This is a genomic window from Salegentibacter maritimus (genome assembly GCF_016236975.1).
GTDB classification, from domain to species: Bacteria; Bacteroidota; Bacteroidia; order Flavobacteriales; family Flavobacteriaceae; genus Salegentibacter; species Salegentibacter maritimus.
Genome location: NZ_JAEHNY010000006.1, coordinates 86,598 through 265,613, shown reverse-complemented (window position 1 = coordinate 265,613; position 179,016 = coordinate 86,598). Strand labels below are relative to the sequence as shown.

Below are 179,016 nucleotides of genomic sequence, written 5' to 3'. Positions count from 1 at the left end.
TGTAGCCTTCCCTAAAAATAAGACAGTTTAAAATTCGAAATTGTTAATTTTAAAAACGATAAACTGTCCGATGAAAAAAAGTAGATTTACAGAAAGTCAGATCATCAAGATCTTGAAAGAAAACGAACAAGGCCGAGCTGTTGGTGATATCGCTCGAGAACTGGGTATTGATAAAAGCACTATCTATTATTGGCGTAAGAAATATGGTGGAATGGAAACTAGTGAGCTAAAACGGCTTAAGGAGTTGGAAGAAGAAAATCGCAAGCTCAAGCAGATGTATGCCGATGCCAGTCTAGATAACCAAATGCTGAAAGATATACTGTCAAAAAAGTTCTAAGGCCTTCCGACAAGAAGCATAGAGCGGTTTATTTGATCAAGGAGTACCAGGTCTCCATAAAACGAGCCTGTAATGTAGTAGGTTTAACCCGTTCGATGTGGTATTATCAGACTAAGCGAGACGATTATGAGGTAATCGATAAACTTTCTGAATTGGCCACTGAGTTGCCCACCAGAGGTTTTGATGAATACTATAAACGAATACGTCGCGAAGGCCATAAGTGGAACCGGAAACGGGTATTACGAGTATACCGGCAGATGAAGCTTAAGCTAAGGCGCAAACATAAAAAGCGCATTACAGGTAGGGTAAAACATCCTTTAGAGACCCCTGAACAATTGAATCAGGTTTGGAGTATGGATTTTATGTCAGATGTCCTTTCTGATGGCAGAAAGGTACGTGTCTTAAATATAATTGATGATTGCAACCGAGAAGTACTGGCTGTAGATCCAGGGTTGAACTATCCTGCTAGAAAGCTAGTGGAGACTTTAGAACAATTAGAAGAAGAAATTGGATTACCACAAACTATCCGTTGTGATAATGGCCCTGAGTTTATCTCTAAAACATTCAGTCAATGGTGCAATAGAAAACGTGTGGAAATACGGTATACCCAGCCAGGTAAGCCAATGCAAAACGGGTATATAGAACGTTTAAATAGATTTTATAGAGAAGATATATTAGATGCTTACTGGTTTAATGATTTACATCAATTGCGTTCTTTAAGCAATAAATGGATGGAAGATTACAATAATAACCATCCGCATCAATCCCTGGGCAATAAATCACCAAGGGAATACAAACCTCGATTCGGGGAAGAATTCTTCCCCGAATCGAATGATATTAATGAAAATTTATTGAATTTAGCCCTGTCTTAAATTGGGGAAGGCTACAAGGTCAGGATAGAAGAAATACTTCGAATCTAATTATAAAGGGAAGAAATAATAAACAAGATTTCAAAAATATGATTTATGCAATGGAAGGAATTTTAACTTCCACAGAGAATGCATACAACATTGAAGATCTAAAAAATCAAAAAAAATCAATTGAGCTAAAAATAAAATCAGAAAAAAAGAAAATTTCAATAATTAAAGAGAATCCAGAATTAGCGTCGTTTATAAGTTCTTCAGCAAATAATTTAGATTTTAAAAATACATCTCAAAGACTAAGTCAGTTACATAAAAATATTGCTGATCTAAAAAAACAAAGGAACCGAGAGGAAAACAGAAAACTAAAATTAATCAATTTAGTAGCAGAACTTAGATCCTTAAATAGAAATTTAAAGGAAGGAAATGTTATATGTTCTGACTGTGGTAGTGAAAAAATAATCTTTGCCAATAAAGAATTTGAATTTGAAGTTAGTAATGATTATGTAAGGAAGAATATTTTAAAATCTATTGAAGAAAACATTTTAATAAAAGAGGAATCTGTTACAGAGTATAATGATGAAATATTAAAGGAACAGGAGCAGATTAAAAGCTTACTTCAGAACTCTTCCACTGATGCAAAAAATTACATTTTATTCCAAGATTCTATTATCGATTCTAAAGATATCGATAAAATTGTTGTAGGACTGCAACAAGAATTTGCGGAAATTCAAAAAATGATTGATAAAAATGAAAGTAAAATAGTTTCGGATAAGGACGCCCAAAGAAATATATTATATTCCATTTTAAAGGAAATGAGAAGGTACTACGATAGAATTGATCCAGATGGGACTTTAGTTTTCGAGGACCTTTTTACAAAAAATAAAGAGACTTATTCTGGAAGTGAAGAACAAGAATACTATTTCTGTAAGATACTAGCATTAAACAATATTCTTCGACATAATTATCCTATAATAATTGATTCTTTTAGAGAGGGAGAGTTGTCTTCAAATAAAGAAACTCTCATGATTCAAGAATTCATTAAACTCAACAAACAAGTAATTCTTACTTCAACTCTTAAAAATGAAGAATATATTTCAGAAAAATATTTTAACCAAAAAGAAATTAATGTTTTGGATTATTCAAAAGTTGAAGACAGTAAAATTTTACAACCAGATTTTGCCGTAGAGTTCAATGAAATAGTAGAAAAATTCAATATTCAGCCTTAACTACCTCTAACAAAGAGGGTTAATCGCTAATAGTCGGCACCGTTAGAAAGAAAACAATCAACTTGACCAACAAACCAATACTAAGCCCACAAAAACAGCGTCCTTACTTTCGTGACTTGCGACGGAACCGTTGGGCACAATTAAAACAAAACGTAAATGAATACTTCAATTTTAGAATCTAAATTGAAAAGACACAAAATTTCTTATTCTAAGGAAAATGAAAAAATTATTATCGGAAAAGCCAAAACTGATTACGGCACTTTAATCGGATTAGCTATTCTTCCAATAATTGCTGCTCTTGGAATTTGTTCGTTTATAATTTTAAACAATGGAGAGTTTAAAGGTAAAATAATTGCTGGAATAATATTCTTATTTGGAGTTGGATTTTTTAACCTTTCACGTATAAGGACTAAAAAGGAATCAAATGACAATCTGAAAACACTTGACAACAAGGTGATTAAAGTGAAAAACGATTTTGGAGAATATATTTTCGATTCAAAAAACATAAAAGATTTTGAGTACTCGGCTGAACAAATAGATGATGAAACTTACGAAGGAAACCTTTATCTAATTGACAATGAAGAAAGAAAACATCAAATACTCGGATTTGACGATGAGAATGAAAAATATGTTTTAAACGATTTAAAATGGTTTTCGGAATATTTGATTAATCACGTGGAATTAAAAATAACTGTTGCTAACAATTTATAACCGCAATTACGGCGCATTCGACTACGACCGAATCCACTCGGAATTGCTAACGCTAGTTCTTAACCGAAAATTATTAACTTTAAAACCGTAAATGACGGTTATACGGGACTGTTGTATTCAATTTATGAAAGAAAGTTTTCAAATAGAAAAACCTACTTCCGATATAGATATAGTCACTGCTATAATAAAATATATTGTACTTGGAATAACATTATTTTTGGCTAGCTGGATTGCAATTCCTTTGCTCATTTCACAGAATCGACCTTACCGATTAAACAAGACATTTGAAATTTTATTTAGTAATCCGCTAATGTCAAGTATTCTTATTTCAGTTTTAGTTATCGGGTTTTTAATTTATCGGTCCTGGAAAAAATATAGGGTTGGAGAAGTTTACAAAATTTATTTTGATGATATGAAACAAAAACTCATTGTAAATACAGTAAATACTGCAAACAATAAAGAAAAGGTAAATGTTTACAGCTATAGCGACATTACTTACAAACTAAATCAAGTTACCGATCCCCTTTTTGGTTATCAAAGAATTTTACAAATAAGCGAGGAGAATAAGAATGTCCATTCAATAAATATAGACAGAACAGCCTGGTGCAGAAATGAGCATTTGGAGGAATTAATCGAGAAAATTAAAATTGGGCACAATACCGCTTAATCGCAAATATCGGGTGTTGCAGAAAAAGTATAACTCTAGAAATGAGAAAAAAATGGTTAATCCTACAAGTAAGCGTACCTACCCCGTGACTTGTCTTAATCGAAATCCTCAGCGAAAAAATTAGTAAATAACCTTTATGAAAACGAATTTAAAAGTATTGACCAATGATGAGTTGCAAAAAGAATACAGGGATAAATCAATTATTTTCTCCATTTTTTTAGGTTTAATAATCGTAATGGTCATTTCCTCTATAATCACCCTTTTTATGAGTAGTATTATGGCTACTACATTTCTTCCGTTCGCATTTTTACCATTATCACTTATTTTTTGGAAGCAATTTAATGATGTAAAAAAAGAAATGAAATCCAGGAATATTAGGAAAAATAGCTGAATCCTGTTTTAACTGTGGAAAGACAGTAAAAGAAAGTATAGCGGAAGTTGAGGTGTGAAAAAAATAAATTCTGAGTAGAAAAAATAGAATGCCGATCCTTAAAAAAGAGGTTGTGGTACGATATGTAAGAAACTTTAATAAATAAATAAAAAATGAAATTAGCCAAAGTATGTGTTTATCTACTAAGCCTTGTTTTAATAAATAGCTGTTCCCTAAGCAAAGCTGCTAAACATCTTAAAGAAGGAGAAACACAACAGGAAAACTATAAAGTTACGTTGCCTTTCGAGATTAAAAATGGGTTTATAATTATACCTGTAGAAATAGAAAATAAGAACTATAACTTTCTTTTAGACACAGGTTCTCCTACGCTGGTATCGAAAGAACTTGCTGCAAGTTTAAATTTAAAAGCTATTGATTCTGCAAAAGCAGGGGATGTTTATAATAATAAACTACAAAATAAATATACAAGACTGGAAAACGTTAAAATTGGAAATATAGATTTTACCGGAACAATAGCTTTAATAAATGATTTTAACTCAGTATCAGTATGGTCTTCTTTAGATATTCATGGGTTTATAGGAGCTAATTTAATGCAACATGCTATTTGGGATATCGATTTTAGAAAAAAACAAATTACTATAACTGATAACGAATCAACATTAGATATACCTAAAGATGTAATTGAAAACAAATTGTTTATTGGTGTGGCAGGAATACCTGCTATTGCTTGTAAAATAAATGGAGAAAAAGTCTGGAATTTCACTGTTGATTTAGGCTATAATGGAGGTATTGTCGTACCCTTTTCTGAATTTAAAAAGCAAACAGAAAATGGTAAGATTCTAGATTTTAAAAAATCTAATACTAAAGGGGTTACAGGAATTTATGGTGCACCAAATACAACCCGGGAATCTTTTATCGGAATTATTGATGAAATTGAATTTGGGAATTCAACACTAGAAAATGTAAAAGTGTATTCAGAGCAATATTTAGAAAAGAGGTTTGGTTCAGATTTTTTTGAAAATTACCGCATTATTCTAAATTGGAATAGTAAAAAGATAAAGTTGATAGAAAATAAATCAACCAACAATTCTTTAGTAAAAAGCCTGCGCAAAATATCGGTTAATCGCCAGTGATCTGTATTGCCGAAAAAACTAGCCTTAAGCGCCCCCATAATTTCTAAGCCTTCTTTTGATAATAATTCACGTTAAATACTTAATCTTTTAATTTTTGATATTTTATAAGGTGAATTCCTACATTAATTTAAGATTATTTATATATTAGCAAAAAATTAACATAGATAGGTTTTTTTGATATATCTATCTATTAAAACTGCCATCCCTACAGGCTGTTTTTATTTACTGGAGTCGCGCATTTCTTATTTTTTAGGAGCAATTTCTTGCAGTTGCCCGGTGGTTATTCTTCCAGGGGAATTGTTATTAATAGAATAAATAAATAGACTCTAGCCATTAATTGAAAACCATTTAAACAATCAAGAACTTTAAAATTTAGAAATGAAGATTATTAAAATTACTCTCCTGTTGGTAATGGCATTAAGTCTTACAAACTGTGCGTCTGGCTATAAAATGATTGAACCTAAAGCCATTAATTATATTTCTGCCAACGAAAATGACGGAGTAATACTGGAATACAAATATGATTTACTCGATAAGAAGTACGAGAAGAAAGAGTTGAAAAAAGGCGTAAAATTAGTAGCGGTAAAAGTAACCAACAACTCCGGGAAGGATTTGGTGTTTGGGCGTGATGCAAAACTAGCCTACGAAAACGGAACAGAGATTTATGTGATGGAGAATGAAAAGGCTTTTAAAACACTAAAACAAAGTCCGGCATCCTATCTATGGTACTTACTCTTAACCCCCGTAAACTTTTATACAAGCAAGACAAATTCTAATGGGGTACAGGAGCAAACCAGTTCTACGCCTATAGGTTTGATCTTGGGACCGGGTTTAGCGGGCGGAAATATGATTGCAGCAAGTTCGGCCAATAAGAAATTTAAAGAAGAGCTACTGGAATATAACGTGAACGGAACGCTTATAGAAGACGGTGCAACCAGGTATGGCCTAATCGGAATTAAAACGGAGGCTTTTGACGCATTGAAATTAAAGATTCAATAAAACTTTCAAAATGAAAAAACAGGCTTTATTTCTATTGTTTACAATTTTGAGCCTCAACTGTTTCTCACAAATCACTTTTGAAAAAGGCTATTATATAGATGAAACGAATCAAAGGCTTAATTGCCTAATTAGGAATGTTGATTGGAGAAATAACCCTAATAAATTTGAATATAAACTTTCAGAAGAAGCTGAAATAAAAACTGCATCCCTCAATTCAGTAAAGGAATTTGCAATTGAGGGTGTATCTAAATATGTAAAGAGTGAGGTAGAAATTGACAGGTCCAGTAAGAATATTAATAAATTAAGTACAGAGAAAAACCCTGTTTTTCAGAAAGAAACCCTTTTTTTAAAGGTTTTGGTTGAGGGAAGATCTACGCTTTATGAATATGTAGAGAATAATCTAAAAAGGTATTTTTACAAGAAATAAAATTCTAATATTGAACAACTTATCTATAAAAAATATAAAACTTCCAGTGCTAAAATTGGGGAAAACAACAGGTTTAGACAACAGCTTTGGCTAGATTTAAAATGTCCAGATTTCAACTCAAATGAACTTGAGGCTTTAGATTACAAAAAAAATGAGTTAGTCAGTTTTTTTATAGATTATAACCGGTGTCATAATCAGGAATTCGCCAACTACTCAAAAAAGACTAAAAAGGATTTTTTTAATCTTACAATCAGACCTCGTTTAAATAATTCTTCATTACAAATTCAAAATTCTAAATCGGAAGCCAGAAGTGTAAATTTTGAAAACAAATTTGGCCCGGGTATAGGAGTGGAAGCCGAGTTTATACTTCCGTTTAATAAAAATAAGTGGGCCATTATTTTAGAACCTACCTATCGGGCTTTTAAGGCAGAGAGAGTGAAACCTGTAAATAATCTTACCGGGGGTGAATTGGTTGCAAACGTTGATTATAGTTCTATAGAACTCCCTATTGGATTACGATATTATCTTTTTTTAAATAACCATTCTAAATTTTTTGTCGATGCTACCTATGTTATTGATTTTGATTCAAACTCTTTTATCGAATATACTAGAAATGATGGCTCAATGGTGAAAACCTTTGATATTAATTCGGGCTCCAACCTGGCGTTTGGCTTAGGTTATAAGCTAAATAATAAATATAGTGTAGAGGCCAGGTACCAAACGACCAGGCAGCTTTTAGGTAACTATGATTTAAACTGGAGTGCAGAATTTAATACATCTATATCTATAATACTTGGGTATTCGTTATTCTAAAAACACCTATAGATATATTCTAAGCTTACTGCGAAGGCAGTATTAAGGAAGGTTTATGGAAAGAGGTTATTGGTAATTGAGATGTAATACTATGGGATTTTCCGTAAGATAGTTTACTCCAACTCCTTTAAAATCAATACCGGTACCTTAGGGTTAAAGTCTATGTCTTCTTTAAATTTTTGAGAGAAAAGTTTGCTAAAAAAGCCCTGCCTGCGTTTATAAAGGGCTAAAAAGTTGCTTTCCCTACTTTCAATAAACAAATGAATACCGGTGGTAACACTGGTTTGTGTGAGTTTGTGAAAACTAAAGTCTACTTTGGTAAAATAAGACTTTAGGCTCTCTTTGTTTTCTTCCTGTTCTTTGGTAAGTGGTTTTCCCAGGCTGTCAATATACAAGACCCTAATGCTTGCATTTAAGCTAATGGCCATCTCAATAAGTGCGGAAAGCTCTTTATTTTTAAATGAAAATTTATAATTGGTAGGAAAAACTATTTCCCGGTTTGTTTCGGGCAAACTTTGCATTTGCTCGGGTAGTACCAGGAAAGGGCAATCTTCTACTTTTTGAATTACTTCTGAAATCTCACTTTCAAAAGCAGTATTTATCGAGACATTTTCGCCCCGGGAAACCATTAAAATTAAATCTATTTTATGGGCATCTACCACTTCCTGAATGGCCTCAGCAAGCTCTTTATTGCGGGAGATGGTCTCAAATTGATGCTTTTGATTTTCCTTTCTGAAATTTATTCCCTGCATAATTTTCTGCAGGCCTTTTTCAGATTCAGCTTTTGCCGCCTCCAAATCGGCAGTCTGGTTTCTACCAAGTGAGATCCTGGAAGAAACCTTATAGGTATTCAGAATATAAAAAGTACAGGGAATATCTTTATAAAGATTTAAAGCGTATACCAGCGTATTCCAGGCGTGTTTGGTGAAGTTGGAAGGAATAAGAATTTTTTTCTCCATAAATAATGATGAATTTGATAAGCGATCCCTGTAAATATACTAAAACTAATTTCCCGAAATTTTGATTTTTTTCTGAAAGCAGTTTTAAAGAAAATGAGGTGGTTGAAAAGTTCAGTTTCGTCAAGCTATCCTGAAAATAGACGTCATCCTGAATTTATTTCAGAGCCTGCTCCGAAATTTATTCGGAGATCTAAGTTGTGAATAACTGGTTCATCTTAGAAGCTGAAACAAGTTCAGCTTGACGTGTGATTTCAAATCACCTCACTTGTACAATATTTATACAATGAATGAGCTGAGAAAGCAATTACTCCCGGCTCATCTCGGTAAAATACTTGTAGAACCATGGAATGGTTTCTATACCTTTTAAATAATTCCAAACCCCAAAATGTTCGTTGGGGGAGTGGATGGCATCAGTATCAAATCCGAAGCCCATTAAAATAATCTTGCTTTTTAGTTCTTTTTCAAATAGCGAAACTATTGGAATACTGCCACCGCTACGCTGCGGAATTGGGGTTTTTCCAAAAGAAGCTTCATAAGCTTTACTGGCTGCTTTATAACCAATATTATCTATAGGCGTGACATATCCCTGGCCACCGTGATGAGGTTTTACCTCAACAGTAACCGAATTGGGGGCAATACTTTCAAAATGTTTTTTAAAGAGTTGGGTGATCTCTTTCCAATCCTGGTTGGGAACCAAACGCATAGAGATCTTTGCAAAAGCTTTTGACGGCAGCACGGTTTTGGCACCTTCGCCAATATAACCTCCCCATATTCCGTTTACATCTAAAGTGGGCCTAATAGAAGCTCTTTCTAGCGTAGAATAACCCGCTTCGCCGTGAACATCTTTAATAGCAATTTTTTGCTTGTAGGCTTCTTCATCATAAGGGGCTTCTGCCATTTTTTCGCGTTCCTCTGTGCTTAGCTCCTCAACCTTATCATAAAACCCGGGAATGGTAATATGGTTGTTTTCATCGGTTAAAGAAGCAATCATTTGGCTAAGGATATTAATAGGGTTTGCCACCGCACCACCATATAAACCAGAATGTAAATCCCTGTTAGGCCCGGTAACTTCCACTTCCACATAAGAGAGTCCGCGAAGTCCCGTGGTAATAGACGGGGTGTCTTTAGCGATCATTCCCGTATCTGAAATAAGAATTACGTCGTTGGCAAGTTTCTCTTTGTTGTTTTCTATAAACCAGCCTAAATGTTCGCTACCCACTTCTTCTTCCCCTTCAATCATAAACTTCACGTTACAGGGAAGCTCATTGTTTTTTGTCATAAACTCCAGTGCTTTTACGTGCATAAACATCTGGCCTTTATCGTCACAGGCACCTCGTGCATAAATGGCACCTTCGGGATGGATTTCGGTTTGTTTAATTACAGGTTCAAAAGGAGGGGAGTTCCAAAGGTCTAAAGGATCTGGCGGTTGCACATCGTAATGACCGTAAACCAAAACTGTAGGCAGGTTTTTGTCTATTATTTTTTCTGCATAAACAACAGGATGACCCGGAGTTTCACAAATTTCGGCCGAATCGCACCCGGCTTCCAATAAATTTTTTTTCACCGCTTCTGCGGTTTTTAGCATAGACTCTTTATAATTAGAATCGGCACTTATTGATGGAATTTTCAGTAAATCAATGAGTTCGCTAAGGAATCTATCCTTATTTTCCTCAATATATTTTTTAATATCTGTCATACTTAAAATTTTAACTGAGATAAAGGTAAAAAAAATATTTCCAGACTATTTGTGAATTGAAACATTTGTGTATATTTGCATCCGCTTAGTTAAAGCAACACATATTGAAATGCGGGCGTGGTGGAATTGGTAGACACGCTAGACTTAGGATCTAGTGCCGCGAGGTGTGAGAGTTCGAGTCTCTCCGCCCGCACAAAAAGCTTCTCAGAAATGAGGAGCTTTTTTTATGGAATAAACTGAATAAAAAAATAGGCGGGGGGGCTAGAAGTTTATCTCCGCCCGCACACTTCGGCAAGCTCAGTGCAGGCCTAAAATAAAAGCTCTTCAGCAATGAGGGGCTTTTTTTATGGGATAAATTGAATAGAAAAATGGGCGGAGAGGCGAGAAGTTTATAGAACAAGCCCAATAAATAGAGCTTTCAGGTACTACCTAAAGTTATAAATTATCCACGGTAAATAATACGTCTTAGGAAGTTGAAGTTTTTTTTAAAACTCGTCTAATTCTGATTACGCTAGAACTTTTTATTTAAGTGTTAGTAAAACAAAATAACAGAATAGGTGAAAACATTCCAGGAATAGAAGAAGAATGTATAGAGTTATTCCGGAATAAATTTTTAAGACAATAAATTATCTGTCTTAAAATTTAGGGTATTCTTGTAAACTAATTCATTTAGTGTTGGATTACATTAATTATTTTGAAATAATAATATTAATACCGTAATTGAAACATTGTTTTAAGTGTTAAGCTTATTTCCGAGATTATTGTGGCTTGATATTTAAAAGCTGCCATTGTTTTAAACCAACTAATATAAATGAAAGCATTCCATAATAGGTTAGAAAGTGTTTACAAAAAACATTATCGAGAATTTTGCTTGTTATCTATTAGTTATGTGTCTTCTCCCAGTCTTGCAAAAGATATTGTTCAAGATGTATTTGTTGAAATTTTAATGAACGATGAAAAAAGTGCCAACATATCTAATCTTAAAGGCTATATTTGGAAGTCTGTCAAGTATGCAAGCCTTAGAAAGATAAAAGATGCTAAGAAGCTAGTCCCTATTAATGGGAATACCCTGGTTCAAGAAATTTTTGGTGAGGAAGTTAGGCAGGATGTAGATTTAGGACCCAAACTTCGTTCCGGTATCGATAAATTACCAGAGCAGTGTAAAAATGTATTTGAGCTATGTGCCTTAGATGGACAGAAATACCAAAATGCTGCTGATTCTTTAGGTATTTCGGTAAACACTGTTAAAACACAGATGAAAAAAGCTTATAAAATACTAAGGGTTCATTTGAGTGATAGGTCTAATAAAATATCACTTTTAGGCATTATTTATCATTATTTACAATAATTTTCTTCTTTTACATCACCCTATTTTACTTTTTTGACACTTATACTTAAAGAGGTTATTCTAAATGACCACTTAAGTTATAAAAATTGTCATGGATATTGCTCGGATAATAGCGAAAAAATTGAAAGGGAAACTCTCAGATGAAGAAGAGAGATTTTTCACATCCTGGATACAAGAATCAGAGGAAAAGCAAGATTTATTCAACCGGTTAAAGGATTCAGAAAATGCAGAAAATATTTCTGTCATCGCTAAGCTTGATGATAATGAAGAGTGGCAGAAAGTTTTGGAAAAGTATAGGAATAAGAAGATAAAGGAGAATAAAACCTTTAATATTAGTAGCTTGTTGAAATATGCCGCAGTATTTATAGGTCTTATTGGTTTGGGGTATGGATATTGGAATTATAATTTTAATAACCAGTCTAGCTTTGAATCTGGAGATTCAATTACTTTAACATTAGGAAACGGTAAAACGCTTCAAATATCTCCCGAAGCTCAACAAACGATAACTGATGTTCAGGGGAAGATTTTAAGTGAACAAAAAGGAGAGCTAATTGATTATTCCAGAACTACAGAAGTCAGGAAATTAGTTTATAATACCTTGACAGTTCCCAACGGTATACGATTTAGTGTTGTTCTGTCTGATAGTACGGTTGTTCATTTAAACGCCGGGTCTTCACTAAAATATCCAATAAAATTTATAGAGAATCAGAATCGACAGGTTTTTTTGAAAGGAGAGGCATATTTTGATGTGACCAAGAACAAAGCAAAACCTTTTGTGGTAACCAGTGGCAATTTGGATGTAAGAGTACTGGGTACAAAATTTAATGTTTCGTCCTATCCAGAAGATGAACACATCAAAACTGTTTTGGTAGAGGGAGCTGTAAGCCTTTATAATGCCAAGAATAAGTATGATCCAAAAAGAGCCTTAAAGCTAAAACCTGGATATAAGGCCGATTGGGATCGACTTTATGGTGGAACTAAAGCTGTTGAGCAAGTTGATACTGATATCTATACAGGTTGGACAGAGGGTAAATTGATAATTAAAGAAATGCCTTTTAAGAATATAATTCAAAAATTACAGCGCCATTATAAAGTAAATATAGAAAACAAATATGAAGATCTAAACAACGAAGTCTTTACCGCAACTTTCGATATTGAGACTATAGAAGAAACATTGAAAATATTCGCTATAGAAACACCTTTTCAATACGAAATAAAAGGAGACGATATAATTATTTATAAACCTGAAAACTAAAATATTATTACGCCAATGAGAAAAAGAATATAGTATTTATTAAAACATAAAAACTGTTGGTTTAAAAAAAAATCGGAAAATGTTGGAGCATTTTCCGATCTATAGTAATCGACTGTTAAGTAGTCAACTAAAAAACACCATAAATATATGAAAAAAAGTGATCAAAAAGGTTTTTTCAATCCCAATCGCTTAAAATTCAATTTGAAAATGAAACTAACAACTTTTCTTTTACTAGTTTCGATTTTTTCTGTCCAGGCCAATATATATTCCCAAAAAGATAAGGTTTCCTTAAACCTTGAAAATGTGGAAATAAAAAAGGTACTAGAATCAATAGAATCTCTTACCGATCTAAAGTTCTTCTACAATCACAAAAAGATTGATGTAGAAAAAATGGTCTCGGTAGAGGTTGTAAACAAACCAGTATCTGAAGTATTGGATAAGATCTTTGATGGAACCTTTATTTACTATACAATTGAAAAGAAGCAGATTATATTAAAGTTGGGCAATATCAAAAAACCACCTTTGGTAAATAATAAGAACCAGGCCTTAATAAATAACAGGGATAACGTTCAACAATCTATTTCCGGTACCGTTTCTAACACCGATGGGCCACTGCTAGGAGTAAACGTATTCTTAAAAGGCTCAATAAATGGTACGCAAACTGATTTTGATGGAAATTATGTTTTGGACAATATAACGAAGGGTGATACTATTGTCTTTAGTTTTATTGGTTATAGAACCAAAGAGATCAAGGTAGGAGATGATTCTACTTTAGATGTGGTACTAGATAAGGAATTAAGTAACTTAGACGAAGTTGTAGTTACTGCTTTAGGGATTAAAAGAGAAAGTAGAGCTCTTGGTTATGCGGTTTCTAATGTTACTGGAGATGACTTAAATTCTGGTAGACAAACAAATGCAGTACAAGCTTTAGCCGGTAAAGTTGCTGGAGTTGATATTTCGGGTACAACTGCCGGGCCTTCGGGAAGTACCAGAGTGGTTATTCGCGGTAATTCTGAACTTTCAGGCAATAACAATCCACTTTATGTTATAGATGGTGTTCCTATGGACAATTCTCAATTAGGAGAAGCCGGTAAATGGGGAGGATACGATTACGGAGATGGCTTATCGTCTATATTACCAGAAGATATTGAGTCTATTTCTGTTTTGAAAGGCGCTTCGGCGGCAGCTTTATATGGTTCGAGGGCTACGCATGGTGTGATTTTAATTACAACCAAATCCGGTCAGAAAAAACCTGGTATTGGTGTGGAGTATTCTTCTAATGTAAGCGTTGTAGAAATTTTATCTCATTTTGATGATTATCAAAGAGAATATGGCCAGGGTAGAAGTGGTATTCTGCCAATGGATGTTTCAACAGGGCAGGGAACAACACAATCTTCGTGGGGAGCCAAATTAGATCCTTCTATCGATAGTTATATATATAATGGAGAACTTAAACCTTATGAGAATGTCCCTAATAATATCTTGTCATTTTTTAGAAGGGGATTAAGTGTTAACAACTCCGTTTCTTTATCAAGTTCTAATGGTTTTAGAGCATCTATTTCAGATATGAGCTATAAAGATATTGTTCCTAATTCTGATATGAGACGTAATACTTTTATGATTAAAGGCGGGGCAACTCTTGGAGAAAAACTAAAAGTTGAGGGGAAAGTAAACTATACCCGTGAGAGCGTAAATAACAGACCTGCTTTGTCAGATAATCCCAATAATATTGGAAATGCTATCATTGGTTTGGCACCAAACTTTAACCAAAAATGGTTAGGAGAAAATTATAAAGATGAGTTTGGTAGGTATATAGATTGGAATGGGGGTAATATTTATAGAATTAACCCCTATTGGGCAATTAATGAAATGAGTAACGAGTCTCTTAAAAATAGGGTGATGGGTTACTTAATGTTAAATTATAAAATTGCTCCATACTTAACTGCTCAAATAAGAGGAGGTACAGATTTTTACAATTTTAAAGCAGAAGAATACAGTCCATATGATACTCCTACAGCTTCTACAGGAAGTTTTAAATTATCACAGATAAATGTGAATGAAAGTAACTTTGAAGGCTTGTTTAGATTTAATAAGCAATTTAACAAATTACACGTTTCTGCTTTTGTTGGAGGCAATATTCGCTTATATCAAAGAGAGGCATACATTAATCAAGGATTTGATGAGGTACAATCAGGAATTCAGTCTATTTTAAATTATCGTGAAATGACCTTAAATCCAACTAACTATAGAAAACAGGTGAATTCTGTTTATGGTTCTGTCAATTTAGGGTATAACAAATACGCTTATATTGATTTTTCTTTGAGGAATGATATATCATCTACATTATCAGCTGACAATAGATCTTATTTCTACCCTTCTGTCTCAGGTAGTTTTGTCTTTTCAACTTTTTTCAATTTAGATAAAGAAATCTTATCATTTGGTAAAGTAAGGGCTTCTTGGGCACAGGTTGGTGGTGATACAAGTCCTTATAGATTGAATTTAACTTACGGGTTATATCCTTATACTTTTCAAGGGAATGCTTTAGGAAATATTAGTACGGGGGTTATTCCAAATAAAAATTTAAAACCTACCGAAACAACTTCTTATGAATTTGGTACCGATTTACGTTTTTTTAATGGTAGGCTTAATTTAGATGCCGGTTATTATAGAAAATCAACCACCAACCAAATTTTAAATTTATCTACAAGCTCTACTACCGGATACAAAAGTGCTACTATTAACTCAGGAGAAATTGTAAATCAAGGAATTGAAATTGCTTTATCTGCAACTCCTTTTAAGACCAAAAATTTTGAATGGAATGCATCATTAAATTATGCTAAAAATATTAATGAAGTAGTGAAACTTCATCCCAATGTTAAAAATTATGAATTAGCTGCAGCAAGATGGGCAGGTGCCTTTATTTATGCGAGTGAAGGTGAAGCCTATGGGAATATTGTTGGTAAAGGATTTAGACGCGATGGTAATGGAAATATTATTTTTAAAAATGGATTGCCTACTTATGAATCTGATTTAAAAACATTAGGAAATGGGGTGCCTGATTTTACATTAGGTCTCCTTCAATCTTTTAGGTATAAAAGATTTAGTTTAAAGGTGCTGTTTGATATGAAATGGAAGTTGGATATCTATTCAATGAGTGCTTTTCAAGCTCATGCAAATGGAACTTCAACAAACACTCTTGAAGGACGGGCAGAATGGTATAATTCTGAAGAACAAAGAAGAGCAGCGAATGTAGATGAAGCTAATTGGACCCCAACAGGAGGATATGTTGGTGAAGGAGTTAAAAATATAGGTACCGATGATGCTCCGCAATATGTTCCGAATGATGTATATGTAAATCCACAAGATTATTGGACAAATGTAGGTGCTAACACTCCAGAACCTTTTATTTACGATGGTTCTTATATAAAACTAAGAGAGGTAAACCTGTCTTATTCATTACCAAAAAAGACCCTGTTGAGAATGCCTCTGCAGTCAATCACTTTTTCTATATATGGAAGCAATTTAGCTTTCTTGTTTAAAAAAGTTAAAAACTTCGATCCTGAATCCAATTATAATACATCAAATGGTCAAGGATTAGAATATGGGTCATTACCATCAAGAAGGAACTTAGGGTTTAGTATTAATGCAAAATTTTAAAATATGAAATTATATATTAAAAAAATAAAAGTTTATTCAATAGTACTCTTATCACTGTTTTTAGGTATTAGCTGTACTGATTTTGATGAATTAAATACAGACCCTAACAGTGCTTCTGAAATGGATCCTAATTTAATGTTGACGACTGTACAGTATTTACCAGGTTCTAATTGGCAGGAACAATATCGTTATTGGATCTATCCTGGAGGGTTTATGAATCACTGGACTGGGAAATATGCTGTAACTGAATATGGCGGTTTTGGACAACAACACTCTAATTATCAAGAAAGACTTTGGATTACCTATTATCCCAATGTAATAAACAAAGTAGTGGCTCTTATAGAAAGTACAAAAGACGATGAGTCTTATGTAAATGTAAATTCCATGGCAAGAATTTTAAAGGTTCAAAACTTTTTAAAACTTACAGATTATTATGGAGATATACCCTACTTTGATGCAGGTAGAGGTTTCTACGATGATAAATTAACTCCCAAATATGATAAACAAGAGGATATCTACAATGATTTTTTTAAAGAATTAAAGGAAGCTGAGAATGCTTTAGATGAGTCAAGGCCTTCGGCTAAATATGATCTTATTTATAATGGAGATATTGCTAAATGGAAAAAATATGCAAATTCTTTACGATTAAGAATAGCAATGCGTTTAATAAAGATAAATCCTACAAAAGCACAACAAGAAGCAGAAGATGCAATTGCGGCGGGGGTATTTACTTCTAATGAAGATATTTCTTATGTAAAATATGAGAATGTTAGAAGTCCTGTTTCTGGTACCGGAAAAGGTAACGGAGTAGCTACATATTTAAGAGGCTCTAATGATGCAGTTGGTAGTGATACCTATATTTCTACTGAATTGGTAGAGGTTTTAGAAGAGATGGATGATCCTAGATTATTGAATCAATATTATTGTATGTCTGCTTTAAATGATGTTGATCGGACAGATATTACAGATTTGGTTTTGCAAGAAAGAGGTTCTTACGCAGCTATGACCTGTCAAGCCCAACGTTTTAGATGGGATCCTAATACGAAATATAATTCACCTTGGTCTGTAACTATAGAAAATAATGGCTCTCCATTAACTATTAATCAATATACCTACATGATGAGGCCATCGAAATACTTAATGGAGTATGATGCTCCCTATATCTATATTAGTTATGCTGAAGTTGAGTTCTTAATGGCTGAGGCTGCCGCAAGAGGATGGAATGTGAATGGTACTGCTGCAGAACATTATAAAAACGGGCTTGAAGCATCGGTTAGGCAATGGACCTTATTTGGAGCACCCGTAGATGAAAATGAAGTTACTGCATTTAGTGCTGCCAATCCATTGACCATAGGAGACGAATTAAATGAAATTAATACACAATTATGGGTACTTCATTTTATCGATCCATTAGAAGCCTGGGCAAACTTTAGAAGATCTGGTTTGCCTGAAATTGAATTTTACAACTATCAACCTTCTGTAAACCAATCAAATGGGGTGGCTCCTCGTAGGATGATATATCCTGTAGAGGAACAAACTAAAAATACGGATAATTATAATGAAGCGGTTTCAAGGATTGGAGAAGACAACTGGACTAAAAGAGTTTGGTGGGATAAGCAGTAATTTAAAAATCAATTAAAATAGAATCTATGAAAACATATATAAATAAACACATACTACTATTGTTATCTTTCATTGTCTTTATGGTATCCTGTACTCCCGATGAAGATTCCAAATCTGTATTTGCTGATGATGAATTGCCTAAAATATTTTTTGTAAACTGGTCCGCATCTCAAAGTATAAATGCCAATGGTACCTTGATACACTCTCCTGTTGTATCTCCAAATGATGGTGCTATTTATGAATGGACTTTAGAATCAGAAACCATTTCAGAGGAAAAAGACCTAAACTATATCGTAACAGAAACACCAGGAGTGTATACCCTAACTTTTACAGTTACTAGAAACGGGATTAGTACTTATAGAACTACAGAATTAACAGTGAATTAGCTTTAGGGGGTGTCTCTTATATGAGATTGGTATTCATATCCAACTTATACACTCGAAATATTAAAAGTGTTTTCAAGAAGATTTCGTCTGCTTGATTCTTTCTACGTTTCAAAGAATCTTATAAATAGATGGTTTTATAAATCTTGATTTCACTTAAATTAAGAAATACCAGAATGTTTCTTAAGCCCCATGATTATTAAGCCTTAAATGAACTAAATGCTTCTTAATGACTACAGGTTTATAACCAAAACCATTGTTTAACCAACCTGTTGAGGGTAAAAAGAAGAAGTTGTTAAAGGGAGCGGTTTCAAGATCAAAGAGGGAATCTTTTTTACAAAGTTTCTTGTAAAGAAATAAGGAGCAAAGTAAACAAAATTTCCATTCTACTTAGTAAAAGAATTTCTTGAGCTAAACGCTGAATATTTTAGAAAATTGGCAAAAGAAGTTTGCTATAAAAGTTATAGCGTTTCAAGGGGTAGTCATGGGATGTATTAAACAAATAATTTTAAAATTTCAACTATTATATTATGAAAAAAAATATCTTCTATATAGCAATTTTATGTCTTATACCAACTTTGTTGTCTTCTTGTAAAAAAGAGCAGGAAGAAATTATTAGTTCTTCAACAAACGAATATCATGATTTATCTTCAGAATCGGAAGGTATTATTTTTGGTGACGAACCGGTTTGTAACTTTAGTAACTTAAAACAAATAACAGGAACAGGTTTAAATGTTACAAGTGGTACGGTTACTGAAGGAAATAATAATTTACTATCTACCTCTACCCCTGTTACAAGAGCAGAAATAGATAATGATAGGGTGCAATCTTTTTATTCGAAAATTAATTTTAGATATAATGGACCCTCTGATGCAGATATTCCTTTAACTGATGGAACTATGAGACGGCAAATAGGATTGAAACTAAGGTCAAAGAATACCTGTAATGTTTTGTATGTAATGTGGTGGTTAGAACCGTATGAAAATATAGCCGTTTCTATAAAATCAAATCCTGGTATGGTGTACCACAGTCAGTGTGTAGATGGTGGGTATACTTCTCTTTATGCAGACACTTCAGCGAATTCTTTTCCTCCTGTTTCTTCTATGAGTGATGGTGAGTTTCACGAATTAGGAGCACAATTAATTCCAATAGCTGATAGTGATCCAAATGGCTCTATAGGAGATGATTTTCAATTAGTTGTATGTGTAGATGGTTATGAGGTTTGGAGAAAAGCAATTTATAACCTTCCTCAGGATATTTCAGGAGCTTCTGGGATTAGAACTGATAATGGTAATTTTGATTTTACTTATTATTCTGACAGTAATAAAACAGACGATGCCTGGATGGTTTCCTATTCTGGTAATACACCATGGACTCAAATAAGGGTGTCTAATTCACCACTAAATGATTTGGCTTATGGAGATTTTAACGGAGATGGAAGTACAGATATTTATAGAACTTCTACCGACGGAAAAGCCTATGTTTCTTTAAGCGGAACTTCTGATTGGGCTGAATGGAACAGTACGGGTTATGATATCTCTACGCTTAAATTTGCAGATTTTAATGGAGATAATACCACAGATGTTATAAGAGCCTCTGGAGGAAAATGGTATGTGTCTCTTGGAGGATCTGGTACATGGACAGAATGGACAACTTCTGGCTTAAGCATTAATGATTTTAAGCTTGGAGATTTTAATGGAGATGGAACTACAGATATTTTTACAGCTTCTGGAGGAAAATGGTATGTTTCACTTGGCGGAAATACCAGTTGGGTAGAGTGGGCGTCATCGCCAATAAGTTTATCATCTATAAAATTTGGTGACTTTAATGGTGATGGTATTACAGATGCTTTTAGGACTTCTGGTGGAAAATGGTATGTTTCATTAGCAACAAGTGGAACCTGGACTGAATGGGCTACTTCAAATCACGAAATTGCTGATATGAAATTCGCAGATATCAACGGCGACGATAAAACAGATATTCTTATTGAGTCTGCGGGCAATTATGAGGTATCTTATCAAGGGACAACTGCCTGGGATACCTTAGCTGAATCTAATAATGCAGCAATTAATTCTATTTTTACTGCCGATTTTAATGGAGATGGGAAAATGGATTTATTTAAAGCTACTCAACAATAGTTATATTTAGGATTCTGGAACTATCCCACAAAGCGTATAAGATTAAAATAAAAGGATTAGACTTTTTTAAGTCTGATCCTTTTTTTATAGATCTTTAAAAAAGCATTTAAATAGTTTTGCACTACCATTGCATCTTATTTTGTTTAATTTTGCTTCAGAATGAAATTATTTGTTAGCATATCTTTATCCTTAATTTTCCTGTTTCAGTCACTGGGCCCCGGAATGGATTGGTGTTGCGAACTTCCTAAAGTAGATAATTTCATAAAACATTACACAGAGCTTAAGCAGGAAAGCCAAATTTCTTTTTTCGAATTTATAGCAGATCATTATGGCAAAGATAAAACCTACCATAATGATGGTTACGATGGGGAACTTCCTTTTCAGCAAAATCATTCCTGCTGCCATGTACATGTACTTGTTTATACTACCTCTGAAGTTTCTTATCAGATATTTTTGGAGATAGAAAATAATACTTCCCCCGATTTTTATCGTTTTAATAAGGATTCCGGTATCTCTCTATCGGTTTTTCAGCCTCCCAGGCTCGGTTAAATACGGGCATCATCATTATTAGCTTACAATTTATCTAATCCCGCAATTTCGGGGTATATGCTCGTATCTATAGGTTAACCGAGAATCAAAAACTTGCTCCGGGCGCTACCGCGGGCAGGGTTAATACTAATATTTACATTATTTTTTATGCTAGATAAAATCATTGATTTTTCAATCAATAATAAATTTATAGTGGGGCTATTTACCGTAGTCCTTGTAGGATTGGGAATTTGGAGTATGCGCGAAGTACCCTTAGATGCCCAACCCGATATTACCAACAACCAGGTGCAGGTTATTACCCAGGCACCCAATTTAAGTACTGCCGATATAGAGCAATTTGTGACCTACCCTGTAGAGGTAGCTATGAGTAATTTACCGGGAGTTCAGGAGATACGTTCGGTTTCTCGTTTTGGACTATCGGTAGTAACCATTGTTTTTAATGACGCCCAGGGAACCTATCTTCCCCGGCAATTGGTTTCTGAAAAACTTTCCCAGGTTAAGGAGGAAATCCCACAGGGCTTTGGAGAGCCTTCTATGGGGCCCATTTCTACCGGTTTAGGTGAAATTTACCAGTACACTTTAGAGGTAGAAGACGAGTTTAAGGACGAATATGATCTTACAGAGCTTAGAACCATCCAGGATTGGATTGTAAAACGCCAAATGGCCATGGTGCCGGGAGTGGTAGAGATAAATGGTGTTGGAGGTAATATTAAACAATTTGAAATTGCGGTAATTCCCGATGAATTACGGGCAATGGGAATTAGTATAAGCGAGGTGTTTACAGCCCTTCAGGAAAACAATCAGAATACCGGAGGGGCTTATATTGAAAAAGATCATCAGGCTAATTTTATTAGGGGAGAAGGACTGGCCAGGAATAAGAAAGATTTGGAAAATATTGTGGTGAAAACCAGTAATAATGTTCCAATTACTATTAAAGATATTGCCAAAGTACAGGTGGGAAGTGCGGTTAGATACGGCGCCCTTACCAAAAATGGTGAAGGGGAAGCCGTAGGCGGTATGGTAATGATGTTAAAAGGAGCAAATTCTAATGAGGTTATAGATAATGTAAAAGAACGCGTAGCCGAAATTCAAAAGTCTTTACCGCCAGGGATTTCTATAAAACCTTTCTTAGATCGAAGCAAATTAATTGGAGAAACAACAGGAACAATAGCCGAAAACCTGATGTTGGGCGGGCTAATTGTTATTTTTGTTTTAGTGATCCTCCTCGGAAACTGGAGGGGCGGCCTTATTGTAGCTTCTACAATTCCACTTTCGCTGTTGTTTGCTTTTATTTTAATGGATGCTTTTGGGGTTTGGGCTAACCTTATGAGCCTTGGGGCTATAGATTTTGGTATCATCGTAGATGGTGCAGTTATTATTGTAGAAAGTACGGTTTTCTTAATTCATGAGAGAATAAAAAAGAAGCAACAATTCCATGCAAAGAGTATGGACGAAATTGCAGCTTCTTCAGCTAAAAAAATGATGAATTCAGCCTTTTTTGGACAATTTATCATCTTAATTGTATTTCTTCCAATCCTGGCCCTGGAGGGTGTTGAAGGGAAAATGTTTAAGCCCATGGCCCTTACCTTTATCTTTGCAATGCTGGGGGCTATGATATTATGCCTTACCTATGTTCCTATGGTGTCGGCATTGTTCTTAAAACCTACTAAGAAAATAAAAAAATCTAAGGGTGATAAACTTGTAATCTGGCTACAAAGTATGTACGAGCCTTTATTGGCCGGGGCATTAAAGAAATCGAAGCTGGTAATTGGTGTGGCAATCCTGTTGTTTGGTTTGGCCGTTTTACTGTTTACCCGAATGGGCGGTGAGTTTGTACCCCAGTTAGATGAAGGAGATATTGCTTTTCATATTATTTTAAAACCCGGCAGCTCTTTAACTGAAGGAATTGCTACTTCTACTAAACTTGAAAAATTATTGTTAGAAGAATACCCCGAAATTGAACAGGTGGTATCTAAGTTCGGTGTTTCCGATGTTCCTACAGATCCTATGCCTATGGATATAGGGGATAGTTTTATTATCCTAAAACCAAAAAGTGAATGGGTTAGTGCATCTTCCAAAGACGAGTTGATCTCTAAAATAAAAGAAACTATAAGTGTTGTCCCCGGGGTCTCTTTCGAATTTAGTCAACCGGTTGAAATGCGCTTTAATGAGCTGCTAACCGGGGTGCGTGAGGATGTAGCCGTAAAATTATATGGCGAAAACCTGGATGTTCTTGCCGATAAAGCACAGGAAATGGGTAGTATTATTGCTACAGTAGATGGTGTGGGCGATATGAAAGTAGAAGCCATCTCCGGTTTACCCCAAATTACTGTAGCTTATAACCGGGAAAAACTCGCACAGTACGGACTTACTATTTCACAGTTAAATGGCTTAGTGGAAACTGCTTTTGCCGGAGGTAAAGCAGGGGTGATTTTTGAAGGGGAAAAAAGGTTTGATCTTGTGGTGCGTTTAGACGATTCAGAGCGTGAAAATATTGAAAGCCTTAAAAACCTGTATGTAAGTTTGCCTTTAGGCTCACAAATCCCGCTAAAAGAAGTGGCAGAAATCAGTTACCAGTCAGGGCCTATGCAAATTAGTAGGGATAACACCAACAGGCGTACCTATGTAGGAATTAATATTCGTAATAGGGATGTAAAATCGGTAGTGGCCGATATTCAGGAAAAACTGGAATCAGATTTTGAGCTTCCACCCGGGTACTATATTAGGTATGGAGGTGCTTTTGAAAACCTGGAGCGTGCTACCGGGAGGTTGCAAATTGTGGTTCCTATTGCGCTATTGCTCATTTTTATCCTTATTTATTTTGCATTAAAATCTTTTAAACAAACTATTATGATTTATATGGCCATACCCATGGCAGCCATAGGCGGGGTTTACGCGTTATGGTTAAGGGATATGCCTTTTAGTATTTCGGCCGGTGTTGGTTTTATTGTGCTTTTTGGAGTTGCCGTTTTAAATGGCCTGGTACTAATAAGCAGCCTGAACGAACTTAAAGAAGAAGGCGTAACTAATTTAAATAAGCGAATACGCCTGGGAACAAAACGCAGAATACGTCCTATTTTATTAACTGCCCTTACCGATGTTCTTGGATTTTTGCCCATGGCGGTATCAGCATCGGCAGGTGCCGAAGTACAAAGACCTTTGGCAACTGTGGTAATTGGTGGCATGATCTCGGCTACTTTATTAACGCTTTTGGTGCTTCCTATTTTATATAAATGGGTAGAACAGGCAGAAGGGCCATCTATAGGTGAAAAAGCTGTTCCTGCTTTTGCTCTTATTATAGGTATGTTCTTTCTTGTTCCATTCAGTTCAAATGCACAGGAAGCGCCTTTAGATAAGCAATTATCGCAAGCTGAGGCCGTAAAATTAGCACTAGAAAATTATCCCGGTTTAAAAAGTAAAGCTTTAGAAATCGATAGGGAGGAAGCTTTAAAGAAATCGGCCTGGGGCCTGGGGGAAACCCAGGTTTTTACCGGGGGCGAGGAAATTGACGACGGCCGTGGCGTCTATACCAGGATTGGGGTACAACAGCAAAATATCGATCTTTTTGGCATAGCCCCTAAACTTAAACTTCAAAAGAGCAAAATAAGCCTTGCTAAAAATGCTTTTAACTTAACTACATTGCAAGTTGAAAGAGAGGTGAAAAAGGCCTGGGCCGAAGCCTATATTGCACGGCACAGGTATAAGTCGTTTAAAGAGCTGGATTCTGTATATACTCAATTTAAGCGAGCAATAGACCTTCGGTTTAAAGTAGAAGCGATTTCAAAATTAGAGGCTATCACCGCAGGAAATAAGGTAAATCAAATTCATAATCGCTTTAATCAATCTCAAAACGATTATAGTATAGCGCTTCAAAAGCTAAATATTTGGTTAGGGGAAGCCCATTTTTATTCAGTAAGTTTAAATTTTGATGAGCCTTCAGAGATACAGTTACTGGCTGCCAAAGATTCTGTTAGCGATCACCCTGGTTTGAGCCTTGCAAAAAGTAGGCTTGAAGTAGCCCGGCAGGAACATAAGCGGTTACAGGCTAATTTCCTTCCAAAGTTTAATGTTCAATATGGGGCACAGGAGATTAATGGGAAAGATGGTTTTTACAGTTATCAGGCCGGGATTTCAATACCTGTGCTTTCAGGAAAAGCTTATGGAGATGCCAGTGCCGCTAAAATTACCTCCCAGATCGCTAGAGAGAATGCGCAACTGGAGGAGCAAAAATTAAAAGCAGAATTTCAGCAAGCCAAAGAAAATTATAAGAAGTGGAAAGCTTCGTGGGAGTTTTATAAAGAAGAAGCTTTAGAGGTTTCAAAAGAGCAACAAAAAGCTGCTTTACTGGCCTTTAAAGAGGGAGCCTTAGAATATGTAGGTTTTCTTCAAATTCTTGATGAGGTTATTGAAACCGAGTTAAAAGCTTTGGAAGCATTACAACAATATTTAGAGGCAATTGCCGAATTAGAGTTTTACTTGATAATCGAGAATTAATGCCGGGAGGTTTGCCTCGAAATAAAAATATTTTCAGTTAATGCCTCGTAGGCTTGCCACGAGGTGATTTTACCTAAACAATTAGAAGAATGATACACTTAAGTAGATATACAAAATATAGTTTCCTGATTTTAATAATATTCAGCTTTTTCTCCTGTAATGAGAATACAAGCAAAGCCGAAGAAACTGAAACCTCTAAAGAAAATAAAGAGACGATACATGTTAAAGAGGCAATGCTTACAAAAAATCAGTTTGAAAGCCTGGGGATAAAAATAGATACCTTAAGCAAAAGGAATATAAGTGGTTTTGTATCGGCCAATGGGCAATTGGAAGTCCCGCCGCAAAGCGAGGCGACGGTAACCACGGTAATGGGGGCAAATGTGGTTAAAATATTGGTGATAGAAGGAGACCAGGTTAGCAAAGGAGAAGTAATTGCATATGTAAGTCATCCCGATATTATTGAGATACAAACCAAATACCTGGATGCGTTTACCGAAAAGAGGTTACAGGAAAAAGAATTTGCGCGCCAGGAGCTTTTATATAACGAGGGTGTAGGTTCGGGAGAAACTTTTCAAAGAGCAGAGGCTGCCTTAGAGAGTTCCAGAAGCCGTGTAAAAGGTTTGCGTTCCAAATTGCGACTTTTACACCTTAACCCCAAAACTATAGAAGAGGGAAATATCATTCAGCAAATTCCGGTGAGAAGCCCTATTGAGGGAGCTATAGAGCAGGTGAATGTTAAAACCGGTCAGTATGTGGCTTCTCAAACTTCTATGTTCGAAATTGTAAATACAGATCATGTTCACGCCGATTTAATGGTGTTTGAAAAGGATGTGGCAAAAGTTGAAGTTGGGCAGAATGTAACATTTTCTGTGGCGTCTAAGCCGGGAGAAGAGATTGAAGCCTATATTATTTCTATAAGTAAAACTTTTGAACAGGATCCAAAGGCTGTACATGTACATGCTGAAATAAAGGATAAACCACAAGGTTTAATCCCGGGGATGTACGTAAAAGGCAGGATACATATAGAAAATAGACAAAGTTTGGCCCTTCCCGAAGAAGCTATTTTTAGAGATGGGGAAAGCTACTATGCTTTTACCGCCCAGGAAGAAGGAGAAGACTGGAGTATGCGGCCTGTAGAAATTATTAAGGGTGAAGTAGTTAATGGTTGGGTATCTGTAAAAATAATGGAAGACCTTCCAAAAGCAACCCGTTTTGTTCAAAATAATGCGTATTATTTAGATGCTCAAATGAATAAGGATGAAGGCGGGCATTCTCACTAAAATGATGTTATGGAAGAGATTCAGATAAAATTAAGCGAAAGAAGTATTAGGCCCACTGCGGTAAGGATTCTGGTTTATGATTACCTGGCAAAGAAAAACATTGCCAGCAGCCTTAGCGATATTGAAGACTTTATGGGGCAATCTGACCGAACAACCTTATACCGCACCTTAAAAACTTTTGAAGAGAAAGGAGTGGTTCACCAAATTGATGATGGTACGGGCGTTCAAAAATATGCGCTTTGTGAAGAAGATTGTATGTGTGATCCGCAAGACCTCCATCTTCATTTTCACTGCGTAAAATGTAATGAAACACAGTGTTTAACCGATAGGAAAATACCGCATATTAATTTGCCTAAAGGTTTTGTGGTAAAAGATGCCAATTTAGTGGTAAAGGGTATTTGCGATCAATGTGAGGGCTAACTCCTTATAGGTCTAGTGTGCAGGCCTTAAGTAAGCAAGCTTGTAAATAGGGCTGTTTGAAAAGTATATTTTCAAGCAGCCCTATTTTATTATAGGAATAAATGCACTTCTGTGGCACTACATCTTGCTCGTAATTTGAAGTTCTAAATTAAATAAACAAATATTCAGAATTATGAAAAGGAACAATATAAAATACCGGGAAGAGCATTTAAAAGGAAAAAAGCACATTAAGAAAAACAAGAAAGAAATTTTTAGGACATATTTTCCTGCCGCTATTAGTTTTTTTCTTCTTGTAACAGGACTTCTTTTAGACCTTTTTGAGGTTTCTTTTTTTGAAGGTTTTATAAGGTTAAGTTGGTACATCCTGGCCTATATCCCGGTAGGCTTTCCGGTGCTTAAAAATGGGATTAAAAATATTTGGGCAGGAGATTTTTTTACCGAATTTTTTCTAATGTCTATAGCTACTATTGGAGCTTTTGCTATTAAAGAATATCCAGAAGGCGTAGCGGTAATGTTATTTTATACCGTAGGTGAGTTGTTTCAGGAAAAGGCCGTAAAGCGGGCTAAAAGCAGTATAAAATCTTTATTAGATGTTCGTCCCAATATCGCTTCGGTTTGGAGAGATAATAGGTTTGAAAGCCTGCATCCGGAGAAAGTGAAGATTGGCGAGAAAATACAGGTAAAGCCCGGCGAAAAGATTCCGCTAGACGGAAAACTTCTTTCTGATAAAGCCCGGCTAAATACCGCTGCATTAACCGGTGAAAGTAAACCAAGACTTATAAGAAAGAATGAGCAGGTATTAAGCGGGGCGATCAATTTGGAGGGGCTTATTGAAATAGAGACCACAAAAGTTTTTAAAAATAGTGCGGTAGCCAGGATCATTGATCTAGTGCAAAATGCCAGTGCCAGAAAGTCTAAAACCGAATTGTTTATTCGGAAATTTGCCCGCATCTATACCCCTATTGTTGTGTTTGCCGCCTTAGCACTTACTTTCTTACCCTATTTTTTTATAGAAGATTACATTTTTAATGACTGGTTGTACCGTGCACTGGTTTTCCTGGTAATTTCCTGCCCTTGTGCATTGGTTGTTTCTATTCCTTTAGGCTATTTTGGCGGATTGGGCGCAGCATCGGCAAATGGAATTCTATTTAAAGGAGCTTCGTTTTTAGATAAAATAACTAAAATAAATACCCTGGTGGTAGACAAAACGGGAACGCTTACCAAAGGGATTTTTAAAATTCAAAAGGTAGAAACAGTAGGAATAGACCAATCAAAATTTTTTGATTATTTGCTGGCATTAGAAAGTAAGTCTACCCATCCTATTGCCAAAGCAATTCTTGCCGAAATAGAGGCAACAACACATTATGAAGTAAAAGATCTTAAAGAGATTTCTGGAAAAGGCCTGGTAGGAGTGATTAACGGGAAGCAGGTACTGGCCGGCAACCCTAAACTTATGGAACAGTACCATATTAGTTTTCCAAAAGAATTGGAGGCAATTGCAGCATCTGTTGTAGGGCTGGCCATAGACAATAAATATGTTGGTTATATCACCCTGGCAGATGAATTAAAAGAGGATACCAAAGCCAGTCTTGAGGCATTGAAAAACTATGGAATAAAAGAAATAATTATGCTTTCGGGAGATACCCGGGCAATTGTTCGGGAAGTTGCTGCCAAACTGGATATAGACAATGCTAAAGGGGAAATGTTACCGCAGGATAAGCTACGTGAACTTACAGAACTTAAAAAAGACGCCAAAAGAACAATTGCTTTTGTGGGAGATGGCATTAATGATTCCCCGGTATTGGCAGGCAGCGATGTGGGGATTGCTATGGGGGCACTTGGTAGCGATGTAGCCATAGATACAGCCGACGTGGTTATACAAACCGATCAATTATCTAAAATTTTACAGGGAATACAAATTGGAAAAAGTACTAGATATATTGTATGGCAAAATATTGGGATGGCATTTGGTGTAAAAGCTTTGGTTCTATTACTTGGAGCCATGGGAAGCGCCGGGATGTGGGAAGCCGTTTTTGCTGATGTAGGAGTGGCATTATTGGCCATATTAAATGCCGTTAGGTTACAAAAGAAGAAATTTTAATAGCCATAAAACCGGGTTATAGAGTTGGTACACTTTTTACTTCCATAATGATATAGCCCGGTTATTCTACCGCTTCCTAAAAAACTACTCTGACTATACTTTATTAACTTTTTATAGAAATATGTTTAATACTCTATATCCTGATGTTGGTCAGGTTTTTTTGCACGCCCATATTTTTACTTTGTAAATCCTAAAAACATTTTAGATATGGAAAAAGTTAAAAATAGATGGCTTATTGCAGCCTCAGCAGTAGGGATCCATATTTCGATTGGTTCGGTTTATGCCTGGAGCGTTTATACAAAACCACTTATTGAAAAATTTGGATGGGAACTGGCAGATACCCAGTTTACCTTTAGTTTGGCAATTTTTTTTCTGGGAATATCGGCGGCCTTTTTGGGCCATTATCTTGAAAAAAAAGGTCCCAGGAAATCGGGGCTTCTTGCCGCCATTTTCTTCGGAGTTGGAATTATAGGCTCGGGAGTTGCAATTCATTTAGAATCCCTTTATCTTTTATACATATTCTATGGTGTTTTTGGGGGCGTAGGACTGGGTTTAGGGTATATAACCCCTGTTTCTACCCTGGTAAAATGGTTTCCCGATAAACGTGGGCTTGCAACCGGCCTGGCTATTATGGGTTTCGGATTTGCGGCGCTAATTAGTAGCCCTGTAATTGTTTATCTTATTGCGGCAGTGGGTATTGCAAATGCCTTTTTTATAATGGGCAGTATCTACTTTATATTAATATTGATTTCTTCTCTATATCTTGCCCCACCTCCTAAAGATTGGCTGCCTGAAGGCTTTAAAGAAATTACAAAAACCGGAAAGAAAGTGCTGAAATCCGATCTTTCGCAGCTTACTGCCAATGAAGCGGTAAAGACAAAAAGGTTCTGGTATTTATGGTTGATGCTTTTTATAAATATTTCCTGTGGGATTGCAATTATCTCGGTAGCTTCGCCTATGGCCCAGGAATATGCCGGGATGGGCGTGGTAGCTGCTGCTACTATGGTAGGATTTATGGGCTTATTTAATGGTGCGGGTAGGATAGGCTGGGCAACTTTGTCTGATTTTATAGGAAGGCCCCTCATGTTTGCCTTGTTTTTTAGTATTCAGATTATCGCGTTCTTTTTATTGCCTTCTGCCGGCAATGCTTTGATATTTCAAGTGCTTATTTTCTTAATTTTATCTTGTTACGGAGGTGGTTTTTCTACTGTTCCCGCTTATATAGGCGATATGTTTGGAACTAAAGAACTCGGGGCCATACATGGGTATATTTTAACCGCCTGGGCTGCAGCAGGTATGGCAGGACCCTTGTTTGCTGCCTGGGGCAGGTCTATTTCAAATAGTTATAATGGTACCTTATATTTCTTTGCTACCCTTTTGGTAATCGCCTTGTTTCTATCGGTGCTAACCATATTGGAGATTCGAAAATTGAAAAAAAGAAAAGTAGCTATTCATGCCAAAAAACAAACTAAAGCAATCTTAAGCTAAAATCTGAGTAGGCTTTCTATATATATAAAGAACCGCCTAAAAACTTTTGAATCGTTATTTGGTTTAATGATATCTAAGTTTTTAGGCGGTTTTTTAATAGCCCCCGGTTTCTTTCAGAACTTACCAAAAATAGCTTGCCTTTTAAGCTGTTTAAAACTTATTAACAAAATCGTTGTAGTTGCCTTCTTTTCAAATGCTTATGTCTAAATATGATTTCAATCAGTAATTATGGTCTCAAAGAGCAGTTATTTTATATGCATATTAATAAAAGGACCCGCTAAGGTTAAAAAAACACCCAAATTTCTTTCATTCAAAATGCTGTATTATGAAAAGTCAAACTGCAGAAACAAAAGATCTTATTGAAAAAAAACTTTTAAATCTTCCCTTAATAGATGTAAAAGCTTTTGTTGAAAAAAATGTAAGCCCATATTATGGAGACGATTCCTTTTTGGAAGGTCCCACACAAAGAACCACTACGCTTTGGCAGATTTGCTTAGACGCTATGCTGGAAGAAAGAAAAAAGGATGGTTGCCTGGCCATTGATACTGAAACTATTTCAAGTATTACAAGTCATAAACCCGGATATATTAATAAAGATTTAGAACTTATTGTTGGCTTACAAACCGATGAGTTATTAAAGAGGGCTATGAAGCCTTTTGGAGGAATACGCGTGGTGGAAGGAGCTGTTGCAGAACGAGGTTTGGAAGTTGCTGAGGAGGTTAAAAACGTGTTTAAACATACCAGCGACCATAATAATGGTGTTTTTTCGGCCTATGACGATGAAATAAAACAGTACAGATCTCTTGGGATACTTACCGGCCTTCCCGACAACTATGCCAGGGGAAGAATTATTGGAGATTACCGTCGCCTGGCTTTATATGGTGCCGATGAACTTATTAGAGCCAAGAAAAACGATTTAAAAGCGGTAAATGGCGTGTTGAATGAACATAAAATACGTTTGCGCGAAGAGATTACTTCGCAGATAAAAGCCTTAAAAGACATGATCGTTCTTGGTAATTCTTACGGTTTGGAGTTAAATAGGCCTGCAACCTCTGCAAAAGAAGCTATTCAGTGGCTGTATATGGCCTATTTAGCGGCGGTGAAAGAACAGGATGGTGCTGCTATGTCGCTAGGTAATGTGTCTAATTTTATAGACATCTATATTGAAAAAGATTTAGCAAAAGGCCTCATCACCGAGTCTGAAGCACAGGAATTGGTAGACCAGTTTGTGATGAAACTACGTATGGTTCGCCACTTAAGACCCGGCGCATACGACGAAATTTTTGGTGGCGATCCCACCTGGGTTACCGAGGCTATTGGAGGCCAATTTAACGATGGAAGGACCAAAGTAACCAAAACATCCTTTAGATTTTTGCAAACCCTTTATAACCTGGGCGCATCGCCAGAACCTAACCTTACCGTGCTTTGGTCTAAAGATTTACCGGAAGGATTTAAAAAGTTCTGCGGAAAAGTTTCTATAGATACTTCTTCTATACAATATGAAAATGACGATCTAATGCGGGAAACACGTGGCTCTGACGATTATGGGATCGCTTGCTGCGTTTCTTACCAGGAATTAGGGAAAAGAATTCAGTTTTTTGGTGCCAGAACAAACCTACCAAAAACCTTATTGATGGCATTAAATGAAGGTCGCGAAGAAATTTCAGGAAAGAAAGTGCTTCAGGACATCTCGGTACTAGAAGGGGAGTATTTAGAATACGAAGCTGTGATGGAGAACTTTAAAAAATCAATGAGCCAAATTGCAGAAGTTTACTCCAGGGCCATGAATATAATTCATTATATGCACGATAGGCATTATTATGAAAAAGCTCAAATGGTTTTAATAGATTCAGACCCCGGTATTGATATGGCCTATGGGGCCGCAGGAATATCAATTATAGCCGATTCCCTTTCTGCCATTAAATACGCAAAAGTAAAACCTGTAAGAAATGAAGATGGTTTAACGGTAGACTTTATTGTAGAGGGCGATTATCCTAAATTTGGAAATGATAATGATAAGGTAGATGAAATTGCCGCATATATAACAAAGTTTTTCTCGGAAGAATTGGCAAAGCACGCCTGCTATAAAAATGCCCGGCCTACCCTTTCTTTACTTACCATTACCTCTAATGTAATGTATGGTAAAAAAACAGGAACAACCCCAGATGGCAGAAAAGAAGGAGAAGCTTTTGCTCCGGGAGCTAACCCAATGCATGGGAGAGATACCGATGGTGCGGTAGCAGCACTTAGCTCTGTAGCAAAATTAGATTATAGAGATGCCCTGGACGGAATTTCCAATACCTTTTCTATTATTCCAAAATCTTTGGGAAGTAGCAGGGAAGATCAAATAGAAAACCTTAGTAGGCTGTTAGACGGGTATTTTGAACTGGGGGCGCATCATTTGAACGTAAATGTGCTGGATAGGGAAACTTTAATGGATGCTTATAAAAATCCGGAGAACTATCCTCAATTGACTATAAGGGTTTCTGGTTATGCCGTAAACTTTACAAGGCTTTCCAAAGCCCATCAACTGGAAGTGATTACCAGAACCTTCCACGAAAGTTTATAAAATTGGTTTTTTTAGTTTTTGTGTTAGTTGGTGAGAGATCCTGTTAGTTAAACCTGGCAGGTTCTCTCATCTTTTAATTTAAATTTTTGCTCATACATAGCTCCCGGTCTAGGGAGCTTGATTCTAAAAGCATATGAAAAACACAAGTATAACAGGTTCAGGTAATTTAATTGCCAATTTACAGAAGGCGGAAGCTTTACGGGTACATTCTATTGAAACTTTTGGAACACATGACGGGCCGGGCATTAGATTGGTAATATTTGTTCAGGGATGCCAGTTTCATTGCCTGTATTGTGCCAATCCCGATACCATTAGTATAGACGGTGGTACTTTAATGAGTCTGGATCAAATTGTAGCCAAAGCCAAAAAACAAAAACCATTTTTCGGAAAGAATGGAGGCGTCACTATTTCTGGAGGCGAACCACTCTTGCAGCGTGCTATGCTAAAAGAGTTATTCAACAAACTTCATAAAGAGGGCATTCACACTACTTTAGATACCAATGGAAAAGTAATAGATAAGCAAACTAAAGACTTACTGGAAACCACAGATCTTGTGATGTTAGATATTAAACATATAAATAACGATTGGCATCATAAAATTACCAGACTGTCTAATGTAAATACCCTGAAATTCGCCGAATATAGGGAGTCTACCGGTAAACCTATGTGGTTACGCTATGTGCTGGTACCTGGTTATTCAGATCAGGAAGAGTACTTACATCAGCTGGGAGATCATTTTAAAAATTATAAAAGCATTGAAAAGATAGAAATTCTCCCTTATCATAAATTGGGAGTACATAAATGGGAAGCCCTTGGGTGGAAATATGAATTGGAGTACGTAGAAAGTCCTGAAATTACTTCCTTAAAAAAGGCTTCAGATATTCTTCAGCAATATTTTAGGAGAGTGGAGGTGGGGTAGTTGATAAAGCGTAAAATAATGCTTGCTCTGGCTTCGGAATTCGACAAGTGAAACAAGAGGATGTTCTTATGATTTTATTATATCACTGAAATTAGAGTACAGTTATTTGCTTTAGCTTCGCTAATTCTCGTAGTGATCTTCTGGACTTTTGGTTGTTGTTTTCTACGCTTTTATATTGCTGTAAAATAATGTTATTTTTGGCTTCAGAATGCAGAATTGTATTTTTAGTCTTCGACAGTTGAAACGAGAGGATGCTCTTGTGATTTTAAGTGCTTCACTCATAGAAGAGTACAGTTATTTGCTTTAGCTTCGCTGATTCTCGTGGTGATCTTCTGGACTTCGGGTTGTTGTTTTCTACGATCTTAGGTTGGTGTAAAATAATGTGGGTTTTGGCCTCAGAATTCAGAATTGTATTTTTAGTTTTGGTCATCGAGAAGTGAAACGAGAGGATGCTTATGCATTTAGGTATTTGAACCAAGAAGAGTACAGTTATTTGCTTTAGCTTCGCTGATTCTCGTGGTGATCTTCTGGACTTCGGGTTGTTGTTTTCTACGATCTTAGGTTGGTATAAAATAATGTTGTTTTTGGCTTAAGAATTCAGAATTGTATTTTTAGTTTTGGTCATCGACAAGTGAAAGGAGAGGATGCTTATGCATTTAGGTACTTGAACCAAAAAGAGTACAGTTATTTGCTTTAGCTTCGCTGATTCTCGTGGTGATCTTCTGGACTTCGGGTTTTTGTTTTCTACGATCTTAGGTTGGTGTAAAATAATGTGGGTTTTGGCCTCAGAATTCAGAATTGTATTTTTATCTAGGATTCACAGGCTTGTTTGTTTACAAAGGAACTTATGCTCTGTTGTGAATTGCTTTCAGAATTGTATTTTTATCTAGGATTCACAGGAAGGTGACCTTTTTGAAGGTTTTAAAAATAGTTGTGAATTGCTTTCAGAATTGTATTTTTATCTAGGATTCACAGGTAAATAATTACCAGGGCTTTGATTATGTTGTTGTGAATTGCTTTCAGAATTGTATTTTTATCTAGGATTCACAGGTGCTTATAGCTTCAAACTTGCTGCCCAGTCGTTGTGAATTGCTTTCAGAATTGTATTTTTATCTAGGATTCACAGGATTGGCAGGATCTATCCTCTACGATTGACAGTTGTGAATTGCTTTCAGAATTGTATTTTTATCTAGGATTCACAGGTTTTATTGGTGGATCTGTTTATGAGAATAGTTGTGAATTGCTTTCAGAATTGTATTTTTATCTAGGATTCACAGGGAAATTTACCGGCTACTAAATAATTAACAGTTGTGAATTGCTTTCAGAATTGTATTTTTATCTAGGATTCACAGGGGAAAATCAATGCACAATTAATATTTACCGGTTGTGAATTGCTTTCAGAATTGTATTTTTATCTAGGATTCACAGGTTTCTTTGGTGCTTTTTTTAGCTCTTCGTAGTTGTGAATTGCTTTCAGAATTGTATTTTTATCTAGGATTCACAGGAGAGATTTTATCAGGATGAAGCTTTTGAAGTTGTGAATTGCTTTCAGAATTGTATTTTTATCTAGGATTCACAGGTATGCCTTTACAAAGAAGAACAATGCACAGTTGTGAATTGCTTTCAGAATTGTATTTTTATCTAGGATTCACAGGAATGAAAGCATAACTACTGATTTGTATTCAGTTGTGAATTGCTTTCAGAATTGTATTTTTATCTAGGATTCACAGGAACGCAGACGACAACTATTTAAACGAGGTGTTGTGAATTGCTTTCAGAATTGTATTTTTATCTAGGATTCACAGGTTCAATTACAGAATGGTATTCCCCATCGACGTTGTGAATTGCTTTCAGAATTGTATTTTTATCTAGGATTCACAGGACGAATCTCACACTTCGCTTTTAGAATATCGTTGTGAATTGCTTTCAGAATTGTATTTTTATCTAGGATTCACAGGATTACGCAAGGCGAACTTTGTAAAATGGTTGTTGTGAATTGCTTTCAGAATTGTATTTTTATCTAGGATTCACAGGGCCAAAAAAGTTTCCATAGCATCTTTTAAGTTGTGAATTGCTTTCAGAATTGTATTTTTATCTAGGATTCACAGGTAATATTGTTGCTTCCCCAGAATTGTATGTGTTGTGAATTGCTTTCAGAATTGTATTTTTATCTAGGATTCACAGGACCGAGCCAATTAAGGAAGAAAAGCAACCGGTTGTGAATTGCTTTCAGAATTGTATTTTTATCTAGGATTCACAGGATTGCTTCTAATCCTTTGTTTACAAATCCCGTTGTGAATTGCTTTCAGAATTGTATTTTTATCTAGGATTCACAGGATATCAAACTCATTAGTATATCCGCTTTCGTTGTGAATTGCTTTCAGAATTGTATTTTTATCTAGGATTCACAGGTAAAATAACCGATGCCCTGAAGTTTATTAAGTTGTGAATTGCTTTCAGAATTGTATTTTTATCTAGGATTCACAGGACCTTTGGCGTATTTTGGAACTGGAGTAGAGTTGTGAATTGCTTTCAGAATTGTATTTTTATCTAGGATTCACAGGTACCTACAGGATTAACCGAAGCTGACGTAGTTGTGAATTGCTTTCAGAATTGTATTTTTATCTAGGATTCACAGGTTCTGCACTACAAACCAATACAGCCTTTTAGTTGTGAATTGCTTTCAGAATTGTATTTTTATCTAGGATTCACAGGAAAGAAGAAAGACCTGAAAAGGGTTATTTCGTTGTGAATTGCTTTCAGAATTGTATTTTTATCTAGGATTCACAGGTATTGGCCGCAAAATCCTGGATAGTGCCCGGTTGTGAATTGCTTTCAGAATTGTATTTTTATCTAGGATTCACAGGAGTATATGGTAATGACCTTTGCACCGATTTGTTGTGAATTGCTTTCAGAATTGTATTTTTATCTAGGATTCACAGGTTTTTCTCCAGGAGCACTTTATAAGGTTTCGTTGTGAATTGCTTTCAGAATTGTATTTTTATCTAGGATTCACAGGATACCCGCTGTAAAAAGCTGGTTTCCTGTTTTTTAGATGGTTTTGTAGGATTTAAAATTTTCTAAGTTTTAAGACATTTAAAATCAGTCGAAAAGGAGTTTTTAGATCCTAAAATAGCTCAAGTTGTTGGGTAGGGGCTTCGGGAGCGGTTTCTTTTCTACCGTGAAAAAGTTCTATCATTCCAAATTGCTTGTCGGTTATTTGCATAATACACACCTTACCTTTTTTTGGGAGATTTCTTTTAGTGCGTTTGGTATGCACATCGGCATTTTCACGGCTTGCACAAAACCTGGTATAAATGGAAAACTGAAACATGCCAAACCCATCATCAAGCAGGTTTTTTCTAAAACGAGCTGCTGCTTTTCTTTCTACTTTGGTTTCAGTTGGCAAATCAAAGAACACTAATACCCACATACTTCGATATTGATTTAAACGTGAAAATTTTTGATCCATATATTTAATATTGAAATCTGATGTGAAAAGCCTCTTGCTATTGATAAACCGGGTAAAGAATCTTCCGACTTAGATGGGCAAAACATTCATATAGAGAATTGGTGGTTCTACTAAGGGCTATCATTAGCGGGCTCCATTTACCGTCAATAAAAACATCTAAAGCCGGTATTTTTAGCAGTTGCGATTTCAGGTTTGTGCTTAACTCCTCTATATTTTCTTCTGCAAGAACTATATCATATACCAAATCATCTACATAAATGCGATAGGGTTCCATAATATCATCGGCTAGCGCAAAGGCATTGTATTTATTATGATGAAAGATTCCCACTCCCGGCAATAGACCTGAACTTATAAGTGCCCTGGCGGTAACAGCCCTTAAAATTGCATAACCGTAATTAAGCAAATTGTTTGGCGGATCTCCGTGTCTATACCTGGTAAAACCTTCTAGCTCAAAAAGGTTTTGCCAATAAAAAGCGGCTGCGATAGCTTCGTGATTTTCGGTATCGCCACTTTTCACTTCTCTAGCCCAACGCACTAGTTTTTTATGGTTTTTACCTCTCCTAAAAAGATGCTGTGCCTGATTGCTAATTTTAGCGCTTATGGTTTGCTGCCACAAATTTTTCTTTAATGGTAAACTTGCACTGAGTTGAGCTGAAAAACGTTCGGTTTGTTCGGTGTGGCCTACCAGGGGTTGTAAAATAGAGCAGGGAAGGTGTTGTTTATCACAATTCACCACGGCCGCTTTATTTTGAATAAGCTTTGTGATAAGTCCGTTGGTCAAGGTAATTTGAGGATTTTCCAGGACTAACATCCCAATATCCTCAATAGGAACTGTTTTATCTTTTTTTTCCCCTTCCGGGAAGGAAACTACTAACTGCTCGTTTTTGGTACTCAAGTAAGCAGGATTGGCAAAAAAGAGGCTGCGTTTTATCATAGTTGTTGGGTTTTTTCAATCTTGTAAAGGGTCTGAAATTTTCACGACTTAATTAATGCCCGTAATTTCTGGTGGTATCTTATGGCAATATTTAAAATTATTGAGGTCATTAAAGTAGCTTATGGCTTCTTCTCTTTGCAGTTTTGTTTCCCTATTGGAAATAATTGTTCGATATGAAGAATATTTCCAATCTTTTGGAGATGTTGCCAAACCGGCTTTTACAGGATTGTAGTGGATATAATGCATAACTTTTCTAAAATAACCTTCATTAGTTATGAGCTTTCGTTTAAAATTTTTCATAAACAGGCTCCCTTTTCTACTTTGTTGTTTGTTGAAAGCTTGTGTATAGGAACTAAAGAAGTTTGAAAATTGTTTGCTTAGGAGGAGGCTTAACTTTTCCAAAGTTTCAAACTTTGGAAAAGTTGATGATAACTCTTCTTCTGTTTTTATCCTTAACAAAAAATGAAAATGATTAGGCATCAAACAATAGCAAAACGTATCTGCTATGGGATTTATATATGTATCATACTTTTTGAGGAAGTACCTATAGTTTTCGTTTGATACAAATAATTGCTCACTCCCATTTGCTCTATTATAAATATGATAGGAGCTTTCGGGATTTAATATTGCTTTTTTGTCTTGCATATTTTCATCTTTATGGAGGTTAGTTGAGACCTCTGAGCCCTGGCAGGTTTTTAAAACCTGCCAGGGCTGGGGTGGTTTTTACCGAGGGAAAGGCTGCGTTAAATCATTTTGCCAATTTATTTTACCAAGCATTGAAACAGAAAAGTCTTTGCCTTCACATAAAAGATTACAATTATCTATCCCCATTTTTAGTAGGGGAGTATTACCTTCAATATCTATTTCGGATGATTGCTTTTTATATTTACTTACCTCTTTTTTTAGACATTTGACCGCATTTTCTCCCATATATGGCACTAGGCGAGCAAAACGATTATCCTTAATTCCTACAAATCTAAATCTGTCATCATTGTATTTTTTCTTTCTTTCCTTAACATCACTAATTGTTTCATCTTCTCTAATCTCTGTAAGTCCATATTTTTTATCATAATGAGCCACAACCTCATCTTTCTTTAACTTAACTTCTTTATCAATATCATCATCTTTGGTGGATATTAAATGATATTTCAAATAAATTCCGTTCTCATAAAATTGGGTGATTTTATACAATCTTTTTTGTTGAAAGTCCAGTTCTTTTCGTTTTTTATATTCATTATCATTTTTCAATACAAGAACTTTTTGCCCTACTTTCAAGCGTTGTTTGTCCCATTCTTTATATTGTGGGTATTCTTCATTTACATAAGCATCAAAATTGAACTTGCCGTATTTTTTAAATGCCTTGGCTACTTCAAAAGATGCTATGGGAATCATGTTTCGTTCTACTTTACCACCTATACTTTTTTGTAGTAGAATGGCATAAGGAATTGAATCAGATGCTGCATAATATTTATTTTTATGTTGATGTTTTGAACGGTAATTTACTCGTTCTTTCACCTCTCTTCCTGCTTTTGCTTTTACTCTCACATGCCTTATTATATTACCCTGAGAGTCAACAGCATCCAAACCTTGATCTTTTACAATTTCACGTATTACAGGGTCAATAATGTCTTTCACTTTCGAAACAACATCTCTTAAAGGTTTACGAACTGTATAAATAAACTCATCTTCTCCCTTTTTGTATTCCCATTCACCATTACCATTTTTTCTTTTGGGTTTACCGTCTGGATACCTTTCTACATCCTTAATTTTCCCAAGAAAGGTATCTTTGTATAATGAGCTTCTTACTGTATCTCCTTTTGCATATTTAATAATTCGGTCTCCTTTTTTATCACGAATATATCTACCTTGCTTGTCTTTTACGTATTGTATTTTTCCTCTTTTCCTTACTTTTTTAAAAGTTTTATTAAGGATTTTATCTTTTTCATAATTGACAATCAGGGTATTTCTTTCTATTTTACGAATCAGTTCTTGCGGGTTAAAATCTGATGATGGTTTTACTATTGCCCTTAATCTTGCAAGTGCACTTTTATCTTTGTTTTCCAATGCTTCATAGTATTCTTTCAAAACTCTCTCCCTATGGCTACTATTAACTGGAATAAGCGTAAGGACTGCCGCATCTATGGCGTGATGTGTGTGTTTGTTACGGCTTTTTATTTCATCTTCTTCTTGAAAGCCAAACAATTTTCTGAAATCTGCTGTAACTGTACCTTTTTGAACAACCACTTTTTTGAAATACAGTTTTAAAAACTCCCGAGCGTACTTGCTTACCATTTGTGTATCTACCAACTGCCGTCTTGCCCAACTGTCCTTTATTTCTTCTGCTTCAAAACGTTCTACTTTGTCTTTCCAATAATCTAAGTGCATTTTGAAGTAGTGCTTTTCCTGTATTCGTTTATTCTTTTTATTTTCATCTTCATTGCCTTTTGGTTTTTTTCTGCTTTCATATAAACTTTTCCATTTGTCTTTTTCTTGTTTCCACATTTCCAAGCGTGGTTCAATAGCTGTCCCCCAAGTACCTACGTCATTATAGTAATTATTACATTCTTTGGGCATCTTTTGCTTTTGTAAATCACGATTATATCTAGCATAACCAACCGTCATATTTGCCCTTGTATTATCAGGCAGAATACTACGCGGAATGGTATGCATAATGTCTATTTCATTGGAGAAAAGCTGTGATATTGAAATCATTTTTCCAGTGTACATACACTGTCCGTTTTGTTCCATCCATAATTCGTAGCGTTTTTCGGCATCTTTTTCTTTTAAAATTGTTGTGTTCTTATTTGTTTCTTGGTCCTTTTCATCTTTTTCTAATATTTGTTCTGACCATAATTCAAAAACAGGAATGCTTTCTTCTACATTAAAATTCATTTTTTCATTGTTCTTAAATTCCTTAAGGAACAATCGGTATTTCTCTCTATTGTCTCTGCGTAAGTTTTGATAACGTTCTATTGCAGCTCGTTTGTTATTGTCATTCAATTCACGAGCAAGTTCAACTACAATTTCCGTATCTTCATCAATTTTCCCCGCTTTAATGAGTTCGTTTATCAATTTGCGTAGTACGCTCATTGACTTATTGAACATTGGGTTTTTAATACTATCAATGAATGGAACCGGCAGAATTTTAATACCTGTTTTTTTGTCCGTTGGCAAATACTTTTCTCCTGTTTCCCAGTTTGTTTTTAAATTTTGATTGTATCTATTCTCCCGGATTGAATGATGATATAATTCGCCTTTCAACTCAATTTTATACTCTTTTAAAACCTCTTTAAAAATTTCGGTTAGAGTTAGAGATTTTCGATAAGACCTTTTGGTATCGTAAAAATAATCTTGATATTCATGTCCTACATCTTGAATTATTTCTTCTTTGTGTTCTTTCTCCTTCCACGATTTTTCCCCAAAATAACCCTCACAGGTCTTTTTGATTTCCTCAACATCATTTGGTTTTAAAATATATTCAAAATCTTTATAGGCAAATTTTTCAGAGTTTGTTAGGCCTTTATGTTTATCTATCAAATTATTTGTAATATTTATTATAGCTCTCTTATCATTGTACAATTGGTTAGCTTTTTTAAGTGCTTTGGTAATCACGTCCCTTTTTTCTTGCCAACTGCCGTTTATTAATTCAGGGATTTTTGCTAACACAACTGCCTCATTATATAAATAACCCTCTTTTAGAAATGGGATTATTTTGCATAACGCTTTTAAACTTAAATCTCCGTAACCTTGTAAAAATTTACCTTTTAATTCAATCAATGGTGATATAGGAACATCTTTTTTCTTTCTTTTCCTTGTGATATTTGGAATGTTTAGTTTTTTAATTGCAAAATCTTCGAGGTATGGTTCATCAAAGTCAAAAATGATATGCCATAAATCATGAATGGAGTATCTATCAATAATTTTGGGCGCATTACCAATGTGGTATTGTTCTATTTCGCCAAGTGCTTTTCTGGCTTTTTCTCCAAATATGTCAATTAAACCTTTGCAAACAGGCATTCCCGAAATGGAAGTGTCATATTCCCCTGTTTTTTTGTTTATCGGGTAATTATATTTCTTGGATTTTTTAAACTTTTTGTCAAGGAACTTTCTAATATCTTCAAATTTAAAATTTGAATCTTTTTTTAAGAATTTTTCGTGAAACAGCGCTTGTTTCATTTCAAAAGTTAAAGGTTGTTTATTATCATTCTCATCATAATATTTGATAGTGTTGATAAATTGCCAAGCTCTGGATATTTCAAAAACAGGATGGGAAACAGGACATCTTGGCTTTGTCGGTTCTAAAGTACATTTTCCAATATTTCCTCTTTGAGTTTTTAGTGGTTGCTGCCAAATAATAGCTTTCCACAGGCTTTTTACAAAATCATCTTTGTAATCTTCTTTGCCTTCTTTTTCAATGTTATAACCTTGAGCTTTACATATTTTCTCTAGTTCGTGTTGATATTCTTCACGAAGTGGGTATTGATTTCTTGCTCTTTTCCCCTTTTCAAGAAATTCTTCATTTAAAGCCTTAGCAACAGTGCCATGTCTATCTAAAGCATCTTTAAAACCATCTTCATTTCTTCTTTTTATTTGATTTTCTGTTTCCTTATCGGTTTCTCCAATATCCTTATAACCTCTACGCTGAACAATATGGTACAAAGCACGTCCAAACTCATATTTACTTAACTTATCTGTGAGACCTTTTACTCTTAGTTGATATGGATTTTTATATTTTGATCCATCATTATAGGTGAAATCACAAGCCAACCATTTTAGGAATTTTTCACTTTCTGGAAATTTTTTAATTCGCCTTTTTTTGTATTTACTCCATTCCTGTAACTCTATTTGATTTAACGGAACAAAATCACCTGCAATCAACACTTTTAGCAACTCCCATTTTCTGTACTTTCTTGATTTTATTAAATTTCTTTTTGAACGAGCTTCTCTTCGTTCCCTGGTAGGTGAAACATAACCTCCTGATTGGCCTTTAGACATTCCTGTGTTAAAAGTTACAACTCCAAAATCTATAATTTTCTCATCTTCTTTTAATGTCCATCCCGCAGATGAACTACCTAAATCTAATCCAAGTTTTGTCATATTCTATATTTTTATATATATTCGTTTTTCTGAAAGACAATTCACAACAAGGCTATAAGCCGCAGGAATTAACTCTAGGCAACTGCTTTTGGTAGTTGCCATTTTTTTAGATTATTCCAGTAAACATTAAAATAACTATAAGCCGAAGAAAAATCTTAAATCCTGCGTACTCCGTGGGATTTTTCTTTTTTATTGTAAATTAATTTTTAGTGTTGGTTTTACTCTTAGGAAAGTAGGGTGACCTAAATGTGTATAACATAATTACTAAAAATAAGTTTAAAAACCTATAAAAAATAGGGGAAAACCCTTAGTTGGTATGTGGAAATCAGGTTTTTGTAACCCGAAAAGATTTATTGCTTTTAAAGCTCCTCTAATATTGAATTATAAGGCTAACGTAGCTACAGGAAGCTTTTTTATAGTATTTTGGGGGGCTTGTAGGAGAAAGAAATTTGGTATACCTGGTTTTAATAAAGGCGTAAAAACACTAAGCCCGCCTGGTGGCGAGCAATTATTTTTGACTCTATAATCCAGATTTAATCCTCTGAGACTTGCCTCGTAAGCAAATCATATTTTCAAATATTCATGCTTTGTGAGCTTGTTCCAAAGTTATTTACTACTGTATTTTTCTTTATGAGGAACTTTACAATTTGCTGTAGAACAATTTCCTCCTGCACAGGCTAGTCCAAAAAGACCCATAACCGCCGGCCAGGCTCCAAGGGCTATACCAATCCATTGGCCTTCAAAAGCACTTTATATCATTACCAAAATGCCAATAAATAAGTAGGCAGCTCGAATCCAGGTCCAGCCGCTCGTGATTCTTGTTTTCATAAGCTTAAGAAATTTTTTCTTGAAGCCGAGCCCAACTGCCGCCGTTGTATACCCGGGTAAAGCCGCGAGACTTTAAGAGATTTTTCGCAGAAGCACTGCGCATTCCCGATGCGCAACAGGTTATAATGGGTTTATCTTTGTCTTTTAAACTAGTAAGGCTTGTACCTAAATTTTGTAAAGGCATGTTTTTAGATCCTTTAATATGCCCACCTACAAATTCTGCTTTGGTTCTTACATCTATTATTAGTCCGCCTTCTTCTAAAAGTTCATTATAATTGGGTGCAGGTTTAATGCCTAATAGTCGTTTAAGTTTTGCAATCATATTTATACTTCTTGCTGAGTTAGGTAATTTACTTCCAGCCAAGAGCCGCCATTAATACAATCTATGCCCTGCCTGCTCAAATAATTCGCTGCCTGTCCGCTTCGGTTTCCCGAGGCACAGCATAAAATTAAGGGTGCTTGCATTTGTTTTAGTTCATCTACTCGGTGTGGAATTTCATGAAGCGGAATATTAACCGAGCCGGAAACACTTCCGCCCATAAATTCCTGGTGCGTACGAACATCTACAATACTACCGCCGGTACTTTTGCTTAATTCTTCTTTTGTGCTCATCATCATTATTTTTAAATAAATAATTTCTTGATTTTCAGTTGCAAAACTAAGCTTAAAGCCCGTGTATTACAGTTACTTTTGTTACATAATCTTCTAAGAAACAAAGCTTTTAAGATTGCCCGGGCCAAAAGCTTTAATTTGTCTAGCCTAAGCGCTTAGCACTTTTGTCCCGGCTTTAACTCGTCTGAAATTCCCAGCCTTTCCAGGATTTTATCCATTAAGCACCAATGGGTTAGGGAAGATTGCAAAAGGTTGGCGCCAACAAAAGCGGTAAACCACAGCCATTTTATATTTACATAAACAGCTAAAACAAGGCTTATTAATACAAAGCTTCCTGCAATGCCACGTACAATTCTATTTTTCATTTTTGGATAATTTAAAGTTTAGATATATTTTTCAATGTTAACCACAGCCAAGCGAATAGGATTATTGGTCTCCATTTTTTCGTTAAATTCTGAAACCAGATTAAAGAGCAGGTCAATTTTTTCTTTTTCTGTAAACGAAAAGAACATAAGCGACTCATTACCGCCTTTCTCTCCAGGAAACCAGCTTAGGGTGGCGATTAGCTTGTTAGATTTTTTATAACCATCTATTTCAGAACGGCTAAAGGCTTCAATTTTTGCCGTTTTAAATAGTTTGAGAATCTCCTCCTGAAATTCTGCTACACTTGTTAGAATTAATAATTTCATAATCTTAATATTTATAGAGTAGGCTATAAGTAGGAAGCTTTTGCTTTTTAGCTTATAGCCTAGTTAGTTTCACTCGCTAATTGATATTGAATCTTTCAGGGCTTGCCACAAAGTAATTTATTGGTGATTTTTCTTTTCAATCATATAATATACAAGTGGCACCACTAATAGAGTAAGGATGGTTGAAACAATAGTGCCGCCCATTAAGGAGATTGCCAGTCCCTGGAAAATTGGATCAAATAGAATAACAAAAGCACCTATTACTACTGTTCCCGCGGTTAAAAGAATAGGGGTGGTTCGTACAGCACCTGCTTCTATTACGGCCTGTTTTAATGGGATTCCTTCTTCCAATCTCAGGTTTACAAAATCTATAAGCAATACCGAGTTTCGTACCATAATTCCTGCCAGGGCAATCATTCCTATAAACGAGGTAGCGGTAAAGAAAGCCCCCATAATCCAGTGACCCAGTACAATTCCAATTAGCGATAATGGGATAGCTACCATCATTACAATGGGTGCCCTGTAATTCTGGAACCAACCAACAATTAGAATATAAATTATAAAGATTACGCCCATAAAGGCAATACCCAGGTCTCGGAAGACCTCCAGGGTAATTTGCCATTCCCCATCCCATTTTATTGTATAGTCGTCTTCCAGTTGTGGTTGTTCTATGTAAAGTTCCTGAAGCTCGTAACCAGGAGGGAGGTCTATTTGCTTTAATTTTTCTTCCATTCCTAAAATGGCATAAACCGGGCTTTCTAACTCTCCCGCCATATCGGCCAGAACATAAATCACTCTTTTTTGGTTCTTTCTAAAAATGCTGTTCTCTTTTACTCTTTTATCTATCTGTACAAGATCGGCTACACTTACCATTTCACCGGTTTGAGAAGTGATCTTTATTTGAGATATTTCTAAAGGAGTTGATTTTTCCTGTTCGGCCAGGGAAAGAACAATTCCCACTCTTTGGGTGGCATCTTCATCATAAAGGTTGGTTATGGCTTTGTCTCCTAGAGCAGCATTCATGGTATAAACAATTTGCTGTGGGGCAATCCCGTAGCGCATTGCTTTTTCCTTGTCGATCTCGAAATGAAATTCTGTTTGATCTGCTTCTACCATCCAATCTACATCTACTACATCTGCTGTGTTATTCAGGATACCCTGGATTTCGTTGGCAATTTGTATTTGCTTTTCATAATCGGGGCCGTAAACTTCAGCAACAATAGTAGACATTACCGGAGGTCCCGGTGGCACTTCCACAATCTTTACATTGGCCTTGAATTTTTTGGCGATCTTTTGTATCCCGGGCCTTAGTAATTTTGCGATATCGTGGCTTTGAGCACTTCTTTCGGTTTTATCTTTGAGGTTTACCTGGATATCTGCCGTATTACTAGCCCCTCTTAAATCGTAATGTCTTACCAGCCCATTGAAGGTGATTGGGGCCGACGTACCTACATAACTTTGGTAATTTACCACTTCTGGTCTTTGTGCCAGGTACTGCCCAATTTCCCGGGTAACATTAGCGGTACGTTCTAGGGTTGTGCCTTCGGGCATATCTATTATTACCTGAAATTCGTTCTTATTGTCAAAAGGCAACATTTTTACAGCTACCGATTTTGTAAAAAACAGGGCTACAGATCCTAGGAGTAACAAAATTGTGGTACCTAGAAAAACCCACCGTAGGCTTTTGTTGTTAATAAGTGGTCTTTCCAACTTATTATAAATTTTATAAATACGCGTGTCTTCTATGCTTTTGGAAGTCTTTTCTTCAGCTTCTGTTTTGCTACGATTTTTCTCCCTAAGGAAAATAAGTCCGAGATAAGGAGTAATAGTTAGTGCTACAAACAGCGATAAGATCATGGCAATAGAAGCACCAATGGGCATAGGGCTCATATATGGTCCCATTAATCCGCTTACAAAGGCCATGGGCAATACCGAAGCAATTACTGTAAAGGTGGCTAAAATGGTGGGGTTACCCACTTCATTAATAGCATATAAAGCAGCCTGCTTAAAGGGTAGCCTTTTCATTTTAAAATGCCGGTGCATATTTTCAGCAATGATAATAGAATCATCTACCACAATCCCTGTTACAAATACTAAAGCGAAAAGGGTAATTCGGTTAAGGGTGTAGTCTAACAGATAATAGCTAAGTAAGGTTAAGGCAAAGGTTACGGGTACCGATAGGAAGACCACCAGTCCTCCGCGCCAGCCCATAGCCAGCATCACAACCAGGGTAACCGCAATAATAGCCCCAATTAAGTGCAATAGTAGTTCACCCACTTTATGAGAAGCTGTTTCCCCGTAATTCCGGGTAACTTCTACGTGCACATCATTTGGAATTAGATTGCTTTTTAGTTTGTCTATTTGAGCGATGATCACATCGGCTATTTGCATAGCATCAGCTCCTTTAATTTTAGCAACCGAAATAGTCACTGCAGGATATTCAGAAGAGAAATCACTTCCTGCTTCAGCGCCCTGTCCATAACCAAAAGAAACATATTCTTTTGGCAACTCGGGTCCCTCAATTACTTCTGCTATCTGATACAAATAAACAGGCTGTTGCTGCTGAATTCCGATAATAAGATTTTCTACATCTTCTGCAGATTCAAGAAAACTCCCGGTGCTTACCAAAAATTCGGTATCATTCCGGTCAAAACTGCCTGAGGAAAGTTGCTGGTTATTCGCCTGTATTTTTTCAGAAACACCAAGGAAGTCCACACCGCTTGCAGCCATCTTTTCTTTATCCAAAACCACGCGCACCTGCTTGCTACGGCCACCAATGGCATTGGTTACCGAAACATCGGGTACTTTTTCTATCTCGTGGGTGAGTTCATTGGCTATCTGCCTAAGCTGGTAATCGTCATAATTTTCACTCCATAGCGTAAGTCCCAACACCGGCACATCGTCTATAGATCTCGTCTTCACTAAAGGCATTGTAGTGCCCTTTGGCATCTGGTCCATATGCTTCATAAGTTCATTATAAAGCTTTACATAGGAGCGTTCAATATCTTCTCCCACCAGAAACTGAACGCTTAACATGCCCTGTTCTTTCATGGACGTAGCATAAATGTGCTCTACACCCGGAATATTGGAAAGCATTTTTTCCAGGGGTTTTATTACCCGTGATTCAAGTTCTGTGGGGCTTGCACCGGGATAACCAACAAAAATATCGGCCATTGGTACATCTATTTGTGGCTCTTCTTCCCGGGGAATCAGGAACGAACTGTATACTCCAATGACCATAAAAACGATCATAAGAAGCACCGTAAGTTTTGAATCCATAAAGCCTTTGGCAATTTTGCCTGCTAATCCTTCTTTCATTTTGTAGTAATTTTTTTACCCGATAATCGAGATTTAAATGCTTAAAGCTTAACTGTGTGACTTATTGCTGAATACTAAGGTTTGCGCCATTATATAGTTTTCCTTCGGCTGAAGTGATATAAGATTCCCCGGCACTAAGGCCTGATAATACTTCCACTTTATCACCAACTTTTCTGCCCAGTCTTACCCATCTTAGAATAGCAGTGTTCTGCTCGCTTGGCGTATAAATGCCTTGCAAATCACCACGGTTAATTATTGCGGTTTTGGGTACTAATATCATTTCTCTTTCATTACCTGCAGTGGTTGGAAATTGAACACTGGCGTACATTCCTGAATAGATCTCGGCATCGTTTTGATCTAAAGCTATTTTCACGGTATACTGCCCTCCTGAATTACTGGCTGAAGTGCTTATTTCTGAAACCACTCCCTCAAGGGTTTCTCCCGATGATTTAATAATTACATCTACTTTTTTTCCTTGCTCTACTGAAGCTATTTCAGATTCCGGTACACTTGCCCGCACTTCAAAATTGCCGGGTACCTGCAGTCTAAGCAATGGCATTCCCGGATTTGCCATATTGCCAACTTCCACATTTTTATCGGTAACCACACCGCTAAAGGGAGCTGTGATATTTGAATAGGCAAATTGAGCATTAATCTCATTCTTTTGTTGCCTGGCTGCTTCAAGTCTGGCTTTGGCCATTTCATACCTGGCGTTAATGTCATCCATTTCCTTTTGGGTAGCACTGTTCTCAGAAAATAAGGCCTGGTAACGTTCATAATCCTTTTGTGCATTGTTAAATGCCGCCTGGGCCTCTGTAATGCCCGCATTTACCTGGGCACGTTTCGCCTGTAAGTCAGCATTATTTATCGCAATCAGCAATTGGCCTTTTTTTACTTTATCTCCAACTTTAGCATTTATCTGGGTAACATAACCCATATTTCTAGTGCTTAAGGTGGCATTTTCAACGGCTTCAACTTTTCCGCTAAATGTGATAAAAGATTGATCTGATTCTGTAGGAGTATTTACGGTTACTGCTACAGGCATTGTATTTTCGATAGTATTTTTTTCAGGAGAATCTCCGCAACTAAAAAAGAGGCTTGTTGCACCCAGGAGACCTATTATATATAATTTAGTATTCATAAGTTGATAGTTTAGTTTATTAGAAATTCCAATTGTGCCTGGGCATAATTGTATTCGTAAATTGTTTGTGCGTATTCCAGTTGTTTTTGCGAGTATTGAGCTTCTGCTGCTAGTAAGTCACTTGTTTTTTCGAGTCCCTGCTCAAATCTATTAGCGCGTATTCGCAAAGATTCTTCGGCTTGTTCCAGGGCTAAACGGGTAAGTTCAAGCTTATTTTCAGCATCTTTTACCGCGCGGCTGGCCCTGTTTCTTTCCATTTGGCTTCTTGAAACATAAGATTCATATTCAAGCCTGGCTTTCTCGTAAGTTGCCTGGCTTTTTTGAACTTTTCCGAAGCGTTTATAACCTTCAAAGAGATCCCATTTTAATTGTATGCCGGCAATATATCCACTGGCATCGCCAGCAAAGAGCTCATCATCATAAAGTTCATAACTACCAAAACCATTCAGGTTAGGCAGGAAAGACATTTTATCTGCCTGTAGCATTTCTTCACGGGCTTCTGTTGCCAGTTTCATAGCACGAATATCTGCACGTTCTGAAAAAACCGATTCAGCATTTTCCTTTACGGGAAGCGAAACTTCCAGGGAATCTGTAGGTTTAAAAATGGTGCTAACGGGTTCGTTTAGTAGATATGCAAGATAATCTGATGCGTTGATGACGTTACTTTTGGCGTATTGTAACCGATTATTAACTTCAGAAACCCTTATTTCTACAGCTAATAAATCAGATTTTTGCAGGTAACCCTGCTCATAATTATCATCTGCCAGTTTTTTGTTGGCGAGCGCTGCTTTTTGAGCACTTTCCAGAACAGCTACAGCCTTTTGGGCCAGTTGCAACTCCATATAAGCTTTTTCAACCTCAAGAACCATACGATCTATGGTGCGGTCTGTCTTTAAAGCCGTTGCAGCCATCTTGCTTTTCGAAGCTTTACGTTGAAAGATCCCATCTACATTAATAAGCGGTTGTTCTACTTCAATCTTAGTGGCGAAATTGTTGATCCTATCCGGATTGTTCAATAGCGCTGGGTTAAAATCGCTTTGCGTAACTATTCCCTGGTTAAGTTTAGATCCAAATACCATTAAAGGATTTGTAGTGGTTATTCCCGAATGTGATACTGCTACATTGGGTAAAAAGATGGAATTGGTTTGTCTAAAATCCCCCCGGGATTCCAGGAATTCCTGTTGAGATATTTTGATCTCCCTGTTATTTTGCTTCAACAGTTCTATGGCTTCACTTTTGGAAATTGGCCGTACTTCCTGAGCTTGTAACCACAATCCCGGAAGTAAACTTACCAGCATAATTATATATTTGATTTGCATCATTTCGCTTTTATTTTTCGGATTAAAAGTTTTTGAAGAACCAGAATTTTTCATCCCACCATTTCGAGAAATGGCTCCACTGGCCGGGATCTTTTATTTTTACCTCTTTATTTTCTTCACCTAAAAATTTTCCGCCGCTTTCACTGGCTTTTCCTTCTCCTGCTTCGATAAAGTATTTTCCCTGAGGTTCAAAAATTTTATCGGGTTCCCGATGGTCCATTTTTCTACTAATATTATGAGCTACCACTTCTCCCTGTTGCCGGGCAAAAACTCCTATTTTTGGCAGTACGGTGCCGGTTTCAGTTTTTAGGTGAGTGATATCTCCAATAGCGTATACATCCTTAAATTTGGTTTCCAATGTTTGATTATCTGCTTCGACCCAACCAGAATTCCCAGCTAAATCGGTTTTTCTAATAACCTCGGGCAATTGATGTTTTGGAGTATAGGCCAGCAGATTATAGGAGTAACTTTTACCGTTATCGAATTCCAATTTATTAGCAGAAACCTTAGTAAGCTGATGATTTGGATAATACCTGATCCCTTTCTTTTCTAATAAATTTTTTAATTCTTCAGAAGCTTCAGCGCTTGCAAATTCCATGGGGCCGACTTCAGGCGTAAAAAGAGATACAGTAGTATTATTAGCAACGTTACTTTTTCTTACAAAATCTTCTATAAGCATAGCTGCTTCATAAGGTGCCGCCGGACTTTTAAAGGGAAGGGAAGAAACCACGATGGCAATTTCGCCGCCGTCAAAATTTTTAAGTGCTGAATGGAAATTTTCAGCGCCTTTTAGCGTAAAAAAGTTATGGCCAAATTCATCAAGCTTATAAATATCTGTTTGGTCAACCCCCAGGGAAATTACCATATGGTCTCCCTTATATTGCTTTCCTTTTACGGTAATGCTTATGTTTTTAGGGTCTATATGGCTAATATCCCCTTGAATAACTTCAAGGCCCGAGGCTTTAAGTTTGTTTATATTTTTTGTAACCTCTTCCTGTGTGCGGTTGCCAACCATAACCCAGGGTAGGGAAGGTGAGAAAAGACTGGTTTCACCTTTTTCAAAAACCTGGATTTTTACAAGGTTAATATCTTCTTCGTTACCACTGTGCTTACTCAATTCCCTGGCGGTTATAATTCCACCTGTTCCGCCTCCTAAAACTAAAACAGTTTTCATAATTTTTTTGTTTGGTTATTGTCTTGTTTAATTTATTACCTGAATGCTTGCCGTTCAGCAAACTTGATGTTTGGGTTTATTAGATAAATTCTATAAAATCAGGCGTGTTTTATCTTTTAATTACAAGACAAAATTAGAGGGTGAAGAAGCGGTGGGCAGTTACTTTTGTTACATAAGGTTCTGTAATATAGCGGTCTATACTATAAATATTTTGTAGTGCTATGATACTCATCAGGTTTTTTCTGAAAAGTTGGATATTCGGTAGCCAGCAACGAAAACAATAAAATGAGTTCCCTAAAGCCTTACAATAAGGGAGTTTTTTAAATTGAATTAAGTACAATCTTTTGAAGGATGCTATGGGAAGTAATAAAAATAGGCAACCCGGTTGTGGTGTTAGTTTAAAACCCTTAGATACAAATATTATGGGATGAGATACAGTAAGGCTTGTTGCTGTATATTCTAGGCTAATAGCCTGGCTTATCTACATATTTTTAAATACCTTAAATAAATAGCAGAAGTAAATTACCTCTTGGCAAGCCTGGGAACATCAAATCCCGTTTTTGGGATAAGTATTGAATTCATTAGGCTTTTTGGTAACTTTAAAAATTTTGAATTTTAGGGTAGGGCATTGCTGCCAAGTGCTTGTAGGTATTCGGCCTGGGTTTTTAAAAACTTTATTTGAATATCTAATTGCTTCAGCCTGGATTCTATAAATTTATTTTCGCGAGTGTTTATAAGAAAGATTGAGCTTTCGCCAAAATTAAACTTTCGTACTTCGGCATCTAATAAGGTTTGCGTATCAGCTACCATTTGCTTGCTCATGTCTATTTGCTGTAAAAAAGCCTGAAGCTGCTGCTGCAAAGCATTAACTTTAGCCTCTAGCTGATTATTTTTAAGATTAAGTTCCAGCCTGGCATCCTGTAACTCGTATTCCGCAATTTTAAGATCTCCACGTTCTTTTCTTAAAAATAAAGGCATAGAAATTTTTAAACCGGCCTTATAGGCATCGGCATTAAATGTTTCAAAATTTTCGGGTTCTTCCGATAGAAAATTATACTCAACATCTACCTTCGGTAATAACTTATTAAAGCGATAGCGTTTTTCTATTTGTAGCGCTTTTATTTTTTGACGATAAAAGGCCAATTGTGGGTGGGTTTCAAAATTTAATTCAGGAATTTCCGCAAGTAGGTCTCCTAAAATGACATCTGTATTTACCGGTGCCACACCATTTTGTAAAAGTAGGGGTTGATCCTGGCTCCATAAATAGGTAGAGAGTTTTAGCCTCGCTTTTCTTAGCTCTACTGCCGCCTGGTTCATCTGCAGTTTGCGCTCTTGTATGTTAAGCCTCGCTTCAACAGTATCTATTCCTGCAATATCGCCGGTTTCTGCACCTCGTTTAACCCCACGGTAGCGTTGGTTTGCATTGCTTAGGAAATCTTCAAAAATTGCTAGTTTTTCGTGGGCTTGTAGCCATTCAAAATAACTAAAAGATGCCTTTAGAAGAATATCATTTACTAAGAGTTGTTGTTCAGCTTTGCTTTGTGCGTTATATGCCTGGGCTTTGCGTAAACCTGCCATTCGGGAGTTTATCCATAAGCCTTCGCCAAGGGATAAAATTACTCCTGCTTGAAAAAGTCCGGCCTCCGGGACTTTGTTTTGCGGATTTATATAAGTACCCTGGTTTTGCTCAAAATTGCCCTTTAATTTTAGGCCATACCACATAGGTACTTGCAATTGAGCATCTAAAAGTTTATAGTATTCGGTGCCTTTGTATTGTTTTTCTTTATAATCTACCACAAAACGCGGATCGAAACCACCTCTGGAAGTTTGAACCCTGGCATCGCCAATTTCGCTTACAAGATTTGCCTGTTTCACCACAGGATGCTCACTAATTACCTTTTCTAAAAACTCGGTATAGCTTAAGTGCTCTGTTTGTGCCCATGCCTGGGAGCAAACAAAAAACAACATTAATAAATAGTGTGCTAAACGCATTTTTTATTCTATTTTTTAGTTTTGCTCTTTACCGGTTTCTCTTGTGGGCTATCATTTGGCGCATAATAATTTGGGGGGAAACCATTTAAGTTTCGCCATATTTCGTACCAAATAGGTACGTTTTCTAACAGAGCAATAGTTTGGGCTCCACTTCCAATACCTATTTGTTTTGGCCACGGATTATCATTTGGATTGGGGGCTAGTAATACGCGGTATTTACCGTTGGGAGAAATATAGTTTTCTACTGCTACTACTTTTGCACTGTAAGTACCATAGGAGAGATTTGGCCAACCACTAAATATAATTGCAGGCCAGCCGTCAAATTGAACCTGAACTTCTTCACCCACGTGAATTAAAGGTAAATCTAAAGGTCTTACAAAAGTTTCTACTGCCATTTGGTAATTTGAAGGCATAATACCTACTAATTGTTCGCCCTGGGAAAAAGTTTCGCCTAAACCTGCGCGCAAAGCTTTATTAACATAACCATCTTGTGGAGCAAGGATATAATATAATTTACTGCGCTGCTCGTAATTGGAAAGTTGAATTTCAAGTTTGTCTACTTCGGCCCTGGTGCTAAACTGATTGCCTTTGGAGGTGAAAATTTCCTGCCGGGTTTTCGAAATTTTATCGGCGTATTCGGCCTTAATCCTATTGATCTCAATTTCGGCATTTATCACTTCATTTCTACTGGATAATAGCTGATTTTGCTGGGCAATTAATTTAGCTTGCGCTTCTTGAAGTTTTAAACGTTTGGCTTCTAATTCGGTTAACGATTTTAAGCCCTCTTGCTGAAGGGTTTGTGTGCGCTCAAATTGCGTTTGGGCAATTTCTACCTGTGTCTCTGCCGCTTCAAGTTTTATACTGTCGCTAACTACCTTTAAACGGGATTGCTCCATTTTATTAATAGCCTGATTACGTTTTAATTCCCTTTCGTTTTGCTGGGCGGCCAATTGCTTTCCTAACGCAGCAATCTTTTCATCGTAAGTTGAAGCCGATTGGGTTTTAGCAGCAATCTGGCCGGAAGTTCTGCTTATAAGATTAGGGTCAAAATAGTCACTACTAACTTCCGAAATTTGTAGAATGGTATCTCCTTTATTTACAAAGTCCCCCTCGTTTATATACCATTTTTCAATACGCCCGGGAATGGGAGATTGTATGGTTTGCGGTCTGTGCTCTGGGCTTAAGGTAGTAACATTTCCGGTAGCTCTAATATTTTGTGTCCAGGGTAAAAAGAGAATAATAACAAATATAACAAAAAGACCAATAAGTACTTTATTGAATATAGTGTAATGTTTTCTAAAAAATACAAATTTCCCCGATTTGGAATCAGTGATGTCTATTCGTTCATTTAATTTTTCTTCAGAAATATTCAGCATAACTACAGGGATTTAACGATTCTACCTTCCCGCAATTCTATGCGTGTATCGGAAACCTCTGTCCAAATCTCATCGTTACTGGCTACTATAAGGCTCCATTTATTTGTAGGCTCAGTTAAAAACTTAAATATTCTTTTCTGTTCCCGGGGTTCAAATTTTTCCAAAGGTTCTTTTAAGATTAGAATTGAAGGCTTCCTAACAATGGCACGGGCCAAAATGATTCTTTTGGCTATTAAGGTAGAAAGATACCTGCCTTCCGGATGGATTTGGGAAAAGATTCCATCGGGTTGGTCTTTTACAAAATCTTTTAGTCCCGAATGTTCCAGTGCCCAGTCTATATCCTGATCTGAGATAGAGGTATCTCCAAAGGTTATATTTTCCCAAAGGCTGCCTTCAAAGGGAATTTCATCGGGTAGAACGGTACCCAAATGTTGCCTGTATTCATTTAAAACCAGTGTGTGCCTTGCAGTGTCATTAATGTAAATTTTTCCGTTGGTAGGGGTGAAAATACCTGAAATAAGCTTTAAAAGACTGGTACGCCCATTACCAGCGGGCCCAGTAATTAATAAAGTTTTTTGCGGTTCCAGGGTGAAATTAATTCCTTTAAGAACCGAATATCCATCAGGTTCAAAGGCTACGTCTTTTAATTCTAACTTAATTCCATTGGAGATGTCTACAGAGTTTTGATTTTCAAAAGCTTCCAGTGGTTTGTCTACTACCTGCCCAATCTTTTCAAGTGAAGTTAGGGTATCATAAATATCTTCTAAGCCCCTAATTAATTTTTCTACCGAAGAAATTATCAATAAAATAATGATTTCGGCGGCTACAAATTGTCCAATATTCATTTGTTGATTTAGCACCAAAAGTCCTCCAATAGCCAATAATCCGCCTGCCACAAGGATTTTGAAGACAATTAGTTTAACATACTGCATTTTTAACACCCCAAAATGGTCTTCCCTTTCTTTCAGGTACTCTGCAGTTAATCGGTCGTTTTTTTCTATTGCCAATTTGCTCCTTCCTGAAATTTTAAAGCTTTTTAGGTTTCTGGCTATTTCCTGTATCCAATAGGCAACCTGGTACTTGTTTTTAGATTCGTCCAGGCTTGTTTTTAAACCTTTTGCTGCCGTAAATTTAAAAACAAGGTAAAGTAGTAAAACAAGCAATAATCCATATAAGATAAAGAACGGGTGGTATAGGGAAAGCAAAGCTACACCCAGTATAATTTGAACTGTTGCTGCGGGGAGGTCTAATAAAATTTTACTTACACCTTTTTGTACAGTAATGGTTTCAAAAAAGCGATTTGCTAATTCGGGAGGATAAATATTTTGCAATGCTTCACTTTTAATTTTCGGAAAACGATAAGCAAATTCAAAGCTAGACCTTGTAAAAATCTTTTGCTGAATATTTTCTGCCAATCTAAGCTGTAGAAGTTCAAAAACACCTACCATTCCTACGGCAAGGGTAACGAGGATAACCAAAATAACCCAGCTGGTGCTTACCCTACCTCCCTGGATAAGGTTTACAATAGCTTGTATTCCTAAAGGAACGGCCAGGTTTATTAAACCGGCGAGAAGAGCATAAAATAGTATATGTTTTACATCGCGTTTATCTAATTTAAGGAGGTTCCAAAGTCGTTTTACGCTTGTGCCTGGTTTGGTTTTATTCATTAAGTAATACTATAGAGATCTATAAATTATATGTATTTTAATTGCAAAAATATATTACAAAAAAAAGTTTATTGTAACCCAGGTTAAATTTTAACGATTATTTTAAGACTTGTTTGCAGATGAAAAAAAAGGAGCTCGGGTTAGCCGGGTTAAAAATCACTTTAGTTTTTAATGCTTAAATTAATAACAGTAACTTCTTTTCTACCAGCTCTTAAAATGTTAAGCTTTCCTTGGTTTTGATTAGTCTGCTGTATTTTTAATTCAAATGTTGAGCGGGGCGCTAATACAAATGGTAATTTCTTTGGATTTAAAATTTTAAAACTATCACTTATTTTAATTTCTGTAATCACTATAGCCTGGTTACCTCCCTTATTAGAAATTTGTAAGCTGTTAGTTTTTTCTTTTGAAAAATCAAGTTCTAGATCAGAGGCTTTTAGATTTCCAGCCAATATGGCTTGCGTACTAAAATTAAGTTTGTTATCTGACGAAAATATTTCGAAGCTGTTCAACTCAGGGCCGCCACCCCGACTTCCACTGCCGGCACCAATTATAATTTGTTGGTTAAGACTTATGGCCTGGGTTCCGTGCCTTCCCTCGTTTAAATGAGGCAAACTGCTCCAGCTTGCTTTAGATAGATTAAAAACTTCAGCTTCAGTATGCGCAGTTTCCTGTGTGTCGCTTTCTCCTCCTATAATTACAGGCTTATTATCTATCACTCCAATGGAAGTGCCTGCCCTTGGGGTAGGAATAGGTGTAGTAGAGGTCCACTTTTTTGTTGAAAAATCATAAATATCAGTGGGCTTTACGGTTCCTGCAAAGCCGTTACCGGCTACACTTCCCGATTTTCTTCCGCCGGCAACAAACAGCATGTTATCAATAATTGCAGCTTGAAAATGATCTCTTTCGTTGGGCGAATCTGGAAGCCTGTTCCACTGGTTTTTATATAAATCGTATTCATCAAACCAGTTTACCCAACCAGAGGTATGCCCGTTTGTAATACCATTTATCAGATAGATTTTTTTATCTTTTACAGCTACTCCCGCCGAGCCACGTCTACGCTCTTTGGGTATTTCGGGGCCTTTTATCCAAAGATCTTCCAGGGGATCATAAATATAAATATTGGGAATTGGCTTTTCGTTAGGCCAACTTCCGGTAAATGCCCCTAAAATATAAACAAGTCCGTCTACGTCTACAGCTTGCATATGGTGCATCTCTATAGGTGGTTGTGCAGCTTTTTTCCAGGTTTGGTTTTCGCTATTATAAACATCTATTGCCTTATTGCCGCGACCACCAATTAGAATAAAATGTTTCCCTGTTTGTACAAAAGCATTCTCATGGCGTTTATGGGCATTGGCATTGGTAGGAAGTTTTTTCCAGGATTGGGAATATAGACTAATAACCGAAAAGCAAAAAAGGCTAAGCAGCAGGTTTTTTTTCATCTTAAAGGGTTTATACTAGATATGAGGTGAACTGATCTAAAATTAGAATTGTATTTCTCAAATTATTCGATAATCAATACTTAATGCCCTGGGGTTTGCCTTAAAATCAAAAAATATTCCTATTTAATGTCTCGTTATCTTGCCCTGAATAATTTCCTTTAGAGCTTAAATTTAACCATCAATATATAATTAAAACTTATTGGATTTTAGGCCGATATATTTAGGCCTTTTTACATGCTTACTTTTAATAAAGTCCAAAAGCTTATACCGAAACTACGGATTTAGATTTTAAATGAGTTTAGAATTAAGTTTATTTTAATCTAATGAATTTCTTGTTACCCAGGATTTCCAGCCAATTATCGCCATTTCCACTTTGCTGGCCTTTCTAAGGTCTAATTGCTTTTTGGTATAACTGGGCAATATCTTTTTATTGAGTTTAGAAAGAACTTTAAAAAATTTCTTTTTCATAATTGGTTGGTTTACTCGATAATCGAGATTCATTGCCTAAAGACCAGACTCAAAAAATATTTTAATCCTGAATTTAGCAGCTTTTAAAGAAGGCTTTACTTCAAATATATTGAAAATCGGTTAAAAGAAAAAGGCAGGGAATTAACCTGCCTTTTTACTGGCATCGCCAAAGGGTGAAATACCACGAGGCTTGCCTCGAAATTAAAAATTTGTTTCCATTGAATGCCTCGTAGGCTTGCCCCGAGGTAGTTTACTCATTTTTCATATTAAAATTAGAGCTATTCTGTAGGTGTTTTGTCTTTCTTTTTAGTGATTTCAATTGCACCATTTTTAGCCTTTTTGCCATATTTTGCAATGGCTGCCTTTCCTTTTAAGACTTTTACGTTCTCAATATCTTTTGGTTGTAATTCATCTTCCATAAAACGCTTGTCTTTTGTTTTGCCATCAATAATTACTAAAGGAGAAAGTTTTTCGTTTTTATTTATCTGAAAATTGTTTGTAGAATTACTTTTTTTCTCGAATCGCTGAAATCCCAGAGAATGTTTCTTCTTAGTTCCAGGAGCTTTCTCTTTAGATTTGTTTAAAACCTTTGTTGTGATAATTACCACGCCATCTTTGGCTTCTTCGCCATAAAGCGAAATTGCACTTTCATCTTTTAGTACTTTCATACTCAGTATAAACTTTGGATCAATAAGGTCTATGATTCCTTTTTTGGTTTTCTCGCCGTTTAAAATATAAATTGGGTCGCCCTGGATTTCTTTACCGGTTTTCACTTCAACGGGGACTTCTTTATCAGTTTTTGCTTCAATTTTTACGTTGAATGTGAGCATAAAAGCAAGGATTAATGGAAATACAAGTCCTACTTTCCATACAGTTGGTTGTTGTGGTGATTTTTTGTTTAACATAAGAATTCGTTTTTTGATAAATGATTGATAAAAATGATTAGTAATGGCTGGTTGTAAATGAGTATTGGAAATATGTAAAAGTGCCAGTTGATATGATTTCTTTTCTCCCGATACTGCTACCGTTTCTTTGTCGGCTATATATTCTAAATTTTGCAGCATGCTTTTCTTGTATAACCAGCTAAAAGGGTTAAACCAAAGTAAAGCAGTAATAAGGTTGGCGACTATGGTGTCTAAAGAATGCAGTTGGGACGCATGAATTTTTTCGTGTAGCAAGATTATTTCAAGATCTTTTTTTGAATGTGATGCCGGATTGTATACAATGTATTTGAAAAATGAAAACGGACTTATCGTGGCTTCGGTTTCAATAAATTTAAAACCTTTGCTTTTATAATGATTACTATTTGAAATTACCTTAAAAACGCCGTATAGCTGTACAATTATTTTTGCACATAAACAGGCAGCTACCAATAGGTAAATGCTGCCAAGCACTTCCCAGATACCAAACCAGGCTGTTAGTTCTTTTGAAACTTTTTGAGTACTTAAAATGTTTTCGTTAACAGGGAAATTATTAGCTCCCGCAATTACTTTTCTGGTAAAATAAATAGAAGGTAAAATTGCCGATGCCAAAATTCCGACTATTAAAAACCTTCGATGGGTTGTAAAGCTTGTGTCTCTTTTAAGTAAAGCTATATATACCAGGTAAAAAATACTTAAAATTCCGGCACTTTTTAAGATATAGGTTATTAATGCTTCCATACCTATTGCTTTTTTTCTTTTTCTATAATTTCAAGTATTTCCCGAAGTTCTTTTGCACTAATTTTTTCTTCCTGGGCAAAAAATGATACCATACTTTTATAGGAGTTATCAAAAAAGCGCTTAGAGGTTAAACTCATAATATGTTTTCTATATTCTTCTTTTGAAATTACAGGGTAGTATTGGTGGGTATTGCCATAGGCCTTATGTGATACAAAACCTTTGTCTTCTAAATGTCTTACAATGGTTGAGACAGTGTTATAGTGTAATTTTTGATCTTTAATTTTGGGTAATATTTCTTTTACAAAAGCTTTCTCTAATTGCCAGAGAATACGCATTACCTCTTCTTCTTTGTTGGTTAGTTTTATCATGCTATTAATTTTACTTATTTCAAATATAACGAAAAAAATAGTTAGTCTACTAAAATAATAGTTTATTTTTTGATTTATGATGCTTTTAAGTGTAGCTAACAGGATTATTTTATCTTCGCAAAAAAAAATAGATGAGTATTATTTTTATTCTTGTTGGGCTTGTTTTGTTGGTAGTAGGTGGGGAATTTCTGGTTAGGGCTTCGGTGGCATTATCTTTTAAATTAAATGTTTCCAGAATGGTTATTGGGTTAACGGTGGTTTCCTTTGCAACCTCGGCTCCCGAACTTTTGGTGAGCCTGCAGGCTGCACTTTCGGGCTTTTCAGATATATCTCTTGGAAATGTAATAGGATCGAATATTGCTAATCTAGGTTTAGTACTGGGTATTACGGCCATAATATCCTCTATTGCGGTAGATAGGGAGTTTTTTAGGTTTAACTGGCCTGCAATGATGCTGTTTTCAATTGTGCTTTATTACTTTTTAAGTAGCGGAGAGAATATATCTCGTTTAGAAGGTTTAATTTTATTTTTGGGACTCGTGGTCTTTTTATTTTTACTTATAAAAAGATCTCGTAGAAAAACTGAAATAGCGGTAGAAGGTATAGATGATTCCTTAAAGCAAACTTCTAACTTTAAAATGATAATATGGTTATTAATTGGAGGTGTTGCGCTTTGGGGCGGGTCTGAGCTTTTGGTAGATGGTGCCGTAGACCTTGCAACGATGCTTGGTGTGAGTGAAAGGGTAATTTCGGTTACTATGATTGCGATTGGAACAAGTGTTCCCGAGCTTGCTGCTTCTGTAATTGCTGCCTTAAAAAAGGAAAAAGCACTTTCTTTAGGAAACCTTATAGGTTCAAATATTTTTAATATTGCATCAGTTTTGGGTATTACGGCCATGATTCAACCAATCTATATTCAATCAGATCAAATACTTACCAGCGATATTTTTTGGATGATAGGAGTTGCTTTTGTAGTTGCTCCCCTGGCTTTTCTTCCAAAAAAGTTCCTTTTTAGCCGCTACAAGGGAATAATTTTATTTGTAAGCTATGTAATTTTTACGGGTATTGCATTTTTGGGTTAAATTTAGGGGGGTGTATTAATAAAATCATAAAAATTTCAATCAATAGGTGGTTGTTTGGTGGGGTGTAGTGAAAAATATCTACATTTGTTTGCTGAAATTTAAAATTACCAAACAACACAGTCATGTCAACTTTAAGATTTGAAGCTTTAAAAGAAATTTTTAACCGAAAGCCGGTTAAGATAGAAGAACCGGCCCGAAGGTCGGAACTTTTTGGAACAAATGTGTTCAACGAAACCTCTATGAGGCAATACCTTACCAAGGAAGCTTACGAAAATGTAATGGAAGCTATTAAAACCGGTAAGAAGATTGACCGAAGAATTTCTGATCATATTTCTACCGGAATGAAAGAATGGGCAATTTCTAAGGGGGCAACCCACTACACCCACTGGTTTCAACCTTTAACCGGAACAACCGCCGAAAAACACGATGCTTTTTTTGAAACACAGGGCGATACAGGTGCGATAGAGAAGTTTGGTGGCGGTGCTTTAGTGCAACAAGAACCAGATGCCTCAAGTTTCCCCAGTGGAGGTATAAGAAATACCTTTGAAGCTCGTGGCTATACAGCCTGGGATCCTACTTCTCCCGCTTTTATTTGGGGAACAACACTTTGTATTCCTACAATTTTTGTGTCCTATACCGGTGAAGCCCTGGATTATAAGACACCGCTTTTAAGGGCATTACAATCTGTAGATCACGCAGCAACGGCTGTAGCAAAATATTTTGATAAGAATGTTACCAAGGTTACCGCTACTTTAGGTTGGGAACAAGAGTACTTTCTTATAGACTCGGCTTTGGCCGCTACACGTCCAGACCTTAGCCTGGCAGGACGTACCTTGCTTGGGCATTCGCCGGCAAAGGGGCAGCAGTTAGACGATCATTACTTTGGTTCTATTCCTTCCAGGGTGTTAGCCTATATGCGCGATCTGGAAATTGAGTGTATGAAACTTGGTATTCCGGTGAAAACGCGACATAACGAGGTAGCTCCAAATCAGTTTGAGCTAGCCCCAATATTTGAAGAAGGAAACCTTGCTGTAGACCATAACTCCTTGCTTATGGATATTATGAGTAAAATTGCCGAAAAACATAGCTTTAAGGTGGTTTTACATGAGAAGCCATTTGCAGGAATAAATGGTAGTGGTAAACACAATAACTGGTCTTTGGCTACAGATACCGGTACTAATTTATTGGCTCCGGGTTCAACTCCTATGAAGAACCTTCAATTCCTTACTTTCTTTATCAACATTCTTAAAGCGGTACATGATAATGAAGAGCTTTTAAGAGCGGGAATTGCCAGTGCATCTAACGATCATAGATTGGGGGCGCAAGAAGCACCACCGGCAATTATTTCAGCGTTTATCGGGTCGCAATTAACCGAAGTCCTTGATGAATTGGAAAAGGTGACCGATGGTAAATTGTCTCCAAAAGAGAAAACAGAATTAAAACTAAATGTTGTAGGTAAAATTCCTGAAATTTTACTTGATAATACCGATCGTAACCGTACTTCTTCTTTTGCTTTTACCGGTAATAAATTTGAGTTTAGGGCAGTAGGTTCTACCGCTAACTGCGGAAACCCAATGACTATCTTAAATACCATCCTGGCAAAGCAGCTCAACGAATTTAAGAAAGAAGTTGATGCCTTGATAAAAGGCAAGAAAATGAAGAAAGATGATGCTATTTTTAATGTTCTTAGAGAATATATCAAGCAATCTAAGAATATTAGATTTGAAGGAGACGGCTATGGTGAGGAATGGCAAAAAGAGGCAAAAAGACGTGGTTTAAGCAATAACAAAACAACCCCTCAGGCGTTGAAGGCTCTTATCTCTGAGAAAACCATATCCCTTTTTAGCGATTTAAAGGTGATGAATAAAATTGAATTGGAAGCCCGCCATGAAATTCAGCTTGAAGATTATGCAATGCGTATTCAAATTGAAGGTAGAATTTTGGGCGATATAGCCCGAAACCACGTAATTCCTACCGCGGTGCGTTACCAGAATATTCTAATTGAAAACGTAGAAGGTTTAAAGCATATTTACAACGAAGACTTTAAAAAACATTCTAACGAACAATTAGACCTTATTGAACAAATTTCTGCACATATTGCTAAAATTAACAGCGGTGTGAAAGCGATGATAGAAGCCAGAAAAGTGGCCAATAAAATTGATGATGCAGAAAAACGTGCGTTCGCCTATTGCGATGAGGTAAAACCTTATTTTGATGAAATAAGATATCACTGCGATAAGCTGGAACTGCTTGTAGACGACGAGCTTTGGCCACTAACCAAATATAGAGAGTTGCTTTTTACTCGATAATCTAGAGTTAATATTTTGTTAGCTTACTGCAGGTAATTTACCGGGTAAGTTGTTAAAATTAAATTGAAAACCACGTGTTAATGCACGTGGTTTTTTTGTAGAAATAGAAACTTGATTTGCCTAAAACCAGTATTTAAATGCTTCTAAATATTGCTGCGAATTAAAAAAAAACATAAATATTGGCTCTAGGCTTTGCCGGGAGGTAGTTCAATAAACTTTTCCCTTTAATAATCATAGTAATTTATTTGTTAGCGTTTTTTTTACTTTAGATTACTTCAGTGGCTAATCTAATCTGTTTATCTTTGAGGCCTCAATACAAGAATTATGAGTCAGGAAGTAAGTAAAAGATACGCGCAACGCGGAGTTTCAGCAGGTAAAGAAGATGTACACAATGCAATTAAAAATGTAGATAAAGGTTTGTACCCGAAGGCATTTTGTAAAATTGTGCCCGATTATCTTACCGGCAGCAATGAGCATTGTTTAATTATGCACGCCGATGGTGCCGGAACAAAATCTTCTCTGGCATATATGTATTGGAAAGAAACCGGAGACCTTTCGGTTTGGAAAGGAATAGCGCAAGACGCCCTGATAATGAATATTGATGATTTGCTTTGCGTGGGTGCCACAGATAATATTATGCTTTCTTCTACTATTGGTAGGAATAAAAATAAAATTCCGGGAGAGGTGATTTCAGCAATAATTAATGGTACCGAAGAATTGATTGCCGAATTAAAAGAATTTGGTGTAGACATTCATTCTACCGGTGGTGAAACTGCCGATGTAGGTGATCTGGTACGTACTATTATTGTAGATTCTACGGTTACTGCCAGAATGGAGAGAGCTGGGGTTATTGATAACGCCAATATTAAACCGGGAAATGTAATTGTTGGCCTTGCTTCTTTTGGGCAGGCTTCTTACGAAAAAGAATATAACGGAGGGATGGGAAGTAACGGACTTACCTCTGCGCGGCACGATGTTTTTTCTAAGGTTTTAGCCGAAAAGTATCCTGAAAGTTTTGATAACGATATTCCTGAAAATTTAATCTATTCAGGAACCAAAAACTTAACAGATTTAGTTGAAGATGCACCTGTAGATGCCGGGAAACTAGTGCTTTCCCCAACCAGAACCTATGCGCCTATCATAAAAAAAATACTTACTAAATTTAGTAACAAGGAAATTCATGGAATGGTACATTGCAGTGGGGGGGCACAAACAAAAATTCTTCACTTTATAGATAATTTGCATATCGTTAAAGATAATATGTTTGAAGTGCCGCCACTTTTCAAACTTATTCAACAGGAAAGTAAAACCGATTGGAAAGAAATGTACCAGGTGTTTAATATGGGGCACCGTATGGAGCTTTATGTAGATCCTAAGATAGCCGATGAGATTATTGCAATATCAAAATCTTTTAACGTAGGGGCACAGGTTATTGGAAGGGTAGAGGCTTCGGAAGAGAAAAAACTTACTATAAAGAGTGAGCTGGGGGAGTTTCACTATTAAAGTTTTTATAGTTTATTTTAAAACCCTAAATAAAAAGATTAACTTAATAGAGGTTGATTTAAATAGAGACTCCATTTTATTTTAACCGAAACATTAGTTTATAAAAAAGTTTGGGATGCAAACAAACTTTTGTAACGACTGTAATTTTTTTAAGCATCTTTTTAATTACTTTAAAACGTATCCACTTGTCGAATACACAGAACCTTTATAGCCCTAAATTTATAATTGCTTCTACACTATTCTGGGTGATTATTAATCTAGTTAGTATTTGTTTTTTAGCTGAAGAAGATAGTAGGTGGTTTAGAGTGGCAAATTCACTTTATTTTTTAATTTGGAGTTGCTCTTTAGGAGTTTTAAAACCAAAAATAAACTATGTTTTAATAGCTTATTTAATTTGCGATATAGCCCTGGTTTATTATGAAATTGCTGTTTTTAATTTTATAACATTTCTAGCCAGGTCACTTATTTTTTTCTTATTGATCTTTATTGTTTTTCCTAAGATTCGATCGGTGAAATTTAATTTTTTCGAATTGATCCTGGGCATTGTCGTAATAGCTATTAATATTTACTTGTCATTTGAGTTGTTGGGTATGGTGCCTGAAGCTTATTTATACAATTCGTTTTCCCCGGCTTATTTAATGCTTACGGCCTTAACAATATTATTAATAGGCCTTGCATTTACCTATAATAATAGGTTTAGTAGTAGAAGAAGCTTTTACTTTTTGCTAGGAACACTTTTTTTAGCCCTGTCTGACGTTAATTTTTTTATCGCTTTTTACCTGGAAGTACCTTCATTTTATTATCCCGATAGGTTTTTTCATATTCTAGCCTTGGGACTAATTCTTCTTTTCGGGATAACACCTTTAGAAGGTTCTGCATATAATAATATAGAACAGCAGGATTTAAAGCTTTGACTTGTATTTTATTGCAAAGTTTTGGGGTTTAAGTAACGATAATCTTCTAAATCGCTTTTTTTCTTAATTAATTTAGAACAGCCGTTTTTTAATAGATAGAGCTCATCACTTGCATCTAGTATATGCTTATACATATGGTCTGTGATAACTATCGCTTTTTCTTTCTTTAGTTTTTGGAGCAATTCCTTAATTTTTTCAATATACGATGGCGAAAGATGTGAAAAAGGTTCGTCTAAAAGAATGAGTTTAGCCCGGCTATTTATGCAAATATAAATTTCTATAAGTCGGCGTTGCCCGCTAGAAAATTCTTTTATCCGATGTTTTTCTGTGTTTTTAAATTCGGGGAAAATATGTGTAAATTTCTTAAGGCTTACTTTAAAAAAATGAAAACCGGTTTTTAGCTTCATCTCAGGTGGAATAAAACTTTGTTGTGCTAAATACTTCGCTAATCCAGATTTAAATAGTGGTTTTAAATAGGGGTTATTATCTATTCTTACTAGTTTATGCGTGGAATTCAGGCTACCAAAGAAAAGCTTTAGTAAACTGCTTTTTCCGGAACCGTTTGCACCAAGAACCCCGGTTATTTTTCCCGTTTCAGCTTTTAGGTAAACTCCGTGTAAGATTTGCCTATTGCCAAAGTAGAGTTCAATATTATCAATTTCAAACTTCATGTTAATTTCAAATAAATTTCCGCAGAAATAAGTAGCAAAATAACATCGATTAGAAAACCAAAAGAAAATAGTTGAAAGCTGCTTAAGGAAAGGTTTTGGTAAAATAGGAAGAAATGATTGAGAGAGCTTTTATAAATATAATAGAGGGCTACACTTAAAAAAAGTTTAATAAGCAAGATAAATATTACAGGGTTTTCGAAGAGCAGAAAAAGAAAATTCAGGGAAACAGAGATTAAAATAAATTGCCGATAGAAATAGAAAACCGCCCTGATTTTGGTCATTATTTAGTGTCTTTTAGACTTTCAAATTACAATTCTTTTTTCAATCTAATAAATCGATCAAATTATCGTAAATTTGTTCTCCTAAAATCAGAGTGATTATATGATCGAGAAGCTTAATATAGTAAAGCAGCGTTTTGATGAGGTGAATGATTTGATTATTCAACCCGATGTGATAGCAGATCAAAAACGATATATAGAATTAAACAAAGAATATAAGGACCTTAGGGCCTTAATGGATGAGCGTGAAAAATATATAGAGCTCACCAATAATATAGAGGAAGCCAAAGAGATTATTACCGACGGTAGTGATGCCGAGATGACCGAAATGGCCAAGATGCAATTGGAAGAGGCCGAAAAGGAACTTCCGCAGTTGGAAGAAAAGATTAGGATGATGCTGGTGCCTAAAGATCCGGAAGATGCCAAAAACGTGGTGATAGAGATTAGGGCTGGTACCGGTGGGGACGAAGCCAGTATTTTTGCTGGAGATCTTTACCGAATGTATACTAAATATGTTGAGAGTAAAGGCTGGAAGCATACTATTGTAGACTACAGCGAAGGTACCAGTGGTGGTTTTAAAGAGATGATTTTTGAAGTCTCGGGCGAAGATGTTTATGGAACTATGAAGTTTGAGGCCGGTGTGCACCGTGTACAGCGTGTTCCGCAAACCGAAACCCAGGGGCGTGTACATACTTCGGCGGCTACGGTAATGGTGCTTCCGGAGGCTGAAGAGTTTGATGTAGAGATAGACCCAAAAGAAGTAAGAATAGATTATTTCTGTTCTTCCGGTCCCGGTGGGCAATCTGTAAACACCACTTATTCTGCGGTGCGTTTAACCCACGAACCAACCGGTTTGGTAGCACAATGCCAGGATCAAAAATCGCAACATAAAAACAAAGAAAAAGCCTTTAGGGTATTGCGTTCTCGTTTATACGAAATGGAACTTGCCAAAAAGCAGGAAGCCGATGCCGCTAAAAGAAATTCTATGGTTTCCAGCGGGGACCGTAGTGCTAAAATTAGAACCTATAATTATTCCCAGGGAAGGGTTACAGATCACCGTATAAACCTTACGCTTTATGATCTTTCAAATATCATAAATGGGGATATTCAAAAAATAATTGATGAATTGCGATTGGTAGAAAATACCGAAAAACTAAAGGAAAACTCAGATATTTTTTAACAATTACGGAGGTGCCTACTATCGTCAAGATGATCTTGTTTTCAGGCTTTATATTTAATTTTTCTTCGAGATTCTAACTGGTTTGGGATATTAATTAGATGCTGAAATGAATTTGGAATGACGATTTTAATAAATTTTCAATAACCTCGATTTTTATTTCAAGAAACCTTTCCGCGAAAGCGGAATTTTCTTTTATATTTTAAATTATACTAACTACAAATCATTACCTATGTCTCCACAAGAATTAACTGAACAAATCTTTAAGAAAAAATCATTTTTATGTGTGGGGCTGGATGTAGATATAGATAGGATTCCTACCTACCTGTTATCGGAAGACGATCCTATTTTTGAATTTAATAAGGCTATTATAGATGCTACCCATAAATTTTGTGTGGCCTACAAACCTAATATTGCTTTTTATGAAGCGAATGGGGTTGAAGGTTGGCAGGCGTTGGAAAAAACAATAAACTACCTCCATCACCAATATCCCGAAATCTACACAATTGCCGATGCCAAGCGTGGCGATATTGGAAATACCTCAAGAATGTATGCTAAAACTTTTCTTCAGGATCTTGGTTTCGATTCGGTAACTGTGGCACCTTATATGGGGAAAGACTCGGTAGAGCCTTTTCTGGAGTTTAAAAACAGGCAGGCCATTTTATTGGCGTTAACCTCTAACGAAGGGGCGTTCGATTTCCAGACACAACAGGTTAACGGGGAAGAACTGTATAAAAAAGTACTTAAAACTTCAAAAACCTGGAAGAATTCAGAAAATTTAATGTACGTAGTGGGAGCTACCAAAGCCGAATTCTTAAAGGAAATAAGGCAAATTATTCCCGAAAACTTTCTTTTGGTACCCGGGGTAGGTGCTCAGGGAGGCAAACTTGAAGATGTTTGTAAATACGGAATGACAAAAAATGTAGGTCTCCTGGTAAATTCTTCCCGAAAAATTATCTATGCTTCCGAATCTTCAAATTTTGCTGAAATCGCCGGAGCCAAAGCCGAAGTGTTACAGCAACAAATGGCCGAAGAGTTAAGTCAGCTTTAAGTTTTAATGAAGCTCATAGATCAGTTACATAGAAGGCTTAGTCTTCCGCACGCGCCTCAGCGAATTATTTCTTTAGTCCCCAGCCAAACCGAACTTTTGGTAGACCTTGGTTTAGAAGAAAATTTGGTAGGAATTACCAAATTTTGTGTGCATCCTGTACATCTTCGAAAAACCAAAACCATTGTTGGGGGTACAAAAGAAGTAAAACTGGAAAGGATAAAAGCTTTAAAACCCGATATCATTTTGTGTAATAAAGAAGAGAACACAAAGAAAATGGTAGAAGAGCTTCAGGAAATAGCTCCTGTACATGTTTCAGATATTATTAAGATTGAAGATTCTTTCGAGTTAATGCAGCAGTATGCCAGGATTTTTGATAAAGAAGCCCCGGTGAAAGCCATAATTGGTTCCATTAAGGAAAAAATGGGGAAACTTCAGGAACAACTAAAGCATAAACCCGCTAAACGGATTGCTTATTTTATTTGGAAAGAACCTTTAATGGTGGTGGGGAAAGATACTTTTGTAGATGAACTTTTGAAATTGAATAAACTGGAAAATATTTTTCAAACTTCAAGATACCCCGAAACTTCTTTACAGGAAATAAAAGCTAAAAAACCCGATTTATTGTTGCTTTCGTCTGAGCCCTTTCCATTTGCAGAGAAGCATAAACCTTACTTTTCAGAATTAAATATTGAAATAAAATTGGTAGATGGTGAATATTTTAGTTGGTACGGTTCCCGGCTGGTAAAAGCGATGGATTATTTTAAAGCACTTAATTTTTAGCGGTCTATTTTATCGTACCGCATTCTTTTAAGCTCTTTTAAAATTTTTTTGCTCTTGCATTTAATCTGTCGCTCTCTTCTTTATCGGTAAGAGTCACCTTATAAGATTTGTGCATAAGGCTCTTATACTTATCACAAAGGCATTCTTCCTTAGATTTTGTCTCAAAGATTTTAAACATAATACTGCTTTTGTCTTTGTTGCAAAGTTAAGCTGCACAACGACAAAGCATTGCTAAGTATGCGTTAATCTTCCTCTAAAATATTTATACTTAGCTTTTTAAATGTTAAAATATTATATAATTCCCTTCACTGTGAGATTGGTTGTTTTTTTAGGGCACCATGTTGAGGTTTAATATTGACTATCCTGTAATGCAAAAACACGTTGTAAAAGCTGGGTACTCCTTGCAGCTACTTTTTCCCTTATTTCCTTTTCTTCTACCGCAATCATTGTATAAACACCATCAAGGGCTCTGTTGGTAACATAATCTGCAAGGTCTGGATTAACCTTATTAGTTAGGGGTAAGTTGTTATATCGAGTAATAATATTGTTCCAAACCCTGGTGGCTCCAACTTTTTCGAGTGAATTGGTTACTACCGGATTAAATTTATTGTAAAGTGGTTTTTCGGTTTTATTGGTAAGATACAAGGTGGCTGCGTTATTTTGCCCCAATAAAATATTCCTGGCATCATTAAAGCTTATTTCCTTTACAGCATTCACAAAAATTGGGGTCGCTTCTTTAACGGCTTCTTCGGCAGCTCTGTTTAGTACTTTTAGGCCTTCATCGGCCAAAGCATCTAAACCTACATCACGAAGTGTTTTATCTACTTTTTGTAATTCTGGAGGTAAAGTTATTCTAACTAATTCATTGTTATAAAAGCCATTTTCTTTGGTAAGTTTGCTCACCTGCTTCTCTATACCCATATCCAGCGCCTGGCGTAACCCGGAAGCTATTTCTGTATTACTAACACCAACCTGCGGATATTGACTGGCGATTTGCTGAAGCTCGGCACAGGATGAAAACAATAAAACACAAAAGATAAGAGTTAGTTTCTTCATAAGGATTTTTTTCTTGATAATCGAGACTTTATGCACTGGGCTTGCCTCTAATTCCATTTTTTTATTGTGATGCCCGGTAGATTTTTTCCGGGCTAATTTGCAAATGTATCATTTTTTAGATCAAAGACTGTCCGGGAAAGTATCGTCTAAATAAAAACTATAGTCTTATTATTGTAAACAAGGGTTTTTCTTTCAATATGATATTTTATACCCCTGGCCAGGACAATTTTTTCCAGGTCCCTACCTTTTAAAATAAGATCTTTAATTGAGTGACTATGCGAAATTCGTGCAATGTCTTGCTCAATTATAGGACCTGCATCCAATTCTTCGGTTACATAATGGCTGGTAGCTCCAATTATTTTCACCCCTCTTTTATAGGCCAGGTGATAGGGTTTGGCTCCGGCAAATGCAGGTAGAAAAGAATGATGAATGTTGATTATTTTATTCTGAAAGGCCGCTATTAAAGATTTGGGTACTATTTGCATATACCGGGCCAAAACAATAAAATCTATGTTTTCCTTTTGAAGTAATTCAAGCTGGGTTTTAGCGGCCTCCTCCCTTGTATTTGCGGTTGCCGGAATATGATAATACGGAATCCCAAAATTTTTGGCTACCTGCTCAAGATCTTTGTGATTGCTAATAATTAAAGGAATACTTACTTCGAGTTCGCCCGATTTATACCGGCTTAAAATGTCGTAAAGGCAATGGTCGTATTTAGAAACAAAAACTGCCATTCTAGGTTTAGTATGGTCTGAGTATATTTCCCATGACATTTTGTATTTTTCTGCTACAGTTTCCCTAAACTCATTTTTAATATTCCTAATATTGGTTTGCTTGGTAAATTCACATTCTAAACGCATAAAGAAAACCGTATTCTCCCGGTCTACATATTGGTCTATATAAAAAATATTTCCCTGTCTTTTATAAAAGAAGGAAGTAACATGGGCGATAATTCCAGAAGTGTCGGGGCAGTGAATTAAAAGGGTGATTTTAGACATGATTAGGCTTTAAGGTCTTAAAATTACACATTTCCGAATGTTTCAGAATAGTAGTATTCAGAATTATATTAATATCATAGCAGCCGCTTTAGAATTACAATTTTCGTAAATTGCAGCTCAAAATTTCAGAGATAATTAGCAATGGAACAACAAAAGCCATATACACCTAAAAATAAAATAAGAATTGTAACCGCGGCTTCGCTCTTTGATGGGCACGATGCGGCTATAAATATCATGCGTCGTATTATTCAATCTACCGGGGTTGAGGTGATTCATCTTGGTCATGACCGTAGTGTAGATGAAGTGGTTAACTGCGCTATACAGGAAGATGCACAGGCTATTGCCATGACCTCGTACCAGGGTGGCCATACCGAATATTTTAAATATATGTACGATTTGCTTCAGGAGAAAAATGCCGGTCATATCGCTATTTTTGGTGGTGGCGGAGGCGTAATCCTTCCTGAAGAAATTAAGGAGTTGATGGACTATGGAATTACCCGTATTTACTCCCCAGATGATGGCCGTGAAATGGGGTTGCAGGGAATGATTAATGATATGGTGAAGCGCGTAGATTCTGAAACGCCCAATTTAGTTGAAGAAATCTCTGTTGCTTCAGATTTAAAAAATAAAAATGTAAATACAATTGCCAGACTTATTTCTTTGGCCGAAAACAGGCACGATACCTTTATAGAACATTTTCAGCCTATAAGAGATAATAATAAAAACAGCGAAATTCCTGTGCTTGGAATTACCGGAACCGGTGGCTCAGGAAAATCCAGTTTAGTAGACGAACTGGTACGTAGGTTTTTAAGCGATTTTCCGGAGAAAAATATTGGGATTATTTCGGTAGACCCTTCTAAACGTAAAACCGGTGGGGCTTTGCTGGGCGATAGAATACGAATGAATGCTATAAACAATAAACATGTTTATATGCGTTCTTTGGCTACCCGCCAATCTAACCTGGCACTTTCAAAATATGTGGCAGAGGCCGTTGAAGTACTGAAGGCAGCCGAATTTGATTTGATAATCCTGGAAACCTCAGGAATTGGGCAAAGTGATACCGAAATTATGGATCATTCTAATGTGGCTTTATACGTGATGACCCCTGAGTTTGGTGCCGCTACCCAGCTGGAGAAGATTGATATGCTTGATTTTGCCGATTTGGTAGCTATTAATAAGTTTGATAAACGCGGCGCACAGGATGCCTTGCGGGATGTAAAAAAACAATACCAGCGAAATCATCAATTATGGCATGAAGATGCTGAGAAATTACCGGTTTTTGGAACCATAGCTTCCCAATTTAACGACCCGGGTATGAATACCCTGTATCGCCAAATTATGGATAAGCTTGCCGAAAAAACAAAAGCCGATCTTAATTCTACTTTTGAGATTTCAGCTGAAATGAGTGAGAAAATCTTCGTGATTCCGCCCAAAAGAACCCGTTACCTTTCAGAAATTGCTGAAAATAACAGGAGTTACGACGAAAAAGCAGCAAGCCAGGCAGATGTAGCGCAAAAACTATACGGAGTTTTTAAAACAATCGAGTCGGTTTCCGGTTTGGAAATGACAGGTAATCAATCTAAATACTTAGAAAAGCACGGTCTTGATCAGGAAGAGATTATGGTGTTTTCTCAGGACTCTCAAAAGGATTTTCTAAAATTGCTTTTTGCAGAGTTTGATCGTGTGAAAATGGATTTAGATCCTTATAACTGGGAAGTGATTCAGAGCTGGCAGGAAAAAGTAAATAAATATGTAGAGCCCATTTATTCATTTAAGGTTCGCGACAAAGAGATAAAAATAGATACGCATACCGAGTCGCTTTCGCATACTCAAATTCCAAAAGTTGCCCTTCCAAAATATAAAGCCTGGGGTGATATTTTAAAATGGTGCCTTCAGGAAAATGTTCCGGGAGAATTTCCTTATACCGCCGGTCTTTACCCTTTTAAAAGACAGGGAGAAGACCCTACCCGTATGTTTGCCGGTGAAGGTGGCCCCGAAAGAACCAATAGGCGGTTTCATTACGTGAGTATGGGCTTGCCTGCAAAAAGGCTTTCAACCGCTTTCGATTCGGTTACGCTTTATGGAAATGACCCGGATAAACGTCCAGATATTTATGGGAAAATTGGTAATTCAGGGGTTTCTATTTGTTGTTTGGATGATGCTAAAAAACTCTATTCAGGCTTCGATTTGGCCGATGCGATGACTTCGGTAAGTATGACCATAAACGGGCCGGCACCTATGTTGCTTGGTTTCTTTATGAATGCAGCCATAGATCAGCAATGCGAGAAGTATATTAAGGAGCATGGATTGGAAAATAAGGTTGAAGAAAAATATAAAGAGCTTTATGACGATCGCAACCTGGATCGTCCTGCTTATCGCGGTGAGTTGCCCGAAGGTAACAATGGACTTGGTTTAATGCTATTGGGAATTACCGGAGACCAGGTACTACCGGCAGAGGTCTACCGGGAGATAAAGGAGAAAACTATGAATGTGGTTCGCGGTACCGTACAGGCCGATATTTTAAAAGAAGACCAGGCACAGAATACCTGTATTTTCTCCACAGAATTTGCTTTAAGGCTAATGGGAGATGTACAGGAGTATTTTATAAAAGAAAAAGTAAGAAACTTCTACTCGGTTTCAATTTCAGGATACCATATTGCTGAAGCCGGTGCCAATCCAATTACCCAGTTGGCGTTTACTTTGGCCAATGGGTTTACCTATGTTGAATATTACCTAAGCCGGGGAATGGATATCAATAAATTTGGTCCAAACCTTTCGTTCTTCTTTTCTAACGGAATTGACCCCGAATATGCGGTAATAGGAAGGGTGGCACGTAAAATTTGGTCTAAAGCACTTAAGCATAAATATGGGGCAAACCCCAGAGCACAAATGCTAAAATATCATATTCAAACTTCTGGCAGGTCATTACACGCCCAGGAGATAGATTTTAACGATATTAGAACAACCCTCCAGGCGCTTTATGCTATTTACGATAACTGTAATTCGCTTCACACCAATGCTTACGATGAAGCTATTACAACACCTACAGAAGCTTCGGTGAGAAGGGCAATGGCGATTCAGTTGATTATTAATAAGGAATTAGGGCTTGCCAAGAATGAAAATCCAATTCAGGGCTCTTTTATTATCGAAGAGTTAACCGATCTTGTGGAAGAAGCCGTTTTAACCGAGTTTGACCGAATTACCGAAAGGGGAGGTGTGCTTGGTGCCATGGAGACTATGTACCAACGCGGTAAAATTCAGGAGGAAAGTTTGCATTATGAAACTTTAAAACATAATGGGGATTACCCAATTATTGGTGTAAATACTTTTTTAAGTTCTACCGGTTCTCCCACTGTAACTCCGGGAGAAGTAATTAGGGCAACAGAAGAAGAAAAGCAGCATCAACTTAAAACTTTGAATACCCTGCATAAAGCCAAGGAAGATTCAGCCGAAGAGGCTTTAGAGAAGATTAAAGAGGCAGCTATTAAAAACAAGAATATTTTTAAAGAATTAATGGAAGCTACCAAAGTTTGCTCCCTGGGCCAAATAACCCAGGCAATGTTCGAGGTTGGTGGGCAGTATAGAAGAAATATGTAAGCAGAGAGCCACTTTTCCAAAGCTATAGCTTTGGAAAAGTGTGCGAATCGCTTATCTCGAAGAGCGCAGCGAAATCGGGATCTCTTTCACCGGGAATTTTGTTTCGGAAAAGTGTGCGAATCGCTTATTTTCACCTAATTTTTTTCGGATTTTCCCATCAAACGGATTATTGAAATGGGATGTCATCATCTGGATCTATATCGTCATAATTAATTCCCGGCGGGTTAAACAATCCCCATCTATCAATAATATAGTTCCATTGGTCAAATGTTTTTACCCATTCGGCAAAAAGCACCCGAAATTCCTCAATAGTTGCTCGCAAAAGATGTAAGTATTCGGTTTCTTTAAATTCATCTGCAAAAAAATGATTGCAAGACACATAAATATCTTTCGCGCTTTTTCTAATTATAGCAGCATTTTCCATGCGTATGTCGTAAATATCGGCTCCTTCGGCCCCTGCAATTTTGGCCGGCAGCTTTAAAGCATCTGCCATCATAAAATCGCCGGTGCTTTTTAGCATTTCATTTTCTTCAGGGATCAGGTCTACAATTCGGGAAACCATGCTACAGATTTCTTCTGCTTTTTGAAATAATGGTAGTTTTCTATAATTATCTAATTCCATAGTACTTAAAACTTTTATCCTTTTTATTGGGTAGAGCTAAAATTTCAGATTAGTTTTGCAAATTATTAATTTTAACCTGTAACTGCGTAAGTTTCAAAAACATATTGCTATGGAAAATATCTGGTTATATGCCATAGGCGCGTTTACCGCATTTTTTGCAATTAATAATCCGGTAGGGAATATTCCTATTTTTTTAAGCCTAACAAAGCAGGCCGATGGTAAAAGAAAGCGGTTTATCTCAAAGAAGGCGACTTTTACGGCTTTTGTGATTGTAACAGGTTTTGTATTGTTGGGGAAGTATATTTTTCAACTTTTTGGATTAACTATTCCTGCCTTTAAAATTACGGGTGGGATTTTGGTTTTCTTTGTAGGTTTTGAAATGATAAGGGCACAACAGTCGAGTATTGATAACCAGACAGAAGTAGATTTTAACGAAGGTATTTCTATTTCTCCACTGGCAATTCCAATTCTGGCCGGGCCAGGAACTATTGTAACTGCAGTAAACTATACTACAACTGCCAGTTATATGGATATGGGAATTGTGGTGGCCATGTTTGCTTTAATTATGTTTTTAAATCACCTCGCTTTTATTTCCAGTGAGTATTTAGTACGATTTATAGGTCAGAATAAAATTGTTGTGATCGAAAAAATAATGGGCTTAATTATAGCTATTATAGGAACTAATATGCTTATAGAAGGTATTAAAATTGCTTTTTATGAATAACAATCTTAGAAAAACTAAATTTTTCTAAGTTGTTGAATCCAATCAATTACCATTTTATCAAATAGGTGAATTTCTTTCTTCAATAAAATTAAAAACTCACTTTCCCTTACACCAGAAAATTCAAGGTTTTTGCAAAGTAATTTTAAGCTTTTACTTAGCTTTTTAATATTTCTAACACGTTCTAACCTGGAGTTGTGGTTTTTTGCTGTAGCTATAGAGGCAACCACTGGAGCTAGTTGAAGGGATTCGTTTATAAGGTCTCCGGCATACCTGTTTTTAGGACAGCTAGAAATACTCATTTCCAATACGTGCTTATCTTGCGTAAAATGTACGGCCATTGCCCTGGAAAGTTTAAAGATTTCCAGTGCTTTATGATATACCGGTGTTTGGTTTGTATTGTTGGAAAAAACCTGTGCCATGAATCATTAATTTCAGCATAAAATTAGCGAGAAATTAAATAGCCTGACTTAATGTTTTAAACTTAAAATTATGTTTTACCTTTGATTAAATGGTATTACTTAAATAAAAATTTAATATGCAAATTGATGAGCTTAATTGGGCTATTCTAACTCGTCTACAGGAAAACGCCCGATATTCTTTTGCGGAAATTGGGAGGGAAATAGGCTTAAGTTCGCCGGCAGTGGCAGAAAGGGTAAAGAAAATGGAAGATGCGGGGATCATAAAAGGCTATAAAACTGAAATATCTTACAATAAAACAGGGCATCAGTTAAAAGCCGTGATCACCCTTCGTGCTTTTATGGGGAGGTTAAAACCTTTTTTGGAGAAGGTAAAGGAGTTTCCGGAAGTGATTAATTGTTATCGTATTACCGGGAACGAAAATATTATAATGGAAGTTATTTTAAGAGACCAGTCTCATTTAGAAGAATTAATAGATAAACTAATTACTTATGGTGAGACCAAAACACATATCGTTCTTTCTCAAGTGGTAGCCTTTGCTCCTATAAATAAGAATAATACCAAATTCTCTTAAAAAATTAGGGATGATTTGGCCTTAGTTATTAAGGCTATAGAAGAATATTTTGTTCTGTTTTTTCTACTTCAGATAAGTTAACTGAATTTTTGAGTCTATTTTAACTAAATTTTGAAGCTTGTATTGTCTTTAGTTAAATAATAGCAAATTGTAATTTTATTAATATTACAACGACTATACTCTGGCTATTTTTGTTTAAAAGAAATTGCATTATGAGAAAGTATAGTACATTATTTCTAATTATGGCAGCCTTAACCGGCGCAATAGGATTTTCGGGTTTAAACTTTGAAGGGATTGAAGTAGTAAGAGTATTATTTCTGGTCTTTGCAGACTTACTGGTAGTGTCTCTAGTTGCACGCCTCTTTTTTAAAAACGACAACTTAAGACTACAACGCGTTAAGAAATAAAAGATATCCTATATAACATTTATAAGCCCTCATCTAATGATGAGGGTTTTTTTATGCACGATCTTTGATATCTATGCTTATATTTATACTAATTACTCCATATTATGATAAAAAAGATTCCTTTTCTAATTTTGCTTTTAATCTTTATTCATCAATTGGGAAATAGTCAGGAGCTTAAAATTCCTTTTGGTACTATTGTAGATTCAATTCCGGTTAGCGATACCTTAGAAGACGATTTTGCAATTTATCTTCCTCGAAATTTTGATGAAAAGAAAGAATGGCCTGTAATTTTTGTTTTCGATCCTCAGGGTAGGGGGCGGGCAACTGCCCAATTTTTTAGAACCATAGCCGAAAAGCAATCTTATATAATTGCAGCGTCTAATATAAACCTTAAACAAGATTCTTTAAAAAATAACATTACTAAAATAGCACCACTTATTAACCGGGTAGATGGCATGTTTGCTATAGATAGGGAGCAGGTTTTTATAGCAGGTCTGGCTGAAGGTGGGCAATTAGCAAGTGCACTGCCTTTTATTTATAATAATATAGCAGGAGTATTAGCGGTAGAAAATTCCTGGTTGAATACTGATTATTTGAATACCGGAAAAGAGTTCTTTTTTAGCGCGGTGGCCTGTGATGATAAGTATACTAAGAATGTTTTGACTGAAATAAAAGATTATTTGGATAAAGAGAATTTTCCTACAGAAATTAATTTTTATTCGTGTAACGGTAAAACCGAATGGCCTAACATGGATGTGATAGAAAACGCTGTTGCAGGCTTTACATTGCAAGCTATAAAAAATGGGAAAAGGCTTGCAGATTTAGATTTAATTACAGCCCTCTATAATGCCGAAGTTGAGTATGCCCAGGTTTTAAGGCGTACTCGCAATTATTATCAATCCTTTGAAAAATTAAAGCAAATTGAAGACAAGTATGACGGTTTTGGCCTTGAAGTAGATTTGGGTGACCAAATAAAGAATATTAGGCGCAATAAAGCCTTTAAGCAACAAAGACGTGATTATCGTAACGCTATCAATACAGAAAATGAGAAGCAGGAGGAGTATGTTTATTATTTAGATGCCGATGTGGCGATTTCCAATTTTGAAAATATAGGTTGGTGGGTGGCCCAGGTTGAAGAATTAAAGCAACAATCAGAGAAATTAACCGGTCCCAAACAAAAAATGGCTAGTAGGCTTCTTGGCTTTTTAGATAATTATAGTGAAACCTATTATAATGCATATATAAACTCTCAGGCAAAAGCAAAATCCAAAATCTTTGTGAGTGTGCTTCGCACTATTTTCGCTAAAGACGATCCTGCAGCTTATCTTACTATTATTAAAATTGCGGGACATGATGGAGATCACGAAACGGCTTTACTTTACCTTGAGGATTTACTTAAAACCGGTTATAAGGATATGGATGCCCTATATAATATTGAAGGTATTTTAGATCTAAAACTAAGTAAAGCATATAATGATAAAATTAGGGAGTACCTGGGTGAAGCAAAGTATTACAAGGCAGGTAGTTAACATGAAATCATTAAGCTTTTACTTCTTAATGCCGTCCCATACTTCAATTGACAACCAAAGATTACAGTCCGGTTTCAGTGGGATATGAAGATGAAATTTAGGTATCCTGAGCGTCTTCTTTTTTAAAATTGATTCAACTTTTAATGTGATAGTTCATTTTTTAAGAACTGCGTCTGAAGTTTCTTTTAAACTGAAAATAAGGTACTAAGAACACTGATTTAAGTGAAATATGAAGAATTATACTTTAGCACTAATGGAAGGGAGTTTAATTTGAATGTTTTTTATTAGGATTTAATTTCAGATTCGGAATCTTATGATTAGCTGTTTCTGCCGTTTACAAATCTTACCAATACAGAAACCACCTACTCCGGCGGACGACACCTTGATTTAAGGATACCGGAGGGTGATTTCATTTATTTGAATTCTAATAAAGCCTTTAGACTTTATTGTTCCTATAGTGCCTACTCAAAACTATTGGGAAATAGCTATAAAGGCAGGTGTGTAAAAGTTTAAATAAGTGCCTCGATAATCTAAATCGGTTACTTATTTACTCTATAATAAAGGCTTAATACCATCAGGCTTGCCTTGAAATCATCAAACAATATTTTCGCTTATCCTGCCGTTGTGCGTTTTGCTATTTAGTGGCACCGCCTAAGGGTATAATACCCCTAGGCTTGCCTCGAAATTAAAAATTTGTTTTTCACGAATGCCTCGTGTGCTTGCGCCGAGGTAATTTATTTATCTGTTCTGCGCTGTTCCAAATTCAGCATAGGCATTCATGCCGTGTTCATGAGTGTCAAGACCTTCGGTTTCTTCTTTTTCTTCCATTCTTAGTCCCATTGTAGATTTAATAACCGAGAGAATTATATAAGCAGAAATACAGGAAAAAGCACCAATAATGCCCACACCTGTTAGCTGGGTAAGAAACTGATCTAAGCCGGCCAGGGTTCCGAAGATTCCTACGGCAAGCGTACCCCAAATTCCGCAGGCAAGGTGAACGGCTACCGCCCCAACGGGATCGTCCAGTTTAAGTTTATCGATTAAGGAAACTCCAAATACAATAACTCCTCCGGCTATCAAGCCAATAAGTACAGCTTCTAACGGAGACATAAGATCTGCACCGGCGGTAATAGCAACCAACCCACCTAAAATTCCGTTTAAGAACATAGTAAGGTCGTAGTTTTTATAAGCTATGGTAGAAACTAAAAAAGCAGCAAGCCCACCAGATGCAGCAGCAAGACAAGTGGTTACAAGGGTAATAGAGGTCAGGGAAGGATCGGCTGAAAGGACAGAGCCACCATTAAACCCAAACCAACCTAACCATAGAATGAATACACCTGCCGTAGCCAAAGGAATATTATGTCCGGGAATGGCGTGAGATCGGCCATCTTTTCCAAACTTACCTAAACGAGCACCCAATAGGTAAATAGCTATTAAGGCCCCCCATCCACCTACAGAATGTACCAGACTGGAACCGGCGAAATCGTAAAAACCAATTTCGTCTAAAAATCCGCCACCCCATTTCCAGGAACCTATAATAGGATAAATAATGGCAATATAGATTATAGAGAAAAGCATAAAACTTCCCAGCTTAATTCTTTCAGCCACTGCCCCGGAAACTATAGTGGCTGCGGTTGCGGCAAACATACCCTGAAAAAGGAAGTCTGTCCAGTAGGTATACCCATTGTTATAGGCGAGGTCTAAAGCACCATCTGTTATCGGGGCGTTTAACCCAAATAGGTCAAAGAAATGATCGGGAATAATACCGGCTAAAAATGAGCCTGGATACATTAGGTTAAATCCAAGTATAGCATAAGTTAATAAGCCCGCGCAAATAATAAAAACATTTTTAAATAGGATGTTAATAGCATTTTTTTGCCTGGTTAGTCCTACCTCAAGAAGAGAAAAGCCTAAATGCATAAAAAATACCAGGACGGTGCATACCATCATCCAAACATTATTAGTAGTAAGTAATTCCATAAGGATAAATTTTTTAATGAGTTGATATTTAGGAAAGCGAATCGGTTCCTTTTTCTTTAGTTCTTATACGGTAGGCTTCTTCTACCGGGCTTACAAAAATCTTCCCATCTCCCACAGAGCCGGTGTATGCAACTTTTAAGATGGTTTCTACCGTTCTTTCTAAATTATGATTTGATACTACTAAAGAGATTTTGCGTCGTTGAATATCACTGGTGCTGTAAGATACGCCGCGATAAACGTGACCTTGCTTTTCGTTACCTACCCCGGTAACATCCCAATATGTAAAAAAATTTACTTCGGTTTCGTGGAGTGCTTTCTTAACTTCATCAAATTTAGACTTTCTAATTATTGCCTCTATTTTCTTCATACAAATCTACTTTTAGTTTGTATAAAAGTATAAAAATATCGGTTTTAGTCTAAAAAAATAGGGGGGTATTGGTTAATTTATACTAAATATTTAAAAACAATCCCTATAAAATTAGGGGTTGTTTTTTAAAAAGTGATAAAATTATGTAGTTTGTAAAATTTTTGATGTCTGTTAAGAGAGTTTCCAGATAAAAAGACCTAGAAAAACAGCTAAAATTCCAATAATTATACTTCCAAAGGCATAAAAAAAGAAATTTAGATAATCTCCCGACCGCAAGAGCGCCTGATTTTCAAGGACAAAGGTAGAGAAGGTAGTGAAGCCCCCGCAAAAACCCACGGCAAGAAATAGAACGGTATTCGAATTAAGGAAATTATGTTTTGCGGCATAGCCCAGCACTAAACCAAGTAATAAACTACCAAGGATATTTGCGGTAAAAGTACCATAGGGTATAAAAAAACGCTCAGAATTTAAACTTTTACTGATTAGATATCGAAATGTACTACCCAGGCCACCACCTACAAAAATCAATAATAGCTGTTTAAACATAGAGGTTTATTTTATTGGAATATAAAGATGGGTAATCCATTTAGCCGGATTTGCAACCTCTTCGGGCGAAGTTAAGTAAACCTCAAAATTATTGGCATCTTCGGCTACTTCAAGTTCATTGGCCTGTATATAATTATAGGCAGTGTTCCAGGCTTCTTTAAGATTCTTATAATCCCCTTTTAAGGTGGTTTTTAGAACCTTTTGATTAGGCATTAGCCCTGTTAGAATTTCACTATTGGCCGGAGTGATAACTTCACTGGGGGTAAATATTCCCGCCGAAAAAATGGCTGTTCCTGCAGTTTCGTTCCATTGATTATAAAGTATAAAAGGATTGCCGCTTTTCTCAATTTCATTTTTATCCATATAGCCAGAAACTTCACTAAACATAGATGTCATCTTTTTGTCTATTTGACTAATTTTACTTGCCGTAGTGGTATACATATAATAACCACCACCGTGCTGAATAACGCCATCTACATTAATGGTATAAGTGTCCATTTTATTTAAGATTACGTTTTCTATATTGTTAAGTCCCTCCTGAAATTTTGGGCGCATCATTTCGGTTATACTTTGTTCCTGAAAAACAAAGGCCAGTTTTTCCATAAAACTTTGTTGCCCTTTTATTCCCCAAATAATTTCAGTTCCATTTTTAATTTCATTGAACTCCCAGTATACCTGGCTTGTAGATTCTCCGAAAGGTGTTTTTAAAACAAGTTCCTGTTCAATTTCAGCATAGGGCTTAGCAGAAATAGTTTTTATCTCACCATCGCCGGCAGCTTCACTTTTCCAGGAATAACTGGCGCTGTCACCACTGGTTTTTGCTCCATATTCAATAATCATATCATCGTTTTCAGTAGACCATGGTTCCCAATTTTCCCAGTTTTTAAGTTCATTTACTTCCTGGAAAACCATTTCTACCGGAGCGGTAATTACTTTAGTTTCTTCAATTTGATAATTTCCATCTTTTGTGGCTATATAAATGGATCCTGCAATAATTACTATCAATAGGAGAAAGAAAAGGTATTTTAAAATTTTCATAGGAGTTGGTTTGGTAACGAAGATACTTATTTTAACAATATTTTGTAAATAAGGTGTTTAGGGATTCAAAAATGTTTTGAGTATAAACAGTAAACCTATAAAAGCAAGAAAAGCTACAAGTACCCACATACTTCCTTTATATTGCTTTTTGTGTAATAAAGTATCTTTTTTGTAACTAAGTGTAATAACAATTACAAAAACAACTATAAATAAGCCTGCGAAAACGAGTTGCCCGGTGCTAAACATTTTTATATACTTTTATGCAAAGTTAAGGTTTTAGGCTTAATCTATAATCGATTTAAAATTTATTAAAATGAAGAAAGGACTCTCTGCAGTAAAGCAATTTCACAAGGTCTTTAAATTAGGCATTTCTGAAGAACCGAGGGCCTCCCTGGGTAAAGGCAAGAACCGTTTACGTTACGAGTTAATGAAAGAGGAAAACGAAGAATACCTTGAGGCTGTGAATAGGGAAGACCTTACGGAAGTGGCCGATGCCCTGGGTGATATGTTATATGTTTTGTACGGAACTATTATAGAACACGGTTTAGAACACAAAATTGAAGCAATTTTTAATGAAATACAGGCAAGTAATATGAGCAAGCTTGATAAAGACGGAAAACCATTATATAATGAAAGCGGGAAAGTAATTAAAGGGCCGGGCTATGTAAAGCCTAATATAGCCAAAGTACTTAAAGATTAAGATAATTTTAATTCCATTAAAAAGAGGCTGTCTGAAAAGTCTATTCTCGTCAAGCTGAACTTTTTTCAACTTCTAACTTGCTTTTAATTACCACCACCTTAGATCCCCGATAAAGAATCGGGGCAGGCTTTGAAATAAATTCAAGATGACGGTTTTAAAGCCTTTTCAGACAGCTTCTTTGTTTTTTGTGAAAATACCGGTATTTTATTTTACCAAATATCTCCAACCATGTCTGTCTTCGGCCTGGTTGTATTGAATTTTCATTAGCTGATCTTTAAATGACTTTCCGTAAGAATCTTCCAGCTCAGGAAGTTCAAACTTTTCGTCTTTATATCCAAAGCCAGAAATAGGATTAATTACCGTTGCGGTACCAGAACCAAAAATTTCCTTTAACTCACCATTTCTTGCCGCCTCTACAATTTCAGAAACTTTTACTTTTCTTATTTCTACTTCAATATTAAGATCTTTAGCCAGGTCTATGACACTTTTTCGGGTAACTCCATCTAAAATCCTATCGCTTGTAGGCGCGGTAATTAGTTTGTCGCCAATTCTAAAGAAAATATTCATTGTTCCTGCTTCTTCCAGGAATTCGTGGGTATTGGCATCGGTCCAAATTATTTGTTGAAAACCGGCCTCTTTAGCAAGATTGGTTGGGTAAAATTGCGCGGCATAATTTCCGGCAGCTTTTGCGGCACCGACCCCACCATTGGCAGCACGACTATATTTCTCTGAAAATTGAACCCTTACTTCGCCACTGTAATAGGCTTGTGCCGGGGAACAAATAATCATAAACTTATATTTGGTTGATGGGTTTGCAGACACGCCCTCCTCGGTAGCAATTACAAACGGGCGAATGTACAATGAGTTTCCAAAACCTTTTTTAATCCAGGCTTTATCTAATTTTAACAATTCTTCCAGACCGCTAAAGAAAAATTCTTTCGGAAACTCCGGAATAGCTAACCTTGCGCTGGATTTGTTGATCCTTTTAAAATTTTCTTCCGGTCTAAAAAGCCAAATTTGATCGTCTTCATCTTTATAAGCCTTCATTCCTTCAAAAACAGCCTGCCCATAATGAAATACTTTTGCCGATGGATCCATTTCTATGGGACCATAAGGTCTAATTTTAGGGGTTTGCCATTGGCCATTATCATAATCACATTCAAACATGTGGTCTGTGAAAATTTCGCCAAAAACCAGGTTGTCAAAATTTACTTCTTCAATTTTAGACTTTTGGACTTTGTTTATTTCAAGCTGGTTAGTATCGTATTTCATTATCATTAATTTAGCACACAAATTTACCTAAATTAAAACAGAATCAAAATCTAAAGTTTTGGTAAATTTGTTTGCCTACAGTGTTTTAACTAAATATAATAATATGAGAAAAATTGTGTTCCTCCTTGGTTTATCGTTAATTTTTATAGCCTGTAATGGAGAAAAATCTAAAACAGAAGTTGAGGTTTTAGATCAATCAACTCCTGTTTCTTACAATTCTTACGGAGAAAAGATTTCACCTGAAAACAGCCTAACGAATGCTGAGGCCCTGGAAAGGTATACTTCATTAAAACCCGGTGACACTCTGGAGATTAAATTTGCATCAAAAATAAAGAGCGTTTGTAAAAAGAAGGGCTGTTGGATGGTGGTAGAGCTTCCCGAACAAAATGATGTAAGGGTAACTTTTAAAGATTACGGCTTTTTTGTTCCAAAAAATATTGAAAACACTGAGGTAATCGTTAAAGGGAAAGCTTTTTTAAATGAAATGTCAGTTGAAGATCAAAAGCATTATGCAGAAGATGAGGGAAAGTCTGAAGCAGAAATAGCTGCGATTACTTCACCAAAAAGCTCCAGGGCTTTTGTAGCTAATGCGGTACTTCTAAAACAATAAAGTGGAAAGAAAAATAAAAAAAACCGGCGATGGGTCGGTTACCATACATTTAAGCGAGTGGGATGAGCAATACCACTCTAAACATGGAGCCATACAGGAAGCACAACACGTTTTTATAAAAATGGGGTTGCAATATTGGGTTGGCTCAAATAGGGAGAATAAACTTTCTATATTAGAAATAGGTTTTGGTACCGGCCTTAATGCATTTATCACTTTTTTGGAAGCTAAAAAGCTTAAGCTAAATATAAATTATACAGGAGTAGAAGCCTATCCCGTAGCTAAGAATGAAATAGATGCCTTGAATTACGCCGAGATGCTTTCCGCAGAAAACCAGTTGCATTCATTTCATAAAATGCATGAAATATTGTGGAATGAGGTAGCGACTATTTCCGAATCTTTTCAGCTTGAAAAACAGCAAAAGCGATTTGAGGAAATTGAAGATCGTGATAAGTATGATTTGGTGTTTTTTGATGCTTTTGGAGCCAGGGTTCAACCAGAACTTTGGACAGAACAAATTTTCGCTAAAATGTTTGCCGCTATGAAAAAAAATAGTGTATTGGTAACTTATTCGGCAAAGGGAAGTGTGAGAAGGGCTATGCAAACGGCAGGATTTATAGTTGAAAGGCTTCCGGGCCCGCCAGGTAAGCGTGAAATGTTAAGAGCTTTAAAAAACTAGCGAATATTCCTGTTAAATAGGTGGTAATATTTAGCTAAGGTTTATTCTTGTTGTTATCTTGTAAAGAAAAATGCGTGTACTAATTACAGGGGCTACTGGCTTAATTGGATCTAAAATTAGTCAGTTATGCCTGGATAAAGGAATAGAGGTTTACTATCTTTCTACCAGCAAAGAAAAGTTAGAAAGTAAAGAAAATTATAAGGGTTTTTTCTGGGATCCAAATAATAATGAAATTGATAATGATGCCATAAAAGGTGTTGATGCTATTATTAATTTGGTAGGTGCCAGTATTGCTGAACGCTGGACACCGGAACAGAAAAAAACTATTCTAAAAAGCCGAACCGAAACGGCAAATCTACTCTACAAATGCTTACAGGAAAACAAGCACCAGGTGAAATACCTGGTTTCTGCTAGCGCTATTGGAATTTATCCCAGTTCTTTAGAAAAATTATATACCGAAGAAGATAAAGGTGTAGACGATTCTTTTGTAGGCGAGGTCGTAGTAAAATGGGAAGAGGCCGTAGATAATTTTAAGGATTTGGGGCTGGAGGTTGCCAAGATTAGAGTTGGCCTTGTACTTGCGCAAAATGGAGGAATGTTACAAAAACTCAAAGAGCCTGTGAATTTTAATGTAGGTTCACCACTTGGTAGTGGGAAACAATGGCAGTCCTGGATTCATATAGACGATATTAGCGGTATTTTTATGTTTGCTTTAGAAAACCAATTAAACGGAATTTATAATGCTGTGGCCCCCAATCCTGTAACTAATAAAGAATTAGTGAACGAGGTAGCTTCAAAAATGGGGAAACCGGTTTGGTTGCCAAATGTTCCAAAAATAGCCCTTAAACTTGTTTTAGGAGAAATGTCTCACCTTGTGTTATCCAGCCAGTTGGTGAGTAGTGACAAGATAGAACAGGAGGGGTATAATTTTAAATATGTAAACCTTGCCAAAGCGCTAGAAGATTTATTGGCCTAATAAAATACTTATGGAAATAGGAATAAAAAAAAAGCTGTCAAAAAAAAATCGACAGCCTTTTTTCTATTTCAATAGATGTGAACCTTATTAAGCTTTATTAGCTTTTAGGTTAATTTTTAAAATGATATCATCACTTACAAAATTATCTCCTAATCCGTCAAAAACAGATTTAGATCCAAAGTTTACATTCCAGTTGGTTCTATCTATACTAAACTCTTCACTGGTAATTTCGATACTATTTTTAGACTGGCTTATGCTAACCGGAAAAGTAATATTTTTGGTTTTATCCTTAATGGTAAGATTGCCCGATAAAAGTTTTTCACCTTCTTTTTCAGTAATTCCGGTTACTTCAAAGGTAGCTTCCGGGTATTTAGGAGCATTAAAAAAATCACCTTCTTTACCTTCTACCGTTCCCATTAAGTGAGCTTCAAGATCTTTTTTATCCTTTCCTTCAAGATCGGTAACGTTAATAGATAGCATATCAATAACAAAACTTCCACTTTCAATAATACTATCATTAGCGCTAAAAGTACCTTCGGTAAATTTTATAGTCCCGGTATGGGTATTGGTTGGCTTGCTTCCTTTCCATTCAATGATAGAGGCTGCGGTGTCTACTTTAAACTCCATAGCTTCTGCCTGCGCTGTGGCGGCATCTTTAGCATCAGAAGTTTCTGCTTTATTTTTATCGTTTTTACACCCTACAACTACAGTTAAAAAAGCTGCAATCATTAAAGTGCTTAAAATTGATTTTTTCATTGTGTTAGAAATTTGGTTTTTATTTAGGTTGCGAAATTACATAAACTAGAAAAAGCTTAATGCTAAAAAAATATTAAATAGTAATAATGACATTTTGACACCGAATCATTATTGGCAATGATTTTGACCCGTTGTGCATATATTAAAATGCAAGAAAAAATGAGCAAGAATAAAAATGAAGAACTACAGGATAAACCTGTAAAAGATCAAGTAGAAGACGTTATAGATGAGGCTATAGAAGAAGTAGAAAATGAAGAAGGGAAGAAGGAAGTGAAAGAGGAAACGCCTAAACTTACTGAGGAAGAAAAATTAAAAGAAGATCTCAAAAAGGAAAAAGATAAGTTTTTAAGGCTTTTTGCTGAATTTGAAAACTATAAAAGAAGAACTTCAAAAGAGCGATTAGAGTTATTTAAAACTGCCAATCAGGAAGTAATGACCGCCATGTTGCCAGTCCTGGATGATTTTGACAGGGCTTTAAATGAGCTTCGTAAACAGGGAGATGAAAATTTGGTTCATGGGGTAGAACTTATTCATAATAAGCTAAAGGAAACCCTTAAGAGTAAAGGTCTTGAGCCTATGCTAGTGAAAGAGGGAGATACTTTTGATTCTGAGCTTCACGAGGCCATTACCCAAATACCTGCGCCTAAAGATAAACTTAAAGGCAAGATAGTTGATGTAGTAGAAAGAGGTTATAAACTTGGGGAACGCATTATTAGATATCCTAAGGTAGTAACCGGGAAATAAAACAGCTTTTTTTAGAATTCGCAAAACGAGACCATGAAAGAAGATTATTACGACATATTAGGCATAAGTAAAGGAGCTTCTACTGCCGAAATTAAAAAGGCATACCGAAAGATGGCCATTAAATATCACCCAGATAAAAATCCGGGAGATAGTGAGGCTGAAGAGAAATTTAAAAAATCGGCTGAAGCATACGAAGTACTAAGCAACGAAGATAAACGTGCCCGTTACGACAGGTTTGGTCATCAGGCATTTGAAGGTGGCGCCGGTGGTGGCGGTGGCTTTGGCGGCATGGATATGGACGATATATTCAGCCAGTTTGGAGATATCTTTGGTGGCGGCTTTAGCGGAGGCGGTGGCTTTTCTGGTTTTGGTGGCGGCTTTGGTGGTGGCCAAAGGCGTGCAAAAGGAAGTAATCTAAGAATAAGGGTGAGCCTTACACTGGAAGAAATAGCGAAAGGTGCCGAGAAAAAGATAAAAGTAAAACGGAAGGTTCAGGCTCCCGGTACTACTTATAAAACCTGTACTACCTGTAAAGGTACTGGGCAGGTAACACGTGTTACCAATACTATTTTGGGTAGAATGCAAACGGCTTCTCCTTGTACCGCTTGTAGTGGTTCTGGACAAATAATAGATAAGAGGCCACCTGAAGCAGATGCGCATGGTTTGGTACAAAAAGAAGAAACAGTATCTATTAAAATTCCTTCAGGAGTTGAAGATGGTATGCAGCTAAAAGTTTCCGGAAAAGGAAATGAGGCACCCGGGAATGGAATTGCCGGCGATTTACTTGTGGCCATAGAAGAGAAAGAGCATCATAGTCTAAAAAGGGAAGGCGATAACCTTCATTACGATTTATACATTAGCTTATCGGAAGCTGTGCTAGGATCTTCAAGGGAAATAGATACCGTGACAGGAAAAGTGAGAATAAAGATTGAAGAAGGTGTACAATCTGGAAAAATTCTTAGGCTTAGAGGAAAGGGAATAGGAAGTCTTAATGGTTACGGAAAAGGAGATTTACTGGTACATGTAAATGTATGGACACCTAAAAACATTAATAAAGAACAGCGCGATTTCTTTGAAAGAATGGCAGAAGATGATAATTTCAGGCCTAACCCAGAGAAAAGTGATAAATCATTTTTTGAGAAAGTAAAAGATATGTTTTCTTAGAACCTCGCTTTTAAGAAAAAATTTATATATTTGATTATCACTAAGTCTTTTAGTGATAATTTTTCTTTTTCATAGCAATTTTTTTCCCATCCTTAATTATTTAAGGGTGGGTTTTCTGTTTTTGGACAGTTAGAAAAGCAAATTTTTTCTTAATCTAAAACATCTCTCAAGCTATTTCAATATATTTACTCAATAATCGAGCTTAAAACGCCCTGAGGCTTGTCTCGAAGATTAATTAATTTTTCGGAAGAATACCTTGTGAGCATGCTCTTGGCTGGTTCATCCCATAAACAAGTGTAAAACACTTTAATTCAAAGCTATGGTTGGGGTTTCTTAACCTTAGCCCTCTATAAGTCTTGTAACGAGCAATTTATTTATATCAATTTTCTATATGAAAAACCTCTTAGTCGCAGAAAATATCTATAAGCAATTTGGCAATTTTACTGCACTAAATAATGTTTCAATAGCTATTCCACGCGGTAGTATATTTGGTCTTTTAGGCCCAAATGGCGCAGGAAAAACTACACTTCTTAGAATAATTAACCAAATTGCCATGCCAGATAGAGGGCAGGTTTATTTAGACGGTAAACCTTTGCAACCCGGGGATGTAGCGCATATAGGTTACCTGCCCGAAGAACGCGGACTTTACAAATCTATGAGAGTTGGTGAGCAGGCACTTTATCTTGCCCGGTTAAAGGGACTTTCTAAAACGGAAGCCGAAGAGCGTCTAAAGTATTGGTTTGATAGATTACAAATTGAAGGCTGGTGGAACAAAAAAATTCAGGAGCTTTCTAAAGGGATGGCACAAAAAATACAGTTTATTATCACGGTTTTACATCAACCTAAATTGTTGATTTTTGATGAACCATTTAGTGGCTTCGATCCTGTAAATGCCGGTTTAATTAAAAATGAAATCCTTCAGTTAAAAGAGGAGGGTGCAACAATACTTTTTTCCACACATCGTATGGATAGTGTAGAAGAGTTGTGTGATTATATGGCTTTAATTCATCGATCAAATAAATTGTTAGATGGTAAGGTTTCAGAGATTAAACGAGCCTATAAGTCGAATACTTACGAAGTAGGCCTGGAGTCTGAAAATAATATGGTGCTTTTAAATGATTTGAAGGAGAAATTTGTAGTCGGAAATACAAACTTTAAGAGCATAAACGACGATCTTAAAGTAACAATTCAGTTAAATAACCGGGAAACACCAAACCAGTTATTGGAGTACCTTATAGGAAAGGCCCGTGTAAATCATTTTGTAGAAGTTATTCCTTCAGTAAACGATATATTCATTAAAACGGTCACTCAAAATGCGTAACCTAAAGCTAATAATTCAGCGCGAATACCTGGCAAGGGTAAGGAATAAGACCTTTATAATTATGACTTTTCTGAGCCCGCTTATATTGATAGGGATGTTTGCATTAATAGCTTATTTGAGTATGCTTAATAGTAGTGAACAGCGCATTATTGGATTGTACGATGAGACCCAAATGTTTACTTCAGAATTTAAAGACCAAAAGGAAGTACAATATTTAGATTTATCGGGTAAATCTTTAGAAGAGGCAAAAAAAATGGTGAATGAGCAGGAGTATTACGGCCTCATTTATATTCCTTCAAATATTGGGAAAGATCTTGAAGGTATTCAGTTTTTTGGGAATGAATCGCCCGGTTTAGGGACTATACAGGCTATAGAGAAAACCATTGCCGATAGGTTAACCCGAAAAGAACTTATAGAGAGAGGTATTGATGTAGACCAGTTGAACAATGCCAGGACAGAGGTTAGAATTGAAATCCAGAATTTTTCGGGAGAACAAACTTCTAAAATGTCTAATTATATTAAAATGTTCTTTGGGGGTGCTGCAGGTTATTTATTGATGATGTTTATTATCATTTATGGAAATATGGTGATGCGTAGTGTTATTGAAGAAAAGACCAATAGAATTATTGAGATTATAGTTTCTTCGGTAAAACCAATACAGCTTATGCTGGGCAAAGTACTGGGGACTTCCCTGGCCGGGATTACCCAATTTAGTATTTGGGTGCTTTTGGCCGGTGTGTTGGCAAGCCTGTCATTTTACATTTTGGGAATAGATGTATTTACAGTTCAGAAATCCCAATTAGAGACGGTTGAACAAATAGCGCAACCCGAGATAGCTCAGTTGATGGTAGATATTCTTAATTTACCAATTTTAAGTCTGGTAATATTTTTTCTTATTTATTTTATTGGCGGCTATTTTTTATATAGTGCAATTTATGCTGCAATTGGAGCGGCGGTAGATAGTGAGACCGATACCCAGCAATTTATGTTTCCGGTTATTTTGCCATTAATGCTAGGGATTTATGTGGGCTTCTTTTCGGTAATAGAAAATCCGCATGGCAGCATTTCTACTATTTTTTCTATGATTCCGCTCACTTCGCCCATCGTAATGTTGATGCGTATTCCATTTGGGGTTCCCTGGTGGGAATTAGCAATTTCAATTGCGATTTTAATTGTAACCAATTTTGCGGTAGTTTGGTTGGCTGCCAAAATATATAGGGTGGGAATTCTTATGTATGGTAAAAAAGCGAGTTACAAAGAATTATTTAAATGGCTTAAATACTAAAAGATGCAGGACCAGGAAAACCCGGAAGCTACAGAAGTTATAAAAGAAGTTGTTGAAAAAGATATATGGGGTAACCTCATAGAGTTTTGGAATTTTGTGCTTTTTCCTATAGAAACCGGTGAAAATACGGTGAACATTACCATAGGAAATATCTTATTGGTAATTTTCGCTTTCGTAATTACCAGTATTGTGCTAAGGTTAATAAGGTCTTTTATTACCGATAAGCTTCAGGAGACAGACAAGCTTAAGTTTATAAGCATTTTTAAATTTATTAAATACATTGTCTACCTGGTAGTGATACTGGTTACCTTAAGTTCAGCAGGTATAAATATTACCATAATCTTAACAGCATCGGCTGCACTTTTTGTAGGTATAGGTTTAGCTTTACAGGAATTGTTTCAGGATGTTATTGGAGGAGTTTTTATTATTTTAGATAAATCTCTTTTAGTAGGCGATGTTATTGAAATGGAAGGAAGAGTAGGTCGGGTTTTTGAAATAAAGCTTAGAACCACCCGGGCTTTAACACGAGACGATAAGGTGATGATTATACCAAATCATAAATTTATGAGTGATGTGATTTTTAATTATACACAAAATCATAAAACTACCCGGGAGTCTGTTAGTGTGGGGGTTGCCTACGGAAGCGATACAAAAAAAGTTGAAGATATTTTATTGAAGTGTGCGCGGGAAAATAAAGATGTTATGGAAAGTCCGGAGCCTTTTGTGCTTTTTGATGCTTTCGGAGATTCGTCTCTTAACTTTTCCCTACATTTTTATGTGACAGATAGCTTTGTAGACCCTAAAATAAAGAGTCTGCTTAGGTTTAAAATAGATGAAGAATTTAGGAGGAATAATATTAGCATTCCTTTTCCACAGCGAGATGTACATTTCTACCCTAATAAAGCTTATACCCAAAACTTAGCAAAGAATGAATAAAATTTTTATCCTTACAGCTTTTTTTTTACTGGGGGCGGTAAATTTTCCGGCTTTTTCACAAACTACAGATTTAGCCAGGATAGAATACACTTATTTCCCTCAATCTGATTCCGATAATTCATTTAGGAGGTTTAGGACATTTGTAAATTTTCCGATAAAACTTAATGAAAACGATGCTTATTTGATACCTGGGGTAGAATATAGAAACGTAAACTTTAAGTATAAAAACAACGAAGCTTTTTCAACAAATAACCTGGATCGCTTTCAATCTTTTACCGGTAAAATAGGCTATACTTTTAAAATGAACAACATATGGCGTTTTGGCGTTGAGACTGGGGTGAAAGTTGCTTCTAATTTTACAACCAATGAGATGGTTAGAGACGATTTTATTTATACAGGCTCTGTGTATTTTATTAAAATAAAAGAAGATGAACGTTATATAGAACCCTGGCGTTTAATTTTGGGGCTAAGTTATTCTACTACCACAGGATTTCCTTTCCCTTTGCCTGTGATAAATTACTATAAACGTTTTGATGAAAAATGGTCTTATGCCCTTGGTATTCCAAAAACCAACTTAATACATTATTTTAATGAAAGGCATCAGGTGCAGGGCTTTGTTACTCTAGACGGTTTTTTCTCCAACCTTCAAAAAAACTTTAACCCGTATCCGCAAACAAACCCTAACTCCAACCGGCTTGCTGAGAGTATGTCTATGACCATAGTATTAAGCGGCCTGGGATATCAGTACAATTTTACCGATAATATTTCATTTTATTTATATGCCGGTTATACTGTAATGAACGATATTCGATTGCGGGATAAAGACCGGGAAGATTTATATACAATAGACGACACCAATACATTCTATGCACGTAGTGGTTTAAAATTTAGTATTTTATAATATGGCAAATATTTTATTAATTGAGGACGAAGCTGCAATACGAAGGGTTTTAGTGAAAATTCTTACTGAAGAAAATCAGGACTATAAAGTAGAAGAAGCTGCAGATGGCCTTGAAGGAATTGAAAAAATAAAAGATCAGGATTTTGATTTGGTACTTTGTGATATCAAAATGCCAAAAATGGATGGAGTAGAAGTGCTGGAGGCAATCATGAAAATTAAGCCCGAAGTTCCAGTGGTAATGATCTCTGGTCACGGAGATCTGGAAACCGCAGTAAATACCATGAAAATGGGCGCTTTTGATTATATATCGAAACCACCAGACCTTAATCGCTTATTAAATACAGTAAGAAATGCTCTAGACCGCAAAGAGCTGGTAGTAGAGAATACCCGCCTAAAGAAAAAGGTTGGTAAGAATTTTCAAATGATAGGCGAATCAGAAGAGATTCAACGTATTAAGGAGGTAATAGAAAAGGTGGCTCCTACCGATGCCCGTGTATTAATTACGGGGCAAAATGGTACCGGTAAAGAGTTGGTAGCCCATTGGTTACACCAAAAAAGCGATAGGGCCAAGGGCCCCATGGTAGAAGTAAATTGTGCTGCTATCCCTTCAGAATTAATAGAAAGTGAACTTTTTGGTCATGTAAAGGGAGCTTTTACATCGGCTAATAAAGATCGTGCAGGGAAATTTGAAGTGGCCAACGGTGGTACAATTTTCCTTGATGAAATTGGCGATATGAGTCTTTCGGCTCAGGCCAAAGTATTGCGAGCACTTCAGGAAAACAAAATTTCGCGAGTTGGTAGCGGTAAAGATATTAAAGTAGATGTTCGTGTAGTAGCAGCTACCAATAAAGACCTTAAAAAGGAAATTGAAGAAAAGAAATTTAGGGAAGACCTTTATCACCGCTTAGCTGTAATTTTAATTGAAGTGCCTTCCTTAAACGAACGTCGCGAAGACATTCCTTTACTTATAGATTATTTTAGCGAAAAAATCTCTACAGAGCATGGTACTACTAAAAAAGAGTTTACGGAAAATGCTTTAAAAACCCTTAAAGCTTATGATTGGCGAGGTAACATACGCGAATTGCGCAATGTAGTAGAACGGCTAATTATTCTTGGAGGAGATAAAATAACCGAAGAAGATGTAAATTTATTTGGAAGTAAGTTTTAAAAAAAGGTTAGTCTTTTGCAGGTGGGGTGTATCTTAAAAAATACATAGTATCTCCGCTTGGGTGTTTCCATTCGTGAAATAACTCAAAACCGAAGCGCTGATAAACCAGTGCATTTTTACGCATTCTTGTTTCGGCATAAAGAGGGATTTGATATTCTTTTGCCTGCCTGTAAAACTCATCTTTCATCTCTTTGCCTACCTGGGTGTCAGCTCCACGAGACTCGGCCAGAATCCCCCAGAACCAGCAATAAAGATACTCCCCTTTTTGTGGGCGTTGCTTTTTTATATAATTCTGGTTTTTAACAATGCGGTAGGCATTTTTTACTCCGGTTACATTTAAAACAAGCTTGATTTGCGTCCAGATATCCTTTAAGAAATTATCATCATTTTTGCTGGTTTTAAATAAAATGGCAATTCCCATGCGGTTTTCAGAAATAATAAGGGCATCTTTCTCAATGGCCTTTTCTACCATATGAGTTGCCAGATATTCAAAACGTTTATGCCGGTCTCCACCTTTTTTTACGATATCCATGGAAGATGGGATTTCTTTTAAAAGCTGGGTGACTTTGGTGATAATTTCCTCTTTTTCTGCTTTATTCAAACCTCTAGAATTTAGCGGCGAAGATATAAAATTTATATTTTTTGAAGCTTATAAAAATCAGGTATAAATGTAATGTAGTTTCTTAAATTTTGGGCATATTCTTTGTTTATCCTTTTGCGATAATGTAGTGAAGTAATCAAACAAAAACATAGGCTTCGACAATAACTTCCAAAGGAAGATTTATTTTATTAATTTTCTTCGCTGCAATGGGCCATTAAGTAAACAAAATAAATTTCAACGCATTAAAATCTCGATTACCTAGTAAATTAAAGAACCTAATATGAGAAGATATATTATAACCGCCTTCAGCATTCTATTTAGTGTAAGTTTGATTGCCCAAAACCATGAAGTTAAAGAAGATTCCATTAAAATTCGGCAATTTTATAATGCGGCTTTGGTAAAAGGGCAGGCCTATAAATGGTTAGACCATCTTTCTAATAATATTGGAGGAAGGTTATCTGGTTCCTTAAACGCACAAAGAGCGGTAGAGTTTACCAAAGCCGAATTAGAAGATCTTGGTCTCGATAAAGTTTGGTTGCAACCTGTTATGGTTCCCAAATGGACACGTGGTGCACGAGAACATGCTTATATTCAAACCGGTCCGGGAATGACTACTGAAGTTAATATTACGGCACTTGGAGGATCGGTCGCAACAAGTCCCGGAGGTCTAAAAGCCAGGGTGCTAGAAGTAAATGGAATTGAAGACCTGGAGAACTATAAAGCCGATATAAAGGGTAAAATAGTGTTCTATAACCGCCCAATGAAACCCGAGCTTATTCAAACTTTTGAAGCTTATGGTGGTTGTGTAGATCAGCGTTATTCCGGAGCCGAAGCGGCGGCAAAATATGGTGCCGTAGGAGTGATTGTTCGTTCGTTAAGTCATAAGATAGATGAATATCCGCATACCGGTTCTATGAGTTACGGAGATTTACCCAATGACAAGAGAATTCCGGCTGCTGCCATAAGCACCAAGGATGCCGAATATCTTTCGGGAATCTTAAAGCTTAAAAAAGACCTTGAATTTTATTACAAATTAAGTTCAGAAAACCATGGAGAGGTAAAATCTTACAATGTTATAGGCGAAATTACCGGAAGTGAGTTTCCTGAAGAATTTATAGTAGTAGGTGGTCACCTGGATTCCTGGGATCTTGGAGATGGTTCTCACGATGATGGTGCCGGGGTTGTACAATCTATGGAGGTTTTACGTTTGTTTAAAGAAACCGGTTATAAACCTAAAAGGAGCATACGAGTGGTGCTTTTTATGAATGAAGAAAACGGTTTACGTGGGGGAAACAAATATGCCGAAATAGCACACAGCAAAAATGAGAATCATATTTTTGCTCTTGAAAGTGATGCAGGTGGCTTTACCCCACGCGGATTTTCCTTTGAAGCCGATGATGCTCAATTTGCTCAAATTGAAAGTTGGAAACCGCTTTTTAAACCATATTTGATTCATTATTTTGAAAGAGGTGGAAGCGGTGCCGATATTGGTCCATTAAAAAAAGGAGATATTGTGCTGGCAGGATTAAGGCCAGACTCCCAAAGATATTTCGACCATCACCATGCTGCTACAGATACTTTTGAACACGTAAATAAAAGGGAACTGGAGCTAGGTGCAGCTACTATGACCTCTCTTATTTACTTGGTAGATAAGTATGGAATGCGGCATATAAACCTTCAAACAGATAAAAAGCTCTAGATAATAAATTTAATTTATTCTTTATGTCATTTTACATTCTGCGGCCATAAAATCCTGCTATCTTTGCGGCCAAAATTTATGTTTTGCAATTAAGCGCCTACACTAAAGAATTCGGTAAAAATCTACACATTGCTTTTCCAATAATGCTTGGCCAGTTGGGTCATGTTTTGGTAGGCCTGGTAGATAATTTAATGATAGGGCAGTTGGGAGCTGCGCCACTCGCTGCAGTTTCATTGGGAAATTCCATGGTATTTATAGCTCTTTCCCTGGGTATTGGCTTTTCTTTCGCCATCACACCCTTAATTGCCGAAGCAGATGGTGCTCAGGATATTCAAAAAGGTCGCAGTTACTTTCATCACGGCGTAATTTTATGTACTATTAATGGTGTTTTATTGTTTGTTGCTTTGTTAATAGCAAAGCCGGTGTTGCATTATTTAGATCAGCCGCCAGAGGTAGTGGCTTTGGCTATTCCCTATCTGAATATAGTTGCTTTTTCAATGATTCCTTTAATGATTTTTCAGGCATTTAAGCAATTTGCAGATGGGCTTTCCCAGACTAAATATGCCATGTATGCGACTATAATCGCTAACCTGGTGAACGTATTATTTAATTACCTTCTTATTTATGGAATTTGGATCTTTCCTAGATTAGAGTTGGAAGGTGCCGCTATTGGTACTTTAATATCTCGCTTTTTTATGCTTTGGTTTGTATGGGAGATTTTGAGGCGAAAAAAGAAATTTTCTGAATATTTTAAATGGGGAAAGAAGGAGTCTATAGATTCCGAAATATTTAGAAAGATATTAAATCTTGGTTTGCCAACGGCCCTTCAAATGCTTTTTGAAGTGGGGATATTTACGGCTACGGTGTTTTTAGCCGGTTTACTTGGTACAAACCCACAGGCTGCAAACCAAATAGCCCTAAATCTTTCGTCTATGACCTTTATGATAGCCGTTGGTCTTGGTGTAACTGCTACAATAAGGGTAGGTAATCAAAAGGGATTGGCGAATTTTACAGATTTAAGGAGAATAGCGATGTCTATTTTTTTATTGGTATTTTTAATTGAAGCTGTTTTCGCCCTTGGATTTATTTTACTAAAAGATTGGCTTCCTATGTTCTATATTGATGATGTAGAAGTTATTATTTTGGCAGCTCAATTATTGATTATAGCGGCCTTATTCCAGCTAAGTGATGGTTTGCAGGTTGTTATTTTAGGAGCCTTAAGAGGGCTTCAGGATGTAAAGATTCCAACTTTTATTTGTTTTATTTCTTATTGGATTATTGGCTTTCCAATCTCATGGTATTATGGAAAGGCAGAAAATCTTGGAAGTATGGGGATTTGGTTGGGACTCCTGGCGGGACTCTCGGCTTCGGCATTAATGTTGTACATTCGATTCAACTATTTATCAAAAAAACTTATTTTGCAAGAGTCTGAACTTGCACAATCAAAATTATAACTATGGATTTCCCTAAATTTTTACTCGGTGATAATACCGATTATCCTACGGCCATTTTCGTGATACATACCGAATTTCCGCGATTTATTATCAACCTTGAAAACGATGAGGTAGAATGGTTAGAAGAGTTTGACCAACACGACGAAAAGGAATTAGAGAACGAAACCGAAAACCTTATCAAAGAAGCTTCAGCATTTTATGATAGGGAAATAGCAAGATACGAAGAAGATTAATGGAAAGCTTAATTGAATTAGACCACGAGGTATTTCTTTGGCTTAATAACCTTGGCAACGAATCCTGGGATTGGCTATGGTTACTTATTACCGACAAATGGACTGCCATACCCCTTTATGCACTTCTTTTATTTTTAATTTTTAAGAATTTTGGATGGAAATCCAGTCTAATTACTGTCGTTTTTATTACGCTTTTAATCACAGCGACAGACCAATTGGGGAATGTGTTTAAGGACGGTTTTGAAAGGCTTAGGCCTTGCCGACAGGAAGGGATTATGGAATATGCACGTTTTGTAGCGGTACGTTGTGGGTCTTACGGCTTCTTTTCTGCCCACGCGGCAAATTCTATGGGAGTAGCAGTTTTTCTTAGCTTATTATTTAAAAAACATATCCCAAAAATAGGTTTTTGGCTTGTGGCCTGGGCGCTACTTGTAGCTTATAGCAGGGTTTATCTTGGAGTCCATTATCCCGGAGATATCATTGTAGGCATGTTGATTGGAGCACTTTTAGGTTTCCTGTTTTATAAGCTTCATCAATGGGTACAGTCGCAGGCATTTAAAAAATCCTAGGATATATTCTCAAATTTTTTAAGTAATAGACCGGCGGCGGCAAAGGCGGTAACTTTATTTTCCTCAATGGCTTTTAACTGGGTTTCGAGTTCTTTTTTCATTACCGGATTTTGATAAAAACGGTTTTTTAAATGTTCGTTTATAGTTTGTAAAAGCCAGAATTTGTTCTGTTCTTTTCTGTTTTTTAGAAAGAAGCCATTTTCTTTTCCTTGCTTTTCAAATTCTTTAATAAGTTCCCAAACATTATCTATTCCGGTTTGCTCCAGTGCGCTGCTTAGGCTTACTTTAGGCTTCCAGCCACTTTCTTTTGCCGGGTATAGTTGTAGGGCTCTATTAAACTCTAATTTTGCCTCACGTGCTTGCTTTATATTATCTCCATCGGCTTTGTTAATTACAATAGCATCGGCCATTTCTATAATTCCGCGTTTAATACCCTGTAGTTCATCTCCGGCGCCGGCGAGTTTCAACAATAAGAAGAAATCGGTCATACTGTGTACGGTAGTTTCGCTTTGGCCTACACCAACGGTTTCAATTAAAATCACATCAAATCCTGCTGCTTCGCATAATATGATACTTTCCCGTGTTTTCTTGGCTACACCACCAAGGGAAGTTCCCGAGGCCGATGGCCTTATAAAAGCATGATCTTCCTTTACCAGATTTTCCATACGGGTTTTATCTCCTAAAATACTTCCGTGGGAAACGCTGCTGCTTGGGTCTACCGCCAGTACGGCTACTTTTTTTCCTTGTTGAATTAAATAAGAACCAAAGCTTTCTATAAAAGTACTTTTTCCCACCCCTGGAACGCCGGTAATGCCTATCCTAATAGATTTTTGAGAATAAGGTAAAGCAGCTTCCAAAAGTTTCTGCGCTTTTTCCCTATGAGAAAATTGATTACTTTCTACTAAGGTAATCGCACGTCCTAAAGCCGTTTTATTACCACCCAATAATTGCTGAAGAAGATTTTCTTCTGAAAATTTTTGTTTTCTTGAAGCTCTAATCCTTTCAACAGATTTTGGGTTTACATTTGCTGAAGTAGGTTTACTTCCAGACTCATGAAGTGCAGATGGGTGCTTCTTTTTATTCAAAATAAGGTTATTTATGACAAATTTATGAATTCGTTCTTTGTAAGCCTTGTTTTTGCTTGGTATATTCAGCCTTAATTAATATAACTCAAATAATCATGAAAAACTTGTATAAAACAACAGTAACAACCAAAGGAGCAAGAAAAGGTCACGCTAAAAGTGATGATGGAATACTCGACATACAGCTTAGTATGCCTAAATCTATGGGCGGTGATGGCGGAAATTACACCAACCCAGAGCAGTTATTCGGTGCGGGATATTCTGCCTGTTTTGGGAGTGCGCTGCAGTTGGTAGCTAAAAACCAACATGATATTGAGCTGGGGGAAGATCTTAGTGTAAGCGCAGTTGTAGAACTGGGGCAAACTGAAGAGGGAAATCTACAACTTGCAGTAGTCTTAGACTGCTATTTACCGGGGGTAGATGTGGAAACAGGGGAAAAAATAGTAAATGAGGCTCACGTGGTTTGTCCTTACTCCAGAGCTACTAGAGATAATATAGATGTAACACTTAACCTTTTGGTAGACGAAGATTAGTAGCATTTTTATTTAAAAATTTAAAGACTGTTTGAAGTTTTATTTCTTCGTCAACCTGAACTGGTTTCAGGTTCTAATACGTTCAAAACAAATATTAGATTCTGAAATAAATTCAGAATGACGAGATCTTAATTAAAACTGCAAACAGTCTTTTTTATGCTTTTTCCGGTTTTATTGGGACCCTAACCAGGGTCTTGTCCCAGGCTAATTTCAGAAAAATCAATTCATTTTTCTTGTCCAAAATAATGCTAAATTGATGCACAGTTTCTTTTAGATTTTTTGTGGGAACTTCCAGAACTAAAGCATCAAACTCAGGGTTGCGATAGGCCTGTTCTTCCAGGTTTATACCCCAGGGGTACATTTTGTTGTTAAAAATCACTTTCCACGAATTTTCCATGGGGATTGTCCATAAGGTATATTTTCCCGCTTTTAAAAGAGAACCGTCCACCCAAATGTCTTTATTGGTTTCAAAAGTAGTAGCTTCATTGGCACCGGTACGCCAAACCTTATTATAGGGAACAAGATTTCCAAAAATCACCCTTTCTTTTTTGTATGGTCGGTTATAAAACACTTCAATTTTTAGGTCTTTATCGGTATAAGATACCGTATCTTCAGGGCTATGGGCTTTAGTACTATAGCGCATAATAAGTATGGTAAGGGTAGCCAACAATAGAATTGCACCTGCTATTTTTAAAAAAGATTTCACTTTTTTATTCATTTTTATACAATTTACAATAACCCATTCAAAAAACGTGCAAACTTCTTTAGGAGCTAACTATAATAAAAAATGTAATTTCAAATAAAATTGAAGATAAGTTTGCAACATTAGAAAAATAGCTTCGTCTTTATAATGAAACCAAGCTGGTAAAAGTCGGGTGTTTTGATGACCAACCAAAATGTTTAGCTGCTTGTATCCAGCATATTAAAACCCTTATTAAAGGGAGAAAACCAACCATCAAAAATGATACAGCATAAACTAATTGAAGCCTGTAAAAATAATGATCGTAGAGCGCAGCTAAAGCTCTATAATCAATATTGTCAGGGGATGCATTATGTGGCTTTACGTTTTTTGAAAGACCCGTTTGAAGCAGAAGATGCTATGCAGGAAGCTTTTATAAAAGCCTTTGCCAAACTACAGCAGTTTACGGGAGAAGTTACATTTGGTGCCTGGCTTAAGCGCATTGTAATTAACAAATGTATAGACAAGTTGAAGGCGAAGAAAATGGAATTAGTAGCCATAAACGAACAGGTGCTTACCACCGCCGAGGAAGAGGATAATTGGCAGGTAGCAGATGGGATTGGAATGGAAGAGATAAAACAAAGTATGGAAAATCTTCCCGAGAAATATAAGTACCCTTTGATGTTGTTTTTAATGGAGGGGTATGATCATGAAGAAATCTCGGAGATTTTAAATATTAGTCCGGTAGCCTCGCGGACCCTCGTACACAGAGGTAAGAAAAAATTGAAAGAAGAATTAAAGACTATAAAAAATGGCACAGGATATTAGGGAAATGTTTAAGAACGATAAGGAGCCCAAACCCAATACTTTACCCAAAGGGCACCAGAAACGCTTTGAAGACCGGTTGGGAAGTGCGTTTCCAAAGAAGAAGGAGCACAAATCTTTCTTTTTTCTAAAGATAGCTGCGATACTTATTGTCGCGCTGGGGGTTGGATTCTTTTTCTTGAATTCTAATGGAGATAATTTTACAGATAATCCGGCGGTGGTAGATACTCCCGAAGAAGAAACTTCTAGAGAAAAGGAAACAAGATTAGAGCCCGATGAAAATAGTTTTCAACTAAGTGAAGTTTCCCCGGAATTCAAGAAAATAGAAGATTACTATATGGCAAGCCTCAATATTGAGCTTTCTAAAATTAATATTACCCCAGAGAATAAAGCGCTTATAGATTCTTTTATGAAGCAAATGGCCGAGCTGGACAAAGAATATCAACGTTTAAATATTGAAATAAAAGAAACAGGGCCAAACGAAGAAACTTTAGAAGCAATGATTGCAAATCTTCAATTAAGATTAGACCTGCTGTATAAATTGAAGAATAAATTAAAGGAAATCAAGGAATTAAAAGATAAAGAATATGAAAACTACGAGGTATAATTTAATGTTCGCACTAGCACTTTGCCTTCCGCTAACGCTTAGTGCTCAATTAAATAAATTGGATAAAACCTATAAAACTTCTAACGATGTAGAGGTGAAAATAGATGCCAGTCACACTAATATAGAAGTGGGATACTGGGATAGAGATGAAGTTCAGATACAAGCCATTTTGGAAGTCGATGATACTACAAAAGAAAAAACAAAAGAGCTTCTCGCTTCCTGGGATTTGAATACTTCAGGGAATAATTCGGTAATTACTATTTCATCGGGAGGTGGGATGCTCTGGAACGGGGATATAGATCTTAGCGGTTTGGAAAAACCTTTGTCCAGCCTTCCGCAGATGTTGGAGCCATTATTAAACAATTTGGTGACTCCGTTAATGGAGAGTATGGGTGAAAGTTTTGGCGCACCCCTGCCTCCAGAATTTAGCGAGAAAATGGGTGAAATTAAGTTTGATTATGAAGCTTACCAAAAAGATGGAGATAAATATCTTGCGAAATTTGAAAAAGAAATGGAAGCAAATCTTGGCGGGGACTTTGAGAAATCTATGGAAAAGTGGGCCAGCCAGTTTGAGAAAAACGCTGAAAAGTGGGAAAAGAATTTTGAAATGAAAATGAACATAAACGAGAAGGAGCTTGAAAAGTCGATGGAAGAATGGGCAGAAAGTTTTGGAAAAGATATGGAAGCCTGGGGCGAGGCATTTGGAGCACAAATGGAAGCCCGTTTTGGGGAATCTGCAAAAGGAGAACCTAAGGTAATTGCATTACATGATTCTAAAGCTAAAAAGACCCTGAAACTGCATATTCCAAAGAATGCCAGGCTTAAGCTTGATGTGCGACACGGCGGGGTTAAACTTTTAGGAACCAGCAATAATTTACGAGCTAAACTTTCCCATAGTAGACTTAATGCAAATAGGATAGGAGGAAAAAGCACCCGCGTAGAAGCAGCTTATACTCCGGTTAATATCAATTATTGGTCTTATGGAATTATGGATGCTAAGTATGTAAAGAACTTTAATATTAAAAAAGTTAAAAGCATTAAACTTACTTCAAATTCAAGTAATGTGAATATTGATGAATTGGAAGATACCGGTATTTTATCGGGTAATTTTGGAGAGTTAAATATCTTACGTCTTGATACCAATTTTAAAAATCTCGATATAAATCTAGAGAATAGTGATTTGGAGTTAGGTTTGCCCGGTTCGGCTTTCAATTTTATATACAGTGGTACACAAAGCGATATTAAGCACCCAAATGCATTAAACTTAACCAGCAGTGAGTCTTATGATAATAAGAAACTAAGCGGTTATCATAAGGCTAAGGATTCAGGCGGAAATATTAGTATTAAAGCTAATTTTAGCGAAGTCTTGTTAAATTAGATTGCAAAGTTTAATTTTAGCGATTCTAAAAAAGTAGCTCTCGATTATCGAGAAAACTGGTTTGAAAAATCGCTTATGGAAAGCCTTAATTTTTCTGAATTTTTGTCGCAGCTCACTTCAGGGTTTACCCAGGTTTTGGATGTGAATTTAAAAGAAGAAGATTATATAGTTATTGATTTATCTGAAAATAATATAGAGCTCGGGAAAGTAGATGTTTCTTCTTCCCGGGCTTTCTCTAATTATATAGCCGAGTACTTAAATAGCTTCGGAAAAAAAGTGGCTTTTGGTGGTTATTCTGAGGTTAGGAAGCTTTATAGAAGGAGTGAACTTTTTACCGCTTCAGAAGATGAAGATTCTAATAGGAATATTCATTTAGGTTTAGACTTTTGGGCCAATGCCCATACCGATGTATTAGCGGTTTTGGATGGTAAAATTCATAGTTTTAACGATAATAGCAACTTTGGCGATTATGGTCCCACAATAATTATAGAACATAGTTTTCAGGAAAAGAAATTCTATTCACTTTACGGTCATTTAAGTAGGGCCTCGTTAGAGAACCTAAAACCCGAAATGCCTATTAAAAAGGGTGAGAAAATAGGGGAGTTGGGAACTGCCGAAGAAAATGGTGATTATGCCCCACATTTACATTTTCAGATTATTGAAGATTTGGATGAAAAAATAGGTGATTTTCCGGGGGTAACTTCAAGAAAAGACCTGGATTTTTATTTGCAAAATTGTCCAGATCCAAATTATCTGATTAAATTAAGAAAGGTTTAATTATTTTCTTTTTACAAAAAGAGCAACAATAGCCGCCGTTACCACGCCAAACATTAAGGCTCCTGCAATAGATTGCACTATATAAGAACTTAAATTAAAATAGGCGGCAGCATCTTCAGCTTGCATAGTATTTCTTGCTACGCTGTTTTCTATGGCATTGTTAAAATAATCTGGAGAAATAAGGTAGTGGGTAATAAGCTGGCCAATAGGAGAGAGCAGGGCAATAATAATACTTAAAATAACGCCGGAAACAAAACCTTGTTGCCAACTCATTTTCCCGCCGAAAAAATTCTTTCTTTTATCGTACATGGTGAAAAAGTAAATTGCGATTGCAATTAAACCGAAGAAATTGGTATAAATAGGGTGTTTGGAAATTAGCATATCGTGCCATCCCATTAGTTTTTCAAAATACATCCAGACTAAAGAAATTAAAAAGAAGATTATGCCCCATTTTATTTCTATTTGGTAGTTTTTCATTTTTCTATTTGTTGAATTGTTTAGAAAGCTAATTTATTCAAAAATAACGTGTAAAAAAGAAAGAGCCGTCTATATCCTTCAGTATTTAGAAGTTATAGACAGCTCTTTTATATTGTTGAATCCAAGTTATTGATTTACAAGCACCCAATCTCCTTTTTCTATAAGCGGAATGGCTTGCTTATATTTTAAGGTTTTATTTTCACCACTCATAACATTTTTGATAGTCACCTTGTCATTACGACCAATTTTAGGTTGGTTTCTTGTAATGGTCTCGGTTACCTGCGGTCTGGGTTGTTGGGTGTTTCCTGCAGCCCTGCTTTGAGCGGCCCTTTCATCCATATTAGGAATTTCTTCCTTTTGGGTTTCTACTTTTTCTTTTTTTCGTTGTCTTGCTTCGTGAATGTTAGAAACATTTCCTTCTGGAATTTCACCTTTAAAGAGGAATGAAATCACATCCCTATTTACCTGATCAAGCATCGCTTTAAACAATTCAAAAGCTTCAAACTTATAGATTAGTAAAGGATCTTTTTGTTCGTGAACGGCCAATTGAACACTTTGTTTCAATTCGTCCATTTTGCGAAGGTGTGTTTTCCAGGCATCATCAATTATGGCAAGACTTATATTCTTTTCAAAATCTTTTACTAATTGAATGCCTTCAGTTTCATATGCTTTTTCAAGATTAGTAACTACCTGTAAGGTTTTTTGCCCATCTGAAAATGGAACCGAAATTCTTTCAAAGTTGTTACTTTCATCTTCATAAACCTGCTTAATTACCGGGAATGCCCTGGAGGCACTGTGTTTCATTTTCTCTTCGTAATGCTTATATGCTTCTTTATAAACAATTCCGGCAATTTTTTGAACGCCCATTTTTTCGAATTCTTCTTCCGAAATCGGGGCACTCATAGAAAAGTAGCGAATTAGTTCGAATTCAAAATTCTTGTAATCCTGGGCTACTTTGTTGTTTTCGGTAATAGCTTCAGAAGTATCAAAGATCATATTAGCGATATCTACCTTGAGCCTGTCGCCAAATAGTGCGTGGTATCTACGTTTGTAAATCACCTCACGTTGCGCATTCATCACATCGTCATATTCAAGCAAACGCTTTCTTATTCCGAAGTTATTTTCTTCTACTTTTTTCTGGGCGCGTTCAATAGATTTGGAGATCATGGAATGTTGAATTACTTCTCCTTCTTCCAGTCCCATTTTATCCATTAATTTGGCAATCCTTTCTGAACCAAATAGACGCATTAGGTTATCTTCCAGAGACACATAAAACTGAGAGCTTCCAGGGTCTCCCTGCCTACCGGCACGACCTCTTAACTGGCGGTCTACACGACGTGAATCGTGTCGTTCGGTACCTACAATAGCCAAACCACCGGCTTCTTTTACTTCTTTGCTAAGTTTAATATCGGTACCACGACCGGCCATATTTGTAGCGATAGTTACAATACCAGATTTGCCGGCTTCAGCAACAATATCGGCTTCTCGTTTGTGTAGTTTTGCGTTAAGTACATTGTGGGGTACATTTCTCAATTTCAGCATTCTTGATAGTAATTCTGAAATCTCAACCGAAGTGGTACCAATAAGCACAGGTCTTCCCGCATTAGAAAGATCGGTAACATGGTCTATAACCGCGTTGTATTTTTCACGTTTGGTTTTATAAACTAAATCGTCTTTATCATTTCTTGCAATGGGGCGGTTGGTTGGAATTTCTACCACATCCAGCTTATAAATTTCCCAGAACTCTCCAGCTTCCGTTACAGCAGTACCGGTCATCCCCGATAACTTACTGTACATTCTAAAATAATTCTGAAGGGTTACGGTTGCAAAAGTTTGGGTGGCATCTTCAATCTTTACATTTTCCTTTGCTTCAATTGCCTGGTGTAAGCCATCGCTATAACGACGCCCGTCCATAATACGACCGGTTTGCTCGTCTACAATTTTTACTTTGTTGTCTATCACCACATATTCGTCATCTTTTTCGAATAGGGTGTAAGCTTTAAGCAATTGTCTTAAGGTATGGATGCGTTCACTCTTTACGCTATAATCTCTAAATAATTCTTCTTTTTTCTGGGCCTCTTCTTCTTTTGAAAGTCCTTCTTTTTCAATTTTGGCAATCTCCATTCCCATTTCGGGCAATACAAAGAAATCGGCATCTCCGTCTGCAGAAAGAAACTCTATTCCTTTATCGGTAAGGTCTATTTGGTTGTTTTTCTCTTCAATGGTAAAATAAAGATCGGCATCTACTTTAGGCATTTCCCGGTTGTTATCCTGCATATAGTGATTTTCGGTCTTTTGCAGCAGTTGCTTAATACCTTCTTCACTAAGGAATTTAATAAGAGCCTTGTTCTTTGGAAGTCCGCGGTAAACCCGTAGCAGTAGAAAAGCACCATCTTTAGTATTGCCTTCTTTTATAAGCTTTTTAGCTTCGGCAAAGACTTTTGTAAGGTGTTTACGTTGTAATTCTACAATATTGGAAATTGCAGGTTTTAACTCGTTAAATTCGTGAACATCTCCTTTTGGAATAGGTCCGGAAATAATAAGTGGGGTACGGGCATCATCAATTAATACAGAATCTACCTCATCTACAATAGCGAAGTTATGCGGGCGCTGTACCAAATCGTCTGGAGCGTGAGACATATTATCGCGTAGGTAATCAAAACCAAATTCGTTGTTGGTACCGTAAGTAATATCGGCATTATAGGCTTTTCTTCTAGCTGCAGAGTTTGGTCTGTGATAATCTATACAATCTACACTTAACCCATGAAATTGAAAAATAGGGGCCATCCAGGCGCTATCCCTTTTTGCCAGGTAATCGTTAACAGTAACAAGGTGCACTCCGTTTCCGGTTAAGGCATTAAGGTACATTGGTAATGTTGCTACAAGGGTTTTACCTTCACCGGTTTGCATTTCGGCAATTTTACCCTGGTGCATGGCTACACCACCAATTAGCTGTACATCATAATGAATCATATCCCAGGTTACCGGTTTACCGGCAGCATCCCAGGAATTGTTCCAAATTGCATGATCTCCCTCAAGATTTACATAATCTTTTTCGGCAGAGATTTCACGATCATATTCAGATGCTACAACCTTGATTTGTTTGTTATGGAAAAAACGTTTAGCCGTTTCTTTTACAGTAGCAAAAGCTTCAGGAAGTATTTCGTTTAGAACCCCTTCTGATATTTCATGAGACTTTGCTTTAAGGGCATCTATCTCAGCATAAATATCTTCTTTCCTGGTAATATCTTCACTGGCATCAGCCTCGGCCTCCAGTTCTTCAATTTGTTTTTTGGTATCTTTTAAAGCTTCAGCGATTTTTGCTTTAAAACCGGTAGTTTTTGCTCTAAGTTCGTCTATCGATAAAGCTTCAAAGTCTCCTTCAAGCGCTTTTATCTTGTTGACTATGGGTTGTATTTCTTTGACGTCTTTTTTTGATTTATCGCCAACAAATACTTTTAATACAGAATTTAAAAAACTCATAATAGTTTTTGTTTAATACGGGGTTCAAATGTACGCAAAAAAAAAGCCTCACTTTGGAGACTTTTTTCTATTTTTTGCGTGTTATTATTTAATATTCATCCTCATTCCAAAGATAATCATCATCGGTAGGATAATCAGGCCAAATTTCCTCAATAGAATCATACGAGTCGCCTTCATCTTCAATTGCCTGCAGGTTTTCAACTACTTCCAGGGGAGCACCTGTTCTAATCGCATAATCAATTAACTCGTCTTTAGTTGCTGGCCAGGGTGCGTCACTTAAATAGGATGCTAATTCTAATGTCCAATACATGGGTTGATCAGGTTTATTATTTTTGCAAAAATAAATTTTTTGTGGTAATAGCCAAGAAAAAAATCTATTATTTAATCAATAATATTAAGAACTTACGCAAAAATTATAAAATTTTCTAGATGATTGGAATTTAAATGCTCTAAAACCTGTAGCGAAATTGAAAATTTATTTCCTGAAAAGCTATAATAGGGCATTTTATCAGATAGTTTATATAATTATTGCAAGAGCCTGGGTTGGGTATTATGATTTTTCTGGAATCCATTTTACCTCTTCGGCCTGTAATCTTTTAGACAACATTCGTGCCAGTACAAATAGGTAGTCAGAAAGTCTATTTAGATATTGTAATACGGCTTCGTCAAAAGCTTCAATTTCGTATAAAGCGGTGGCAAGACGCTCGGCGCGACGGCAAACACAACGTGCTATGTGACAGAATGACACGCTTTGGTGGCCTCCTGGAAGGATGAAGTGGGTCATTTCCGGAAGGTCTTCATTCATTTTATCCATTTCTTTCTCCAGAAGTTCAATGTCTTCGTTAGAAATTTTTGGAATGTTTAAACGATCTTTTCCATTCTTTAATTTTTGTTTTTCGGGATCGGTGGCTAAAGTAGAGCCAATGGTAAAAAGTCTATCCTGAATTCTGCTTAATATGTTCGCTGTATGCGCTCCGGTATCCTGGTCGCGAATAAGACCAATGTGAGAGTTTAGCTCGTCTACTGTGCCATAGCTTTCTATGCGAATATGATGTTTTGGAACTCTTGTGCCTCCAAACAATGCGGTAGTACCTTTATCGCCGGTTTTTGTATAAATTTTCATATAATTCTTTGCTAATACTTAGTTGATTGCCAAAGGTACAAAATGAAGAATTAAGCAAATTATTGCTTTAGGTATTGGTTTCTGATTTCTCCTCATTTCTACGAGCAAAATACCGCTTTCTGAAATTTCGGTTTTTACGTGCTTTTCGGTTCTTTTTGGCTCGGCGGGAATTCCAGATAAAATAAACAAGAAATACCGCTATAAGCGCGAAGTAAATCCAGGTTTCCTGGTCAAACTCAAACATGATAGGCTATTAATTTTTTACAAGATAAGAATTTCTAATTCTTTTCGTGATTAAAACAGAGAAATAGAAGGGATATTTAAAACAAAACTTCTGAAAAATAACAAAGTCTGGCCTGCAATTTTGCAAGACAGACTTTGTTTAAGATTTAGTGGAAAATGAGATTTCATGCTCTTAGATATCTCTCGAACTTTAAATACTTTATTGTATAATTTCTTGTGGGCTTATAGCCAGGGTATTTACCCAAATTTCTAATCTTGTGTAGAGGTGGTAACCTGAGGTCCAATGCCGCTAAGGCTTTGATTGTATATCCATACTTCCTGTAAAGCCCCCTTGCTAATATCCATCCATTCCTGCACGAAAGAATCAAAGGAACCTGAACCGTGAACTTCATTGAATTTTTCTTTTAACCTTTGGTCTTTTCCCAGCCAGGCAAAATCATCAAAAAAATAGACCACCGATAAATCCTGACCAGATTGGGTAGAAGAGAATTCATTGGTATAAATTCCAAATGGGGTTTCAGGAGATTTCTCTTTTAATACTTTTGTTACTTTTTCTAATTTAGATAGCATAGCGTCATACTTTCCTCTTTCAATATCCCAAATGGTAACCCTAAGTTTGCTCATTTCAAAGTTTGTAGGGAAATTGGAGAAATTGCTATGAAACCTCCAGTAAGTCACCTCATCTTCGTTTTCCATATAAGGAACTACGTTGGTGTCCCAATCTTCATCATGTGCATCCTGGTTGGGGTTAGGTTCATCTAAATCACTCCAGGTCATGGGGCCTATTACGGCCATATAATCGTAGGCGTTTTGACCGTTCATAATATTGAAAATTCGTACCCCCATAGCACCTTCGGCATGAAATTGCTCGTTGTGGTTTTTCATCCCTTCTGAAAACTCTTTTGCTTTATCGCTTTTGGCTGAAAAAATTGTAGTTCCTACAATAAGGTATTCCTCATTGTTGCTGTCCTGATTTTGGGAGATTACTAAAAAAGGAATTAGCATCATCCAGTAAAAAATTGATTTCATAAGCTGTTTATTTAAGTGTTAATAATGCAGCTATGATAGAGGAGGCAATTATAAATAGGTTTTCTAAGTTACTGAAAAATAGTTTAATATGTGTGCTGCTTTTTTGTTTTTTTTAATTTGCAAGCATAAAAAAACGCCCAAAAGGACGTTTTTAAATTTTAATTTTCGTTCTTGTATTTATTTATAACCCGAAACTTAAAGATAGAACCACGTTAGTGAAATCTCTATCTATTTTTGCTGAGTTTGTTAAGCCTCTTTCATAAAGTCTTGGGTTTTCTTCGTATTGGGCGTTGGTGTAGGCCAGGTCTATTTTTATATTTCCAAAATCATACCCAAGTCCTCCTGAATATCCGGTAAGGTCGCCCATAGTAGTTTCATTTGAATAAGGGCTTTGCTCAAAGCGGTAACCGCCTCTTAAGCTCCAATTATTAATTCTGTATTCTCCACCCAACCTAAAAGTAGAAGTTGCCTGAAGCTCTTCTGAAATAAGATCGTTTTGAAATTCGAATTCGGGATCGCTGGTAGGTCTAAACTCAGTTGCTGAGTAATCTTTGTATGAGTAATCAAAACTAATTAAGCCTTTGGTACCAAATATTACCGCAAGGCTTCCCGTTAATTTTCCGGGAGTTTTTAAGGTGTAATCCGGATATATGTTTAAAACGTTTGGATCTACAATTACACGTTCATTTGCATTATTGTTGGTTTCAAGGTACTGTGTGGTTTCTTCAGTAATATTAAACCAGGTAGGGGAATGGTAAGAAGCTCCAACTCTAAATCTTTGGCTAAGTTTAGCAATGGCACCCAATTGAAAAGAAAAACCATTTCCAATTGTACTTAAATTATTATTAAATTGTACCTCATTTGTGGCGCTTCCGGCATTATCATTGCTTTCCCTAAACCTGGTAGAGCGATCGTAATTTAAAAAATGGGTATTAAGGTTTGCGCCCAAGTAAAGAAAGTCTTGAAATTGCGTTGCAACATTAAAAGAGAATTTTCCATTTAACCCGGTAGCCACGTTTCGGTATTCCTGGTTAAAATTTCCCGGGCTTATAAAAGAATTATAAGAAGTGTTTTCGGGAGAATTATTAGCATGGTCAATAACATAGCCCTGGTATCCTAAAAAAGCTTGTTGGGCACTAAAATCGTAGTTTTCTCCAAGGTAGGCGTATAGGTCTGAAATACTTTCGTCTTCTCTGGTTTGAAGCAAATCTAAAGGAACTCCTTCTGCATGACTTAAAAAGTAGCTATCTATAGAATTTTGACTAACTCCGGTGGCTATATAGGCATCATCAAAATTATTTGTTTGCTCATAATTTACACTTAGACTAAATTTTTTCCAGGGGCTGTTAGTTCGAGTGTCAAAAATAAGTACACCACCAGCCTGGTTAAAATTGATATCTGAATTTTCATTCGAAGTAGTCGTACCAAAATAATCTACTTTTTTATCAGAATTTTGGTGTGCTAACGTTATGGTTCCAAAAGAATTTAAAAACACAGCAGAACCGGCCGGGTTTACCGAAATAGCCGATAAATCACCGCCAAGAGCACCAAAAGCACCACTCATAGCCCTAAATCTGGCGGTTCCATTTAATTCTTCAGAGCTATACCTGTATGCATCGGTAATGTTTTGAGCGCTGGCAATTCCTGCAATGAACAATACGCCCAGCGTTAAGAATATCTTTTTCATAAATGTCTTTTAATCCCTAATTTAAGGGGTGTTTGCTTAAATTAATTCGATACTTTTTGGAAAACAGTTTCTTAAAAAACCTTACAACCAGAAGCCGTAAGGTTAATTTTAATTGTTTATAACTCGATAATCGAATTTTAATTGCGCTTTAGCTTATCTCTAATTCAAAAACTTTATGTTGTAAGCTTTCTGGCTTTCTACAAATATTTTAAACAAGTTCTAATTATCCTCTACCACCACCTCTGGAAGATGATGAGCGACCTCCGCCAGAACTTCTGGTACCTGAACTTCTTGAGCTGCTTGAGCTACTTCTCACTGTACCACTACTCCTGGACGATCGTGAAGATGATCTATTGTAAGTACTGGGCCTTGAGCTTCGGCTTGATCTATTTATAGATGAGCTTCTCCTGGTAGAGGAAGAGTTAACTCTTGCCGGTTCGCTTCTTCTGTTAGAACGTGTGTAAACCCTGGAATTGTTAGAGCTACTTCTTGTATAACTTCTATCAGAATTTTGATTGCTTCTTATATTCCTTATGCTTCTGGAGTAAGAAGATTCATTGCTTCTTACATTAGATATATTACTCCTTCTATTAGAACTATAGTCTGAATAGCTGGCTCTTCTGCCAGTATTGTAAGCTACATCCCTATAATAGTTACGATGGCTATAATAAGGGTTATGTATATAACCCGGGCCCCAGTAGCCTGTGTGAAACCAACTATAACCATATCTAAACCCAAACGAGTGTCCCCATCTCCAGTGCGGGCCAAAGCCTGCACCCCAATAACCGGGACCATAGAAAGGATCCCAATAATATGGGGTGTTCCAGTATCCTCCAAAACCATAGCCGTATCCAAAACGGTTCCATCTCCAGGGATTATAAAATCCACCATAAAAACCATTATTGTATATATTTATGGTGTATTGGTCTGGATCTTCGCCCCAGGGAGCACGACCTGTATTATACCCCTGATTGTTTTCATAATAAATTTCGTCTTCACCGGTTTCTGTAGAAGAATAAGAATCTACATCGGTAAAAACTATATCATCGGCCATTTGGCCATAAAATTCAGATTTTTCTGAAAAAAGGTTTTTGTAGTAAGTGTTTCCCTGATCCTGATTATTATTAGCATATTGCGATGATTCATCAGAAGTTGTTTGCCGCTGGTTAGAATCACCATATATTCCGTCTTCGTAACCAGAATATTGGTAGGAACCACAAGATGCTAACAATAGCAAGAATGCTGGAGCAATAAAAAGAATTGCTTTTCTAGGTAAGTTGTAATTGCGTATCATTAGCCAAGTATTTTATTGTTGAACATTGCAAAAATAGTTAGTTTTGCGCTAACTAAAACTGCATTTATCTTGTGTTTGTAAAATACAAGATTTATGCCAAATCCATAGAATGAGTAAAAAGTTAAGTAAAAGAAGCGAAGATTATTCAAAATGGTATAATGAATTGGTTGTAAAAGCCGATTTAGCTGAGAATTCAGCAGTACGAGGTTGTATGGTTATTAAACCTTATGGTTTTGCTATTTGGGAAAAGATGCAGGCAGAGCTTGATAAGATGTTTAAAGAGACTGGTCATCAAAATGCATATTTTCCACTATTTGTGCCCAAACATCTTTTTGAGGCAGAAGAAAAGAATGCTGAAGGTTTTGCCAAAGAATGTGCGGTTGTTACGCATTACAGGTTAAAGACCAATCCTGAAGATAAAACTAAATTAATAGTAGATCCCGAAGCTAAACTGGAAGAAGAACTGGTAGTGAGACCAACCTCTGAAGCCATTATATGGAATACTTATAAAAACTGGATTCAATCATATAGAGATTTACCCATAAAAATTAACCAATGGGCAAATGTGGTTCGTTGGGAAATGCGTACGCGTTTATTTTTAAGAACTTCAGAGTTTCTTTGGCAGGAAGGACATACTGCCCATGCAACCAAACAGGAAGCCTTGGAAGAGACAGAATTAATGAATAATATTTATGCAGAATTTGCCGAAAAATTTATGGCAATGCCGGTAATTAAGGGTGTTAAAACCGAAGCGGAACGTTTTGCCGGTGCGGTAGATACTTATTGTATTGAAGCAATGATGCAGGATGGGAAAGCACTGCAGGCAGGTACTTCTCACTTTTTAGGACAGAATTTTGCCAAAGCCTTTGATGTAAAGTTTACTTCAAAAGAAGGTAAGCTTGAAAATGTATGGGCTACTTCCTGGGGCGTTTCTACGCGTTTAATGGGAGCACTTATAATGACACATAGTGATGATAATGGTTTGGTGCTTCCACCAAAATTAGCACCTACTCAGGTGGTAATCGTTCCTATTTATAAAGGAGAGGAACAACTGCAGGAAATTTCTAAAGTGGCTAATAAACTTGCCGATGAGCTTAAAGAGGCCGGAATTTCGGTTAAATATGATGATAGGGATACACAAAAGCCGGGCTGGAAGTTTGCGCAATACGAATTACAGGGTGTTCCGGTTAGATTGGCAATTGGCCCCAAAGATATTGAGAAAGGAAGTGTAGAACTGGCAAGAAGGGATACACTCACCAAAGAGTTTGTAAATCAAACTGAAGTGGTGGAGAAGGTGAAGCATTTAATGGTAGAAATGCAGGAAGCCCTTTTTGAAAAAGCAAATAATTTTAGAAACGAGCACATCACAGAAGTGAATTCTTTTGATGAATTTAAAAAAGTTTTAAAAAATAAAGGCGGATTTATTTCGGCACATTGGGACGGAACTACAGAGACAGAAAACAAAATTAAGGGGCTTACCAAAGCTACAATTCGCTGTATACCATTTGGTTCCGTAAAAGAGTCTGGAAACTGCGTGCTTACTGGTAAACCTTCAGAACAAAGAGTGCTTTTTGCAAAAGCATATTAATTTTTAAAATTTTTTTGTTCAACACTTGTGGCATTGAAAAATAGTTGTATTTTTGCATCCGCATTGAAACAAAAAATGGTCCGTTCGTCTAGGGGTTAGGACGCCAGGTTTTCATCCTGGTAACAGGGGTTCGATTCCCCTACGGACTACAAAAGAACACAAGTTTTAGTTTTGTGTTTTTAAAGTCCTGAAAAGGCAATTTGAAATAAATTAATGGTCCGTTCGTCTAGGGGTTAGGACGCCAGGTTTTCATCCTGGTAACAGGGGTTCGATTCCCCTACGGACTACTTAAAAAAAATAATTAAAGCAATTTTGTAATGGCAAATCATAAGTCAGCATTGAAGAGGATTCGTAGCAATGAGACCAAGCGTCTTAGAAACCGCTACCAGCATAAAACTACCAGAAATGCAATTAAGAAGTTGAAGGAGTCTGGAAAGGAAGAAGCTGAAGCTTTGTTGCCTTCTGTTATCTCGATGGTAGATAAATTGGCGAAGAAAAATATTATACACGACAATAAAGCTGCGAACTTAAAATCGCAACTTACAAAGCACGTAGCCGCGCTTTAATAAGAATTACAGTGTTCAATTATAAAAAAAATGCTTCCTAAATTTTTAGGAAGCATTTTTTTATTGGTACCGCTAAAGGGTATAATAACCCGAGATAGTTTACTGCCTAAAATACTGAAAGCCCGGTTAAGGTAGTTAAGCGTTCCAAAGCTTTCATTCCTAATTCAGAATTTCCTTTTTCATTTAGAATAGGGCTCCAAACAGCAACCGAATACTGGTCTGGGTGTATAGCTACAATACCACCACCAACACCACTTTTTCCAGGTAGTCCAACTTCAAAACTAAACTCTCCGGCTTCATCGTAAAAGCCACAGGTTTGCATTAAAGAATTAATCCTTTTAACTGTAGTAGGGGTTAAAATTTCTTCTTGGGTACCTAAAATTTTTCCTTTGTTGGCAAAAATCATAAAAGCCTGAGATAACTGTTTACAAGACATGGCCAAAGAACATAGGTGAAAATAAAAATCAACTATGGGCTCTACCTCACATTTAATGTTGCCAAGTGCTTTCATATAATTTACCAGGGCAACATTCCTATAGCCGGTAGATCTTTCTGATGCTGCAATATTATGGTCAAAGTTAATGCTGTCGTCATTTGTAATCTTTCGAACAAAATCTAGTAATTCTTGTTTGGGATCCTCCAGTTGATCTACTAAAATATCTGAAATTACCAGCGCACCGGCATTAATAAACGGATTTCGGGGAACACCGCTTTCATATTCCAGCTGACTAAGGGAATTAAACGGATCTCCAGAAGGTTCTACATCTACCCTGTCCCAAAGATCTTCGCCCATAAGCCGCATGGCCATAGAAAGACTAAAAACCTTTGCGATACTCTGAATGGAAAAAAGCTCTTCACTATCTCCAAAACTATAATGTTGACAATCTCCGCAATACACATGCATACCAAATTTCCTTGGGTCTATCTTGGCAAGTTCCGGGATGTAAGACGCCACTTTACCGGAAACATCCCGGTAACTTAATTCATTATTAATGGTCTCTAATATTTTGGGATAATCCATAACTAATTTAATTCGCTTAGGTCGCTGTTTGTTTCTATTTCGTAAGGTACTTTTTCTGTCTTAAAAATACGGGCACTTAACCTACCTTTTAACTCAATTTTATTATCTGAAACCAGTAACCAACTACCTTCTCTTAACCCAATTACAGGCTGTGTATTTATCTTGTGAAACTCTTTAATTCTTGTTTCACGTGTTTCACCTTTGTGTGTAGAGTTTTTATCTGGGTCTAAGTAGTGCGGATTAATATTAAAAGGTACTATGCCCAAAGTTTTAAAACTTGGTGGGTAAACTATAGGCATATCGTTAGTGGTTTGCATTGTTAGCCCGGCGATATTTGTACCCGCACTGGTTCCCATATAAGCCGCACCATTTTGAACACTTTCTTTTAATGGCTGCATTAATTTGTGGCGGTAAAGTTCTGAAACCAGTAAAAACGTGTTACCGCCACCAGTAAAAATGCCTTTAGCATTAAGGATGGTTTCCTGCATATTTGTAAATTCATGAATTCCACGTAATTTAATTCCTGCTTTTTTAAAAGCTTTGGCCGCTAGTTGGGTGTATTCGTCATGAGATACTCCCCCGGGCCTGGCAAATGGGATAAAAATTACTTCTTCTACTTCTTTAAAAAATAGTTTTATTTCTGGAATTAGGTATTCCAGGTATTCCTCATTGTGTAAGGTAGAGGTACTTGCTAATAATGCTTTACTCATTGTTTAAGCTGTTTTTAGATGCTAGTATAGGATTTACAAGGTTTAAAATTAGATTAATTAGGGTTTTTAACAAAAGTTTACAAGCAGGTTTGCTGGTTTTAAGAAGTAAGAATTGTTACTTTATTAACAGGAAATTTACCACTATGATAAAGAATGCGTTTTATATTGCTTTTATTTTGTTTAATTGTGTCTTGTTTGCGCAAGATCAGGACAGAATTGTGATTAACGGGAAAATTATTGTTCCTGAAAATGATTCTCCCGAGGGAATGACTATTTTTAATCAAAGCACCTCCCGTGGAACCATAGCAAACTCTAATGGCGAGTTTAAATTACAGGTAGCTTTACAGGATACCGTTGTGTTTTCTGCCATACAATTTAAAAGCTTTAAAGTAGTGGTAGAGGAAGGGGTTATAAATTCGGGCGAAATGAATGTGTTTCTCACTGAAAATATAACCGAATTGCCCGAAATACGCTTGTCTAATAACGAACTCTCTGGAGATATTAGGGTAGATGTAGCTCGAATAGAAGTCGAAGATCCCGATGTACCCCAGTATTCTGCAGCCGATTTGGAAGCTATGAATGTTAGAAGACAGCCCGATTCCTTAATGGGGCCGGGAAGAAACGATGCACTGGCAGCCAGTAATACCCGACTGGTAAACGGACTTAACTTTGTGAATGTTTTTAAATTGCTTGTTGGTGCCGAAGTAGAGAACAATCCGTTTACGAAACGCGAGTTAGATGAGAAATTACGCGATCTATATGATGATGAGTTTTTTAAGGCCAATCTAAATATTGAACGGGACAGGATTAATGATTTTATCTACTATGTTACCGATCACGGATTGGATCAGGAATTATTGGAGGATGGGAATGAACTTAACCTCATTGAATTTTTAATAAAAAAAAGTGAAGAATATAAGGCTTTTCACGCACGTGATTAACTTTTAATAACCGCATCAATCAATAAAAACTTATCATCAACATCAACAAATGAAATATCTTTTACCAATCTTAAGCTTTTGCTGCATTTTTACCGTAGGTGCGCAGGAAACCACACTTGTTACCGGTAAATTAAAGCCGATAGTATTGAAGCGCCCATTCATATTATAAATGTAACCCTGGAAAAAGGAACGCTGAGCGATAAATCAGGGAATTTTACCATTGAAGCTAAAGAAAAGGATTTACTGCTTTTTTCTTCAGTACAATTTCAGCAAAAAGAAGTTGTGATTACTTCTCAAATACTAAATCAAAAAACTTTAAAAGTTGAACTATTACCGGCACTAACCGAGTTAGAACAGGTAAGGCTTCATAATTTAAGCGGAAATCTTAAACAGGATATTGCCAATATTGAAGTTATTGATATGCCTATTATTAAAGTACCACCGGCCCCACGCAGCCTAAAACCCAGAGGAACCCCAAATGCAGCTTTTAATGCCAGCCAAGCTCAGGCACCGGGTGGAGCTAATATTTTAGGCCTGGTGGGTTTAGTTATTGGGAAGCCTAATTTTGGTTCGTTGGGCAAATCTGTGGCTCCCCAAAAAAAGGGAGAAAGAGAAATAGTGAACAGTTTACGTCATAGGTTTGATGATTACTTTTTTACCAATCATTTGAAAATTGATGCCGAACATATCATGATTTTCCTCACCTATGTTTTTGATAATGGTTTTCGGGAAAACTTACTAAAAGAAGAACACGCTCTGGAACTGGTAGTGTTTTTAGAGAATAAAAGCGAAGCTTATCGCAAATTTATTGCTGATTAAATGAGAAAAAGCTTTTTTCTTATTCCTCTACTGTTTGCTTCTTCTCAATTATTTTCTCAGGAAAGAATAATTTTAAAAGGAAAGATCCTGGCCGATTCTATTGAAGCGCCCATTCATATTATAAATGTTAAAGCAGAAAAAGGAATAGTTACCGATGCAAATGCTGTGTTTGCAATAGAGGTGAAGGAGCAGGATCTTTTATTGTTTTCTTCAGTGCAATTTCAAAAAAAAGAAATATTGGTTACTCCAGAAATTTTAGAATCCGGAGTTTTGGAAGTCGAATTGAAAAAAGAGCTTACCGAATTAGAGGAGGTGAGGTTACATGAATTTAGTGGAAATCTCTCTAAAGATATTGAAGGCATTGAAACTTTTGACCCAAGAATTATTGGTTTTGTACTTTCAGATAAAGAACCTCTAATTATAGAAGAGCGAAAACTCTTTGCAATTACCAGGCCTGATGATCCTGTGGGAACACTCTACGGAATTATTTCAGGCCAAAAGAAAATGTATGAAAAAGCTATTAAAAACTCTAAGTTAAGCGCCCTTGTTTCTAAAGCCAGGGAATTGATGCCAGATGAATTTTATACTGAAACCCTTAAATTAAAGGAAATCAAAATCATGGATTTTCTCTACTACTGCAGCCAAAAACCAAATTTTAAGGAATTAGTCAACAAAAATGATCCATTAATTTTAATGGAATTCGTTAAAGGAATGATCTTTGAATATAATGAATTTACCCAGGATTAATTTAATAATTCTATTGGCGAATCTGCTAATTTTCAGTGAAGGCTTTTCGCAGGAGAAAGAGATATTATCCGGTCAAATTATTACTGAAGAACCTCTAAATTCACCGGTGCACATCATAAATATTAGTCGAAAAAAAGGAGGGATAAGTGAACTTTCAGGGCGTTTTTCAGTAGAAGTCAGTGTAGGCGATACTTTAGTCTTTTCTTCGGTTCAATATAAAAAGGAAAGGATTGTAGTAAGTCTTGAAAAACTTCAGCAAAACAATTTCACCATTAAACTCGTCGAAGATCTTACTGAATTAGAGGAAGTGAAACTTCATAAGCTCTCGGGAAACCTGGCCAAAGATATTTCAGGAATTGAAACCTTTAATAAGTTCGATTTAAATGCGCCTATGGCGAGGAAGCCGCCGCCGTCTCAGGTAGATAGGCAATTATTCACCGCTACTACTGGGGCGGGAGGATCTAGACTTAGTGTTTTAGGTGTGTTAACCGGAACAATTGCATTAGACCCTATTATAAATGGTATTAGTGGTAGAACAGCTCATCTAAAGGCGCGAAAAGAAAAATATGAATTCAGGTCCGTGGTTGAAAAAGCAGTGTATCTTATTTCTGAAGAAACCTTTATAACCGACTTTAAAATTCCGGAAAGTGAAATAATGAATTTTGCGTATTATTGTGCCGAGAATTATGATCTAAAGGTTCTACTAAATAATCCTCTAGAACTATACGAGTTTTTTCAATCTAAAGCTGCAGAATATAAGGCACTGAAGGTTTTGGATTGAAATTTGCAACCTAACTGGAAAAAATAATGAGAAAAATAAGCCTAATTTTGGCCAGCTTTTTTTTGCTTTCAGGTTTCAAATCTGGGGCCCATGAGTTTTATCTAAGCGTTACCGAGATTGAATATAATAGGCAACAGCAAAGCCTTCAAATTATTACCCGGGTTTTTATAGACGATTTTCAGAATGTTTTAAACCAACGCTATGGCGCAAAGCTTCAGCTTTCAGAAGAAGCAGAAGAAGGTGCAATTGCCGGGAATATTTCAAAATATCTTCAGCAAAAATTAAAGCTTCGGGTACATGGCGAAGAACTTCAGCTAAATTATTTGGGAAAAGAATACGATGCCGATCAATTGATACTATATATTGAAGTTGAAAATGTTACTCCTTTCAATAATATTGAAGTAACCAATAGCATATTAACAGATTTATTTGATGAACAAAAAAATATAGTACACGTAAAAGTGAACGATAAAACTAAAAGTTTACTGCTTATGCGACAGCAAGAAACTGAAAAACTTAGTTTTCCTTAAATTACCGCAAAAGCCTAGAAATTATTTTTACTTTTAAAAATCCTTAAAACAAACCAAGCATTAATGAATAATATACGATTATTAAGTTTCGCATTTATAATACTTTTTGTGAGCGGTATACAGGCTCAAGACTCGGGAGAAAGAGAGCAACAAGCCAAACAGGAAGGTCACGAAAATAATAACAAGTTTAAACAACTGCATGAAACTTTTGCAACTCCCAATCAATACAGGACCGGTGCGGGTGCTCCCGGAGAAGCTTACTATCAAAACCAGGCCGACTATAAAATGGAGATTGTTTTAGACGATAAAAATACGCGTTTAGATGGAGAGGCTCAGGTGACATATTATAACAACTCACCCGATAAATTAGAATATTTATGGGTGCAATTAGACCAAAATATAAGAAAAAAAGAAGCTCCAGGCTTAGAACGTAATCCCAGAGTAATGCGACCTGTGACTACACCCCAGGGCTTTGTAAGTGAATATATGCAGGAGTCTTTTGACGGTGGTTTTAACATCACCGACTTAAGTCAGGATGGAGATAAATTGAAGTTTACCATCAATCAAACCATGTTGAGGATAAACCTGGAAGAGCCCCTGAAACCGGGTGAATCTTTTGAATTTGATATAAAATGGTGGTATAAGATCAATAAACATACAACAGACGGTGCTAGAAGTGGGTATGAACATTTCCCTAAAGATGGAAACAATGCTTATGTAATTGCACAATTCTTTCCAAGAATGGCGGTCTATAACGATGTGGAAGGCTGGCAAAATATGCAGTTTTGGGGAGATGGGGAGTTTGCTCTTCCTTTTGGAGATTACGAAGTAAATATTACAGTTCCTGCAGATCATATTATGGAAGCTACAGGAGAACTTCAAAACCGCGAGGAAGTATATACCAAAGAGATGATGCGCCGTTATAAGCAGGCAAAAAAATCTTACGATAAACCTGTGATTGTTAGAACTCAGGAAGAAGCTGTAGAGGCTGAAAAATCTTTTTCCACTAAAACCAAAACTTGGAAATATAAAGCCGAAATGGTTAGGGATTTTGCATTTTCTACCTCTAGAAAATTTATTCTGGATATGATGGCTACCGATGTACTTGGCAAAGATGTGATGGCCGTTTCTTTATACCCTAAAGAGGGCAATCCATTATGGGGAAAATGGTCTACCAGGGTTGTAGCAAGTACGCTTACTTCTTATTCTAAACAAACATTTCAATATCCTTACCATAAGGCTGTTTCGGTTCACGCAAAAAACCAGGGAATGGAATACCCTATGATTTGCTGGAATTACGGGCGCCCAAATGAAGATGGAAATTATTCTGATAGGACTAAATTTGGGATGATAAGTGTAATAATTCACGAAATTGGCCATAACTTTTTTCCCATGATTGTAAATAGTGATGAGCGCCAATGGGGGTGGATGGACGAAGGTTTAAATACGTTTAGTCAATTTTTGGCAGAACAGGAGTTTGGCAAAAAATACCCTGAAGCTATTGGTTCACTAGAGCAGTATCCCTCCAGAAGAGGAATCCCTTCTAAGATTGTACCTTATATGAGAGGTAATCAGAAATATATTGCACCTATTATGAGCAACCCCGAAAATGTATATCAGTTAGGGAATAATGCCTACGGAAAACCGGCAACTGCTTTAAATATTTTAAGGGAAACTGTGATGGGGCACGAGCTTTTTGATTATGCCTACAAAACATTTGCCCAGCGATGGATGTTTAAGCATCCAACTCCCGAAGACTTTTTCAGAACTATGGAAGATGCTTCAGCCGTAGATTTAGATTGGTTTTGGAGAGGTTGGTTCTATACTACGCACAATGTAGATATGGGAATTAAGGAAGTTCAAAAACTTTATGTAACCGATAAGGCTACTAAAGAAGGAAAAGAATTTTTGGAGCAGTATGGAGCCGATCCCGAAGAGATAGAGGCCATTTACGTAGTTAGTGAGGATAGCGAGGAATTTGATGAAAATTTAAAAGGAAAATCTGTTTTGGAGAATTCTCCAACCCTAAATGAATTTGTAATGGATAATTTCTCTGAGTCGGAAAGAGCAGGTTTAAAAAATCCAAAATATTTCTACCAGGTTACTTTTGAAAAGCCGGGCGGAATTCCGATGCCATTAATTGTTGAATTTACCTATGCCGATGGTTCTTCCACGCTAAAAAAATATCCGGCTCAGTTATGGAGAATGAACGATGAGGTAGCAACAAAAGCCATTGCTGCCGATAAAGAAATTATTAAAATTGTAGTAGATCCCGAGCTTGAAACGGCCGATGTTGACATAAGTAACAATACCTGGCCAAAAGAAGAAACCACAAATAAGTTCGAGAAATTCAAAGAGAATCTGGTAAACTAAAACATTTTTAGGCCGACTTTAACGAGTCGGCTTTTTTTATGCTTAAATTTGTCGTTATATTTGTTAAGCTATGAATATGATACCTCTTTTTATTAGTGGAGCCGAAATTGCTTTTATCCTTTTTATTTTAGTAATGGTATTCGGCGCCGATAAAATTCCTGATATAGCCCGGGGAATGGGTAAAGGAATGAAAATGCTTCGTAATGCCTCTAACGACATTAAAACTGAAATTCAAAAAAGTGCCGATAAGCAAGGTATCAATACCGACATTACTAACGATGTAAAAGGTGAAATAGATAAGGTGAAAGAAGATATAGATGAAATAACCGGTTCGGTTAAACGTAGGTTTTAATTACTAATGTTAGAGCAGCTAGAACAATGGGATAGGGAGCTGTTTATCTACCTTAACGGCCTTGGAATCGAATCTTACGATAATTTTTGGATTACCGTTACTACAATCCAAAACTGGATCCCACTATATATTGCTTTTTTTGTGCTTTATTTTGTAGCTTTTCATTGGAAAAAAGCGCTTTTCACCAGCCTTTTTACGTTGGCTACAGCACTTTCTACTTATGGTTTTACCAATCTTGTAAAAAATTTCTTTCTTAGGCTTCGGCCCAACAATGAGCCGGAAATTGCAGATATTATTAGAATTTTACAAACTCCGGATAATTACAGTTTTTTCTCCGGCCATTCTGCGGTTTCTACTGCTGCAGCCCTGTTTCTAATACTGGCATTAAAAGATAAATACCCCTGGATTTGGGTAGTGCTTATCTGGCCACTATTGTTTATGCTAAGCCGAATTTATGTAGGGGTTCATTACCCGGGAGACGTACTTGTTGGTGCGGCGGTAGGAGTAATATTTGCCCTGGTGTTTTTTATGCTTTACCAGCGCTCCGGAAAACGTTTTATTTAAGTCGGCTTAAGGTTAACCCGTCCCGAATCGGTAAAATAACTGTTTCTATGCGTTCATCTTCGGCAAGCATCTTATTGTACTTTAAAAGTGCACGGGTAGATTCGTCATCGGCTTTTAACGGCTTTACAACTTTGCCACTCCACAATACATTATCTGATAAAATAACGCCCCCTGGATTCATTTTGTCTATTATTAAGTCAAAATAGGCAGGGTAATTAGGTTTGTCGGCATCAATAAAAACAAGGTCAAATGTTGAATTGATTTCAGGAATTACTTCCCTCGCATCTCCTATATATTGCCTAATATTATTTTTGAAGTTTGAAGCCTCAAAATATTTTTGCTGAAAATCGTATAATTCCTCGTTGATGTCTATGGTGTGTAACATCCCATCTTTAGGCAGGCCTTCTGCTAAACATAAGGCCGAGTAGCCGGTATAGGTTCCTATTTCCAGAATAGTTTTTGGCGCTATTATTTTTGAAATTAAGCTTAGAATTCTACCCTGGTAATTTCCGCTTAGCATCCTGGGTTGCAAAACTTTTTGATTGGTTTCCCGGTTTAGTTTTGCTAAAAAATCAGGTTCTTTAGCTGAATGTTCTAAAATATAATCGTCTATAGCTTCGGGTAGAAAATGCATGGGAATTCTAATTTTTTTCAAATTTAGAGAATTTAATGTTTTTAATATGAAAGCTTTCAAGACAAATACTAATTAGCTTTTACTCCTTAATTAACTTTTAACTCCATGAGGCTTGTTAGGAGATAATTTGCTTCAGGCATTTCTGCCAATAAATTGTATTTTTACTTAAAACTAAAACCACACATGCAATTTCAAAATACTCTAGAATATGCCCGGGAATTGGATTCCCAGGACAAACTATCATCATATCGCGACCAGTTTATTTTTCCGCAGCATGAAGGGAAAAATGTGATTTATTTTACCGGAAATTCGCTTGGTCTTCAACCTAAATCAGCTAAAAAATATGTGGATGAGATTATGACCGATTGGGCCAATCTCGCCGTAGAAGGTCATTTTTATGCCGAAAAACCCTGGTGGGATTATCACGAGCGTTTTTCAAAGAAGCTGGCTAAAGTAGTAGGTGCGAAACCTGCTGAGGTTACAGTTATGAACACCCTTACGGTTAATTTACATTTGTTGATGGTGTCTTTTTACAGGCCAAAAGGAAAACGTTACAAGATTATTTGTGAAGAAAAAGCTTTTCCCAGCGATCAATATATGATTTCCAGTCAGGTTCGTTTTCATGGATATGATCCCAGGGATGCTATTGTTGAAATTAAAAGGCGTGAAGGGGAAAATAACTTTAGAACCGAAGATATTCTTTCTAAAATAAATGAAGTAGGAGAGGAGTGTGCTTTGGTGCTTATAGGAGGCGTAAACTATTATACAGGGCAGGTATTGGAAATGGAAAGCATAACCAAAGCAGGACATAAAGTAGGTGCTTTTGTGGGCTGGGATCTTGCTCATGCTGCCGGTAATATAGAATTAAAATTAAGCGATTGGGAGGTGGATTTTGCCGCCTGGTGTAGTTATAAATATATGAATAGCGGTCCCGGGAATGCTTCCGGTTGTTTTATTAATGAAAAATATCATAACCAAAAAGATATTCCTCGTTTTGAAGGTTGGTGGGGCCATAGCAAAGAACGTAGATTCTTAATGGAACCTGAATTTCAACCCGAACCCGGAGCAGATGCCTGGCAAATCTCTAATGCTCCTGTCCTGGCCCTTGCGCCTTATTTAGCTTCGCTTGAAATGTTTGATGAGGTAGGAATGCCGGCATTAATAGAAAAAAGAAATAAGATCGTGGCCTACCTCGAGTTTGTTTTACACGAAATTGATAAAGAAGTTGAGAGCACTTTTGAAATTATTACACCTCCAAATCAGGAAGAGCGAGGTACACAACTTTCGGTGTTTTTACACGGAGAAGGCAGGGAATTATTCAATTATTTAATGAAAAACGGCGTAATTCCCGACTGGCGGGAACCCAATGTAATTCGTCTGGCCCCGGCACCTTTCTATTGCTCTTTCGAAGATATGTACCAATTTGGTCAAATTCTTAAAAAGGGAATTTTAGAGAAATCTAAATAAATTAAGATGAAAAAGATACTTGTATTTTGTTTTTTGATAATTTCCGTATTCGGATTTTCCCAAAATCCTGAAACTGATCTAAAACTTCAAAAGAAATTAGAAACACTTATCGAAAATTTCAATGGAGATGCAGGCGTATATGTGAAAAACCTGAAAACCGGAAAAGAAGTTGGGATAAATGCCGACACTATTTTCCCAACAGCAAGTATCGTGAAAGTTCCTATTCTTATAAAGATTTTTGATAAAATTGAAAAAGGAGATTTACATTACAACGATAGCCTGGTGTATTCGAAAGACCGTATTTACGGAGGTTCGGGGTTAATGCAGTTTTATAAAGATAGTACCCGAACAGACTTAAGGACCCTGGTGGCATTAATGATTAGCTATAGCGATAATGTCACTTCCTTATGGAATCAGGAACTTGCCGGTGGCGGGAAAGCCATCAATAAATTAATGGAAGAGCTTAACCTGGAACATACGCGCGTAAACTCACGAACAAAAGGTCGTGATGAAGATTGGGAAAAATATGGTTGGGGACAAACCACGCCCAGGGAAATGGCTTCTATTTTAGAGCAAATTAGAGAGCGCAAATTAATAAGTGCTGCAGCCAGTGACGAAATGTATAGGCTGCTGGGTAATTCTTTCTATCAGGATTATGCTTTGTCCCAGGTGCCGCCTTATGTGCAGGCTGCGGCAAAACAGGGTATGGTAAATAAATCACGTTCAGAGCTTTTTATGGTAAATGCCCCTTCGGGAGATTATGTATGTTATATTGCCACAAAAAATAATGAGGACGAATCCTGGGGCGATACGAATGAAGCCTGGGAATTACAAAGGCAAGTTTCAGCCTTGCTTTGGAATTATTTTGAGCCCGGTTCTAATTGGAAACCGGCCAAAGGGGCTCGGGAGTTGCTTAGGGGTTTAAATTATTAATGCTAGATTTCAATAAAAAAGCCACGAATTCAATATTTTTTACTGAATTCGTGGCTTTAAATTTTTTGGGAATTTACCCGATAATCTAGCTTTAATGCCGCGTTCGTTGGTTTTTTACGAGGTAAATTACGATTACCTTACTTCAATTCCGGTAAAGAATAATTCAAAACTTCCATCGGGAGATTTATGGGATTTAGCAATTTTTAAGCCCTGAAAATCTTCAAAATCTTCCCAGGTCGTAGGCATTTCTCTTTTTCCGTCAGCCGATTTGTAAATCCATTCCTCTAAAAGAAGATCGTCGTTATAATATACCACGTAGGTATCCCCCGGAGTATAGCCGCCTTCATTCTTATAGGAAACTTCTAAATAGTTCATCTCCTTTTTGCTAATGGGAGCAGTACCGGTTTTTTCTTCTGAAATAGTAGCATCACTCCATACCATTTGATATGGGAATAATAACCAGTAAGAATCATTTATAAACTTTTGATCTATATCCTTATCGTCTTCAGAAATATTGTTGGTTTTGGTATAAGTTTGGCTTATATCACCCTGGGTTAGTCTAATCTCATTGGTTTTTGGCTTCCAGGTCCACGCACGGCTGGTTCTTAGGGAATCCTGAACCTTTACGTTAAATGTGAAACGAATTTCTTCAACAGCATCAAAATTATTTAATCCGTGAGCCACAGCAATTTGCTCTTCAATGCTTTTCTGGGCTTCTTCTGTAGTTTCCTGCCCAATTTTAGTTTCTTTGTTGTTCTTGCAAGCAGTTAAGCCAATAACAAGTAAGCTAATAAAGATTAGTTTTTTCATAATGATTTATTTCGCATAAAGGTACAAAAACTGCTTTTAAAATAGGAGTCATGGGCCTTCTACGCAAGTTTTATAAAAGATATTTGAAATAAAATGAGTCTGGATATTTTTGTTTTAGCAGAAGAATATAGAGAATTAAAAAAAAATTACAGAGTTTGGTGAAAAAAGCCTGTTTTACTGTCTGTATATAGAATTATTGTGTTTTTAGAGGAAAAATAAAAATAAAAGAGGCTGTCTGAAAAGTGGTTCTTCGTCTGAAACGAGTTCAGGACGAGAGTTAATAACTTTTCAGGCATCCTCTTATGATTCGATTGTATTACTAAATTAAAGTCGGCGTCCTGTTAATAATCTATATAAAATTAGAATTACAGCCAGAACAATTAGTATATGGATGATGCTTCCTAAATCTGGAAAAGCAAAATAGCCAACAAGCCATCCTATAACTAGTAATACTACAATAAGCCAAATTAAATCTCTCATATTGGTTGGTTTTTAGTAGCTAAGCTACATTGGTTAATTGTTTCTAACGAATTTATAGAATAACTTATTTGGAGCGATATTTTTTAACTAGTGTTTAACTTGAATGTTAAAATTTTTCAGGATTATTTATTATATCGTTTGCCCGGTCTTTTATTGTAACTATTTCATCTCCCGACTTTTTATCAAGCATAGAAAGCATCATGGCCATTCTGCGGTTTCCCTTGAAGAATTCACGTTTTTCAGCTAAAAAATTCCAGTATAAAGTATTAAAAGGGCAGGAATTCTCACCGGTTTTCTTTTTGACATCATAAGCACAGGCTTTACAATAGTTGCTCATTTTATGAATATAAGAACCACTGGAAACATAGGGTTTGGTAGCTACAATTCCACCATCGGCAAACTGGCTCATACCCCGGGTATTGGTTATTTCTACCCATTCTATGGCATCTATATAAATACCCAGGTACCAGGCATCTACTGCGTTAGGATGGGTTTGTGTAAGTAGGGCATAATTACCGGTTATCATAAGGCGCTGAATGTGATGCGCGTAGGCATTGTCTAAACTTTGCTTTATACTGTGTTTTAGGCAATTCATTTTTGTATTTCCGGTCCAGTAAAATTCCGGTAGTTTATTTTGATTGTCTAACTTGTTGGTACGTCTATATCCCGGCATTTCTTTCCAGTATATGCCACGCATATATTCGCGCCAACCTAAAATTTGACGTACAAAACCTTCTACCTGTGAGATGTCTATTTCGTCTTTATGCTCTCTCCAATGCGCTATTGCTGCATCTATTACTTCTTTGGGATGCAGCATTTTGGTGTTAAGCGAAAACGATAACCTGGAGTGAAATAAATATGCCTGTTCACTATGTAGTGCATCCTGAAAATCGCCAAAATGAACCAATAAATTTTTACAGAAATAATTTAAAACCGAAAGTGAATCCTCCCGGCTTGTTGGCCAATTGAATTTTTCTACATCAATGTTTCCAAAAGTTTTAATACCAGATTTTTCTATTTCTTTGAGTATTTCTGAAACATCTTTTCTAAATCCGCGTTCGTGGGGAATTTCGGGCTTGCCGGTCCATTTTTTACGATTAGATTTATCAAAATTCCATTTGCCGCCTTCCGGGTCTTTTTCCGTAAGCATGAGCACATCGTATTTTTTACGCATATCGCGGTAAAAATATTCCATGATCATATTTTTTTTACCCTTATAAAAATTAGTAAGATCTTCTCTAGAGGTTAAAAAATGTTCGGTGTCGTAGACCTCGGTTTCAATTTTTAAGTCATTGCAGAAGTCTTTTAATTGAACGTCAAGACGATATTCATCGGGAAGCTGATATTCAAATTTTTCAATCTTATATTCTGAAATTAGCTGCTTTAGATTTTCGGGTAAAGTTTGTTTATTTTTTTTATCGCTGATTTTTAAATAGATTACCTGATGCCCACGCTCCTTTAAATACTCGGCGAAATTACGCATGGCACTAAAAAAACCAACCACTTTTTGGATATGATGCATCACATAGTCGGTTTCCTGGCGCATTTCCATAAGCACATAGAGTGTGTTTTTTTCTTGCTCTTTAAACCAGGTGTGTTTATGGTTAAGCTGATCGCCTAAAATTAATCTTAGTTTAGTTATTTTTTCAGCCATAATTCTTGAAATTTTTTATCAGGGTCATAACGTTCGGCCTGGCGTTTTATATTAAATTTACGATCCCGCGGATCGTTGCCAACTCCGCTGTTGTACATCCAGTTCCCCCAATTGCTGTGTACATCGTAATCTATAAGCAAGCTTTCAAAATATGCTGCGCCAATTCGCCAATCCTGTTTTAGTTCTTTTGCCCAAAAACTGGCAACATTTTGCCTACCACGATTGCTCATAAATCCTGTAGCGGCCAGTTCTTTCATATTCGCGTTTATAAATGCTTCTTTAGTTTCTCCATAAACCCAGCGCTGTAGAGTTTGTTTATCTTTATTCCATCTTAATTCTTTTTCTAAAATCCCATCAATTTTGAAGATTTTATTCGCGTGTTTTAATGAAATAAACTTAAAGTAATCGCGCCAAATTAGCTCAAAAATAAGCCAGTAGGTATCCTGGTTTTTAGTGATATCTTTTTCGAATTTTTTTACCGCCCAATAAATTTGTTTGGGCGAAATACTACCATTTGCAAGCCAGGCCGAAAGTTTTGAACTATAAGCTTCACCAATTAAACCGTTTCTGGTTTGTTTGTATTTAGCCAGGTTTTTAGTTTCCCAAAAATAGTGTTGTATTCTTTCTTTTGCTTGATCTTCGCCACCTTGAAACGGAAAAGCCGTCCTGGGATCCAGCTCAAATTCCTCAAATCCCAGCTCGTTTAAATCGGGTATTTTTGTAGGATTTTCGAGTTCGAAATTTTCCTTTGTTAAAGCTTTTGGCTTTGTAAGGTATTCCCTAACAGTAACTTGGGCTTCGCATTTTTTTCTGAACTCTGTAAAAACCTTTGGGATCTCAGTGAAGTTTGTATAGGGGATATCTGTGGGATGAAATAAAAACTGGTCGTAGAAAGCTTTAAATTCTAATTCTTTTACAACTTCTTTTTTTATTTTCTTGATTATACCCTGCTCTTCACTGGTCCATTCTTTTTGCAAATAAATGTTGGAAATTGCATATTTCTCAAAAAAAACCGGTAAAACTTTTTCCGGTTTTTCCCGGTAAACAAATAGTGGGATATTAAGCGCTGCCAGATGTTCTTTTAACTCCTTAATTGTTTCTATTAAAAATTTTGCCCTGAATTTCCCGGTTTTTTTGAATCCATATTCTGTAAAATCAAATTGCCTGGGATCAAAAAAATAAACGGCTATTACAGCCTCATTTTCTTTGCAGGCCTTGCTTAAGGCTACATTATCTGTAACACGTAAATTATTTTGAAACCAAACAAGTGCTGTACTCATTACTTATTTCTTCTACATTTTTCACTACAATATTTAACTGAAGCCCAATTTTTCTCCCACTTTTTACGCCACCTAAATGTTTTTTTGCAAACAGGACATATTTTTTCCGGCAAGTCAGATTTCTTTACCGATTTCATAAATCATTCTTCTTTGCTAAAAAATGATTTGATCTCCTGGTCGGGCCTGGCATAATGAAAACGGTCTAACAAGTGGGGAAGTGCATAGCCATCTAAACCGTTTATGGTTACCGTTTCGGCATCATCTAAGCGCAACCAGCCGTCTGGAGCTTGTATGCCTTCATCAAAATAAATATGTTCTATGCTGCCAATAAGCATTATGGTGTCATTTTCTTTGATGTAATATTCATTTATAAATTTACAGCCTAGTTTTACGGTAGATTGTTTTACATAAGGGGCGAAAAAACCGTCCAGGTACTCTTCTTCCAGCCCGGTTTTTTGAAATTCAGAGATTTCCTCGTCGTATTTCGCGGCTGTTTGGTGTGCTTTTTCTATCATATCTTTCTGAATATGATTCACCGTAAAATACTGACTTTCTTTAATGTTCTTGTAAGTGTTTCTAGGGACTTCTTTAGTTGGCCGGGTAATAAAGCCCAGTAAGGGAGGTTCGCTGCCAAGGTGCGTAACCGAACTAAATACAGCCACATTCACAATGTTTTTGCTAGATTTTGTTGCAATAAGATTGGCAGATTTATAACCGGTAACGCTATTAATAAGATTTAGGCGAAATATTTTTTCCATTTGCCTAATTTCTTCTGAAGTAATGTGTTGCATATAGTTGAAATAAAAAGGTGACTAAAACTTAAAATGTCTGTATGAAATATTTTTTCTTCCAAACAAATTTAAGTTTTAATCACCTGAAGGCTTTAATGATTAGCTTTTCTTTATAAATTGATTAGCCTTGATTTTCCAGTTTATTAATCCTCATTTCATATTCTTCCATCGCTTCCCGAACGGCATCAACATTATCTGAAGATTTTTGATGGGCTGCATTCATGGCTTTTTCCAATTCATCGTCGGGGTGTTGAAACAAATCTGTGATCACATGATTTATCTTGTCAATAATACTTTCCTGGCTATTTTTAATGTCTTCCAGTTTATTTAAGGTGGCTCTCATTTGTTCAAGTTTCGACTCATCCATAATTTTTGTTTTATAAGTTGAATATTAAATTTACTTTTTTATTCAACCAAATTTTAACCAATTAACCTGGTTTTAAGGACTTTTAATCTAAAATTATGAATTTTTAGGGCTACATATTAACCCTCATATTTAGGATAATCGGTGTAACCTTTTGCGCCGGGAGTGTAAAAAGTATCTTCGTCCCAGTCGGCAATAGGGGCATTTTTAGCAAAACGTAGGGGCAAATCGGGGTTGGAAATAAACAATTTTGCAAATGAAACCATATCGGCATTTCCTTCATCAATTACCTTGTTCCCCGATTCCTGATCAAAACCGGCATTAATCATTAAATTACCTTTATAAATAGGCCGGTAGTGTTTGGCAATATTTGGTTCCAGGTAGTTTATGTCGCTTACATCGGTAAAGGGTTCAGACAAATGTGTATAGGCCAAATCATAGGCATTTAATTTTTCGATGACATAATCGAAGGTGGGAATGGTTTCTTCTGTGGCTGTAATACCAAAAGCATTGTGTAGGGAAGGGTTTAACCGTACTCCAATTCTATTTTCGGGCCATATTTCACCAACTGCTTCCAGAACTTCAAAAAAGAAACGAGCTCTGTTTTGAATACTTCCGCCGTAATCATCGGTTCTAATGTTGGCGTTTTTATTAAAAAACTGGTGAATTAAATACCCATTTGATGAATGGATTTCCACCCCGTCAAACCCGGCATTTTTTGCATTTTCTGCTGCGTGTTTAAAATCCAGCACTGTTTGTTTTATATCTGCAATGCTCATTGCCTGGGGTTCTACGGTATCTTCAAAACCATCTGGAGTATAGGCCTGGCTGTTTGGGTTTATGGCGCTTGGAGCTAAAGGCTTTTCTCCATTGTGAAATTTGGGATGTGAAATTCTACCGCAATGCCATAGCTGTAAGAAAATTTTACCGTCATTTTCATGAACTGCCGTGGTAACTTTTTTCCAGGCCTCTACCTGGCCCTCGGTGTAGATTCCGGGAGTATTAATATATCCTACTGCCGCTTCAGAAATCTGTGAACCTTCGGTGATAATTAACCCGGCACCTGCCCGTTGTGAATAGTATTTGACGTGTAAATTGGTAGGTTCATTTTCCTTATTATCAGCGCGATTACGCGTCATTGGCGCCATAATTACTCGATTTTTTAATTCCAGATCTCCAATTTTAATTGGTTTCAGTAAAGCTTGATCTTTATTCATAATTACATGTTTTTAATAATAAATGTAAGGCAAGCATCACGTAAGTGCTGTTAATTAAATGGTAAATAGAAGTTTCTTAAAAAGGTTCCCCCTGTCTAAAGTCGGTAGAAATAAGTACTTTCGTAGTTTAAATCGCATTTTCCGAAAACTATAAAATTTAAAAAAGGAGATGCACAGTAGGCACTTTATGCAAACACCAAAAAAAATTGCCATTGTAGGCTCGGGACTGGTTGGATCTTTACTCGCTATTTATCTTAGAAAAGCCGGGCATGAGGTCCAGGTTTTTGATCGTAGAAAAGATGTTAGGAAAGTTGAATTTTCTGGCCGTTCAATTAACCTGGCCATGTCTAATCGTGGATGGAAGGCTTTAAGGGCAGTGGGGATTGAAGATGAAATAAAAAAGTTGGCTTTAGCATTAGATAAAAGGGCAATGCATGTGAATGATAGGCCACTTTATTACCAAAAATACGGCAAAGAGGAAGAAGCAATTTACTCTATTTCCAGAGGTGTTTTAAACCGAAAAATGATTAGCCTGGCCGAAGAAGCCGGGGCTAAGTTTAGGTTTGAAGAAAAAGTGTGGGATATAGCTATGGCTGAAGCTAAATTGTATACGGGAGAAAGTGAAAAAGGAGAGTGGAAAGAATATCAATTTGACTTGATTTTTGGTGCCGATGGCGCTTTTTCCAGGGTGAGGCATAAAATGCAAAGACAGAGCAGGTTTAACTATTCACAACACTTTATAGATGTAGGGTATAAAGAGCTAAGTATCGCAGCAAACGAAGATGGTACCCATAAATTAGATAAAGCCTCTTTTCATATTTGGCCTCGTGGTGAATTTATGCTAATTGCCATGCCCAATTTAGATGGTAGCTTTACCTGTACCTTGTTTATGCCTTTTGAGGGTGAAAATTCTTTTGATAGTATAAAAACAGAGCAAGATGCTGATTCGTTTTTTCAAAAGCATTTCCCTGATATTAACAATGAGATTGAGAACCTAAAACGGGATTTCTTTAAAAACCCTACCAGTAGTATGGTAACCGTTAAATGTTTTCCCTGGTCTTATTGGGAAAAAGTGACGTTGGTGGGTGATTCGGCGCATGCCATTGTTCCATTTTATGGGCAGGGGATGAATGCCGGATTCGAAGATATTTTGGTTTTAAGTGAAAAAATGAAGGAATTTGGCGATGATTGGGAAAGTATTTTTGAAGAATACCAAAAATCCAGAAAACCCAATGCTGATGCTATTGCAGAATTGAGCTATAGAAATTTTATAGAAATGAGCAGTAAAACAGCCGACCCCGATTTTTTACTTCGGAAGAAAATTGAGACCTGGTTCTCTAGTAAGCACCCAGATTCCTGGGTACCCTTATACTCCAGGGTTACTTTTTCTGATAAACCCTATGCCGAAGCTTTGGCTATTGGGGATTATCAGCGAAAAATTATGGATCGCGTTATGGAGCTTCCCAACATCGAAAAAAAGTGGAATTCTGCTGAGGTTGAAACTAAAATTCTGGAACTTTTAGAAAACAAATCGGCTTTCTTAGTCTAAATCTTCCTGAACATCAGCTAGAATATTCAGGCAGTCATAGACTTCAAGCATAGTTTCTTCATCTTCGGTTAACACCACTAACATATCATTGGCTTCAACCACCGTGTTTCCGTTTGGGGTAATAAACTGGTCGTCTCTGGAAATCATAGCAATGATTGCTTTTTTCGGGAATTTAAGGTCTACAATCCTTTTTCCTACCGAATGACTATGTTCCGGGATGTTTATTTCCCGTAGAAAAGATTTGGCATCATTGGCCATAAAAGCATCGACCGGCGATTTTTGCTTGGCTTTCATTGGGAGCGCAACATTAAGCCATTTTGCCACTATAGATAGAGTTGTTCCCTGAATTAATACCGAAGTAAGGGAAACGAAGAATACAATGTTAAAAATCATATCGGCTTTTTCAATCCCGGCAAGTAAAGGATAGGTAGCAAATACAATAGGGACAGCACCACGTAGGCCCACCCAGGAAATATACCAACGCCGGCGCATCTTCATTTTAAAGAAAATTAAGCTTAGAAACACCCCCAAAGGCCTTGCTATAAAAATAAGGAATACCGAGATAAAAATTCCCACGCCAATCACAGGAACTATATGCGATGGGTAAACCAATAAACCTAAGGTAAGGAAGAGTACAATTTGCATAAGCCAGGCAAGCCCATCAAACATGCGCATAATGGTCTTTTTATAAATAATGTTGTGATTCCCAAGGTACACACCACTTAAATAAACGGCTAGAAAGCCATTACCACCAAGGGCATCGGTAGCAGAAAATACTATAAACATTAAGGCTATGGCCAGTACAGGATAAAGTCCTTCAAAATCTAATTTAATCCTGTTAATTACTATTTTACTTAGTTTTCCAAAAATAAAACCAAGTAATGCGCCAATAAGAATTTGCTGTAGGAATAGTGGGATTATACTATAAATACTTTGATCCTGATTTACTACGAGGCCTAAAAATGCAATGGTAAGAAAATAGGCCATGGGGTCGTTACTACCGCTTTCTAACTCCAGCGTAGGTCTGAGATTAGATTTTAGGGCCAGGTTTTTTGATCTTAAAATTGAAAAGACGGCAGCAGCATCTGTTGAAGATACTATGGCGCCAAGTAATAAGCCCTCGTAAATAGTAAAGTCTGTAATAAACCATACAAACGCGCCTACGCTTACCGCTGTAAATAAAACACCAAGAATAGAAAGGGAAATTCCCTGCCACATTACCGGTTTTATAGTTTTCCAACTGGTGTCCAGGCCACCGGAGAATAAGATGAAATTTAGGGAAACAATACCTATAAATTGGGCTAGTTTAGGGTCGTTAAAGTAAATGCCCCCAATACCTTCAGATCCCGAAAGGATTCCAACAGCAAGAAAAAGCACCAGGGTCGGTACACCAAAACGATAGGAAGTTTTGCCTGCAAGAATGCTTATAAACAACAAAAGCGAACCTATTAAGAGAATGTTTTCTATAGTGATGCTCATGTGTTATTTATTGCTGCGCTACTTCAAAAAATTTTTAAAACCTAAGATTCGTCTGGCAGTTTTATCGCTTATACGATTGTAATAATTTAATCAGTTTTCAGCTATAAAAATAGATATTTCAACTTTTTCAACAAAGCTGATTTTTGGATTTAAAGGCAAAAAAATATACAAATTCTAATGTGCATTTTCTTTAAGAATCTCAGGGAATTTTTCCTTGAAGCGGTTTAACCTGGGAATAGAAACCTTTTGGATGTAAGGATTGTTAGGATTATTTTTTTCATAATTCTGATGATAATCTTCGGCTACCCAAAATTTCTGAAATGGTAAGATTTCTGCAGCAATTGGTTTTTTGTAATCTTTAGCTATTGCATTCTTTACTTCATTAATAATCTCTTTTTGTTGCTCGTTTTGAAAAAAGATTAAAGATCTGTATTGGGAACCTATATCGGGACCCTGCCCATTTACCTGGGTGGGATCCTGTGAGCCAAAATAAACTTCCACTAATGTTTTAAAGCTCACTACATTTGGATCGTAAATAACTTCTACGGCTTCAGCGTGGCCGGTTCTTCCTGTGTTGCTGGATTCGTAGGTTGGATTTTTGGTATGGCCACCTGCATATCCCGAGATGGCTTCTTTTACTCCTTCTACGCTTTCATAAATAGCTTCAACACACCAAAAGCATCCACTGGCAAAGTAGGCTTTTTCATAACCATTTTCGGAAGGAACCTCTATCGGGTCTGCATTGGCAATTTCTGGTTTGGTGACGGTTTTTTCCTGCGCATTATTTCCGCAAGAGATTAATAAGAATATGATTGTGGGTAAGAAAAATCGCTTCATTGCTCTATTTTTTATAAGTTCCTTCTAATGTTTTTTTGCCATAGATAGCATAATCTACGGCCAGTTCTCCATCTATAGAAAAACCTTTCCAATCTAATGTAAGCATACCGTTTTGTCCCTGGTTCAATACGGCAATAGGAATATTAGTGTCAAATTTATCCCAGGGAATGTCCTGATTGTTTTCCTGATTTAAGGCTTTTACGTAATAAAAGTTCACAACATCGCCAGCCTGATTGTATTTAGCTTCGATATAGAATTTATCTTCGGCCAAACATAACTCTATGCGATTATCTGTTTCAAATTTTAGGCAATAACAACTACAATTAGTTTCGTTGTTTTTTAAATATGTATTACCAGAAATAGCGGCACTTAAAGAACCTAAATTGTTCTTAGTATTACCTTCCGCCTTTTTTTGAATATCAACCCCGGCGCTTGTGTTTGTAGAATCAAACTTAGTAGTATTGTTTTCTTCTGTTTGGGTACCTGAATCACTGTTCTGACTGTTGTTCTTGCAGGATACCAGCATCAAGGCCAGGCAAAGTATGCTAATATAAAACTTCATGACTAAAAAGGTTTAGTTGATAATAAAGGTAGTTTTAAAAAAGAAAATATATGTGAAAAGCTTGTTAATCCATAGTATGTTTATTGTGGTTAAGGTATTTTTTATTTTGAAATGTTTGAAAGATGCAAATAATTTTATCGCAATTTAACAGGATTTAATAATTTTGTTTAATTTTATCGCTTTAATGTTAAAAAGCGATTTGAGAATTGATTTCAAATGAAACTCAAAAAGTATTTCTATAGAAATGCCATTATAAATAGGACTTAACAGCAAGCTTAGAAATTTTATAATTATTAATTAACCCCCCCCCCCAATCAAAATGAAAAATAGATTTACATTATTTTCAGGTATTTTAGTATTATTGATTAGTTTTCAGTCATGTACTGCAGAGTCAGAAGAAGCTACACCTAATGCCAGTGAACTCGAAGAAGAGCTCGCGCTAGAAAACAAAGGAGTTCTTAAGGTTGAAGCTATTACCTATATTTTTAAGGAAACTGGCGAAACTTCCAAATTTAATGATGAGCATAGAGATTTTAACTTTAAATTTATTGATGAATTGCCTTACAGCACTTCTACTACCAGTAAACATGCTATTGAAGGTTTAACTATAACTAACCCAAATACAGGGGAATATATGATATTTTCCAATTTCGAATCCATGAAAAACGGTTTTGATCAATTCGATATTGAATTGAGTACGGGACAGGTTTTAACTTCAGTATTATTTAAACCAGGAAAGGCTAATAACTCTTCAAATAAGTGGCATGACGGCTGGCCTATAGTAGAGGAGCCTTCGCCGGTAATAGGGGCAATGATAGAGCTTTCTCAACAAGTTTCTTTAAGTGAATGTGGTTCTACAGACGCTTGTGCTGAAGACGGAAACAATTCTACAATTAGCCTAACCAATGGCGACTCTTGGTTTGGTGGTATTGAAGACTGTTCTGTAGAGTGTGCAGAGTAACCAAATAGAATTTTAAAAAAAGAGGCTGTCTGAAAAGCTTTTAAAACCGTCATCTTGAATTTATTTCAAGATCTAAGGTGTTAGTAATTAAAAACATGTTAGAAGCTGAAACAAGTTCAGCTTGACGAGAATAGATTTTTCAGACAGCTTTTTTATTAGTACCCGGGTTGTCTCGAAATTAAAAAAAATATTTCCAACGAATGGCCTCATGGGCTTGCCCCGAGGTAGTTTACTTATGAAAATATAAAACCGCCTAAAAATTGATATTTTAGGCGGTTTTTATGTTTTAACCGGTGAGGCTTAATGTTTAGCTTTTGCTTGCTTTAATCTTAAGATTTAGCAAAAAGATTTTGCATTTTTTCCTGTTCTTCCTGGGCAAGTTCTTGATCTACAAGGATTCTACCACTATGTTCATCGGTAATAATCTTTTTTCTACCGGCAATCTCCATAATTACCTGCGGCGGAATAGTAAAATAAGAACCTCCAGAAGCACCTCTTTCAACCGGTACAATAGCAAGTCCGTTTTTAACATTAGCTCTTATTCTCTTATAAGCTTTCACCAGGCGTTCTTCGATATCCTTTTCGAGCTCAGCTGATTTCTTTATAAGTGCCTCTTCTTCTTTTTCTGTCTCGGCAAGAATTTCATTTAATTCACCTTTTTTATGCTCAAGGTGTTTTTTTCTTTCTTCCAAACGTCCTTTGGTTTGCTCAATTAACTCTTTTTTCTGTTCAATTTGAGCCCTGTATTCTTTAATGTGTTTTTCGGCAAGTTCTATTTCCAATTCCTGGAATTCAACTTCTTTGCTAAGCGCATTAAATTCACGGTTATTACGCACGTTTTTTTGTTGCTCAGCATATTTCTTCATGGTCGATTTAGACTCATCAATAAGGTTTTTCTTACTCTTAATGTCGTTCTCGATCACTTCAATATCGGCATCCATTTTTTCCAAACGCTTGCTCAATCCTGTTACTTCATCCTCCAAATCTTCTACCTCTAGTGGAAGCTCACCGCGTACGTTCCTTATTTCATCAATTCTGGAATCAACCAGCTGAAGGTCGTATAACGCTCTTAACTTGTCTTCTACAGTAACATCGTTCTTTTTTGCCATAGTTATATATACTTGATTGGATTGGTGTTTGTCTCTGCTAAAATAAGTGCAAAATTACTAATTTTTTTTGTAAGATAAGAATGTAATAAATCTTTTGTGAATTGCTCACTTTCATAATGGCCAATATCGGCTAAAATAAAGGTTTTATCGCCTTTGTAAAAATCATGGTATTTTAAGTCGGCAGTAAGATAGATGTCGGCTCCGGCACCTTTTGCATCATTAATGGCAAAGCTGCCACTACCACCCAAAACTGCCACTTTCTTGATTTGTGTATCTCCAAAATCCGAATGCCTTATGCAACCACAGTTAAATTGATTTTTAATTCTTTTTAAAAAGCTTGTAGGGCTTTCCGGGTTTTCCAGTTCACCTATCATTCCCATTCCTAAATGTTGATTTTCGTTATCAATTGTATTTATTTCATACGCTACTTCTTCATAAGGATGGCTTTTAAACAGGGCGGTAATCAAGGTGCTCTCCAAATGAGCCGGGTAGGTAACGCCTATTTGTGTTTCCTCCTCTAAATGTAGGTTTCCGCGGGAACCAATTACCGGGTTTGCCTGTTCGTTGGGTTTAAAACTACCTTCTCCTTTAACATTAAAACTGCAGTGGTCATAATTTCCTATACTTCCGCCACCGGCGTCAAAAAGGGCGTTTCTTACTTCTGCGGCTTGTTGGTTTGGAACAAAGGTGGTTAGTTTCTTTATACTGTTTTTACGCGGAATTAAAATTTGTCTATTTTTAAGCCCTATCTTTTCGCATATCATATCGTTTACCCCTTTGTATTGATTGTCTAGAGCGGTATGAATTGCATAAATCGCTATATCGTTTTTAATTGCTTTAATAATCGTTTTTTGCACATAGTCTTTACCGGTTAGCTTTTTTATACCCGAAAAAATTATGGGATGAAAACTAATAATGAGATTGCAATTTTTATCGATAGCTTCATCTACAACACTTTCCAGACTGTCTAAGGTAATAAGTGCTCCGGTAACTTTTGCGTTATTATTACCCACCAAAAGGCCAACATTATCAAAATCTTCGGCATAAGCCGGCGGGGCAAATTCTTCAATTATAGCTATAACTTCTTTTACAAGCATTTGTTTTTAGTTTTTATAAACTTAGGAGGTTGGTTTTTATTAATTTCGTGATAATTTTTAATTCAGCTAAGTCCAAATATAATTATTATAGTCTGCCCTGTATGAAGATTTTACGAAAAATGCTGATTCCTTTTGCGTTATTATATGGTTTTATAACCTGGAGTAGAAATTTGCTTTATAACGCCAAAATACTCGATTCTAGATCTTATGATTTTCCGGTGATATGTGTAGGGAACCTAAATGCGGGGGGCACGGGCAAATCGCCAATGATAGAGTTTTTACTGAAGTTTCTTTTGCCAAACTATAAAGTTGCTACTTTAAGCAGGGGGTATAGGAGAAGTACTTCGGGCTATAAGTTGTTAAGTGGAGAAGAGCCGGCAACAGAGGTGGGAGATGAGCCTTTACAATTTAAAAGAAAGTTTAATAAAGCTATGATTGCGGTAGACGCCAACCGGCAAAATGGAATTTCAAATCTTAGAAAACAAAATGCAGAAATTATTTTATTGGATGATGCTTTTCAACATAGAAAAGTAAAGGCTGGACTGAATATTTTACTCACTGCTTACAATGATTTATATGTTGATGATGTTATGTTGCCAACGGGGAATTTAAGAGAGCCAACAGTAGGAGCAGAACGTGCTAAAATAATTGTGGTTACTAAATGCCCGCGAAAGCTTACACATAGAGAAATGGATGCCATTAGAACTAAACTTAGATTACATAACTACCAGCAATTATATTTTAGTTTTATTGATTATTCTGAAGAAATAAACTCTGAAGAAGCCAGCATTGAACTAGATGATTTAAAAGATAAATGTTTTACTTTGGTTACGGGGATTGCAAATCCTAAACCACTTGTAAATTATTTAAAGACAAAAGGTTTTAACTTTAAGCATCGTATTTTTAAAGACCATCATAATTTTACCGATAAAGAAATAACAGAGCTAACCAAAGAAGCACTAATTTTGACTACCGAAAAAGATTACGTGCGTTTATATACTTATTTTAAACCCAGGCAGCTCTACTACCTGCCGGTAAAGACTGCTTTTTTAAATAACGAAGCAGAATTTAAGGCCGAAATAATAAAATTTGTAAAAGGACAATAGGTTTTATTTGTACCTACTTAATAGTGAGTAATATGTTTAATAAAGTGGCTAGGGTGCTTTTTAAACCGTGCTCTGTTTTAAGGCTAATTGCTTATTAATTTTCAGGAAAAATTCTTCCGTTTTATAGGGTTTTGGAATAATATCGCTAAATCCGTTTAAGTAGAACTCATCAAGATTATCGTCTAAAGTAACAGCGGTTAAGGCAATGATGGGGATTTCAGTATTAAATTTTCTAATTTCTTTAGTGGCTTCTATCCCGCTTATTCCCGGCATATGGATATCCATAAGAATAAGATCGTATTCATTTTCCTTGGTTTTTTCTACAGCAATAGTACCGTTATCGGCCACCTCGCAAATAACCTGATGTTTTTCCAGGATTTTACGGGTAATCATTTGGTTTATCTTATTGTCTTCCACAATAAGTATGTTTTTGCCTTCTAATCTATCTTCAACAGGTGCTTCTGCATCCTGAGATGTTTTATTTGTATTATTTTCTATTTCTTTAGCTTCAAACTTTAGCTGAAAAGTAAAAGTTGAACCTTTGCCCAAATCACTTTCCAGCTCAATTTCACTGCCTAGTAAACTAAGAAGATTTTTTACTATAGATAATCCTAAACCGGTTCCCCCAAATTTACGATTAATCTGTGTGGAGCCCTGGGTGAAGTTTTCAAAAATTGCTTTTTGTTTTTCCTTTGATATTCCCTCGCCGTTATCTTTAATTTCAAAATCAAGTAAAATAATATTTCCTTCGTGAGAGTTTTTAGAGACATTAATCCATATATCCCCGTCTTCGGTGAATTTTATAGAGTTTCCAATTAAATTTATTAAGATTTGTGATATTTTTAATGGGTCGCCTTTTATCTCTTCGGGAATAGAATTGTCGTAGTTAAGGTGGATTTTAGTATTTTTTTGGTCTGCCGAGTTTTGAAGTGCCACCAATACATCTGAAATACGCTTTTTTAGGTCAAAAGAAGCCTCCATAACTTCTACCTTGTTAGCTTCCAGTTTGTTGAGGTCTAAAATGTTGTTGATAAGTGAAAGTAAATATTCACCAGAAAATTTTAATGAATTAAGATGCTCTTTTTGGTTTTCGGTAGGGCTTTCTTCTAACAATAGGTGTGTAAGGCCGGTTACAGCATATAGGGGCGTTCTTAACTCGTGAGTAATTGTAGAGAGAAACTGAGCTTTGGCCAGGGAAGCTTTTTCCGCATTTTCTTTGGCTTTTGTAAGCTCTGTGTTTTTCTTTTGTAGCAATTCGTTAGCACGGGCCCTTAAGTTATTGTTTTTGTAGAGTGACAGGGTTAAAAGTGAGAGAATGGTAATAAGTGCCACACTAAGAATTGTGGTTAGTTTATTAACTTTTAACTTGCTTTCTTGTTCGGCATTCTGAAGGCTCAATTCATTTAAACTACTTTGCAAGGCATCTATTCCATATTTGGCGTTTGCTTGTTCGGCCAGTACCTCCTTATTCATTGCAATTATGGAGTCATTACGTGCATAACTTTTTTGAAGATAATCCAGGGAAGTCTTGTAATTACCGGTTTCCTCATAAATTATACTCAGTTGCTTATAGATGCTCATTATCATGCCGCCAAAATTGTTAGCCTTGGCAATTGCTAATGCCTTGTTGCAGTTCTCTTCGGCCAGTTCGTAGTTCTTGAGGGCTATATGAGCTCTACCGGTATAGTAATAGAGTCTTGAAAGTTCGTACATGTTTTCAGACTCTGAGAGTTGTATTTTTGCCTTTTCCAGAAGTTTTAAGGCTTCATTGATCTGTTTTTCAGATTTTTGAATGATAATCGCCCGGTTTAAAGAAACTATTCCAAGGTATTCCTGATTGTCTAATTTTAAGTAGAGTTCTTCTGCCAGGTTGAGATAACGGTTTGCCCGGGTTTTGTTATGTTTAGCCATAAAAATTTTAGCAAAATTTACATAGCTGTAAGCCAATCCTTTTTCGTCGCCCACTTCACGTTGAATAGAAATTGCCCGGTTTAACTCGGTTATCGCTTTATCGTATTCGTGTCTTATATAATAAAGTTTGGCAAGAATACTACTGGATAATGCAATAAAGCGCTTATCATCAATAGATTTTGAAAGTTCTAAAGAAGAATTTAATTGTTCAATGGCGCGGTCAAAATCTAATGTATTTACTGAAACTTCAGCATCGTTGATTAACTGCTGAATTCTTTCATTGGCCAATTGAAGATGTTTGGAATCGTCTTGCTGAATTGCAAAAGAAAAATTACAATAAAATACGAATATTAGTATAAAGTTGAATCTCTTCATTATGGAAAATCAGCATACGCTTAATGGATATAAAGATAGTTATTTCTCATTAACCATTGAAATTAAATCGATAAGACGACTGGAATAACCGATCTCATTATCATACCATCCAATAATCTTGACTAGCTTGCCACTTATCACCGATGTCATTTGAGCATCAAGAATACAAGAATGCGGATTATTGTTAATGTCTATAGAAACAATGGGATCTTCGGTGTAACTAAGAATTCCTTTTAAGGAAGTTGTAGCCGCATCTTTAAAGAGTTTGTTTACGGCCGTTATGTTGGTTTCTTTACGAACATTAAGGGTCATATCTGTTAGGGAACCGTTGGGTACGGGAACCCTAATTCCACAACCTCCAATAACTTCACTAATCTCGGGGAAAATACCGGTTAATGCTTTTGCTGCTCCAGTAGTAGTAGGAATTATAGATTGGGCTGCAGCACGGCTTCTTCTAAGGTCCCTATGTGGTTTGTCGTGTAAGCTCTGGTCTGAGGTGTATGAGTGTATGGTTGTAATATATGCTTGTTCTACTATAAAATTTTCATGAATCAATTTTAGCATGGGGGCGGCATTATTGGTAGTGCAGCTGGCATTTGAAATAATTTCTTCACTACCATCCAAGATATGTTCATTGACGCCCAATACCACCATTTTAATATCATTATCTTCAGGTGGAACAGATAAAATCACCTTTTTCGCGCCATTGGTAATGTGATGTTGAAGTTCCTCTTTGGTCTTGAACTTTCCTGTAGATTCTACTACAATATCAATTCTATGTTTTTCCCAGTTAATCTCTTTGGGATGGGATTCGTTTAATAGAGGGATAGAGATTCCATTTACTATAAGCTTGTCCTCTTCGGAAGAAATCTCAGCAGGGGAAATTCCGTGGATACTATCGTATTTTAAAAGGTGAGCCAGAGTTTTGGCGTCGGCCACATCGTTAATAGCAACTACATTGATGCTTTTATGTGATATTAAAAGCCTAAATAGGCTTCGCCCAATACGGCCAAAACCGTTTATGGCTATATTGATGCTTTTGTTCATTTAAATCGGAAAAAAAACCTTAATCTATATGTTTATGTGCTTTGTAGGAAGAACGAACCAGGGCGCTACTTTCTACATGGCGAAATCCGAGGTCCAGCCCAATTGCCTCATATTTTTTAAATTGATCTGGGGTGATAAATTGCTTTACCGGTAAATGTTTTTTACTGGGTTGCAGGTATTGCCCAATAGTTACCACATCTACGTCTGCTGCTCTAAGATCATGCAGGGTTTGTATTACTTCGTTTTCCTGTTCACCAAGTCCCAACATAATTCCAGATTTGGTTCTGTTTACACCTTGTTGCTTGAGATAGCGAAGAACTTCAAGACTACGATCGTACTTGGCTTGAATTCTAACCTCCCGGGTAAGTCTTCTAACCGTTTCCATATTGTGGGAAACCACCTCTGGCATTACTTCTACTATACGGTCTATATTGCGTTCATTTCCCTGAAAATCTGGTATTAAAGTTTCTAGGGTGGTTTCAGGATTCATTCGGCGAATAGCTTTCACGGTTTCCGCCCAAATTATAGATCCCATATCTTTAAGATCGTCGCGGTCTACACTGGTTACCACGGCGTGCTTAATCCCCATAATTTTTATAGAGCGGGCAACTTTTTCAGGTTCGTCCCAATCTACTGTTTCCGGACGGCCGGTTTTTACACCACAAAATCCGCAGGAACGGGTACAAATATTTCCTAAAATCATAAAGGTAGCAGTACCTTCACTCCAGCATTCCCCCATGTTTGGGCAGCTGCCGGAAGTGCAAATTGTGTGTAAATCATATTTGTCTACCAGGCTGCGAAGTTCGGTATATTTTTTACCGGTTGGAAGTTTTACCCTTAGCCATTTTGGTTTAGCTTTAGGCTTTTCTTTTACGGGGCTTATAGTGTCTGTACTCATAGTAAAAATCTAGATTTCAAAGATACAATAATCTAATGAACTGCATAAATTAGATCGTTAAGTCCTAAAGAACTTACACCAATTTTCTTTCTTCAATGATTTTGGCCAGTAACTTCCTGGCTCTTAAAAGTTTTACTTTTACATTATTCATGGGTTCATTCAGGGTTTCAGCAATTTCTTTATAAGATTTTTCCTGAAAGTACCTAAGATTAATAACTTCCTGGTAGTGTGGTTTTAACTGTTTAATGTCGGTAAGTAGTTGAGCTAAGTGTTGTTCGCTAATTAATTTGTCTTCAATTGTAGGTGTTTCATCAGCTATGCGGTATACTTTTTCATTTTGGTCTGAGGTAGTTTGAGAGCTAATAGAAGATTTTTGCTTCCTAATCATATCAACATGAATATTCTTTGAAATGGCTATTAGCCAGGTGTTAAAAGAATATTCCTCATCAAAAGTTTCAATCCTTTTAAAGGCTTTGGAAAAAGTTTGAATAGTGATATCTTCTGATTCGTACGCGTTGCCCGTTTTCTTAAGCTGAAATCCATATACGCTATCCCAAAATGTATCGAGTAGATAATTAAAAGCCGACTGGCTTCCATTTTTTGCCGCTTTAATTCGGGTAAGGAGCAATTGCTGATCTATTTCCAATGCCTTGGTTTTGAAATGCTGTTCGCGATAAATATGCCAAATTGGGTGAAAATTAAAAATACTTCTAAAAAGGGAAACAACCAAATTACATCTGTTTCTTGTAATTTTCTAGCCGATTGTGTGTACACTATTCCCTGTACCAATAGCACGACTGCTGCGCAACCTACAACCAGTTGCCACTGAAACTGGAGTATAAGCAAAATAGCAAGTAAAATCCAAAAGAAGAAGCGTGCAGTAAAAAACAAGCCCAATAATATTTTATCTTTTGTTTTGTAAAATCCTACTACTGATGCGTGTCTTCTTTTTTGGTGAAACCAGGATTTTAGATCTGTTTTAGGAACACTTCTCGTGCTTGCTTCCGGATGGTGACATATAAAGGTGTTTTTAAAGTTTGCTGCTTCGTTAACAAAAAGATCATCATCTCCAGATCTTAGATGTAAATGATTGGCAAAACCTTTTTGGTCGTAAAACTGTTTTGAAGTATAGGCCAGGTTTCTTCCCACACCCATATACGGGTTTCCTAATTTTGCATAGGAGAAATATTGAATAGCGGTAAGTAAGGTTTCAAAACGAATTAGCTTGTTTAGTAAAGACTTACTGTTTTTAAAATACCCACCATAGCCTAGTACAATGCTTTTTTCTTGTAGAAATCCGTTAGCCATGTGTTTAATCCAATTTGGGCTTTGTGGCGCACAGTCTGCATCGGTAAATATTAAATACGGGTTTTGAGCCTTTTTTATACCTAAGGTAAGTGCGTATTTTTTATTTGCCCAAAATGCTTCATTGTTTTTAACATTTACAAGTTTAACCCGGCCGTCCAGGCTTTGAAAATGCTCTATAACTTCTAAGGTATTATCTAAAGAAGCATCATTTATAATAATTACTTCAAAATTAGGGTAATCCTGATCTAGAATGGGAGGAAGGAAGTTTTTAAGATTTTCGGCTTCGTTTTTGGCACAAACAATAACCGATATAGGCAAGTCTATCTCTTCGGGATTTTTACTTTTATCTTTGGCAAAAGCAAAAAAAGCGAGGTAAAAGCCTAAAATAATTATTGAAAACAGAAAAAAAAGCCCCAGTAGAATTGCTGCCATGAAACTTAGTTAGCCTTCTTTTCTCCAGAACAATCGCCTTGTTCTTCGGGTAATTTTCCGCAAAAACTGCAAGCTTCTCCTTCTTTATTCAAAAATGGGCTCTGGCTGGCACAGGTTCCGGCAAATTTACCGTCTTTTTTTCCCCATATTTTAATGGCTATTCCGGCGAAAGCCAACCCTAAAAGCAAAACTGTTATTATAAGTAACTGCATAACTACGTGATATTTCTAATTTCTCCCCCTTCTAATTAATTTCAACATGAATGTGACATTAGATATTTAGCCAAAAATCGAAATTTAAAGACTATAGATTTTATATCTAAACCTTAAAAAATCTATGTAATACCCCTCTGGCCGTCACACGATGAAATTTAGTGCAAAAATAGCAATAAATTGACTTTTGGGAAAATTCAAACGCATATTAGCATAAGCTTTACACACTTTAACTAAAATTTAATCGTAATGCGCTGTAATTGTAAAGTTTAGGTGATAAATTAGGAGGTCTAAACCATTAAAAACTAAATTATGAAATCTAAAATTTTATTAATAATGTTAGCTGTTTTTGCATTTAGCTTTACTTCTTGCGAAGATACCAAGAAGAAGGAAGAGGAAAAGGCAAAAATGGAGCAGGAAGCAGCAGAGCAAGAGGCTAAAATGAAAGCTGAAGAGGAACGCATGGAAATGGAATCTAATAGTATTGCTGCTAAAGCGATGGCAACCGATTCTCTAAGTACCTTAGTTAGTGCATTGAAAAATGCCGAATTGGCAACGACCTTTACCGAAGATGAAGGTCCATATACAGTTTTTGCACCTACCAACAGTGCTTTCGAAAAAGTTGATAAAGCTACCTTAGATGAATTGATGAAGAGTGAGAATAAAGATCAATTAGCAGGTGTTCTTAAATATCACGTAGTAGATAAAGAAATTACGGCTTCAGATTTAAGTCAGATGATTGAAGATGGAGGTGGTGAAGTAACTTTTGCTACTATGGAAGGGGCAGAACTTACAGCTATGGCAGATGGAGATAATATTGTGCTTAAGGATGGAAATGGGAACACAGCTACCATTATCGCTACAGATATTGAAGCTTCTAACGGAATGGTACACCTTATTGACGGTGTAGTAATGAAAAAAGCTTCGTAAATATTGATTGATTAACAAATATAAAGAGGCTGTTTATAAACAGCCTCTTTTTTTAGTATCCTGTTGCGGGGATATTTTTTGTAAAATCAATTTTAAACTTTTTATCTAAAAAATGTTCACTTCAGCTTCTAGTTTTATATTATACTTCTGATAAATTTTTTCCTGAATTTCTTTAGATAATTCTAAAATTTCTTGCCCGCTGGCATTTCCGTAATTCACCAAAACCAAAGCCTGGTTTTTATGTATACCGGCATCACCTTTGCGATATCCTTTTAAACCTGCCTGGTCTATAAGCCAGCCTGCAGGGATTTTAATTTGGTTGCCCTGCATAGCGTAAAAGGGCATTTCAGGAAATTGCTGTTGTAACTTCTTGAATTCAGTCTCGCTAACTATTGGGTTTTTAAAAAAGCTACCACTATTGCCCAACTCCCTCGGATCTGGTAATTTCTGTTGACGAATATTTACAACGGCATCAGAAACATTTTTAATAGTAGGTTTTTTGATATTATGCTTGTCTAATTCGGCCTGGATCGCACCGTAAGAAGTGCTTAACTCATGATTTTTTTTACTAAGTTTAAAGTTTACCGAGGTGATAATGTATTGACCTTTTAGTTTGTTTTTAAAAACAGAATTTCGGTAACCAAATTCACATTGTTCGTTATTGAAGGTTTCAACTTCCAAAGTTTGTATGCGCAGGGCTTCACAAGATTTAAAGCTGTCTTTAAGTTCAACCCCATAAGCACCAATGTTTTGAACAGGAGCCGTACCTACATTACCGGGTATTAAAGAAAGATTTTCGAGTCCGCCATAGCCTTTTTCAATACAATATAATACAAATTGGTGCCAGTTTTCGCCGGCACCAACTTTTAAGATAACTTCTTCGTTGTTTTCAGAAATAAGTTCAATTCCACTAATGTTAATATGAACAACCGTTTTATCTACATCCTGGGTAAGCAGCATATTGCTACCGCCTCCCAGTACAAATATCTCTGTTGCATAGGCCTGCTGTAAAACATCACGTAACTCTTTTTTACTGCTTACAGATATGAATTTTCTGGCTTTTACATCTACACCAAAAGTATTGTATTGCTTCAGGGAGAAATTTTCAGCAACCTGCATAGATGATGTGTTATTTATTATATTCTTTTAGAGCAATCTTTAGGATTTCAATGGCTCTCTCCAGATTTTCTTTCTTTAATACATATGCAATTCTCACCTGGTTTAGACCGGTGTTAGGGGTAGAGTAGAAGCCGGCTGCAGGAGCTATCATTACCGTTTCATTGTTGTAATCGAAACTTTCTAACAACCACTGTGAAAAATTGTCGGCATTTTCAACAGGAAGCTCGGCAATGCAATAGAAGGCCCCTTTAGGTTTGGCAACTTTTACACCCGGTATACTCTCTAAACCTTCAATTAAAAGATTTCTTCGCTCTGTATATTCTTTGTTTACTTCATCAAAGTATTCATCTGGAGTGTCTAATGCAGCTTCTGCGGCTATTTGAGCGAAGGTAGGCGGGCTCAATCTTGCTTGTGCAAATTTCATGGCAGCACGCATTACTTCCAGGTTTTTTGAAACCAGACAGCCAATTCTTGCTCCGCACATACTGTAGCGTTTAGAAACCGAATCTACCATAATGGCGTGTTGTTCCAGGCCGGGAATACTCATAATAGAATGATGCTTAACCCCATCGTATGCAAACTCACGATACACTTCATCGGCAACAATAAAAAGGTCATGTTTCAGGGCTAAATCTGCAAGTTGCTGTATTTCTTCACGGGTGTATAAATAACCGGTAGGATTTCCGGGATTACATAATAGAATAGCCCTGGTTTTGTCGGTGATTAATTTTTCAAATTCTGAAATTGCAGGAAGCGAAAAATTATTTTCTATGCTTCCTTTAATGGGAACGATTTGCACCCCAGATGCGGTTGCAAAACCATTGTAATTTGCGTAAAAAGGCTCTGGGATAATTACCTCATCACCCGGGTCGGTAATACTTCCCATAGCAAACATCAAAGCTTCAGAACCGCCGGTTGAAATAATAATATCCTGTGCATCTACCGGGATATCATTTTTTCTATAATATTGGGCTAGTTTGGTTCTATAAGATTCAAAACCCGCAGAATGACTGTATGAAAGCACATCTATATCATTACTTTTAACTGCTGCCAAAGCTGCTTTTGGGGTTTCAATATCCGGTTGGCCAATATTTAATTGATAGATTTTTTTTCCCTTTTTTACAGCTGCTTCAGCAAAGGGTACTAGTTTTCTTATTGGAGATTCGGGCATATTGCGCCCTTTGTTCGATATATTTGGCATGAGATTTATTTTAATACATTGCAAACATGCAAAAATCTAAGAAGATTTCTGATTAGTTTTTAGTTATAATTTATCAAAAACTAAAAATTGTTCCTTAAAATTAAATTTGAAACTTAAAAGGATAGAAGCAGCCGTTTAAAATGCCAGATAACACTAATCTAAACTTGATTCAAGATTTATAATTTTAAAAACTTTACAAGCTTATTTTAATGTGCATAAGACTTTTTAAACGGCTTTTTAGGCTTTAATAGTTAAAGACTATTATTATCTTTTTCAATAACCCGCCCCTTAATTTTAAGTGATTTTGTTGATTCTTCGGCATTAGAATATACAGTGATTGTTTTTCTAATTGGGCCAACAAGATTTGTGTTGTACTTTACTTGAATCTCTCCTGTTTCTCCCGGCTTAATTGGTTCTTCCGGTTTTTTAGGAATGGTGCAACCACAACTAGAGGTTACATTGGCAATAACCAATGGGGCATTGCCTGTATTGGTGAATTCAAAAACGCGAACACCATCACTTCCTTTTTCTATTTCGCCATATTCAATAGTTTCAGTTTTGAATTCTATCTTGGCTTTTTCCTGCGCCATAACCGTGCCTATACCAGCAGCAACAAAAATGGCAATAGCAATAAATTTCTTCATAATTATTAATATTTAAAAACGAATGATAAAAATAAGCCGAATTGCTGTGTACACAAAATTATAATCAAATCAACTTCTTTTATAATCCTTAAGTTATATTTACTTTTGCTCTTATTTTTCAAAAACCAGACCAATATGGCGATTGCTTCCCAATACGATTCAAAAAAAGTAGAAGATAAATGGTATAACTACTGGATGGAAAACAATTATTTTCATTCAGAGGTAGACGATAGAGAACCATACACTATTGTAATTCCACCACCAAACGTAACCGGTGTTTTACATATGGGGCATATGCTTAACAATACCATTCAGGATGTTTTAGTGAGAAGAGCTCGATTAAAAGGCTATAATGCCTGTTGGGTGCCGGGTACCGACCATGCTTCTATTGCAACTGAGGCAAAAGTAGTGGCAAAATTAAAGGCAGAAGGAATTGATAAAAACGATCTTAGTCGTGAGGAATTTCTACAGCATGCCTGGGAGTGGACACATAAACATGGGGGGATTATCCTTGAGCAACTAAAAAAACTAGGAGCCTCCTGCGATTGGGAGCGCACCAAGTTTACCATGGATGAAAAGATGTCAGCTTCTGTAATTAAGGTTTTTGTTGATTTATATGAAAAAGGACTCATTTACCGCGGGTATCGAATGGTAAATTGGGACCCACAGGCAAAAACTACCCTTTCTGATGAGGAAGTAATTCATTTAGAGAAACAGGGCGAGCTTTTTTATCTTAATTATAAAGTAGAAGGTAGTGATGACGTATTAAGTATAGCTACTACACGTCCCGAAACTATATTGGGGGATACGGCAATTTGTATCAATCCAAACGATGAACGTTTTGCCCATTTAAAAGGTAAAAAAGCAATTGTTCCAATTTGTAATAGGGTAATACCAATTATTGAAGACGAATATGTAGATGTAGAGTTTGGTACGGGTTGCTTAAAAGTGACGCCGGCCCATGATGAAAATGATAAAATGCTTGGAGATAAGCATAATCTTGAAGTGATAGATATCCTTAACGACGATGCCAGTCTTAATGCTTACGGAATGCATTATGAAGGGAAAGACAGGTTCCAGGTTAGAAAGGAGATCGTAGAAGAACTAAAAGAAATGGGCGTGCTTACCAAAATTGAAGAGCATATTAATAAAGTAGGGACCAGTGAACGCACCGGTGCTGTTATAGAACCCAAACTTAGTGACCAGTGGTTTCTAAAGATGAAAGAAATGGCCAAACCTGCAATAGATGCTGTGGTTGGTGATGAAATTAATTTGGTGCCCGATAAATTTTTGAATACCTATAAGCATTGGATGGAGAATGTTCGCGACTGGAATATCTCCCGCCAGCTTTTATGGGGACATCAAATTCCGGCTTATTTTTACGGGAGTGGAAAAGAAGACTTTGTGGTTGCCGAAACTGCAGAGAAAGCCCTGGAGAAAGCGAGAGAAAAGTCTGGAAATGCCCATTTAAAGGCAGAAGAATTAACCCAGGACAAAGATGCTCTGGATACCTGGTTTTCTTCCTGGTTATGGCCCATGAGTGTCTTTAATGGGATTTTAGAACCGGAGAATGAAGAAATTAAATATTATTATCCAACTAACGATCTTGTGACTGCTCCCGAAATCTTATTTTTCTGGGTAGCACGAATGATTATGGCTGGGTACGAATACAGGGGAGAACGACCATTTAAAAACGTTTATCTTACCGGGATTGTTCGTGATAAGCAGCGGAGAAAAATGTCCAAGTCCTTAGGGAACTCACCCGATCCGCTAGGTTTAATAGAGCAATATGGAGCCGATGGTGTTAGGGTAGGAATGCTTTTAAGTTCTCCGGCCGGAAACGATTTGATGTTTGAAGAAGATCTTTGTAAACAGGGTAGTGCATTTTCAAATAAAATTTGGAATGCATTTAGGCTGGTAAAGGGCTGGGAAGTTTCTGAAGAAAAAGAGCAGGACGAAACCTCAAAAATTGCAATTAATTGGTACACCGCCAGGTTTAGAAAAACCCTCGTGGAAATTGAAGATCACTACGCTAAATATAGAATGAGTGATGCTTTAATGAGCACTTATAAGTTGATTTGGGACGATTACTGCTCCTGGTTCCTTGAGATGGTAAAACCGGCTTACGGTGAGCCTATAGATGCCAAAACATATAAAGCAGTAATAGAAATTTTAGAAGATAACTTAAAGATTCTCCATCCGTTTATGCCGTTTGTTACTGAGGAAATTTGGCAGGAAATTACTGAAAGAAAACCTTCTGAAGCTTTAATTGTAGCGAAATGGCCGGAGATTAAGGATTATAACGAAGGAATAATTAACGAATTTGCTTTGGCTTCAGAAGTCATTGCAGGGATAAGAAAGGTAAGAAAAGAGAAAAATATCTCGTTTAAAAATACCATAGACCTAATGGTAATGAACAACGAAAATGCTTCAGAATTCTTTGATCCTGTGATCTTAAAGATGGGTAATATAAATGCTTTTAATTACGTAGATACACAGGTGGAAGGTGCGCTTTCCTTCCGAGTGAAATCTAATGAGTACTTTATTCCTATTGCCGGTGCTATTGATGTTGAAGCTGAAATTGAAAAACTGGAAGAAGAATTAAAATATAATGAAGGCTTCCTAAAATCTGTAGAGAAGAAGCTCTCTAACGAGCGATTTGTAAATAATGCGCCCGAAAAAGTTGTAGCTATAGAAAAAGCAAAGAAAGCTGATGCTGAGGCGAAGATTAAAGCTATTAAAGCCAGCTTAAAAGGTTTAAGTTAAAACAAAAATAAAGGCGGAGTAACTACAATTATGTTACTTCGCCAATATGTTCTTCTACCAGCTCTATATATTTTTCGCGGGCTTCCTGCTTGCTAATATTTTTTATCTGTAATAAAGCGTTTACTTTAAAAGCATTCCTAATATCGCCTTCGCTCATGGGCGGGGCGTAAAAACCATTTACCTGAGTGGCTTTTTTGTAATAAGCATAAAAATGCAACATAATATCTGGCGCAAATTTTTGAGTGGTTTTGCTCGCCATTTCATATGCTTTTAAAAATTTTTCTTCTGTTGTATAAGACATAACGTTTTGCTTATTCTTCAATATTGGCTATCACGCTTAGGCCACCTTTTACTTTTTGATCTAATTCAACCAAAATAGGGGTGTTTAGCGGTAGGAAAACGTCTACCCGGGATCCAAATTTTATGAATCCACTATCGCTACCCTGAATAACTTTGTCGTTAACTTTAGCATAGTTTACAATTCTTTTTGCTAATGCTCCGGCAATTTGCCTGTATAATACCTCACCGGCAACAGGGTTTTCCACAACAACCGTGGTTCTTTCGTTCTCTTCACTAGATTTAGGGTGCCAGGCTACTAAAAATTTACCCGGATGATATTTACTGTATTTCACTTTACCACCAATAGGGTGCCTTGTTACGTGTACATTAATTGGCGACATGAAAATAGATACCTGAATACGCTTATCTTTAAAATACTCTTTTTCTTCAACCTCTTCAATAGCCACAACCTTACCATCTACCGGTGCAATTACATTGGTATCATTTAAAACAGTTTTTCTTTTAGGATTTCTAAAAAACTGAATGATTAGCAAAAATAGAACGATAGTAACCACCAGGATAGCAAATTTTATCCAATAGGTGTTTATAAACGAATATGATACTGCGTTTATTGCAATAAGCAGCACTGCTGCTATCGCCATAATTTTATAACCTTCTTTATGAAACATAATCTAGAATATAGAGATAAGCATATACAAACGGACTTGAAAAAATAATACTATCTAACCTGTCAAATAATCCGCCGTGGCCTGGCATTAGTTTTCCGCTGTCTTTTACACCGGCCTGACGTTTAAATTTTGATTGGATAAGATCTCCTAAAGTCCCAAAGACACTCAATATAATGGCTAAGCCAAGCCAAATGGGGAAAGTGAGAAATTGTGTGTAATAGAAAATAAAAAAACTTGCTATTCCACTAAAAACCACACCACCCAGGAAACCTTCTACTGTTTTGTTAGGCGAAATTCTTTCAAAAAGCTTCTTGCTGCCAAAATTCTTACCTACAATATAAGCAAATGTATCGTTAGTCCAAATAAGTATAAAGATGCCAACTACCAATTTAGGGATAAAGACACCTTCTATAGTTGGGATTAGTGTAAGAAAAATAACAGAAGAAATGAGATAAAAAATAATTATAATATATTTCTTCTTTTCAAAAACGGGTATTTTTCTTACCACCAACAAATCTTTAACCAAAAATAGATTTACAAAAATGGTTATAAAAAGTAAGAGTATGGTGGCGTCCTGATTAAACTTAAGATAGCTAAAGAGGTAGAAAAGCAAAGCCTGTACAGCATAAAGCGCATAGCTTTTGAGATGCAATAATTTCTGCATTTCTATGAGGCACACAAGTCCGAGCAAATAAAATAAACTAATAAAGATAAATTCGGAAGAAAGTATGGAAGCAACCAATATGGATACATACAATAATCCTGAAATAGTTCTAATAATGGCTTCCCTCATATTTATAAATCTTCCAGCAGGAGCAAATATAGGTTTTTTGTACTACTTCCATAGCTCATAAAGTCACCCTCTTTTTTAGTTTCAAAATTTTTAATGGTCGTGATGTTAGAAGGGATTCTTTGCTTGTTCTTAAATTTGATGCCACGTAAACCTTCGCCAATAGTATCAATTAACTGACTTGTAGAAGAGATAATAACAAAATTATCGGGTAAATCATTGAGTTTGCACTCTTTAATTTGATTTGAAGAGATGAGTATAGAACCATCATTGGCTACCAAATACTCGCAGGTAGATAGAAAAAAAGGGGCAGAACCAGATTTTGTGAAATCCAGGTTGAAACCTTTAAATTTATCTTGAAGATTTGGATCCAGACAAAAGCACTGTTTTTCGTACCAGTCGTTTTCCAGTAAAATATTGTCAAAAGCCTCAAGCATTTCATCATCGTTTTCACAATAAAGGAATTTACCTCCGTTGTTTTTGAAATTCAACATGAAACGTTCATCGGTAGGTAATTTTACCTCAGGCATGTATTTTCCCCGCTCAGCTTTTTCAGGAGACTCCTGCTTCTTGTCTGATTTAGATTTAGGGTTAAGAAATCTTCTAAATAGACTCATAGAATTTTGGGTGTGGTTCTCGACGTCATTTTAACCAAAGGTAAAAAATCTTAATTTAACACTATGGCAAATTAAGATTTTTTAAACCGTGGTTGTGAACTATTTATTAACCGAATTGTTTTCGGTTAATGTATCTTTATCTTCTGAGGTTCCGGGAGCTGGATGCTGCTCTTCGGTTTCCGAGGCTTTTTCTTCAACTTTAGGCGTTTCTTTTTTTTCTTGCACTTCGGTTTTTTCCTCCTCTTTGTCGTAAGGCCTTTTTCCGAAGATACGCTCTAAATCATCCTTAAAAATCACTTCCTTGTCCAGAAGGATATCTGCCAATTGCCCCAGTTTGTCTTTATGCTCGGTAAGCAAATCTATGGCACGCTGATATTGAGTTTCAATTAGGTTAGAAATCTCTTTATCAATAAGCTCAGATGTGCTTTCACTATAAGGCTTGGTAAAATTATATTCGCCCTGTCCTGAAGAATCATAATAGGTTAAATTTCCAATCTTATCATTTAGACCGTAAATGGTGACCATTGCTTTGGCCTGCTTGGTAACTTTTTCAAGATCGCTTAAAGCACCGGTTGAAATTTTATTAAAAACTACCTTCTCTGCAGCTCTTCCACCAAGGGCAGCACACATTTCATCAAGCATCTGCTCTGGTCTAACTATTAGTCGCTCTTCAGGTAAATACCAGGCAGCTCCTAAAGATTGCCCTCGTGGCACAATTGTTACTTTAACAAGTGGGGCTGCGTGCTCTAACATCCAGCTCACAGTCGCGTGACCGGCTTCGTGATAGGCAATGGCCTTTTTTTCATCGGGCGTAATAATTTTATTCTTTTTCTCCAGGCCGCCAACAATTCGGTCTACAGCATCAAGAAAATCTTGTTTACCAACAGCTTTGTTACCTTTACGAGCGGCAATTAAGGCAGCTTCGTTGCAAACATTGGCAATATCTGCACCAGAGAATCCCGGTGTTTGTTTTGCTAAGAATTCAGTATCCAGTTCATCGGCTACTTTTTTAAGCGGCTTTAAATGAACTTCAAAAATTTCCTTTCGCTCGTTTAGATCGGGTAGGTCTACATAAATTTGACGGTCAAATCTTCCGGCACGCATTAAGGCTTTATCTAAAACATCGGCACGGTTAGTGGCAGCTACTACAATTACGTTGGTGTTTGTTCCAAAACCATCCATTTCTGTTAGTAACTGGTTTAAGGTGTTTTCACGTTCATCGTTAGAACCTGAGAAATTGCTTTTTCCACGGGCACGTCCAATGGCATCTATTTCATCTATAAAAATAATAGATGGTGATTTTTCTTTCGCCTGTTTAAACAAGTCGCGTACCCTTGAGGCACCCACCCCTACAAACATCTCTACGAAGTCTGAACCGGAAAGTGAAAAGAAAGGCACTTTGGCTTCTCCGGCAACGGCTTTTGCCAGTAAGGTTTTACCGGTTCCGGGAGGTCCTACCAAAAGTGCTCCTTTTGGAATTTTACCCCCTAGAGAGGTGTATTTGTCTGGTTGTTTTAGAAAATCTACAATTTCCTGAACTTCTTCTTTTGCACCTTCTAAGCCGGCCACATCTTTAAAAGATGTCTTTACATCGGTATTTTGGTCGAATAATTTAGCTTTTGATTTTCCGATATTAAAAATTTGTCCTCCTGCACCACCACCGGCACCGGAACTCATTTTGCGCATGATGAAAATCCAAACCCCAATTATTAAAATAAATGGCAACAATGCCCAGAATACTTCTCCCAAAACATTGCTTTGTGTATCGTAAACCACCGTGGTTTCAAGATTGTTCTCTGCTTTTATCTCTTTTATATCGTTTTCAAGATTTTGCAGATCTCCAAACTCAAAACTATAGGCAGGGGTTTCTCCGCCGGTATTGAATAATTCCGGATCGTTTGCATTTTTGTGAATCTCCTTTTGGGAAGCTTCTTCAGTGAGATAGACTTTGGCTTGTTTACGGTTTACAATTTCTACCTTCTTTACGTCTCCCTCCCTTAAGAAATTAAGAAATTCTGCCGGGTTGGTTTTAGCAGGTTCACTAAAACCGCCTCCGCTAAAAAAGTTAAGTCCTAAAAAGAAGATTATTATAGCGGCATAGATCCAATAAGCACTAAATTTAGGCTTTTTGGGATCAATGTTTTTTTTGGGTTGCTGTTTCGCCATTCTCGGTAATTCTAAATTAGATAATTAATAATTTGTTTCTATGGAAGTGATTTTTGCATCCCCCCAAAGGCTTTCAATATCGTAAAACTCTCTGATATGTTTTTGGAAAACGTGTACAACTACGTTCACATAGTCTAAAAGTACCCATTCGGCATTTTCTCCACCTTCTATGTGCCAGGGTTTATCTTTAAGAGCTTTACTTACAGTTTTTTGAACGGAATTCACTATGGCGTTTACCTGTGTGTTGGAAGTACCATTACAAATTATAAAATAATCACAAACGGTGTTTTCAATTTGTCTAAGGTCCAGAATATCAATGTCGTTACCTTTTACGTCTTCAATTCCTTTAATTATATGTGCAATAAGTTGATCGTTGTTCGGTGCTTTGTTTGCCATTAAAATTAATTATTTTCGCAAAGTTATTACTTTTTGGCTGTTAATGGGTGTTGTTTACATAACATTTAACGCCTGTTTTATTTCTATTTACTATTATGCGTATAATCAAAGTTAATGCCACCAATTCTACCAACGAATTTGCCCGGGAACTTTATCGCGGAAATACTTCATTTAAGCCGGTATGTGTAGTAGCTCACGAGCAAACTAGAGGCCGGGGGCAAAGGGGTGCCGGTTGGCATTCTAATGCAGGTGAAAACCTAACCTTTAGCGTACTATACCCAAAAATTAAGGTACATATAAACCATCAATTTTTGATGAGCGCTACGGTTTCTTTGGCCATTCTTAAAGTGCTTCAGGAATTTAATGTTCCCGCTTTAAAGGTGAAATGGCCTAACGACATATTGTCAGAACGCTATAAAATAAGCGGAATTCTTATCGAAAATATTCTAAAAAACAATGAAATTGCAGCTTCGGTAATCGGGGTAGGCCTTAATGTAAATCAAATAAATTTTCCCGGTTTGCTACAAGCTTCTTCCCTTAAACTTGTTACCGGAAGTCAATTTAACCTGGACGAATTGCTTAAAAAAATTACTGATGAATTCGAAAAAAAGATTACCGAAATTACTGCATTTGCCGAAACGTCTATTTTAAAAGAGTATACAGAGCATTTATTTAGAAGGGATAAGGTGTCTACTTTTCAGTTACCTGATGCTTCCTTTCTTACCGGTATTATTCGAGGGGTGACAAAGAGTGGAAGGCTAAATATCGAAGTTGAAGACGAAAAGTTTAAAACCTTCGATTTAAAAGAAATTAAACTGATGTATTAAAAAAAGCTGTCTGAAAAGTTCTTAAAATCGTCATCCTGAATTTATTTCAGAGCCTGCCCCGATTCTTTATCGGGGATCTAAAAAAATGATAATCAAAACACCTTAGAAGCTGAAACAAGTTCATCTTGATGAGAATAGACTTTTCAAACAGCTTTTTAATTTAAAGTTTGCCAATATTTTCGGCTAGCGTGTTTATAAATTTGGTTAATGGCTTTTTAACCATCATTGCCATCATTGCATTAAATTCACCGCTGAATTCCATCTGTACTTCGCTCTGATTTTCGTTTAAAGCCGAAATATGCGCTTTTAATTTAAAATCAAATTTATCTGAAGTGGAGCCCAATACCACCAATTCTGGTTTCCGGGTTTCCTGGATTTCCAATTTTATAACAGGCATACCTTTAAGTCCGAAAACAAAGGTTTTTTCATCTCTTACTTCAAAAACTTCTTTGTTTTCGGGCATTAACTGTTCGTAATTTTTAGGGTTAATCAAAAATTCGAACATTTCCTGCTCACTTTTATTAGCAGTTACTTTTGGGCTTTCTATATGCATCTTGTCTATATATCTTTAAAGAAACTTATTTTCAGATAGTACAGGTTGTATTCTATACTTTCTGTAACCAAATTATTTTTTCCAGTTAGCCGGATCCTGTCGCCACTCTCTTAAAAGATCGGCTTCAGCAGCATTTATATAATTGGTCCTCTGTGCAGTTTCAAGAAGAAAATCGTAGTCGCTAAGGGTATGAAGCTCTATTCCTGCTTTTTCAAAATTCTCATCGGCAGTTTTAAAGCCATAAGTAAAGATGGCCAGCATTCCTTTTACGTTTGCATTGGCTTCTTTTAATGCTTTCACTGCGTTAAGGCTGCTGTTTCCTGTGCTAATTAAATCTTCTATTACCACAACGCTCTGGCCTTCGGTTAGGTTTCCTTCTATTTGATTTTTTCTTCCGTGGCTTTTGGCTTCCGGCCTAACATAAATAAACGGGAGACTCAAAATTTCAGCTACCAGCATACCAATTCCAATAGCACCGGTGGCAACCGCGGCTATAACATCGGGTTTTCCATATAGCTCTTCAACCTGCCTTGCAAATTGTTCCCTTATATGGTTTCTAATAGGAGGATAAGATAATACTATTCTGTTATCGCAATAAATTGGCGATTTCCAACCACTGGCCCAGGTAAAAGGTTCTTGTGCATCTAATTTTATTGCTTTAATTTGCAATAGCAGTTCAGCGGTTGTTCTGGCTGTTTCTTTATTTAAAATCATGCTGCAAATGTATAAAGTTTTTGTTAATGATATTCCCCTAATTTTATCTACAAAGAAAGATTTTGGAGAAAATTACGTGTCTTTACCTATTAAGAAGGTTAGAATCAAACGAATAATAAAAAAAATTAGTAAAGGAGAATTGCTCTACGTAAACCTTTACCACGAAAAGGAAGAAAAGCTTTTAAAGCATTTGTTTAAAAAATTACGCGTGGTTACAGCAGCGGGGGGAATGGTTTTTAATGATAAAGACGAAATTTTATTTATTTATCGCAAAAAGCGTTGGGATTTGCCAAAAGGTAAAACCGAAAAAAACGAAACTATTGAAGCCTCTGCCATAAGAGAGGTAGAGGAAGAAACAGGGGTTGAAGGTTTAAAAGTCACTAAGTTTTTACAAAAAACCTATCACATTTTTAAACGAAAGGGGCGTTTTAGGCTAAAGGTTACTTACTGGTATGAGATGCGCACTTCTTATGAGGGGGATTTACGCCCCGAAACTAAAGAGGGTATAGAAAAAGCTAAATGGAAAAACCTGAAGAAAAGTCAAAAGGCCCTTCAAAAATCCTATGCCAATATTAAACTTCTTTTTACCGATGAATATCTAACGAGGAACTCTAAAGATAGGGTAGCGTAAGTGCGCCTCTTCATAATGTTTGGATTGTTTGTGCAACCAATCTAATTGGTTGTACCAACTATTTGCAAATTCGGCCTCATTATTTTTCTTTGCTTCGAAGGCGTCTTTTAATTCGGGATTATCTTCTAGCATTTTTTTAGCGATATCCTCAAAAACATAGGGAGAGAAGCCTTCCTTTTGCTGAAGAACGCTGTCAAAGAAATTCCAGTTAAAGAAAGAATCTGAAGCTTCAGGTTCTAAAGTTTCAATTAAATAGCGCACTCCATCCTGAAAGGTCTTAACCATAAAATCTCCTTTTCTAAATTTGATAGAATCCATTTTTTTGGAAACCCTGGTTTCGCTATGGGTATAATGGCCCTCGTAGGCATTATCCCTTGTTTTAAAATCTTCTATTCTATAAGTTTCAACATATAGCGTGGTGTCCCGGGCTAAGGGTTCCAGTTTTATATTGTTTAGTTTTAGTAGCTCGGTAATTTGCCACCAACCCTGTGGAATAATATATGCCCTGGGAATTTCGATAGTATCTTGTGCAATAAAATTATTATAATAGTCTATTTCTTTGGTAAATGGCTTTTCTGTATCAAATTTTAAACGTTCATCACCGGTTATTTCACTCGCAATCATGTTGCCTTCATAACCTTTAAAATTTCTTTTGGTGGGATTTTCATAATCTGGTGTATAATTAATGGGATACCAGCGGTCTGTCAGGTATTTTCTCGATGCTCTTTTACGAATGTCTTTCATGCGTTCCCTATTGGCTTCTGCAATGCCTATCATACTGTGCATAAGCTCGTAGGTACCTTTTACCCTTTTTGGATAGGGCTTAAGCATATGGGTTTCAATCATCATTCCAATGGTGTTCCAAAGGCTGGTATAGCCAGTAGAATACCTGGGAAGGTCGTTAAATTGCGTAAAACCATCATCAGGCACTTTATTAAATACATTTACATAGGGCGTAATGTCCCAGTCTTTTTTCGCAAGTGAATCTTCCAACTGTGGTATAATTTGCTCATCTAAATAAGCGCCCAGTTCACCCCCTAGTTTATTGTGTTGGGTAAACAAGTGGGTTAATGTATACTGGTAATCGGCACCATTGCTAACGTGATTATCAATAAAGATATCGGGTTTCACGTGATGAAAAATCTTATAAAAACTCCGGGCATTACGCGTGTCGGCTTTTATAAAATCCCTGTTTAGATCATAATTTCTGGCATTTCCTCTAAAACCGTATGCTGCAGGCCCATTTTGATTTGTACGGCTATGGGAGTTTCTATTTAATGCACCTCCAACATTATATACAGGAATTGTGGCTAAAACTGTATTTTTCGGTGCTGTAATAGAATCTCCTGCCAAATCTCTAAAAAGCATCATAGTAGCATCAATACCGTCACTTTCGCCCGGGTGTATGCCGTTATTTATAAGAATAATGCTGTTTTTATCTCTTAGTTTTTCAAAATCAAAATCTTCAGCAGGGCTGTAAATTGCAAGATGAAGCGGTTTTCCGCTATCGGTTTCTCCAAATTCTTCCAGGCTCACTTTGCCGGAACTTTCTGCCAACTCGCTATAGAAATCTATAACTTCGGCATAAGTAGCGGTTTCTTTTCCATCACTTTTTTCAAAACGGGTTTCAAAATCATAATCGGTAACCAGTTGGTATTTCTCGAAGTCACAAGATGTAAGTGAAATCAGACATAAAAGTAAAAGGAGATATTTTTTCATAGTATCCTAAGAAATTGGAGGGGTAAAATTAACTAAAACCCGTCTAGCCACCAAACAAGCTATACTAATTAGTACTTGTTAAAGTAAACCTAATCTGTTTTAAAAACTTTTTGTCTACTATTATTAAAAGTAATTTTATTTGCTAATTAATGATAAAGGCTGTTATATAATTTTCAATTTTGTAAACTAAGACAGTCAGGTTAACTTTCTCGCGGCAAGTAAACGGGGTATTAAACAGAAAATTTTTGGATTTCGAGGTGGTTATAAGGCCTTACATCTCAATTATTGCGTAAAAATTAAAATAGTGGATAAAAAATTACTGGCACTGCTGTGTTTTTTCTTTTTAAACAAGCTGTTCTCACAGGAAAATCAATTTAAAATATTAACACTAAATACTGAGCAGGTGGTTAGGGAAGCCCGTATTTTTAATGCTTCAGGGCTTGTGGCTGTCTCAGATGAATATGGGATTTTTGAGCTGAACTCCCGGGAATTGCCGGGAAATTTTACTATATCGGCCATTGGGTATAAAAGTTCACAGTTCTTTTTGCAGGCTTCCAAAGAAATTCAGCAACTTTATTTAAGTCCTGGGTCAGAAAGCCTTTCAGAAGTGGTGGTGCGAAGTACCAATATTCCTAAAAGTCTTAAAAACGTTCCGGCTTCTGTGAATCTGGTGACTCAAACAGATTTTAAACGAACCGATGCTACAAATGTGCTGGAAACATTTAACACTGTACCTGGACTATTTGTAAATCAGGGAGCTTTAAATACCAATAAAATAAATATCCGTGGAATTGGCGCTCGTTCGCAGTATAGCACGAATAGGATTCAGGCATATTTTGAAGGAATTCCGCTTACCACGGCCGAAGGGGAGTTAACCTTAGACGACTTTGACCAGGAAAGCCTTGATAGAATTGAAGTTATTAAAGGGCCAACCTCCAGTATTTATGGAGCGGGTTTAGGGGGATCTATTAACTTGTATGCTAAACAATCTAAACAAGAGGAAGCCCAACTTACGGCCAAAACGCAATTTGGCAGTTTTAATACCAGAAAACAGGTTTATCAGGCCTCCAATACCACTAAAGAATCTTCAATTTTTGGAACCTTTACATACTTAACAAGTAATGGATACCGCGACAACGGAAATTACGATCGGAAATCAGTTTTGGTGAATGGAAGTCTGAAAACCAGCCAAAATGGTAGTTTATCTTATTTAGCCAATTTCACCCGATTAAAAGCTTTTATTCCCAGTTCATTGAACGAAGAAGACCTAAGAAATGATCCTGAAAAAGCTGCATTTACCTGGGGGCAGGCCAGGGGGTACGAGTCTTACGATAAAGGTATGCTGGGTGGTTCTTATACACATGCCCTTTTCGATGATTTTAGCAATACAACCAGCATATTTTTAAGTTTTAGAGATGCTTATGAACCGCGCCCTTTTAATATTCTAAAGGAAGAGCGTGTTTCGGCAGGGGTTAGAACAAAATTTAATTTAAATACCCGGGTTTTCGAATTGCCTTCTGTAATTAGTTTTGGAGCCGAATATTATAACGAATGGTACGAAACAGGTACTTTTCAGAATCGATATGAGGATTTTCCCGGGAATGGAAGTGTGTTAGGGGAGCGCTTAAGCAATAATGAGCAGGATAGAAATTATGCTAATTTTTTTGCCCAGCTTAATCTTGAGATTACTGAAAAATGGAACCTGGAAGCCGGGTTTAATATCAATAATACAACTTACAATTTAACCGATCTTTTTGTGCAAGATGAGATAGATCAAACCGGCGAATATAGTTTTGATATAGTAGTTTCTCCAAGAATAGGTGCTACGTATAAAGTAGCCGAAGGTAAAAACATCTATGCCTCTGTAAGCCATGGGTTTTCAATCCCAACAGTTGCCGAGACTTTGACACCTGATGGGCAGATAAACACTAATCTCAAGCCCGAAACCGGATTAAATTATGAGCTTGGTTTTAAAGGAAACTGGCTCCAAAATAAATTGTATACCGAAGTCGCGGTATTTTCAATTCAAATAGAGAATTTATTAGTGGCACAAAGAGTGGCCGAAGATCAATATGTGGGGGTTAATGCTGGAAAAACCAATCATAATGGATTGGAATTTCTTAGCAATTATCGTTTTCTGGTAGGTGGAGATATTTCAGTAAAACCCTATGTTAATGGGGCTATTAACTTCTTTGAATTTGATGAGTTTGTGAATAATGATGAAGATTTCTCCGGAAATAAGCTCCCCGGGGTTCCTAAATATACGCTAAACCTGGGAGTGGATGTTCAAAGTGATTCAGGTTTTGAATTTTTCGGAAACTATAGAAATGTTGGGGAAATTCCGCTAGATGATGCAAATTCGGGTTACACCAATCAATATAGCCTGTTGAATTTTAAAGCGGGATATACTTTTAAATTGTTTCAGGCATTAAACCTGAACTTCTACGGAGGTGTGAACAATGCTTTAGATAAAAATTATGCAGCGAGTATTGTAACCAATGCTGTTGGATTTGGAGGCGCTTCACCACGTTATTTTTATCCCGGAAATCCCAGAAATTATTACGGCGGACTTCAACTGAATTATATTTTTTAAGATTTCGGGAGTATTTTTGCCACGAATGCACCAATAATTTTTTCAGAGCTATGAAATCTTCATTTGGAGCTTGTCCTGAATTCACTTCGGGAGGTTAGGGTGCTACCCTCACCACATTGGGCACCATAAACTCATAATTTCCTTTATTACGAATTACATCCCGAACTACGGTAGAAGAAATATGGCTTTTACCGGAAGAGGTTATAAAAAACAAGGTATCTATACCACTCATTTTATAATTGGTTTGTCCAATGGCTTTTTCAAATTCCAAATCTTGCGCATTTCGTAAGCCTCGTAGCAAAAAACCGGCATCCTGTTCTTTACAGAAATCTACGGTAAGTCCTTTATAAGTGGTCACTTTTATTTTAGATTCATCTTTAAAAGTTTCCTTTAAAAAATGCAGCCGCTCTTCCAGGGAAAACATATACTTTTTGTTAGAATTTGTGCCAATGGCCAGAATAACTTCATCAAAAAGCGGCAAAGCCCTTTCAATTATATCGGTATGGCCTAAAGTAATAGGGTCAAAAGATCCCGGAAAAACTGCTTTTTTCATAAAAAATGATTTTGTCTTTTCCGTGAAGACGGAATACCAATTAGTCATTTCCGCATAAGCGGAAATTCAAATTTAATCATTTCAGGTAAAAGGAAAAAGAAACCCCTCCGCCTATCGGCACCTCCCCTTTTTTTAAAGGGGAGGAACTTTTAAGAGTATTAAATAATTATATAAGAATCACATCCGCTTCTATTTTTAATGGAAACTTTCTGAATTTATAAAGGCTCGAATTCCCTCCTTTGGAGCCTGTCCCGAATTTACTTCGGGAGGCTACCGTAATTTTAAAGCCGTCTCGATTGCGCTGCCAAAAAGTTCACTTAAACTTATTTCTGCAGCTGCGGCCTGTTTGGGTAAAATACTGGCTGCACTTAATCCCGGGGTGGTATTCATTTCAATAAAATGAGGTTCCCCGTTATGGAAAATAAATTCCGACCTTGTAAATCCGCGCATTTTTAGTTTTTTATAGATCAGCTTAGCGATTTCCTGCACCTGTTTGGTTTTTTCTTCCGAAATATTGGCAGGTGTAATCTCCTGTGATTTTCCTAAATATTTAGCTTCATAGTCAAAGAATTCGTTTTCAGAAATAATTTCGGTAACAGGCAGGGCTTTTACTTTTCCTTTGTAGGTAATTACGCCAACAGAAACCTCGGTGCCATCCAGAAAAGATTCAATTATCACCTCGTCATCTTCTTTAAAGCCATTTTTAGTGGCAGGAAGCAATTCTTCTTCAGTTTTTACTTTAGTGATTCCAAAGCTGCTACCGGCCCGATTGGCTTTTACAAAACAGGGTAAACCAACTCTGGCTAGAATTTCTTCGGTATTTACTTTATCTTCCTTATTCAAAAAATAATTTACTGCCGACTTTATTCCGTAAGCTTTTAAAACGCTTATTAGATCACGCTTGTTAAAAGTTAAAGCAGCCTGGTAATAACCACATGTAGTTTGCGGAATTCCAATTAACTCCAGGTAGGCCTGTAACAATCCGTTTTCGCCGGGTGTGCCGTGAATGGTATTAAAAACACAGTCGAAAGAAATGGTCTTTCCGGCTATTTTTACGGTAAAATCGTTTTTATTAATCGGGTAGGGAGTATCATCATCAGCCACTACAAACCATTCTTTTTGTAAAATATGTACCCGGTAAGGTTCATATAAATCGCGGTTTAAATTTTTGTAAACCATATTTCCACTATTAATAGAGATTCTATACTCACTGGAATAGCCGCCCATGGCAATGGCAATTTTTTTCTTCATTTTTCCGTTATCAGTTGTCAGTTATCTGTTTTTAGCGAACAATTATCAGTTGTTGGATCTCAGTTCTCGGTATTTGGGCCGGTTTTGTTGGTTTCTGATAACTCATAACCCAAAACTCATAACTGATATCACAAATCTACAAACAATCTGCCACCAAAAGCAGGGGTTTTATATCTTTGCTGCTTAGAAACAAATGTATGGGATTCTTTAAATTTATTTTTAGTAAAACTTTTTTAATTCAGCTAATCATTGCCGCTATTTTAGTAATTGTCATTGCTTTTTTGGCTTTAAAATGGCTTGATTATTCTACCAACCAGGATCAGCGTATCGCTGTGCCAGATCTGGCAAAGCAGTCTTTAGATGAAGTAGAAGATAAACTGGCAGCCCAAAATTTAAGATTTGAGATTATGGATTCTGCGAATTTTAATCCCGATTTTCCGCGTTATTCGGTGATAGAACAAGTGCCGGAAGCAGGGCAATTTGTAAAAGAAAATAGAAAAATATACCTTACTTTAAATCCCTCAGGTTATAGAAAAGTAATGATCCCTGATTTGATAAGAAAAACGCGAAGACAGGCCGAACCTACTTTAAGGTCTTTGGGCTTTGAGATTGGAGACGTTAGTTATAAACCCGATATTGCCGAAGATGCTGTATTAGAACTAAGGCATAAAGGTAAAAAGCTGGAACCTGGAGATGAACTTATGAAAACTTCTACTATAGATTTGGTATTGGGAGATGGTTCTGGAAGGTACCGAATAGGCGAAGATAGGCAGGATAGCACAACTACCGCAGAGGAAGAAATTGAATTTTAATGAAAGAAGAAGATCAAAACGAAATAGACCAACAGGACGAGACTTTATACGAACATCATAAATTTGAAGCCGGTCCCGGTCAAAAACCTTTGCGCGTAGATAAATTCTTAATGAATTTTATTGAAAACGCCACCCGAAATAAAATTCAAAAAGCTGCTAAAACCGGTAATATCTACGTTAACGAAGAACAGGTAAAACAAAATTATAAAGTTAAAGCCGGCGATATAGTGCAGGTAATGTTCGAGCATCCGCCGTATGAGTTTCTACTAACACCGGAAGATATTCCTTTAGATATTGTTTACGAAGACGATACCTTGTTGGTGGTAAATAAACCTGCGGGTATGGTAGTTCATCCCGGCCACGGTAATTATAGCGGAACCCTAATAAATGCCCTGGTATATCATTTTGAAAACCTTCCCAATAACTCCAGCGATCGCCCGGGACTTGTACATAGAATAGACAAAGACACCAGCGGACTCCTGGTAATTGCAAAAACAGAGGAAGCTATGGCGCACCTCTCAAAACAATTTTTTGACAAAACCAGCGAACGCGAATATGTGGCCCTGGTTTGGGGAAATATAGAAGAAGATGAGGGCAGGGTAGAAGGCAATATTGGAAGGCATCCTAAAAACAGGTTACAAAATACCGTTTACGAAGGGGAGGAAGCCGAAAAAGGAAAACCTGCCGTTACCTATTATAAAGTCCTGGAACGTTTTGGTTATGTAACGCTTGTTTCCTGTAAACTGGAAACGGGAAGAACTCACCAGATTAGGGTGCATATGAAGCATATTGGGCATACCCTGTTTAACGACGAACGTTATGGTGGCGATAAGATTTTAAAAGGAACTACATTCAGCAAATACAAGCAATTTGTAGATAATTGCTTTAAAATATTGCCACGCCAGGCCCTACACGCAAAAACCCTGGGCTTTATACATCCAAAAACCGGTGAAGCCATGAGTTTTAATACCCAGATTCCGGAAGATATCCAGGCTTGTGTTGAGAAATGGCGCAACTATGCCAAAAACCAGAAAGAGGTGTTGTAAACCATCTCATTTACTTTTTTAACGTCACCCCGAATTCATTTCGGGGTCTAAATTGTTTTGAAATCGAGAGTATAGGTTGGTAAGAATTTAGATCGTGTTAGATGCTGAAAAAAATCAGCATGACGTGGGTTCGCCTCATGTAGTTTTCGTCACTCCGAATTCATTTCGGGCTCTAAGCTGTTAAGAATTTAAATTGAGCTACGATATATAGAAAACACTTCAATTCAACGAACAATCTACCCGGGTCATCATCTTCCAGGAACATTTAAATGCCGGCGATTTTTTAGTGGAAGAAAGCTTCCGTTTAAACCTGATTTTAATGAATTTCCCACCCGAAATATTAAACTGGTAAGAAGCCGAATTAAGCAGCTGCCCGTTAAAATCAATAATAATTGCACCGGAATTTCTCCATAAAAAACGACCTGTACAGGTTTTTATCGGGTTGGGATATTTAGAAGATCCTTCCATAAAATCAATTTTTGGAAACTATAAGTTACGCAAAAAGATGCTTTTATAAGAAAAACCTGTAAAATTTAACGCAGCTTCAATATTTTTTCTTCGAAATTCTATTCCCGGTAATTTGGCGTTGCGCATTAGATTTAAAGCGTGAGACCTCGTTATCCCGTAGTTTAGCGTGCTTGGTTTTTCTACCCTGCACCCTGGCGCGCCATTTTCTCCAATTACGCGGGTGCATTTCCTCCTGCATAAATTTTATCACATCCTTTTCGGCCAGGCCAAACTGGTATTCAATCGCTTCAAAAGGCGTACGGTCTTCCCAGGCCATAGCAATTACGCGATCCCGCTGCCGCTCGTCTAAGTCAAACTTTTTAGTAATACTCATTTTTTAGCCGAAATTTATGAAAATATGAGCTTTTGTTGGGTTGAACATTGGTGAAGGTTTTTGTAAAAAAGAGGTGGTTTTATAAAAATGAATAGCAGAAAAGGTATAATAATTATTTGGGCGTTCCCCTAACGGGTCGGGCTTTACGTTGCAATCTTTTTGCTCGTACCTCACAAAAAGGATTTCCACTGCAATCCCTAACGCTGGAATTTTTGTTCATTATGGTACTTTAGGAACTCTTCGTCAGGTAAAAATTTAGAAGGTAGAAAAATGTCTTTACCTTCATATTGAAAGAAGTATTTTTCAAGAGTATCAGTTTTCTTTTGATTTAATAGAACCTTGGAGATTTTTATTTTGTACTCTGGAGTGATTGTTATTAAGCCATTTTCGAATGCTTTATCGTGTAGGGCATTAATTGCAATTCCATTTCTAGGATTTAAACGATTTTTCTCGTCAGAGCTCCAGGGTTTTATATGTCCGGCAATAAGCAATTCGGAATTGTTTAATCCAGTAATACAACAAGTGTTATTATAAGACGCCATAACTGAATTGCGAAAGAATGATTGGTTTACTCTTACTTTTACTAGCTGTTCTCTCGTTTTTCCTTCGTGGATATCATCAATATTGATTTGGTTTAGTTCTTCAATGGTTTTTTCTTCAAATTGGGATAATAGTTTTTCACTTTCGAATGATAAATCCTCCAAATTATTATAAAATTCATTCCAAATTAATTTGTCCAATTTACTAGAATTGGAGGCTCCTTTTATTCCTCTTGCCAGTAAACTTGGATCAAGACTAGCGAAATTAACTAATTTATAAGCGATAGAACTGGGCGTTCTGCCAATCAATTCTGCTAAATGAGTTACAGCAGGGTTTGACTTGTGTAATTTGCCAAAAGGTAATTTGAAATAAAGATTTATTGCTAATATCAATTCATTTCTAGCCCAAAGTTTTTGACCTTTTCTCATTAATTTTCAGTTTGAATAACGAATTTATTTAAGCAATATGAAGATAAACATTTATGTATTTGAGTTTCTTCAAATGTATGAGATAAATCTAGTATTATTTCAGTCCTAATCCCACATTTCGGGCAAACTACGGGTTGATTGTTAAAAGTGTAAACTTCTTCAAATTTATTCAAAGTTTTTATTTGTTTTTGGGTTCAAGACCTATTCTGAAGAATAGAAAAAGGGTTTCATTAGTTTGCTCAATTTACCACTTAATTCACAAACCAAAAAGAAAGGTTTTCCGTAAAGCGATCTAAATTTTTAAAAGCCTATAAATCCTGGCTATTCCCATATAAAAAACTAATAAAACGTGGCTTTCCTGTTTTCTATGCTTTCACTTATATTTGAAGTAAAAATCGCATAATTATGAAAATTGTTGTTTCTCCGGCCAAAAGCCTTGATTACGAATCTAAATTACCAACCACCCGGGGCACACAGCCCGCTTTTTTGGAAACTACTGCCAAATTAAACCGCCAGATGAGTAGAATGACCAAAAATGAGATTTCAAAATTAATGAGCATCAGCGATAAGCTGGCCGATCTTAATTATACCCGCTACCAGGATTTTAAAGAAGAACACAATAAAAAGAACTCCCGCCCGGCCGTCTATGCCTTTAACGGCGATGTGTATGCCGGCCTGGATGCCTACAGCATTCCCACCGAAAAGTTAGACCAGTTGCAGGATAGCCTGCGCATCCTTTCCGGACTTTACGGAATATTAAAACCGCTGGACCTTATACAGCCATATCGTTTGGAAATGGGAACATCGGTAGGTATTGAACGTAAAGATAGCCTTTATGAAGTTTGGCAGTCTAAAATCACCGAACTGCTAAATAATGAAATGGAAACAGATGAGCTTTTTATCAACCTGGCGAGTAATGAATATTTTAAAGCCATAGACACCAAAAAGTTAAAGGCTGAGGTAATTTCACCGGTATTTAAAGATTTTAAAAACGGAAAATTAAAAATCATTAGTTTCTACGCCAAAAAAGCCAGAGGAGCCATGGTACGTTATATTATAGATAAAGACGTTCACAACCTGGAAGAACTTAAAGGTTTTGATTATATGGATTACCGATTTAGCGAAGAACATACCGAAAAAGAAAACGAGCCGGTGTTTATTAGGTAGTTTCTTCAGTTTTTCAGTGAGCAGTCTCAGGGGGCGGTAGTATTTAATCGTCATCACGAACGACTGCTGAGTGCGGCGATCTTTTGTTTTAGTTCCCCTGTCATTTCGAGTTTCCGACGCGAGTCGGCAGTATCGAGAAATGCCTGGTAGTTTGTAGTTAAAAGTGAAGCGTTAAAAGGTTAATAGGGAATAGGGAATAGGTAAGAGAAAAGAGACTAGAATAAAGAGGTAGAAGTGAGGAAACCCATAACTGACTAAGACTACAGTCTAATAACTACCGTCTAGAGGGGAGAGTTAAAAGGTTAATAGGGATTAGGGATTAGGGAAAGAGGCAGAAGT

The 179,016-nt window shown here is 36.5% G+C and carries 161 protein-coding genes, 3 tRNA genes, 1 pseudogene and 1 CRISPR repeat array; of the genes and pseudogenes, 83 read left to right on the top strand and 82 right to left on the bottom strand.

The window, feature by feature from the left end:
- The first annotated feature begins 70 nt into the window (after window positions 1–70).
- The 9 genes and pseudogenes from I6U50_RS08790 (at window position 71) to I6U50_RS15925 (ending at window position 7,567) form a co-directional block, all read left to right on the top strand.
- Window positions 71–1,209: pseudogene (locus tag I6U50_RS08790) on the top strand (IS3 family transposase).
- Window positions 1,210–1,307: 98 nt separating this feature from the next.
- Window positions 1,308–2,426, top strand: coding sequence for a hypothetical protein (locus I6U50_RS08785; RefSeq protein ID WP_198638567.1), 1,119 nt, complete (start codon window positions 1,308–1,310; stop codon window positions 2,424–2,426).
- A 156-nt stretch (window positions 2,427–2,582) separates the two neighbouring features.
- Entirely contained in the window at window positions 2,583–3,137 is a 555-nt protein-coding gene (locus tag I6U50_RS08780) for a hypothetical protein (RefSeq protein ID WP_198638566.1), read from the top strand.
- 124 nt (window positions 3,138–3,261) lie between these two features.
- Complete coding sequence (locus tag I6U50_RS08775; RefSeq protein WP_198638565.1) at window positions 3,262–3,804, top strand: hypothetical protein; 543 nt, start codon at window positions 3,262–3,264, stop codon at window positions 3,802–3,804.
- A gap of 136 nt (window positions 3,805–3,940) precedes the next feature.
- On the top strand, window positions 3,941–4,195 hold the full coding sequence (locus I6U50_RS08770) for a hypothetical protein (RefSeq protein ID WP_198638564.1): 255 nt from the start codon (window positions 3,941–3,943) through the stop codon (window positions 4,193–4,195).
- 152 nt (window positions 4,196–4,347) lie between these two features.
- Window positions 4,348–5,328 (top strand): retropepsin-like aspartic protease, encoded by a 981-nt coding sequence (locus I6U50_RS08765; RefSeq protein ID WP_198638563.1) that lies wholly within the window; start codon window positions 4,348–4,350, stop codon window positions 5,326–5,328.
- 378 nt (window positions 5,329–5,706) lie between these two features.
- Window positions 5,707–6,327: a hypothetical protein gene (locus tag I6U50_RS08760; protein ID WP_198638562.1), complete on the top strand. Its 621-nt coding sequence runs from the start codon at window positions 5,707–5,709 to the stop codon at window positions 6,325–6,327.
- Window positions 6,328–6,337: 10 nt separating this feature from the next.
- Window positions 6,338–6,754: a hypothetical protein gene (locus I6U50_RS08755; RefSeq protein ID WP_198638561.1), complete on the top strand. Its 417-nt coding sequence runs from the start codon at window positions 6,338–6,340 to the stop codon at window positions 6,752–6,754.
- A 9-nt stretch (window positions 6,755–6,763) separates the two neighbouring features.
- A complete protein-coding gene (locus tag I6U50_RS15925; RefSeq protein WP_198638577.1) occupies window positions 6,764–7,567 on the top strand; it encodes an outer membrane beta-barrel protein in 804 nt (267 codons plus the stop codon).
- 113 nt (window positions 7,568–7,680) lie between these two features.
- Here I6U50_RS15925 and I6U50_RS08745 read toward each other — a convergent pair whose 3' ends face one another.
- Together I6U50_RS08745 and I6U50_RS08740 are read right to left on the bottom strand one after the other, a co-directional pair.
- The gene (locus I6U50_RS08745; RefSeq protein ID WP_198638560.1) at window positions 7,681–8,526 is read right to left on the bottom strand and encodes a universal stress protein; all 846 of its coding nucleotides are present in this window, start codon (window positions 8,524–8,526) and stop codon (window positions 7,681–7,683) included.
- 304 nt (window positions 8,527–8,830) lie between these two features.
- Window positions 8,831–10,222: a dipeptidase gene (locus I6U50_RS08740; protein WP_198638559.1), complete on the bottom strand. Its 1,392-nt coding sequence runs from the start codon at window positions 10,220–10,222 to the stop codon at window positions 8,831–8,833.
- Between the two features lie 111 nt (window positions 10,223–10,333).
- On the opposite strand from I6U50_RS08740, the gene I6U50_RS08735 reads away from it, so the two are divergent.
- The 15 genes from I6U50_RS08735 to pflA all read left to right on the top strand — a co-directional run bounded on the left by I6U50_RS08735 (window position 10,334) and on the right by pflA (window position 34,446).
- Window positions 10,334–10,415, top strand: a tRNA-Leu gene (locus tag I6U50_RS08735).
- A 618-nt stretch (window positions 10,416–11,033) separates the two neighbouring features.
- Window positions 11,034–11,570, top strand: coding sequence for a sigma-70 family RNA polymerase sigma factor (locus I6U50_RS08730; protein ID WP_198638558.1), 537 nt, complete (start codon window positions 11,034–11,036; stop codon window positions 11,568–11,570).
- Between the two features lie 121 nt (window positions 11,571–11,691).
- Window positions 11,692–12,825, top strand: a complete 1,134-nt coding sequence (locus I6U50_RS08725; protein ID WP_198638557.1) for a FecR family protein — start codon at window positions 11,692–11,694, stop codon at window positions 12,823–12,825.
- A 147-nt stretch (window positions 12,826–12,972) separates the two neighbouring features.
- Window positions 12,973–16,482: a SusC/RagA family TonB-linked outer membrane protein gene (locus tag I6U50_RS08720; protein ID WP_198638556.1), complete on the top strand. Its 3,510-nt coding sequence runs from the start codon at window positions 12,973–12,975 to the stop codon at window positions 16,480–16,482.
- 3 nt (window positions 16,483–16,485) lie between these two features.
- Window positions 16,486–18,105, top strand: a complete 1,620-nt coding sequence (locus I6U50_RS08715) for a SusD/RagB family nutrient-binding outer membrane lipoprotein (RefSeq protein WP_198638555.1) — start codon at window positions 16,486–16,488, stop codon at window positions 18,103–18,105.
- A 26-nt stretch (window positions 18,106–18,131) separates the two neighbouring features.
- Window positions 18,132–18,491 (top strand): hypothetical protein, encoded by a 360-nt coding sequence (locus I6U50_RS08710; RefSeq protein WP_198638554.1) that lies wholly within the window; start codon window positions 18,132–18,134, stop codon window positions 18,489–18,491.
- A 527-nt stretch (window positions 18,492–19,018) separates the two neighbouring features.
- Window positions 19,019–20,626, top strand: a complete 1,608-nt coding sequence (locus I6U50_RS08705; RefSeq protein ID WP_198638553.1) for an FG-GAP repeat domain-containing protein — start codon at window positions 19,019–19,021, stop codon at window positions 20,624–20,626.
- Between the two features lie 159 nt (window positions 20,627–20,785).
- Window positions 20,786–21,175, top strand: coding sequence for a hypothetical protein (locus I6U50_RS08700; protein WP_198638552.1), 390 nt, complete (start codon window positions 20,786–20,788; stop codon window positions 21,173–21,175).
- 147 nt (window positions 21,176–21,322) lie between these two features.
- Complete coding sequence (locus I6U50_RS08695; RefSeq protein WP_198638551.1) at window positions 21,323–25,669, top strand: CusA/CzcA family heavy metal efflux RND transporter; 4,347 nt, start codon at window positions 21,323–21,325, stop codon at window positions 25,667–25,669.
- A gap of 89 nt (window positions 25,670–25,758) precedes the next feature.
- Window positions 25,759–26,949, top strand: a complete 1,191-nt coding sequence (locus I6U50_RS08690; RefSeq protein WP_198638550.1) for an efflux RND transporter periplasmic adaptor subunit — start codon at window positions 25,759–25,761, stop codon at window positions 26,947–26,949.
- 9 nt (window positions 26,950–26,958) lie between these two features.
- Window positions 26,959–27,369, top strand: coding sequence for a Fur family transcriptional regulator (locus tag I6U50_RS08685; protein ID WP_193711161.1), 411 nt, complete (start codon window positions 26,959–26,961; stop codon window positions 27,367–27,369).
- Between the two features lie 172 nt (window positions 27,370–27,541).
- Window positions 27,542–29,470, top strand: a complete 1,929-nt coding sequence (locus I6U50_RS08680) for a heavy metal translocating P-type ATPase (protein WP_198638549.1) — start codon at window positions 27,542–27,544, stop codon at window positions 29,468–29,470.
- A gap of 207 nt (window positions 29,471–29,677) precedes the next feature.
- Window positions 29,678–30,958 (top strand): L-lactate MFS transporter, encoded by a 1,281-nt coding sequence (locus I6U50_RS08675; protein ID WP_198638548.1) that lies wholly within the window; start codon window positions 29,678–29,680, stop codon window positions 30,956–30,958.
- 325 nt (window positions 30,959–31,283) lie between these two features.
- Window positions 31,284–33,527 carry a formate C-acetyltransferase gene (gene pflB, locus I6U50_RS08670; RefSeq protein WP_198638547.1) on the top strand — a complete coding sequence of 748 codons (2,244 nt, stop codon included), beginning with the start codon at window positions 31,284–31,286 and terminating at the stop codon, window positions 33,525–33,527.
- Window positions 33,528–33,660: 133 nt separating this feature from the next.
- Window positions 33,661–34,446, top strand: a complete 786-nt coding sequence (pflA, locus tag I6U50_RS08665) for a pyruvate formate-lyase-activating protein (RefSeq protein ID WP_198638546.1) — start codon at window positions 33,661–33,663, stop codon at window positions 34,444–34,446.
- 778 nt (window positions 34,447–35,224) lie between these two features.
- Window positions 35,225–37,465: a CRISPR direct-repeat array (repeat unit 46 nt; unit sequence GTTGTGAATTGCTTTCAGAATTGTATTTTTATCTAGGATTCACAGG).
- Between the two features lie 108 nt (window positions 37,466–37,573).
- Here pflA and cas2 read toward each other — a convergent pair.
- The 4 genes from cas2 to cas9 form a co-directional block, all read right to left on the bottom strand.
- The gene (cas2, locus tag I6U50_RS08660; protein WP_198638545.1) at window positions 37,574–37,918 is read right to left on the bottom strand and encodes a CRISPR-associated endonuclease Cas2; all 345 of its coding nucleotides are present in this window, start codon (window positions 37,916–37,918) and stop codon (window positions 37,574–37,576) included.
- Between the two features lie 37 nt (window positions 37,919–37,955).
- Window positions 37,956–38,852, bottom strand: a complete 897-nt coding sequence (gene cas1 / locus I6U50_RS08655; protein WP_198638544.1) for a type II CRISPR-associated endonuclease Cas1 — start codon at window positions 38,850–38,852, stop codon at window positions 37,956–37,958.
- A 48-nt stretch (window positions 38,853–38,900) separates the two neighbouring features.
- Window positions 38,901–39,497: a hypothetical protein gene (locus tag I6U50_RS08650; protein WP_198638543.1), complete on the bottom strand. Its 597-nt coding sequence runs from the start codon at window positions 39,495–39,497 to the stop codon at window positions 38,901–38,903.
- A gap of 78 nt (window positions 39,498–39,575) precedes the next feature.
- The gene (gene cas9 / locus I6U50_RS08645; RefSeq protein ID WP_198638542.1) at window positions 39,576–43,949 is read right to left on the bottom strand and encodes a type II CRISPR RNA-guided endonuclease Cas9; all 4,374 of its coding nucleotides are present in this window, start codon (window positions 43,947–43,949) and stop codon (window positions 39,576–39,578) included.
- A 316-nt stretch (window positions 43,950–44,265) separates the two neighbouring features.
- Here cas9 and I6U50_RS15920 point away from each other — a divergent pair, with 316 nt between their 5' ends.
- Complete coding sequence (locus I6U50_RS15920; RefSeq protein WP_232805902.1) at window positions 44,266–44,475, top strand: hypothetical protein; 210 nt, start codon at window positions 44,266–44,268, stop codon at window positions 44,473–44,475.
- Between the two features lie 306 nt (window positions 44,476–44,781).
- On the opposite strand, the gene I6U50_RS08640 is transcribed toward I6U50_RS15920, so the two are convergent.
- From I6U50_RS08640 to I6U50_RS08570, 15 genes are all read right to left on the bottom strand, one after another.
- Window positions 44,782–45,099: a rhodanese-like domain-containing protein gene (locus I6U50_RS08640; RefSeq protein WP_198638541.1), complete on the bottom strand. Its 318-nt coding sequence runs from the start codon at window positions 45,097–45,099 to the stop codon at window positions 44,782–44,784.
- A gap of 2 nt (window positions 45,100–45,101) precedes the next feature.
- Window positions 45,102–45,389: a rhodanese-like domain-containing protein gene (locus I6U50_RS08635; protein WP_198627631.1), complete on the bottom strand. Its 288-nt coding sequence runs from the start codon at window positions 45,387–45,389 to the stop codon at window positions 45,102–45,104.
- Window positions 45,390–45,544: 155 nt separating this feature from the next.
- On the bottom strand, window positions 45,545–45,754 hold the full coding sequence (locus tag I6U50_RS08630; RefSeq protein ID WP_198638540.1) for a YgaP family membrane protein: 210 nt from the start codon (window positions 45,752–45,754) through the stop codon (window positions 45,545–45,547).
- Between the two features lie 18 nt (window positions 45,755–45,772).
- Complete coding sequence (locus I6U50_RS08625; RefSeq protein ID WP_198638539.1) at window positions 45,773–46,078, bottom strand: hypothetical protein; 306 nt, start codon at window positions 46,076–46,078, stop codon at window positions 45,773–45,775.
- 117 nt (window positions 46,079–46,195) lie between these two features.
- Window positions 46,196–49,396 carry an efflux RND transporter permease subunit gene (locus I6U50_RS08620; protein ID WP_198638538.1) on the bottom strand — a complete coding sequence of 1,067 codons (3,201 nt, stop codon included), beginning with the start codon at window positions 49,394–49,396 and terminating at the stop codon, window positions 46,196–46,198.
- Between the two features lie 61 nt (window positions 49,397–49,457).
- On the bottom strand, window positions 49,458–50,537 hold the full coding sequence (locus I6U50_RS08615) for an efflux RND transporter periplasmic adaptor subunit (protein WP_198638537.1): 1,080 nt from the start codon (window positions 50,535–50,537) through the stop codon (window positions 49,458–49,460).
- An 11-nt stretch (window positions 50,538–50,548) separates the two neighbouring features.
- Complete coding sequence (locus I6U50_RS08610) at window positions 50,549–51,859, bottom strand: TolC family protein (protein ID WP_198638536.1); 1,311 nt, start codon at window positions 51,857–51,859, stop codon at window positions 50,549–50,551.
- 19 nt (window positions 51,860–51,878) lie between these two features.
- Window positions 51,879–53,030 (bottom strand): NAD(P)/FAD-dependent oxidoreductase, encoded by a 1,152-nt coding sequence (locus I6U50_RS08605; protein WP_198638535.1) that lies wholly within the window; start codon window positions 53,028–53,030, stop codon window positions 51,879–51,881.
- Window positions 53,031–53,645: 615 nt separating this feature from the next.
- Window positions 53,646–55,022, bottom strand: coding sequence for a TolC family protein (locus tag I6U50_RS08600; protein WP_198638534.1), 1,377 nt, complete (start codon window positions 55,020–55,022; stop codon window positions 53,646–53,648).
- A gap of 8 nt (window positions 55,023–55,030) precedes the next feature.
- Window positions 55,031–56,398, bottom strand: a complete 1,368-nt coding sequence (locus tag I6U50_RS08595; RefSeq protein ID WP_198638533.1) for an HlyD family secretion protein — start codon at window positions 56,396–56,398, stop codon at window positions 55,031–55,033.
- 2 nt (window positions 56,399–56,400) lie between these two features.
- Window positions 56,401–58,065 (bottom strand): peptidase domain-containing ABC transporter, encoded by a 1,665-nt coding sequence (locus I6U50_RS08590; protein ID WP_198638532.1) that lies wholly within the window; start codon window positions 58,063–58,065, stop codon window positions 56,401–56,403.
- 161 nt (window positions 58,066–58,226) lie between these two features.
- Window positions 58,227–59,504 carry a Kelch repeat-containing protein gene (locus I6U50_RS08585; RefSeq protein ID WP_198638531.1) on the bottom strand — a complete coding sequence of 426 codons (1,278 nt, stop codon included), beginning with the start codon at window positions 59,502–59,504 and terminating at the stop codon, window positions 58,227–58,229.
- A 315-nt stretch (window positions 59,505–59,819) separates the two neighbouring features.
- Window positions 59,820–59,972 (bottom strand): SsrA-binding protein, encoded by a 153-nt coding sequence (locus I6U50_RS08580; RefSeq protein ID WP_193711149.1) that lies wholly within the window; start codon window positions 59,970–59,972, stop codon window positions 59,820–59,822.
- Between the two features lie 278 nt (window positions 59,973–60,250).
- A complete protein-coding gene (locus tag I6U50_RS08575; RefSeq protein ID WP_198638530.1) occupies window positions 60,251–61,633 on the bottom strand; it encodes a M56 family metallopeptidase in 1,383 nt (460 codons plus the stop codon).
- A 2-nt stretch (window positions 61,634–61,635) separates the two neighbouring features.
- On the bottom strand, window positions 61,636–62,001 hold the full coding sequence (locus I6U50_RS08570; RefSeq protein ID WP_198638529.1) for a BlaI/MecI/CopY family transcriptional regulator: 366 nt from the start codon (window positions 61,999–62,001) through the stop codon (window positions 61,636–61,638).
- 131 nt (window positions 62,002–62,132) lie between these two features.
- Here I6U50_RS08570 and I6U50_RS08565 point away from each other — a divergent pair, with 131 nt between their 5' ends.
- The 4 genes from I6U50_RS08565 (at window position 62,133) to I6U50_RS08550 (ending at window position 67,806) form a co-directional block, all read left to right on the top strand.
- Window positions 62,133–63,080, top strand: coding sequence for a calcium/sodium antiporter (locus I6U50_RS08565; RefSeq protein ID WP_198638528.1), 948 nt, complete (start codon window positions 62,133–62,135; stop codon window positions 63,078–63,080).
- Between the two features lie 122 nt (window positions 63,081–63,202).
- A complete protein-coding gene (locus I6U50_RS08560) occupies window positions 63,203–65,389 on the top strand; it encodes a glutamine synthetase III family protein (RefSeq protein WP_198627624.1) in 2,187 nt (728 codons plus the stop codon).
- A 324-nt stretch (window positions 65,390–65,713) separates the two neighbouring features.
- Window positions 65,714–66,892 carry an AIR synthase related protein gene (locus tag I6U50_RS08555; protein ID WP_198638527.1) on the top strand — a complete coding sequence of 393 codons (1,179 nt, stop codon included), beginning with the start codon at window positions 65,714–65,716 and terminating at the stop codon, window positions 66,890–66,892.
- Window positions 66,893–67,077: 185 nt separating this feature from the next.
- Window positions 67,078–67,806, top strand: a complete 729-nt coding sequence (locus I6U50_RS08550) for a hypothetical protein (RefSeq protein WP_198638526.1) — start codon at window positions 67,078–67,080, stop codon at window positions 67,804–67,806.
- An 8-nt stretch (window positions 67,807–67,814) separates the two neighbouring features.
- On the opposite strand, the gene I6U50_RS08545 is transcribed toward I6U50_RS08550, so the two are convergent.
- Window positions 67,815–68,477 (bottom strand): ATP-binding cassette domain-containing protein, encoded by a 663-nt coding sequence (locus I6U50_RS08545; protein WP_198638525.1) that lies wholly within the window; start codon window positions 68,475–68,477, stop codon window positions 67,815–67,817.
- A 381-nt stretch (window positions 68,478–68,858) separates the two neighbouring features.
- On the opposite strand from I6U50_RS08545, the gene prfA reads away from it, so the two are divergent.
- From prfA to I6U50_RS08530, 3 genes are all read left to right on the top strand, one after another.
- A complete protein-coding gene (prfA, locus tag I6U50_RS08540) occupies window positions 68,859–69,935 on the top strand; it encodes a peptide chain release factor 1 (protein WP_198638524.1) in 1,077 nt (358 codons plus the stop codon).
- A 229-nt stretch (window positions 69,936–70,164) separates the two neighbouring features.
- On the top strand, window positions 70,165–70,983 hold the full coding sequence (gene pyrF, locus I6U50_RS08535) for an orotidine-5'-phosphate decarboxylase (protein WP_198627621.1): 819 nt from the start codon (window positions 70,165–70,167) through the stop codon (window positions 70,981–70,983).
- 6 nt (window positions 70,984–70,989) lie between these two features.
- Window positions 70,990–71,763: an ABC transporter substrate-binding protein gene (locus I6U50_RS08530; RefSeq protein WP_198638523.1), complete on the top strand. Its 774-nt coding sequence runs from the start codon at window positions 70,990–70,992 to the stop codon at window positions 71,761–71,763.
- Between the two features lie 37 nt (window positions 71,764–71,800).
- On the opposite strand, the gene I6U50_RS08525 is transcribed toward I6U50_RS08530, so the two are convergent.
- The 3 genes from I6U50_RS08525 to purU form a co-directional block, all read right to left on the bottom strand.
- The gene (locus I6U50_RS08525; protein WP_232805901.1) at window positions 71,801–71,941 is read right to left on the bottom strand and encodes a Lacal_2735 family protein; all 141 of its coding nucleotides are present in this window, start codon (window positions 71,939–71,941) and stop codon (window positions 71,801–71,803) included.
- Between the two features lie 170 nt (window positions 71,942–72,111).
- Window positions 72,112–72,819, bottom strand: coding sequence for a DUF4197 domain-containing protein (locus I6U50_RS08520; protein WP_193711137.1), 708 nt, complete (start codon window positions 72,817–72,819; stop codon window positions 72,112–72,114).
- Window positions 72,820–72,965: 146 nt separating this feature from the next.
- Window positions 72,966–73,817: a formyltetrahydrofolate deformylase gene (purU, locus tag I6U50_RS08515; protein WP_198638522.1), complete on the bottom strand. Its 852-nt coding sequence runs from the start codon at window positions 73,815–73,817 to the stop codon at window positions 72,966–72,968.
- A gap of 141 nt (window positions 73,818–73,958) precedes the next feature.
- Here purU and I6U50_RS08510 point away from each other — a divergent pair, with 141 nt between their 5' ends.
- Complete coding sequence (locus tag I6U50_RS08510; RefSeq protein WP_198638521.1) at window positions 73,959–77,414, top strand: methylmalonyl-CoA mutase family protein; 3,456 nt, start codon at window positions 73,959–73,961, stop codon at window positions 77,412–77,414.
- Window positions 77,415–77,580: 166 nt separating this feature from the next.
- Here I6U50_RS08510 and I6U50_RS08505 read toward each other — a convergent pair whose 3' ends face one another.
- Window positions 77,581–78,036: a hypothetical protein gene (locus I6U50_RS08505; protein WP_198638520.1), complete on the bottom strand. Its 456-nt coding sequence runs from the start codon at window positions 78,034–78,036 to the stop codon at window positions 77,581–77,583.
- A gap of 109 nt (window positions 78,037–78,145) precedes the next feature.
- On the opposite strand from I6U50_RS08505, the gene I6U50_RS08500 reads away from it, so the two are divergent.
- Window positions 78,146–78,760 carry a MarC family protein gene (locus tag I6U50_RS08500; protein ID WP_193711133.1) on the top strand — a complete coding sequence of 205 codons (615 nt, stop codon included), beginning with the start codon at window positions 78,146–78,148 and terminating at the stop codon, window positions 78,758–78,760.
- Window positions 78,761–78,774: 14 nt separating this feature from the next.
- Here I6U50_RS08500 and I6U50_RS08495 read toward each other — a convergent pair whose 3' ends face one another.
- A complete protein-coding gene (locus I6U50_RS08495; RefSeq protein WP_198638519.1) occupies window positions 78,775–79,179 on the bottom strand; it encodes a hypothetical protein in 405 nt (134 codons plus the stop codon).
- Between the two features lie 116 nt (window positions 79,180–79,295).
- On the opposite strand from I6U50_RS08495, the gene I6U50_RS08490 reads away from it, so the two are divergent.
- From I6U50_RS08490 to I6U50_RS16165, 4 genes are all read left to right on the top strand, one after another.
- A complete protein-coding gene (locus tag I6U50_RS08490; protein WP_198638518.1) occupies window positions 79,296–79,751 on the top strand; it encodes an Lrp/AsnC family transcriptional regulator in 456 nt (151 codons plus the stop codon).
- Window positions 79,752–79,963: 212 nt separating this feature from the next.
- Complete coding sequence (locus tag I6U50_RS08485) at window positions 79,964–80,158, top strand: DUF1328 domain-containing protein (protein ID WP_198627615.1); 195 nt, start codon at window positions 79,964–79,966, stop codon at window positions 80,156–80,158.
- A gap of 104 nt (window positions 80,159–80,262) precedes the next feature.
- Complete coding sequence (locus tag I6U50_RS08480; protein ID WP_198638517.1) at window positions 80,263–81,687, top strand: hypothetical protein; 1,425 nt, start codon at window positions 80,263–80,265, stop codon at window positions 81,685–81,687.
- 321 nt (window positions 81,688–82,008) lie between these two features.
- Window positions 82,009–82,200: a DUF1684 domain-containing protein gene (locus tag I6U50_RS16165; RefSeq protein WP_198638576.1), complete on the top strand. Its 192-nt coding sequence runs from the start codon at window positions 82,009–82,011 to the stop codon at window positions 82,198–82,200.
- A 225-nt stretch (window positions 82,201–82,425) separates the two neighbouring features.
- On the opposite strand, the gene I6U50_RS08470 is transcribed toward I6U50_RS16165, so the two are convergent.
- From I6U50_RS08470 to I6U50_RS08455, 4 genes are all read right to left on the bottom strand, one after another.
- The gene (locus I6U50_RS08470; protein WP_198638516.1) at window positions 82,426–83,667 is read right to left on the bottom strand and encodes an ammonium transporter; all 1,242 of its coding nucleotides are present in this window, start codon (window positions 83,665–83,667) and stop codon (window positions 82,426–82,428) included.
- Between the two features lie 28 nt (window positions 83,668–83,695).
- Window positions 83,696–84,034, bottom strand: coding sequence for a P-II family nitrogen regulator (locus I6U50_RS08465; protein ID WP_198627612.1), 339 nt, complete (start codon window positions 84,032–84,034; stop codon window positions 83,696–83,698).
- Window positions 84,035–84,205: 171 nt separating this feature from the next.
- Window positions 84,206–84,580, bottom strand: coding sequence for a fluoride efflux transporter CrcB (gene crcB, locus I6U50_RS08460; RefSeq protein WP_198638515.1), 375 nt, complete (start codon window positions 84,578–84,580; stop codon window positions 84,206–84,208).
- Window positions 84,581–84,586: 6 nt separating this feature from the next.
- Window positions 84,587–85,618 (bottom strand): SRPBCC family protein, encoded by a 1,032-nt coding sequence (locus tag I6U50_RS08455; RefSeq protein ID WP_198638514.1) that lies wholly within the window; start codon window positions 85,616–85,618, stop codon window positions 84,587–84,589.
- Between the two features lie 313 nt (window positions 85,619–85,931).
- On the opposite strand from I6U50_RS08455, the gene I6U50_RS08450 reads away from it, so the two are divergent.
- The gene (locus I6U50_RS08450) at window positions 85,932–86,318 is read left to right on the top strand and encodes a pyrophosphohydrolase domain-containing protein (protein ID WP_198638513.1); all 387 of its coding nucleotides are present in this window, start codon (window positions 85,932–85,934) and stop codon (window positions 86,316–86,318) included.
- Window positions 86,319–86,522: 204 nt separating this feature from the next.
- On the opposite strand, the gene I6U50_RS08445 is transcribed toward I6U50_RS08450, so the two are convergent.
- Window positions 86,523–87,590 (bottom strand): branched-chain amino acid aminotransferase, encoded by a 1,068-nt coding sequence (locus I6U50_RS08445; RefSeq protein ID WP_198638512.1) that lies wholly within the window; start codon window positions 87,588–87,590, stop codon window positions 86,523–86,525.
- A gap of 103 nt (window positions 87,591–87,693) precedes the next feature.
- Between I6U50_RS08445 and I6U50_RS08440 the strand changes: the two genes are divergently transcribed.
- The 3 genes from I6U50_RS08440 to I6U50_RS08430 all read left to right on the top strand — a co-directional run bounded on the left by I6U50_RS08440 (window position 87,694) and on the right by I6U50_RS08430 (window position 89,852).
- Window positions 87,694–88,200 (top strand): DUF4920 domain-containing protein, encoded by a 507-nt coding sequence (locus tag I6U50_RS08440; RefSeq protein WP_198638511.1) that lies wholly within the window; start codon window positions 87,694–87,696, stop codon window positions 88,198–88,200.
- Between the two features lies 1 nt (window position 88,201).
- Window positions 88,202–88,876, top strand: a complete 675-nt coding sequence (gene mnmD / locus I6U50_RS08435) for a tRNA (5-methylaminomethyl-2-thiouridine)(34)-methyltransferase MnmD (protein WP_198638510.1) — start codon at window positions 88,202–88,204, stop codon at window positions 88,874–88,876.
- Window positions 88,877–88,946: 70 nt separating this feature from the next.
- A complete protein-coding gene (locus I6U50_RS08430; protein ID WP_198638509.1) occupies window positions 88,947–89,852 on the top strand; it encodes a TIGR01777 family oxidoreductase in 906 nt (301 codons plus the stop codon).
- An 87-nt stretch (window positions 89,853–89,939) separates the two neighbouring features.
- On the opposite strand, the gene I6U50_RS08425 is transcribed toward I6U50_RS08430, so the two are convergent.
- Window positions 89,940–90,608 carry a YceI family protein gene (locus I6U50_RS08425; RefSeq protein WP_198638508.1) on the bottom strand — a complete coding sequence of 223 codons (669 nt, stop codon included), beginning with the start codon at window positions 90,606–90,608 and terminating at the stop codon, window positions 89,940–89,942.
- A gap of 159 nt (window positions 90,609–90,767) precedes the next feature.
- Between I6U50_RS08425 and I6U50_RS08420 the strand changes: the two genes are divergently transcribed.
- From I6U50_RS08420 to I6U50_RS08390, 7 genes are all read left to right on the top strand, one after another.
- Window positions 90,768–91,352: a nucleotide exchange factor GrpE gene (locus tag I6U50_RS08420; protein ID WP_198638507.1), complete on the top strand. Its 585-nt coding sequence runs from the start codon at window positions 90,768–90,770 to the stop codon at window positions 91,350–91,352.
- Window positions 91,353–91,385: 33 nt separating this feature from the next.
- A complete protein-coding gene (dnaJ, locus tag I6U50_RS08415; RefSeq protein WP_193711117.1) occupies window positions 91,386–92,516 on the top strand; it encodes a molecular chaperone DnaJ in 1,131 nt (376 codons plus the stop codon).
- A gap of 391 nt (window positions 92,517–92,907) precedes the next feature.
- Window positions 92,908–93,837 (top strand): ABC transporter ATP-binding protein, encoded by a 930-nt coding sequence (locus I6U50_RS08410; RefSeq protein WP_198638506.1) that lies wholly within the window; start codon window positions 92,908–92,910, stop codon window positions 93,835–93,837.
- The gene (locus I6U50_RS08405) at window positions 93,830–95,122 is read left to right on the top strand and encodes an ABC transporter permease (RefSeq protein ID WP_193711115.1); all 1,293 of its coding nucleotides are present in this window, start codon (window positions 93,830–93,832) and stop codon (window positions 95,120–95,122) included. The genes I6U50_RS08410 and I6U50_RS08405 overlap by 8 nt, the downstream gene beginning before the upstream one ends.
- A gap of 3 nt (window positions 95,123–95,125) precedes the next feature.
- Window positions 95,126–96,058 carry a mechanosensitive ion channel family protein gene (locus I6U50_RS08400; protein ID WP_198638505.1) on the top strand — a complete coding sequence of 311 codons (933 nt, stop codon included), beginning with the start codon at window positions 95,126–95,128 and terminating at the stop codon, window positions 96,056–96,058.
- Window positions 96,051–96,959: a DUF6268 family outer membrane beta-barrel protein gene (locus I6U50_RS08395; RefSeq protein WP_198638504.1), complete on the top strand. Its 909-nt coding sequence runs from the start codon at window positions 96,051–96,053 to the stop codon at window positions 96,957–96,959. The genes I6U50_RS08400 and I6U50_RS08395 overlap by 8 nt, the downstream gene beginning before the upstream one ends.
- A gap of 1 nt (window position 96,960) precedes the next feature.
- Window positions 96,961–98,127, top strand: a complete 1,167-nt coding sequence (locus I6U50_RS08390) for a sigma-54-dependent transcriptional regulator (RefSeq protein WP_198638503.1) — start codon at window positions 96,961–96,963, stop codon at window positions 98,125–98,127.
- A 7-nt stretch (window positions 98,128–98,134) separates the two neighbouring features.
- On the opposite strand, the gene I6U50_RS08385 is transcribed toward I6U50_RS08390, so the two are convergent.
- A complete protein-coding gene (locus I6U50_RS08385; RefSeq protein ID WP_370591089.1) occupies window positions 98,135–98,659 on the bottom strand; it encodes a hypothetical protein in 525 nt (174 codons plus the stop codon).
- A 349-nt stretch (window positions 98,660–99,008) separates the two neighbouring features.
- On the opposite strand from I6U50_RS08385, the gene I6U50_RS08380 reads away from it, so the two are divergent.
- The 4 genes from I6U50_RS08380 (at window position 99,009) to I6U50_RS08365 (ending at window position 102,683) form a co-directional block, all read left to right on the top strand.
- Window positions 99,009–100,427 carry a M20/M25/M40 family metallo-hydrolase gene (locus I6U50_RS08380; protein WP_198638502.1) on the top strand — a complete coding sequence of 473 codons (1,419 nt, stop codon included), beginning with the start codon at window positions 99,009–99,011 and terminating at the stop codon, window positions 100,425–100,427.
- Between the two features lie 83 nt (window positions 100,428–100,510).
- Complete coding sequence (locus I6U50_RS08375; protein WP_198638501.1) at window positions 100,511–101,881, top strand: MATE family efflux transporter; 1,371 nt, start codon at window positions 100,511–100,513, stop codon at window positions 101,879–101,881.
- A gap of 2 nt (window positions 101,882–101,883) precedes the next feature.
- Window positions 101,884–102,114: a hypothetical protein gene (locus I6U50_RS08370; protein WP_193711108.1), complete on the top strand. Its 231-nt coding sequence runs from the start codon at window positions 101,884–101,886 to the stop codon at window positions 102,112–102,114.
- Window positions 102,114–102,683 carry a phosphatase PAP2 family protein gene (locus tag I6U50_RS08365; protein WP_198638500.1) on the top strand — a complete coding sequence of 190 codons (570 nt, stop codon included), beginning with the start codon at window positions 102,114–102,116 and terminating at the stop codon, window positions 102,681–102,683. Before I6U50_RS08370 ends, I6U50_RS08365 begins: the two co-directional genes overlap by 1 nt.
- On the opposite strand, the gene meaB is transcribed toward I6U50_RS08365, so the two are convergent.
- On the bottom strand, window positions 102,680–103,768 hold the full coding sequence (meaB, locus tag I6U50_RS08360) for a methylmalonyl Co-A mutase-associated GTPase MeaB (protein WP_198638499.1): 1,089 nt from the start codon (window positions 103,766–103,768) through the stop codon (window positions 102,680–102,682). The two genes, I6U50_RS08365 and meaB, sit on opposite strands and share 4 nt — an antisense overlap.
- Before the next feature lie 95 nt (window positions 103,769–103,863).
- Here meaB and I6U50_RS08355 point away from each other — a divergent pair, with 95 nt between their 5' ends.
- Window positions 103,864–104,298, top strand: a complete 435-nt coding sequence (locus I6U50_RS08355) for an organic hydroperoxide resistance protein (RefSeq protein ID WP_193711105.1) — start codon at window positions 103,864–103,866, stop codon at window positions 104,296–104,298.
- Window positions 104,299–104,452: 154 nt separating this feature from the next.
- Here I6U50_RS08355 and I6U50_RS08350 read toward each other — a convergent pair whose 3' ends face one another.
- Complete coding sequence (locus I6U50_RS08350; protein ID WP_193711104.1) at window positions 104,453–105,016, bottom strand: DUF2911 domain-containing protein; 564 nt, start codon at window positions 105,014–105,016, stop codon at window positions 104,453–104,455.
- A gap of 243 nt (window positions 105,017–105,259) precedes the next feature.
- On the opposite strand from I6U50_RS08350, the gene I6U50_RS08345 reads away from it, so the two are divergent.
- From I6U50_RS08345 to I6U50_RS08330, 4 genes are all read left to right on the top strand, one after another.
- Window positions 105,260–105,805: an RNA polymerase sigma factor gene (locus I6U50_RS08345; protein ID WP_198627592.1), complete on the top strand. Its 546-nt coding sequence runs from the start codon at window positions 105,260–105,262 to the stop codon at window positions 105,803–105,805.
- Entirely contained in the window at window positions 105,789–106,409 is a 621-nt protein-coding gene (locus I6U50_RS08340; RefSeq protein WP_198638498.1) for a hypothetical protein, read from the top strand. Before I6U50_RS08345 ends, I6U50_RS08340 begins: the two co-directional genes overlap by 17 nt.
- On the top strand, window positions 106,390–107,787 hold the full coding sequence (locus I6U50_RS08335; RefSeq protein ID WP_198638497.1) for a hypothetical protein: 1,398 nt from the start codon (window positions 106,390–106,392) through the stop codon (window positions 107,785–107,787). The genes I6U50_RS08340 and I6U50_RS08335 overlap by 20 nt, the downstream gene beginning before the upstream one ends.
- A gap of 75 nt (window positions 107,788–107,862) precedes the next feature.
- Entirely contained in the window at window positions 107,863–108,564 is a 702-nt protein-coding gene (locus I6U50_RS08330) for a peptidoglycan DD-metalloendopeptidase family protein (RefSeq protein ID WP_198638496.1), read from the top strand.
- Here I6U50_RS08330 and I6U50_RS08325 read toward each other — a convergent pair whose 3' ends face one another.
- The 7 genes from I6U50_RS08325 to I6U50_RS08295 form a co-directional block, all read right to left on the bottom strand.
- Window positions 108,565–109,041 (bottom strand): DUF4199 domain-containing protein, encoded by a 477-nt coding sequence (locus tag I6U50_RS08325; protein WP_198638495.1) that lies wholly within the window; start codon window positions 109,039–109,041, stop codon window positions 108,565–108,567. It lies immediately after the preceding gene.
- Between the two features lie 126 nt (window positions 109,042–109,167).
- Entirely contained in the window at window positions 109,168–112,524 is a 3,357-nt protein-coding gene (secA, locus tag I6U50_RS08320; protein ID WP_193711098.1) for a preprotein translocase subunit SecA, read from the bottom strand.
- A gap of 88 nt (window positions 112,525–112,612) precedes the next feature.
- The gene (locus I6U50_RS08315) at window positions 112,613–112,834 is read right to left on the bottom strand and encodes a DUF2795 domain-containing protein (RefSeq protein ID WP_013070580.1); all 222 of its coding nucleotides are present in this window, start codon (window positions 112,832–112,834) and stop codon (window positions 112,613–112,615) included.
- A 240-nt stretch (window positions 112,835–113,074) separates the two neighbouring features.
- Window positions 113,075–113,647, bottom strand: a complete 573-nt coding sequence (locus I6U50_RS08310; RefSeq protein ID WP_193711097.1) for a cob(I)yrinic acid a,c-diamide adenosyltransferase — start codon at window positions 113,645–113,647, stop codon at window positions 113,075–113,077.
- 492 nt (window positions 113,648–114,139) lie between these two features.
- Complete coding sequence (locus I6U50_RS08305) at window positions 114,140–114,919, bottom strand: hypothetical protein (RefSeq protein WP_198638494.1); 780 nt, start codon at window positions 114,917–114,919, stop codon at window positions 114,140–114,142.
- Between the two features lie 181 nt (window positions 114,920–115,100).
- Complete coding sequence (locus I6U50_RS08300) at window positions 115,101–116,606, bottom strand: OmpP1/FadL family transporter (RefSeq protein WP_198638493.1); 1,506 nt, start codon at window positions 116,604–116,606, stop codon at window positions 115,101–115,103.
- 223 nt (window positions 116,607–116,829) lie between these two features.
- Window positions 116,830–117,900: a hypothetical protein gene (locus I6U50_RS08295; RefSeq protein ID WP_198638492.1), complete on the bottom strand. Its 1,071-nt coding sequence runs from the start codon at window positions 117,898–117,900 to the stop codon at window positions 116,830–116,832.
- A 109-nt stretch (window positions 117,901–118,009) separates the two neighbouring features.
- Here I6U50_RS08295 and proS point away from each other — a divergent pair, with 109 nt between their 5' ends.
- The 4 genes from proS (at window position 118,010) to rpsT (ending at window position 120,054) form a co-directional block, all read left to right on the top strand.
- Window positions 118,010–119,488 carry a proline--tRNA ligase gene (gene proS, locus I6U50_RS08290; RefSeq protein ID WP_193711093.1) on the top strand — a complete coding sequence of 493 codons (1,479 nt, stop codon included), beginning with the start codon at window positions 118,010–118,012 and terminating at the stop codon, window positions 119,486–119,488.
- A gap of 77 nt (window positions 119,489–119,565) precedes the next feature.
- Window positions 119,566–119,637: transfer RNA gene (locus I6U50_RS08285), tRNA-Glu, on the top strand.
- A 66-nt stretch (window positions 119,638–119,703) separates the two neighbouring features.
- Window positions 119,704–119,775, top strand: a tRNA-Glu gene (locus tag I6U50_RS08280).
- A gap of 30 nt (window positions 119,776–119,805) precedes the next feature.
- Entirely contained in the window at window positions 119,806–120,054 is a 249-nt protein-coding gene (rpsT, locus tag I6U50_RS08275) for a 30S ribosomal protein S20 (protein ID WP_193711092.1), read from the top strand.
- 106 nt (window positions 120,055–120,160) lie between these two features.
- On the opposite strand, the gene I6U50_RS08270 is transcribed toward rpsT, so the two are convergent.
- Both I6U50_RS08270 and pepE read right to left on the bottom strand, forming a co-directional pair.
- Window positions 120,161–121,075, bottom strand: a complete 915-nt coding sequence (locus I6U50_RS08270; protein WP_193711091.1) for a glutaminase — start codon at window positions 121,073–121,075, stop codon at window positions 120,161–120,163.
- 2 nt (window positions 121,076–121,077) lie between these two features.
- Window positions 121,078–121,785 carry a dipeptidase PepE gene (pepE, locus tag I6U50_RS08265; protein ID WP_198627583.1) on the bottom strand — a complete coding sequence of 236 codons (708 nt, stop codon included), beginning with the start codon at window positions 121,783–121,785 and terminating at the stop codon, window positions 121,078–121,080.
- A gap of 143 nt (window positions 121,786–121,928) precedes the next feature.
- On the opposite strand from pepE, the gene I6U50_RS08260 reads away from it, so the two are divergent.
- From I6U50_RS08260 to I6U50_RS08225, 8 genes are all read left to right on the top strand, one after another.
- Entirely contained in the window at window positions 121,929–122,726 is a 798-nt protein-coding gene (locus I6U50_RS08260) for a peptidase associated/transthyretin-like domain-containing protein (protein WP_198638491.1), read from the top strand.
- A 282-nt stretch (window positions 122,727–123,008) separates the two neighbouring features.
- Window positions 123,009–123,545 (top strand): hypothetical protein, encoded by a 537-nt coding sequence (locus I6U50_RS08255; protein WP_198638490.1) that lies wholly within the window; start codon window positions 123,009–123,011, stop codon window positions 123,543–123,545.
- Window positions 123,546–124,292, top strand: a complete 747-nt coding sequence (locus I6U50_RS08250; RefSeq protein WP_198638489.1) for a hypothetical protein — start codon at window positions 123,546–123,548, stop codon at window positions 124,290–124,292.
- A 13-nt stretch (window positions 124,293–124,305) separates the two neighbouring features.
- Complete coding sequence (locus tag I6U50_RS08245; protein WP_198638488.1) at window positions 124,306–125,073, top strand: carboxypeptidase-like regulatory domain-containing protein; 768 nt, start codon at window positions 124,306–124,308, stop codon at window positions 125,071–125,073.
- 26 nt (window positions 125,074–125,099) lie between these two features.
- Window positions 125,100–125,603: a DUF6702 family protein gene (locus tag I6U50_RS08240; protein ID WP_198638487.1), complete on the top strand. Its 504-nt coding sequence runs from the start codon at window positions 125,100–125,102 to the stop codon at window positions 125,601–125,603.
- 63 nt (window positions 125,604–125,666) lie between these two features.
- On the top strand, window positions 125,667–127,976 hold the full coding sequence (locus I6U50_RS08235) for a M1 family metallopeptidase (RefSeq protein WP_198638486.1): 2,310 nt from the start codon (window positions 125,667–125,669) through the stop codon (window positions 127,974–127,976).
- Window positions 127,977–128,046: 70 nt separating this feature from the next.
- On the top strand, window positions 128,047–128,328 hold the full coding sequence (locus I6U50_RS08230) for a Sec-independent protein translocase subunit TatA/TatB (RefSeq protein ID WP_193711080.1): 282 nt from the start codon (window positions 128,047–128,049) through the stop codon (window positions 128,326–128,328).
- 6 nt (window positions 128,329–128,334) lie between these two features.
- Window positions 128,335–128,892: a phosphatase PAP2 family protein gene (locus I6U50_RS08225; RefSeq protein ID WP_193711079.1), complete on the top strand. Its 558-nt coding sequence runs from the start codon at window positions 128,335–128,337 to the stop codon at window positions 128,890–128,892.
- Here the strand turns inward: I6U50_RS08225 and I6U50_RS08220 are convergent.
- Window positions 128,885–129,526: an O-methyltransferase gene (locus I6U50_RS08220; protein ID WP_198638575.1), complete on the bottom strand. Its 642-nt coding sequence runs from the start codon at window positions 129,524–129,526 to the stop codon at window positions 128,885–128,887. The two genes, I6U50_RS08225 and I6U50_RS08220, sit on opposite strands and share 8 nt — an antisense overlap.
- Before the next feature lie 183 nt (window positions 129,527–129,709).
- Between I6U50_RS08220 and kynU the strand changes: the two genes are divergently transcribed.
- Both kynU and I6U50_RS08210 read left to right on the top strand, forming a co-directional pair.
- On the top strand, window positions 129,710–130,993 hold the full coding sequence (gene kynU / locus I6U50_RS08215) for a kynureninase (protein WP_198627576.1): 1,284 nt from the start codon (window positions 129,710–129,712) through the stop codon (window positions 130,991–130,993).
- A gap of 6 nt (window positions 130,994–130,999) precedes the next feature.
- A complete protein-coding gene (locus I6U50_RS08210; RefSeq protein WP_198638485.1) occupies window positions 131,000–131,926 on the top strand; it encodes a serine hydrolase in 927 nt (308 codons plus the stop codon).
- A 132-nt stretch (window positions 131,927–132,058) separates the two neighbouring features.
- On the opposite strand, the gene I6U50_RS08205 is transcribed toward I6U50_RS08210, so the two are convergent.
- The 8 genes from I6U50_RS08205 to I6U50_RS08170 form a co-directional block, all read right to left on the bottom strand.
- A complete protein-coding gene (locus I6U50_RS08205; protein ID WP_198638484.1) occupies window positions 132,059–132,736 on the bottom strand; it encodes a hypothetical protein in 678 nt (225 codons plus the stop codon).
- A 324-nt stretch (window positions 132,737–133,060) separates the two neighbouring features.
- A complete protein-coding gene (locus I6U50_RS08200; RefSeq protein ID WP_193711075.1) occupies window positions 133,061–133,216 on the bottom strand; it encodes a lmo0937 family membrane protein in 156 nt (51 codons plus the stop codon).
- Between the two features lie 106 nt (window positions 133,217–133,322).
- The gene (locus I6U50_RS08195; RefSeq protein ID WP_198638483.1) at window positions 133,323–134,870 is read right to left on the bottom strand and encodes a cryptochrome/photolyase family protein; all 1,548 of its coding nucleotides are present in this window, start codon (window positions 134,868–134,870) and stop codon (window positions 133,323–133,325) included.
- A complete protein-coding gene (locus tag I6U50_RS08190) occupies window positions 134,855–136,150 on the bottom strand; it encodes a DASH family cryptochrome (RefSeq protein WP_198638482.1) in 1,296 nt (431 codons plus the stop codon). Before I6U50_RS08190 ends, I6U50_RS08195 begins: the two co-directional genes overlap by 16 nt.
- Window positions 136,150–136,287 (bottom strand): DUF2256 domain-containing protein, encoded by a 138-nt coding sequence (locus I6U50_RS08185; RefSeq protein ID WP_198638481.1) that lies wholly within the window; start codon window positions 136,285–136,287, stop codon window positions 136,150–136,152. Before I6U50_RS08185 ends, I6U50_RS08190 begins: the two co-directional genes overlap by 1 nt.
- A gap of 3 nt (window positions 136,288–136,290) precedes the next feature.
- Window positions 136,291–136,941 carry a flavin reductase family protein gene (locus I6U50_RS08180; protein ID WP_198638480.1) on the bottom strand — a complete coding sequence of 217 codons (651 nt, stop codon included), beginning with the start codon at window positions 136,939–136,941 and terminating at the stop codon, window positions 136,291–136,293.
- A gap of 121 nt (window positions 136,942–137,062) precedes the next feature.
- Window positions 137,063–137,308 carry a hypothetical protein gene (locus I6U50_RS08175; RefSeq protein WP_193711070.1) on the bottom strand — a complete coding sequence of 82 codons (246 nt, stop codon included), beginning with the start codon at window positions 137,306–137,308 and terminating at the stop codon, window positions 137,063–137,065.
- Window positions 137,309–137,424: 116 nt separating this feature from the next.
- Entirely contained in the window at window positions 137,425–138,522 is a 1,098-nt protein-coding gene (locus I6U50_RS08170; protein ID WP_198638479.1) for an alkene reductase, read from the bottom strand.
- Between the two features lie 187 nt (window positions 138,523–138,709).
- On the opposite strand from I6U50_RS08170, the gene I6U50_RS08165 reads away from it, so the two are divergent.
- Entirely contained in the window at window positions 138,710–140,071 is a 1,362-nt protein-coding gene (locus I6U50_RS08165) for an FAD-dependent oxidoreductase (protein WP_198638478.1), read from the top strand.
- On the opposite strand, the gene I6U50_RS08160 is transcribed toward I6U50_RS08165, so the two are convergent.
- The 3 genes from I6U50_RS08160 to I6U50_RS08150 all read right to left on the bottom strand — a co-directional run bounded on the left by I6U50_RS08160 (window position 140,063) and on the right by I6U50_RS08150 (window position 142,949).
- A complete protein-coding gene (locus tag I6U50_RS08160) occupies window positions 140,063–141,550 on the bottom strand; it encodes a potassium/proton antiporter (protein WP_198638477.1) in 1,488 nt (495 codons plus the stop codon). The genes I6U50_RS08165 and I6U50_RS08160 overlap by 9 nt on opposite strands.
- A gap of 174 nt (window positions 141,551–141,724) precedes the next feature.
- On the bottom strand, window positions 141,725–142,387 hold the full coding sequence (gene msrA, locus I6U50_RS08155; protein ID WP_198638476.1) for a peptide-methionine (S)-S-oxide reductase MsrA: 663 nt from the start codon (window positions 142,385–142,387) through the stop codon (window positions 141,725–141,727).
- A gap of 4 nt (window positions 142,388–142,391) precedes the next feature.
- Window positions 142,392–142,949, bottom strand: a complete 558-nt coding sequence (locus I6U50_RS08150) for a hypothetical protein (RefSeq protein WP_198638475.1) — start codon at window positions 142,947–142,949, stop codon at window positions 142,392–142,394.
- A gap of 319 nt (window positions 142,950–143,268) precedes the next feature.
- On the opposite strand from I6U50_RS08150, the gene I6U50_RS08145 reads away from it, so the two are divergent.
- Window positions 143,269–143,910 (top strand): hypothetical protein, encoded by a 642-nt coding sequence (locus tag I6U50_RS08145; protein ID WP_198638474.1) that lies wholly within the window; start codon window positions 143,269–143,271, stop codon window positions 143,908–143,910.
- A gap of 329 nt (window positions 143,911–144,239) precedes the next feature.
- Here the strand turns inward: I6U50_RS08145 and I6U50_RS08140 are convergent, their stop codons facing one another.
- Entirely contained in the window at window positions 144,240–145,019 is a 780-nt protein-coding gene (locus I6U50_RS08140) for a zinc ribbon domain-containing protein (RefSeq protein WP_198638473.1), read from the bottom strand.
- A gap of 2 nt (window positions 145,020–145,021) precedes the next feature.
- Window positions 145,022–146,116, bottom strand: a complete 1,095-nt coding sequence (locus I6U50_RS08135) for a Nif3-like dinuclear metal center hexameric protein (RefSeq protein ID WP_198638472.1) — start codon at window positions 146,114–146,116, stop codon at window positions 145,022–145,024.
- A 101-nt stretch (window positions 146,117–146,217) separates the two neighbouring features.
- Here I6U50_RS08135 and lpxK point away from each other — a divergent pair, with 101 nt between their 5' ends.
- Window positions 146,218–147,222, top strand: coding sequence for a tetraacyldisaccharide 4'-kinase (lpxK, locus tag I6U50_RS08130; RefSeq protein ID WP_198638471.1), 1,005 nt, complete (start codon window positions 146,218–146,220; stop codon window positions 147,220–147,222).
- A 60-nt stretch (window positions 147,223–147,282) separates the two neighbouring features.
- Here lpxK and I6U50_RS08125 read toward each other — a convergent pair whose 3' ends face one another.
- From I6U50_RS08125 to I6U50_RS08100, 6 genes are all read right to left on the bottom strand, one after another.
- The gene (locus tag I6U50_RS08125; RefSeq protein WP_193711060.1) at window positions 147,283–149,508 is read right to left on the bottom strand and encodes a tetratricopeptide repeat-containing hybrid sensor histidine kinase/response regulator; all 2,226 of its coding nucleotides are present in this window, start codon (window positions 149,506–149,508) and stop codon (window positions 147,283–147,285) included.
- A gap of 39 nt (window positions 149,509–149,547) precedes the next feature.
- The gene (gene gap / locus I6U50_RS08120) at window positions 149,548–150,555 is read right to left on the bottom strand and encodes a type I glyceraldehyde-3-phosphate dehydrogenase (protein WP_198638470.1); all 1,008 of its coding nucleotides are present in this window, start codon (window positions 150,553–150,555) and stop codon (window positions 149,548–149,550) included.
- Window positions 150,556–150,574: 19 nt separating this feature from the next.
- Window positions 150,575–151,453: a lipoyl synthase gene (gene lipA, locus I6U50_RS08115; protein ID WP_193711058.1), complete on the bottom strand. Its 879-nt coding sequence runs from the start codon at window positions 151,451–151,453 to the stop codon at window positions 150,575–150,577.
- A gap of 73 nt (window positions 151,454–151,526) precedes the next feature.
- Entirely contained in the window at window positions 151,527–152,099 is a 573-nt protein-coding gene (locus I6U50_RS08110; protein ID WP_198638469.1) for an RNA polymerase sigma factor, read from the bottom strand.
- The gene (locus I6U50_RS08105; protein ID WP_193711056.1) at window positions 152,090–153,193 is read right to left on the bottom strand and encodes a glycosyltransferase; all 1,104 of its coding nucleotides are present in this window, start codon (window positions 153,191–153,193) and stop codon (window positions 152,090–152,092) included. Before I6U50_RS08105 ends, I6U50_RS08110 begins: the two co-directional genes overlap by 10 nt.
- 5 nt (window positions 153,194–153,198) lie before the next feature.
- Window positions 153,199–153,405: a membrane or secreted protein gene (locus I6U50_RS08100; protein ID WP_193711055.1), complete on the bottom strand. Its 207-nt coding sequence runs from the start codon at window positions 153,403–153,405 to the stop codon at window positions 153,199–153,201.
- Window positions 153,406–153,717: 312 nt separating this feature from the next.
- Between I6U50_RS08100 and I6U50_RS08095 the strand changes: the two genes are divergently transcribed.
- Window positions 153,718–154,335 carry a fasciclin domain-containing protein gene (locus I6U50_RS08095; RefSeq protein ID WP_198627560.1) on the top strand — a complete coding sequence of 206 codons (618 nt, stop codon included), beginning with the start codon at window positions 153,718–153,720 and terminating at the stop codon, window positions 154,333–154,335.
- Window positions 154,336–154,440: 105 nt separating this feature from the next.
- On the opposite strand, the gene murB is transcribed toward I6U50_RS08095, so the two are convergent.
- From murB to I6U50_RS08080, 3 genes are all read right to left on the bottom strand, one after another.
- Window positions 154,441–155,454 carry a UDP-N-acetylmuramate dehydrogenase gene (murB, locus tag I6U50_RS08090; protein ID WP_198638468.1) on the bottom strand — a complete coding sequence of 338 codons (1,014 nt, stop codon included), beginning with the start codon at window positions 155,452–155,454 and terminating at the stop codon, window positions 154,441–154,443.
- A 10-nt stretch (window positions 155,455–155,464) separates the two neighbouring features.
- On the bottom strand, window positions 155,465–156,655 hold the full coding sequence (locus tag I6U50_RS08085) for a pyridoxal phosphate-dependent aminotransferase (protein ID WP_198627558.1): 1,191 nt from the start codon (window positions 156,653–156,655) through the stop codon (window positions 155,465–155,467).
- A gap of 251 nt (window positions 156,656–156,906) precedes the next feature.
- Window positions 156,907–157,299 (bottom strand): DUF1573 domain-containing protein, encoded by a 393-nt coding sequence (locus I6U50_RS08080; RefSeq protein WP_198638467.1) that lies wholly within the window; start codon window positions 157,297–157,299, stop codon window positions 156,907–156,909.
- Between the two features lie 135 nt (window positions 157,300–157,434).
- On the opposite strand from I6U50_RS08080, the gene I6U50_RS08075 reads away from it, so the two are divergent.
- Window positions 157,435–160,065, top strand: coding sequence for a valine--tRNA ligase (locus tag I6U50_RS08075; protein ID WP_198638466.1), 2,631 nt, complete (start codon window positions 157,435–157,437; stop codon window positions 160,063–160,065).
- A gap of 28 nt (window positions 160,066–160,093) precedes the next feature.
- Here the strand turns inward: I6U50_RS08075 and I6U50_RS08070 are convergent, their stop codons facing one another.
- The 6 genes from I6U50_RS08070 to rsfS all read right to left on the bottom strand — a co-directional run bounded on the left by I6U50_RS08070 (window position 160,094) and on the right by rsfS (window position 165,002).
- Window positions 160,094–160,366 carry an acyl-CoA-binding protein gene (locus tag I6U50_RS08070; RefSeq protein ID WP_198627555.1) on the bottom strand — a complete coding sequence of 91 codons (273 nt, stop codon included), beginning with the start codon at window positions 160,364–160,366 and terminating at the stop codon, window positions 160,094–160,096.
- Window positions 160,367–160,376: 10 nt separating this feature from the next.
- The gene (locus I6U50_RS08065) at window positions 160,377–161,033 is read right to left on the bottom strand and encodes a phosphatidylserine decarboxylase family protein (RefSeq protein WP_198638465.1); all 657 of its coding nucleotides are present in this window, start codon (window positions 161,031–161,033) and stop codon (window positions 160,377–160,379) included.
- Window positions 161,023–161,826 carry a phosphatidate cytidylyltransferase gene (locus I6U50_RS08060; RefSeq protein WP_193711047.1) on the bottom strand — a complete coding sequence of 268 codons (804 nt, stop codon included), beginning with the start codon at window positions 161,824–161,826 and terminating at the stop codon, window positions 161,023–161,025. Before I6U50_RS08060 ends, I6U50_RS08065 begins: the two co-directional genes overlap by 11 nt.
- A gap of 2 nt (window positions 161,827–161,828) precedes the next feature.
- Complete coding sequence (locus tag I6U50_RS08055; protein WP_198638464.1) at window positions 161,829–162,440, bottom strand: LUD domain-containing protein; 612 nt, start codon at window positions 162,438–162,440, stop codon at window positions 161,829–161,831.
- 99 nt (window positions 162,441–162,539) lie between these two features.
- A complete protein-coding gene (gene ftsH, locus I6U50_RS08050; RefSeq protein WP_193711045.1) occupies window positions 162,540–164,606 on the bottom strand; it encodes an ATP-dependent zinc metalloprotease FtsH in 2,067 nt (688 codons plus the stop codon).
- Between the two features lie 24 nt (window positions 164,607–164,630).
- A complete protein-coding gene (gene rsfS, locus I6U50_RS08045) occupies window positions 164,631–165,002 on the bottom strand; it encodes a ribosome silencing factor (protein WP_193711044.1) in 372 nt (123 codons plus the stop codon).
- A 95-nt stretch (window positions 165,003–165,097) separates the two neighbouring features.
- Here rsfS and I6U50_RS08040 point away from each other — a divergent pair, with 95 nt between their 5' ends.
- Window positions 165,098–165,829, top strand: coding sequence for a biotin--[acetyl-CoA-carboxylase] ligase (locus I6U50_RS08040; protein WP_198638463.1), 732 nt, complete (start codon window positions 165,098–165,100; stop codon window positions 165,827–165,829).
- A gap of 160 nt (window positions 165,830–165,989) precedes the next feature.
- Here the strand turns inward: I6U50_RS08040 and I6U50_RS08035 are convergent, their stop codons facing one another.
- Window positions 165,990–166,382: an SRPBCC domain-containing protein gene (locus I6U50_RS08035; RefSeq protein WP_198638462.1), complete on the bottom strand. Its 393-nt coding sequence runs from the start codon at window positions 166,380–166,382 to the stop codon at window positions 165,990–165,992.
- 72 nt (window positions 166,383–166,454) lie between these two features.
- The gene (pyrE, locus tag I6U50_RS08030) at window positions 166,455–167,096 is read right to left on the bottom strand and encodes an orotate phosphoribosyltransferase (protein WP_198629242.1); all 642 of its coding nucleotides are present in this window, start codon (window positions 167,094–167,096) and stop codon (window positions 166,455–166,457) included.
- A gap of 7 nt (window positions 167,097–167,103) precedes the next feature.
- Here pyrE and I6U50_RS08025 point away from each other — a divergent pair, with 7 nt between their 5' ends.
- Window positions 167,104–167,727, top strand: coding sequence for an NUDIX hydrolase (locus tag I6U50_RS08025; protein ID WP_198638461.1), 624 nt, complete (start codon window positions 167,104–167,106; stop codon window positions 167,725–167,727).
- On the opposite strand, the gene I6U50_RS08020 is transcribed toward I6U50_RS08025, so the two are convergent.
- Window positions 167,695–169,446, bottom strand: coding sequence for a M14 family metallopeptidase (locus I6U50_RS08020; protein WP_198638460.1), 1,752 nt, complete (start codon window positions 169,444–169,446; stop codon window positions 167,695–167,697). The genes I6U50_RS08025 and I6U50_RS08020 overlap by 33 nt on opposite strands.
- Before the next feature lie 304 nt (window positions 169,447–169,750).
- Here I6U50_RS08020 and I6U50_RS08015 point away from each other — a divergent pair, with 304 nt between their 5' ends.
- A complete protein-coding gene (locus I6U50_RS08015) occupies window positions 169,751–172,039 on the top strand; it encodes a TonB-dependent receptor family protein (protein WP_317192020.1) in 2,289 nt (762 codons plus the stop codon).
- 94 nt (window positions 172,040–172,133) lie between these two features.
- On the opposite strand, the gene coaD is transcribed toward I6U50_RS08015, so the two are convergent.
- Together coaD and I6U50_RS08005 are read right to left on the bottom strand one after the other, a co-directional pair.
- Window positions 172,134–172,592: a pantetheine-phosphate adenylyltransferase gene (gene coaD, locus I6U50_RS08010; RefSeq protein ID WP_198638459.1), complete on the bottom strand. Its 459-nt coding sequence runs from the start codon at window positions 172,590–172,592 to the stop codon at window positions 172,134–172,136.
- Between the two features lie 270 nt (window positions 172,593–172,862).
- Window positions 172,863–173,843, bottom strand: a complete 981-nt coding sequence (locus I6U50_RS08005) for a D-alanine--D-alanine ligase (RefSeq protein ID WP_198638458.1) — start codon at window positions 173,841–173,843, stop codon at window positions 172,863–172,865.
- A gap of 197 nt (window positions 173,844–174,040) precedes the next feature.
- Here I6U50_RS08005 and I6U50_RS08000 point away from each other — a divergent pair, with 197 nt between their 5' ends.
- Together I6U50_RS08000 and I6U50_RS07995 are read left to right on the top strand one after the other, a co-directional pair.
- Window positions 174,041–174,655, top strand: a complete 615-nt coding sequence (locus I6U50_RS08000; RefSeq protein WP_198638457.1) for a PASTA domain-containing protein — start codon at window positions 174,041–174,043, stop codon at window positions 174,653–174,655.
- Window positions 174,655–175,701: an RluA family pseudouridine synthase gene (locus tag I6U50_RS07995; RefSeq protein WP_198638456.1), complete on the top strand. Its 1,047-nt coding sequence runs from the start codon at window positions 174,655–174,657 to the stop codon at window positions 175,699–175,701. Before I6U50_RS08000 ends, I6U50_RS07995 begins: the two co-directional genes overlap by 1 nt.
- A 219-nt stretch (window positions 175,702–175,920) precedes the next feature.
- Here I6U50_RS07995 and I6U50_RS07990 read toward each other — a convergent pair whose 3' ends face one another.
- The 3 genes from I6U50_RS07990 to I6U50_RS07980 form a co-directional block, all read right to left on the bottom strand.
- Complete coding sequence (locus I6U50_RS07990; RefSeq protein ID WP_193711031.1) at window positions 175,921–176,169, bottom strand: hypothetical protein; 249 nt, start codon at window positions 176,167–176,169, stop codon at window positions 175,921–175,923.
- A gap of 76 nt (window positions 176,170–176,245) precedes the next feature.
- Window positions 176,246–176,542: a TIGR03643 family protein gene (locus I6U50_RS07985; RefSeq protein WP_198638455.1), complete on the bottom strand. Its 297-nt coding sequence runs from the start codon at window positions 176,540–176,542 to the stop codon at window positions 176,246–176,248.
- Window positions 176,543–176,739: 197 nt separating this feature from the next.
- On the bottom strand, window positions 176,740–177,510 hold the full coding sequence (locus I6U50_RS07980; protein ID WP_198638454.1) for an HNH endonuclease: 771 nt from the start codon (window positions 177,508–177,510) through the stop codon (window positions 176,740–176,742).
- 405 nt (window positions 177,511–177,915) lie between these two features.
- On the opposite strand from I6U50_RS07980, the gene yaaA reads away from it, so the two are divergent.
- A complete protein-coding gene (gene yaaA / locus I6U50_RS07975; protein WP_198638453.1) occupies window positions 177,916–178,677 on the top strand; it encodes a peroxide stress protein YaaA in 762 nt (253 codons plus the stop codon).
- Window positions 178,678–179,016 lie beyond the last annotated feature (339 nt).

What these genes read in the sequence shown, in the direction of transcription:
- I6U50_RS08785 (WP_198638567.1), top strand. Translation starts at nt 1,308, where the DNA reads ATGGAAGGAATTTTAACTTCCACAGAGAATGCATACAACATTGAAGAT.
- I6U50_RS08780 (WP_198638566.1), top strand. Translation starts at nt 2,583, where the DNA reads ATGAATACTTCAATTTTAGAATCTAAATTGAAAAGACACAAAATTTCT.
- I6U50_RS08775 (WP_198638565.1), top strand. Translation starts at nt 3,262, where the DNA reads ATGAAAGAAAGTTTTCAAATAGAAAAACCTACTTCCGATATAGATATA.
- I6U50_RS08770 (WP_198638564.1), top strand. Translation starts at nt 3,941, where the DNA reads ATGAAAACGAATTTAAAAGTATTGACCAATGATGAGTTGCAAAAAGAA.
- I6U50_RS08765 (WP_198638563.1), top strand. Translation starts at nt 4,348, where the DNA reads ATGAAATTAGCCAAAGTATGTGTTTATCTACTAAGCCTTGTTTTAATA.
- I6U50_RS08760 (WP_198638562.1), top strand. Translation starts at nt 5,707, where the DNA reads ATGAAGATTATTAAAATTACTCTCCTGTTGGTAATGGCATTAAGTCTT.
- I6U50_RS08755 (WP_198638561.1), top strand. Translation starts at nt 6,338, where the DNA reads ATGAAAAAACAGGCTTTATTTCTATTGTTTACAATTTTGAGCCTCAAC.
- I6U50_RS08745 (WP_198638560.1), bottom strand. Translation starts at nt 8,526, where the DNA reads ATGGAGAAAAAAATTCTTATTCCTTCCAACTTCACCAAACACGCCTGG.
- I6U50_RS08740 (WP_198638559.1), bottom strand. Translation starts at nt 10,222, where the DNA reads ATGACAGATATTAAAAAATATATTGAGGAAAATAAGGATAGATTCCTT.
- I6U50_RS08730 (WP_198638558.1), top strand. Translation starts at nt 11,034, where the DNA reads ATGAAAGCATTCCATAATAGGTTAGAAAGTGTTTACAAAAAACATTAT.
- I6U50_RS08720 (WP_198638556.1), top strand. Translation starts at nt 12,973, where the DNA reads ATGAAAAAAAGTGATCAAAAAGGTTTTTTCAATCCCAATCGCTTAAAA.
- I6U50_RS08715 (WP_198638555.1), top strand. Translation starts at nt 16,486, where the DNA reads ATGAAATTATATATTAAAAAAATAAAAGTTTATTCAATAGTACTCTTA.
- I6U50_RS08710 (WP_198638554.1), top strand. Translation starts at nt 18,132, where the DNA reads ATGAAAACATATATAAATAAACACATACTACTATTGTTATCTTTCATT.
- I6U50_RS08705 (WP_198638553.1), top strand. Translation starts at nt 19,019, where the DNA reads ATGAAAAAAAATATCTTCTATATAGCAATTTTATGTCTTATACCAACT.
- I6U50_RS08700 (WP_198638552.1), top strand. Translation starts at nt 20,786, where the DNA reads ATGAAATTATTTGTTAGCATATCTTTATCCTTAATTTTCCTGTTTCAG.
- I6U50_RS08695 (WP_198638551.1), top strand. Translation starts at nt 21,323, where the DNA reads ATGCTAGATAAAATCATTGATTTTTCAATCAATAATAAATTTATAGTG.
- I6U50_RS08690 (WP_198638550.1), top strand. Translation starts at nt 25,759, where the DNA reads ATGATACACTTAAGTAGATATACAAAATATAGTTTCCTGATTTTAATA.
- I6U50_RS08685 (WP_193711161.1), top strand. Translation starts at nt 26,959, where the DNA reads ATGGAAGAGATTCAGATAAAATTAAGCGAAAGAAGTATTAGGCCCACT.
- I6U50_RS08680 (WP_198638549.1), top strand. Translation starts at nt 27,542, where the DNA reads ATGAAAAGGAACAATATAAAATACCGGGAAGAGCATTTAAAAGGAAAA.
- I6U50_RS08675 (WP_198638548.1), top strand. Translation starts at nt 29,678, where the DNA reads ATGGAAAAAGTTAAAAATAGATGGCTTATTGCAGCCTCAGCAGTAGGG.
- pflB (WP_198638547.1), top strand. Translation starts at nt 31,284, where the DNA reads ATGAAAAGTCAAACTGCAGAAACAAAAGATCTTATTGAAAAAAAACTT.
- pflA (WP_198638546.1), top strand. Translation starts at nt 33,661, where the DNA reads ATGAAAAACACAAGTATAACAGGTTCAGGTAATTTAATTGCCAATTTA.
- cas2 (WP_198638545.1), bottom strand. Translation starts at nt 37,918, where the DNA reads ATGGATCAAAAATTTTCACGTTTAAATCAATATCGAAGTATGTGGGTA.
- cas1 (WP_198638544.1), bottom strand. Translation starts at nt 38,852, where the DNA reads ATGATAAAACGCAGCCTCTTTTTTGCCAATCCTGCTTACTTGAGTACC.
- I6U50_RS08650 (WP_198638543.1), bottom strand. Translation starts at nt 39,497, where the DNA reads ATGCAAGACAAAAAAGCAATATTAAATCCCGAAAGCTCCTATCATATT.
- cas9 (WP_198638542.1), bottom strand. Translation starts at nt 43,949, where the DNA reads ATGACAAAACTTGGATTAGATTTAGGTAGTTCATCTGCGGGATGGACA.
- I6U50_RS15920 (WP_232805902.1), top strand. Translation starts at nt 44,266, where the DNA reads ATGTGGAAATCAGGTTTTTGTAACCCGAAAAGATTTATTGCTTTTAAA.
- I6U50_RS08640 (WP_198638541.1), bottom strand. Translation starts at nt 45,099, where the DNA reads ATGATTGCAAAACTTAAACGACTATTAGGCATTAAACCTGCACCCAAT.
- I6U50_RS08635 (WP_198627631.1), bottom strand. Translation starts at nt 45,389, where the DNA reads ATGAGCACAAAAGAAGAATTAAGCAAAAGTACCGGCGGTAGTATTGTA.
- I6U50_RS08630 (WP_198638540.1), bottom strand. Translation starts at nt 45,754, where the DNA reads ATGAAAAATAGAATTGTACGTGGCATTGCAGGAAGCTTTGTATTAATA.
- I6U50_RS08625 (WP_198638539.1), bottom strand. Translation starts at nt 46,078, where the DNA reads ATGAAATTATTAATTCTAACAAGTGTAGCAGAATTTCAGGAGGAGATT.
- I6U50_RS08620 (WP_198638538.1), bottom strand. Translation starts at nt 49,396, where the DNA reads ATGAAAGAAGGATTAGCAGGCAAAATTGCCAAAGGCTTTATGGATTCA.
- I6U50_RS08615 (WP_198638537.1), bottom strand. Translation starts at nt 50,537, where the DNA reads ATGAATACTAAATTATATATAATAGGTCTCCTGGGTGCAACAAGCCTC.
- I6U50_RS08610 (WP_198638536.1), bottom strand. Translation starts at nt 51,859, where the DNA reads ATGATGCAAATCAAATATATAATTATGCTGGTAAGTTTACTTCCGGGA.
- I6U50_RS08605 (WP_198638535.1), bottom strand. Translation starts at nt 53,030, where the DNA reads ATGAAAACTGTTTTAGTTTTAGGAGGCGGAACAGGTGGAATTATAACC.
- I6U50_RS08600 (WP_198638534.1), bottom strand. Translation starts at nt 55,022, where the DNA reads ATGCGTTTAGCACACTATTTATTAATGTTGTTTTTTGTTTGCTCCCAG.
- I6U50_RS08595 (WP_198638533.1), bottom strand. Translation starts at nt 56,398, where the DNA reads ATGCTGAATATTTCTGAAGAAAAATTAAATGAACGAATAGACATCACT.
- I6U50_RS08590 (WP_198638532.1), bottom strand. Translation starts at nt 58,065, where the DNA reads ATGAATAAAACCAAACCAGGCACAAGCGTAAAACGACTTTGGAACCTC.
- I6U50_RS08585 (WP_198638531.1), bottom strand. Translation starts at nt 59,504, where the DNA reads ATGAAAAAAAACCTGCTGCTTAGCCTTTTTTGCTTTTCGGTTATTAGT.
- I6U50_RS08580 (WP_193711149.1), bottom strand. Translation starts at nt 59,972, where the DNA reads ATGAAAAAGAAATTTTTTAAAGTTCTTTCTAAACTCAATAAAAAGATA.
- I6U50_RS08575 (WP_198638530.1), bottom strand. Translation starts at nt 61,633, where the DNA reads ATGGAAGCATTAATAACCTATATCTTAAAAAGTGCCGGAATTTTAAGT.
- I6U50_RS08570 (WP_198638529.1), bottom strand. Translation starts at nt 62,001, where the DNA reads ATGATAAAACTAACCAACAAAGAAGAAGAGGTAATGCGTATTCTCTGG.
- I6U50_RS08565 (WP_198638528.1), top strand. Translation starts at nt 62,133, where the DNA reads ATGAGTATTATTTTTATTCTTGTTGGGCTTGTTTTGTTGGTAGTAGGT.
- I6U50_RS08560 (WP_198627624.1), top strand. Translation starts at nt 63,203, where the DNA reads ATGTCAACTTTAAGATTTGAAGCTTTAAAAGAAATTTTTAACCGAAAG.
- I6U50_RS08555 (WP_198638527.1), top strand. Translation starts at nt 65,714, where the DNA reads ATGAGTCAGGAAGTAAGTAAAAGATACGCGCAACGCGGAGTTTCAGCA.
- I6U50_RS08545 (WP_198638525.1), bottom strand. Translation starts at nt 68,477, where the DNA reads ATGAAGTTTGAAATTGATAATATTGAACTCTACTTTGGCAATAGGCAA.
- prfA (WP_198638524.1), top strand. Translation starts at nt 68,859, where the DNA reads ATGATCGAGAAGCTTAATATAGTAAAGCAGCGTTTTGATGAGGTGAAT.
- pyrF (WP_198627621.1), top strand. Translation starts at nt 70,165, where the DNA reads ATGTCTCCACAAGAATTAACTGAACAAATCTTTAAGAAAAAATCATTT.
- I6U50_RS08530 (WP_198638523.1), top strand. Translation starts at nt 70,990, where the DNA reads ATGAAGCTCATAGATCAGTTACATAGAAGGCTTAGTCTTCCGCACGCG.
- I6U50_RS08525 (WP_232805901.1), bottom strand. Translation starts at nt 71,941, where the DNA reads ATGTTTAAAATCTTTGAGACAAAATCTAAGGAAGAATGCCTTTGTGAT.
- I6U50_RS08520 (WP_193711137.1), bottom strand. Translation starts at nt 72,819, where the DNA reads ATGAAGAAACTAACTCTTATCTTTTGTGTTTTATTGTTTTCATCCTGT.
- purU (WP_198638522.1), bottom strand. Translation starts at nt 73,817, where the DNA reads ATGTCTAAAATCACCCTTTTAATTCACTGCCCCGACACTTCTGGAATT.
- I6U50_RS08510 (WP_198638521.1), top strand. Translation starts at nt 73,959, where the DNA reads ATGGAACAACAAAAGCCATATACACCTAAAAATAAAATAAGAATTGTA.
- I6U50_RS08505 (WP_198638520.1), bottom strand. Translation starts at nt 78,036, where the DNA reads ATGGAATTAGATAATTATAGAAAACTACCATTATTTCAAAAAGCAGAA.
- I6U50_RS08500 (WP_193711133.1), top strand. Translation starts at nt 78,146, where the DNA reads ATGGAAAATATCTGGTTATATGCCATAGGCGCGTTTACCGCATTTTTT.
- I6U50_RS08495 (WP_198638519.1), bottom strand. Translation starts at nt 79,179, where the DNA reads ATGGCACAGGTTTTTTCCAACAATACAAACCAAACACCGGTATATCAT.
- I6U50_RS08490 (WP_198638518.1), top strand. Translation starts at nt 79,296, where the DNA reads ATGCAAATTGATGAGCTTAATTGGGCTATTCTAACTCGTCTACAGGAA.
- I6U50_RS08485 (WP_198627615.1), top strand. Translation starts at nt 79,964, where the DNA reads ATGAGAAAGTATAGTACATTATTTCTAATTATGGCAGCCTTAACCGGC.
- I6U50_RS08480 (WP_198638517.1), top strand. Translation starts at nt 80,263, where the DNA reads ATGATAAAAAAGATTCCTTTTCTAATTTTGCTTTTAATCTTTATTCAT.
- I6U50_RS08470 (WP_198638516.1), bottom strand. Translation starts at nt 83,667, where the DNA reads ATGGAATTACTTACTACTAATAATGTTTGGATGATGGTATGCACCGTC.
- I6U50_RS08465 (WP_198627612.1), bottom strand. Translation starts at nt 84,034, where the DNA reads ATGAAGAAAATAGAGGCAATAATTAGAAAGTCTAAATTTGATGAAGTT.
- crcB (WP_198638515.1), bottom strand. Translation starts at nt 84,580, where the DNA reads ATGTTTAAACAGCTATTATTGATTTTTGTAGGTGGTGGCCTGGGTAGT.
- I6U50_RS08455 (WP_198638514.1), bottom strand. Translation starts at nt 85,618, where the DNA reads ATGAAAATTTTAAAATACCTTTTCTTTCTCCTATTGATAGTAATTATT.
- I6U50_RS08450 (WP_198638513.1), top strand. Translation starts at nt 85,932, where the DNA reads ATGAAGAAAGGACTCTCTGCAGTAAAGCAATTTCACAAGGTCTTTAAA.
- I6U50_RS08445 (WP_198638512.1), bottom strand. Translation starts at nt 87,590, where the DNA reads ATGAAATACGATACTAACCAGCTTGAAATAAACAAAGTCCAAAAGTCT.
- I6U50_RS08440 (WP_198638511.1), top strand. Translation starts at nt 87,694, where the DNA reads ATGAGAAAAATTGTGTTCCTCCTTGGTTTATCGTTAATTTTTATAGCC.
- I6U50_RS08430 (WP_198638509.1), top strand. Translation starts at nt 88,947, where the DNA reads ATGCGTGTACTAATTACAGGGGCTACTGGCTTAATTGGATCTAAAATT.
- I6U50_RS08425 (WP_198638508.1), bottom strand. Translation starts at nt 90,608, where the DNA reads ATGAAAAAATCAATTTTAAGCACTTTAATGATTGCAGCTTTTTTAACT.
- I6U50_RS08420 (WP_198638507.1), top strand. Translation starts at nt 90,768, where the DNA reads ATGAGCAAGAATAAAAATGAAGAACTACAGGATAAACCTGTAAAAGAT.
- dnaJ (WP_193711117.1), top strand. Translation starts at nt 91,386, where the DNA reads ATGAAAGAAGATTATTACGACATATTAGGCATAAGTAAAGGAGCTTCT.
- I6U50_RS08410 (WP_198638506.1), top strand. Translation starts at nt 92,908, where the DNA reads ATGAAAAACCTCTTAGTCGCAGAAAATATCTATAAGCAATTTGGCAAT.
- I6U50_RS08405 (WP_193711115.1), top strand. Translation starts at nt 93,830, where the DNA reads ATGCGTAACCTAAAGCTAATAATTCAGCGCGAATACCTGGCAAGGGTA.
- I6U50_RS08400 (WP_198638505.1), top strand. Translation starts at nt 95,126, where the DNA reads ATGCAGGACCAGGAAAACCCGGAAGCTACAGAAGTTATAAAAGAAGTT.
- I6U50_RS08395 (WP_198638504.1), top strand. Translation starts at nt 96,051, where the DNA reads ATGAATAAAATTTTTATCCTTACAGCTTTTTTTTTACTGGGGGCGGTA.
- I6U50_RS08390 (WP_198638503.1), top strand. Translation starts at nt 96,961, where the DNA reads ATGGCAAATATTTTATTAATTGAGGACGAAGCTGCAATACGAAGGGTT.
- I6U50_RS08385 (WP_370591089.1), bottom strand. Translation starts at nt 98,659, where the DNA reads ATGGATATCGTAAAAAAAGGTGGAGACCGGCATAAACGTTTTGAATAT.
- I6U50_RS08380 (WP_198638502.1), top strand. Translation starts at nt 99,009, where the DNA reads ATGAGAAGATATATTATAACCGCCTTCAGCATTCTATTTAGTGTAAGT.
- I6U50_RS08370 (WP_193711108.1), top strand. Translation starts at nt 101,884, where the DNA reads ATGGATTTCCCTAAATTTTTACTCGGTGATAATACCGATTATCCTACG.
- I6U50_RS08365 (WP_198638500.1), top strand. Translation starts at nt 102,114, where the DNA reads ATGGAAAGCTTAATTGAATTAGACCACGAGGTATTTCTTTGGCTTAAT.
- I6U50_RS08355 (WP_193711105.1), top strand. Translation starts at nt 103,864, where the DNA reads ATGAAAAACTTGTATAAAACAACAGTAACAACCAAAGGAGCAAGAAAA.
- I6U50_RS08350 (WP_193711104.1), bottom strand. Translation starts at nt 105,016, where the DNA reads ATGAATAAAAAAGTGAAATCTTTTTTAAAAATAGCAGGTGCAATTCTA.
- I6U50_RS08345 (WP_198627592.1), top strand. Translation starts at nt 105,260, where the DNA reads ATGATACAGCATAAACTAATTGAAGCCTGTAAAAATAATGATCGTAGA.
- I6U50_RS08340 (WP_198638498.1), top strand. Translation starts at nt 105,789, where the DNA reads ATGGCACAGGATATTAGGGAAATGTTTAAGAACGATAAGGAGCCCAAA.
- I6U50_RS08335 (WP_198638497.1), top strand. Translation starts at nt 106,390, where the DNA reads ATGAAAACTACGAGGTATAATTTAATGTTCGCACTAGCACTTTGCCTT.
- I6U50_RS08330 (WP_198638496.1), top strand. Translation starts at nt 107,863, where the DNA reads ATGGAAAGCCTTAATTTTTCTGAATTTTTGTCGCAGCTCACTTCAGGG.
- I6U50_RS08325 (WP_198638495.1), bottom strand. Translation starts at nt 109,041, where the DNA reads ATGAAAAACTACCAAATAGAAATAAAATGGGGCATAATCTTCTTTTTA.
- secA (WP_193711098.1), bottom strand. Translation starts at nt 112,524, where the DNA reads ATGAGTTTTTTAAATTCTGTATTAAAAGTATTTGTTGGCGATAAATCA.
- I6U50_RS08315 (WP_013070580.1), bottom strand. Translation starts at nt 112,834, where the DNA reads ATGTATTGGACATTAGAATTAGCATCCTATTTAAGTGACGCACCCTGG.
- I6U50_RS08310 (WP_193711097.1), bottom strand. Translation starts at nt 113,647, where the DNA reads ATGAAAATTTATACAAAAACCGGCGATAAAGGTACTACCGCATTGTTT.
- I6U50_RS08305 (WP_198638494.1), bottom strand. Translation starts at nt 114,919, where the DNA reads ATGAAATCAATTTTTTACTGGATGATGCTAATTCCTTTTTTAGTAATC.
- I6U50_RS08300 (WP_198638493.1), bottom strand. Translation starts at nt 116,606, where the DNA reads ATGAAAAAGATATTCTTAACGCTGGGCGTATTGTTCATTGCAGGAATT.
- I6U50_RS08295 (WP_198638492.1), bottom strand. Translation starts at nt 117,900, where the DNA reads ATGATACGCAATTACAACTTACCTAGAAAAGCAATTCTTTTTATTGCT.
- proS (WP_193711093.1), top strand. Translation starts at nt 118,010, where the DNA reads ATGAGTAAAAAGTTAAGTAAAAGAAGCGAAGATTATTCAAAATGGTAT.
- rpsT (WP_193711092.1), top strand. Translation starts at nt 119,806, where the DNA reads ATGGCAAATCATAAGTCAGCATTGAAGAGGATTCGTAGCAATGAGACC.
- I6U50_RS08270 (WP_193711091.1), bottom strand. Translation starts at nt 121,075, where the DNA reads ATGGATTATCCCAAAATATTAGAGACCATTAATAATGAATTAAGTTAC.
- pepE (WP_198627583.1), bottom strand. Translation starts at nt 121,785, where the DNA reads ATGAGTAAAGCATTATTAGCAAGTACCTCTACCTTACACAATGAGGAA.
- I6U50_RS08260 (WP_198638491.1), top strand. Translation starts at nt 121,929, where the DNA reads ATGATAAAGAATGCGTTTTATATTGCTTTTATTTTGTTTAATTGTGTC.
- I6U50_RS08250 (WP_198638489.1), top strand. Translation starts at nt 123,546, where the DNA reads ATGAGAAAAAGCTTTTTTCTTATTCCTCTACTGTTTGCTTCTTCTCAA.
- I6U50_RS08240 (WP_198638487.1), top strand. Translation starts at nt 125,100, where the DNA reads ATGAGAAAAATAAGCCTAATTTTGGCCAGCTTTTTTTTGCTTTCAGGT.
- I6U50_RS08235 (WP_198638486.1), top strand. Translation starts at nt 125,667, where the DNA reads ATGAATAATATACGATTATTAAGTTTCGCATTTATAATACTTTTTGTG.
- I6U50_RS08230 (WP_193711080.1), top strand. Translation starts at nt 128,047, where the DNA reads ATGAATATGATACCTCTTTTTATTAGTGGAGCCGAAATTGCTTTTATC.
- I6U50_RS08225 (WP_193711079.1), top strand. Translation starts at nt 128,335, where the DNA reads ATGTTAGAGCAGCTAGAACAATGGGATAGGGAGCTGTTTATCTACCTT.
- I6U50_RS08220 (WP_198638575.1), bottom strand. Translation starts at nt 129,526, where the DNA reads ATGCATTTTCTACCCGAAGCTATAGACGATTATATTTTAGAACATTCA.
- kynU (WP_198627576.1), top strand. Translation starts at nt 129,710, where the DNA reads ATGCAATTTCAAAATACTCTAGAATATGCCCGGGAATTGGATTCCCAG.
- I6U50_RS08210 (WP_198638485.1), top strand. Translation starts at nt 131,000, where the DNA reads ATGAAAAAGATACTTGTATTTTGTTTTTTGATAATTTCCGTATTCGGA.
- I6U50_RS08205 (WP_198638484.1), bottom strand. Translation starts at nt 132,736, where the DNA reads ATGAAAAAACTAATCTTTATTAGCTTACTTGTTATTGGCTTAACTGCT.
- I6U50_RS08200 (WP_193711075.1), bottom strand. Translation starts at nt 133,216, where the DNA reads ATGAGAGATTTAATTTGGCTTATTGTAGTATTACTAGTTATAGGATGG.
- I6U50_RS08195 (WP_198638483.1), bottom strand. Translation starts at nt 134,870, where the DNA reads ATGGCTGAAAAAATAACTAAACTAAGATTAATTTTAGGCGATCAGCTT.
- I6U50_RS08190 (WP_198638482.1), bottom strand. Translation starts at nt 136,150, where the DNA reads ATGAGTACAGCACTTGTTTGGTTTCAAAATAATTTACGTGTTACAGAT.
- I6U50_RS08185 (WP_198638481.1), bottom strand. Translation starts at nt 136,287, where the DNA reads ATGAAATCGGTAAAGAAATCTGACTTGCCGGAAAAAATATGTCCTGTT.
- I6U50_RS08180 (WP_198638480.1), bottom strand. Translation starts at nt 136,941, where the DNA reads ATGCAACACATTACTTCAGAAGAAATTAGGCAAATGGAAAAAATATTT.
- I6U50_RS08175 (WP_193711070.1), bottom strand. Translation starts at nt 137,308, where the DNA reads ATGGATGAGTCGAAACTTGAACAAATGAGAGCCACCTTAAATAAACTG.
- I6U50_RS08170 (WP_198638479.1), bottom strand. Translation starts at nt 138,522, where the DNA reads ATGAATAAAGATCAAGCTTTACTGAAACCAATTAAAATTGGAGATCTG.
- I6U50_RS08165 (WP_198638478.1), top strand. Translation starts at nt 138,710, where the DNA reads ATGCAAACACCAAAAAAAATTGCCATTGTAGGCTCGGGACTGGTTGGA.
- I6U50_RS08160 (WP_198638477.1), bottom strand. Translation starts at nt 141,550, where the DNA reads ATGAGCATCACTATAGAAAACATTCTCTTAATAGGTTCGCTTTTGTTG.
- msrA (WP_198638476.1), bottom strand. Translation starts at nt 142,387, where the DNA reads ATGAAGCGATTTTTCTTACCCACAATCATATTCTTATTAATCTCTTGC.
- I6U50_RS08150 (WP_198638475.1), bottom strand. Translation starts at nt 142,949, where the DNA reads ATGAAGTTTTATATTAGCATACTTTGCCTGGCCTTGATGCTGGTATCC.
- I6U50_RS08145 (WP_198638474.1), top strand. Translation starts at nt 143,269, where the DNA reads ATGAAAAATAGATTTACATTATTTTCAGGTATTTTAGTATTATTGATT.
- I6U50_RS08140 (WP_198638473.1), bottom strand. Translation starts at nt 145,019, where the DNA reads ATGGCAAAAAAGAACGATGTTACTGTAGAAGACAAGTTAAGAGCGTTA.
- I6U50_RS08135 (WP_198638472.1), bottom strand. Translation starts at nt 146,116, where the DNA reads ATGCTTGTAAAAGAAGTTATAGCTATAATTGAAGAATTTGCCCCGCCG.
- lpxK (WP_198638471.1), top strand. Translation starts at nt 146,218, where the DNA reads ATGAAGATTTTACGAAAAATGCTGATTCCTTTTGCGTTATTATATGGT.
- I6U50_RS08125 (WP_193711060.1), bottom strand. Translation starts at nt 149,508, where the DNA reads ATGAAGAGATTCAACTTTATACTAATATTCGTATTTTATTGTAATTTT.
- gap (WP_198638470.1), bottom strand. Translation starts at nt 150,555, where the DNA reads ATGAACAAAAGCATCAATATAGCCATAAACGGTTTTGGCCGTATTGGG.
- lipA (WP_193711058.1), bottom strand. Translation starts at nt 151,453, where the DNA reads ATGAGTACAGACACTATAAGCCCCGTAAAAGAAAAGCCTAAAGCTAAA.
- I6U50_RS08105 (WP_193711056.1), bottom strand. Translation starts at nt 153,193, where the DNA reads ATGGCAGCAATTCTACTGGGGCTTTTTTTTCTGTTTTCAATAATTATT.
- I6U50_RS08100 (WP_193711055.1), bottom strand. Translation starts at nt 153,405, where the DNA reads ATGCAGTTACTTATAATAACAGTTTTGCTTTTAGGGTTGGCTTTCGCC.
- I6U50_RS08095 (WP_198627560.1), top strand. Translation starts at nt 153,718, where the DNA reads ATGAAATCTAAAATTTTATTAATAATGTTAGCTGTTTTTGCATTTAGC.
- murB (WP_198638468.1), bottom strand. Translation starts at nt 155,454, where the DNA reads ATGCAGGTTGCTGAAAATTTCTCCCTGAAGCAATACAATACTTTTGGT.
- I6U50_RS08085 (WP_198627558.1), bottom strand. Translation starts at nt 156,655, where the DNA reads ATGCCAAATATATCGAACAAAGGGCGCAATATGCCCGAATCTCCAATA.
- I6U50_RS08080 (WP_198638467.1), bottom strand. Translation starts at nt 157,299, where the DNA reads ATGAAGAAATTTATTGCTATTGCCATTTTTGTTGCTGCTGGTATAGGC.
- I6U50_RS08075 (WP_198638466.1), top strand. Translation starts at nt 157,435, where the DNA reads ATGGCGATTGCTTCCCAATACGATTCAAAAAAAGTAGAAGATAAATGG.
- I6U50_RS08070 (WP_198627555.1), bottom strand. Translation starts at nt 160,366, where the DNA reads ATGTCTTATACAACAGAAGAAAAATTTTTAAAAGCATATGAAATGGCG.
- I6U50_RS08065 (WP_198638465.1), bottom strand. Translation starts at nt 161,033, where the DNA reads ATGTTTCATAAAGAAGGTTATAAAATTATGGCGATAGCAGCAGTGCTG.
- I6U50_RS08060 (WP_193711047.1), bottom strand. Translation starts at nt 161,826, where the DNA reads ATGAGGGAAGCCATTATTAGAACTATTTCAGGATTATTGTATGTATCC.
- I6U50_RS08055 (WP_198638464.1), bottom strand. Translation starts at nt 162,440, where the DNA reads ATGAGTCTATTTAGAAGATTTCTTAACCCTAAATCTAAATCAGACAAG.
- ftsH (WP_193711045.1), bottom strand. Translation starts at nt 164,606, where the DNA reads ATGGCGAAACAGCAACCCAAAAAAAACATTGATCCCAAAAAGCCTAAA.
- rsfS (WP_193711044.1), bottom strand. Translation starts at nt 165,002, where the DNA reads ATGGCAAACAAAGCACCGAACAACGATCAACTTATTGCACATATAATT.
- I6U50_RS08040 (WP_198638463.1), top strand. Translation starts at nt 165,098, where the DNA reads ATGCGTATAATCAAAGTTAATGCCACCAATTCTACCAACGAATTTGCC.
- I6U50_RS08035 (WP_198638462.1), bottom strand. Translation starts at nt 166,382, where the DNA reads ATGCATATAGAAAGCCCAAAAGTAACTGCTAATAAAAGTGAGCAGGAA.
- pyrE (WP_198629242.1), bottom strand. Translation starts at nt 167,096, where the DNA reads ATGATTTTAAATAAAGAAACAGCCAGAACAACCGCTGAACTGCTATTG.
- I6U50_RS08025 (WP_198638461.1), top strand. Translation starts at nt 167,104, where the DNA reads ATGTATAAAGTTTTTGTTAATGATATTCCCCTAATTTTATCTACAAAG.
- I6U50_RS08020 (WP_198638460.1), bottom strand. Translation starts at nt 169,446, where the DNA reads ATGAAAAAATATCTCCTTTTACTTTTATGTCTGATTTCACTTACATCT.
- coaD (WP_198638459.1), bottom strand. Translation starts at nt 172,592, where the DNA reads ATGAAAAAAGCAGTTTTTCCGGGATCTTTTGACCCTATTACTTTAGGC.
- I6U50_RS08005 (WP_198638458.1), bottom strand. Translation starts at nt 173,843, where the DNA reads ATGAAGAAAAAAATTGCCATTGCCATGGGCGGCTATTCCAGTGAGTAT.
- I6U50_RS08000 (WP_198638457.1), top strand. Translation starts at nt 174,041, where the DNA reads ATGGGATTCTTTAAATTTATTTTTAGTAAAACTTTTTTAATTCAGCTA.
- I6U50_RS07995 (WP_198638456.1), top strand. Translation starts at nt 174,655, where the DNA reads ATGAAAGAAGAAGATCAAAACGAAATAGACCAACAGGACGAGACTTTA.
- I6U50_RS07990 (WP_193711031.1), bottom strand. Translation starts at nt 176,169, where the DNA reads ATGGAAGGATCTTCTAAATATCCCAACCCGATAAAAACCTGTACAGGT.
- I6U50_RS07985 (WP_198638455.1), bottom strand. Translation starts at nt 176,542, where the DNA reads ATGAGTATTACTAAAAAGTTTGACTTAGACGAGCGGCAGCGGGATCGC.
- I6U50_RS07980 (WP_198638454.1), bottom strand. Translation starts at nt 177,510, where the DNA reads ATGAGAAAAGGTCAAAAACTTTGGGCTAGAAATGAATTGATATTAGCA.
- yaaA (WP_198638453.1), top strand. Translation starts at nt 177,916, where the DNA reads ATGAAAATTGTTGTTTCTCCGGCCAAAAGCCTTGATTACGAATCTAAA.